Origin of the sequence: Streptomyces sp. GD-15H (genome assembly GCF_045291515.1) — a bacterium.
GTDB lineage: Bacteria > Actinomycetota > Actinomycetes > Streptomycetales > Streptomycetaceae > Streptomyces.
Window position 1 is genome coordinate 8,344,000 of the sequence record NZ_CP149447.1, and the last position, 193,102, is coordinate 8,537,101.

Below are 193,102 nucleotides of genomic sequence, written 5' to 3' on the forward strand. Positions count from 1 at the left end.
GAGGATCGCAACTTCACCTGTCCCGGCCCACCTGGCGGCCGGACAGCCGCGCGGCGGTCATCTCCGCACGCGGATCAACCTGCATCGCAAGGTCGTCAAGCAGGCGGTGTCACCGGGCAGTATCCGGTCGCGGTCCTCTCCGACTGCGTCGTGTACGCGGCTGCCAGCACCAGGCAACGGCCCGCCCCGGCCAACCTCAAGGCGCGCTGGACGAGGCGGTGAACTTCGCCCAGAAGGAGGCAGTGCTCCTGGCGGCGGGAACGCCCGGCCGGGAAGGGGCGCTGGGGACCCGGCGGAACCGGGCCGGTACCGCCCGCAGGGGTGCCTCAGGGAAGTAGTCGGCGTGCCCGGCCCCCCTTGACCAGCGCACTGACCTGCGACTCTTCCGCAGGTCCGTGCACGGGTGAGGCGCCTCGTACGGCGCCCGGGGAAGCGTCCTGTGCGGCGCCTTGCAGAGCGGCCCTGCTCGCTGGCTCCCGACCGCTGTCGCCACGCCGCCCGAAGCTGCCCAGGCCCGCACCGCCCAGCCGCCGACGGGTGGCGGCCTCTTCGGCCAACAACACGCCCTGGCTGCCCACCCGGGCTTGCCCAGGTTCTGATCAGGGCTGCGAGCCAGGTGATGACTCGCCCTCCGGCCCGGTGGCATCGGCTGCACTGACACGGCCGGGGGGCGCGACAGCATTACTGCTGTCTGCCGGTGAAGGGCGGCGATCGCCTCGGCCAGCTGGTCACGCAGGACCGCACCGGCATCCAACCCGGCTGCCGCCGCGGTCGGGCCCGGGCCGTCCGACCGGCCCCGGCCCCCCGGTTGGGAATCCTTCACGCGAGCCGGTCCGCAACGGCAGGCACCCCGGCAGCGGCAACGAGCACCGCTGAGCAGAGGACCATCACGGCCCGGCCCCACCCGCCGTCCCGCCGGACGCCGGCGCCCATGTCAGCGCGCTCGGGCCGGGCGCCGGTAAGCCCGAGCGGTGCCGGATAGGGCACCGCGTCGTCGACGCGAGGATGCACGCTGGGACCAACGCGTGATCAGGATTTTCGGCACGGCACCACCGCCGCCCTCACCCGTTCAGCCCACACGCCGGCCCCCCAACGGCGCCGCGCCCACCCGGGTCCGCGCGCGAGGGTCAGCCGCTTCGGAAAGCGGAACGCATTCTCTTCCCCCGTCGTCCTGGGCCCAACAGGGCAACAGGGCAACAGGCGTCCGGAGGTGGTGCGCCCAGCCTCCGGGCGATCCTGCTCGGGGTGCCTCAGGATGGTCCCCGGTGGCCCGGCCGCGGCAATGCCCGGTGGGCAGCCGATTCCCCAGGCGCGGCGGGCGTGGGCCGGCCGCCTGACCCCCAGGAGCACCCCATGGCAGTGATGACGGACGCGCTCGTACCGGCACTGGAGGACGCCCGCGAGGCACACGAGGCGGTACTCGACCGGTTCAGGGCGGATGCGACCATCACCCCGCCCGGCCCCTACCGGCAGCTGCTCGAAAGCCAGGTGGACGACGTCCAGGACAGCCTCCAGCGCATCGAGCACCACGCACGCGAGCTGCGGCCCCGCGGCGGGCTGGTCGGGGACAGCCTCGATATGGCGCGGTTCCTCTCGCGCGGCGCCGTGCGCACCGCCATGCTGCCGCTGACCATCGGATCCACGCTCGTGACGGACATGGTCCGCGGCCGGCGGCCCCACGACGAGCGGCGGCTGCTGAAAAACGCCCAAGACGAGTACGCGGTCACCGCCCGGGCGCTGGCCGCCTGCCGGGCCGGGCAGAGCATCGCCGAAGAGGCCCACGACCAGGCCACCGCCGACCTGCTCGCCGCCCTGCGCCGCCAGGACGAGGAACTGCTCGAAAGGCTGGAGGACGGCGTCGCCCAGAACGCCCGGGCCGTGGCGGCCGCGGCCAACGGATTCGGCGCCGCGAACGGCGGCGGCTGGGCGGACGCGGCCGCCCGCACGCTGCGGGCCGTCGCCGGCCGGGTGCAGGACGTCGCCCAGAGCAGCGGCCGGCGGGCCCGAGGGGCCGCCGCGGGCGCGGTGCGCGAGATGCCCGGGCCGACCCGGATGGCCGAAGGAGTCCAGGGTGCGGTGACCCGGGAGGAGGAGTTGCCGATCGCCCGCTTCAGCCGGCTCGGCGTCGACGACATCCAGCAGCAACTGCGCACACTCTCCCAGTCGGAGCTGACGGTTATCGAGGGATACGAGCGCACGCACGCCAACCGGCCCCCGGTCCTGGACGCCATCGAGCAGCTGCGCGGCCGCGAGCCCTGGCCCGGCTACGCCACCATGGACCCGGACGAGATCACCGCCCGGCTGCAGAACGTCCCCGCCGGCGTCGCCCACCAGGTCCAGGAGTACGAACGGCGCCACCGGCAGCGCCAGGAGGTCATCTCCGCCGCCGAAGCCCGCACCACCCCATGACGCCAACAGGCGAGTAACCCAGGGGAGGCGAGAGTCAGAGGTCCTTGCCGGCACCGAACAGTGCTGCCGTGTGGAATCGCGGTGCACGTGGTGGCCTTGCAGAAAAGATCACGGAACCTTTCCCGCAGGCCACCAGGGGAAGGACAAGCGGGGCGGCGGATATCCTTGAAAAGGAAAAGGCCATGTATCCGTTCAGCCCGTCCAGGGCTCGCCGGGGTTCCACCCCCTCTGGGGCGGCAAGGGCCTGCGGCGAGCAGGCGAGCGTCCTCGCCCCCTGACGGCCGCCGAGAGGTGGGGGTGTCGCATGCCGTGGCGCTCTCAGGAGTGGGGCCGTCGATCGCTGCTGGGGGCGCGCAGCATCGCCGGGCAGGTCTTCCTCGTGCAGGCGGCGCTGGTGATACTGCTCATCGCCGCGGCAGCGACGGTGTTCGTGCTGGACGCCCACCGCGACAGCGTGCGGGATGCCCGCCAGCGCTCCATGGCGGTGGCGCTGGCCTTCGCCCGGGCTCCGGGAACGGCCGACGCCATGACCGGTTCCGATCCCACCGCAGTGCTGCAGCCGCGCGTCGAGGAGCTCAGAAAGCAGGCCGGCGTGGACCTGGTCGTGGCCTTCTCGCCGCAGGGCATCCGCTATACCCACCCCGACCCGCAGCAGATCGGCCGGCAGACCCTCGGGCCCGGCGCACCGCCGGAGCAGGCCTACACCCACACCGTCGCGACGGGTCTGGGCCCCACCGAACTATCGGTGGTCCCGGTCCCCCGCGCCGATGGGCCGCCCGCCGGCTCGGTGGCCGTCGGGATCACGACCGAGAGCATCCGGAGCACGGTGCAGCGCCAGTTGCCGGCGATCTTCGGTTCCGCCGCGGTGGCGCTGGCTCTGGCCCTGATCAGCTCCGCCCTGCTGGGCAGGCGGGTGCGGCGGCAGACCCGCGGCCTGGAGCCGAGTGAGTTGACCCGGATGTACGAGCACCACGACGCGGTGCTGCACGCGGTGCGCGAGGGCGTGCTCGTCCTCGACGCGGAGGGCCGGCTGCTGCTGGCCAACGACGAGGCGCGGCGACTGCTGGGCCTGCCGGCCGAAGCGGAGGGGCGGCAGGTCTCCCGGCTGGGGCTGGAAGAGGGCATCGGCGCACTGCTGGCCTCGGGCGAGCCGGTGACCGACAAGGTACACCCGGTGGCAGACCGACTGCTGGCGGTCAACGTCCGCCGCGCCGATGTGCCCGGTGGGCGGACAGGAAGCGTCGCGACCCTGCGGGATTCCACCGAGCTGCAGGCGCTGGCCGGCAGGGCCGAGGTGGCCCGGGAACGCCTGAAGCTCTTGTACGACGCCAGCGTGCGGATCGGCACGACGCTGGAGGTACCGCGGACCGCCCAGGAACTGGCGGAGGCGGCCGCCCCGCGCTTCGCCGACCTGGTCACCGTCGACCTGGCCGAGGAGGTGCTGCTCGGCAAGGAACCGACAGAACACGCGGTCGGCACGCTGCGGCGCACAGCGGTCAGCGGCATCCACGACCCGGTCTTCCCGCTCGGGGAGCTGCTCCGGTATGCCGCGCCCACGCCCCAAGCCCAGGCGCTCGAGCAGGGCGAGGCGGTCCTCGAGCCCGACTTGAACCACGCCCCCGGGTGGCGGCACCAGGGTCCCGCGGTGGTCAGGCGCATCCTCGGCTACGGCATCCACTCGCTGATCACGGTGCCGGTGCGGGCCCGGGGCGTGACGTTGGGGCTGGTCAACTTCTGGCGCTCACAGCATCCCGAGCCCTTCGAGCAGGACGACGCGGCCGTGGCCGAGGAACTCGTCGCCCGCGCGGCCCTCTGCATCGACAACGCCCGCCGCTACACCCGCGAGCACACCCTGGCTGCCACCCTGCAGCGCAGCCTGCTGCCCCGCGGGGCAGCCGAGCAGGACGCCCTGGAGGTCGCCCACCGCTACCTGCCCGCCCAGTCCGGGGTGGGCGGGGACTGGTTCGACGTGATCCCGCTGTCCGGGGCCCGGGTCGCGCTGGTGGTCGGCGACGTGGTCGGCCACGGCCTGCACGCGGCCGCCACCATGGGGCGGCTGCGCATCGCCGTCCACAACTTCTCCGCCCTGGACCTGCCGCCGGAGGAGCTGCTGGCCCACCTGGACGAGCTGGTGCGCCGCGTCGACCACGACCAACCAGCAGAAGACAACGGCACCGGAATGACCGGAGCCACCTGCCTGTACGTCATCTACGACCCGGCCGACGGATGCTGCACCATCGCGGCGGCCGGCCACCTGCCCCCCGCGCTGGTATATCCCGACGGCACCGTTACCTTCCCTGAGATGCCGGTCTCCCCGCCGCTGGGCCTGGGCGGGGAGCCGGTCGAGACCGTGGAGCTGCACCTGCCGGCGGGCAGCCGCCTGGCGCTGTTCACCGACGGATTGGTGGAAGACCGCGACCGTGACATCGACGCCGGCCTGTCCCTGCTGCGCCGCACCCTGGCCGGTGCGCAGCGCGATCCGAAGGAGACCTGCCAGACCGTGCTGGACGCGATGCTCCCCACACAGCCCATCGACGACATCGTGCTGCTGGTGGCCCGCACCCGCCTGCTCGGCCCGTCCCACATGGCCCAGTGGGACGTGCCCGCCGACCCGGCCCAGGTCGGCGTGGCCCGCACCCAGGCCCTACGGCGGCTGCAGGCGTGGGGGCTGGAGGAGCTGAGCTTCACCACCGAGCTGATCCTGTCCGAGCTGGTCACCAACGCCATCCGGTACGGGGCCGAACCGATCCGGGTGCGGCTGCTGCGCGACCGCTCCCTGATCTGCGAGGTCTCCGATGCCAGCAGCACCTCCCCGCACCCGCGACGGGCCAAGCCCACGGACGAGGGCGGGCGCGGACTGTTCCTGGTCGCCAGCCTGGCCAACCGGTGGGGCATCCGCTACACGCCGGACGGCAAAATCATCTGGGCCGAGCAGCGGCTCGACGCCGGCGAGCCGCAGCTGCCACCGGGAATGTGGGACGACCTCGCCGGATTGTGAGCGTCTTGCGTCAGCAGCCACAGCGTTCCGGATCTGCTCCCGCCGCCCATCTCTCACAGGAGGTCGACGGTGCCTGGTAGTCCGAGAGGCCGTGGGAGCAAGAGGCTCGTTGAGGGGCGCTGTCGTCGGCAGGAAGGCCCGCAGGTGCCCATCGTCCGGGGGACGAGCAGGCCATGAGGCTGCTCCCTCGGAGTGGACACCCCGACAATGGATCTTGAAGGTCCAGGAAGGGACGCCCAGACGGGACGCCAGTCTCCGTACCCGGAGGAGTTCCGGAGGGATACCGTCGCGCTGTACCGCGCGGCCGGCGGGAAACGCACGTATGCGGTGGTGGCCGCCGAACTCGGGATCACCGGGGAGACACCGCGGATCTGGGTCCGCAAGGACGCCGCCCGGCAGACGCCTGACGCCGTGGACCCGACGGCGGCGAGAGCCCGGCCGAGGAGCCGGCCCGGCTGCGACACGCGGAGAAGGAGTGGCAGCCGGAACGCGAGATCCTGCGCCGGGCAGCCGCCTATTTCGGCTCGGGATTGTGTCCGGGCAGTACAGTGCCGCCGCCTTCGCCGACGCCTGTCGACGGCACGGCATCCGCCGCAGCATGGGGCGTGTCGGCTCGAGCTACGACAACGCCCTCGCCGAGTCGTTCTTCCAGGGCCTCAGACGGGAACTGCTGCACGGACGGCGCTGGACCTCGAAGGCTCAGGCCCGGCTGGAACTGTTCCGCTGGATGGCGTACTACAACGGGCGCCGACGGCACTCCGCCCTCGGCTGCCTCACACCGATCGAGTTCGAACAACGAATGATCACATCGCGTACTCTGTCGCTCGTCGCATGAAACCCGGTGTCCACTCCCGGGGATAAGCCTCATCTCACACCTACACCCAGGTCAGGGACCAGCTGCCCTACCGGCGTCAGTACGCCGTCCCCGGCTTCGTCCGCCGCCACATGGGCAACCTCACCGACTGGGACGCCCGCCTCTGGCGGCCTGGTCGCGGCCACCGTCATTACGGCGGAGAGCGCGCTGCCCCCGGCGTTGCGGCGTACGGTGAAGGCACGGCCTGCTCAGCGACGCGCGCAGGGGGCGCGGTGTACGACATGATCCAGGTGGAATCCCACGCCACCGGGCCCGGCAGCTGCCGGGTGACCGTGGCCGGGGACCTCGACGTGTGCACCGCCCCCACCGTCCGCGAAGCCCTCCGCGACGCCGTGAGCCGTCACGAACGGGTGGATGTCGACTGCTCCGGACTGTCCTTCTGCGACTGCTCCGGACTGTCCGCGCTGCTGGCCGCCGCCCGCGCGGCCAAGGCCGCCGGGGCCGAGTTGCGGTTGTGCGCGGTCCCGCACGTCCTGGCCCGGCTGCTGCGGCTCTCCCACACCGGCAGCGCCTTCACGATCGAGCAGCCGAACGTACGGTGAAGCCATGGCCAGCCCCGTCGTGCGCCGGTGCCGGCACTGCCGCGAGCCGCTGAAGGCGACCGCCCGCAGCGACGCCCAGTTCTGCTCGAAGGCGTGCGCCAGGCAGAACGCCGGTGGCGGCGCCACTACGCGGAGGCCGTCGAGTTCGGCTTCCTCCTCATCGAGGGCCGCACGGCCGAGGTCTCCCGGCGCTGCCGGGCCTGCGGGCGCCGGTTCGTCCCCGGCCACGGCCACCGCCGCGACGCAAGATTCTGCCGACCTGCGTGCCGTCAGGCCGCCTACCGGGCCTGGCGGGCGCAGCCCCTACGCGAAGCCGTCACGCCCGCCGCCGATGTGGAGCCTCCCGGAAGCCGCTACACGTCGCTGACCAGCAGAGATAAGCCCCGGCTCGTGGGGCGTCCGCCAAGGGCTTGCGGAAGTGGACCGCGGTCAGTCCCTCCGGCGGGCGGCCGGGTCGGAGACGGCGACGTGGGCGGCGACCGCGTCGACGCCGGGGCGGGCGTACCCGCTTCAGGGAGCGGACGGAGGCGTGGCGGGAGCGGGCCAGCAGCATCGGGGTGGGGGTGGTGCGCTCGGCGTCAGGGTGAGCGCGGCCCGACACAAAGGCCCGGCACCGCGGAGGGTGCCGGGCCTGTTCGGGCGCTGGGGTCAGACGACGCGGATGTTCTCCGCCTGGGGGCCCTTCTGGCCTTGGGTGATGTCGAACTCCACGTGCTGGCCCTCTTGCAGTTCGCGGTAGCCCTGCCCGGTGATGTTGGAGTAGTGGGCGAAGACGTCCGGGCCGCCGCCCTCCTGCGCGATGAAGCCGAAGCCCTTCTCCGCGTTGAACCACTTCACGGTGCCCTTGGCCATGCCTGTCTCCTTCGGGGGTGCGGGCCCGCACGGTGTGGGCCCGGAGGTAATCGCCTGGTCCGGAGAGGGCTGCACAGCAATGCGCCCGCAGGCAAGGTGACCGCGGGCGAACGACTTCGGAACCACGCCTGCTCTGTGGATCACGCTAGTCCCTTTACGGGGGCACTGCCAGGCCGAAACCCCGCCGGCCCCGTCGTGCGTCGGTGCCGGCACTGCCGCGAGCCGCTGAAGGCGACCGCCCGCAGCGACGCCCAGTTCTGAGCACCGGCTCGTGGGGCGTCCGTCAAGGACTGGTTGAGGTAGAACGCGGTCAGCCCCTCCGGCGGGCGGCCGGATCGGAGACGGCGACGCGGGCGGCGACCGCGTCGACGCCGGGGCGGGCGTACCCGCTCCAGGGAGCGGACTCGGGCCAGTCGGCGACCGGCTCCAGGACCCCAATCGCGGAATTGCCTGATCAGCAGCGCCTCTGATCCCTTCGGGCGACTCCACTCCACAGCCGGGCCTGTACAGCGAACGGTGGGACTCGGTTGATTGTTTCTACCGGCGTCCGGCGGTGAGTCGGCCGTCGAAGGTGATGTCGAAGGCGTTGAGTGCGGCCTTCCAGCGCATGGTCCAGCGTTTGCGGCCGGTGCCCTTGGGGTCCGGGCTCATCACCGCGAGGTAGGCGCACTTGAGCGCGGCCTGTTCTGTGGGGAAGTGCCCGCGGGCCCCCACGGCCTTGCGGATGCGGGCGTTGACGGACTCGATCGCATTGGTGGTGCACACGACCTTCCGGATCTCCACGTCAAACCGGAAGAAGGGGACGAACTCCGCCCAGGCGCTCTCCCACAGCCGCACGATCGCCGGGTACTTCTTGCCCCAGGCCTCGCTGAACTCCAGGAAACGCTCCAGGGCGGCGTCCTCGGTCGGCGCGGTGTAGACGGGCTTGAGCCGCACGCGCGATCTTTTCCCAGTCCTGCCTGGCCGCGTAGCGGAACGAATTCCGCAGCGAGTGAACCACACACGTTTGGACGATCGTCGCAGGCCAGACCGTGTTCACCGCGTCGGGCAGGCCGGTCAGGCCGTCGCAGACCAGCATCAGCACATCGCGGGCCCCGCGGTTCTTGATCTCGGTGAGGACCTGCAGCCAGTACTTGGCGCCCTCGCCGCCGTCGCCGACCCGCAGGCCCAGGAGGTCCCGATGCCCCTCCGCCGTCACTGCCAGCGCCATATAGACGGGCCGGTTGGCGACCTGACCGTCCCTGACCTTCACGTTTACGCAGTCGATGAAGACGACCGGATACACGCTGTCCAGGGGACGGTTCTGCCATTCGGCCATGCCGGCCATCACGCTGTCGGTGATCGTGGAGATGGTGCTCTTGGAGACCTCCGTCCCGTAGACCTCGGCCAGATGCGCGGAAATCTCACCATGGGTGAGGCCCTTCGCGGACAGCGACAGGACCATCTCATCGACCCCGCCCAGGCGCCGCTGGCGCTTCTTGGCCAGCTGCGGCTCGAACGTGCCCGCCCGGTCCCGCGGCACCGTGATCTCCACCGGTCCGACCTCGGTGGTCACCGTCTTGGCCCGGTGCCCGTTGCGGTAGTTCTCCCGGCCGTCCTCGGCCCGTTCACCGGGCTCGTGCCCGAGGTGATCGGTCAGCTCGCCCTCCAGCGCGGACTCCAGCACTTGCGCGTCAGCTCCGCCAGGAGACCCCCCTCGCCGGTCAGCTTCACTTCGCCGGCCTGGGCCCGGGCCACCAGTTCGGCAACCAGACCGTCATCCACAGCATCCAGCGCATCCACGGCGGCCTCCCCGGTCTCGATGTCACTCATCACGTCAGTCATCAACTGTCGCTTCCAGCTCGGGAGTTACACCGTTGACCGTACAGAACCGCCGACGTCTCGGCCGTCCACACCCCGAAAGCGGATCTGCCGTAACGACGGACACGGCCCGCGTACCGGACCTGCCAGGGCTCGGCCGGGGGCGTGAGCGGGGGCGGCCCCGGGCGGGTTTGCCGAGGCCAGCACGGCGAACAGTGCGATCAGCTCGGGGAGCAGGGCCTCGCCCGCCTCTGTCGGTGGCACGGCCAGGCCGTCTGCCGTCCTCGCCGGGGCCCCGTATCTCGGGGCCGCCGCTGCGCCCGGTGGGTTCGGGGTGGCGTGCCAAGGCAAGAAGGCGCGGGCGACGGCGGCCAGAAGGGCGGCTGCCGGCGGGCTGACGGCACCTGCGTCGAGGCGGTGGGGTAGTACGCGGGAGGCGTTGGAGTCGCCGGTCCCGGTCCGTGGCCAGCGTCCGTGCGGTCACTGCGCGCCGGGCCGGGAGCGAGGCCGCGAGGCGTTCCAGGACGGCCGCTGCTGCCCTGGGGTCCGCCGCGACAGGGCGCCACTGCCCGGCGGCCAGGAACTGCCGTGCCCGCCCGGCCTCAGGGTTCAGGGCGCGCGTGGGTAGCGCCCGCGAGTCGAACGTCTGCCGTGACGTACCCGCGCGCCTGCTGTGAACGCTGGTGGACATCTCGTCACACAGCGGAATCGGGTCTTTTGGAGATGTTGGGTGCGATGCGCTGGCTTCGCGTCAGTGCCAGTGGCCGGCCGTCTTCCCGCTGGCCGCGGTGGGGGCTCAACGCCCCTGCTCCGCCAGATAAGAAGGGAGTCGGTGGCCAGACGTCGGCCGGGCCACAGCAGGACGCCACCGCCGGGACCGAGGCGGAGGCCCTGCGGACCGAACTGGAGCGGCTGCGCCATGAGCGCGCCCTGTCGTCGTCCCCGCGTCGGCTCCTCCTCCGGCGGAGGCCGGGGAGGCTGAGCACGGCGCCGTCTCGGGCAGGCGGCGCTGCTGGTGGCCGCGCCGGGACTGACGCGGCGCTGGCTGCGGCACGTTGCGCTTGGGTGCGGGTGTTGCGCGCTGGCGAGGCCGCCGCGTTCACCCGGCCGCTGAGGCGCCCGGAACGTGGGGGAAGGGGGCGGGTCGGCGCCCAGGGCCCAGGATCCGGCTTTGTGGCGGCCGGGGCGGCGGCGGGAAGGCGCTCTGCGGCGAGCCGGGCGCGCGGCGCCGGGGGCGGGCTGCCGTCTGCGGCGAGCCGGCTCGGTAAGGGCGGGTCCGGTGCCCAGCGGGCGGCGGCGGTCGGTCATCGCCCGATCGGACGCCTCCGCAGTGGTGGCCGGCGTTGGCAAGCCAGCGGCACTCGGGTGTCGGCCCTACGGTGGTGGCATGGCAGTGATCAACGGTTGGCGGCGGGGAGTGGGCGCCCCGGTCGGCACGCTGGACGTGCTGGGGCCGGTTGTGCTGTTCGTGCTGTCGGTCGCGGCCGCCTCCGTCATCCCGCAGGAGCACCGGATTTCGGTTCGCCCGCCTGCCGTGGTGCTGGCGGCGGTCTGCTGTTTCGCGTTGCTGTGGCGCCATCGCCACCCGTTCGGCGTCCTGGTCACCGCCCTCGCCTGCGGGGTGGTCTTCCAGGTGCTCGGGGTTCGGGAGAGTCCGTTGGTGACGAGTCCGGTCATCGTGTCCGTCTACACCGTGGCCGTCCGGACCGACCGGCGGACCACGTGGATGGTGGCGTCGGCCTCGGCCGCCCTGCTGGTCGGGGCAGCCCTGGTGTTCGGCTCCCGCTCATGGTTCGGGGACAACGTGGCGACGCTGGCCTGGACGGCCCTGCCCGCCGCCGTAGGGGACGGGGTGCGCTCACGCCGCGCGTATGTGGCGGCCGTGGAGGAACGGGCGGAGTACGCGGAGCGGACCCGTGAGCAGGAGGCGCGGCAGCGGGTGGCGGCCGAGCGGATCCGGATCGCGCGCGAGTTGCACGACGTGGTCGCGCACCACATCGCCTTGATCAACGCGCAGGCCGGCGTTGCTGTTCACCTGGTGGAGCGGCGGCCGGAGCAGTTGGTCACCGCTCTGGAGGGCATCCGGGACACCAGTCGGTCCGCGCTGGAGGAACTCCGGGTGACCGTGGGCCTCCTGCGGCAGTCCGATGATCCGGAAGCGCCGCGGGATCCGATGCCGGGCCTGGCGCAGGTACCGGAGCTGCTGGCGTCCTTCGAGCGTGTCGGCCTGTCCGTCAGGCACATGCGGCACGGCATGGCCGTGCCGCTGGCGCCGGCGGTGGACCTGGCCGCGTACCGCATCGTGCAGGAGGCCCTGACGAATGTGCGCAAGCACGCCGGGGCCGATCACGCCCGCCTCCACCTGCACTACCGGCCCCAATGGTTGACGATCACGGTCGAGGACGACGGGCGCGCCCGACCGCACAAGCCCCACCCCGGGACCGGCCACGGGCTGATCGGGATGCGCGAGCGTGCGGCCAGCGTCGGGGGAAAGCTGGAGGCCGCGGCGCGCCCCGACGGGGGCTTCACCGTGACCGCCGAACTGCCGCTGCGGCCGGGCGCGGCAAGCGTGGCACCGGTCGGGCGGGACGCCGAGGAGAGATGGGCATGACGATCCGCGTACTGCTCGCCGATGACCAGGCCCTGCTGCGGGGCACCTTCAGGATGCTGTTCGATTCCGCCGACGACATGGAGACCGTGGGCGAGGCGTCCAACGGCCGCGAGGCGGTGGAGCTGGCGAGGACGCAGCGACCGGATGTGATCCTGATGGACATCCGCATGCCTGAGATGGACGGCCTCGTCGCCACGCGGCTGATCGGCGAGGCCGAGGACCTCTCGGCGGTGAAGGTTTTGATCCTGACCACCTTCGAGGACGACGAGTACGTCGCGGAGGCCCTGCGGGCAGGTGCGAGCGGCTTTCTCGGCAAGGGCGCCCGGCCCGAGGAGCTGCTCGATGCCGTCCGCACGGTCGCCGCAGGGGACGCGCTGCTGTCCCCCTCGGCGACCCGGGGGCTGATCAGGCGGTTCCTGGCGCAGCCGGAGCCGTGCACGGCAGCCGTGCACGAGCGGCTGGAATGCCTGACGCGACGGGAACGCGATGTCCTGGGGCTTGTCGCGCTGGGACTGTCGAACGACGAGATCGCCGAGCGTCTGTTCGTCAGCCCGCTGACGGCCAAGACCCACGTCAACCGGGCCATGACCAAGCTGGCCGCCCGCGACCGGGCCCAGCTGGTGGTCATCGCCTACCAGTGCGGCGTGGTCAGCCCGGCGACGACGGCGACTCGTCCCTCAGTGGCCGGGTGAATGCCGGCGTGACCGCGGAGCGCGTTTTGGCCCTGTCGTAGACTCTGCTGCGCAATTCGTTCATGCGGAAAGTCGGTAGCTGAGTCGTTCGAGCCTGCTGCTGCGAGGGCGGTCGAGGGGCAGGGGCCCGGTGGTCCAGTGGGTGTCGAGTCTGACGAGGTTGAGTGCCGTGGCGGAGAAGGCGTGTTGAAGGCGGACTTTCGGCAGGCCGCGGTAGCGAGCCCGGCGGATGCCGGTGACATCGAGGGCCTGGTTGATGGTGCCCTCGACGCCGGCGCGCAGGGCGTACTTGTTCTTCCAGGTGTCGGTCTTCTGCTCGGCGCGGGCCCGGGCGAGGTTCTCGTGGAGTTCCTCGGGACGCAGGGTGAGCATGCGGCGCCCGGGTTTCGAGGTGGTGCACTGCTTCTGGAAGAGGCAGTCGCGGCAGGTCAGGACACTGAAGGTGATCACGATGGCGTCCTTGCCGTGCTGCTTGACCGGGTTCCAGTGGGAGCTGGTGCGACCGGCGGGGCAGCGGACCTGACGGGTCTTCCAGTTGATGGTGAAGGCGTTCTTGTCGAAGCCTTCGGCGGCCTTGGCCTGCGCGGAGTGGTCCAGGAGGACCGGGGTGACCATGCGGATGCCGTCCTGCATGGCCTTGGTGATCAGGTCTGCTGAGGGGTAGCCGGAGTCGAGGTAGTGCTCGGCGGGTTTCACGCCGCGCTCGGTGAGCTTGCGTTGGATCGGTGCGGTCGCCTTCACATCGGGCACGGTCGCGTCGGTGGTATGCACGTCGGTGATGAGGTTCGGCACCACCCCTGTCCCAGAACCTGCCCCAGACCCGGCGGCGGCGTCGGGGAGTGTGCCGCACGTCTCGGTCAGGTGGATCTTGTAGCCCATCCAGAACAGGTCCTCACCCTTGGCCGCCCACCGTGCGTCACGGTCATAGGGGGAGGACAGGCGGAGTTGACCGGGCGGGACACCGTCGTCGGCGTCCCGCTTCCTGATCACCTGCCGTCCCCGCGCGTCGCTGCGGATGAGGTAGGTCTGCACGAGGACCTGCCGCAGCAGGTCCACCGCCTCGATCTCGCGGATCCACCCCGGCGCGTCCTCGGCCCAGGCCGCCCGGCACAAGGCGAGGGCATCCTGCCCGAAGACCTGGGCGAGACGGTCGCGTCTGGTCTGCGAGGGCGGCATGCGCCAGCCGTCGGCCCGCGGCCCGTACCGCTCGGCGAACTCGGTGATGTCGATCTGCCCGGCCAGCCAGAGCGGGGCCGCGACCGCCAGGGCCTCCAGCGCCGCCCGCACGCTCTCCCCGGCCAGCTCCAGACGGTTCAAGTCCCGCACCGCACTGATCACATGGGTGGAATCGGTACGCTGCTTGCCGCCGGCCGCCACCAGACCGGCCTCCTTGCAGTGCGCCAAGAGCCGGTCGAAGACCACCCGCTCCATGCCGCTGTCCGCGAGCCGGGTACGGAACCTGGACAGGACACTGGCGTCGAAGCCGGTGTCGGTGAGCTCCGCACCGAGGGCGTACTTCCAGTCGATCGCCCGTACCGCCATCGCCGCGGCCTGCCGATCGGTGAGGTCCTCGGCGAACTGCAACACCGTCACCAGCGACAACACCCCCGGCGACAGGCCCGGAGCCCCACGCACCCCGAACGCGGCGGAAAACGGCTCATCAGCGAAGACCTCCGCCAGACGGTCCCGCACCCGTATCGCCAGACTCCCCTTCGGGAACGCCGCCCGGGCCACCATCACGGTCTGCTCCGGGATCTCCGGCAGCCCCGCCGGCCGCATCGACATCCGTACCGCCTCCACGGCCGCACGACAGAGAAGCGACCCCAGGAACGATCATCGCGGACCCGACCTCACCCCCGCAGCGAATTGCGCAGCAGAGTCGTCGTACGCCGGCCTGCCGGATACCGCGGCCGTGGTACCCGGGAATTGCTGCACGGGGACGACGCGCAAGGGGCCGTTCCTGGGCGATGGTGGGGTCATGAAACGGAGCTGTGTACCGGTGCACCAGCCGTACACCGGCCCCGTTGACGGCGCGATTCTCACCCCTGCACGAAGGGACCCGCCATGCTTACTCCCTCCCAGGATTGCCGCACCATCGGCGACCTGCTAGAAGGACACGCACTCAACGTCCTGGACCCCGGCGAGGCGAGCGCGGTCCGCGCCCACCTGGCGACCTGCCCTGACTGCCGGGACGAGCATCACTGCCTCGCGGCCGTGGCCGCACACCTGTCCTCTCTTCGCACGGCCCTGGCGTACGACCCCGGCCGGCAACAGCCGTCGTACCTGCCCGGGTCGGCCGGGTGCCGCCATGACTCGCGGCACCGACGCCGCCGGCACAGTACGGCCCGAGGGGCCCTGGCCACCTCGCTCACGCTGTCCCAATGGGTGAGTCGGCTTGCCTACGTCAGGTGAGCGACCGGGCAGCGTGCTGATCCGCCCGGGCAGCACACTGGAAATGCGCGCCGAGCGCGCCGGTGAGCCCCCTCACCGGCGCGCTCGGCGGACGCCGCTGAGGTCCCTGGTTGTGTACACGACCAGGAGGAATCATGCGCGTGCCCGCTGCCAGGCATCCCTCACCGAGCACCGCCGCCTCTCCGGGGCTGCTGCGACGGGCCGTGGTCGCCCTGTCTCACGGGTGGCCGAGGATGCGCTGCGAGCGGCCGGTGGCCCGCCCGGAGCAGCTGGCAGCACTGCTGGCGATCGTGGACGAGGCCGTGGCAGCCCAGCCCGTCGCCGACCGCGTGGTGGCCGCATGCGGCCACCACGCGGTCGGTGTCCGGCGCGGTGACGCAGACCGGCGGGGAACAGATCTCCGTCTACCACAAGCTCAGCGTGCGCCTGAGTCGACTGTCCATCGACGACGACTTCGACGATCTCAGAAAGCGGGCGTTCCGGCTCCTCTCCTACCACCAGTGGATCCTGCGCCAGGCGGTGAACTTCGCCTGCGCCACCAACCCGGACCCCCGCGTAGAGGCGGCCCGACTGCGGATGCGCGGTCTGGGCGAACCTGCCGAGGGCTTGCGGCGGCGCTGTCACGTGGTTGAGGGCGTGGGTCTCTGTCGGCGCGTCGGGGTGTGGCGGGGGTCGGGTTTCGGGCCGGTGCTCAGGCCTTGGCGGGCTGGCCGGCGGCGCCGGTGGCCTGGTCCCGGAGGGCGAAGCGGATGGTCATCTCGGTGCGGTGGTCGGGGGCTGTCCTCAGGGGGCGGCGTGGCCGGGTGGCTTCGTTCATCTCCCGGCACAGCGATGGCCGGTAGGTTCCGGAGGCAGTCGGTGATCACTCGCCTCGTGAATCTCGACGAAAGGCGGCGGCACTTCGCAGGTGGTGTTCGTGGGCCTCGCGCAGCCCTACCGCCTGGTCGTCGTCGGCCGGGGTCGCGTTCGCCGGCGACGTCGCCGCGGTGGTGGTGTCGGCCGGATCGGCGGTCGGGGCGGGGGCGGGGTGAGGCTCCGGGCGTCGGCGAGGAACTCGCCGCCGACACCGGGGCCGTGCTCATCGCGCTGGCCCGGCTCGACCGCGGGCCCGAGCAGCGGCAGGACAAGCGGCCGGCGGTGAGTGACCTGCGGGACTCCGACGCCCTGGAGCAGGACGCCGACGCGATCATCCTGCTGCACCGCGAGGACTACTACGAGCCCGAGTCCGGGCGGGCCGGGGAGACCGATCTCATCGTGGCCAAGCACCGCAACGGGCCCACCGCCACGGTCACGGTGGCCCATCAGTTCCACTACAGCCGCCTGCGCGATATGGGCGCCGCCGAAGAACCCGCCTTGTAGCGTCTCAAATTCCGTGTCATTTTCTCAGGCGCAGTCTCACGTCGATGTCATGTCTCAGGTCAGCGGCTTGCACCGAACGGGAGAGCTGAGGAAATGACACGGAAGCTGAGACAACCGCCGGATGACACGGCGTGAGACGCCAGTAGGACCGCAGGTCACAGCGTCGGCACATGACACGGAGGCCGAGAACCTACACCGCCCTCCAACAGCCCTGGACGCCGCTGTGCGGCCCGTTCCGCCCGGCGCCGGGCAGCTATCCCCCGGCCGATCATGAACGGAGACCCCCGATGGGCATCGTCGGAGCCGGCCTGCACCGCGCCGTCCAGCAGGCGTTCACCCGCCCCATACCGAAGTCGGCCGGTGCGCGGATGCGCTACCTGGTCAGACACCCCATGTCGTTTGGTGTCAAGCGGCGTGGGGGTGGGCGTGGTGGGGACCTGTCCCCGAGCGGTGGACACCTCTGAGCCCGGCCCCGGCAGGGGCCGGGGAGGAGGGACCTCTTATGGTGATGAAGGTCTATTCGCCCGAGTTCAAGGCGGACGCTGTCGCGCTGTACCTGTCGGATCCGAGCCACACCCTCGAGGGCATCGGCAAGGACCTGGGGATCAGCCGGGAGACGCTGCGCAACTGGGTGCGGGCCGAGCGGGCCCGCCGCGGCAAGAGCGGCGCCATGATCAAGAGCACGAAGGACGTCCCGGTGAGCGAGGCCACGAAGGAAGAGCTGGAGGCCGAGATAGCGGCCCTGCGCGCGGAGAACAAGGACCTGCGCAAGCAGAACGCGACCCTGGCCACCGAACGGGACATCCTGTGCAAGGCGACGAAGTTTTTCGCCACCGAGATGAACTGGTGAACCGCTTCAAGTTCATCGAGGACCACCACCGCGCCTGGGGCGTGAAGCGGTTGTGTCACGTGCTGGAGGTCGCCCGCTCCAGCTTCTACAAATGGCGGGCCGGCCGGGAGGCCCGCGCCGCCCGCGAGCGGGCGGACGCCGCGCTGGCCGAGCGGATCAGGGCCGTGCACGCCGAGTGGGACGGCACCTACGGCCGGCCCCGGATCACCGCCGAGCTGCGCGACGACGGTGAGCGCGTGAACCACAAGCGCGTCGGACGGGTCATGCGCAAGTACGGCATCGCCGGGCTGCGGCTGCGCAGGCGCCAGGTCACCACCGTGCCCGAGCCGTCCGCCACGCCCGTGCCGGACCTGCTCGGGCGCGACTTCACCGCCACGGCGGCGAACACCAAGTACGTCGGCGACATCACCTACCTGCCGGTGGGTGACGGCGAGTTCCTGTATCTGGCGACCGTGATCGACTGCTTCTCGCGCCGCCTGGTGGGCTGGTCGATCGCCGATCACATGCGCACCTCGCTGGTCGCCGACGCGCTCCGGGCAGCTGCCGCGACCCGCGGCAGCCTGGCCGGAGCCGTCTTCCACAGCGATCACGGAGCGCAGTACACCTCCCGCCAATTCGCCGATATATGCGCCGAGTTGGGGGTGCGGCAGTCCATGGGCGCGGTCGGCACGAGCGCGGACAACGCGCTCGCCGAGAGCTTCAACGCGGCCCTCAAACGCGAGACGCTCCGCGGCGCCCGCCGCTTCGGCGGGGCCCGCGCCTGCCGCCTGGCCGTCTTCCGCTGGACCACCCGCTACAACACCCGCCGACGACACTCGGCGAACGGACAGCAGGCACCGATCGCCTACGAGCAACAGTCGGCTACCCTGACACTCGCCGCATAACGACACGAACAGGTGTCCACCCCTCGGGGACAAGGCCCGTGCGACCATGCGGTCGCTTCGTTGTAGGGGGTTCGGGTCTTGAGGCATCCGTGGAGGATGCCGACGAGGCGGTTGCCGAGCTGGCGGAGGGCGGGGTTGTAGCCGGCCTCGCGGGCTCGCTGCTTGTCGTAGTAGCGGCGGGCTCCGGGTGAGGCACGCAGGGCGGAGAACGCCTGGGCCTGCAGGGCGTCGGCAAGCCGGTTGTTGCGCACGAAGCGGGCCTGGACGGTGTGGCTCTTGCCGGAGGCCCGGGTGATCGGGCTGGTGCCCGCGTAGTTCTTCCGGGCCTTGGCGGAGCTGTAGCGGGTGGGGTCGTCGCCGAACTCGGCGAGCACCCGGGCGCCGGTGATCGCTCCGATGCCGGGCATCGAGAGGTAGATCTCAGCGTCCGGGTGCGCGAGGAAATGCGCCCTCACCTGCGCTTCCATTTCGGCTATCTGCTCGTTCAATGCGATCAGCAGCCGTGCGTGGGCGATGGCGGTGGCCGCATAGGCGGTAGTCACCGGCTCAGGCAGGGTCAGGTGCTTCTCGCGCAGCGCGGCGGTGATCGTGGCCGCTTTCGCCGTCCGGTTATGCCGGCGGTGCCGGGCCAGGACGGCGGTGATCTGGGCGCGGGTCAGCTTCGCCGCCGCTGCCGGGGTGGGGGCCTTGATCAGCAGCTCCAGGGCGTCCGTGCTGGTCAGCGTGAGGTCGGCGTAGGCGTTCAGGGCGGCCGGGAAGTACTCGCGCAGGGTGTTGCGCAGCCGCTGGAAGGTGCGGGTACGTTCCCAGATGAGGGTCTGGTGGGCGCGGGCGACGACCTTGACGGCCTGGGCCTGCTCGCTGTCCCCGGCGATCGGCCGCAGCTGGGCGCGGTCGATGCGGACCATGTCGGCCAGCGCGTGGGCGTCGCCCTTGTCGCTCTTGGCTCCGGAGGTGCCGTACCGCTCCTTGAACCGGGCGGCCTGCCTCGGGTTGATCGCGTAGACCTGGTAGCCGGCGGCGAGCAGCGCCTGCACCCAGGGGCCGCGGTCGGTCTCGATCCCCACGATCACCTCGGTGGCATCGAGGTCCTCACCGCCGTGCTTCGCGACGAGTTCATGAAACTTGGCGATGCCCTCGATACCTTCGGGTAGCTTGGCGGCGGCCAGTTTTCGGCCGGTAGCGTCCTGGACCTCGACATCGTGGTGGTCTTCGGCCCAGTCATCGCCGATCAGCAGCAACTCGTCCTCCTGGTCAGGTACTTCCCTACTCGTGCAGCCTCCGGAAGACACGGCACGCGGCCTAATGGATCCAGTGCTCACGCCCCACTCGGCGGGCACGCCACCCCATCAGCGGTCTGGCCTCCCGGCCGACCAGCAGGGGCACGGTCTGACCACAGAGCTCGAACGGCTCCGGCAGCGGAAGTGCTCACCTGCTGGCGGCTACGGCACCGAGTCTCACCGACCCGGCAGCTCCCATTAGGCAGCTCAACGGCACCAGGCCGTCGCCCAGATGCTGCGGATCTCCCAGCGCACCGTGGAGCGGTACGTGAAGGACCAGATCCGCCGGCCCCGCGCGGACCTCGCCCGACGCCTTCAGGACGCGGTCCGCGCCCGCTGGCAGCCCCGCATCCGCGAGCGCGCCCGCCGCCAGGCGGCCACCCGCACCGGCCTGGTCGTCGACACCCGGGCCCGGTTCGGCTTCACCGCCGCGCCCGGCACCACCGACGACGCCCGCGTTCGCCACCTCACCCTCGCCCTGCCACCCCAGTACGCGGCCCGCCTCTTCGACGCCCACGACGCCGGCGCCACCGAGCGGCGGCTGCGCGATATCGCCGCCGAAGGGCTGGGTGAGGTGTACTTCCGCGACGGCGGCCGCCGCGCCACCGGCCTGGAGGTGGAGTTCACCGACGTCGAGCACCTTCAGTTCGACCTGTAGGGCCGGGCTGCGCCGTCAGACCGGGGAGGCTGCGCAGCTGCGTATTCGGCTGTGGGTGGCTGCGGGTCACCGCCGGGGCCGGCGCCCAGGGCGCGGCGTCCGGTGGCCGGGCGTGCGGGCCTCGGGTCGCCGGCGGCCGGGGCGGTGGGCAGGCGTTCGGCGGCGAGCCGGGCGCGTGGCGCGGGCGGCAGCTCCGCTTCGGTGGCGGTGCGGGTGGGTCCGGTGCCCAGCGGGCGGCGGTCGGTCATCGCCCGATTCTCCCCGCCGCCGGAACTTCTTCACCGCTCGGTCGGCTGCTCCGGCCCGGCCCAGGGGGCGCGCGTGTCACGCGCGTGCGAGGCGGTGAACTTCCCTCCGCCGGCTGTCTGCTTCGCCCTGCGCATAGGTCTCTGAACTGCGCTTTGCGCCTGTAGCCGGGGAAGGGGCGTGAGGTTGTGCTGTCCGTCGGCCAGGGGGAGGCGTAGCGGTCATCCCCGCTCGGATACTCCCGAACCCCGAATAACACCGGGGGCGTGCTGATCGCGGTGTACAGCGACGTCCGCCAGGTGCTGCGGCGCATCGGCTGGCCGCTCAACCAGGCCGCCGTGGAGCGCGCGGTCGACGCCCTTGCCCGTTCGCGCCGGCTCAGCGCGCCGGGCGGTAGGTTGCGATGATCACTCCGCTGCTGGTCGGCTGGGCGCTGACCAGCAGCAGCTTCTTCAGCGCGGCGTCATCGGCGAACAGCTTCCTGCGGTTCTCGCCGGCCACCACCGGGTGGATCAGCAGCACCAGCTCGTCCAGCAGGTCCTGCTCCAGCAGCGAGCGCACCAGCGTCGGGCTGCCCGCGACGGTGATGTCCTTGCCCTCGCCCGCCTTGAGCTCGCTGACCGCAGCCACCAGATCGCCCTTGATCAGCGTGCTGTTCGCCCAGTCCTCGACGCTGTCCAGCGTCGAGGAGACGACGTACTTGGGCGATTCGTTGATCCACTTTGCGAAACCGGCGTCCTCACCGCTGGTCACCGCGGGCCAGTATCCGGCCCACTCGGTGAACGTCACCCGGCCCAGCAGGATCGTGTCGGCCGTCTCCAGCGTGTCGGCCAGCGCCGCGCCCATCTCCTCGTCGAACGCGAACTGCCACTGGTCCGGCGACTGCGCGACACCGTCGAGCGAGACGAACAGACCCGAAACAACCCTGCGCATGATTCCTCCATGATGAGTCCGGGGTCTTCCGCCCGTCCCGGCCCGGACGGCGCTCTGGCCGGGACAGGCCGTCCCCGTCGGCTACGTCGTGAACACTAGGCGGGCGCCAGGGTCAGGTCTTGTACAGAAGCGACAGCGGCTCCGCCGCGTCCGGGGCGCTCAGCTGAGTGGCGGTCCGCCCGACGTACCGCCTCAAGGACCGCGCCAGGTGCGGCTGGTCGAAGTACCCCAGCCGGTGCACGACCTCCTGGGCCGACACCCCCTCCTGGACCAGCACCGCCGCCTGACGGGCGCGGTGGATCTGCCGGATGGTGCCCTGGGTCAGGCCGGTCGCCGCGACGAAGCGCCGCTGCAGGGTGCGATCGGAGCCGTCCGGGCGGGCGCCGTCGAGCACAGCGGGCACGACCGGGTCCAGGTCCACGATGCCCTCGCGCACCATCCGCCGAACGAACGCCTCGGCGTTGTCGTAGTCGGGAACGTGCCAGGCCGACCCCTTCAGCCACAACGAACGCCGCGTCACGTCCGGGATCGCCGCATTGCCGTCCACCAGCCGGCTGACCGGGATATGCGGCATCGACGTACCCAGCGCGAAACTGATCCCGAAGAAGACAGCGTCCTCGGGGACCGGCGCCCGGGACGCCCTCGACTCCGGACCCAGCACAGCCGCCTGCACCTCACCGCGGTGCTCCCAGAACACCAGCTCCCAGTGCGACGTCGCGATCGACATCATCTGGCTGACGTCGTCGCTGCGGCTGCGCCACACCCGCTCGATGTACGGCAGCTCCGACGGTCGGCTCTCGATCACCAAGCCCAATCCGGTCCCCCTCACACGGCCACACACTCTGCCCCGGACCGCCAGTCTGGCACCCACCGGACGACGACCTGACCGGACACCCTCGCCCTGCCCCGCAGTACGCGGCCCGCCCCTTCGACGCCCAGGAGGCCGGCGCTGGCGAGCAGCGCCTGCGGGATATCGCCGCCGAAGGCCTGGGCGCGGTGTACTTCCGCGACGGCGGCCGCCGCGCCCACGGCCTGGAGGTGGAGTTCACCGACGCCGAGCGCCTGGAGTTCGACCTGTAACAGGTGGCCCAGTGGTCGGATAACCGGTCCTCGTGTGAGTGAGCGTTTCCCCTGGCACCCGCGCCGTTCGGTTGGCGCCGTGAGCGCATGGCCTGTCGGGCGGAGAGCTCTGATACGGCTCCGGTCCAGTTGATCGTTCGCCTGCTCGGCGCCTCCGGCGAGCCGACAGACCGCCGCTTATGGCTGACCGCATAGCCGAGGACCGAGGATGAGTGAGACAGAGGGGGCTGGACAGGAGAGTGTGCGTGACCACCTCGCGGATCGACTACCGGGCGCTGTTCGCCGTGGCGTGCAGCCCTTATCTGGTGCTGGACCCCGACCTGGTGATCGTCGAGGCCAACGAGGCCCATCTGCGGGCCACGGGCCGGACCCGCAAAGAGCTGCTCGGCCGGTACCTCTTCGAGGTCTATCCCGACAATCCGGCAGACCCGGACGCCGACGGGGTGCACAATCTCCAGGCCTCCCTCCAGCGGGTCATCCGCTCGAAGGAACCGGACACGATGGCGGTGCAGAAGTACGACATCCCGGTCTCCGGCCGTCCGGGAGTGTTCCGGGAGAAGTGGTGGTCGCCCGTCAACACACCCGTCCTCGGAGCCGACGGAGAGGTGCAGTGGATCATCCACCGGGTGGAGGACATGACCGAGTTCGCGCTGACTCGTCCCCTCCGCCTGAAGCCGGACGCCCCGGGCGCAGAGCACAAGGCGACGGAGGCCGAACTGTTCACGCGGGCGCAGGAACTCCAGCGCCTCAACGAGGAACTCCGCGAGGCCCACGACCGGGAACGCCGTACCGCCCTCACCCTCCAAGAGGTCATGCTGCACTCCCCGGACCTGGCTTGCCACCGGGAGATCGCCGTGCGCTACCTGCCCGCCGTCCGATCCCTCAACGTCTGCGGCGACTGGTACGACGTGGTGGACCTGTCCGAGGACACGTACAGCGTGGCGGTCGGCGACGTGGTCGGCCACGGCCTGGAGGCCGCCGCCGTCATGGGCATGCTCCGAAGCGCCCTGTCCGCCGCCGTGCGCGCCATCCACGAACCCGGCACGGCCATGGACGTCCTGAGCCGGTACGCCCGCACCTTCGAGGGCGCCCTGGCCACCACCGCGGTCAAGGCCGTCATCGACACCCGCCAACAGCACCTCACCTACACCAGCGCCGGCCACCTCCCGCCCCTCCTGGCCCGGCCGGACGGCACCGTCGTCCTGCTCGATGAGGCCACCGACCCTCCCCTGGGCGTCCTCACCGACCCCACCACTCCGCGCCCCCAGGCCACGGTGCCCTACACCCCGGGCGACACCCTCGTGCTCTACACCGACGGGCTCATCGAACGCCGCGGCGAGGACATCGACGCCGGCCTGCACCGCCTCGCCGATGCCCTCGCCCGCCACACCTCTCTCGGCCCTGGGCGGCTGGCCGACACCCTGCTCACCCGCCTCGGCGTGGCCGACGGCGGACGCGACGACGTCGCTCTGGTCGTCGTCCGCCTGTGAACCGGCCTTCGCCGGCTCCACCCGTCTCGCACCGCGGCGGCCACCGACAGCCTGCGATGTGTCGGGTTCGTGTCAGTGCCAGTGGCCGGCGGTCACCGTCGGCCGCTGCCGGCCGTCTTCCCGCCGGCCGCGGTGGAGGTACGTGACGGTCCGCCGCTGACCTCGGGGTGGCACCGGCACCGGATTGCACTGCCATGCGGCGATAGATCCCCGGGTGGTTCGCCGGCATGAAGCCGAGAGGCCGCACAGAGGCCGACCTGGTGCCGGGCGAACCCTTCGAGTAGGACCACCGGTGCCGGAAGCGTTTCGCGTTCACTGAGTTGGAGGCGCACAGCGTGCCCGTGATGCCCGATCATGGGAAGTTTCGGACGGTGCCCCATCGCCTCGGGGCATCGTCCGACGTCCCGCTCCTCGGGGCCTCGGCATGCCATTCAAGGAGGAATGATCATGAGTCGCATATTCGGAAGGCGGGTCGCCACCGCGGCCGCCTCGGTGGCTGTCGCGGCGGGCGCCGTGCTCGCCGCGGGCGGTACGGCCTCGGCAGCGCCCCACTCCGACGCCCAGCGCGTTGTCACCGGCTCCTACGCCACGGACAACGACCGGCACGACCGCGATAACCACCGCGACCGGCGCGACCGCGACCGCGATAACCACCGCGACCGGCGCGACCGCGACCGCGATAACCACCGCGACCGGCACGACCGCGACAACAACCGCGACCGCGGGGACAATCGCCGCTGACGGCGAGGGGCCGAAACCACCGGCCCGCTGATCAGCCGCACGCACCGTCCGCATGGCTCATGTCCGACAACGACGTCGCGTATGAGCGACCGCGGCCGAGACGGCAGTAGGTGACCGGACGGGGTGCGCCCATACCCCCTGGGGCGGGGTGCGGTGCGCCTGCAGGCGCACCGCACCCCGCCCCAGGCATGTCGTCGATGCCCGGCAGGCCCGTGCCGCAGACAACCTCATCGAGGGTGGCGCCTTCGGGCTCTGAGCCGGCGTCGGCTACGAGCGCCCGGGGAGGGTACCGACGCCAGGGCCCGCCGGGGGCGGCTACGCCCACTCCACCCCGAGCTCGGCGAGTGCGTCGCGCTGTTCGGGGGTGAGTTTGTGGCGGCGTGTTTTGGTGTTGGAGATCCATACGCCCAGCTTCACGGTCACGGGCTCGGCCTCGCCGTCGACCGCGATCTCCTCACCGTGACCGCGTGGTACCGGCCGTTCTCCTTCCCGCTCGACCCACTGCGCGAGGGCCGTCAAGCCGCGTTGGAAGGCCTGCTGCGCCTTGCCCGGCCCTTTCGCCGCGCGCCCGGCTGCCGGGGCCGGAGACGGCACCTGGACGGGCTGCACGCCCAGTTTGGTCAGCCGTTCCTGCTGCTCTTCCGACAGCAGCTTCCAGGTGCCCGGCTGGGTCTGCCGCTGCAGCCACCGTCCGAGATCGTCGCCGTCCATCAGCACCCCGGGCGCGATGTCGGGCAGGCTGCCGTCGGCGTCGACCAGGTCCGCGAGCACCCGGTAGTGGCGCTGCCAGTCCAGTGGCCAGGGGCAGTTCCAGTCCTCATCGATCGCGGCCAGCTGCTGCGCGCGTTCCGCGGCCCGCGCCGCTTCCTTCCCCAGGCCGCCCTTCCGGCGGAGGTTGGCCATGTGCTGTCCGATGGGCACCATCGCCTCGCTCTCGCCCCAGATGGCGTCCTGGCGGGGTGCGAGGTGTCCGGTGGCCCGCCGGTAGGAGCGGAGTACGGCGAGCTTGGTCTCCCAGGCTTCTTCGCCGGGCTCCCAGACCATGCCCGGCCTCCGGCAAGTCGAGCAGGGTCTTGCGCCGTTCCTCCAGCTCCCCGGCCCGCAGGGCCTTGCGCTGCTGGTGCACCCACCTCCCCAGGGGGAAGTCCTTCGTGACGCCCACCTCGGTCTCGACGTCATAGGGAACGGCGTGCAGGCCGGTGATCTCGTTCTCCCTCCGCCAGCGCAGCAGGGCCTGGTAGCCCTCCAGCCACACCAGCGACTCCGGCCGGTAGACCCGCGTGCGCAGGAACGCCGCGATCGTGGTGGCGTCCCGGGGCGTGGAGAAGTGGAGCAGCGCGGACCCGGCGGCGGCGTCGGTGTCGTCCTGCCCCTGGTCCTCCCCGGCCTCGCGGCCGGCCCCGACGATCCGCCCCTCCTCGTCGCGCCGGAGGTGTACCGTGCGCTGTCCGTGGGTGAGGGCGCGGGAGGCGAGCTGCTCCACGAGTCGTTCATCATGACTGCGCAGGCCCTGGAGCACGGCGACAAGAGGGCGGAAGCTGGCGGAGGCGATCATGTCGGTCGGGTCCTCGCCGGGCTGGAGGAAGACGGGCACGATGATCCGGGCGACCTTCGTGCTGCCGTCCCGGTTGAGCCGCAGGGCCCGGCCGATGTTCTGCACGATCTCCACCTGGGAGCCGCGGGTGTCGGCGAAGCAGACGGCCTCCACGCCCCGCTCGCCGGTGATGTCCACGCCCTCCCCGAGCACACGACAACTCGCCAGGAACGCCCGGTGCACCCGCCGACCCGCGGCATCGATCCCGTTCGCGAACTGCCGCAGCACCTCACGCCGCTCGGACACCAGATGGTCGCCGCACAGCCACGCCGCCCACACCCGGCCCGGGGGGACGTGGCGGCCGGCCTGAAGCTCGTAGAACTCCGCGTCGATCGACGAGGCGGGCAACCGGTCCGTGGCCGCCAGGTCGTCGCCGGAGGCGTCGTCGACGTACAGCTCGGCAGCGGTCTCCGACATCTTCTCCGCGAAGGCGGCGGCCTCCTCCACCTTCTGGTGGAACGTCATCACGGTGCGCAGGTTGTACGCCGCGGCGTGCTCCAACAGTGCGGTCTGCAGCAGCGCCAGGCGCCGGCCCCGCCGTGCCTCCTCCGACTCCCCGAGGACCGGCGCGGGGTCGCGGATCTCCAGCACGTCGATCTCGAATCCGGCGAGGATGCCCCGCTCGATCGCCTCGCTCAGCCCGAGCTCGGCCAGCCACGGTCCGTAGGTTTCCGAGTCCTGGCCCATCGACGCGAGCTCCAGCTCCTGACCGTCCTTCCCGCGCTGCGGGCGGGGAGAGGCCAAGATGCGCGGGGTCGCGGTCAGGTACAGCCGGAAGTCCGCCGGAATGCGGGCGTTGTCGTGGATCGCCGCCCACGGACGACCTAGATCACCTGCCGTACCGTGGGCTTCGTCCACGATGGCGAGCGAAAAACCGTCCATCCGCTGCCCGTAGAGGCGCTCCCCGCCCGCGAGGGCGGCCTCCAGCGGCCCGCGCACCTTCCCCGGCCCAAGGGGTCCTCTGGGTCCTCGCGGTCCACGAGAGAGGCGTACGTGGCGAACACGACCACCGGCCCGCTCCCGGCCCACAGGGCGAGCTGGATCGCGTTGGTGGTGGTGCGCACCCCGAGCCGCTCCAGGACCTCGTCCTTTTCCAGCGAGCACACCGCCACCATCGGCGCCCGGTGCCCCACCCGGCGCCACGCCTGAGCGGTCTGCACCAGCAGATCCAGGGTCGGCACGGTCACCAGGACCCGCCCGCTCGGGAAGCACTCCCGCGCGCACGCGGCGGCGGTGATCGTCTTGCCCGACCCGGTCGCGGACACGATCGTCCCCCGCGCCCCCTCCGACGGCACGGATGATCTTGCAGGGAATCCCACCCACTTACGGAAACTCGCCTTCTGGGCCACCTGGTGCTCCCGAAGCCGCATACCCAGCATTCCCCCACTCCTCCCCTGCCTTCTCTTGCCTTCTGTTCCGCTCGCTTGGGACATCACCAGGACGGTGTGAAGGGCGGGACGGACACCGTGCCGTCCTCGCCCACCACGATCCGCTCGGCAAGCTGGGCCAGGACCTCACAGGGGCGCAGCCCCGTCCGGCCGACCACCGTCTGGACCAGCCGGCCGGACGCGGCGGACAGCCGGACCTCCGCCCGCAGCTCATCCGCTTCCTCCTGTGGCGTAGCTGTCGTGCTTGCATATTGATCTTGGTTGTGGCCTGTTGTTGTTCAGCGTGTTGAGCGGTGTGTTCGTTTCGTGGGTGAGGTCTACACGCAGCCGGGTGTCCGGCGTCGGTGGAGATTGGTGGGCTGAGCTGGGTGTTTGGTGTTGCGCAGTGTGCCGGGTGGGGCAGTGGTTCTTGCGCAGGGTGATTGGCGCGCCCATAGGTACGGGAGATGTTGGGCGTGGGGGGTGACGCTCGGCCGGAGCGTGAGTTTCAGCGGGTGTGCAGGCGTTGCCAGAGCAGGTCGTGGTCGGCGGGTGCGAGGCGGGGCAGCCGGAGGCGGTCGGCGAGGTTGTGGAGGAAGGCGGTCTGCTGCGCGCGTGTCAGGGGGTACGGGGACAGGCGGTCAAGGGCAGCGGCGAGGGTGAGGGTCTCGGGGTAGGTGATCAGGTTCCGGCAGGTCAGAGCGGGGGAGGCCGGGCCTGGGGGATGTGGGGGTTGGCGTCGGTGAGGCGGTCAAGGCGTGTGAGCCACCGCTGGTGCAGGTGCTGTTGGTGGTCGTACCAGCGTGTCGTGATCGTCGATGCCCAGTTCAGGGAGGCTGTCGTCGCACGGCGGCCTGTGGGGCGGGGCCGGGCGAGTTCGGGGACGGGGCGGATGTCGAGCGGGGCGGGGTGCCGGGGGTCGCTGGAGGCTTGCTGGTGGCGGGTGCAGATCATGATCCGGGGCGAGTTGGGTGCCGGGTGGATCCACGCGGGGGCGGTTTGGTGGGGGCTGCGGCGGATGGTGCAGGCGGTGCACGCCGGCAGCGGCTGCACGGCGGGCGGGATGGGCTGCCAGCGGGCGATGGCGTCGTGGGCCGTGCCGATGGAGGCGGGTGGGGGCTGACGGGCCAGCGCGCGGGTGAGGTGTGCGGGCGGGATGCGGGTGAAGGCGGACAGCCGGTGGGCGGCTTCGGCGCTGAGGTGGATGTCGGTGGCGGGCGGGGCCGCGAAGGTGCCGGTGGTGGTGATGTGCAGGCCGTCGAGGAGTTGGGCGGCGCTCAGTTGGTAGGTGGCGGCGAGGCGGGTGAGGTAGGAGGCTGCTGACTCGCGGGGCAGGGGCCTGGTCCGCAGGGCGCCGGGCTGGGACGGCCACATCGTGCGTGCCCGCACCACCGGGCTGCTCCAGGTGTGCGCGGTCACCGGCCGCTGGGTCGGGTGCGGCGGCTCGTCGGGGTTCGGGGCCGGTAGTGCTCCTCGGCGAGGTGGTCCAGTGCGATGGAGTCCAGCAGGGTTTTGGTGATGCGTTCGTGGCCGTTGAGGATGGCTTCGATGGCCGCCTGGCGGATGAGGCGGGCCAGGCTGCCGATGCGGCCGGCGGTCCGTTCGTGCAGGTAGGGGGCGAGCTTTGGCAGGCTGCCGGTGCGGTGGGAGCGGAGGTCGAGGGCCGCTTCCAGCGCGGCGATCAGCTCACGGAACGGCTCGCGTGATCCGGCGCGGGCGGGCAGTGCCCCGCAGTCGATGAGTGAGGCGCGTCCGGCCAGCTGCGCGCCGCGGACCCCGCTGAACACCGTGCTGGTGGTGACGTCGATGCCCGCGTACACGAACGTGGCGCCGACGCGTTCGGTGAGGTCCTTGAGCCAGTCGGCGGCCTCCGCGCCGTTGGAGGTGCGGGGGTTGAGCCGGTGGATCTCATCGATCAGCACCAGTTTCACTCCGGCCTCGGTGTAGGTGTGGCAGACGGCGGTCGTGATCTGCGCGGTGGTCATGCGGGTGGTGACGGGGATACCGAGATAGCGGGCGAACTCGCAGGCCAGGGTCTTGGCGGTGGCGCCGGGCGGCACCAGCACATACGCCACGGGCACGCCGGTGTCGCCCGGGGCGGCACGGCGGGTGTGGGCCAGGTGGCAGGTCCGGCCGACCTCGAGCAGTGCGGTGGTCTTGCCGGTGGTGGCCGGGCCGGTGACGATCAGGGATGGGCGGGCGGTGACGCTCTGGCTGCGGCCGAGGATCATCAGTGTGCGCACACTGCGCGAGAGGCTCTCGATGGCCGGGGTACGCACGGTGACGAACTGCGAGTGGTAGGCCAGGCGTTCCTCCACCGAGCGTGCTGGCTGGCCCGGTTGCAGGGGAGCGGGCGGGGCGGTATGGGCGAACCGGGCGAACGCATCGAAGGTGGTGACAGTCCCGGGGGAGGCATCCTCGGCGGCGGGTGGGGTGCGGGGGCTGGTGGTCACCAGTGCTCGGCCTCCTCAAAGGCGTCATACAGTGCGGAGCGGCCCACAGGCGGGGAGGGTTCCTCACCGTCGTCGGGGTGGCCGACGGCGTCGGGAAAGTGGGCTTCGAGGGCGTCGAGACTGCCCTCGGCCGGCGTGTCGTCATCCGCCGTCTGCGCCGTGCTTGCCGCTGCCGCGGGGCCCGCCGCCGCTGCGGCGGGTACGCCGGTGCCGGGCAGGGTGCGGGCCCGGCGCAGGACCTGGTCGGCTGCTTCGGCCAGGTCGGCCTCGTGCTCCTCGCGGCCTGCGCGCCGGCCCAGGGCGGCGCGGATGCGGCGCCAGATGGTCTCGCTCATCGGGGCGTGGACGTGGTCGCGGTGGATCCACGGGATTTCGTGCAGGCGCCCGTCGGGCAGGCGGATGTAGACCTGCCGCACGTCGTGCGGGTTGAGGTGGACCTCCCACTTGCCGCCGGGGCCGGTGGGGCAGGGGCGGCCGCGGTGCTCGTTGAGGACGGCGTGGTCGTAGGTGCGATAGTTGATGCGGATGCCGCGGCCGGTGACGGGGTGGAAGCGCACGGGCAGCAGTTCCAGATAGTCGGCTCCGGCCAGCGGCAGCGGCACGTACCCGCAGGTGCCCAGCAGCGCGCTCCACATTTCGTTCGGGGCCAGTGCCTTCTTGGGCAGGACCGGGTGGCGCAGCCCGTCGTGGGGGCGGTGCTGCCAGCACGCGGTGACCCACTCATCCAGCAGCTCCTGCAGCTGAGCCACGGTGAAGTGCGCTTCGTCCTCCACCGCGATACCGCGCTCAAGAACGTGGGAGCCGGTGTACCCGGCGACATGCTGCGCGAACAGCGAGTTGATACTCCCGAACGTCCGCTCGACGGCACCCTTGGCGGCCGGCGAGCGCGGCGGGGCGGGCTGCACACCGACGCCCAGGGTCTCGCAGGCGGCCAGGAACGCGGCGGAGACGAACACACGCCCGCGGTCGATGATGATCGTCTCGGGCACCACCACCGGCCGCGCCGCCGCCTGCTCCAGGCGCGCATCGAGGGCGAGCAGCCGGTCGTAGGGGACGGCCGCATGGGCCAGGCGCAGATGTGCGGGCCAGCCGGGCCGCGCCGGGTGGGGCACGGCCATCTCCGCCAGCAGCAGGGCCGCGTCCACCGCCTTCGTGCTCTCCTCGCGCAGCACGGCCGCCACCACCGACCGCGTCGCCACGTCCAGGGCGATGGTCAGCTCCGGGCGCACCGGGTGGCCGTCCTCGCCTACGGCCATCACATCCAGCCGGGTGGTGTCGACCTGCACCAGCTCGCCCGGCCGCAGCGCCACCGTCGGCGTGAACGGCCGCACCGGCGTGGCGGTGGCGGTGCGGGCGGGGCGGCCGGGATGCTCCAGCGGGTCGGCCAGTACCCGCACCAGCCGGTTGAACGTCGACGGCGGCGGCACCTTCACCACCCCTGGCCCGTGGGTGTCGGCCAGGATCTGCCCGGCCAGCTGCCGCAGCCCCTTCAGAGTGCCCTTGGACCGGCCGCGCTGGCGGCGCAGCGCCTCCAGCACGGCGGCCACCACTCGCTCATCGGCCCGCCCCGTTGCACGGGCCTGCCGGCGGGGGATCAGACCCATGAGGCCGCCCGCGTGGTAGCGGGCGCGCATGCGGCGCACGGTGGCCCGGCTGACCTGCGGCCAGCCCAGCTGTGCGAGTTCGTCGGCCTTGGCCTGCTCCCGCTCGGCCATCGACCGCTGCTCGGGGTCGTATGCGGGCCGGGGCATCCCGCCGCTGCCGGGGCCGCCGGGCAGCCCGGTCTCGATCTCGCGGATGTGCCGCTGCCAGGCCAGAGCCCGCTCCCGCTCCCGCGCGGGCACCGCCTCCATGAGCCCCCACGGCACCACCCCGGGCGCGGGGGAGTCCACCACCGCGAACGCGGGGTCGGCGAACAGGAACGAGGCCAGCACCGACGCCGTCTGCCCGCCCTCGTCGACCAGGCGCACCGACGCCCCCGCCACGGCGGCCACCTGCCAGGCGCGGCCCTCGAACGTCACATACGCCCCCAGCTGCACCTGCCGGTGCCGGGCAGCGGCCACCGGGCGGCCGCCGCGCGCGCTCACCACTGCCCGGCCTCCGCCCGCGCGTCCCACAACCCGAACTCCTGCCCCCCATCGGCGGTGCCGTCGGCAGCCGGGCCGCCGCCCGGTTCAGGCACAGCCATTGCGTCGGCCACCTGGCTCGTCGGCCTGCCGGCTAGTGCCCCCGCTCCGGCGCCTGGGCCTGCCCCGGAAAAGGTCCCGCCGCTCGTGCGGCCGGCGAGGACCTGGGTGATCCGGCGGTGCACGGTGGCGTCGAAAAGCCGCTGCGCATGCGCCTGGTCGGTCCAGGGCAGGGGGTGCAGGAAGCTGTCGGGCAGCCGGATGTAGACCTGCCGCACGTCGTAGGGGTGGTGGTGCACTTCCCAGGGCCTTGTCCCCGAGGGGTGGACACCTGTTCGTGTCGTTATGCGGCGAGTGTCAGGGTAGCCGACTGTTGCTCGTAGGCGATCGGTGCCTGCTGTCCGTTCGCCGAGTGTCGTCGGCGGGTGTTGTAGCGGGTGGTCCAGCGGAAGACGGCCAGGCGGCAGGCGCGGGCCCCGTCGAAGCGGCGGGCGCCGCGGAGCGTCTCGCGTTTGAGGGCCGCGTTGAAGCTCTCGGCGAGCGCGTTGTCCGCGCTCGTGCCGACCGCGCCCATGGACTGCCGCACCCCCAACTCGGCGCATATATCGGCGAATTGGCGGGAGGTGTACTGCGCTCCGTGATCGCTGTGGAAGACGGCTCCGGCCAGGCTGCCGCGGGTCGCGGCAGCTGCCCGGAGCGCGTCGGCGACCAGCGAGGTGCGCATGTGATCGGCGATCGACCAGCCCACCAGGCGGCGCGAGAAGCAGTCGATCACGGTCGCCAGATACAGGAACTCGCCGTCACCCACCGGCAGGTAGGTGATGTCGCCGACGTACTTGGTGTTCGCCGCCGTGGCGGTGAAGTCGCGCCCGAGCAGGTCCGGCACGGGCGTGGCGGACGGCTCGGGCACGGTGGTGACCTGGCGCCTGCGCAGCCGCAGCCCGGCGATGCCGTACTTGCGCATGACCCGTCCGACGCGCTTGTGGTTCACGCGCTCACCGTCGTCGCGCAGCTCGGCGGTGATCCGGGGCCGGCCGTAGGTGCCGTCCCACTCGGCGTGCACGGCCCTGATCCGCTCGGCGAGCGCGGCGTCCGCCCGCTCGCGGGCGGCGCGGGCCTCCCGGCCGGCCCGCCATTTGTAGAAGCTGGAGCGGGCGACCTCCAGCACGTGACACAACCGCTTCACGCCCCAGGCGCGGTGGTGGTCCTCGATGAACTTGAAGCGGTTCACCAGTTCATCTCGGTGGCGAAAAACTTCGTCGCCTTGCACAGGATGTCCCGTTCGGTGGCCAGGGTCGCGTTCTGCTTGCGCAGGTCCTTGTTCTCCGCGCGCAGGGCCGCTATCTCGGCCTCCAGCTCTTCCTTCGTGGCCTCGCTCACCGGGACGTCCTTCGTGCTCTTGATCATGGCGCCGCTCTTGCCGCGGCGGGCCCGCTCGGCCCGCACCCAGTTGCGCAGCGTCTCCCGGCTGATCCCCAGGTCCTTGCCGATGCCCTCGAGGGTGTGGCTCGGATCCGACAGGTACAGCGCGACAGCGTCCGCCTTGAACTCGGGCGAATAGACCTTCATCACCATAAGAGGTCCCTCCTCCCCGGCCCCTGCCGGGGCCGGGCTCAGAGGTGTCCACCGCTCGGGGACAGGTCCCAATGGCGAGTTGACGTACCTGTGGCGGGCCGTCGACCAGCACGGGAACGTGCTCGACATCCTCGTGCAGAGCCGCCGGGACAAGGCCGCGGCCCGGCGCTTCTTTCGCCGCCTGATGAAGACGAGGCGCGCGGTGCCGCGGGTGATCGTCACGGACAGGCTCCGCTCCTACGGCGCTGCCCACCGCGAGGTCATGCCCTCCGTCGAGCACCGGCAGTCGAAGTACCTGAACAACCGGGCAGAGAACAGTCATCAGCCGACCCGCCGGCGCGAACGCGCGATGAAGGGCTTCCGCTCCGTCGGCGGAGCGCAGCGGTTCCTGTCCGCGTTCAGCGGCATCTCGCCCCACTTCCGGCCCCGCCGCCACCTGATGACCGCCACCGGCTACCGCGCCGAGATGACCACCCGCTTCGCCGTCTGGGACCAGGTCACCGGTATCGCCGGCCCGTCTGCCGCAGCTTGAACACGGAGTCGGGACCAGGCCTCACCGCACCCGACACGCCGTCAGGCACTCACACACCCCACAACGTGACAGCGCCCCGCGCTGGCCGAACGCCCCCGCACCTTCCTCGTGGACGAGGCCCAGTGGCCAGGCGGGGAGGCGTGTGGATGAGCCGGTTGTCTCGCTGGCGGGGGTTGCGTTTCTTTCGGTGGGTCGTTGAGTTCGTTGGTGGCGGCATTGTTGTTCAGGTGCTGCCTTAACGGACGGGGGCATCACCCCCGGCACGCTGCACAGCTGGGTCTCGCGCTGGCGCCGCAGCGGGACGGCATCGTCGGACCGGCCCGCGCAGTCCGCGGCCGGCGGACGTGTGCGCGAGGCCGAGCGTGCCGAGCTGGAGTGTCTGCGGCGGGAGATGATGGACCGCTTCACAAGTCCATGATCGGCAGCGAGTTTGAGAGCCACTCCTATCGGGTGAGTATTCGGAATGCTGGGGCAAGCGGAAGCGGGCCGACCGGCGGGAGCGCGTGGTCGCCGGCCGTGTCGAGATCGTCCACGGCCCCCGCGTGGCCCCCTGCGGTGTGACCCCTGCTGGAGGCCCGCCACGAATTCTTCGGATCATGCTGTAACGATCGGGCGGCGCACACCACTTCCTGGTGACAGACGAAACCTGGAGGACGGAGGTGCACGGCGTGTCCGATGATGCGGCACGTTTCACCGCGATGTACGACACCTGCCGACAACGCGTCTGGGCATACGCGGTCAGCCGCGCGGGGCGGCAGGTGGCGGACGAGGTGGTGAGCGAGACCTTCACCGTGGCCTGGCGCCGTATCGGCGACATACCCCAGCCGCCGCTGCCCTGGCTGCTCGGCGTGGCCCGCAACATCCTGCGCGAGGCCGGACGTGCCGAGGGCAGGCGCGCCTCGCTCGCCGCCGAGCTGCGGGACTGGACGGACCCGGTCGAGGGCGACATCGCCGACGACGTCGCCGACCGGATCGCGCTCCGCAACGCCCTGGCGTCCCTGGGCGACGACGACCGCGAGGTGCTGATCCTGGCCGCGTGGCAGGGGCTCACCGCCCGTGAGGCCGCCCGCGTCGTCGGCTGCACGGCCGCCACCCTGCGCGTGCGGCTCCACCGCGCGCGCCACCGGCTCGCCAGGGCGGTGGCGGTACGGGACAAGGCGTCGCCGGTACGCCCCCATGTCCGCCCCCGACTCAGCACGGCAGGAGAGGAAGTGTGATGAAGCACGACGAGCTGATGCGTCGACTGACCGATGCCCGTCCCGGATACCTCGATCCCGGCAGGCCGGTCGACCCTGAGGTCCGGCGGACCGAGCTGGAGGGCGTCATGGCGCGGTCCGGGGAGCCGCAGGTGGCACCGGGGAAACGGGGAAGGAGCCGCGTCGGCGTGCGACCGGCGTGGAGCGTGGCCCTGGCCGGCGCGGCGGCCGTGGCGGCCGCGGCCCTGGTCGTCACCACCGCCGGGCTGCCCGGCGGCGGGCCGCGGCCCGAGGCGGGCGCGCCCGCCACCGCCTTCACCGAGTCCCGCATCCTGCTCGCGGCCGCCTCCGACGTCGAGAAGACGGAGGCGACCTCGGGTGCGTACTGGTACCAGGAGGAACGCATGGCGTCGCTGCGAAGCGTCCCGGGCAAGGACTACAAGCTCTACGTCCGGTACGGGTCCAAGAGTTGGCTGACGAAGGGGCCGGCAAGCGCGACCGGCGTTGGACGCTGCACATCGACGCCGGGGCCCGGCCCGCCACCCCGGCCGACGAGCAGGCCTGGCGCGCCGACGGCTCGCCGAAGCAGTGGGACCTGACGGACTACAGCCAGGCCGCCCGACGCGACCTCCAGCGCGAGTGGAACAGGAACGGGCGCAACGCTGACGCGCCCCCCGAGCCCGAGCCGGAGATCGTCACCTGGGACGGCAGGGGCGGGATCGCGGGCGACGCCCCCGGTGGCGTCGCGGACACGGTCTCGGGTGGGGCGGAGATCGGCCTGGCGGAACTGGAGTCGCTGCCCACCGACCCGGAGCGGCTGCGCGAGCGGCTGGAGCAGCTCGTCGACGAGCAGGACAACGCGCCGGAGCACATCCTGCGGGAGTTGCTCGGCGAGACGGCGGAGAACCTCGCCCTCGAGCTGCCGGTGTCCCCGCAGCTGCGGGCCGCGGCCTACCGGGTGCGTGCCTCGCTGCCGGGCGTGCGGGACGTCGGTGAGGTCACCGACCGGTCCGGGCGCCCGGGGTACGCCGTGGAGCTCAAGAGCCTGCAGCCCGAAGCACAGATCAAGCGCCGCTTGATCTTCGACAGGGAGACCGGACTGCCGCTGTCGGAGGAGGCGTACGCGACCTCCGCCCACAACGGATACCGGGTGGGAGAGCTCGTCGGCTACGTCACCTACACGGCGATGCGGTGGACGGACCAGGCCCCGCCGTTCGACAAGGACTTCCCGGCCGACAAGCGGTAACACCCGGACGTGGAGACCGACGTCAAGCCCGCCGACAAGCGCTGACCTCACCCGTGCCCGCCGACCCCGTGCCCGCCCGCGCAGGCGGACACGGGGCGTGGGGGCGCAGCGCGCCCCGGGGGCTACGGTGTGACGGCGAAGTTCCGCAGGATGCGTCCGCGAGGCCCGGGTCGCCATCGGCCTTCACCCGGTCCGCGACCGCGGCGGCTTCACCCGTCTGCAGGCCGGCCGTACGCACGTCTCCCAGTCCAGCGTCAGCGTTACCTCGGGCTCCAGCGACGGGCTGCCGTTGTGACCAAGCCCTTGCCGTCCGCGTCCCCCCAGACCGTCCTGGGAACACCACCGGACCGGTCACATTGCTGACACGGGCATCGGTTTTCACTGTCATGAGGCGATGGGTCCCCAGGTGGTCTGCTGGCATGAAGCCGAGAGATCGCACCGGACGCCCCACCGGCGCCCGGGCTGAAGCCGCGTGCACCGTGGGTCACACGATCATCCTTTCGCCCACCTGATACGTGGTTGTGGCATCCACTTCAAAAGCCTGCTGTACTCTCTGGCTTTTTAACGATCTTGTGCGTGCGGGTGTGTAGCGGTCCGTCCGCTTCCCGCAGCCGAAAAAGGGGGCACGATGAAGACCGTGAGATGGGCGGTCGCCACTGCGGTGGCGGCCGGGCTGTTGGCGGCCTGTGGCAGCGGTGGTACGGCGGGGGAGAGCGGCTCGGACGGTTCCTCACCGGAGGTTTCCGCGTCCCCGAAGCCGTCGGTGAAGGCACCGGAGGGCTTCGACACCTCCAAGGGCTGGCACACGTCCCTCGATTGGTTGCCGAAGGAGGACTCGGAGGTGGCCTCCCGCCCGCCGGTAGGGTCCGCGCCCAAGGCCGGCATCGTCGCCTTTCTGCAGCGCAAGGGCGAGGGCTACGTCGTCGAGGCCCGCGACGCGGCCACCGGCGAGCTCCGGTGGAGCAGCCGGGAGTGGCAGCCGCCGGCCCCGACGGACAGCGGGAAGACCGGCGCGAAGCCCCAGCCGGCCCCTCAGCTCCTCGTCGTGGACGAGGACGGCCGGGAGTACGTCGCCCTGTGGGCGTACGGCAAGAACGAGACCGCCTCCGGTGACGCTTCTGGTGACGCCCCCGGCGAGGGTGCCTCCGACGAGAAACCAGGGGCGTTCTCCCTCGTCTTCTACCCGGCCGACTCCGCCGGGAAGGAGGTCGCCCCCGCCCCCGCCGTGACCGTCCCGGCGGACGCCAACAGCGGCCTGGAGGTCCACGACGGAGGGAACGGGGTCGTGGTCCGCTGGACCCCCTCGTGGGCGGTCGGTCAGGACTCCGCGACGATCGACATCTCGGACAACCGCGTCCAGACATACAAGGACGAGGAGGTGGAACTGCCCCCCGTCTGCGAGAACAAGGGGTGGGACAGCTGCCGGGGCAAGGTGGCCGGGCTCTCCCCCGACGGCCCGTTGGTCGAGGAGAGCACAGGCGGTTTCGGTGTCGGCGGGGCCTGGCTGTCGCGTGACGCCATTCCGCCGGGCACCACCCAGTACAAGGCTGAGGACGAGGGCCGGGTGTGGCAGATCCTCGGTGACCACGTCGTCTCCTCCTGGAGCACCCCCAAGGGCGCGGCGGGCTGGGGCGCGACGCCGGTGATGGCCGTGCACGACCTGAAGTCCGGGAAGCTGACGATGTCCACGGTGTGCGACACGGGGGCCGGGCCGCAGAACGTCCCCTTCCAGCCCGCCCTGTCGCCGAACGGCCGCTACGCCGTCGCGGGCACCCTCGCCCTGGACTTCGAGCAGGACAAGGCGCACTGCCTCGTCGAGGACGACGACCGGTCGCCCGGGATGAGCGACGACGACCGGGGCGTCCATCTGGTGTCCGTCGGCGACGACGGCATCGCCTACGGCTACCGGAACGACGACGCGGTCTCCGCGAACGTGCCCGTCGCCGTCCCGCTCGACACCGGGAAGATCCAGGCGCTGCCGGAGGGCACCGAGATCCCGTTCGTGTCGCTGCCGGACGTCGGAGGGTTCGCGCTGCCCGCGGACGGCCCCGGGCGGCAGTTCGTCTTCCACCCGCGCCGCTGACGGACCCCGGACACGGTGGGTCCGACCGGTCCTCCCGGCTGATCCCCAGATCCTTGCGATGCCCTCGAAGGTGTGGCTCGGGTCCGCCAGGTACAGCGCGACCGCGTCCGCCTTGAACTCGAGCGAGTAGGCCTTCATCACCATAAGAGATCCCTTCTTCCCGGCCCCTGACGGGGCCGGGAAGAAGGGATCTGCCCCTCGGGGACGGGCCCCCTGGACACCACTGCCGGTCTCGCCGCCACCCTGGCCCGTGTCGCCGGCGCCTTGCGAAGCCTCACGGCAGGCGAGTAGGACCGCACCCAGTGTGTTGTCGGTGCCCTTCGGAATTGCGATGTGTCGGGTTCGTGTCAGTGGAGTGGTCGGCAGTCGCCGGCGGCTGCCTTCCGTCGTCTTTTCGCTGGTCACGGTGAGGGTATGTGACGGCCCGCCGCTGACACCGGGGTGACACTGGTACCGGATTCCACTGTCATGAGGCGATAGACCGCCCAGGTGGTCTGCTGACATGAAGCCGAGAGGTCGCAGCCGTGCCCGGCGCACCTGGCGGTGAACGCCTCCCGGCCGGCGCGGTAGGCGCGGGAGGTGGACTTCGGGCGGGAGGCGGCGAGGGCCGCGACGGCGGCCGGGGACAGGTGGCGGTCGGGGTCGGCCGGGACGCTCTCGGCGCGGCGGACGAGCTCGCTCACGTGGTTTCTCCGTGGCGGGCGGTGAACTCGGCCCAGGTCAGGGTCTCAATGATTTGCTCGGGGGTGATGTGCATCCCCTCGAAGGGGCGGATGTCGCCGCTCTGCCGTCTCTTGTAGACGGTGACGGTGTCGTCGGGGTCGGGGTAGCCCGGGCCGTTGGTGGCGCTGGTGATGAGCTCCTCGGGGTCGGTCTCGGCGCGGTAGTAGCCGCGCAGGCAGTCTTTCCAGTGCACGCGGTAGCCGACGCTCATGTGTTCGGTCCCCCTCGGATTTTGGCTGACGGGAACGCCTCTATATCACTAACGAGCTCGTGCACGGTAGGCGGCGAGGCGTCGAGGACTTCGGCGGGACCCTGTGTTCACGTCTGCGGTGCCGATGCCAGGTCGGTGATCTGCTGGTGGGACAGCAGGCCAGCGACAGCTTGGACAGTGTCGCTCATGTGCTCACGGCGGCCGAGGTGACGGGCCAGGGCCCGCCAGTTCTTCAGGTGGGCGATGCCGTGCTCGACCCGGATGCGTCGTGAGGAGTGCGCCTTGCGCTGCCGCTCGTGCATTTCCTCGTACCAGGCGGGGGCGTTCTTCTTGAACTTGCGGTGCGGCGGCGTGATCACCCTCCCGCTGGTCTGCGCGCCCAGGCCCTGGTAGCCGGCGTCGGCGAGGATCTCCACCGCAGGTCCCTGGGCCAGGAGTTTGACCAGTCCCAGCTGGCGGGCGTGGGTGATGTCCGCGCAGCTTCCAGGCTTGGTCGGGCTGCAGAAGAGCACGCGGCCCTCCCCGTCCGTGACGACCATGGTCTTGACGGCGTTCTGCTTGTTCTTGCCGGAGATGAACTTCTCCCGGTCCTTGCGCCCGGCGGCTGGCCGCCGGACCCGGATCTCGGTGCCGTCGACGATGCCCGTCTTTCCGCTGGCGCCGAGGTGGTCGACGACCTCGGCGAGGGGCCGCAGCCGCACGCCGGGGCTGACGGTGCAGCCTCGCTCGGCGAGCAGGGGGCGCACCTCGCCGATGGCGCGGGTGATGGTGGAGCGGTCCACGCCGAACCAGCAGGCCAGCACGTCATGCGTGGTCGCGTGTCGGAGGTGCACGAGGGTGGCCAGGAGCCGGTCGACAAAGACCAGCCGGTGTTTCGCTCCGGCGCCCACGGCCCGTCTCCGCGGCCTGGACACCAGCCTGGCCTGGTGCCGTTCATGCCACAACGGGCCTACCTCGGCGACCAGTTCAGCGATCACATCGGCCGACAGGCCCGTGATCCTTCGGTCACTGACGATCGCTGCACGAGTCGCGTTCCCCATCACACGACCATGATCGACGATCAGGAGCCCGACGCCTCACCGCCTACCGTGCACGAGCTCGTAAGCGTTGTCCCGTAAATGATCTACGGCATGCCGGTTGACCAGCGTTGTTCCCCGGTCACCCGGCGAGGGCGAGGTTGTGGAGGCGGGCGATGCCGAGCATGGCGTAGTGGACGCCGTCGCCTTTGAGACGGCAGTCGCGGAGGATCTTCCAGGTCTTCATGCGGGCGAAGACGTGCTCGATGCGGGCGCGGACCTTGCGGTGGGAGCGGTTGTGGTCCTCTTTCCAGGCCGGGAGTCCGGTCTGGCCGGGTGCGCGGCGGTGCGGGATGACCAGGCCGGTGCCCCGGTAGCCGCCGTCCGCGATCACCGTGGTGGGGCGACGGCGGCCTTCGCGCCGGACAGCTCCCACGCCGTGCAGTCGTTGCGGTTGCCGGGCAGTGGCCGGCCGACGGCGACGACGAGCCGGGTGTCGGCGTCGATGACGACCTGGTGGTTGGTGGAGTACCGGTAGTTCTTGGACTGCTCGGCGATGGTGTGGTCGCGGGTGGGGACCAGGGTGCCGTCCACGATCAGCACGGTGTCCCTGCGGAACCGTTTGCGCTGCTGGAGGGCGAGCTGCGGCCCGAGGTGGTTGATGATGCGGTCGGCGGCCGACTTCGAAATACCGAACAGCGGGGCGAGTTGGCGCAGGGTGAGGTTGGTGCGCCAGTAGGCGGCGACCAGCAGCACCCGGTCCTCCAGCGGCAGCGACCACGGTCGGCCCCGCCGCACCTCGTCCGCGCCCTCGCGGCGCAGCATGGTGATCAGCTTGCCGAACTGGCAGGGGCTCAACCCGGTGAACGGGGCTATCCAGGACGGCTCGGACGCGGTGATCACTGCTGCCACACCAAGATCATGACAGGTTCGGGTGCTTGATTCGCCGGGCGATGTCCTGCGTTGGGACAGCGTGCCGCGCTACGTTCGGGGGATGCAGCAGTCTTCCGGGCAGGTTCCCGCGCTTCTCGACGGGCCTGGCGTCGACGTCTCCGACGCGCGCGAGCTCCTCTTCGGCTACCTGGAGTGGTACCGCGAGGCGCTCATGCGGAAGATCTCCGGTCTGTCCGACGGCCAGCTCCGTACGCCCGTCGATCCACTGGGCTGGTCGCCGCTCGGTTTGATTCAGCACCTCGGCTGGGTCGAACGCCGCTGGATACGCTGGGGATTCGCTGCCGAGGACGTCCTGGCCTACCCACCCGGCGGAGACGAAGCCGAATGGGGCATCCCCGCCGACAGGCCGACCGCAGAGGTTATGGCCGCCTACCGTGACGAGGTGACCGCGACGACCTCCCTGGTCGCGGCTGCCGGTCTGGCGGACAAGGCCCGCCTCGGCGGCCGCTTCCGGGCACCCGAGCAGGCTCCCTCCCTCGGACGGATCCTCTTCCACCTGCTTCAGGAGTACGCCCGCCACGTTGGCACCTCGACGTCGCCCGAGAACTGATCGACGGGAAGACGGGCGAGTAGCGCCCCGACGAGGCACCGCCAGTCCAATTACGGGACAGCCTTTACGAGCTCGTGCACGATAAGCGGTGGGGCGGCGGCCGCTGATCGTTGATCATGGTCATGTGGTGAGGAACTCGACGCGTGCAGCGATCATCACAGACCGCAGGATCACGGGTCTGTCGGCCGGCGTGATCGCCGAACTGGTAGCGGAGATAGGTCCGTTGTGGCACGAACGGCACCAGGCCAAGCTGGTGTCCCGGCCGCGGAGACGGGCCGTGGGCGCCGGAGCGAAGCACCAGTTGGTGTTTGTCGACCGGCTCCTGGTCACGCTCGTGCATCTCCGCCACGCGACGACGCATGACGTGCTGGCCTGCTGGTTCGGCGTGGACCGCTCCACCATCACCCGGGCCATCGGCGAGGTGCGCCCCCTGCTCGCCGAACGGGGATGCACCGTCAGCCCCGGCGTGCGGTTGCGGACCCTGGCCGAGGTCGTCGACCACCTTGGTGCCCGTGGCAGGACCGGCATCATCGATGGAACGGAAGTCCGTGTCCGGCGGCCGGCTGCCGGGCGCAGAGATCGCGACAAGTTCATCTCCGGCAAGAGCAAGCAGAACGCCGTCAAGACCATGGTGGTCACCGATGAGGACGGCCGTGTGCTGTTCTGCAGCCCGACCCGCCCCGGAAGCTGCGCGGACATCACCCATGCACGGCAGTTGGGACTGGTGAAACTGCTGGCCGAAGGGCCCCCGGTGGAGATCCTCGCCGACGCCGGCTACCAGGGCCTGGGCGCGCAGACCGGCGGCCGCGTGATCACGCCACCGCACCGGAAGTTCAAGAAGAATGCCCCCGAGTGGTACGAGGAGATGCACGAGCGACAGAGGAAGACACACTCCTCGCGCCGCATCCGAGTCGAGCACGGCATCGCCCACCTGAAGAACTGGCGGACGCTCGCCCGCCATCTCGGCCGCCGCGAGCACATGAGCGGCACCGTCCAGGCCGCAGGGGCGATGCGTTCTCAGGCTGTGAGTCGGAGCATGGCTGTCGCGTGCTGGGGGCGTGACCGGTAGTGATCGGCTGCGGCGGCGATGTTGGTCCAGCCTGCCTGGCGCATGAGTCCGATGGCGAGGTTGCGCAGGGTGGCCATGGCGCGGGGTGCGGTGCCGGTGCGTACTCGCGAGGCGTCCTCGCCGAACGTCACGTCTCTGACGTGGTGCAGGGCCTCAACTGACCAGTGATTCTGGACTAGTTCGGCCAGTTGCGGCGGGCTGGCCTGTTCGGGCGGGAGACTGGTGACCGCGTAGACGGTCTTCGTCTCGACCTTGCCGGTTTTGCGGTTGGTGCGGCGGCGCTTGATCTCTATGGCCTGGACAGCGTGCGGGAAGAGCAGGCCGGGACGGACGGTGCAGACCTTCAGACGGCGGACCTCGCGGCGGCCGTGCCCGGCCCCGGTGGTGCGGGCCTGCAGCGGGATCTGGCGCCAGGGCAGGCACCGCAGCTGCTTGCGCAGCTTCTTCTGGTTCCCCTTGACCACCAGGAGGTAGTGGCCGCCGGCGGCGATGACGTGCTCGGCGTGGGTGCGCTGGGTGTGCATCGCATCGGCGGTGACGACGACGCCGTCCAGATCGATCCGGTCCAGCAGTGGGGCGAAGGCGGGGATTTCGTTGCTCTTCGCGGTGACCTGGCGCTGGGCGATCACTGTCTGGCAGGCATGGAGCGCGGCGGCGAGCAGGTGGACGGCTGAGCCGTCGGTGCGGGATCCGCGCACGGTCTTGCCGTCGACGGCCAGGCCGACCAGCGTGTCACCGGCTTTGTCGACCGGGTCGGTGGTGTACCGGGCGAGCCAGGCGCCCACGGCGTCGTCCAGTGCGTCACCGTTCAGGCGGGCGAGGAGCCGTCCCAGCGTGGAGGCGTTCGGCGTGCTGGAGGGCAGCCCGAGTTGTTTACGCAGGTCGTAGTCGGTATCGGCGGCGAAGCGGGCGATGGCGGCCAGGGACGTGGCTCCGCCGAGGACAGCGACCAGGCACAGAGCGAGCAGGGAGCCCAGGCGGTAGCGGCGGCCCCGGACCCGGCGGGGATCGGGTACCCGCCCCAGCACCTCGGCCAGGGAGGTGAACTGCTGCGGTTCCGGATCCGGGCAGGCGGAGTCGATGTCCTCGCAGTGGCGCTGCAGGACATCGATCAGGGAAGATGGCACGCGAACGCGACCCCTGTTCGTGATCAAAGGCTTCGACAACCTTGATCATCAGGGGTCGCGTCTCTCGTTGCCGAACCGGGCGAACCGCATGCAGCGGCGCGTACTCAGGCGATCAGCTCATCTCGCCAGATGAGAACGCATCAGCCCTGGTCCAGGCCGTAGCCGCTCTGCTGTCACATCAGCAGATGGCAGACCTGAACCCGGCACAACAGATGTGAACACGGAGCCCCCTCGAAGGCCCCGACGCCCCACCGCTTATCGTGCACGAGCTCGTTAGGTGCCCGCATTCACTGCGATTGCCTGTTCCGGCCGTCTTCCGGCTGGCACCCTACAAAGACCGGCTGAACCTGAGGGGGAAGGTGATGCGTCGTGTCCCTTGCGAGCCAATACCGGATGTCGGTACTGCATATCGACCGCGACGCCGACCTGCCGTTGCTGTACGTCTACCTGCCGGAGGAGAACGCGTTCCAGACGCTGGGATATGTACGGCTGAGGGGGGTCACCGTCTGGGGCGGCGTCAGCCATGCCGGACCGGACACGGACGACCAGCGCGACAGATTCCTGCTTAAGGTCCTGACCGCGCTGTTGGTCCCGCCGCGCGAGGCGCAGCGCATCGTGCACACGGCCGATCACGTCTCTGAGCGAGGAAGCCCGTCCGCGCCCCAGCCGAGGACGGGCTTCGTTGTCCACGAGCCGTATGCCGGTTTTCCTCGGCTCTCTGCCGAGCCAGGGGAGCAGGGCGGCACGCACATGAGCGTGCCCGGCGTCGTCGTGGGACTGCTGGGCGGCCTGTTCCTCGGCTGGCTGTTGGCGGGCTGGAACGGCGCGGTGATCGGCGCGTTCGTCGGCGCGTCGACGTTCCCCGATTTGTTCGTGGGCGGCTGGCAGGCCGTGCACGCACACAGCCCCCGCAACTATGTGGAGAGCCACGACACAGTGGCCATACTGCTGGTCGCAGCCGGTACGGTCGCGGGGGGTGTGCTCGGCTACGTGCTCGGGAGCGAGGGCTTCGGCCAGGCGCGCGGTGTCTTCCTCGGCATGGCGCTGACGGCGTTCGCGCTCGCCCTGCTGGCCACGACCTTCAGCATGGTGCCGTTCCGGCAGCGGTCGCCGGTCTGGTTCGGCCCGCTGGTCGTGGGCGCGCTGACCTGGGCCGCGCATTCACTGTGGAGCAGCCCGGCGGGGCTGGCTCTGGGGATCATTGTGGGGACAGTGGTCGCGGGCTCTCTGGCGGGGCGGGTCGGCGGTGTCGGCTGACCGGGCGTACGGCGGTAGTGGGACGTGGTCAGGCGTCCGGGGACCCGTCCTCGGGCCGTCCGCCCTCGTGGTTGGTGGGAGCGATGTCCCACGACCGGGACGCGGCGTCGTAGGAGATCCGGAAGCACCCGTCGGCCTCCTCCAGCGCGGCCACCACGTCCCGCAGATCCCGGGCGGCCTCCGGTGGCAGCCGCTTGGGCATCCTGATGACCAACCGGCCCTCCCGCGCGATGATCTCGAGGCGTTCGGCCTCGGCGAGGCCCGCGTCGGCCTCCTCGCGTCGCCCGGGGCGGACCAGGCCGGCGATCTTGGGCCAGACCTCGTCGCCGGCCTTGGTCGCGATGGCGGAGAGGAAGGGTTGCAGTGCCGCGGTGGTCACGACCGCCGTCGCCAGGTCCAAAACCCCGATGCGTTCGCTGCTGTCGCCCAGGTCGCAGTTCCAGCAGCGCGCGGGCGTGCGCTGGTGGCCGCAGGACGGGCACGGGAACTTCGACGCGTCGCCTGTCATCCTCACCTCTCACGGGTGATCACCGGTGGGCCGTCGCGTCAGCGTGCACCACAGGCCGGATCGGCGCAAGGCGAAGCGTGAAGGCGGCAAGTACCGTGCGAGGGAAGGGGACGGGGTGGCCGAACTGCTGATGAAGCACAATCAGCTCGCCCGCCGCGCTCTGTGGTTGCTGCAACGCGCCCGCAGGAGACGCAGCGTCAAGAAGCTGAAAACCGCGCGCCGTGCGTTCGAGAATGTTCTGGAGCTCATGTCGCCCCACCACCCGGACCGGCCGGCGTGCCTCAGCAACCTGAGCGCCGCCCTGTGCCTCCAGTACGAGTGGACGTGGGACACCGCCGCCCTCGACCGGCTCCTGGAGGTCAACAAGCTGATCACACAGAGCCTTTCCGAGGAGCACCCGGCCCGGGGCCTGCACCGGCACAACCTGCAGAACGTCGTGGTGGAGCTCGTGTCCAGGCCCCGCCGGCCCGGCCTGCTCGCCCATGTGGTTCCCCTCGCCAGGGAGGCTGCGGCCGACCCCGCCTACCGTCCGGCCTTCCGCGAGGCCCTGATCGGCGGCCTGGCCGAGTTGTTCGAGCGCACCGAGGACACGGCCGTTCTGCAGGAGCTCGTCGCGCTGGACCGGGAGAGGGTGGCCTCCGTCCCGGCCGACGATCCCGACGTCGGGGCATTCCTTGGTGATCTTGGGAGGAGTCTGCGCACGCTCGCCCTGCTGACGGGACAGCAGGAGTGGCTGGTGGAGGCCGTCGCCGTGGGGCGGCGGGCGGTCAAGAGGTGCCCGTCCGGGGACGAGCATCGTGCGACGTGCCTCAACAACCTGAGCAACTCGTTGCATGCCCTGTTCGTTCGGCAGGGCCGGTCGCTGGCGACGTTGCGTGAGTCGGTGGCCTTCGCTCGGCAGGCGGTCGAGGCGGCGCCGGACGGGCATCCGGACCGCTCGTCCTGTCTGGACGGCCTTGGGATCGCGCTGCGCACGCTGTTCGAGGAGACCCGGGAACTCGACGCACTCCACGAGGCGGTGCAGGTCAGCCGGGAGGCCGTCGCCCAGGCCGGGCCGGACGACGCCAAGCGCGCCCGGTGTCTCGGCAATCTGAGCGCAGTCGACCAGGAGCTGTTCAAACGGACCGGGGACAGGCAGGCGCTCCTGGAAGCGGTCGCGGCCTCCCGCGAGGCCGTGGAACTGAGTCCCGCCGGCACCTCCCAGCGGGCGGGCTGGCTGAGCGACCTCGGCAACGCACTGCACATCCTGTCCCAGGGACTGTATGCCGGGTCTGCCGAGGGCAGCACCGGTGGAGGGGAATCGGTGCCGCAGATCGACGTTGTACCGGCCCTGCGGGAAGCGGTCCGGGTGGCCAGGGAGGCGGTGGTAGCGAACCCGCACGACGACACGGAACGCGGCGGACGGCTGAGCAACCTCAGCGTGGCCGCCCGCACCCTCTTCGAACTCACCGGCGACCCCGCGGCGATGGAGGAGGCCGTACAGGCCGCCCGTGACGGCGTCGCGGCCGCGGCGGCCGGCACGACGGCCCGTGCGACAGCCCTGCTCTCCCTGGTCCGGGCACTCGCGCAGCGCTCCGCCGATTCGGACGTCCTGCGGGAGATGCGCCGCTGCTGCGCAGAACTGGAGGCATCGGCGACCACTTCGCGGAACCGCGTCATCGCGCACCTGTACCTCGGCCGGGCGGCGATGTCGGCCTGGCTCGAGGCCGAGGCCGCGCTGGCGGCGTACGAGAAGGCCGTAGCCTGGTTGCCGGAGATCGCCCCGCGGCAACTGCTGCGCCCCGACCGCGAGTACGGGCTCGCCGAGTTGGCGGGACTTCCGGCCGAGGCCGCGTCGGCGGCCCTCAACCTCGGCCGACCCGAGCACGCCCTGCTGTTGCTGGAGCATGCGCGCGGCCTGCTGCTGCGCGAAGGAATGGGCGGCCGCGACGACCTCGGCGAGCTGCGCCGCGCCGACCCGGCGGCGGCCGGGGAATTCGTCCGGCTCAGGGAACTGCTCAATGCCTCCGACCAGACGAGCGTCGACCTCTACCACGAAAACCATGGGGTGCACGGAAACCACGGGAACCTCAGGAGCGTCCCGGCGGCGGCCCGGCACGGCGGCAGGGCCCAGCGGCACCGAGAGCTCGTCGGGCAATGGGAGGCTCTGCTGGCCCGGATCCGCGCCTTTCCCGGCCTGGAAGGCTTCCTGCTCCCGCCGACGATCGAGTCCCTGCGCCGTCGGCCGGCGGGTGGACCGGTCGTGCTGGTCAACCCCAGCCCGTTCCGGTGCGACGCGCTGATCCTCACTCGCGACGCCCCCGTCCGCGCCCTGCGGCTGGACTGCGACTACGCCGAACTGCGCGAGCGGGCCCATGCCTTCCAGCGGTTGCCGCTCGCCGCGCAACGGACGTCCACCGGTCCGTCTCGGCCGGACGAGGCACGGCTGCTCGATCACCTGGCCTGGCTGTGGGAACACATCGGCCAACCAGTCCTGGACGAGCTCGGCCTGCTGTCTCCCTCGCCACGCCCGACGGAGGACGCCCCCCGGATCTGGTGGTGCCCGGTCGGGGCGGCGGCGTTCCTGCCGCTGCATGCCGCGGGCCGACACGGTGGCGCCGGCCCGGACGCCTGCGCCACGGTCATGGACCACGTGGTCTCCTCGTACACCTCCACGGTGCACGCGCTCCAGCCCAACGACGACCGCCACACCACCGAAGCGGGCACGCCCGCGCCCGGCTGCAACAAGGTCTTGGTCGTCGAGGTGAGCGAGGCGCCCGGGACGCGTGCCCTGCCGGGTGCCCGGTTCGAGGCACAGCGTCTCGCCGAGCTCGCGCCGGACCTGACCTCGCTCACCGGTGCCCAGGCCACCCGGGACGCCGTTCTCGGGGCGCTGCCCGGACACACCATCGCCCACTTCGCCTGCCACGCGGTCACCGACCCCCGGTCCCCGTCCCTCAACCGGCTGCTGCTGCACGATCACGACTCGGCCCCACTCACCACGATCGAACTGGCGGCACTGAACGTTCCCCACGGCAGACTGGCCTACCTGTCGGCCTGCGAGACGGCACGTTCGAACGAGCGACTTGCCGACGAGGCCGTGCACATCGCCACCGCCTTCCAACTCGCCGGCTACCGCGACGTCATCGGCACGCTCTGGCCGGTCGTGGACAGCGCCGCCGGACGCATCGCGGATGACTTCTACACCGGCCTGCCCCGTCCTTCGACCCCGACAACGCCGCCACGATCCTCCATCGCGCCGTCCACGGCCTCCGCACGGACGCGCCGGACAAGCCGTCACGCTGGGCCGCGCACATCCACCTCGGCGGCTAGTACTCCAGCCGGACTTCTGTATTTACCCTGGTCAACGGCCTGGCGGTGGGAAGTGTAGCGGGGGTGCGGCACGGGTGGGACGGTCTTGGGCCGGCCGTCCCACCCACGGGTGCCCGCGCCGCATGTCATGACAGCGTCGGGCACGTGCCTGGTGGCGGCACCGTCATCGGGACCAGTTCACCGCGTGGTCGCGGCACGCAGGACGGCGGCGGGGTTCAGCTGCCGGCAGACGACGGATTTCGGCCGGTGTGAGGTCCACGAGGTCGGGTGTGTCGGCTTCGGCACCCCTTTTTCGCGTTCCTGTACGGCCATGGCGGCGAGGAAGGTGTGGGCGAGCATGGCGAGCGTGATGTGCCGATACCAGCCGGTGTAGCGGCGGACCTCGTACTGGCCCAGGCCGCACTCGTTCTTCGCGCTCTGGAAGCACTCCTCGATCTTCCAGCGGCAGCCGGCGACACGGACCAGGTCGGCGACGGTGGCCTCCAGTGGGGCGCAGGCGAGGTAGTAGGCGATCTCGTCGGGCTTGCCGATGCTGCGGCGTGCAAGTATCCATCGCTGCCGGGTCGGCTCGTCGCCGTCGGGCTCGGCCACGGCGGGCAGACGGGCGGCGGCCCCATCGTAGAACCGTTCGCCCTTGGCTCCCGGCCCCGCCGACAGACGCTGCCATGCCTCAGAGGGGGCCTGGGCGATGAGATGGTCGATGCGCGGGCCGTTCACCTGCTGTGACTTGGGGACGGCGACGACGTAGGCGAGCTGGGCGTCTTCCAGGAAGCGCCGGAAGCGGGAGTCCTGTCCGTAGGCGGAATCCGCGGTGACCCAGGCGATGGGAAGCGGGGAGGCCAGGGCGCGACGGATCATGTCGCGGGCGAGGTCGTTCTTGGTGGCGAAGGCACGGTCGTCGGGGACGCGGGCGGCCCGGCAGCGGTCGCGGTCGTCGGTCCAGGACCTGGGCAGGTAGAGCTCGCGGTCGACCAGGGCGTGGCCGCGGGTGGTGGCGTAGGCGACGAACACGCCGGTCTGGCAATTTTCTGTCCGCCCGGCCGTGCCGGAATACTGGCGCTGCACTCCGGCGGAGGTGGTGCCCTTCTTCACGAAGCCGGTGTCGTCGAGGATCAACACACCGCTCGGATGGCCGAGTTGTTCGGCCGCGTAGGCTTGCAGGTCGTCGCGCAGGCCGTCGGCGTCCCAGCGGCTGTGGGAGAGCAGGTGCTGCAGGCCGTGCGGGGTGGCGTGGCCCGCGTACTCGGCGAGCTGCCTGGGGGTTGGCCCCTGCGGAGACTGTTCTTGCGGCCGACCGGGGCGAGCAGGCCGCGTACGTAGTCCCGCATCCGCCGCCGGGGCTCGATCCGGGTGAAGCGGCTCCCGGTCCGCAGGAAGAGTTCTTCGAGTTCCTGGTCCCACGCGCTCGTCGGCGCATCGTTGAGCATGCCGAGGGATTGCTCGGACCCGCTCACGGGCATGCGGCAGACGCACTCGTTCGTGGGCGCGGTGGCAAAGTCCGTCCCGTGCACCCGTCCTCCCCGCTACACTCCACGCCACCAGGCCGCTGACCAGCCCAGATACCGAACTACGGCTGGAGTAGTACTCCAGCTGTAGTTCGTGATGATCCGCGGGACAGAGTGGAGGCATGACTACGTACGAGACGATGCCGTTCCACCTTGAGACCGAGCGGCTGATACTGCGGCCGTGGGCCGAGTCGGACGCCGCTGAGTTCTGCGCCCTCCTCTCCGAACGCGGCAAGGGGACCCCCACGGTTGAGCACATCCGGACGTCCATCGCGGAGCTGCTCACCGCGACGGCGACTACGGGGATCGCCCTGCTGCCCATCCAGCGCCGTGACGAAGGCGACTTCATCGGCTACTGCGGGCTGATCATCGGCCGCTCCACCCTGGAGGAGCCTGAAATCGCCTATGAGCTGTTCCAGCGCGTGCATGGGTGTGGCTACGCCACCGAGGCGGCCAGCGCGGTGCTCGATGCCGCTGTCGCGACCGGGCGGAAGCGGCTCTGGTCGACCGTCGGTGCGTGGAACACACCGTCGTTGCGTGTCCTTGAGAAGCTCGGGTTCGAACGGGATCACGTTTCCACGGAAGACAACGGTGAAGTGGTCTGGCTCACACGCTCGTTGCCGTGACGCGAGAGCACGCTCCCGGGGCTTCATGCTCGAGTGCGCTCCGGCGGAGCGCCAGCCTCGCTGTTTCACAGCGGCAGTCGGTTGATCTTGCGTCCGTGATGGCGCGTTGATTCCTGCCCGGGGACGGTGCCGGTCAGGGGTGCGCGTCGGCTGGCGTGCCGGATGACGCCGGGTTCCACGGGCCCGGCCTGCTGGTGGCCCCCTCTCGGCGCTCGATGTGATCGTTCGTTCTGGTCAGGTGGGGTACGGCAGAGCGAGGATGCGCCGGAAGGCGCGGATGATGCTGTCGGCCCAGGGCCAGGTGTCGGGAAGTTTCAGGCGTCGTTTCCGCTGGCCGCGGACGAGGCGAGCGGGCACGTGGAGGACGCGGTAGCGCAACGTCTTCGGAGTGGCCCTGGCCATCTCGCTGTCCAGGGCGAGGAGTTGGAACCAGCAGCGGAGATCGGCGGCGAGGGTGGTGGCGGTGAGCCAGGCGGCGTTGACGTTCAACTCGCGCGAGGGCAACAGGCCGATCCCGGAAGCCTTCTGATCGCGAATCTTGGGCTCGACCCTGGCGTGCTTGCGGTGCCGGCCGTCCAAGTGGGCGATCTGCCCCCGGCGATGGTTGGTCGCGAAGGTCTGGTAGCGCGCCTCGTGCTTGATCTCGTAGGCGCTGGCGTCCTTGACGTAGCGGGGGTGGAGGGGTTCCTTGCGGGCGATCACCCGGTGGTGCGGGGGCCAGCCCGGCAGGTTGCCGAGCAGGGCGGTGATGTCGGCGACGAACGCGTTCTCGCGCACGCCGCCATCCGGGCCGCCGCCTGGCTGCCACAGGCCCTGCTTGTCGCAGATCTCGATGGCGGCCTGTTCGCGTGCGGTGAAGGCCCAGCCGACGGAGTACTCCCAGCGGAACGTGGGGCTCTGGCGGCCGCCCGCGGAGGCGATCCAGTCGATCAGCTGGTGGGAGAAGCCCGCCCCGTCCACCCGGAAGAGGATCTTCTGACGCCGCCACCAGGGCAGTTGGGCCACCGCCCGGGTCAGGATGTCGATGTTCACCTCGGCGTCGTTGGCGCTGACGTTGCCCGGGTGCAGGGTCGCAGCCAGCTGTTCGCCGGTGTTGTCACAGGCGGCGACGAACACATGATGTCCGAGGAAGCCCTTGTAGGTGCCGTGGGCCCCCTCCTTCTCCGACGGTGCCGGGATCAGCGTTCCGTCGCTGTCGATCACGGTCCAGCCGGTCAGCGGCACCCCTTCGGCCTCCGCCTCGGGGAAACCCTCGGGCCGGTCGCGGAGCAGTTCGTACACGCGACGCCGCACCGTCGCACGGGCCCGTTCGATCCGGGAAAGTCCCTGCTCATCGGCCTCTTTCAGCACCCGCCACACGGTGGGGTGAGAAGCGACCGCGCCGAAGATGGGCCGCTGATGCTCCAGCAGCCGGATGTCACGGATGCAGGTCGCGCCCAGGGTGATCGCGACCGCGAGGTCCACCATCACCTGCCCCCGGTCGTGCAGCGGCACGAACCCCGGCCGGGCAAGCGCCGCCGACAGTGCCCCGGTCAGCCCCGTCCGCTCCGCGAGCAGCCGCAGATGCACCCCGCCCACATGCCCGACCTGCCCCTTCCCGTCCCCCGACATCGCCAGATTCCGGCTCCACTCGCTACCCTGCACGTGAAAGGTGCCCCCACCCGCTCATGATCCAAGCCTTAGACAAGCCGGATCATCGCAGGTCACGGGGCACCTTTTGCAGTTCGTGACGCAACGTCACCACCCTGGGAATTCATGGTGAAACACCGAGGCCAGCGCTGATCAAGACTCTCGGCGGTGAAGTCGCGCCCGAGCAGGTCCGGGGCCGGCGACGCGGCCGGGTCGGGGACCGTGGTGCGGGTGGCCCGCCGCAGGTGCCGCCCGACGATGTCGTTCCCGGACATCAACCGGGTGACCCGCTTGTGATTGACGGTGTGCCCGAAGGCACGGAGCCCGGCATGGACGCGCGGCGCCCCATAGGCACCCTTGGACTCGGCATGGATCTCCCGGATCTCCTCGACGAGCGCGTCTTCCTCGGCCTGGCGAGCCGCACGCGCCTGGGTGCCTGCGATCCACCGGTAGTAGCCGGACCGGGACACCTCGAGCACCCGGCACATCCGCTTGATGCCGAACCGCTCGGCATGGGCGGAGATGAAGCCCCAAGCGGGGGCCTTCACTTCATCTCCCGGGCGAAATACCGGGCCACCCGGCGCAGGATCTCCCGCTCCAGCTGCCACTCCTTCTCCGCCTTGGCATACCGCGCGTTCTCCGCCCGCAACCGCGCCGGCTCCGCGTCACGCTCGTCGCCACCCGCGCGGCCGCCGGAATCAACGCCGGCCGCACCGGCTCGGCGGCCGTCATCGGCCCGCACCCAGTTACGCAGCGTCTCACCGCTGATGCCGACATCCGCCGCGACCGCCACGTACGTCCGCTTCCCACCCGCCGCGCGGTACAGCGCCAGAGCATCCTTCTTGAACTCCGCCGTATACGGAGACTTGCGTCCCACTAGGACATCCTTCCTCGGATCAACAAGATCCATTGTCAGGGTGTCCACATCCCGGGGGCAGCCTCAGATCGTCAGGTCCATCTGGTCGGCCTCGCCACGGTCACCGTAGTCATCGCAGAGAACACAACGGCACTCGAACGGATCACCAGTCATAGGCGGAGGTTACGGGGCAAGCGTGCAAGCTGATCGATCGGGACCCAATCGAACACCGAAGTGACGCTACGCGACCACTCCGCTGAGTAGGCCCGGAGCGCGGTGCCGGGATTGCTCCCGGTCCGTCTCTCCGGACCTCTCGCCGAACCCGCCGTGCGCCTCTCAACGCAACGGGCTCTCCACGGTCCCTGCCGTCAGGCGTGGTTGATACTGGTCCAGGGATTGGGGATCCTCGACGCCCGATAGCGGTAGCGGGTGACCGTCACCGCTTCGATGTCGAACAATTCGATCCCGTCCGCGTGTGGGCGGCGCCAGCCCCCGCGGGGGTCGGCGAGCCACCGGCGGACGTCCTTCCACCGCCAGCGATGCAGGGCTCTCAGCCACCGGACCACCCGCCACCAGACGAAGTACTCCAGTTTGCTGAAGGTGTCTTTGGCCACTGCGTGCTTGAAGTAGTTGGCCCAGCCGCGCATGATCTGGTTGAGACGAATCAGCACGTCCCTGGGTGGGAGTTGCGACGTCCTGTGTGTCAGGGCACGGATCTTCGCCTTCAGCGACCGGAGGGGCCGGTCGGCGATGAAGGTGTAGACGTACCACTTGTTCGTGCCTCGCTTGCGGCGCCACTGGATGCAAAACCCCAGGAAGTCGAACCCGTCGGCCATGTCCACGATCCGGGTCTTGGCCGGTGACAGCCGAAGTCCCAGAGGTTCCAGCACATGAGCGACGTCTTCGTGCAGCACTTCGACGTCATCGCGAGTGCCGTTCACGAGAACGACGAAGTCGTCCGCGTAACGGACCAGCCGCCACCTGGGCAGCCCTCGGTAACGACGCATCGTCCGCCGGGAGTTGGTGCTCATCTCTCCGCCGTCCTTCCACGGCCCGTGCAGGTGCTCGTCGAGCGCCGACAGGACAATATTGAAGATCAGCGGTGAGAGGATCCCGCCCTGCGGAGTGCCGGTGTGGGTGTCCTGATACCGGCCGTCCTCGGTGAGGACACCGGCCTTCAAGAACGCCTTGACCAGCTCCAGCACGCGCTTGTCCTTGACCCGGGCCCGCACCGCGTCCATGGCGGCGAGGTGCGAGACGTTGTCGAAGGCCGCCTCGATATCCGCATCCAGCACCCATCGATAGCCTCGGGTGCCGAAGTAGTGGATCTCGGCGATCGCGTCCTGGGCCCGCCGGGCGGGCCGGAACCCGTAGGAGACCGGCTCGAAGTCGGCCTCGAAGACGGGCTCCAGCACCAGCTTCAGTGCCGCCTGGACCAGGCGGTCCTCCACCCGGGGAATCCCGAGCTTGCGGACCTTCCCCGAGCCACCGGGCTTGGGGATCATGCGTTCACGCACCGGCATCGGGCGCCAGGCCCGTGCCTTGAGCCGCTCACGCACGTCGGCCAGGAACACCGGGACGCCGATCTCGGACTCGATCCAGGCGACCGTGCGCCCGTCCGTGCCCGGAGTCCGCGCCCCCTGATTGCCCGCGACCCGGTCCCACGCGATGCGCAGCGTGGCCGGGTCGTGCACGAAGTTGAACAGGTCGTCGAACCTGCGGCCCGGATCGGCCGCCGCCCAACGGTGAAGCTTGGCCTGCATCTCCGATACCCGCCGGCGGGGCCCCGGTTCGGGGTCCGCCGACGGAGCACCGCCGTTCGGCAGTGCGTCTTCCGGCATTGCAGCATCCTTCCCTTCTCGATACCGCTGCCGCCCTTCCCCATGTGACCGGCTCTCCCGGCCTCGGAGTACTACGGCGGCTCCGTCCCGTCCCGGACCGATCGGTCGTCGGTGGACTCAGCCCCGCCCTCACCGCCGGACGCGGCGTGCGGGGCAAGGACCGGAACGGTTCCCGTGTTCACTGCGGTTCGCTCGATGAAGGAGGAGCCCGACTGTGTCCCTGTGGCATCGCCGCGAGTACGCCGCAGACCTTCCCCACGGCCTCCCGGACAGCTCTTGAATACCGCCCCAGGAGTTCTCCGGGCCACCCGAACGGATGACCCGGATACGCGCCACTCCCGGCCCAGATCTACCAGGTTCGAGCCGGTGTCGCTTTGAGAGACGTAAAACGCCGGTTCCTCGCGTACTCCTCTCCATCACGCTCGCCGAACCCGCACCATCTGGCAGTACTGGTACGTCCCGGCTTTGTCAGGGCCGCTTCCCGCCCTCCCCGGCACCACCCGGATCAGGCTGCCCTCAGCTTCAACATCCCTGCTGCGACAGGGGGTTGGTGCAGGTCTTCCACCTCCACTCGAACCGACAGCGCCTCACGGCGCAACCAAGATCTGTGCCAGAACCTTCTTCGGGAATCATTTGTCGATGACTCGCGGAGTCGCTCAGTCAGCGCCCGTGTGATCGACATCGATGACTTTTGATGTCAGTGGCGGACTTGTTCTGCCGGGGAGCGGCTAGCTCCTGTGGCGATGAGCGTCGGCGAAGATGGTCACCATGCTGGTGACCTCCTCGGTGACGCTGCGGCGCCATACGTGCCGCCCCTGGCGACAGCGGCCGGAGATGATGCCATGGAGAGCCGTCCACAGCTGTTCGGCCCGTTCCAGCGCTTCCGTCTCGCCGATAGTGGGGTCGGCCGCCCTCAGGTCCTCGCCCATGGCGGCGGTGCGGTTCTCCATCCACGTGCGGACGGTGTCGGTCTCCTTGAGCCAGTCGACGCTCTCGAAGACCAGCTGGTACGGGCCCGGGTGGGTCAACGCCCAGTCGACGTACGTCCGGGCGAACGCGTCCAGGCGTTCGCGCGGCCCTTCGGCGGCGGCCACTGCCGCCTCGGTCCAGGTCCGGGCCTCGGCGAAGTGCCGCTCGAGCACGGCCTCGATGAGCGCCGTGCCCGAGTCGAAGTGCAGGTAGACGGCGGTCGCCGAGACGCCGCAGGCCCGGGCCACGGCTCGCAGTGATGGGGCGGGGGCCGGGCGCGGTTCCTGGAGTAGCGCCGAGGCGGCCTCGATCAGGGCCTGGCGCAGGTCACGGCCGCCTTTGCCTGCTGTGCCGACGGTCATCCGCCATCCCTCCGCGCTTGCCCGATCTTGCTGGTTAACGGCTGTCAATGTACCGTGTCACGCACTGCACTTAACACCTGTCAACCTGTGGGGAGCGTCATGCGGAGGACCACGGTCATCACCGGAGCGAGTTCGGGCATCGGCGAGGAGTTCGCCCGCCGTTTCGCGCAACAGGGCCACGACGTGGTCCTGGTCGCCCGGCGTCTGGAACGGCTCGAGAGCCTCGCGACGGAGTTGCGCTGGCAGTACCCGGTGACCGTGACGCCCATGGCCCTGGATCTCACCGAGCCCCGGCCGGGCGCAGTGCTGCGCGGCCGACTCGCGGAACGGGGCATGGTCGCTGGCGCGCTGGTGAACTGCGCGGGCTACGGCCGGACCGAGATGTTCGCGCAGGCCGACGCGGACGACGTCACCCGGCAGATCGCCCTGGACGTCACCGCCCTGACCGACCTGACGAAGGCCTTCTGGCCCGACCTGCTCGACGCCGAAGCGGGCGGCCTCCTGATCAACGTGGCCAGTCTGACCGGCTACGCGCCCATGCCCGGAATGGCCGTCTACGCGGCGGCGAAGGCCTTCGTGCTCTCCTTCACCGAGGCCCTGTGGGCCGAGACCCGCGACAGCCGACTGCGAGTTCTGTGCCTGTCGCCGGGCGCCACCAGCAGCGAGTTCTACCAGACCTCGGGCACCTCCACCCAGGGCACCCGCTTCCAGACCCCCGAACAGGTCGTCGACACCGCCTTCCGCGCCCTTGGCACCGGCCGCCCCACCGTCGTGTCCGGACGCGTCAACGCCCTCCTCGCCGGCCTGATGCACACGCTGCCCAGAAGGATCGTGCTCGCTCTGACAGCACGCCAGGCCCCCAAGCCCTCTGCTGTCGCGCCGTAAGCCGCTCTCCGGCCCGGACCAGGCAGCGGCAAGCACGTCCATCTCACCCACGCAAGCCCCCGGCTGCCGTCAAAACAAGGCGACATCAGCCAGGACGGTCTGCAAGCGCCTCCCGGAGGCATCAACAAACGACTCCCGAAGTCAGGTTCTGGCACACATTCCGTTTGCGCCGTGAGGCGCTGTCGGTTCGAGTGGAGGTGGAAGGCCTGCACCAACTCGCTGTCGCAGCAGTCGGGTTGAAGCTGAGGGCAGCCTGATCCGGGTGATGCCGGGGAGGGCGAGAGCGGCCCTGACAACGCCGGGACGTGACCAGTACTGCCAGATGGGGCGGGTCCGGCAAGCGTGATGGAGAGGAGTACGCGAGGAACCGGCGTTTACGTCTCTTAAAGTGCCTCCGGCTCAAACCTGGCGGATAAGGGCCGGTAGCGGTGCGTATGCAGGTCACTCTTTCGGGTGGTCTGACAACTCTTGGGTCGGTCTACGAAAGCCGGCCGGGAGGCCACGAGGAAAGCCTGCGGCGTACTCGTGGCGAGGCCGCAGGGATACAGCCGGGCTCCTCCTTCATCGAGCGAACCACAGTGAACACGGGAACCGTCCCGAACCTCGCCCTGCCACCTGCCTCCAGCAGGCTGGCGGGGCTGAGCGCATCGACCGCTGATCGGTTGGGGACGGGGCGGAGCCGCCGTAGTACTCCGAGGCCGGGAGAGCCGGCCGCATGGGGAAGGGCGGCAGCGGTATCGAGAAGGGAAGGACGCTGCAATGCCGGAAGATGCCCCGCCGAATGGCGGAGCTCCGGGCCCTCGGGCCCGGGTACTGGGGATGCAGACCAAGCTTCACCGTTGGACGGTGGCCGATCCCGGCCGCCGGTTCGATGACCTGTTCAACTTCGTGCACGACCCGGCGACGCTGTTGGCGGCGTTCGACCGGGTCGCGGGCAACCGGGGAGCCCGGACTCCCGGCGTCGACGGCCTGACCGCCATCGATGTCGAGGAGTCGATCGGTGTTCCCGGGTTCCTGAACGACCTGCGGGCCGCCCTCAAAGACGGTTCGTTCCGTCCGCTGCCGGTGCGGGAACGCAGCATTCCCAAGCCGGGGGGCTCGGGGAAGGTCCGCAAGCTCGGGATTCCGACGATCAGGGACCGGGTCGTTCAGGCGGCGCTGAAGCTGGTGCTGGAACCGATCTTCGAGGCCGGCTTCACGCCGGTCTCCTACGGGTTTCGGCCCCGACGGCGGGCCCAGGACGCGATCGCCGAGATCCACTATTTCGGCACCCGGGGTTATCGCTGGGTGCTGGATGCGGACATCGAGGCGTGCTTCGACTCGATCGACCACGCGGCCCTGATGGACCGAGTGCGTCGCCGGGTGAAGGACAAGCGTGTCCTGGCGCTGGTCAAAGCCTTCCTCAAGGCCGGAGTCCTCACGGAACTCGGCGAGAACAAGGAGACACTGACCGGCACCCCGCAGGGCGGCATCCTGTCCCCGCTGCTGGCGAACATCGCCCTGTCGGCGCTCGACGAGCACCTGCACGGGCCATGGGAGTCAGGCGGGACGATGGCCACCGAGGGCAAACGCGCCTACCGGCGCCGCAAAGGTCAACCCACGTGGCGAGTCGTCCGCTACGCGGACGACTTCGTCGTCCTGGTGCACGGCACCGAGGCCGACACCGCGGCACTGCGCGAAGAAGTCGCCGACGTGCTCGAACCCCTCGGCCTGCGTCTGTCGCAGGCCAAGACCCGGATCACGCACATGAGCGACGGTTTCGACTTCCTGGGCTTCCGCATCCAGTGGAAACGCAAGGGAGGCACGACCAAGTGGCACGTCTACACCTTCATCGCCGACCGGCCCATCCGGTCGCTGAAGGCGAAGATTCGTGCCCTGACAGGCAGGACATCGCAGCAGGATCTCGCCGCCGTGCTGATCAGACTCACTCAGATCATGCGCGGTTGGGCCAACTACTTCAAGCACGCGGTCGCCAAGCATGTCTTCGACAGGCTCGACGCCTTCGTGTGGTGGCGCTTGATCCGCATGCTGCGGGAGCGTCACCGGTGGAGTTGGGGCGACGTCCGCCGCCGGTTCACCACCCCCAGCGGGCGGTGGCGACCCATCGCGGCGGACGGGATCGAGCTGTTCCGGATCGCGTCGGTTACGGTCAGCCGTTACCGATACCGGGCCGGCGCGATCCCCAACCCATGGCAGCCTGCGAACCCCGTCTGACGGCAGAGACCGTGGAGAGCCCGTTGCGTTGAGAGGCGCACGGCGGGTTCGGCGAGAGGTCCGGAGAAACGGACCGGGAGCAATCCCGGCACCGCGCTCCGGGCCTACTCAGCGAGCGATCTTGAGTCCGGCTTCACCGGCCCCCAGTGGCGCGTGGTTCTCGCAGCTCACGTAACGCGCGCGCCTCCTGCCGGCGAGAGCCAGCAAGATCTTTCACGGAATGTGTGCCAGAGCCCGAAGTCAACGACATAGCCACCGTGCCGTAGAGCAGGCGTTCACCCGGCCCGTCCCCAAGTCCGCCGGTGCCCAGATGCGCTACCTGGTCAAGCAGCTCAAGGGCACCCGCGCGACCGCCGACGCCCTGGGCGTCACCCAGCGCACCGTGGAGCGGGTACGTAAAAGACCAGATCCGCCGGCCCCGCACGGACCTCGCCCGACGCCTTCAGGACGCCGTACGCGCCCGATGGCAGCCCCGCATCCGCGCCCAGGCCCGGCGCCAGGCCGCCGCCAGCACCGGCCTGGTCGTCGACACCCGCGCCTGGTTCGGCTTCACCGCCGCGCCCGACACCACCGACGACGCCCGCGTCCGCCACCTCGCCCTCGCCCTGCCCCCGCACCATGCAGCACGCCTGTTCGACGCCCAGGACACCGGCGCCGGCGAGCAGCAGCTGCGTGACCTCGCCGCCGAAGGCCTGGGCGAGGTCTACTTCCGCGACGGCGGCCGCCGCGCCCACGGCCTGGAGGTGGAGTTCACCGACGTGGAGCACCTGGAGTTCGACTTGTAGGCGGTGCGGCATTGACTCTTCGACGCTCAGGCCTGTGACTGAGCGCTTCACCTGGCGAGTGAGTGCTTGAGTTGGCGGGGCGGAGCGGAGGTGGCGGGCTGGGTCGCTGGTCATGCGTTTCGCGCGGCCTGTCGGGAGATCCACGTTAGGTGAGGCTGACGATCCCGTAGGCGTTCAATCTCGCAGGAACGCCCTTCCCGACCTGAGACGATCAGTAGGACCGAACGAATGAATGCAGAGGTGGGAAACATGACCGTTCTGGTACTGCTCGGCGTCTTGGCTCTTGCTGTCGGCGGGTGCGTGTGTGTGGTGTGGGCGGAGCGGGGCGGGCCCCGCTGGGTCCGTGCCGTGGCGACCATGACGCTCGCCGCAGGCAAGGTGGTGCGCCGCTCTGAGAGGAACCGGCGCCTGGGCCTGAACGGGACCACCAGTGACGACGGCTAGTTGTTGCGGGACATGACGTTGGTGACACAGGCCAATGCCGGTGAAACCGAGGTGCCTCGACGGGCACCGGTCGGGTAGCGTGCGGGCCATGTCGAGTCCTGAGTCAGACACGGTGGGGGTTTTCGGTCACGTCGTCAGCCCCCTGAACCACTGAGCTCGTGGCCCTGTCGTCGCGCCGCATTCTGTGGTGGGACGCGTGTGCCCCTGGGGCTGGCCGCGGCTTCGGCGCGTCTGCGGGCGAGCGCCGGGCGGCCGGCCGCGAGTTGTGCCTTCGCGAGGGCGTACAGCGTGGCCGTTTCGCCCCAGAGGTTGCCGAACTCCCGGTACGTCCACAGACTCTGCGCGAGCAGACGGCGCCCTCACCCTTTGGGGTGACGGAGGGCCCAGTCTCGGTCGCTCGGCGTCGGTTCGGTCCGCCAACGAGCCCGTAGGACGCCGTCGTTGTCGGGCATGACAGCGGTGAACAGAGGAACACGTTCCCCTGCATAAAAGGACAAGAGTGCGGCGGCGGGGGCGCTGCCTATCTGGGCGGTCAGGTTCGGGAAATCGTCCTCGTCGGCAACGGCGCTGAAGATGTGGCCCTCCTCGTCCTGCCAGACGCCTTCGACGAGGCCTTCGGCGGGGAGGGCTCCCAGGACGGCGTCGACGTCGGAGGACAAGGGTGGCCATACAGCCAGACGGGCCCGGGGAGCCAGTCCGGCGCGAACCGTGTCGACGCCCTCGCAGGTGAGGTGGTGCCATCGTGAGGCGCCTTCGAGGTATGTCTCCTCCAGGATTCCGGCGCTGCCGTCGGCGACTGCCCGGTGCAGGTCAGCCCAGAAGTCATCGTCGCCAGGCCGCTGGACGCCTCCCTCTTCGGTCTCGAAGCCGTAGGGCGAGGCACTCAGGCGTTCTGGAAACAGCCCGGTCGTGCGGGTCCGGGCCAGAGCTTCCTTGCAAGGCCGACTGCTGCTGATGTAGAGGTACTGGTCCCATCCCACGTGGACGGCGAACATGTCCTCCACTTCCAATCGGCACCAGGCACCGCTGTCACGCAGCATGGCCCGCACCAGCTCCAGCCCGATATCGAGCGGCACCTCTGCTTCGTCGTGGAAGCCGGTCAGGCCGAACGGGAACAGACCGTCCAGCCCAAAACCGTCCACCGGAGGCTCGACGCCGAAGTGCGCGATGGACGGAACCTGTGGTTCGCGTACGGCCAGGTGATCGATGCCGATGTCGCAGGCGAATGCCGCGACCGCCTGGAGATAGGCCGCCTCGACCTCGCCGTGGTCGCTGCCGGTGTCCTCAGGGCCGGTGTAGTGCCCGTGTGAGGATGATCCTTTGGTGTGGACACCCTGACAATGGATCTTGATGGTCCAGGGAGGGATGTCCAGGTGGGACGCAAGTCTCCGTATCCGGAGGAGTTCAGGAAGGATGCCGTCGCGCTCTACCGCGCTGCGGGTCGTGTCCCGCGTCGTGGTGTAGGGGATCAAGGGTTATGCGTTCCGGTACGAGGCCCCTTACGATCTGCGCAGAGGCAGCAGTCCACGAGGCGCCCTGCTGAGGCGAGTTGAACCCACGGTCCGGCGGAACCACCGCCCCCGACCCGCGGATTCCGGCGCCTTGATCGGCTACACCACCCGGCGGGACGCCATCGCGCTGCGGCCGGCAATCGGACGTACGCGGTAGTGGCCGCGGATCTCGGCATCACCGCGGAGTCGCTGCGGACGTGGGTCCGCAAGGACGACTCACAGGGGCACTGTCACGTTGGCTGACCGGGTGGGATGATCTTCGGGTTGATCACGTTGGAGGAGGTGTCCGTGGGGGACGCGTCGCCGTCGTACAGAGGGCATCGGTACCCGGTGGAGGTCATCTCCCACTGCGTGTGGCTGTACTTCCGCTTCCCACTGTCATTCCGTGAGGTGGAGGAGCTGATTCTCCAGCGCGGCGTCATCGTCTCCCACGAGACGGTCCTCCGCTGGTGTGCGAAGTTCGGCCAGGCCTACGCGAACGGCCTGCGCCGCCGCCGGCCCGGTCCGGGGACAGATGGCATCTGGACGAGGTCTTCGTCAGGATCAACGGGGAGCGGAAGTACCTGTGGCGGGCCGTCGATCAGGACGGCAACGTCCTGGACATCCTCGTGCAGAGCCGCCGGGACACCGCCGCGGCCCGGCGCTTCTTCCGCCGCCTGATGACGAAGACGTGTTCGGTCCCGCGGGTGGTCGTCACCGACAGGCTCCGTTCCTCCGGCGCGGCCCACCGCGAGGTCATGCCCTCCGTCGAGCACCGGCAGTCGAAGTACCTCAACAACCGGGCGGAGAACAGCCACCGGCCCACCCGGCAGCGCGAGCGCGCGATGAAGGGCTTCCGTAGCGTGGGGGCTTGTAAAGAATCAACATGGTGATTCTTTAACCTGGAGGCGGAAGTAGTTCTCCCGTAGCAGCCGGCCCGCGGTGGGCGCCGACACGGGATGCCCCTGCCCGGTGAGCTTCTCGCCAAGTACCGCAGCGACTTGTCGTCCAGCGCAGCGGCGACATCGGATCTCTTCGCTTGTCCGGCTCGACCAGCGCCAGCGCGGCCGGAACGAGCAGCGGGTCCAGGCCCTCGGCATTCTTGCGTCCACCACCAGCCCGGCAGACCCTGGCCATCCGACAGCGGATCCTCGCCGCCCTCCAGTCGGCATGCGCATAGCATGTCAACGAAGCGGAAACTGCAAAGCAACGTGTCTTTTCTTTACAAGCCCTGGGTGGGGCCCAGCGGTTCCTGTCCGCGTTCAGCGGCATCTCACCCCACTTCCGGCCCCGACGCCACTTGATGGCCGCACCCGACTACCGCGCCGAGATGACCCTCCGCTTCGCCATCTGGGAGCAGGTCACCGGCGCTGCCAGGCCCACCACGGGCTGAGCACAGACCCCGGACCGGGCCCCACCACGCTCCGACACGCTGTCAGACAACCCCACACCCAACAACGTGACAGTGCCCTTCACCGGACTCCAGTTCCGTCACCCCGCGCGACACGGTGCCCTCCCGGACTCCGGCCGCACGAGCGACGAGCCTGATGCCTCCATGACCCAGCGACCGCGCTTCTGCTCCTATGGCCAGCCGCCGCTGCCGCTCGTCGAGATGCGGGACCAGCGTCGCAAACTTCGCGGCCAGGGCCGCCTCGATCCCCTCCGGTCTCCCCATACCGCAATAACGAGCCTCGGAGCCGGAAGCGACGGCTTGTTTCCCGGCAAGCCCTAAAGAAAGGCCAACCGACGAAATTAGCCGACCTGGAGCTTCGCCGACGGTCGGGTGTGCGGATCCCATGCTTACCCGGCTCCTCGCCCGCCAGAAGCAACTCGCCGCCCGCGGTAGCCACGAAAGCCGCGGCGCAGCGCAAGGGCGCACCATATGACCGCTGCCGTCAGTGCGGCTGCGGCCATCGCACTCAGCACCGGTGGCTCCGGCCGATAGCCCAGCGAGAGCCGGGTGCCCATGAAGGTGAGTATGACTACGACCGCCTCCGGGCCGTAGAGCGGAACCCTGGCGGCGACAGCCCGCAGCGCGGCTGCCGCCGTCAGACCGGTCGCGGTCCAGGCCACCAGATACGACCACACCTGCCCCGGAGCGGCGAGCGGCATCCCGTACTCATCGGGGCCGATACGGAACGACGCGCTGACCCAGCCAAGGCCCACCCCGAAGATGGTGAAGCCCGCTACCCACAAGGTATGGCGCCATAGCGGACCAGGCCGCAGGGACTCTTCGTCGTCGTCGTCAGAGCTCGCATCGATGTCAGGACTGGAGAGGTCGGGAGATTCAGTCACGCCCAGAAGGACGCGGCCCGGAGGCCGCAGGTTCCCACCCGAATCAGGGATCATGCTGACCGATGCTTTTCGCGGCGGCCGAGAAGCCAGGCCTCGGTGTTTCACCATGAATTCCCAGGGTGGTGACGTTGCGTCACGAACTGCAAAAGGTGCCCCGTGACCTGCGATGATCCGGCTTGTCTAAGGCTTGGATCATGAGCGGGTGGGGGCACCTTTCACGTGCAGGGTAGCGAGTGGAGCCGGAATCTGGCGATGTCGGGGGACGGGAAGGGGCAGGTCGGGCATGTGGGCGGGGTGCATCTGCGGCTGCTCGCGGAGCGGACGGGGCTGACCGGGGCACTGTCGGCGGCGCTTGCCCGGCCGGGGTTCGTGCCGCTGCACGACCGGGGGCAGGTGATGGTGGACCTCGCGGTCGCGATCACCCTGGGCGCGACCTGCATCCGTGACATCCGGCTGCTGGAGCATCAGCGGCCCATCTTCGGCGCGGTCGCTTCTCACCCCACCGTGTGGCGGGTGCTGAAAGAGGCCGATGAGCAGGGACTTTCCCGGATCGAACGGGCCCGTGCGACGGTGCGGCGTCGCGTGTACGAACTGCTCCGCGACCGGCCCGAGGGTTTCCCCGAGGCGGAGGCCGAAGGGGTGCCGCTGACCGGCTGGACCGTGATCGACAGCGACGGAACGCTGATCCCGGCACCGTCGGAGAAGGAGGGGGCCCACGGCACCTACAAGGGCTTCCTCGGACATCATGTGTTCGTCGCCGCCTGTGACAACACCGGCGAACAGCTGGCTGCGACCCTGCACCCGGGCAACGTCAGCGCCAACGACGCCGAGGTGAACATCGACATCCTGACCCGGGCGGTGGCCCAACTGCCCTGGTGGCGGCGTCAGAAGATCCTCTTCCGGGTGGACGGGGCGGGCTTCTCCCACCAGCTGATCGACTGGATCGCCTCCGCGGGCGGCCGCCAGAGCCCCACGTTCCGCTGGGAGTACTCCGTCGGCTGGGCCTTCACCGCACGCGAACAGGCCGCCATCGAGATCTGCGACAAGCAGGGCCTGTGGCAGCCTGGCGGCGGCCCGGATGGCGGCGTGCGCGAGAACGCGTTCGTCGCCGACATCACCGCCCTGCTCGGCGACCTGCCGGGCTGGCCCCCGCACCACCGGGTGATCGCCCGCAAGGAACCCCTCCACCCCCGCTACGTCAAGGACGCCAGCGCCTACGAGATCAAGCACGAGGCGCGCTACCAGACCTTCGCGACCAACCATCGCCGGGGGCAGATCGCCCACTTGGACGGCCGGCACCGCAAGCACGCCAGGGTCGAGCCCAAGATTCGCGATCAGAAGGCTTCCGGGATCGGCCTGTTGCCCTCGCGCGAGTTGAACGTCAACGCCGCCTGGCTCACCGCCACCACCCTCGCCGCCGATCTCCGCTGCTGGTTCCAACTCCTCGCCCTGGACAGCGAGATGGCCAGGGCCACTCCGAAGACGTTGCGCTACCGCGTCCTCCACGTGCCCGCTCGCCTCGTCCGCGGCCAGCGGAAACGACGCCTGAAACTTCCCGACACCTGGCCCTGGGCCGACAGCATCATCCGCGCCTTCCGGCGCATCCTCGCTCTGCCGTACCCCACCTGACCAGAACGAACGATCACATCGAGCGCCGAGAGGGGGCCACCAGCAGGCCGGGCCCGTGGAACCCGGCGTCATCCGGCACGCCAGCCGACGCGCACCCCTGACCGGCACCGTCCCCGGGCAGGAATCAACGCGCCATCACGGACGCAAGATCAACCGACTGCCGCTGTGAAACAGCGAGGCTGGTGCGGCGACATCACGTACATACCCGTCGGCGACGGCCAGTGGCTCTCTCTGGCCTCGGTCATCGACATCTGTTCACGCCGGGTGATCGGGTATTCGATGGCCACCCATATGCGGGCGGAGCTGGTCATCGACGCCCTGGAGGCGGCCGTCCGGGCCCGCGGCGGGTCGGTCGACGGGGTCGTCTTCCACTCCGACAGGGGCGCCCAGTACACCTCCGCCGCCTTCGCCGAAGCCTGTGACCGGTACGGCATTCGCAGGAGCATGGGCAAGGTCGGCTCGAGCTACGACAACGCCCTGGCGGAGTCGTTGTGGCAGGGGCTGAAGCGAGAAGCGATGTACGAGAAGCGGTTCTTGACGGTGAGCCAGGCGAGACTGGAGTTGTTCCAGTGGATCACTTGGTACAACACCCGAAGGCGGCACAGCGCCCTGGTCTACCTGTCACCCACGGAGTTCGAACAGCAGCACCTGGCGACCGGTAACGGCGTGGTGCGCGATTGAGGTCGGGGCGTGCCGGCCGGGCGGGTCGGCTGGTGAGTGATCACCTTTCGGCGGCGCGGTCGGAGACCAGGCCGGCGACGGCCTGGTAGCTCTCGTCGAAGTATTCGCGGCGTCCGAGGAAGCGCTGGAGGGTTCGCCACTGCTTGTGCTCGGCGTTGGCATGCTCCACGCAGATCCGTTCCGAGGACTGCTGGTGGCGCTTGGCCTCCCAGGCGGCGACTTCCTCGAGCGTTGCGTCCTTCTTCGGCTTAAGCGGCGGGGCGGTGACCTGGTCGGAGAACTCCTTGGCCAGGCCCCGATATCCGGCATCGACGTGGGCCTTGACCTGGGGGAACCGCTCGAACAGGTCGGCGATGCCCTCGGTACGCACGGCGGTCTGGTCGTGCATGCGGCCGGGCCGAAATGCCCCCGCCCACAGCGTGCGGCCCTTGTCGTTGGTGACGACGGTGGCCTTCTTGGTGTTCATCTTCTTCTTGCCCGAGACGAACGCGCGGCGGCCGGGCTTGTGGGCCCGCGGGCGGCGCACCTGGACCTCCGTGCCGTCGATGCGCAGCTCGACGCCTTCGGCAGCTGCGTACGAAAAGACATCCGCCAGGGTGCGAAGGCGCAGGTCGGGGCGGCCGGGGACGGCGAATCCGCGGGCCGCCAGGAGCGGCCGGATCTCGTGGACGGCGCGGGTGACCGTGGAGCGGTCCACCCGGTACAGCTCCGCCAGGGCCGCGTGCGGGAGCTGGAAGCGCAGCACGACCAGGGTGACGATCACCCGGTCGACGAACACCAACTCGTGGTCGGGGCCAGACCCTGGCGCGCGCCGACGGTCGTGACCTCGACGTTCACGCAGTCGCCCCTCCTCCGCGGCCAACCAGGAGTCGGTGAGCTCGACGATGAGTTTGCCAAGGCGCCGCGGGGCGAGGCCGGTGAAGATACGCTTGGACAAGGCCGTGCGGCCCAGGTATTGCGTCACAACAACACCCAAGCCGCACGGCCTACTTCATGCCCCGGCAGTGCCCCGATCGTTACCGTGCACCAAGTCGTAAGATGACGCTCGTCGCATGAAGCCCTCGTGTCCACTCTCCGGGGGCAGCCTCACCCTCCCGGTGGCCTGTGACCCGAACCGCTTCGTCGGCGGTACGTTGCGCTCGCGTCTGTGCGGCACACCGGCCGCGCTCAACGCACGTGGCAAGACGGGGTCGTTGACGGGCGCGTCGGCCCTGTCGGGATACGTCACCGACGCGGGCGGACGCGAACTCGTCCACAGCGTCGTCCTCAACAACTATCTCGCCGGCTCGGTCAAGAGCACCGAGGACGCCATCGTGGCCACCCTCGCCTCGTCCGACGAGAACCGGGCGGTGACGGTGCGGCCGAAGGCCCTCCGGAGCACAAAGAGCAACGGAGACCTGGAGTGCTCGTGGCGCAAGCCGGCGCAGTGCTGAGGCACCCCTGGGCGCTCGCGCGGGCCGCCGGGCAGTCCGCGCCGAGCAGGGCCAGGGCTCAGCGCGCGCCGCGCCGGGTCGCGTAGAGCGGGGCACTGTCACATTGGCTCACCGGGTGAGATGAGGGGGTTGAGACCGGTGAGGTCGCATGTTGGGGGCGCGTATGCGCGGCTGAAGCCCGCGGCTCAATGACGCTGAGTGAGCGGTCAGGGGGTGACCTGATCATCCCCCTCGGCAAGCTCAAGCGCACGGGCCGGGCGCCCAGGTCGCCGGCACCTCACGCGCGCTCGGCCGCCCTCCCGGCCGTGGCACCGCCGGCCTTCCCGCCAGGCCGAACGGCACTGGTCGCCGGGGCGGCGCGGTGCTGTCATGAGGAGGGAAGACGGCGTGGACGAGCCGGCAAGGGCGCGGCCGCCCCGTCGCACAGCGGAGGAGGCCGATGACATGCTGTACCGCCGCACGGTCGGTGACGTGATGACCGAGGAGGTCGTCACCTTCCGCCCCACCACACCGCTGCAGGAGGTCGCCGCCCTGCTGGACGCGAACGACATCGTCGCGGCCCCGGTCGTCGACGAGGACGGCGCTCCCGTCGGCGTCGTGTCCGCGTCCGACGTGCTGCGGCACGAGACCGGCCTGCCCGATCCGCAGGGTCGGGACGGGAACGACGAGCGCTCCTGGGGCAAGGCCCGGGCCCGGACCGCGGGCGCGCTCATGAGCAGTCCCGTCTTCACCGCCCGCGCCGACTGGACGATCCCCCGGGCCGCGCGGGAACTCCGCAGGCGGCACGTCAAGCAGTTGCCGGTGGTCGGCGACGACGGGCTCCTCACCGGCATCGTCACCCGCAGCGACCTGCTCGACGCCTTCCTCCGCTCCGACGTCGAGATCCGCGGCGAGGTCGAGCGGGACGTCCTGGGGCGCCTCCTCGGCCTGGACGAGGGCACCGTCGCGGTCGAGGTCCGGGACGGGGTCGTCACCCTGCGGGGACACGTCCCGGAACCGCGGCTGGTTCCGGTGGTCGTGGGCCTCTGCCAGGGCGTCGACGGTGTCGTCGCCGTGGACGCCCACCTCGCCGCCGCCCGGGCGGGCTAGAAGTTCTGCCCCTGGGAGTCCGGCCGCAGCACAGGACGTGAAGGATCCCATGCCGGCGTACTTCCGCCGCCGACTGTCCGAGGCGTCGCGGGCGACGTCGACGCCGACTTCGACCACCGGCTCGGGCCGGACCAGGGTGACTCCTAAGGTGTTGTTCGTGCCGCACCCGGCGGAGAACGACCAGCCGTTCCATGGATGGCCGGCGCCCGGCCGGAGCGAGTAGGCCGGCGAACCTGCTGCTGGTTGTCCGGGTGAACCATGATCGCCTCCCGCGATCGGCGGCCGCGTCGTTAGCAGCTGCCGACCGCGCGGTGTAGCGTCGTTATCCAGCAGTCGTGGTTCCGAAGTCCCGTTCGCCCGTGATCACGATCATGGGCGTTTTTGCTGTTCAGCACCTCTCCGGACCAGGGCGATCACCTCCCGGGCCCGCAGGGTGCGAGCCCGGTCTTCCTCGAAGGAGCAGGCCATGGCCAAGGGCACCGTGAAGTGGTTCAACAGCGAAAAGGGATTCGGCTTCATTGAGCAGGAGGGCGGCGGACCTGACGTCTTCGCCCACTACTCCAACATCGCCGCTCAGGGCTTCCGCGAGCTGCAGGAGGGGCAGAAAGTCGAGTTCGACGTCACGCAGGGCCAGAAGGGACCGCAGGCGGAGAACATCCGACCGGCGTGACCCGTACCGTTTGGAAACTCATCGCTGCTGCCCGGAGGGGGTCTGGCGCGGCATCACGGTCTGCTGGAACCCTGTCCGGGTGATCGTCTCACTGGTGTATCGGGTGGTACGCAAGCTGCTCGCGGTTCCGGCGGTGCTGCTGCGCCGGAACCTGGCCAAGGACGCGCAACTGCTGGTGCTGCGCCACGAGAACGCGGTGCTGCGCAGGCAGCTCACGAGTCCGGTGCGATACGAGCCGACGGATCGGCTGTGGTGCGCAGCACTGTCCTCGCTGATCCCCCGGCGCCGGTGGGCGCAGGTGTTCCCGGTGACGCCCGCGACGCGGCCGGCGTGGCACCGCAGGCCAATCACCCGGAAGTGGGACTACAGCAAGCGCCGGAGCAGACCCGGGAGACCGGCGACCGCGAGTGCGGTGAAGGCTCTGGTCCCGCAGCTCGCCCAGCAAAATCCCCGCTGGGGCTGTCGACGGATGCAGGGGGAACTGGTCCGGCTCGGACACCCGGTCGGCTCGACGACGGTCGGGGAGATCCTCACCGCAGCGGGCATCGCTCCAGCCCCACGCCGCAGCGGACCGACGTGGCGCGCGTTCCCGACCGCGCAGGCCGGGGCCTCGTCGCCTGCGACTTCGTCCCCATCGACCTGGCCGGCCTGCGCCGGGTCTACGCGCTGGTGCTCCTCGAACACAGCACACGCAGGCGGCACATCGCCGGAGTGACCGCCCATCCCACCGGGTCCTGGACGGTGCAACAGGCAGGAATCCTCGCCGTCGAGTTGGGCATTCGGGTGGACTCGCTGCGGCCGCTACGGGCACCCACCACGCGATCGAATGGGCCGCAAGCCCTGCGCTCTGGCTGGTCATCGCCGCCGCTGTCGCCGTCGCGACCGCCGGCCTGCCCGCCGCCGATCAGTGGCGCCTCGTGCGGCACGGGCTGAGGCGATGGGTGCCGATCGCCGGGAACGCGCTCGTGTTCATCGCCCTCGGGATCGTCATGGCCGCGACCGGCATGGCCGAGCATCTTGCCACCACCGCAGAGCACTCCGGCTACGGCTTCGTCGCCGCGATCCCCGCCATGGGCGCTCTCGGCGGCTACCTCACCGGCTCGAACACGGGCGCCGCCGCGATGTTCTCCCCCGCCACCACGACCGCCGCCACCGGCCTCGGCGCGAATCCGCTGATCGCACTCGCCGGGCAGAACGTCGCCGGGTCCTTCGCCATCATCGCTTCACCACCGCGGATCGCCCTTGCTGCCGGCGTCGCCCTCGCTCCCGGCGAACGCCTCCCACGAGCCATGAGCGCCATACTGCTCGGCGCCGTCGCCGCGACAGCACTCATCCTCGGCGTCATCGTCCTGAGCCTTGCCTGAACTTTGGAAGGAACCCCGTCGAATGCCATGCCCTGCATCCCTGAGCGTCGATGACTTCGTGAAAGACACCGCCCTTGGGCGGCCCTCCTCCGGGACCGGGGGCTTCGTGTCAGTGCCGGTGGCCAGCAGTCACCGTCGGCCGCGGGCCGGGGCCAGCGGCGGCGCAATCCGTTCGTGTAGGCCCGGCCGAACTTGGCGCACCAGCGCCGGACGGTCTCGTGGGAGACGATCACGCCGCGCCCGGGCATCAGCTCCCCGGCCTCGCGGAAGCCGAGCGGGAGGCGGACGTACCGCCCCACGCAGTGGGAGATGATCACCATCGGGTACCGGTGCCCCTTGTACGACGGCGGCACGGACGACACGAGCGAACCCCCGGCACGATCAACTCCAAGATCATCCCAGGCCGGTCAGCCAACGTGACAACGCCGCTCCGACGCCCGCGTCGCCCCGGTACTGATCACGGACAGTGAGCCAGGCGAGCTGTTCGTCATCCGCGCCGCCGGCAACCTGGTGCCCGCCCATATCTCTGGCGCGGACGGGGTGGCGGCCAGCATCGAGTACGCCGTCACCGTCCTCGGAGCCACGGACATCGTGGTGTGCGGACACTCCGCCTGCGGTGCGATGACCGTCCTGGCCGAGGGCCACGACCTGCCCGGCACCCCAGCGATCGCCGACTGGCTGCGCCACGCGGACGCCTCCGAGGCCCGTACCACCGCAGCCCCGGTCGCGGCGAGAAGGCGGCCGCCCTGGTACCGGAGAACGTCACCACCCGGCTCGCCAACCTGGCCACACGCCCCTCGGTTGGTCTATGCGCTGGCGCACAACACGGCTACCCTGCACGGCTGGGTCTACGATATCCCCACCGGCACCGTCGAAGAAGCTGGCGCCCTTGGCACCGCTGTGGCGGCCTGACCGCACGACCTGATCCCCGAGCACCGGTCCCGGATCACCCACCACCTTGCAAGCTCGCCGCCTCGCCCTTCTGCGGGCCAGCACATCGGATAAGGGAAACCTCTCATGGTGCACGCTCAGTTCGACCCCACCGCCCGTCAGCAGCTGGCCATCGCCGCAGTTGAGGCCAAGACCCGCCGGGATGTGTCCTGGCAGCAGATCGCGGACGCCGCAGGCCTGTCGGTCACCTTCGTCACCGCCGCCATTCTGGGCCAGCACGCCCTGCCCGCCGACGCCGCGAAGGCCGTCGCCGAGCTACTGGGCCTGGACGACGACGCGGTGATGCTGCTCCAGACCATCCCCACCCGCGGCTCGATCGGGGACAGTGTTCCGACCGACCCGACGATCTACCGCTTCTACGAGATACTCCAGGTCTACGGCACCACCCTCAAGGCCCTGGTGCACGAGCAGTTCGGTGACGGCATCATCTCCGCGATCAATTTCAAGCTGGATGTGAAGAAGGTCGCCGACCCCGAGGGCGGCGAGCGGGCGGTCATCACCCTGGACGGCAAGTACCTGCCCTACAAGCCCTTCTGACCCTCCCCGGGGCGGGGCCGGAACCCCCAGGCTCCCGCCCCCGCCCACGTCTTCCCGCGAGATGCCCAGATGCCGCGCGAGCGCCCGGATCGGTATCTGCTCAGCCCAGGGCACTGTCACGTTGTTGGGTATGGGGTTGTCTGGCGGCGTGTCGGGGCGTGCTGGGGCCGGGTTCCGGCTCCGCGCTCAGGCCGTGGCGGGCAGGCCGGCGGTGCCGGTGACCTGCTCCCAGATCGCGAAGCGGACGGTCATCTCGGCGCGGTGGTCGGGGGCGGTCATCAGGTGGCGTCGGGGCCGGAAGTGGGGTGAGATGCCGCTGAACGCGGACAGGAACCGCTGGGCTCCGCCGACGCTGCGGAAGCCCTTCAGGGCGCGCTCGCGCTGCCTCGTCGGCTGGTGGCTGTTCTCGGCCCGGTTGTTGAGGCCCTTGTGGGAGCGGTGCTCGACGGAAGGCATCACCGCGCGGTGGGCGGCGCCGTAACTGCGGAGCTTGTCCGTGACCACCACCCGCGGCACCGAGCGGGTCTTCTTGAGGAGCTTGCGGAAGAAACGCCTGGCCGCAGCCTTGTCGCGTCTGTTCTGCACGAGGATGTCCAGCACGTTGCCGTGCTGGTCCACCGCGCGCCACAGGTACTTCAGCTCCCCGTTGATCCTGACGAAGACCTCGTCCAGGTGCCACTTGTCGCCCGGCCGCACACGCCGGCGGCGCAGGCCGTTGGCGTAGGCCTGCCCGAACTTGACGCACCAACGCCGGACGGGCTCGGGGGAGACGAGCACACCGCGCCTGAGCATCAGCTCCTCCACCTCGCGGAAGCTGAGCGGGAAGCGGAAGTACCGCCAGACGCAGTGGGAGATCATCTCGACCGGGTACCGGTGCCCCTGGTACGACGGCGGCGTACTGCCCACGGACAACCCCCTCCGCCATAACCAACCCGAAGATCATCCCATCCGGTCAGCCAACGTGACAGTGCCCGTCAACCAGCTGACGGCCCGCATCGAGGAGGCGATGACCCCTTTTCGCCCGGCGCTGGACCTGCTGGACACGATCCCGGGAATGAACCAGGCGGTAGCGGAAGTGATTGTGGCCGAGACCGGGGGTGACATGGCCCGGTTCCCCTCGGCCAGGCACCTGGCCTCCTGGGCCGGGCTGTGTCCGGGGCGCCACGAATCGGCCGGCCGAGTCCGCAGTGCCCGGGTCCGGCCCGGCAACCCCTACCTGCAAGGGGCGCTGGCGATGGCCGCGTTCGGAGCGGCACGGACCAAGGACTCCTTCCTGCAGGCACGCTACAAGGGGCTGACCGCTCGCCGCGGCCCGATCAAGGCGCTGGTCGCCGTCGAGCACTCGATCAATCACCGCGATCTGGCACATACTCAACGACAACGTGCCCTACCACGAGCTCGGCAGCAGCTACTTCACCCAACGGGATCCCGAGCGGGCCGCAGGCCGAGCCGTGTCCCGGCTGAACGAACTCGGCTACCGCGTCACCCTCGACCCGCTGGGCGCCGCTGGATGAACGAGCGTGTCCGAAGCCCGGCGGAGACGACTCCGACCGGGCCGATACCCCTGCCCGAGAGAGCACCCACCTGCAGTTATTTACGCGTCAGAGTCAAGTTAAGCGTTGTCCCGTAAATGATCTACGGCATGCCGGTTGACCAGCGTTGTTCCCCGGTCACCCGGCGAGGGCGAGGTTGTGGAGGCGGGCGATGCCGAGCATGGCGTAGTGGACGCCGTCGCCTTTGAGACGGCAGTCGCGGAGGATCTTCCAGGTCTTCATGCGGGCGAAGACGTGCTCGATGCGGGCGCGGACCTTGCGGTGGGAGCGGTTGTGGTCCTCTTTCCAGGCCGGGAGTTCGCTCTGGCCGGGTGCGCGGCGGTGCGGGATGACCAGGCCGGTGCCGCGGTAGCCGCCGTCCGCGATCACCGTGGTGGGGCGACGGCGGCCTTCGCGCCGGACAGCTCCCACGCCGTGCAGTCGTTGCGGTTGCCGGGCAGTGGCCGGCCGACGGCGACGACGAGCCGGGTGTCGGCGTCGATGACGACCTGGTGGTTGGTGGAGTACCGGTAGTTCTTGGACTGCTCGGCGATGGTGTGGTCGCGGGTGGGGACCAGGGTGCCGTCCACGATCAGCACGGTGTCCCTGCGGAACCGTTTGCGCTGCTGGAGGGCGAGCTGCGGCCCGAGGTGGTTGATGATGCGGTCGGCGGCCGACTTCGAAATACCGAACAGCGGGGCGAGTTGGCGCAGGGTGAGGTTGGTGCGCCAGTAGGCGGCGACCAGCAGCACCCGGTCCTCCAGCGGCAGCGACCACGGTCGGCCCCGCCGCACCTCGTCCGCGCCCTCGCGGCGCAGCATGGTGATCAGCTTGCCGAACTGGCAGGGGCTCAACCCGGTGAACGGGGCTATCCAGGACGGCTCGGACGCGGTGATCACTGCTGCCACACCAAGATCATGACAGGTTCGGGTGCTTGATTCGCCGGGCGATGTCCTGCGTTGGGACAGCGTGCCGCGCTACGTTCGGGGGATGCAGCAGTCTTCCGGGCAGGTTCCCGCGCTTCTCGACGGGCCTGGCGTCGACGTCTCCGACGCGCGCGAGCTCCTCTTCGGCTACCTGGAGTGGTACCGCGAGGCGCTCATGCGGAAGATCTCCGGTCTGTCCGACGGCCAGCTCCGTACGCCCGTCGATCCACTGGGCTGGTCGCCGCTCGGTTTGATTCAGCACCTCGGCTGGGTCGAACGCCGCTGGATACGCTGGGGATTCGCTGCCGAGGACGTCCTGGCCTACCCACCCGGCGGAGACGAAGCCGAATGGGGCATCCCCGCCGACAGGCCGACCGCAGAGGTTATGGCCGCCTACCGTGACGAGGTGACCGCGACGACCTCCCTGGTCGCGGCTGCCGGTCTGGCGGACAAGGCCCGCCTCGGCGGCCGCTTCCGGGCACCCGAGCAGGCTCCCTCCCTCGGACGGATCCTCTTCCACCTGCTTCAGGAGTACGCCCGCCACGTTGGCACCTCGACGTCGCCCGAGAACTGATCGACGGGAAGACGGGCGAGTAGCGCCCCGACGAGGCACCGCCAGTCCAATTACGGGACAGCCTTTAGGGGCGAGCGGAAGTCAAAGCTGCCGGCCGAGGAGGCGTGCGTGCTCCTGGATGACGGGAAAGAGCCGTGTTCGCAGTTCGTCGACCGAGACCCGGGCCGCGGCGGCGCTGACCGAGAGGGCGGCGACCGTGGCACCGGAGGAGTCGAGGACCGGGATCGCGATCGAGCGTAGGCCGAGCTCGAGTTCCTCGTCGGTGAGCGCATAGCCGTTGCTGCGCGCCTCCCGTACGCGCTGCGCGATGTCCTCTGGGTGGGTCGGTGTGGTCGGTGTGCGCGCCACCAGCTCCGCCTTCGCGAGTTGCGCGGCCACGTCCTCGTCGGTGAGTCCGGCCAGCAGGACGTGCCCGGTGGCCGAGGCGTAGAGGGGGAGCCGGGCCCCGACGCGTACGCCGGTGTTGAGCATCCGGGTCGTCTCGCTGCGGGCGATGAACAGGGACGCGTCGTCCTGCAGGACGGCCAGCGAGGCGGATTCGTCGACGGTGTCCCGGATCGCGACCAGGTGCGGCTGCGCGAGCTGCGGTAGCTGCGCGGTCTCCTCGTAGGTGGCACCCAGGCGGAGCACGCGTGGGGTCGGCGAGAAGAACTTGCCGTCGAAGGTGACGTAGCCCAGCTCAGTGAGGGTCATCAGGCAGCGGCGCGCGGCCGCCCGGCTCAGTCCGGTCACCCCTGCGGCATCACTGATGGTCAGGCGCGGCGCCTTCGTCCCGAACGCCTCGAGGACAGACAGGCCTTTGGCCAGGCCGGCCATTCCCTCACTGCTCATAGATCCCCCTTGACAGACGTAATACGAGCCACTCTACTGAGCGCTGTTCGTAAAACATACATGTGTGCGCTATCCGAACGCAACAGTCGAGCGTCAAGCGCCGCGTGGTGGAGGAGGATCCATGCCAGAGGGAAACGGGGCGGCGACCGCGATGGCGGCGCGCAGCTGGCCCCGGTCGCTGACCGAGGTGCCGTACTGGGTGTTCCAGGAGGAGGAGGTCTATCAGGCCGAGCAGAAGAACATCTTCCACGGGCCGTTCTGGAGCTACCTCTGCCTGGAGGCGGAGCTGGCCGAGCCCGGTGACTTCTGCGCCACCTTCATCGGTGAGCAGCCGGTGCTGGTGACCCGCGACCACGACGGTGAGATCTACGCCTTCGAGAACCGCTGCGCCCACCGCGGTGCACTGATCGCGATGGAGCACTACGGGCACGCCAGGGACTTCACCTGCGTCTACCACGCCTGGACCTACAACCTCCAGGGCGACCTCACCGGGGTCGCCTTCGAGGAAGGCATCAACGGCAAGGGCGGCATGGGCAAGGACTTCTGCAAGGCCGCGCACAGCCCACGCCGACTGCGGCTGGCCAACGTGCACGGTCTGATCTTCGGCAGCCTCGACAACGACGTACCCGAGATCGAGGAGTACCTCGGTCAGGAGATCCTCGATCGGATCGAGCGCGTGCTCGGCGGCCGCAAGCCGGTCGTACTAGGGCGTTTCACCCAGGAGCTGCCCAACAACTGGAAGCTCTACATGGAGAACGTCAAGGACTCCTACCACGCGAGCATCCTGCACCTGTTCTTCACCACCTTCGGGCTCAACAAGCTGAACCAGAAGGGCGGCATCATCGTCTCGGAGAACGGCGGCCACCACGTCAGCTGGTCGGCAATCAACCGCGAAGCCGAGGCCAAGGCGGCGTCGACATACAAGGACCAGAACATCCGCTCCGACTCGGAGTACCAGCTCGAGGACCCCTCCCTGGTCGACAGCTTCAGCGAGGTCGGCGACGACATCACCCTGCAGATCCTCTCCGTCTCCCCGGGATTCGTCCTGCAGCAGATCCAGAACTCCGTCGCGGTGCGCCAGGTTCTGCCGACCGGGGTCGACACCACCAGCCTCAACTGGACCTACCTCGGGTTCGAAGACGACACCGAAGAGCAGCAGCTGACCCGGATGAAGCAGTCCAACCTGGTCGGGCCAGCGGGCTACGTCTCGATGGAGGACGGTGCCATCGGCGGCTTCGTCCAGCGCGGCATCGCCGGTGCCAGCAGCGAGTTCGCGACCCTGCAGATGGGTGGCGACCAGGCAATCTCCAGCGAGAGCCGGGTGACCGAGGCTTCGATCCGCGGCTTCTGGAAGGTCTACCGCGAGGCGATGGGCTTCAACATCGGCGAGACCGAAGGAGCAGGCAAGTGACGGACGCGTTCACCCGGATCAGCCGGGCGCAGGGCAGCTACGTCCGCGCCATCGACGACGGCCCGATCGAGGACTGGCCCGAGCACTTCACCGACAACGCCTTCTACAAGGTGACCACCGCGGACAACCACCGCCGTGGGCTGCCCGCCGGTGTCATCTGGGCTGACAACAAGGCGATGCTCAAAGACCGAATCTCTGCGCTCAAGGAAGCCAACATCTACGAGCCGCACGCCTACCGGCACCTGCTCGGTCAGCCGGCGATCGTCGAGGAGAGCGAAACCGGCGCGACCAGCGAGACCTCCTTCCTGGTCGTACGGATCACCGGCAACGGCCCCACCGACATCTTCGCCAGCGGCCGTTACCTCGACGAGTACGTCTTCACCAACGGAAGGACGCTACTCAACAAGCGGATCGTGGTCTGCGACAGCTCCCGCATCGACACCTTGCTGGTGCTGCCGCTGTGAGCCGCCTGCTTCTCACCATCGGCGACCCGAACGGGATCGGCCCGGAGATCGCCGCCAAAGCGGTCGCCGAGTCGGGTGCTGCAGCGCCGGTCCTCGTCGGTGACCGCCTCGCGCTCGAAGGACCCGCGAGGCAGGCCGGTCTCACGCTGCGCGACGCCGTTCCCGGTGCGACGGCCGAGGCCGGGGTGTGCGACATCGTCGACGCCGGCGCCCTGGATCCCGCTGACCTACAGATCGGACAGGTAACCGCCGCAGCTGGTGCCGCCACCATTGCCTACGCCAAGCGGGCCGTCCAGCTCGCCATGGACGGTAGCTACGCCGGCGTGGTCGCCTGCCCGCACTCTGAGACCGCAGTGCACCAGGCCGGCATCAGCTTCGCCGGATACCCGCCTTTGATCGCCGAACTCACCGGCACCCCGGTCGACCGGGTCTTCCTAATGCTCGTCGGCGGCGGCGTACGCATCGCGCACGTGACGCTGCACGAGCCGCTCGCCGACGCGCTGGCGCGGCTCACCACCGAACTCGTCACCGAAGCCGGGCTCGCGCTGCACTCCGCCCTGGTCGCCATGGGGATCCCGACCCCGCGGATCGGTGTCTTCGGAATCAACCCGCACGCCGGGGAAGGCGGCCTGTTCGGCACCAACGACCAGGAGATCACCGAGCCGGCGGTCGCGGCCCTGCGTGAGCGCGGGCTGCGGGCGGAGGGCCCGACCGGCGCCGACATCCTGCTCGGCGGCGAACGTGACTACGACGCCTACCTGGCGATGTACCACGACCAGGGGCACATCCCGATCAAGACGCTGGTCGGCCGGACCGCTGCCGCGGTCACCATCGGCGCCGGCGCACCCTTCTCCAGCGTGGGCCACGGCCCCGCCTTCGACATCGCCGGCCGCGGGGTCGCCGACCCCAGCGCGGTGCTGGCCGCGCTGCGCCTGCTCGCCCCGACCGCCCGGGAGCTCTGAAATGACATTCACCGTCAGCGTCAAGGACTCCGAGATCGCCTTCGACTGCGGTCCGGAGCAGAACGTCCTCGACGCCGCCGAGACGGCCGGCTGGGCGATCCCGTACTCGTGCCGCAAGGGCGTCTGCGATACCTGCGTGGGCAGCCTGGTCGCGGGCACATTCGATGTGCCCGGCCGCGGCGAGGTATGCGGCCCGGCCGAGGTGCGGCTGTGCCATGCCCGTCCGAAGAGCGATGTGGAGATCGTGCCGAAGCGGGTCGAGCAGCGTACCCCGCCGGTCCGCAAGCGACTGACCACGACCGTCCACCGGAGGCACCGGGTTGCGCCAGGCGTGACGATCCTCGATCTGCGCTATCCCATCGGGCGACGCACGCCCTTCAGGGCAGGGCAGTTCCTCAACATCATCCTTGACGACGGCGACACCCGGTCGTACTCGCTGGCGAACTCACCGCAGCACAACGACCTGGCTCAGCTGCATGTCCGGCATGAGCCGGGCGGTGTGTTCTCGGCCAGGATCCTGCAGCAGCTGGAATTCCACGACACCGTGGAGATCGAGGCGCCGTTCGGCGAGTTCTTCGTGGAGGACGACGCCGAGGAGCCGATCATCCTGCTGGCCACCGGAACCGGGTTCGCCCCGATGCGGTCGATCATCCTCGACCACGCCGCCCGCCGGCTCACCCGCCCCATCCACCTGTACTGGGGCGCCCGCACCCTCGACGACCTCTATCTGCTCGACGTCGTCGAGACCTGGACCAAGCGCTACCCCTGGCTGCGGTTCACTCCGGTCCTCTCCCGCCCCCACCCGGGCTGGGAAGGTGCGACCGGGCACGTCCAGGACGTGCTCATCGCCGACCACACCGATCTGGGCACCCACCAGATCTATGCCTGTGGCAGCGAAGCCATGACCAAGTCTGCAGCCGATGCGTTGGCGCGCGAGCGCGGCGTGGACCCGGAACGGTTCCACGCCGATGCGTTCGTCTCGGCCGCCGGTGCTCCGGCCGCCGTCTGAGGAACGCCTCAGCCGGCTCCCTCTCCCAGTGGAGTTACTCCATGACTGACACCACCGCAGCGGCCGCGCCGCTGCGTCTCCCCGGGTTCATCGACAGTCGACGACCCAACAGATTCCAGCTCGGCACGGTACTGCTGTGCGGCCTGGTGATGTTCCTCGACGGCTTCGACACCCAGGCGATCAACTACATGGCCCCGGCCATCACCGAGGACTGGGGCCTGACCAAGAGCACGATGGGCTCCATTTTCTCTGCGGCCCTGGTCGGCCTGATGATCGGCTACCTGCTTGTCGCCCCGCTCTCCGACAAGTTCGGCCACAAGCGCCTCGTCATCGTCGGCGTGCTGATCTTCTCACTGTCCACCCTCGCCTCGGTGTGGGTACAGAGTCCCGAGCAGCTGCTGGCGATGCGGTTCATAACCGGCATCGGGCTGGGCGCAGCGACGCCCAGTACGATCGCGCTGACCGCGGAGTACAGCCCCAAGCGCGTCCGCGCCAGCCTGGTGCTGGCCATCTACTGCGGCTTCTCGCTCGGCTTCGTGGCCGCCAACTACGCCGCCGACTGGCTGATCCCCGCCTACGGCTGGCGGGCGGTCTTCGTGGCCGGGGCAGTGGCCCCGCTCGCTCTGGTCCTCGTGCTGCTGTGGCAGCTCCCGGAATCGATCTCCCACCTGCTCCGCCGTGGCCAGACCTCCGCGGCGTACGCACTGTGCCGCCGGATCGACCCCGCCCTGCCGCAGGTGAACGCACCGCAGATCGAGGCCGAGAGCGCCGACCCCGGCAAGCGGGTCAAGCTGCGGCAACTCGTCTCGGGCGGTCAGTTGCTCGGCACCGTGCTGCTGTGGCTGGTCTTCGCGATCAACCTGGCGATGTTCTACGGCCTGCAGAGCTGGATGCCGACCATCCTCAGCGAGCGCGGCTACTCCGCCGCGACCCTGGCCACGGCCGCCTCGATGACCACCGTCGGCGGCATCGTGATCGCCTTCGTCATCGGCCCGGCCATGGACCGGATCGGCTCCTTCGGTGCCCTCGGCACGCTCTATCTCGTCGGCTGCGGCTTCCTGACCCTGATGAGCATCGCCCTCGGCGCTCCGGTCTGGGTGGTGCTGGTCGCGATCTTCTTGATGGGCTGCTCGGTCAGCGGCGGTCAGAAGAGCGTCATCGCCCTCGCCGCGGTCTACTACCCCGAGGAAGTCCGCTCCACCGGTGTCGGCTGGGCGCTCGGCATCGGTCGCGTCGGAGGCATCGTCGGCCCCCTCCTGGTCGGTGCCCTGCTCGCTGCGGGGTGGAGCCATCAGCAGCTGTTCCTCACCCTCGCGATCCCGTCCGCGCTGTGCGGTCTGATCGTGCTCTACCTCGGCCGCCGCGCCAAGGCCGCGGCCGGTTTCCGTTCCCGGTGACGCGCGGAGTGCCGAAGACCGCACGTCGGTCGTTAGGGTCTGCGCGGGGTAGTGCTCTTGGTTTCGGGTGATCGTTTCCGTCGACCGTGATCGAACCGGCAAAACGGCGCTGTCACGTTGTTGGCTGCGTGGGTCTCTGACGATGCGTCGGGGCGTGGTGGGGCCGGGGTTCCGGGCTGGTGCTCAGGCTTCGGCGGGCTGGCTGGCGGCGCCGGTGGCCTGGTCCCAGCTCGCGAAGCGGATGGTCAACTCGGTGCGGTATTCGGGGGCGGTCATCAGGTGGCGGCGGGGTCGGAAGTGGGGTGAGATACCGCTGAACGCGGACAGGAACCGCTGCGCCCCGCCGACCGAGCGGAAGCCCTTCATCGCGCGTTCACGCTGCCGGGTGGGCTGGTGGCTGTTCTCCGCCCGGTTGTTCAGGCCCTTGTGGGAACGGTGCTCGACGGAGGGCATCACCTCGCGGTGGGCCGCGCCGTAGGAGCGGAGCTTGTCGGTGACGACCACTCTCGGCACGGCCCCGATTCCCTTGAGGAGCCGACGGAAGAACCGCCTGGCCGCAGCGGTGTCCCGCCGGTTCTGTACGAGGATGTCGAGCACGGTGCCGTCCTGGTCGACGGCTCGCCACAGGTACTTCTGCTCTCCGTTGATCTTGAGGAAGACCTCGTCCAGGTGCCACTTGTCGCCCGGCCGCACACGCCGGCGGCGCAGGCCGTTGGCGTAGGCCTGCCCGAACTTGGCGCACCAGCGGCGGACGGTCTCGTGGGAGACGAGCACGCCGCGCTGGAGCATCAGCTCCTCCACCTCGCGGTAGGACAGCGGGAAGCGGAAGTACAGCCACACGCAGTGGGAGATGATCTCGACCGGGTACCGGTGCCCCTTGTACGACGGCGGCGCACTGTCCACGGACGACCCCTCCCAGCATGACCAACCAGAAGATCATCCCACCCGGTCAGTCAACGTGACAGTGCCCGTCGACGAGCTCCATCACCAGGAACAGCCGCTCGTATGACGCGTCGAGCACCGCGTCGTACACCTGCGGCACGCCGGGGTGCTGGATGCGCGCGGTGATGCGGGCCTCGCGGCGGAAGCGTTTGGCGAACTCCTCGGCCAGCTGCGGGGAAGTGACCGAGGCCTGCCGGATGAGTTTCACGGCGAGGGGCCGGTCGAGCACGGCGTCGTAGCCGCGCCACACGTCGCCCATGCCTCCGTGGCTGAGCTCTTCCAGGAGTTCGTAACGGTCGGAGATCGCCTCCTGCGGCACCTTGCCCCCGGTGTGCGTGAAGAACGGTCACGGTCAGGGGTCAAGTGTGGCCGGTGTGTCGATCCGCCGTCCAGCGGTCGCGATGCGACAGGGCTCGGGCGCGGCGGCAGGACGTACTCCGCCCGGACCGTCTTGCCGGTGCCCAGTCGTACAGGTGGCTGGGCACCCACGTCTTCGAGGGGGTGGTCGGGCTGCACACGTGGCTGACGGTCGGCGCTCACGCAGCTTTCCTCGTTGCGTTCCTCAACACCATGATCAACAGGTGGCCTCACATATACGCCGACGCCCCCACGAAACCTGCCGCCTTGTCGGATCACGAAGCGCGACCGGAGTACCGGTCCGGCAACTGGGTCGGCGGTACCGGATCCGATGCGACGTTGCTACTTCACGTCTTTGGCCAGGACGGCGACGGCGACCCTGCCCACCACCGTCGTCAGGACGTAGTTGGTCGAGCTACTGAAAGCGACACCTACGCCGGCGGGTATCGCCTTGGCCATCGCCTTCTGGGTGAAGGTGATGGACACCCGCTTGAACAACTGCTTGATTGTGACCAGGGCGGGCCCTTTCAGGTACTGGTAGACCAACTTCTCGGCGATCTTCAGGACCGCTGCCTTGCCACCCTTCGACGCCATCTGTTCTACCGAACCCGCCAACGCGAGCACGAAGGCGAGGTGCTTCTTGTCCTCATTGCTCAGCTCGGTCTCGTACACCTCAACCAGGCACATGCACATGTCGATCTGGAGCTTGAGGGCCGCGGCGATGTCGGTGACACCGCCGCCCAGGACTGCGACCGCCGTCCCGACCCCTGGAATCAAGCTCGGGGCTGCGGTGACCGCCCCGGTGACTGCCGAAAGTTTGGAGTACCGGCCAATTATCTTGGCCGCGATCCGGCGCTTGTCCTCCACGCTCTCGGGCTCCCGCTTGAACTTGGCCTCGAAGGTCGCACGGTACCCGCCCACGAGCTCAGTGGCCGCCTCCGGTGTGATGGCGATCATCTCGACAGCCTTCTGAAGTCGAGACTCTTCGGGCTCGTCCCCCGCGTGGTTCATTGTTTCCCCTCCCGATCCGTTGCACCTCATGAAGAGGTGCTGTCACGTTGTTGGTTTGCAGGTGCCTGACGGTGTGTCGTGGCATGGTGGGGCCCGCGATCCGGGCCTGCGTTCAGGTCGTGGTGGGTCGGTCGGCTGCGCTGGTGATCTGGTCCCAGATCGCGAAGCGGATGGTCATCTCGGCTCGGTAGTCGATTGCGGTCATCAGATGACGGCGGGGCCTGAAGTGAGGCGAGATGCCGCTGAACGCGGCCAGGAACCGCTGGGCTCCGCCGGTGGAGCGGAAGCCCTTCATCGCGCGCTCGCGCTGCCGGGTGGGCTGATGACTGTTCTCGGCCCGGTTGTTCAGGCCCTTGTGCGAGCGGTGCTCGACGGAGGGCATGACCTCGCGGTGCGCCGCGCCGTAGGAGCGCAGCTTGTCCGTAACGATCACCCGCGGCACCGTACGGGTCGTCTTCAGCAGGCGGCGGAAGAAGCGCCAGGCTGCGGCTTTGTCCCGTCGGCCCTGGACGAGAATGTCCAGCACCATCCCGTCTTGGTCGACAGCCCGCCACAGGTACGTCAACTCGCCGTTGATCTTGATGAAGACCTCGTCCAGGTGCCATGTGTCCCCCGGCCGGGGCTGCCGGCGGCGCAGAGCGTTGGCGTAGGCCTGCCCGAACTTGGCGCACCACCGCCGGACCGTCTCATAGGAGACGGTCACGCCGCGGGCGAGCATCAGCTCCTCGACCTCGCGGTACGACAGCGGGAAGCGGTGGTACAGCCACACACAGTGGGAGATGATCTCGACCGAGTACCGGTGCCCTTTGTACGACGGCGGCGCGCTGTCCACGAGCGAACCCCTCCCAACATGATCAACCCGAAGATCATCCCACCCAGTCGGCCAACGTGACAGTATCTGCCACAGGCAGCAAGCGAAGCGAGCACGGCAGCGGCGAGTAGCACGGTATTGGTGATGCGGCGCATCGTGTCCCCCAGAGTGTGTGAAGTCGGTACGCGGCGTGCACGGTTGAACGAACCAAGGCCCACCGTCACGGGTCGGCGGGCCTTGGTCGAAGAGATCAGTAGTTGGCGTTGGCGATGAGGTCGCCATCCTGGCCGTAGACGCTGACGAGCCCGTTCTTGGACTCGTAGCAGGACGTGAACGCGGAAGCGATGAGCTTCGCGTCCCCCTGGTTGTCGCTCATAAGCCCGCCAGTGAAGTCGGTGTAGACCTCAGCCGAGTCCAGGATGTCCTTCCGCTTGTCCGCGCCGGTCACCTTCGTCACGTGCTGGACGGCCTTCTTTTCCGTGGTCGTACCGGACTTGGCGACGCAGGCCTTGAACTGCTCCGCCTGCGTCTTCGTCTTCTGCGCGGGCGTCGCCTCGGCCTTGTCGGACTCCGGCGTGCGGCTGGCGGCGACGGCCTTGTCCTTGGCGCCGGTGTCGGTGGAGTCGCCGCTTCCACCGCCGGCCGCGGCGACGATGCCGATCAGAACGAAGAAGGCGACGACGCCGAGGCAGCCAAATCCGACGATCTTCCCTGCCTTCGACTTCTTCGGCGGCTGCGGCTGGAACGGCGGAACGCCGTAGCCCTGCTGCTGCGGGCCGCCCCAACCGGGCTGGGGCTGCTGCGGGTACTGCTGCTGGCTCATGGTCCCCCCAGGGGATGTAGATGCACCTTGCGGGTGCGTGTGACTTGTGAAGCTGGGATGTGCGTCAGGCGGCCCAGGCGGCGAGGGCGCCTGTAGCCCAGAGCGGGACCAGGCGCGGGAGTTCGGTGGGCGAGACGGCGCCGCGCGCGCAGCGCAGGCCAAGCTTGGCCAGGGAGTCGGCGGCCTCGTTGAGTGGGTGACCGGCGTGGGCCTTCTCGTGGACGAAGGTCAAGTGAGGGGTGTACTCGGTGAGCAACTGCAGCTTGACCAGGCTGGGCTGGCGGTCCTGGGAACGCAGGTGGGTGTCGTAGCCCTCGGGTATGTCCGTCCCGCCCCGCTGCCAGCTGTGCAGGTGCCGCAGCGCCTGCAGGTTGTCCACGCGGACCTCGATGGGCTGGCCGGGGTGCGTGTGGAGGACCGCCTTGAGACCCCAGTACACGGCGCGCAGTTCGGTGACGACCACGCGGGAGCGAGGGTGCACGAGGTACTTCGGGTAGAGGTGAGCGCGCAGACCGGTGTGGCCGGTGGTGGCGAGGTAGCCGGAGGCCACCCGGTCGGGGCCGACCGAGGCGTCCGTGGCCAGCACGATCGGCCCGGCGGCGGCCTTGACCCTGTGGTTCACGCACACCTGGCGGCGAGTGGACGTGGCGGGGCGAGGCGCGTGGGCGAGGGGAGAACGACGACCCATGAAAGTTGTTACCTCCTTGTCTATGCAACGGAGCAGCGGGAGAGGGGGCGGGCGCGCGTGACGCCCGCCGAGCTTGGTCGTGTGGGTCAGGCGCATCACGCAATGACCCCTGGAATCCGCCAGATGTGGAGGCCGGCGTTGCTGGTGGGTCAGATGGCGGCCGGGCCCTTCTTGTACCAGTCCGTGATCACCTTGGTCAGGTGCACGACGTTCTGCTGACGCATGATCGGGGCGGAGGCGTTCGGCTCGAAGTCCTGGTTCGCGTCCGTGGTACGCCAGATGCTGTCCTCGGTGACCGGGGCCGTCATGTGGCGGTCCAGCCGCTTGAAGAACTCCTGGATGTCACCGTCCTCGGCCCCGGCCTCCCGCAGGTTGCGGTAGACGCCGCCCAGGACGCGGAGCATGCCCACCGAGCCCAGGAGCGAGGACTCGCGCAGCCGCATGGCCTTGGTGGGGGGCGCCGGCGGCTCGTTCCTCTTCTTGTCGGAGAGCGAGGGGTCGTAGTTGTCCACGTCCTCCTCGGTGATCTCCGCGAGCGCGGTGAAGGCGATGGAGATGACATCCAGGAAGCCGCGGACGCTCTCGATGACCTCGTTGTCGGTCAGCGACTCGACCTTCTTGCTGACGCGGCCACCGGGACCGGCGATGACGGCCCGCGTGATGTCGGCGACGTGCTTGGCACCCATCAGGTTGCGGTTGGCCAGGGTCATCCGGTCCCGCTCGATGTCGATCTTGCCCAGGAAGAGGGGGTGGGTGACGATGTCGCTGAGCGTGCGGTTGGCGATGCGCGAGGTGTCGAAGCGGGCCCGGACGGCACCGGAGATGCCCTTGGCGTTGTCCGCGACGTCGACGAACATCTGCTGGCCCTTGACGCCGTCGGGCTCCACGTAGATGTCGATGCCGACGAACTCGTCCTTGAGTCGCTGCATCCGGCCGATCAGAGCCTGACGGTCCTGCTCCAGCTTGGCCTTCTTGGCCTCGTTGGCGCGGAGGATCTCCCGGTCGATGCGGGAGACCTCGTCCGTGATGCGCTTCTTCTCCAGGTGGACGCCAAGGATGCGGTGCTGGCCGTCGATCGTGATCAGGCGTCCGATGCCGCCGATGGCCCACGGGACGGTGAGGTAGCCGACCGAGCCGTCTTCGCTGATCGGCTCGAAGCGGCAGCTGCCGGTGTCGCGGATGAGGAGGGCCGGGGCCACCCAGCCGGGGTTGTCGGCGAGGTACTGGCCGAAGCCCTTGGCGTGGGCGATGTCCACCTTGCGGTTGTCCGGGTCCGGCTTGGCCGGGTCGGGGATGGTGAGGACGACCGAGAGGTCGGCGAGCGGGATTCGCGTCGTGTAGACGGTCCGGCCGCCCTGGCTGGTGCGGATTGCCAGGTAGGTGGACTCCTCACGTACCAGGGAGAGGCGCGAGGAGTCGACGGTGATGGTCATGGATGACTTCCTTTCCGAGCAGGTGGCCCTCGGAGGGCAGGGGAGAGAGGGCGGGCGGTGCGTGACGCCCGCCGGGTGGGGCGTAGGGGTCAGGCGCCGGTGGCGGTCGGCGGGTGGACCTGGCCGTAGACGGTGAGGAACAGCTCCAGTCGGCGCGTTCGTCGGGCGTGGTGTGACCGGCGGTGAGGCGGGCGTGGGCATCGCGGCGGGCGCGGCGCAGGTGGCCGCTGCGCTCCAGGTGGTGCCACAGGAGGCGGAACGCCTGCTGGTGGTCGTAGAGGGTGGTCTCGTAGGACGTGCCGGTGATGTGGCGGATCTGGACCAGCAGGGCCCGGAAGTTGTCCTCGGCATCGCGCTTCAGCAGCTGCGCCCGGTGGCGGTGGTACACGGTCGGTTCGGGCTCGCCCGTCTCGATCAAGCAGGTCTCTCCACTCGTGAGGCTTCTTCTGCCGTTTGGGGGCGGGCCTCGGCGGCCAGCCCTCGGGAATGCTCCCGCCGACCGCGGCCGACCGGAAGCGTCTACAGGTAAGCATGACAGTGAAAGCGCGGTCAAACCTGTTTACAGATTTAGTCAGAGGTGTACTGTGTCCGTTGTTCCCGACGAGAGGTGAGAACAGGTCATGCCCCAGTCGTCAGCCCAGGTGACAGCCGCGGAGATCTCCCGCATCGCGGGAGTCACACGCGCCACCGTCAGCAACTGGCGCCGTCGGCACAACGACTTCCCGGCACCAGCCGGCGGCACCGAGGCCAGCCCGCTCTACGACCTGGAAACCGTGCGTGCCTGGCTGCGCTCCCGCGGCCAGACCTCCGCCGCCGCCCCCGCCGAGGAGCTGCGCACCCTGCTGCGCCTGCACCCCTCAGGCCCGGCCACGCCACTGCTCCCCCTGGTCCTGGCCACCTCCCGCCGCTCCCCACACGAGCTGACCGCGCTGGCCGACCTGCCGGACGCCGACCTCGCCGCACGCGCGGACGCCGCCGTCGCCGACCTCGCCGGCACAGTTCCGCAGACCGAGGCCGCCCCCTTCACGGCAGCCGACGCGGCCATCGTGCGGGCACTGATCCACTGCGTACGGGAGGAGGGCGCCCAGGCCGCCCTCGACGTACTCGCCGAGCGGGAACTGGAGGACAGCGCCTCCACCGGCACCTACCAGACCCCCGCCCCCCTCGCCGACCTCATGGCACGCCTGCTGCCCGCGGACACGGCCCGTGTCCTGGACCCCGCGTGCGGCAGCGGCACCCTGCTGGCAGCCGCCGCACGCCACGGCGCCCGCGAGCTGTACGGCCAGGACGCCCTGCCGGTACAGGCTCAGCGCAGCGCGGTACGCCTGCTGCTGGCCACTCCCGATGCGGTGGTGGCCGTACAGGCCGGCGACAGCCTGCGCCACGACGCCTTTCCGCAGCCCCCGGTCGACGCGGTGGTGTGCAACCCGCCCTACGGCGACCGCGACTGGGGCCACGACGAGCTGGCCTACGACCCTCGCTGGGCCTACGGCGTCCCGCCACGCATGGAGTCCGAACTCGCCTGGATCCAGCACGCCCTGGCCCACCTGCGTCCCGGCGGATATGCGGTGATGCTGCTGCCCCCCGCCACCGCCGCCCGCGCCTCGGGCCGCCGCGTGCGTGCCGAACTGGTGCGCAGCGGCGCCCTGCGCGCTGTCGCGGCCCTGCCGTCCGGCGCGGCCGCGCCCCTGCACATCGGGCTCCAGCTGTGGATCCTTCAGGCCCCGGAGCCGGACGGTCCGAACCACACCTCGGTGCTGTTCGTGGACGCCGGCGGTGAGCGGCAACTGGACAGGCCTCGCAACCGGGCTGGGAGCACACTTGGCCTGCCAGGGGCGCGCCGACGCCGTGACGCCCTCAACTGGGGCGAGCTGACCGGCACCGTGCTGAACCACTGGGCGGCCTTCCGCGCCGCCCCGGACTCTTTCTCCGACGAGCCCGGCATCGCCCGGGTCGTCTCCGTCCTGGACCTCCTCGACGACGTCGTCGACCTCACCCCGGCCCGCCAGGTCCGCGCCCTGCCCGTCGACATCAACCCGGTCCAGGTGGCACGGCAAGCCGACGACTACCGCAAGCAGCTGACCGAGCAGGCCGGCCTCCTTGCCCAGGCCGCCCAGGGCACGTGGCAGCCCACCGGCGGCTCCCCACGGCAGTGGCGCACGGCTACCGTCTCCGACCTTGCCCGCGGCGGCGCCCTGGAACTCCTGCGGGCAACAGCCGCCACCCGGGGGAAGACCGAGGGCGCGCAATGGAGGGCCGAGAACGCCGGACGGTTGGTTCTTTACGGCACTGACATCGCCGGTGGCGTGCCCGCCTCCGGCACCTTCCTCGACAGCATGCCCTTGAAGTCGTCACCGGTTATCACTGAGGGTGACGTTCTGGTGCGCATGTTCACGGGGGGCGACGGGAGCATGGCCCGACTGGCCGACGAACAGGACATCGGCGTGCTGCTCGGGCACGACCTGCACCTTCTGCGCCCCGACCCGACACGATTGGATCCCTGGTTCCTCGTGGGCTTCGTCGGCGCGCACGACAACATCACCGGGGCATCCACCGGCAGCACCACCGTCCACCTCCAACCCGGCCGGCTGCGCGTACCGCTGCTGCCCCTGGAGGAGCAACGCCGCTACGGCGAGGCTTTCCGCCGCGTCAGTGAACTGCGCGCCGCCGCCCGCCGGGCCGCCGACCTGGCTCGGGAGTACACGGGCCTCCTGACCGCCGGCCTGACGGCGGGCGCGCTGCTCCCACCGGACACGGCATCGCTCTGAACGACTGACACACTTCTTCACTCACCCATCGCACTCGGCCGCACCTGCTCTTCGCCCGGCGAGGCGGCTCGGAAGGAACTCGGGGAATCTTGAACAGCAGCAAGCACACGGAACTGGCGAACCACGCCTGGTCCGTCGCCGACCTCCTGCGCGGCGACTACCGGCAGCACGACTACGGCAAGGTGATCCTTCCGTTCACCGTGCTGCGCCGCCTGGAGTGCGTCCTGGAGCCCACACGGGACAAGGTCACCGAGACGGTGGCCCGCTTCGCCGGCCAGGACATTGACACCGACCGCTTTCTACGGAAGGCCTCGGGCCACGCCTTCTACAACACCAGCGACCTCACGCTGAAGAAGATCGCGGCCGACTCCGGGCACGCGGCCGGCAACCTGCAGGCGTACGTGGGCGCGTTCTCAGAGAACGCCCGCGAGGTCCTGGAGAAGTACGAGTTCGCCCAGCAGATCAAGAAGCTGGACGGTGCGAACCTGCTCTACCAGGTCATCGGCAAGTTCGCCGACCTCGACCTGCGGCCCGAGGTGGTCTCCAACCACAACATGGGCTACATCTTCGAGGAGCTCATCCGCCGCTTCGCGGAGCAGTCCAACGAGACCGCCGGTGAGCACTTCACGCCTCGCGAGGTCATCAAGCTCATGGTCAACTTGCTGGTGGCCCCCGACGCCGACGCGCTGAGTATCCCCGGCGTGGTCCGCACCGTCATGGACCCGGCCTGCGGCACCGGCGGCATGCTCAGCGCCGCCGAGGACCACATCAAGGCCCTCAACCAGGACGCCACGGTGGAGGTGTACGGGCAGGAACTCAACCCCGAGTCCTGGGCGATCTGCCGGTCCGACCTCATGATCAAGGGCCAGGACCCGGAGAACATCCGCTTCGGCAACTCCTTCTCCGACGACGGCCACGCCCGCCGCACGTTCGACTACATCCTCGCCAACCCGCCGTTCGGCGTGGAGTGGAAGAAGGTCAAGGAGGAGGTCGAGTACGAGCACAAGTCGCTCGGCGACGCCGGCCGCTTCGGCGCGGGCCTGCCGCGCATCAACGACGGTTCGCTGCTCTTCCTCCAGCACATGATCTCGAAGATGAAGCCGGTGGACGTCAACGGCGGGGGCGGCTCCCGCATCGCCATCGTCTTCAACGGCTCCCCCCTGTTCACGGGCGCGGCCGAGTCCGGTGAGTCCAACATCCGCCGCTGGATCCTGGAGAACGACTGGCTGGAGGCGATCGTCGCCCTCCCGGACCAGCTCTTCTACAACACCGGCATCTCCACGTACTTCTGGATCCTCACCAACCGCAAGGACGCCGACCACAAGGGCAGGGTCGTCCTGCTCGACGCGCGCGACCAGTGGCAGAAGATGCGCAAGTCGCTCGGCGACAAGCGCAAGGAACTGGGCGACGGCACGAATGGCCGCCCTGACCACATCGGCGACATCACCCGGCTGTACGCGGAGGCCCTCCAGGTTGCCAAGGACCCCGAGCACCAGCTGCACGGCAAGGTCAAGGTTTTCGCCAACGAGGACTTCGGCTACCAGCGCATCACCGTCGAACGCCCGCTGAAGCTGCGCTTCGAGGTCACCGAGGAAACGGTGGCGGCGCTGGCGGAGGCCAAGCCGGTGGCGAAGCTGGAGCGGAGCGAGGAGTTCGTCGCGGCGGTGCGTACGCTGCTCGGCTCGTCCTGGACGACGAAGTCCGAGGCGTTCGTCGCGCTCAAGGACGCGGTGGTCGAGGCCGGCCTGACGTGGCCGTCGGGAGCGCCGTTCGCCAAGGCGGTACGGGAGACGATCGGCGTCCGGGACCCGGAGGGTGAGGTCCAGAAGATCAAGGGCGTCCCGGAGGCGGACTCGGACCTGCGGGACTACGAGAACGTCCCGCTCGGCGAGGACGTCGAGGAGTACCTCAAGCGCGAGGTGCTGCCGCACGTCCCGGACGCGTGGATCGACCACACGAAGACGAAGATCGGCTACGAGATTCCGTTCACGCGGCACTTCTACGTGTACAAGCCGCCGAGGCCGCTGGCGGAGATCGACGCGGAGCTGAAGGCGCTGGAGGCGGAAATTCAGGCACTGTTGGGTGAGGTGACAGAATGACGACCGGAGCCCTGTCAGGCATCGCTGCCCCTGCTCATTGGCGCTGGCGTGCACTCTGGTCTGTTGCACCACGGGTAAAGGAGTTTGGTCGCCCGGAGCTGCCGCCCCTCTCGGTCTACCTGAACGCTGGTGTCGTGCCACGTGACTCCCGTGGGGACAATCACAATCAGCTGGGCGAAGACCTTTCACGCTATCTCGTAGTACGGCCCCACGACATCGTGTTCAACAAGCTGCGCACGTGGCAGGGAGGGCTCGGCGTCTCGAAGCACGAAGGCATTGTCAGCCCCGCATACTTCGTGTGCCGTCCCGATGCGGAATCGGATTCACGGTTCCTGCATTATTTGCTCCGTTCGAAGCTATACCTCGCCGAACTGACGCGCATCTCCAAGTGGATGCCTCCGTCCCAATTCGACACCCCCTGGGAGACCCTTCGCAAGCTTCCTATGCTGCTGCCCCCGTTGGAGGAGCAGCGCCGCATCGCCGACTTCCTCGACGCTGAGACCGCCCGCATCGACAAGCTTGTGCGCCTCCGAAGTGAGCAGTCGGCACTGATTGGTGAGGGTATCGCGGCTGAAGCAGTCGACTTGACCGGTCGTTCCCACATTAGACGAGGTGGCGGCGCGACTGAAAATTTGGTTCAACTGCGACGCGCGGCCATGTCTACGCAGACTGGCAGCACGCCCGCAGATCTGCATGATCTGTCAGACGGGAGCGCACCGGAGGGAAATCTTCCGTGGTACACACCTGCCGCTATCGATTCCTGGATGTCCATCGCAACTGCCGAGAAGGATACTCACCGAGACGGCGCCCCACTTTTTCCTGCTGGCAGCGTGGTCATTACTGGCATCGGTGAATCCCTGGGCAAAGTTGCGTACCTAGACCACGTCGCAACCGGAAATCAGCAGCTAACAGCCATTACCCCGCAGGTCGGGGTGAGTGGAAGGTTCTTGGCCTGGCAACTTTGGGCTGCTGAGCAGGAGATTCGCGAGTGGGCACAGTACTCGCGTATTCGCATCATCAACAACGATTCGCTCAAATCCTTTCCGATCTACCTTCCATCGCGCACCGAACAAGACACAGTGGTGCGCACGCTTGATTCCCATGTGGTACGTGTTCGGCAGATTACAGACGCGTTCCTGAGGTTTCAGAGGCTTGCGGATGAGCGCCGCCAGGCCCTGATCACCGCCGCCGTAACCGGCCAATTCGACGTCTCCAGCGCCATCGGGCGCAACGTAACGGACGGAGTGAGCGCGTAGCCATGAGCCCCATCCACACGGAGTCCGCCTTCGGGGACGCCATCGTCGCCGCCATGGTCGAGCGCGGCTGGCGCGAGGCAAGCCCACAGGACTACCGGGCCGATCTCGGCCTGGACACCAACGAGTTGTTCACCTTCATCGGGGCGACCCAGCCCGACGAGTGGAACGAGCTGCTCACCGTCTACGGCGGCGACCCGAACGAGGCGCAGCGCGGGTTCGCCGGCCGCCTCGACCAGGCCATCGCCACCAACGGGCTCCTCGATGTCCTCCGCAACGGCGTCAAGGACCGGGGCGTCCTGCTCCGCGTCGCGTACTTCAAGCCGAACCTCGTCGCCCACGACTCCGTCCTCGACGGCTACCGGGCCAACCGCCTCACCGTCGTCCGCGAGCTCGAGTACGCGACGAAGCAAGCCGACTGGGGCAACCGGCTCGACCTCACCCTCTTCCTCAACGGAATCCCCGTCGCCACGGCCGAGTTGAAGAACCCGCTGACCAGGCAGGGGGTGGAGCAGGCCAAGGAGCAGTACCGCACCGACCGGGACCCGACCGAGTTGATCTTCACCCGCCGGGTCGTCGCGAACTTCGCCGTCGACCCGGACCTGGTCTTCGTCACCACCCAGCTGCGCGGCGAGAAGACCCGGTTCCTGCCCTTCAACACCGGATCGGAGGGCCCCGGCCGGCCCGGCGGCGCGGGCAACCCGCACCACGCTGCCCCCGGCACGTATCCCACCTCCTACCTGTGGGAGCAGATCTGGCAGCCGGACAACTGGCTCGACCTGCTCGAGCGGTTCGTGCACCTGCACAAGGCCAAGACCCCCGGCGGGGGCACCACCAAGACTCTGATCTTCCCCCGCTACCACCAATGGGACGTGGTCAAGAAGCTCACCGCGCACGCCGCCCGCCACGGTGCGGGACACAACTACCTGGTGATGGCCTCAGCCGGCTCGGGCAAGTCGAACACCATCGGCTGGCTCGGCCACCGACTCAGCGACCTGCACACCCCCACCGACCCGAAGGAGCTGGACCCGGAAGCCGTGGCGAACGGGCTCAAGCCGGGCCGACCGGTCTTCGACAAGGTCATCATCATCACCGACCGCCGCAACCTGGACGCCCAGCTGCGGGAGACGGTCGGCAGCTTCGAGCAGACCGCCGGGCTCGTCGTGAAGATCGACGAGAAGCACGGGGCGAAGTCCGAGCAGCTGGCCAAGGCGCTCTCCAGCGAGGCCGGGAAGATCGTCACGGTCACGCTGCACACCTTCCCCGCGCTTCTGGACTACCTCAAGCGCAGCCCCACCGAGATCCAGGGCAGCAACTTCGCGATCGTCGTGGACGAAGCGCACTCCTCGCAGTCTGGCGACGCGGCCACCGCCGTCCGAGCCGCCCTGCGCGACCTGGGCCTGGACTCCGACTCGGACGACGCGGGCGCCACCGAGGCCGAGCTGAGCATCGAGGAGAAGCTGAAGCGGAAGGCCGCCCAGCGCGGCCGGGCCGCCAACCTCTCCTACTTCGCGTTCACCGCCACGCCCAAGGCCAAGACCCTGGAGTTGTTCGGCACCGAGGACGTGGTCGACGGAAAGGTGACCTACCGGCCCTTCCACACGTACTCCATGCGGCAGGCCATCGAGGAGGGCTTCATCCTCGACCCGCTGCGCAGCTACGTCACCTACAACACGTACTGGAAGCTGGTCAACGAGAACCCGGACGAGCGCGAGGTCGACCCGTCCAAGGCGAACACCCTGCTCGCCCGGTTCGCGCTCACCCACGACTCGACGGTCGTCCAGCACGCGCAGGTGATCGTCGAGCACTTCGTGGCGCACACCCGCGGTCGGCTCGGCGGCCGGGCCAAGGCCATGGTGGTGACCGCCTCCCGGCAGAGCGCGGTGCAGATGGCGCGGGCGGTCAAGAGCTACATCCGGGACCGCGAGTACGACAGGAAGTACCCGGATCTCGGCGTCCTGACCGCCTTCTCCGGCACCCTCACCTACGACGGCGAGGAGACCACCGAAGCCAAGGAGAACGGCGGCCTGTCGGAGAGCGCGCTGCCGAAGGCGTTCGCGTACACCCGCGCCGACGACAAGGCCACCCGGTCCGGCGGCCCCGGACAGCCGGAGTACCGCATCCTGGTCGTCGCCGAGAAGTACCAGACCGGCTTCGACCAGCCGCTGCTGACGACGATGTACGTCAACAAGAAGCTGGCCGGCATCTCCGCCGTGCAGACCCTCTCCCGGCTCAACCGCACCACCGAACGCAAGTCCCAGGCGGACCTGGCCGTGCTGGACTTCGCCAACGAGGCGGAGGACATCCGGGAGTCGTTCCGGCCGTACTTCGAGGAGGCGATGACCCTCCCGTCCGACCCGAACCTCCTCTACACCGCGCAGAGCCGGGTGATGGCCCCGCCGATCCTGACCGAGAAGGACATGCAGGAGTTCGCGGAGGCCTACCTGGCGGCCGAGGAGAAGGCGGCCGGCTCGCAGGCGAAGTGGGAGAAGCTGCACGCCGAGCTGTACCGGCTCCTCGCCCCGGCCGTGGCCCGCTTCACCAAGCTCGCCGACAGCGACGAGGACGACGACCAGGAGACCGCGGAGGACTTCCGCGCGGACCTGAACGACTACGTCCGCAAGTACGGCTTCCTCGCCCAGGTCGTGCCGTACCGCGACGCCGAACTCGAGCGGCTCTACCTGTACGGCCGCCACCTGCTCAACCGGCTGCCGCGCCGCTCGGACGGCGGGGTCGACATAGGCGAGGTGGACCTGAGCCACCTGCGGGTGGACAAGACCGGCGAGCACGACCTCGGCCTCACCTCCGAGGAGCCGACCGTGCTGCCGGGCTTCGGCGACGGTGCAGGAGGGGCCCAGGAGCCGGAGAAGTCGCTGCTGTCCGAGCTGATCGAGAAGTTCAACGCCAAGTTCGGCACGGACTTCACCGAGCAGGACGTGATCCGGCCGTTCGAGGAAGCCGTTGCCGACCCGAAGGTGCGGCTGGCGGCCGTCGCCAACACCGACCCGGAGAACTTCGGGGTGGTCTTCGACGACGTCTTCGAAGACAAGATGGCCGACCACATCGACACCATCGCGGGGCTGGGCCGCCAGTACTTCGGCCCGGACAAGAGCTTCAAGAGCGCCCTCAACCGCAGTGCGCGACGCGCGGCCTGGCGGATGATCCGCCAGGAGGAGAACATCGACGACAACGCGGCGTGACCCGGGGCGGGGCGGGGCCGGGCAGAGCACGGAGTCCTGCCCGGCCCCGCCCCCCATCTGGACGAAAGATCATCGCGGTCACCACACTGGGGGAACACCCGGACGCCCTCGGCCACCGACCGCGGACACACCGGCGTACGACAGGTGAGGGCATAGGAGGGGGAGGCGGAGCGTGCCGCCACAGGGGATCTCCGACCGCTACGAACTCGTGCAACCCCTCAGCCACGGCGGCATGGGCGACGTGTGGCGTGGCTACGACCAGGTACTCGACCGCCCCGTCGCCGTCAAACTCGTGCGCCAGGCCGCCATCGCCACGCCCGCCATGGCCGAGGAGTTCGCCAAGCGGTTCAAGCGCGAGGCCCGCGTCACCGCACGCATCCAACACCCCGGCGTCCCGCAGGTCTACGACGCCGTACTCGACGAGTCGTACGAGCGGCTGTACCTGGTGATGGAACTCGTCGACGGAATCCCGCTCGGCGACTACATCGACCCCTACCAGCCGCTGCCGGTGTCCTGGGCGGCCGCGGTGGCGGCCCAGGTGTGCACGGTGCTGTCCCACGCGCACGCCGTGCCGGTCGTCCACCGAGACCTCAAGCCCGCCAACATCCTGGTGACGGACGCCGGCACGGTGAAGGTCCTCGACTTCGGTATTGCCGCGGTCCTGCGCACCGACATCACCAGGATCACCGCCACCGGGAGCCCGGTCGGCACCAGCCAGTACATGGCGCCCGAGCAAGTCCAAGGCGGCCGGGTCACGCCACAGAGCGACCTGTACGCGCTCGGCTGCATCCTGCACGAACTGTGCTGCGGACGCCCCCTGTTCGACGGGGACGGCGCATACCAGCTGATGTGGCAGCACGTCGAGGCCGCTCCCGTACCGCTACGCTCGCTGCGCGACGACATCCCGGAAGCACTGGAAGAGCTCGTCCTACACCTGTTGCGCAAGCGCCCGGAGCGCCGGCCCGCCGACGCCCAGGAGGTGTACGAGCGGCTGCTGCCGTTGCTGCCCCCGCCGGGCCGTGCGGCGACGCCGGATGAGGTCGGCCCCGCCGGTACACCGGACCCCACGGGCATCTACCGGCAGCCGTACGCACCCCGCCCCCGCACCGGGACCCAGCCGGCTCGCATCCCTCCCACCCGCGCCGAACCGCCCACCCCGCCGGCAGGCGCTGCCGCCCGGCTCCGCGAAGACATCAGGGCAGCACGCGCACAAGCGAATGCCCTGCTCAAGGAGGAGCGGTTCGCCCAGGCCGCCGAGGTCCTCAGCAGCGTCGTTGAGCCGGCCGCCCTGGCGCTCGGCTCCGATAACAGAGAGGTGCTCGACCTGCGTATGGAACGGGCCGCGGTCCGCTTCCTCGGCGGCGACTACCGCCGGGCCCTCCCAGAGTTCGACGCCCTCGCCGGCGCCTTCTCCCGCACCGCCGGACCCACCAGCGAAAAGGCGCGCTCCTGCCGCGCCCAGGCCGCGCACTGCCGCGCCGAACTGGGCCAGGTCACGGTAGCCCTACGGGAGTTCGAAGCCGTCCTCAGCCAGGTTCGGGCCGTGGATAGCGATGCCTGCGATGAGGCGATTGAACTGCGCCGCGCCATCGGATTCCTGGAGCTGTCCGAGGGGCGCCTCGTCGAGGCCCGACGGATGCTCGAACCGCTCCACGACGACATGTGCGTGGTCTACGGCCCCGACGACGAGGACACAGTGGAGATCGCCGAGGCCTTGGCGCGGATCCGCCTTACCGCGGACGATACCCACCGGGAAGCACCGGAGGACTGACTGGCAAGGGCCTGCCCGGACTCCATGCCATATATGAAGACAGGACCGAATTCATGGATAACGCATCGTTGCACCGGCGATACGTCACTGCCGTCCCAGCTTCCGAGCGACTGCGAAAGGAATACCCCAGGGTCGCCGGTTTACTGGACGTGTCGGACGCGGAGTTCATGGGTGAGAAATGGCACGTTTTCACTGTCCACTGCAAGTACAAGGACGGCGATGACTGCCCGATCGAGGTTAGCGAGGAAGGAATCGAGGAGGCGAATCCTCGCCGCGACCCGGAGACCGTTCTACCACTTCCGAAAAGTGAGTCATGACCCGAGTGATGGAGCGTGACTTCAGCGTGAAGCAGCGCGATGGGCAAACATTTAGCCTGCACGCGCTGAGTGTTCGTTTCCGGCGAGTGGTGACGGTCGGTCACCGTGGTGGTCGTCGGCTGGCAGGGCGGCAGGCTCGGACTGCAAGTGTGCGATGTGCCGGTTTGGTGTCAGTGGGTGGATGTCAGTGACGGCACATCAGGCCGGGATGTCCTCACTGAGCCCCTTCCAACCTGACGGGTGGTTGGGCTGCGGGCCCCGGCGGCGGACATGAAGAAAGCTCCTGGTAGACGGGTTCACGACCAAGATCACCGCATCCGCCAGGAGCTCGTGTGCCTGTCTACCCGCCTGCCATCGCTCTGTCCAGCCGTACCCTGCGTCGTCTCTCCGGTCTGCTGGCAGGTCACCGACGCCGGATCGGTTCTCGCCGGCGCCGCCTGAGCTGCGGCCGGCAGGCTCTGCTCGTACTCGCCCACCTACGCTGCGGCGACACCTACAGCCGCCTCGCCGCCGGCTTCCGGGTCGGGATCGCGACGGTCTACCGCTACATACGCGAGGCCGTCGGCCTCCTGGCCACCCTCGCCCCGACGCTGGAGCAGGCCATGCACACCATCCGCGGGAAGGCGTACGGGATCCTCGACGGCACACTCCTGCCGATCGACCGTGCTGCGGCCGACCGCCCGTACTACTCGGGAAAGAAGAAGCACCACGGGATGAACGTGCAGGTCCTCGCCGACCCGGCCGGACGACTGCTCTGGGTCTCGGACGCCCTGCCCGGCGCCGTCCACGATCTGACCGCGGCCCGCACCCACGGCATCCCCGCCGCCCTCGCCGCCGACGGCATCAAGTGCGGGGCGGACAAGGCCTACCAGGGCGCCGGACCCGCCGTCCGCGTCCCGATCCGGGGCAAGCACCTGCGCGGCCGGCGCCGCCGCCACAACCGCGATCACGCCAAGATCCGCAGCCTCGGCGAACGCGCCATCGCCACCCTCAAGTGCTGGCGAGTACTTCGCAAACTGCGCTGCAGCACCACGAGGATCACCACCGTCGTCCGCGCCATCGTCACTCTCGAACTCACCAGCTGATCAAGATGGAAACGGCTCACTGGTCGGGCGTGGAGAAAGAGCGAGGTCACTGCCATGGGGTGGTGCATGCGGGGGATGCTGCTGTCATGGGGCGGTACACCCCGCCCTGTTCCACTGTCATGGGAACGGCACTTCTGATCCTTCGGTGGCGGCACGACGGCACGGTGTTGTGCGTCGGCGGGGCTGTCGTGCTCACCCGGCCGCTGAGGTGCCCGGAACGCGGGGAGGGGCGGGGCCGGCGCCCAGGGCGCGGCGACCGGCGGCCGGGGTGGCGGGCAGGCGTTCGGCGGCGAGCTGAGCGCGTGGCGCGGGCGGCAGCTCGGTGTCCGCTTCGGTGGCGGTGCGGGTGGGTCCGGTGCCCGGCGGGCGGCGGTCGGTCATGCCGGATTCTCGCCCGGCGCGCGTTGTTCTTCCGCACCGGGATCGCCCTGGGCGGCGGGCCCCGAGGCGCGCGCGGGTCGGGTGCGTGCGAGGCGGTGAACTTCCCTCCGCCGGCTGTCTGCTTCGCCCTGCGCAGAGGTCTGTGAACTGCGCTTTGCGCCTGTGGTCGGGGAAGGGGCGTGAGGTTGTGCTGTCCGTCGGCCAGGGGGAGGCGTAGCGGTCATCCCCGCTCGGATGCTCCCCGAACCCCGACACACGTGCGAGGTGGCTACGCAGAATCTACGACGTGGGCTGAGCGTCAGGCTGAGAATTTGCGAGAACGCTGGTGCCGACCGCCTCTCACCCCCACCATGAATCCTCCAGTGACGACACCAAGATCGTCCGAATCAGGGGGAAGATCATCCATGATCCTGTTCAAGCGCGTCATCTCCACCGCGACCGTACTGCTGGCCGCCCTCGGGGTGGGCATCGTCAGCCCCACAGCCGCCAATGCCTCAACCGTCGCCTGCAACCAGAACGTCGAGGTGCGTGAGTCGGACTGGGACGTCTACACCGGTTGCTTCCTCCAGTATGGCGACACGGTTCAGATCGGCGCCCAGGGCTCGATCTGGGCAGGTGTCTGGTTCACCGGCAACAACGGCCCCCAGGGTTGGACCACCACGGCCCAAGATTCGAAGTTCCCCATGCCGAGCGCCCGCGCCTACTCGCTGCTGTCACGAGCCGACGGCAGCTACCGATACGTCGGAACCGGCACGAGCTTCCGGTACACCGGCAGCGGCACGTACCTCTACCTGCGAATCAACGACGACGTCCCGGGAAACGGCAACGGCGCGTTCAACGCGAACGTCCAGGTCATCCGCTGAAGTCCTTCGGCTGCGCCCTTCCTAGTGCTACCGGCGGCTAGGAACGGGGCAACGGCAGCTCGGCACATCTTGTAGTACGAGCGACCCCCCGGCAATTCCACTGCGGGGGGTCGCTTCGGCGTCCGCGGCCGCTGCTGCCGGGTGAGTCCGGCCGGGTCGATGTCGCCGGGGGACGGGGCTTCAATCCGGGTAGTCGCGTCCAGCCACTGAACAGGTCGTGGCCCACCGCCCCGACGCAATCCACTGGCTACGCGGCGCCGTGGTGCGCCTGACCGCCGGACAGCCCGAAGACCACCCGGACGTCGTCGCCGTCGACCGCGTCCACTATGCCTGGCACCGCGTCACCGATCCCTCCAGAGCACGCGAGTTGGGCACCGAGCTGTCGACATTGTGCAGGCAGGTCCCCGGAAAGAGTGGTGCCCGCGAAGACGTCCAGCGACGCCTGGCGAGACTCTCGTCAGCTCTATTCCCCTGACGCCCCAAGGGATTTGCCTCGCCCGCATGGTGGGATGTCGGTCAGTGGGGCACCGGCCGCACGGACGGAGGCATGACGCTGGCCGTCCGCTACGCCTGGCAGTTCGGCGTAGGGGAGGACCGGTTCTGAGACGACCTGAAGGGCCTGTACCGCTACGGATTCGCCGCCCGGGTCGTGGCCCCGGCCCCGGTCGGCGGGCCGTCTACGCCCTCGTGCTGCGGACCGACGCCCTCCCGCAGGGCCTCCCGGACGACCTGGCCCAGCGGCTGAAGGTCTGGGACCTCCCGGAGTTCGAGGACGCCCGGTACGGCCGCCTCACCGACGCCGCCGTCGCCCAGCTCCGCGCCAAGGGCCACGAGATCAGCGACGAGGACGTGGCCCGGCTGTCCCCGCTCAAGCACAAGAATTTGAGGCGCTGTCACGTTGTTGGGTGTGTCAGTGTCTGATGGTGCGTCGGGGCGTGGTGGGCTTGCGCTTCGGGCCTGGGGTCAGGCCGTGGTGGACCGGCCGGCAGCGCCGGTGATCTGCTCCCAGATCGCGAAGCGGACGGTCATCTCGGCGCGGTGGTCGGAGGCGGTCATCCGGGGGCGGCGGGGCCGGAAGTGGGGTGAGATGCCACTGAACGCGGACAGGAACCGCTGGGCCCCGCCGACGGAACGGAAGCCTTTCCTCGCCCGTTCGCGTTGCCGGGTGGGCTGGTGGCTGTTCTCGGCCCGGTTGTTCAGGCCCTGGTGCGAACGGTGCTCGACGGAGGGCATGACCTCGCGGTGGGCCGCGCCGTAGGAGCGGAGCTGGTCGGTGACGATCACCCGCGGCACGGCCCCGATTCCTTTGAGGAGCCGACGGAAGAAGCGCCGGGCCGCGGCGGTGTCCCGCCGGTTCTGGACGAGGATGTCCAGGACGTTGCCGTTCTGGTCGACGGCCCGCCACAGGTATTTCTGCTCACCGTTGATCTTGATGAAGACCTCGTCCAGATGCCATTTGTCGCCGGGCTGGGGCTGCCGGCGGCGCAGGCCGTGGGCGTACTGCTGACCGAACTTCAGGCACCAGCGGCGGATCGTCTCGTAGGAGACGATCACGCCGCGCTCCAGCATCAGCTCCTCGACCTCACGGAAACTGAGCGGGAAGCGGAAGTACAGCCACACGCAGTGCGAGATCACCTCGACCGGATACCGGTGCCCCTTGTACGACGGCGACATGCCCTCCACGGACGACCCCCTCCACCGTGATCATCCCGAGGATCCTCCCATCCTGTCAGCCAACGTGACAGCGCCGAGTTGTGTCAACTGGCCGCACTTGCCGCAGGGCGTTGTCACGTTGTCGGGTGCGTGACAACACCCTATTGGCGGCTTTTGGGCTCACTTCGGCACGCTGCATCCGCCCCGGACCGCACGCGCTGCGCTGCGTGATCAGGGCCTGCCACCGTCGGGGGCACCGTAATCAGGCCTGGCTTCAGGGAACTCTCTGCGCTGAGATCCTCTGCATGATGTACATCCCGAAAGGGGGCTTGCACGCACCCAGTTGTAAACCTCCTCGAAAGTAAACACGAACTGTGAGTGCGGTCGTGGTTCGTCAAGGTCGACTACGTACCCTTTTCCAATGAATAGGCACTTTCCTTCGTCGTTGATGACCTGGATCCCAAGCAGACCGTCGAGTGTGGGCTCTCCTCGCAGCAGCCAAGGGCCGTGGCCTGGGAGCAACATGACGGCGATGTCATGCAGACGATCTTCTGTCAGACGATGCGGATCGCCTTCCTCACGACCAAAGTAGGTTTTGTTCCACCAGACACTGAGTACATGCCCCGTCGACATCTGCACCTTGTCTACAGCGTCGACGTTGCATTGCATCTCCACGCCTGGGAAAGCTGGAACCTCGGCATCGCGCTCCACGCGTGTCCACAGCGAGACGCCTCGAATGTCCTCTTGCCCCTCACGGACGTTGAAGACCACTGTGTAGGCAGGCATCAGACGTCACCTCTCGTGGGAAGTTGATCACTCGACGAGCGCGGATCGCAGACGGCCAAGAACCTCGGACGCCTTTGATGCGGCTGCCTGATCCCCCAGGGCTTTGGTAATTTCTTGGGCTGCCTTGAGTACCGGTAGCGCCTGAACTGGTACGACGTCCTTGTATGGTCCCGGCGGCCAGGGGCCAGGCCAGGGCCAGGGCCCCGGCGGGGGAACCGGACCCTCAGGCCACGGCGGTGGCCAAGGGGGGAACTTCGGCTTTAGCGGTGGACACAGGTCAGGGAAGTCCTGCAAGACCGAAGCGAACGGGCTGAGCTGCTGCATGACCTCATGCGGGGCAAGCTCCCGATCGGAGTTCTCCAGACCAGCAGCGACCGTGGTGAGTTCCCCCGCTGCTTTCTCCCCAATGGTGGGGGGAATGACCTGAGCGATGGCCTGCTGAATGGTAGCCAGAATGGCTAGATCCAATTGATACTGGTTTCGGATCTTAGGAAGCCAAGGGACAGGATCTTGCGGCAAGGAGACCGGATTGTCGGTCACGTCGACTCCTTCAGTTGTGCGTCACCCTTTGCGATCATCTGATTACGGATCGGCTTGACCGGTGCGGCACGCCGTTGAGTACCCGAGGCCCACCCGCATGGCTCACGCCAGGGCCGCGGTAATCGCTTCGCCTTGTGGGCTGCGCGGGCCGGGCACCGTCGCGGCCGGGACGGCCAGGTCCAGGTCGAGGTGGCTGTTCATGTCCAGCTCAAACCGGCCGTAGGGGTTCACGTGGGTCCAGAACAGCGGGGACAGCGCCCGCCGGTCCGCGTCGGTGAGCGTGTCGGCCCACTTCGGGTCGGCGAGGACCTGCTGCATCAGCAGCGTGTTGACGTGGACCAGGGCGGACTGGAGCAGGTGGAGGGCGAGCATGGACACCTCCTGGGACTCCTTGTCCTGCCCGGCCAGATCGCCGTCCTTGCCGTAGCACAGGTCGTGGTCGGCGGAGTTCCAGTTCTCCACGACCTGCAAGCCCTCGTGGATCTCCTGCCTCAGCTCGACGTCGGCGAGGTAGTCGCAGACGAACGCCGTGCGCACCGCCCGCCCGAGTTCCTCGATCGGCGCTGTCACGTTGGCTGACAGGATGGGAGGATCCTCGGGATGATCACGGTGGAGGGGGTCGTCCGTGGAGGGCATGTCGCCGTCGTACAAGGGGCACCGGTATCCGGTCGAGGTGATCTCGCACTGCGTGTGGCTGTACTTCCGCTTCCCGCTCAGTTTCCGTGAGGTCGAGGAGCTGATGCTGGAGCGCGGCGTGATCGTCTCCTACGAGACGATCCGCCGCTGGTGCCTGAAGTTCGGTCAGCAGTACGCCCACGGCCTGCGCCGCCGGCAGCCCCAGCCCGGCGACAAATGGCATCTGGACGAGGTCTTCATCAAGATCAACGGTGAGCAGAAATACCTGTGGCGGGCCGTCGACCAGAACGGCAACGTCCTGGACATCCTCGTCCAGAACCGGCGGGACACCGCCGCGGCCCGGCGCTTCTTCCGTCGGCTCCTCAAAGGAATCGGGGCCGTGCCGCGGGTGATCGTCACCGACCAGCTCCGCTCCTACGGCGCGGCCCACCGCGAGGTCATGCCCTCCGTCGAGCACCGTTCGCACCAGGGCCTGAACAACCGGGCCGAGAACAGCCACCAGCCCACCCGGCAACGCGAACGGGCGAGGAAAGGCTTCCGTTCCGTCGGCGGGGCCCAGCGGTTCCTGTCCGCGTTCAGTGGCATCTCACCCCACTTCCGGCCCCGCCGCCCCCGGATGACCGCCTCCGACCACCGCGCCGAGATGACCGTCCGCTTCGCGATCTGGGAGCAGATCACCGGCGCTGCCGGCCGGTCCACCACGGCCTGACCCCAGGCCCGAAGCGCAAGCCCACCACGCCCCGACGCACCATCAGACACTGACACACCCAACAACGTGACAGCGCCCTCCCCAGCACTGCCCGGAGCCACCCACGACCTGACCGCCGCCCGCACCCACGGGATCATCGACGCCCTCGCCGCTGCTGGACTGAAGTGCTGGGCGGACAAGGCCTACCAAGGCGCCGGCCGCCTCGTCCGTGTGCCCTTCCGGGGCCGCTACCTCAAGGGATGGCGGCGACGTCACAACAACACCCACTCCAAGATCCGGTGCCTCGGCGAGCAGGCCATGGCCACCCTGAAGGGCTGGCGCCTGCTGCGGAAGCTTCGCTGCAGCACCAACCGGATCACCGACCTCGTGAAGGCCGTCCTCGCCCTTCACCACGCCTCAACCTGAGGTTGGAAAAGGCTCACTGTCATGGGAACGGCATTTCTGATCCTTCGGTGGCGGCACGACGGCACGGTGTTGTGCGTCGGCGGGGCCGCCGTGCTCACCCGGCCGCTGAGGCGCCCGGAACGCGGGAAGGGGCGGGGCCGACGCCCAGGGTGCGGCGTCCGGCCGGACGCGGGGGCGTGGGCGCCGGCTCTGTGGCGGCCGGGACGGCGGGGAGGCGTTCGGCGGCGAGCCGGGCGCGTGGCGCGGGCGGCAGCTCCGCTTCGGTGGCGGTGTGGGTGGGTCCGGTGCCCAGCGGGCGGCGGTCGGTCATGTTGGATTCTCGCCCGGCGCGCGTTGTTCTTCCTCACCGGTATCGCTGTGGGCGGCGGCGGGCCCCTGGGTGCGCGGGTCGGGTGCGTGCGAGGCGGTGAACTTCGGTGGGCACCAGGCGGTGGTCCGGGCGGCGGCGCTGCCCGGACCGGAGCAGGGCGCCGGAATCAGGCAAAACCGGCCGGACTGCACCTATGCGGTGCGATGCTCTGGCTCCGCAGCATCGCACCACAATCATGATCCGGACTCCAGACAGGACCTAGGGCCTGTGTGATGTTGTGATCAATCGGCCGCTTGCAGGAGATCTCCGATCCAGATCATCGAGGCGCGGAGTTCGAGGCCGGCGAGGTAGCTCTCGGGCGTCTTGTCGAAGCGTGTGGCGATGCCGCGCCAGTCCTTCAGCCGGTTGATCAGTCGCTCGACGGTGTTGCGGTCACGGTAACGATCGGCGTCGTAAGTGACGGGACGGCCGCCCCTGCTGCCCTTCCTCTTGCGGTTGGCGGCCTGGTCCTTCTTCTCCGGGATGACCGCCCTGATGTGCCGTTTGCGCAGGTAGGCGCGGTTGGCGCGGGACGAGTAGGCCTTGTCCGCGGCGACCGCGCCGGGCCGGGTGCGGGGCCGGCCGACCGGCCCGCGGACCCGGACCTTGTTCAGCACGGGGATGAACTGCGGGCTGTCCGCGGCCTGCCCGGCGGTCAGCACGAACGACAGCGGCCGGCGCTTTTGGTCGGCGGCGAGGTGAATCTTGCTGGTCAGTCCGCCGCGGGACCGGCCGAGCAGGGCTTCCTTCAGGCGGAGCCTGCGTCGGCGGCGGACGCGCCGGCGTTCTTCCCGCTCGGGCCCGTTTCCGCCGTCCCGCCCGTTCTGTTCCGCCTTGTCGCCCCCTTTTGCCGGGCCTGTTCCTGCTCGGCGGCGGCCTCCTCGAGCGCCTCCATGACCTCCTGGCCGACGAGCATCCCGGCGGCGTCGTGGTGGGCGCGGACGGTCGTGGAGTCCACGCTGACCAGGGACAGGTCCGTTTTGCCCCGGCGGGCGGCCTCGGCGATCAGGCCCTCCAGCAGGGCGGTGAAGACACCGGCGTTCCGCCAGAGCCGGAAGCGTCCGTAGACGGTCGGCCAGGGGCCGAACTCGCCCGGCATCTCCCGCCACTGCGCGCCCGTCCTGAACCGCCAGATCACCCCCTCGAACTGATCCCGCAGCCGCTCGGGGTACGGGCCGTACTCGCCTATCGGCAGGAACGGCTCGATCAACTTCCACTGTTCTTCGGTGAGTTGTCTGCGCGTCACGATTGTCTTCCTACCGGATCCGCCTTCCAGGCGGATCCGGACCGGCAAGACTGATCACAACATCACACAGGCCCTAGTAGACGCTGAGGCCGTAGTCGCTCAGGGCCTTTGTCACCGGCTGGAAGAAGGTCGTGCCGCCGGAGGAGCAGTTGCCGCTGCCGCCGGAGGTCAGACCGTACGCGGTGCCGTTGCTGCCGTACAGCGGGCCGCCGGAGTCGCCGGGCTCGGCGCAGACCGTGGTCTGGATGAGACCGGAGACGATGTGGCCACCGCCGTAGTTCACGGTCGCGTTGAGCGCGGTGACCCGGCCGCTGTGCGCACCCGTGGTGGAGCCGTCGCGGATGACGGTGGTGCCCACGCTCGGGGTGGCCGCGCGGGTGATGTCCACGCCGTTGGCGGTGCCGGGCTTGGCTATCGAGGAGTTGGTGTACCGGACGATGGCGTAGTCGTCGCCCGGGAAGCCGGTACTGACGGTCGTGCCGAGCACCGTGGTGCGGGCGGAGTTGGCATACCAGATGTCCCCGACCTTGGTGCAGTGTCCGGCGGTCAGGAAGTACTCGGTTCCGTTGCTGGACCGGACGTTGAAGCCGAGGGAGCAGCGCCCGGTACTTGTATAGATGGCGTCGCCGCCCTCGATGAGTTTGGTGAACGTGCCCGGCGTGCGTTTGATCGTCAGTGCGCCGGCGTCAGCGCCGGCCTGCTGCTTGATCTTGGCGATCTCGGCCTGGGACACCGTGTTGTCGACGGTGACGACGACCCGGTTGGTCTTGCTGTCGACGGCCCAGGCGGTGCCCGGGATGTCGGCCTTCAGCACCGATTTGCTGACGCTGTTGAGCTCGGCGGAGCTGAAGGTGGTGGGTGCTTCGGACGCGTTCGCGCTGGGGATCGCGATCGCGGCGGCGGCCACGAGGCCGGTGGAGACGGCGATCAGCCGGGTACGTCTCGAGATGCCGCTGCGGGGGGTGGTGCGCTTGATCCTCACTTCTCGTTCCTCCACAAAGGAAGTAGGGGGCCCTCGTGGGGTTCGGGCCCGTGAGGCGCAGTCAGGCGGCCGCCCGGATTCCGAACATGCCGTGCTCCTGACAAGCGCTGGGGGTGAGTATTCGGCCGACCGACCGGTCCGCGCAAGAGTGCCTTTCTGATGATCTGTAAGTTTTTGTCGGTGGTGGTTTGGCATGGTGACGTCAGTGCGGGAGGTAGGGGGTTTCTGCAGGTCAGTTCGTTGCGGTGGGGGTTTCGAGTGGTGTCATGGATGCCGATCTGGGGCTGACGTTTTTGGTGAGGGTGCGGGTCAGTTGGTTGCCGGTCGGTATAGCGCGGGGTGTGTTGTCGCTGGTCAGCACTGTGGTGGCAGGGGCGAGATGCCAGCGGTGGGGCCGGGGCAGCCGGTGTCGTCTTCTACGGAGCGGGTTTCACGAGGCGCCGGCCCCGCTGCGCCTCCTCCGATTCCCCGAACGGAGAGTCCCGTGGGCATCGTCGGAGACGGCCTCGAGCGGGCCGTGCAGCAGGCGTTCACCCGCCCCCTCCCCAAGTCGGCCGGCGCCCAGATGCGTTACCTGGGCAGGCAGCTCAAGGGCACCCGCGCGGTGGCCGACGCGCTCGGCGTCTCCCAGCGCACCGTGGAGCGGTACGTGAAGGACCAGATCCGCCGGCCCCGCGCCGACCTCGCGCAGCGCCTTCAGGACGCCGTGCGCGCCCGCCGGCAGCCCCGCATCCGCGAAGCGCGCCCGGCGCCGGGCGGCCACCAGCACCGGCCTGGTCGTCGACGCCCGGGCCCGGTTCGGCTTCACCGCCGCGCCCGGCACCACCGACGACGCCCGCAGCCGCCACCTCACCCTCGCCCCGCCCCCGCACCACGCGGCCCGCCTCTTCGACGCCCAGGACGCCGGCGCCAGCGAGCAACAGCTCCGCGGCATCGCCGCCGAAGGCTTCGGCGAGGTCTACTTCCGCGACGGCGGCCGCCGCGCCCACGGCCTGGAGGTGGAGTTCACCGACGCCGAGCATCTGGAGTTCGACCTGTAACAGGTGGCCCAGTGGTCGGATAACCGGTCCTCGTGTGAGTGAGCGTTTCCCCTGGCACCTGCGCCGTGCGGTTGGCGCCGTGAGCGCATGGCCTGTCGGGCGGAGAGCTCTGATACGGCTCTGGTCCAGTTGATCGTTCGCCTGCTCGGCGCCTCCGGCGAGCCGACAGACCGCCGCTTATGGCTGACCGCATGGTCGAGGACCGGGAATGAGACAGGGGGGACTGGACAGGAGAGCGTGTGTGACCACCTCGCGGATCGACTACCGGGCGTTGTTCGCCGTGGCGTCCAGCCCTTATCTGGTGCTGGACCCCGAGCTGGTGATCGTCGAGGCCAACGAGGCCTATCTGCGGGCCACGGGCCGGACCCGCGAAGAGCTGCTCGGCCGGTACTTCTTCGATGCCCACCCCGAGAATCCGGCAGATCCGGACGCCGACGGGGTGCACAATCTCCAGGCCTCCCTGCAGCGGGTCATGCGCTCAAAGGAACCGGACACGATGGCGGTGCAGAAGTACGACATCCCGGTCTCCGGCCGTCCGGGAGTGTTCCGGGAGAAGTGGTGGTCGCCCGTCAACACACCCGTCCTCGGAGCTGACGGAGAGGTGCAGTGGATCCTCCACCGGGTGGAGGACATGACCGAGTTCGCGCTGACTCGTCCCCTCCGCCTGAAGCCGGATGCCCCGGGCGCAGAGCACAGGGCGACGGAGGCCGAACTGTTCACGCGGGCGCAGGAACTTCAGCGCCTCAACGAGGAACTCCGCGAGGCCCACGACCGGGAACGCCGTACCGCCCTCACCCTCCAAGAGGTCATGCTGCACTCCCCGGACCTGGCTTGCCACCGGGAGATCGCCGTGCGCTACCTGCCCGCCGTCCGATCCCTCAACGTCTGCGGCGACTGGTACGACGTGGTGGACCTGTCCGAGGACACGTACAGCGTGGCGGTCGGCGACGTGGTCGGCCACGGCCTGGAGGCCGCCGCCGTCATGGGCATGCTCCGAAGCGCCCTGTCCGCCGCCGTGCGCGCCATCCACGAACCCGGCACGGCCATGGACGTCCTGAGCCGGTACGCCCGCGCCTTCGAGGGCGCCCTGGCCACCACCGCGGTCAAGGCCGTCATCGACACCCGCCAACGGCACCTCACCTACACCAGCGCCGGCCACCTCCCGCCCCTCCTGGCCCGGCCGGACGGCACCGTCGTCCTGCTCGATGAGGCCACCGACCCTCCACTGGGCGTCCTCACCGACCCCACCACTCCGCGCCCCCAGGCCACGGTGCCCTACACCCCGGGCGACACCCTCGTGCTCTACACCGACGGACTCATCGAACGCCGCGGCGAGGACATCGACGCCGGCCTGCACCGCCTCGCCGATGCCCTCGCCCGCCACGCCCATCTGAGCCCCGACCGTCTGGCCGACACCCTGCTCACCCGCCTCGGCGTGGCCGACGGCGGACGCGACGACGTCGCGCTGGTCATCGTCCGCCTGTGAACCGGCCTCCGCCGGCTCTACCCGTCTCGCACCGCGGCGGCCACCGGCAGCCTGCGATGTGTCGAGTTCGTGTCGGTGGAGTGGCCGGCAGGCGTCGGCGGCCGCTGCCGGCCGTCGTCCTGCTGGCCGCGGTGGGGGCGTGTGATGGTCCGCCGCTGACACCGGGTGGCACAGTGCGATCTCTCGGTTTCGGGACAGTGGGGTGAGAGACAGCGGACCTGGGTGTGTTGATGCTGGTCGGTGGTGGTTTCGGGGGGTGGGGTTGCTGTCCTGGACGTGAGAGATCCGCGGGGTATCGCTGTCGTGGGGGTGTTATCGCGTGATGGATGACGCTGTCTTAAGTTTCGTGAGTTCTGATCCACTGGCCGGTGGGTTGTTGCTGTGCTCGGGGTGTGGATCAGGAGGAGCAGCGCCGGGTGTCAGCGGGATCGGGCATGGCTGGAGAGCTTCCGCCGGCTGTCGTACTGCAACCGGCGCCGCCGTCATTCCGCGCTCGGCCACCTCACCCCGATCGGGTTCGAGCAGCAGATGATCACGTCACGTACGCTGCAACTCGTCGCATAGAACCCGGTGTCCACTCCCGGGGAGCAACCTCACTCTGACCTGGTGTCGGGCGAACCCTTCGAGTAGGACCACCGGCGCCTGAAGCGTTTCGCGTTCACTGGTTTGGAGGCGCACGGCATGCCCGTGATGCCCGAGCATGGGACGTTTCGGACGGTGCCCCATCGCCTCGGGGCACCGTCCGACGTCCCGCTCTGCGGGACGTCGGCATGTCGTTCAAGGAGGAATGATCATGAGTCGCATATTCGGAAGGCGGGTCGCCACCGCGGCCGCCTCGGTGGCTGTTGCGGCGGGCGCCGTGCTCGCCGCGGGCGGTACGGCCTCGGCAGCGCCCCACTCCGACGCCCAGCGCGTTGTCACCGGCTCCTACGCCACGGACAACGACCGGCGCGACCGCGATAACAACCGCGACCGGCAGGACCGGCGCGACCGCGATAACAACCGCGACCGGCAGGACCGGCGCGACCGCGATAACAACCGCGACCGGCAGGACCGGCAGGACCGCGATAACAACCGCGACCGGCACGACCGCGACCACGACCGCGGGAACAATCGCCGCTGACGGCGAGGGGCCGAAACCGCCGGTCCGCTGATCAGCCGCACGCACCGTCCGCATGGCTCATGTCCGACAACGACGTCGCGTATGAGCAATCGCGGCCGAGACGACAGTAGGTGACCGGACGGGGTGCGCCCATACCACCAGGGGCGGGGTTCGATGCGCCTGCAGGCGCATCGAACCCCGCCCCTGGCATGTCGTCGCCCGATGCACGGGCGGCGGCCGAAATGATGATCTGCGGCAGTTTGTCTGTATTGCTTCGGTGTTGATGTGTCAGCGATCCGAGGTGGTGTTGGCCCTGGTCGGGATCGATGACGGCCGGTGTCGTGCCGCTGACGGTGGTTGCCGGTTTCGCGCTGATGTTTTTGACGAATCGCCAGGTCGTTGTGTTGCCGATCGGTATCACGGCTCGGTGTTCGTGTTGTTCAGTACCTCGTTGAGGACCATCCCCGCGGGCGCGGGGAGCACTACGCCGACGGCGAGGTGTGGGCGATCAACCCGGGACCATCCCCGCACGGGCGGGGAGGCGCCGGGCGCTGGGGACAGCACGGGACGTGCAGGGAGGCGGGCAACGGCCGCGCCCGCCGTTGAGCCCGTCCGTCAGGTCGTGTTGAGCAGGGCGCGGCCGGCGGGTGTCATGGTGTGGAGGACCGCCCTGTGGTGGCGTGTGGTGGTGATGAGGCCCGCCTGCCGCAGGACCGTCGCGTGCTCGCTGGCGGTGGACACCGAGACCCCCGCCGTGGTCGACAACTCCGTTGTGGTGCAGCCGGCCCGGTCCGCGACGGTGAGCAGGATGGCGGCCCGGGTCCGGCCCAGCAGCTGCGCCAGCGTCGCGGGCGGGCCCGTGCGCGGCCGGACGAGGTCGGGCAGAGGGGCATCGGACGAGGCGGGATAGAAGAGCATCGGCTGCGGCCGGGCGTCCGGGACGATCACGGGGGCGTTTGTGCCGAAGACGGAGGGCACCAGGAGCAGGCCCTGCCCGGCCAGGTGCAGGTCGGCGTCGATGCCCGAGGCCATGGTCACCGACAGCACGGGGGATTCCCAGCGGATCCGCCGCGGATGCAGCCGTGCCAGCACCCGATCCACCCCGCCGTGCAGGAAGTGTCCGGCGCGCAGGGTGCTGTCGGCCTTCAGCCGGGACTCCATCTGGGACCGGTACGGGGCCAGCAGGACGCCGTGGGCCGCGGTCAGGCCGTCCACGAGCCGGTGCAGCACGGCGGGGTCCTCGCCGAGCAGCCGGGCCCACCGCGGCCCGGGCTGCCGCGCGGCGAGGTCCGCCAGCTCGCCGCGCAGCCGGCGGCGGGGGGTGGCACGGACCTGCTCCAGCAGCTCTTCCGGCTCCCCTGCCGCGGTCGGGGCCAAAAAGTCGGGCACCCAGCCGTGGGACGGTGTCAGCTCGAACGCCGGCCGCGCCGCGGCCGGCAGCCGCGCGGCGGTCTCCCGCCGCCACGCCGCCAGGCGCGGGGGCGGGGTCGTGTTCCGCCAGACCCGCAGGGCGATGCTCAACTCCTGCAGCGGACGGATGGCGGGTGCCACCCGGGTTCTGCCCAGGTCCTCGAGTGTGAAGTGGATCCGAAGCGCCACGCCCGCTCCCCCTCCTGGTCACCGGCACGAGCGGGCTCAGCCTCTTCGAGCCGGCCGGGGTTTTCAAACCGGCGCCCCGCACCGCACCACGCGCAGGTGGTCGCCGGCATGGAGCCGAGGGGGCGCACGTCCGCCCGCGGCGCTTGCCTGGGCCCTCCCGGCAGACGCGGTGGTGGGTCCGTAGCGCCGTACCTCGTGGCCATGCCGTCTCGCCCGAGGTTTCGGCCCAGGCCGAAAGGACTTCACCCAGCCGGTCCGGTCGCCGCAGACTGACGGCGTTTCTGGTTCGACAAGGGAGAAGAATCGTGCATAAGCGCATCCTCGGGGCCCTGGCCACGGCCGCCGCGTTCGCCGGCCTTGTGGGGGCGGCGGCCACCCCGGCGTCCGCCGTCGCCGCGGACTCCGGACCGGCCGCCGCGCCGCAGACCCAGAGCGTGGGCATCCAAAGCGCCTGGGTGGAGACGTGGATCCACGGGAACGTCAGGTACGGGCCGTCCACGAGCTACGGGATCAACTACACCGTGAGCAAGGGATACGACGCGTACGGCCTTTGCTGGCAGTACGGCGGTTGGGTCAACGCCAACGGCATCTACCACAACAAGTGGGTCAAGCTCTCCAACAGCGCATGGATCTGGGGCGGCCTGCTCAAGGGCAACGAGACCGGCGGCGTCAGCAACTACTGCTGACCACAGCTGACCCGCTGGGGATCCGGTACCGGGCATTGAACGCCGTGGCGCCGGAGAGGGCCCGGCCTGCCGGAGCGTCCGGCGGGCCCGGGCCCTCTTTGGTGAGGAGCGCCGGGTGGTTTTCAAGAGACGAGGGCGTCGTGCAGGCCGAGGCGGCGTTCCCAGCGGACGGCCAGGCGCCTACTCCGGCCAGGGCGGCGGCATCGGGTGCTTTCGGTCCACGCCGAAAGGACTTCATCCGGTGGGCCCGGCCGTCACAGACTGACAGGAGCCAGCCGGGGTTCGGTGGCAGGGCCGAAGGAACGAGCCCGGACCGGTCGGCTTCTGAAGAAGGAGAGCTCACGCGGTCATCAGCGCATGAGCCATGAACGCACAGGAGAGGCATGCGTAACACCTTCAAGCGCACACTGGCACTGACTGCGGCTGGTGCCGCCCTGACGGGAGTTCTGAGCGCCACCACCGCCGCCGCCGTAACGGAGACGCCGGGGTCAGCGAACCGGGACTCGGTGTCCGCCCAGGCCGCAAGCTCAGTGATCGTCCGCATCCCGGGCTATGTGCGGCAGGGCCCGTCCAGCGACCACAACATTGCGTACCCTGTCAGGCCGGGCCAGTGGCTGCAGGGGGTGTGCTGGCTGTACGGAGGACACGAATACGCCGACGGGATCAGCAACAACAAGTGGGTGCAGCTCTCCGACGGCAACTACGTCCCGGTTGTTCTTCTCCAATCGGAGGGTCACCACCCGAAGTGCTGAGCTTCGAATTGCGATCTCTCGGTTTCGGGACAGTGGGGTGAGAGACAGCGGGGTCTGGGGGGCCTTCACCCCGAAAAGTGGACACGTTTCGTGTGCTTACGCGGCAAGAGCCATGCTATGTGACTGTTCGTAGGCCACAGGGCTCATCTGGCCGTTGGTCGAGTGTCTGCGGCGTGAGTTGTATCTCACCAGCCACGCGAACACCTCGCGGCGGCACTCTTCGGCGCTGTCCCAACGGCGCCGGTCCTGCAGGACCTCCCGCTTCAGGGAGGCGTGGAAGGACTCGCAGGCCGCGTTGTCTGCCGAGGTGCCGACCGCGCCCATCGACCGCGTTACGCCCAACTCGCCGCATAGTGCGGCGAATTCGGCTGCGGTGTACTGGGCACCGTGATCGGTGTGGAAGATCGCGCCGTCGAGGCTGCCCCGCAGGGCGGCTGCGGCCTTGAGCGCGTCGGCGACGAGCTCGGTGCGCATGTGGTCGGCGATGGACCAGCCGACCACCCGGCGGCTGAAGCAGTCGATCACGGTCGCCAGATACAGGAACTCCCCGTCGCCCACCGGCAGGTACGTGATGTCGCCCATGGACTTCACGTTCGGCGCATCGGCGGTGAAGTCCCGCTTGAACAGGTCCGGCACCGGTGAGGCATCCGGGGCGGGGACCGTGGTGACGGCCTTCCTGCGCCTGCGGTAGCCGGCGATGCCGAACGTGCGCATCACTCGCGCGACCCTCTTCTCGTTGATCTCCATACCGTGTGCCGCGCGCAGCTCGGCGGTGATCCTGGGGGCGCCGTAGGCGCCGCCGGACTCGGCATGGATGGCGCGGATCTTCTTCGCCGGCTCCGCGTCCTCGCGTTCCCGCTGCTCGCGGGCCGGACGGGAGGCGAGCCACTTGTGGAAGCTGGAGCGGGCGACCTCCAGGACTTCGCACAGCCGCTTGACGCCGAAGGCGCCGCGGTGGTCCTCGATGAACCGGAAGCGGCCTAGGAGCCGTAATTTAACTACTGCCGGAGTTGATCTCGTTGTCGTGGTGCTCGATCACGCGCTTCAAGGCTTCGAGCGTGCGGGGAGGGCGGGCCCGGCGGAAGACGAGGACTCTGGCAAGTTCGGGCCCGGCGAAGGCCAGCATCGGCTTGGACCTCCCGGCGTGGTAACTCAGCACGTTGCGCTTGCGGCCCATCAGCTCGGCCGCGAGGGTCAAGGTGACGGTGTTGCGGCTGCGAAGCACGGCGACCAGGACGCGGTGGCGGTGATCGAGGGTGCCGAAGCCGGGGTTGCGGCCGCGGCCGTCCCTGCCTGCGCTCTGGCGCTCGACTTCGGTCAGGACCTGTTGGCATGGTTCGAGCTGGAGCACGAGCTGTTCGAACTGTTCTCGGGGCATGCCCGTGAGTGCGGGGTGGGTGAGGAGGAAGGTGGCCTCGGCCGGGACCGGAGGTCCCGACTCGTCGTGTGAATCTGCCGGAAGCTGCTGGTCGGGGTCCTGCGGGGCGATGGTGTAGTTCCACTCGCCGTGGAACTCGTCCCGTTTGACCCGCCGCTCGGCGCTCTTGCGTTCAGCTCGGGTGAGCACGCGGCCGGTGGGGTACGCATTCTCGTCCAGTGCGGCATGAACGGTCAGTCCGGTGCTGGTGCGGGTGGCTGAGATGGTCTCCAGCAGCACTTCGTAGCTGGTCAGAGGCTGCCCGCGCAGGCTGTGGGTGATCCGGGAGAACAGCCGGTGTTCCACTTTGTTCCATTTTGAAGTACCTGGCGGGAAGTGCATGACGGTGATGCGCAGTCCGCACTCGTCTGCGAAGTCGGCCAGGCCCATCTTGAACAGGCGGGAGTCGGCCGAGTTGGCCCCTCCGGAATCGGCGGTGACCAGCAAGCGGTCCACGCTGGGGTGGTCGAGGCGCCCTTGGACCTTCCACCAGCGGCGCAGGGACTCCACCGCGAAGGCGGCGGTGTTTCGGTCGGTGCCCACGTTTACCCAGCCGCTGTCGCGCCCCAGGTCGTAGATGCCGTACGGAATGGCGACCGGGGTGTCGGGGCCGATGAAGTCGTGGTCCGGGGCGGTGATCGGCTGGCCTTTGGGGCGGTAGGTGCGGCCGGGCCGGGCGAAGTCGCCGATCGGTTCCTTCTGTTTCGTGTCCACGCTCACCACCGGCAGGCCCCCCGCCAGGAAGCGTTCGGCGGCGGTGTTGATGTGACGGAACTGGGCGTCTCGGTCGGGCACCTGACTGCCGGCTTGAGTCTTGGCCATGCCCTGCAGGCTGAAGCCCATCGCACGCAGTAGGCTGCCGACCACTGGGGCGCTGACCGGATGACCGGCATCGGTCAACTCCCGGGACAAGTCCCGCAGCGAGGCAGTGGTCCAGCGCAGCGGGGACACCGGATCACCCACCTCACACGGCTCGATCAACAACTCGAGAGCCGCCACCAGACCGGGATCGCGCTCGACGGCAGACTTGCGCCCGCCGCCGGGTCTGCGCACCCGCCCCAACGCCTCTGTTCCGCCCGCGAGTTCCTCACGCCCTCGTGCGACGGTCGACTCCGAGACCTCCGCCAGCCTGGCCACGGCCGCGATCCCTCCATGCCCCAGAGCCTCGGCCTCGGAAGCCAGATACAGACGGCGCTGCCGCTCGTCCAGATGCGGCAGCACCGCCGCGAACTTCGCATCCAGTACCGCCAGGACTTCATCCGGAATCGCCACAGCAGCTCAACTAGCACACAGAACCGAGATATTGACCCGAATCCGGCAGTAGTTAAATTACGGCTCCCTACCAGGTCATCTCCGAGGCGAAAAACTTCGTGGCCTTGCGCAGGATGTCACGCTCGGTGGCGAGCTTCTGGTTCTCCTTGCGCACCTGCTTCAACTCCGCGCGCAGCGAGGCCAGTTCCGCCTCCAGCTCCTCGCGTGTGGCCGCCTTCGCCACGGTCTTGCCGTCCTTCGTGCTCGTACTCGTCGTCGCCGGGTCCTCGCCACTGCGGGCGCGGTGGGCGCGCACCCAGTTGCGCAGCGTCTCGCGGCTGACGCCGAGGTCCTTCCCGACCCCCTCGTAGGTGTGGTCCGGGTCCGACAGGTACAGCGCGACCGCATCCGCCTTGAACTCGGGCGAATATACCTTCATCACCATAATCGATTACCTTCTGCCGACCCCGGCCGGGGCCTGCGGTCAGGTGTCCACCACTCGGGGGGAAGTACCATCCTCAATCCCCGCCGGCTGCCCGCCCCCGACCCAGTGGCGGGCAGCCGGCACGGTAATGGACAGCCCTGCGGGCTGGGGTGCCCCCAGAGCGGCCTGCGGCCGCGGGCGTTCCCAGCCCGCCCTGGCCGGGCGGGGCGCTTCGCGCCGGGCCGCCTTGAAGGGCGCTGCGCGCCCGCGGCCCGCCCCTGCGGGGCAAAGGCACCGGCCTTTGGCCGGTGCCCCCTCACGAGTTTTACCAGGCCACCGTCGCCATCGCCGCGCTCCTGCTCTGGATCTGACCCCTTCTGAAGCGAAACCGATCTCCAGGTGAGCGAGCCGGGTTAACTCAGAATTCGACGAGGTCGAACCCTTTCAGCCGACGGCCTCGGTCACCAGACCAGTACGAAGCGGCCGCGCACGCCCCCGGCCTCGAGGCGCCGGTGCGCCTGCGATGCCTCCGCAGCCGGCAGCACCTCCGCCACACGGGGGGTGAGGAGCCTGTTTTCCACTCGCTGGCGCAGCGCGTCGAGCTTGCCGAAGGAGTGATACTCATCCGCCACCACGGCCTGCTCGAAGCGGATGCCGCGCTCACCGGTCCCTTTCCAGAGCCTCACGTCGATTGAGACCCCGCCGTCACGGACGGCCGGCAGCGCCTCCTCCCGCTGTACGGACGCGTCCGTAAGCGCATCCACGCCCCCTGGGACGATGGCGCGGACCGCGTCGGCGAACCCCGGCCCCCGCTCGACGACGTGGTCTGCGCCGAGGGACTCGACCAGGGCGCGGTCCTTGTCCGCAGCGTCAGCGATCACCGTGAGTCCGGCCGCCTTGCCGAGCTGTACGAGATAGTTGCCGAGCAGGCCCGCAGCGCCGGACACCGCGAGCACCTGTCCCGGTGCCAGGGTGACCTTCTCCAGCATCTGCGTCGCGGTGAGCCCGTTCATCGGGATCGTCGAAGCCTCTTCGAGTGACGTGTTCGCAGGGATGCGGGTGAACGATCCGACGGGAGCGACAAGCTTCTGCACATAGGCACCGCCATGGCCAGCCAGCGGAATTGCCATTGCCATGACCTCATCGCCGACCGACCAGCCCTCGACCCCTTCACCGACCTCGTCGATCAGGCCGGCCGCATCCATGCCGGGCACGTAGGGCGGCTCGACGCCGCTGGTGTCCGGCTGCCCTGTACGCACGAGCGTATCGGTGGGACTGACAGCGAACGCCCGCACGCTGATGCGGACCTCTCCAGGACCCGCGTGCGGCTCCGGAACCTCGTGAATGCCAAGGACCTCCGGCCCTCCGAACTCAGTGACGCCAATGACCTTCAAAGTGGAATCCTTACAGTCGTCGTTCCATGCGGCAGCGGAGTCAGGAGTCGGCGAGCTGGGGCCGTCATGCCGCGATCTGGGTGAGTTGTTCGGCTTGGCCGGCCGGTAGCTCGCCGACGGTCTTGGCCGGGTGTGGCTCGGCTACGGCCGACGGTCGGCTCCGCTCGCGTAGCCGGTCTCCGTCATCGCCCGCAAGGCCTCCAGCGAGGCGCTGTCCGCAGTTCCCGCACTCCTGACCCACGCCAGGGACAGTGCGGAGAGGAACAGGGTGTCGGCCTGGACCGAGGCCCGTGCGGTACCGTCGCGCTGCGCAGGCCGGAGCAGCTCGTCGGTGATGGCGATCAGGTTCTGGCAGGACACGGCGAGCGGGGAGTCACCCTCCTCGAGGGCGCTGATCACCGGGTCGGGCAGCCCGCTGAAGAGGCTCAGGTAGTCCTCGAGGACCCGCATCCACTGCCGCAGTGCCTCGTCCGGGTCCGCGATCCGTTCGATCTCGGCGCGGCGGGCGAGCAGTTCCTCCCCGCGGACGTGCAGGGCGGCGGCGAGCAGGGCTTCGCGTTGGGGGAAGTGGCGGTAGAGCGTGGCGGGGCCGACGCCGGCGTCCTTGGCGATCGCCTCCAGTGAGGTGCCGATGCCGTGCTCGGAGAAGTGGCGGAGCGCCACGTCGAGGATCTTGGCGCGATTGCGCAGTGTGTCGCTGCGCGGCCTGCGCTCCCCTGACTGCCCGCTCGCCATGGTGGCCCTCCTGTACGGCCGTGACTCTGAGCCTTGACGTACCGGAGGCTACCTCCGTATCGTCCCGAGCGGAAGTGGATGCTACCTCCGCTTATGAGTGCGGGGCGACGGCATCCCACATCGCTAGGGATTCGACATGCACAAACCACAGATGCACCTGACCGTCCAGCTCATCGGCGGTACGGGCATCGAACAGGGCGCCTGGCGCTGGCCCGGGGACCAAGCGAACGCCTTCATCGACGTCGACGCCCTCGTCCGGGCGGCCCGGACCGCCGAACGGGGCAAGCTCGACGCGATCTTCTTCGCCGACACCCCAGCCGTCACGGTGGACCTGGCGACGAGTTCACCGCAGGCGGCCCTCGACCCGGTCGTCGTGCTGACCGCCCTCGCCCGGGAGACCGAGCGCATCGGGCTGGTCGCCACCGCGTCCACGACGTTCAACCACGCCTACACCGTCGCCCGCCAGTTCCGCGCCCTGGACCTGGTCAGCGGCGGCCGGATCGGCTGGAACGCCGTCACCACCTCCCACCCCGCCGCCGCACTGAACTTCGGCGCCGAGATCCCCGACCGGGCCGAACGCTACGCGCACGCCGAGGAGTTCATCGCCTCCGTGATGGCGCTGTGGGGCAGCTGGCCCGAGGACGCGCTGCTGCTGGACACCCAGAACGGGCGCTTCGCCGACGCCGAACGGATCCGACCGGTGATGGCGCGCGGACGGCGCATGTTCTCGCGCGGCCCGTTGGGTCTGCCACCGTCCCCCAGGGACAGCCCGTCGTCTTCCAGGCCGGCGGCGGGCCCAACGGCCTGGCCCTCGCCGGTGCCTACGCGAACGCCGTCTACAACAACCCCTTCGACCTCTCCTCCGCCACCGCCCACTGGCAGGCGGTCCGGCGAGCCGCCGAGGCGTACGGCCGGAACCCGGACCACATGACGGTCTTCAACGGCATCGTCACCTCGGTCGCCTCCACCGAGCGCGAGGCGCTCCAACGGCGCCGGGAGCTGGACGAACTCGGCGACCTGCCGTCCAAGGTGGCCTACCTCGGCACCCAGATCGGCGTCCCGCTGAGCATGGACGACCTGGACAAGCCGGTCCACGAGGAACTGCTGCGCGACGCCCGCGCCCACCCCGGCGATCCCCGCGCGCCGCTGGCCCTGCGCCTGGCGAAGGAGGGCTGGACGGTGCGCGACGTCATCGCCCACGGGCCCATTCAGTACCACCCGGTGGCCCTGGGCACCCCCGAGCAGGTCGCCGACATGCTGCAGCACTGGTTCGAGGCCGGCATCGGCAACGGCTTCACCATCTCCCCCGACGCCGCCGACGGCGTGGCGGACTTCGTCGACCACGTGGTGCCGATCCTGCAGAAGCGCGGCGTGTTCCGCACCGAGTACGAAGGCACCACCCTGCGCGACCACCTGGGCACCCCCCACCAGAACGGGCTGGCCGCGAACCACCCGGCCCTACGCAGCGCCAAGGAGCCCCAGGCATGAAGCTCTCCCTCGTCGAACTCGGCACGGTCACCCCCGGCACGGACAAGACCACCGCTCTTCAGTCGGCCCTCGACGCAGCCCGCCAGGCCGAGGAGCTCGGCTACCACCGCATCTGGTACACCGAACACCACGGCACCCCCGGATTCGCCTCTCACGCACCGGAGCTGCTCATCGCCCTGGCTGCGCGTGAGACGAGCCGGATACGCGTCGGCTCGGGCGCAGTGCTGCTGAACCACTACAGCCCCTTCAAGGTCGCCGAGACCTTCCTGCAACTCGAAGCCCTCAGCCCCGGCAGGATCGACCTCGGACTCGGACGCGCCACCACCGGACCCGTGATCGACCTGGCGCTGCGCCGGGACCGCACCGCACGGCCCGTGGACGACTTCGACGGGCAGGTCCAGGAGATCCTGGCCTACCTGCACGGCGCCTTCCCCGAAGACCACCCCTTCGCGCAGATCGACCTCACGGCGGGCGTGTCCACCCGGCCCGACGTGTGGCTCCTGGGCTCCTCCGGCAGCAGCGCGCACCTGGCCGGACGGCTCGGCCTGGGCTATGCGTTCGCCGCCTTCATCAACCCCGCACGGGCCGAGCAGGCTCTGCTGGGGCATCGTCACGCCTTCACCCCCACCGCGTTCGGGAGTACCGACCACCGCGCGATGCTCGCCGTCAACGTCGTCGTCGCGGACACCGACGCCGAGGCCCGGCGCCTCGTCTGGCCCACACGTGCCCTCTACGCCCGCCTCGGACGTATGGGGTCGTCCGCGACCGTCCCGACCGTGGCCGAGGCCGAACGGGAACTGAGCAAGGCGGAGAAGGACGCGCCGACGGTCATCCACGGCGGCCACTGGCCGCGCCAGCTGGCGGGCAGCCCCGACACGGTGCGCGAGCAACTCCAGCTGATGGCCGCCGCCACAGGCGCCCAGGAGATCATGGTGCAGGACATCATCCCCGACCCCGACGCCCGTGCGAAGTCCCGCGCCCTGCTCGCCGACGCGCTCGGTGTCACGCCGGCCGCTGCTTCGGGCCAGGCGTGACCGCATCCGGCACGTGCGACTCAGCCGGTGATAGCTGATCGTGGGACGGCCGTGACATGAGGACGGCCGCGCGGGTTCTTCACGTGTGACCAAGAAGTGGGCCCGCCCGACCTTGCCCCATCCCGCCTCCACCGGCATCTCACGACAACACCTCGGCGATTTGACCGAGGAGTTGACTGAGCCGTGGCGCGCTCCGCGCGAAACGGAGCTGCACCGACGACGTGACCACGAGCGCTTGAGGGCGGCGGGCGCCGGCCCGAGTAGGAGCTGGTCTTCACCGACCGCGTCGTGACCATCCTGGTGCGATGTGTCGGGTTCGCGTCAATAGAGTGGTCGGCAGTCGCCGGCGGCTGCTTCCGCCATCTTTTCACTGGTCACGGTGGGGGCGAGTGCCTGCCCGCTGCTGACATGAGGGCGACACGGGCAGTGGGGCTCGCTGTCACGACGCGGTATATCCCATGGTGGTTCACTGACACGAGGCCGAGATATCGCACCGCCCCTCCGGCCAGTGCGTCTACAGGTGAAGCACCCCCATAGGCCTGGCACGCGCCTGAACACGCGTGACCTTGACCGGTACGCCGGCAACCGGCTCACTCCGGGGCACGTTCCACGATCAGCCGGCGGCACTGCCGCGCGCGATCGGCCACCCCATCTCCCACGGCAGCCAGCTCTGCCAGATAGGCCAGCGCATCGGTAATCTCCTCGTGATCCGGATTCGCGGAGAGGAACTCCTCGGTCGCCTCCGCCACACCGCTTTCCGGTTCGAGGAGCAGGACCCGGAAAAGGCCCAAGAGCCTGGTGGCAGCTTCGTCTGGCGGGCTCACCGGGGACGCGAGCAGCCGACTCCACTGCTCCGTACATGCCTCGAGTCCCCCCTCCACGGTGTCGAGCATGAGCTTCTCGAACGTGATGTAGAGATTGTCGGGGTCTGCTTCAACGGCCCGCTCCAGGTCTTCACGCGCCTTCTCGTAGTGGCCGACTTGTCGGTGTGCCTGGCCGCGTTCGGTGAGGGCCCAGGCGTAGGTGGGTTCGAGGTCGAGTGCGGCGGTGAGGTCGGTGACGGCCTGCTCGTAGTGGCCGGCCTGCTGGTGTGCCTGGCCGCGGGAGGCGAGGGCCCAGGCGTGGGTGGGGTCGAGTTCGAGTGCGGCGGTGAAGTCGGTGACGGCCTGCTCGTACCGGCCCGCCTGCCGGTGTGTTTCTCCCCGGGAGGCGAGGGCCCAGGCGTGGGTGGGGTCGAGTGCGAGTGCGGCGGTGAGGTCGGCGACGGCCTGCTCGTGGTGGCCGGCTTGTCGGTGTGCTCGGCCGCGAGAGATAAGGGCCCAGGCGTGGGTGGGGTCGAGTGCGAGTGCGGCGGTGAGGTCGGTGACGGCCTGCTCGTAGTGGCCGGCCTGCTGGTGTGCCTGGCCGCGGGAGCCGAGGGCCCAGGCGTGGGTGGGGTCGAGTTCGAGTGCGGCGGTGAAGTCGGTGACGGCCTGCTCGTACCGGCCCGCCTGCCGGTGTGTTTCTCCCCGGGAGGCGAGGGCCCAGGCGTGGGTGGGGTCGAGTGCGAGTGCGGCGGTGAGGTCGGCGACGGCCTGCTCGTGGTGGCCGGCTTGTCGGTGTGCTCGGCCGCGAGAGATAAGGGCCCAGGCGTGGGTGGGGTCGAGTGCGAGTGCGGCGGTGAGGTCGGCGACGGCCTGCTCGTATCGGCCGGCCTGCTCGTGTGCTCGGCCGCGAGAGATAAGGGCCCAGGCGTCGGTGGGGTCGAGTGCGAGTGCGGCGGTGAGGTCGGCGACGGCCTGCTCGTATCGGCCGGCCTGCTCGTGTGCTCGGCCGCGAGAGCCGAGGGCCCAGGTGAGTGTGGGGTCGAGTTCGAGTGCGGCGGTGAGGTCGGCGACGGCCTGCTCGTATCGGCCGGCCTGCTCGTGTGCTCGGCCGCGAGAGCCGAGGGCCCAGGTGAGTGTGGGGTCGAGTTCGAGTGCGGCGGTGAAGTCGGTGACGGCCTGCTCGTGGTGGCCGGCCTGGCGGTGTGCTTCTCCCCGCTCGGCGAGGGCCCAGGCGTAGGTGGGGTCGAGTTCGAGTGCGGCGGTGAGGTCGGCGACGGCCTGCTCGTAGTGGCCGGCCTGGCGGTGTGCCTGGCCGCGGGAGCCGAGGGCCCAGGCGTGGGTGGGGTCGAGTGCGAGTGCGGTGGTGAGGTCGGTGACGGCCTGGTCGTACCGGCCGGCCTGGTGGTGTGTTTCTCCCCGTTGGGCGAGGGCCCAGGCGTGGGTGGGGTCGAGTGCGAGTGCGGTGGTGAGGTCGGCGATGGCCTGCTCGTGGTGGCCGAGCCAGCGGTGGGTTTCCCCGCGACGGGCCCAGGCATGGGCGTTGCGGGCGTCGTGCGCGAGGGCGTGGTCGAACTCGATGAGGGCCTCCTCGTCCCGCTCGGAGAGGTAGAGGCGCCGGCCGCGGTAGACATGGGCCCAGCTTCTGGCCGCCGTGCCGAGTGGGCCGTGGGTAAGCAGACCGGCGAGGCAGGCAAGGGCGGGCTCGTCGCCGGCGAGAGCCTCCCGCAGGCGTATGGACCAGGCGAGCAGGGCGGCGTCCGCGGTGTCCTGGGCGGCTTGTTCCAGGGTCTCGACCCACTGCCGCAGTACCGTGGTGTCCTGGCCCGCGGCATGCACCACGTGTTCCAGGGCGGGCGTCAGCTGCGTTGTCGGATGCGCGCACAGCCGGTGGTACGTCTCCTCCAGCCGGTGCCGGCGCCATGCAGAATCTTCCCACCGCTTCGCCTCGGGAAGCTGTTCCTCGGCCGCGGCACGCCAGGCGGCATGCGTGTCGGCCAACCGCAGCTGCGCCGAGGCCCAGCCCTGGGGGGAGTGGGTGCGCTGCTGACGGACCAGGCTGGCGCGCACCACCGCGTGGTAGTGCTTGAAGCCGCCGCGGCCGCCGACGAACGGCTGCCCGCACAGCCACTCCCACAATCCCTCGGCCTGCGGCCGGGCCGCGGCGGCGAACACGTCCTCGTTCAGCTGCAGCGGCAGCGCACCCGCCCGCACCGCCTCACGCTGCTCAGGATCCGTGATCCACTGCACGAACCGCTCCACCGCCACGTCCGCGAGGTCGCCGCCCGCGTCCACCTCCTCCACCGTGTGGGGGCGGGCCAGGGCGAGCAGCTCCACCAGCAGCGGCAGCCCCATCGACAGCCGCAGCACCGCCTCCACCACACCCGGGTCGGTCACGCCCCGCGCGGTCAGCAGCGCCCGCGTCTCGGCCTCGGTGAAGACCTCCAACGGCACGTCCGCGACCTGCGCCCGCAGCGGCGCCCACTCCCGTTCCGCGAGTTCGTCCCGGCCGGCCAGCACCACCATGACGTTCGCCGGCACCGCACCGAACGCTTCCTCCAGCAGCCGCAGCAGCCACCCGTCCAGGTACCGGGCCGTCTGCTCCCACGTGTCGAAGAACAGCACCACCCATTGATGGCGACGGCACAACCGCTCCAGCTCGGCGACGAAAGCCCGGCTCACCCCCGCCTCATCACCTCCGGCCCCGCGCCGCCGGGCCCGCGCCTGGGAGGCCGACCGCAGCCGGTCCAGCCCCTGGGCCGCGGCATCCGGATCCGCCATCGCCGTGATGACCCCGGCCCCCGGAAGCAGCGACGCCGCCCCCAACGCGGCCTGCGTCACCACCCGGCTCGACACCGACGCCTCGCCCTCCACCGGCATCGGCTCCCGCTGCGCCGCCTGCTCCCGCCGGAACTGCTCGACCGCCTTGTCGAACTCCTTGCACGGGCCGTCCTGCTCCGCCAGCTGCCTCGCCAGCTCGACCAGGGCCTGCTGCACCCCGTGGACGTCGTTCTCGTCCACCACCGCCGTCACCGCATCCGCCCGCCGGGCCGCCTCCTGCCACTGCCGCAGCAGCGTGGACTTGCCCACCCCACCCACACCCCGCACATGAAACAAAAACTCCGCCGGATCCTCCGCGGAGTGCGGGTCCTTCGCCAGGTTCTCCGTGAACAGCGCCAACTGCGCCCGCCGGCCCACGAACCGCGCCTTCGCCCGCTGCCGGATCAGCGCACCCCGCGACAGTCCCCGATGACCCGACCCCGCCATTCCCGCACCCCCGTCACTTCGCCTGCCTCGTTCCCGGGCCGGCCGCACATCCGCCCGCAGCTTCTGGCATCGGACGCAGGTCATCAGTGTCCGATCCGGGCCTCTGGTTTGTCAGCCAAGCGTAAGAGACCGCGTCCGCACGGTGGTTGGGGTGCGGGCGGTGACGGCTGCGTCCCTGTTGTCGTGCGGGTGCGGTATCGCGGTTCCAGTTTTCTGGAACGGCGGTAGGAGCAATGCTCAAGACCTGTGGATCGGACTCGGGAGGGATGCCTCGCGGAACGCGGAGGGCGTACCTTCCCGAGTGATCGATTGAAGGTCACCGAGTAGGCCGACGCAGCGAACGTCGGCCGGGAAGGCACGCCCGTGCTCAGCGTAGTCAATGCAGATGGCGGTACCCCGAACGGCTCCCTGATCGACGAGATCGTGCGGGAAGGAGCCCGCAGGATGCTCGCCGCCGCGCTGGAAGCGGAAGTCGACCAGTACATAGCCGAGTTGGCGACCGAGCGGGACGAACGCGGGCGGCGTCTGGTCGTGCGCAACGGGCACCACCGGCCCCGCACCGTGACGACAGCGGCCGGGCCGGTTGAGGTCCGTGCGCCGCGGGTGAACGACCGCCGCGTCGATGAGGCGAGTGGTGAACGGCAGCGCTTCTCGTCGAAGATCCTGCCGCCCTGGTGCCGGAAGTCCCCGAAGATCAGTGAGGTCCTCCCGCTGCTCTATCTGCACGGGCTGTCCGGCGGCGACTTCGTGCCCGCGCTGGAGCAGTTCCTCGGCTCGGCCGCCGGGCTCTCCCCGGCGACCGTGACCCGGCTGACGAAACAGTGGCAGGACGACCACGCCGCCTTCCAGAACCGGGACCTGGCCGCATCCGACTACGTGTACGTGTGGGCCGACGGCGTCCACCCCAAGGTCCGCCTCGGCCAGGCCCGTTCCTGCGTCCTGGTCCTCATGGGCGTGCGACTGGACGGCACCAAGGAACTCATCGCGCTCGCCGAGGGGCTGCGGGAGTCGACCGAGTCCTGGGCCGACCTGCTGCGGGACTGCCGCCGGCGCGGCATGCGCGATCCCGAGCTGGTCGTCGGCGACGGCGCGCTGGGCCTGTGGCGGGCCCTGGCCGAGGTGTTTCCGCAGGCCAGGCACCAAAGGTGCTGGGTTCACAAAACCCGCAACGTGACCAACGCCCTGCCGAAGTCGGCCCAGCCCGGCGCGAAGAAGGCACTGCAGGAGATCTACAACGCCGAGGACCGCGACCACGCCCTGAAGGCGATCAAGGATTTCGAGCGCACCTACGGCGTGAAATGGCCCAAGGCCGCCAAGAAGGTCACCGATGACGTCGACGAACTCCTCGCCTTCTACGACTTCCCGGCCGAGCACTGGGTCCATCTGCGCACCACCAACCCGATCGAGTCGACCTTCAGCACGGTGAAACTCCGCACCAAGGTCACCCGCGGCGCCGGCAGTGCGGCCGCCGCCCTGGCCATGGTGTTCAAGCTCGTCGAGTCCGCTCAAACCCGCTGGCGGGCGATCACCGGGGCCCACCTGGTCGCACTGGTCCGCGCCGGCGCCAGGTTCGAGAACGGCATCCTGGTCGAGCGGCAGGAGCAGGCCGCGTGAACCACCACAACACCCCGCGGGAGGAGCCCGCCGAGCACCTCCGCTTCGCGGCCTACCTGAGCAGGCTGGAGCAGGTGCCCGACGCCGACAAGGCCGGCCTGGTCAGCGAAGTCCTGACCGATCCGGACCAGACGATGGCGCAGTCCGCCGTCCTGCGGCACCTGGACCGCCGGGCCACCGACCTCCATCACGGACCCGCCTACGAACCGTGGACCGAGTCGATGACCCGGGCCACCATCCGCTACCCGCTCCTGGCCCGACGGCTTCGGGAGTGGTCCCTCCTCCGCGCCATCACGCTGGGGCGGCTCTGGCACCAGGACGCCTTGCTCGAGTCATCCGACTGGCTCCAGCGCAAAGCGGCCGCTGCGTCGAGCACCGACGCCCTCGAAATCCTCGCTGAGCGCGGGCGCACCAAGCGGATCCGCAATACCGCGAGGATCACCCTCGAGCAGCAGCGTTCGCGCTGAGCCGCGAGTCAACCGATCCACAGGTCTTGACTATTGCTCACGGCGGTATGAGATCCGCCTGCGCCCATTCCGTGCCCAGCTCCGCCGGCGCGGCCCGCTGCTGCGCGGTGTGCCCTGGGCGCCGCTGTGCGGCGCGTTCCGCCCGGCGCCGGGCACGGCACATCCGCGCGGAAAAAGGGGCGGGAAGTGTCGTGGCACACTGTGGCGTTCCGGCTCGGTGATCAGCACCGGACGGGCACGGCAGGGGCGGGGCATTGAGACGTACGGTGGTGGGCACGATCGCGGCGGCGCTGTTCCTGGCGGGCTGCGCGGGCACGGGCGAGGCAGGCAGGACGACGACATCGGCGTCCCCAGCCGCCTCGGAGAAGTCGCCGTCGGCGGTCTCAAGGACCCTGGATCAAGTCCTGAGCGATCTCCACCTGGCGTCGCGGGATGTGGGGGAGTACCGCGTGCGCATCCTCGCGGACGAGGACCGCGTGACACAGCAGCTCCCCCTCTGCCAGGCGGACGGGGTGGTATGGACGCGCACGGTACCTGGCCGTGCCGAAATTTTGAAGATCACCGAGCAGTTGCGCCTCAAAGGGTGGGTGATCGATGACCAGGACCTCATCGAGGCCACGTCGGGAACGTGGACCATCATGTTCCGCTCTGCACCGCTGCCCAAGGAACTCGTGGCGAAAGCCTGCCGAACAAAGGCCTGATCCAAGTCGGGGTTCTTGGGAAGTGCTACCGGCCCTGACCGGCCGCCCTGCGGCCCGGGTGCTTGCCAGGGCGGGACAGACACGGGTCGACGGTCAGTCAGGACATGGTTGTGGGGGCGGAGCCCGTCTGAAGTGACCCCCCCAGTACACGGCCCGCCTCTTCCACGCCCAGGACACCGGCGCCGGCGAGCGGCAGCTCCGCGACCTCGCCGCCGAGGGCCTGGGCGAGGTCTACTTCCGCGACGGCGGCCGGCGCGCCCGCGGCCTGGCGGTGGAGTTCACCGACGTCGAGCACCTGGAGTTCGACCTGTAGAGGCCGGACCCACGGGTGGGTCCGGCCGTGTTCTGCCTGGTGCCGGCAGGCGGGGATCCTCGTACTCCGTAAAGGGCCTGCTTCTGAACCTGTTACGGACGCGCCGGCGATGACTCGGGGCCCAGCACACGCCACAGTAGGTGCACCGCGGAGCCTGTCTGCAGTGCCTCGGAGGTCTCCAGCTGGATGTGCTCGCCCTCCAGGTGTTCGAACAGCCGCAGGCCGCTTCCGAACAGCACCGGCACCAGGTGGATGGAGATCTCATCCACCAGGCCTGCCGCGAGGCACTGCCGGATGCAGTCCGCGCCGCCCATCACGGACACGTCCTTGCCGTCGGCCGCGGCCTTCGCCTCCTGCACCGCGGCCTCGACGCCCCCCGTCACGAACGTGTACACGCCGTCGTCGGGCACCTGGGCCGGACGGCCGTGGGAGACAACGAACACCGGGAGCCGGGCCGGTCCAGTCGGGCCGTCGGCCTTCCACCAGGGCACCGAGTCGTCATCAGGTACGCCGGCCCGCCACCACCGCCCCGATGCCGCTGCCCGCCCTGGCCATCAGCTCGCGGTCGCGCTCGTCACCGGCGAACGCCCACTGGTGCAAGCGCTCGCCCCCCTCGCCCATCGGTTCCTCGGCGCTCTGCTTCGACGCGGCCACGAACCCGTCCAGTGACATGCTGATGTCTGCAACCACCTTGGCCATGAAGGCTCCTTCGCAAGGGAGCACCGGGCCGTCGCCCTGCTCCGACTTGCAGGGCTTTGGAGGAGATACGCGCGGTAGCGCCCGGGGCATGCCCCGGGCGCTACCGCGCGTATCTCCTCCAAAGCCCTACGACGACGAGAGCGACACCTGGTCGTACATCGAACTCGACGACAACGGATGGGCGCTACGACAGGTCGACCTGCAAGGACCTCAACGCCGGCCCGTGGCTGCGGCTTCCCTGACGGAGGTCATCGAAGCCCGGGACCACGCCGACCTTGCGGCGATGACCGCCTACGAGCGGAAGTATGGAGTCCTCGCGGAGGGCAGTCTGCACGGGTGGCAAGACGCGGACGGCACTGCCGAGATCACCCAGCATGAATTTGAGTCGACGTGGGCCGCCGCGCGAGAGACCCTCGACGTGAATCGCACCGAGGAGACCAGTTGATCACGGAGTACCAGCAGAAGCTGCGCGAGCGCTACCTCACCGCCCCCGTCATGCCGGCCCCGGAGCCATGGCAGCCGGTACTTGACCGCAGAACCCCCATCGGCGGCCTGCTCGGCATCGGCTTCGCCGTCCACCCCGACAGCGGGCACGACCTCGTCATGGTCGTCTCCAGCGACGGACACGGACTCTTCGACGCCGTCACCGGCGAGAAGATCGCCCGCGACCGGGACCCCCACCCCGACACCAGCACCCCCGACGCCCACCCAGACCTCGCCTGCCCCGGCCTTGGGCCGATCGAAGGCACCCCGGTCCGCATCGCCGGCATCTTCGGCGGCGGCCTCCACAGCACCACCCCCGACGGCTGGACCCTGGACATCGTCAGCCCGGAATGGCCCCACGACCGCGTCATCCTCTCCGCTGACGGAGGGGCCCACAAAGGCACAGCGGGAGAGGCATGGTGGCACGTCTTCCACTCGGAGTACTCAGAACTTCGCACCGCCGGATTCTCTCCCTCCGGCCTCACCCTGGCCGTCGCCACCAGTAGCGACCTCACTCTCTGGACCCGCCAGCGGCTCCACTACAACGACTGAGTCCAACTCCGACACCAAAAGGCAGGAAGGGGGCAGATGAACCGGGCAGCTCTGGCCGAGATGTTCAACGGACAGACCACAGCCTGCGAACCAGCGAAGGCAGCACTTCTCGACGGAGGCGACTTCGTCATCTGGGACGGCACCGTCCCCGGTCAACAACTTGCCCGCATCTACGCTGCTCGCCACCGGCGCGCAAGGAGACGGGGCGCCGAGACACTCGCCCTGTCAACCACCGTCGACATCCTCACCCAGTACGGCACCGCGCCGTTGCGAATCGGCTGCATCTTCACGCGCGACAGAACCTGGGCCTTCATGCTCTTCCTCGCCGAGGATGCCAGCGTTGTCTTGGCCTGCACGGGAGTCCGCCAAGCCGACCAATGACAGCTGTCCTGCTCAGCCGACACCGGCTACATGCCTAACGTCCCTCACGCTGCCAGATCAACCCGACCTGCAGAGAACGCGCCGCAACCCCAGATAACCGTGGTCGTCGTCGCCTACATCGAGGTCTAGCCGCCAAAGGAGCCCAGCGTGCCGTCCGTCCTCCAGCAGCTGTCCGCTAACCGTCAGCTCACCTCAATGCGCATCGTGCTGAAGTGCTCCGCCGAAGCGACCTCAATCCGGCAAGGACCAGACGGCCAGGCCGGGACGGACCCGGCCTGGCTTGCGTGCCTGTGCACCTCGCACACCGAGGACCTGCCCGGATGGCCGGGCACCGCCACCGTCACCAACGACGGTGCCCGCCTGCACTGCGGAGTCGTCTTGGACTACCGGCCCGTCCAACAGGTGCTCCAGTCGCACGCCGACCTGTGGCTCACATCCCTGACTGGAGTGAACCCGCAAGCCCTCGGGCACTTCTGGTACGACGTCCTAGACCAGAGCAACCGCGTGCTCCTTACCCGCTTGGAGGAAGATGGCGGTGGCGAAGACGAACCGCTCCAGGACCTCGCGATGATGCTGGGCATGGCCGTCCAGAACGCCTCCGAGGGCAACCTCTTTCAAGCACTGGTCCCCCTCGCGCACTGCGAGACCCTGACTCAGGGCCTGTAGCTACTGCTCGATGGTGCGGGCGGCGCAGCGTTCGCACGACCTTCGCCGTCGCATGCACATGCCCCTCCCCGGCGCTGTGTGGCCGCCTGCGACGTTCAGACGCTCTCCGGGCTCGGGAGCCCGGCGCTCAAGGACTTTCCAGGCTGCGTGTCTCAACCGATCTGATCGCCGCAGGTCACAGGCATGGCATGGGGCCAGACCCTTTGAACGGGACACGCCCGGAACGACCGTCGGACCCGCCTATGCCTCGCTGGGGTCCGCTTCGTCCGTACCGGGGTCCGGCTGGCCCACCCTGGCGATACCGTGGTGACACACGCCAGATGACAGCCCAGAAACCCCGGATGAGCCAGCAGCCGGCCCCGCGCCCGACTGCCAGCCCCTCGATGAGCACGCCGCCTAATCGGTCCGCGCGTACGCGGCCACAGAGCGCGCCAAGACGGACCTCCTCGCCTCGGTGCTGGAGGACATCACCGCCAACGGCTACCACTCGCCCGAGTCCGGTGTGCCGTGAAAGACGGCCCGGGACACCCACCTCGCCCGCCTCGCGGACGAGCAGCCCTATGTCGCCTGACCACGGCGCGCGCCGCTCGCGCGTCATCATGGTGGAGCCCGCGCTCACCCAGCTGGCGAAACTCATCGCGAGCGAGACGCACCGGCTGGACCGCGCGATCGTCGCCATCAGCGTCAACCCGGAGCTGGGCACCGAGGTATCCGGAACGCTGCTGCGCGACTACGCGGACGAGGTCGACGGAGTCCGCGTCATCTACTACGTGACCGCCTTGCGGACGATCACGATCGTGTCGCACGTCGAAGCCTGATCACACAGCAGCGCCCCGGACCCGACCGGGTCCGGGGCGCTGCTGTGTGAACCGCCCCGGCTCGAATGGAGACTCGATTTCATGAAAGGATCGAGTCATGGCACGACCTTCCCGCTACCCGCTTGAGCTGCGCCGCCGTGCGGTGCGCATGGTCGCCGAGGTGCGCGACGACCACCCGAACGAGACGGCCGCCCTGCAGGCGGTCGCCGACAAGCTCGGCATCGGCTCCCGCGAGACACTGCGCAACTGGGTGAAGCAGCACGCAATCGACGCCGGGACGCGTCCGGGGACGACGACGGAGGAGTCCGCCCAGCTCAAGGCGTTGAAGAAGGAGAACGTCGAGCTCAAGCGGGCCAACGAGATCCTCAAGGCCGCGGCGAGTTTCTTCGCGGCCGAGCTCGACCGGCCACACACACGCTCGTAGCGTTCATCGACGAGCACCGGGCCCGCTTCGGCGGTGTCGAGCCGATCTGCAGGACCCTCACCGAGCACGACTGCAAGATCGCCCCGTCCACGTACTACGCCCACAAGAAACGCCTCGAAACCCCCTCCGCCCGTTCCGTGCGCGATAAGGAGCTCAAGGAGCGGATCCAGGAGATCCACGCGTCCAACTACCGCGTCTACGGTGCCCGGAAGATCTGGCGCGAGCTGAACCGGCAGGGGCATGCGGTGGCCCGCTGCACCGTCGAACGTCTCATGCGCGAGCTCGAACATCCAGGGCGCGGTCCGCGGCAAGCGCGTCATCACCACGATCCCCGGCGGGCAGGTCGAGCGGGCCCCCGATCTGGTCGACCGCCACTTCGTCGCCGTCGCTCCGAACCGGTGCTGGGTGGCGGACTTCACCCACGTGAAGACATGGTCCGCCATCGTCTACGTCGCCTTCGTCGTGGACACCTTCTCCCGTCGGATCGTCGGCTGGTCGGCGGCCACCGTGAAGGAGACCGTCTTCGTCCTGGACGCTCTGGAAATGGCCGTCTGGCAACGCGACCGCGACCAACGCCCAATTCGGTCAGGCGAGTTGATCCATCACTCGGACGCCGGGTCGCAATACACATCGTTCAAGCTCGCCGAGCATCTGGACGCCGCCGGCATCGCCGCCTCCATCGGCTCGGTCGGCGACGCCTACGACAACGCCCTGATGGAATCGACGATCGGCCTGTACAAAACCGAGTTGATCAAACCGCAGCGGCCCTGGAAGTCGCTCTCCCAGGTGGAATTGGCCACCGCCGAGTGGGTCGACTGGTACAACCACCGCAGACTGCACGGTGAGATAGGCCACGTTCCTCCCGTCGAATACGAGGCCAACCACTACATGGAATCCACGAAACCCCAGGTCACAACCACAATCTGAGATCTCTACCGAACCCGGGGCGGTTCAGCCTCGATCCACCGTGTGGCGGGTGCGCTTTGAAGGGGGAGACAGGAAGAGGTGCCTGCTGACCTGGGATGATGGGAGTTCTGACGCTTCCACCAGGCCCAACCAGCAAGGCACCTCGTAGATGAAAGTCTCCCACAGCCCGGCGACGGTGTTCGCCGCGTTCGACGAACCGAATCTGATCGCGCATGCCGGGCTGGTCCCGGCCGTCCGGCCGGCCGAGCGGTGTGACCTGCCGCGTCTGGTCGCCGAGAAGGTCAGGCTGACCGGCGCGAGGAACGGCGCGGGCACGGCCGCGGACGCGAAGGCCATGTCCATCGTGGCCGGGATGGTCGCCGGAGCGGACAGTATCGACGACCTGGATGTCCTGCGCCACGGTGGTCTGCCCCGCCTGTTCGGCGGGGTGCGGGCTCCGTCCACACTGGGCAGCTTCCTGCGCTCCTTCACCTGGGGACACGTACGCCAACTCCAGTCCGCCACCCGGGCCTTCATCTGCAACCTGGCGGCGCACACCGGCCTGGTGCCGAAGACGGACGAGGTGGTGTTCGTGGACGTCGACTCCAAGGTCAAGCAGGTCTACGGGCCGGCCAGGCAGGGCGCCTCGTTCGGCTACACCAAGGTCCGCGGCCTGCACTTCCAGATCGTCACGGTCAAGACATCCACCTGCGCGCCGGTCATCGTCGCCACCCGGCTGCGCAGGGGCTCGGCCGGCTCCGCCAAGGGTGCCGCCTCGCTGCTGCGCGAGGCCCTGGCCACGGTGCGGGCGATGGGCATCACCGCGCAGATCATCGTCCGTGCCGACTCGGCCTACTTCTCCCACAAGGTCGTTGACGCCGCCAGGAAGGCCGGTGCCCGGTTCTCGCTGGCGGTCGCGGTCACCAAGACGGTCCGCGCAGCCATCGTGAACATCGCCGAGGACGCCTGGACGCCGATCGAGTACACCGATGCCATCTGGAACGACGAAGACGAGTGCTGGGTCTCCGACGCGGAGATCGCCGAGATCCCCTTCACCGCGTTCACCAGCAAGAAGAAGCAGTTCCACACCACGGCCCGGCTCATCGTGCGCCGCGTGAAACGCCTCAACCCGAAGACGGTGCCCGAAGGGCAGGCCGAACTGTTCGGCGTCTGGCGCCACCACGTCGTCTTCACCGACAGCCGCTTCACCCTCGGCCAGGCCGAGCCGATGCACCGCGACCACGCCGTCGTCGAACAGGTACTCGCCGACCTGGAGGACTCCGCCCTCGGCCACCTGCCCTCGGGCAGGTTCACCGCGAACTCCGCCTGGCCGGCCCTGGCCGCCGCGGCCTACAACCTCACCCGGGCCGCCGGCCACCTCGCCTCCGCCTTCCACGCCAGGGCACGGACCGGCACCATCCGCCGCCACCTCATCCACGTCCCGGCCAGGCTCGCGACCAGGGCACGGACGATCACCCTGCACCTGCCCCAACGCTGGCGTTGGGAAGCCGACTTCACCGATCTGTGGGCCGCCACCGGTCAGCGACTGCGTACCTGACCCAGCTGACCGACGCCCGCCCACGACCAGGAAGAACCTTCGGAGAACCCGCCACCGGGACGGCCACCCGGCAAGACGTGCTGCCCAGGCCCGGAACATCACCGACATCCCACCGGAAATTCAAGATCAAAATTCACGCGGTGGATTGAGGTTCAGGGAGCCGTTACCCACTTGCGGGTGACGGCCCCGCGATGGCCGGGGTGGCGCGCCATGGCGCCGTCGAGTCCGGGGCCAGGGCCCGCAAGAGTTCTTTGCCTGGCGAGTCGTCAACCTGGTGCATTCGGTGCATAGCTGGTCATTGCAGGTGACGGTCACCGTGATGTGGATGATCCGTAACAGGCTGCATGTCTCGTTCACGTGCCGGTCGCGGGGTGGGCAGGGTGTGCGGGTGCGGCCGACCGGCCGCCATCCGCACCACGCACACCCCGCACCCACGGCCCTCGTGCCGTCGGGTCCGGGTGGTGCCCGCACCCTGCAGGGGGAACCTGTGTCCAAGTCCATGTCCATCACCGCTCGCCGCCTGACCGCCGCCGCCCTGAGTGCCGGCGCGCTGACCGCGGTCCTGACGGTGCCCACGTCGGCGGCCGAGCACCGGCCGCACCGGCCGCACGTGCAGATCTCCGACGTGCAGTACGACTCCCCGGGCCGCGACGACCGCTCCAACCGCTCCCTGAACAAGGAGTGGGTGGAGATCACCAACCACAGCCGCCGCGCGGTGAACCTGGACGGCTGGACGCTGCGCGACGAGGACGGCCACCGCTACCGCTTCGACCACGTCCGTCTCGCCGGCCGCGCCACGGTCCGCGTCCACACCGGCATCGGCCGCGACACCCGCACCGACCTGTACCAGGACCGCCGCCACTACGTATGGGACAACCACGCCGACACCGCCACCCTGCGCAACGACCGCGGCCGCTTCGTCGACGAAGTGTCCTGGGGCCGCCACCGCGGCGGCCGCCACTGACACCCACGGGCCGTGCCGGCGGCCAGGGCCCCACCGCCACGGCGCGCCGCCCCCCTTGCGAAGGGGGGCGGCGCGCCGCCGGTTGTGCCGGGGGATGGGCAGGTGAAAGGCCCACTGCGACGGGGGAGGCGCAGTCCTCGTTCGACGCGTACGAGATGCTCAACGAGCAGATCAACACGCACTGCCGGATGACGCGTGCGGTCGTCGACCAGCTCGGGTTCGTCGTCAACGCCTACGACGCCAGGAAGGGTGTGGTGACCCGCAGCTTCTACGACGGATGGAACGAGCTCACCACCCCCGGCGTCCTCGCCACCCTGAAGGACTCCATGGAAGGCCGCGAAGCGTCCGACTACCAGGTGCCGCTCCTCGAGCACGCCCCTGACTCCGACCAGGCCAACGTGATGCGCGCTCTGGCGAAGGAGCTGGCGGCATGAGCCCGAAGAAGGTGCCGCCGCCCATCCCCGTCATCGGTGCCGCTCAGAAAACCGGCGACCAGTCGCGTGAGGAGCAGCTGCGGGCCTGGGAGGACAACCAGCGCCGCCTGCGGGAGCAGCAGGCCGCCGCGGCCGCCCCCGTGCCCGTGCCTGTTCCCGCTCCCGCCTCACCGCCGGCGGCCGCGGTCGTTGAGGAGCCACCGCCGGCGGCGCCGGAGCGGGCTTCAACGGTGAAGGCGGAGACGCCCGGGTACCTGCCGATGCCGGAGTTCACCGAGCCGGACAGCGCTGACCCGGCCGCCCGGCTGGAGTTCTACGCCCGCGGCATCCTCGCCGTGCAGTACGCGGCACGCGCCAACCACGAGCGGGCCGAACAGCAGAAACTCATCGGGCTCGGGCTGCGGCTGCGTGCCATCAAGGACGAGGAGCTGCACAAGTCGGCCGGGTTCGACACCTTCGGCGACCTGGTCCAGGACCGCTTCGGTTTCAAGAAACACCAGGCGAACAACATCATCCGCGTGTTGGGGGTGGTGCAGGCGCTCGAAGACGTTACGACGCAGGAGTTGAAAGCCCGACCCCTGGGAGTGCTGGTGCCAGTACTGCACGACCACGGCGCGGACGCGGTACGCAAGACGTGGGTGGAGGCCTCCCGGCACGGCAACGTCACGGAGACGGCGCTGCGGGATGCGGCGAACTTCCTCGGGTTCGGTCCGCCGAAGGAGCTCGAGGTGTCGGGCGAGCAGCGGAAGCCCGCGGGGCCGAAGCCTGCGGGCGGGATGCTGAGGGAGTCAGCGGCCGCAGTGGAGCGACTGCGGGTACTGGCGCAGAAGGACCCGGACAGGGCCCGCAGGGAAGCTGACGAACTGCGGAAGGCGGTCGAGCAGCTGGTGGAGGAACTGTCCCCGCCGGCCCCATAAGGAAGACGGACGACCCGCAAGGTGGTGAACATGCTCACCATCTTGTCGTCACTCTGACTCAAAGGTGGTGAACATGTTCACCACCTTCCTCGTCGCCCTCGCCGCGCCGGAGGCCGTGTCGGAGGATGCGCCGGCCCCGGTCGAGGCGGCCCGCGTCCGGTGCCGACGCGAGGCCGCCGTTACTCATTGCGATTTTGTGGCGGGCTCAGGATGAGCGCGTCCAGCAGGCCGCGGCAACGGACGCCACGCACCGGCGGAGGCCAAGACTTTACCTGATCTTGAGCATTCCCGGTAAACGTATTGATCGTCACATCCGCTTCCTGATCTCGGCCAACCAATGCCCCTTTTCTGATCGTTGACCTTTCCTTTGCCCGCGGGGCTTAGTTGCGGGAGGCAACTGTGAGAGCGCTATGGGTGGGGTGTAGTGAAGATGTGGACCCGGCTGCGGGGCGGTGGCAGAGCCATCGGGGCGCTACTGAGCGTGACATTGGCCGTGGGAATCGTTCCGGCCCTGGGGGATGAGGCCGCGGCCGGGATGCCAACTGCGCCGCGGGGTACGGAAGGCGCCCCCGCTGCCGGTGGCCTGACCGAGGCGGAAGCGTTCGCGAAGGCCGAGCGGTCCGGTGAGCCGGTGGAGGTCGCCTCGCTGCGCGGGGAGAGCAGCGAGGTGTACGCGACGCCGGGGGGTGATCTGGAGGCGCGGGAGTATTTGCGTCCCGTCTGGACCCGGGTCGAGGGAGGGTGGAAGCGGGTCGACACCGAGCTGACGGCCACCGAGGAGGGAGCCGTCGCTCCGAAGGCGTCGACGGTGGGGATGGAATTCTCCGGCGGGGGCGAGGCCCCGTTGGTGCGGATGCGGCGTGCCGGACGGGAGCTGAGCCTGTCGTGGCCCGCGCCGCTGCCCGCACCCGAGCTTGCCGGGCCCGTGGCCACCTATCGGTCGGTGCTGCCGGATGTGGATCTGCGGATGACCGCCCAGGAGGACGGGTTCACGCAGCTGCTGGTGGTCAAGACGGCCGAGGCCGCAAAGAGCCCGGAACTGGCCGCGCTGCGGCTGGGGCTGGACGCGCGGGGCCTGTCGGTGCAGGAGACCGACGAGGGCGGTCTGCGGGCGCTCGACGAGGGCGCCAAGGGGGCGGTGTTCGAGGCGCCGAAGCCGGTGATGTGGGACTCCAGCACCGGCGGGTCCCCGGAGGGCGCCGCGGAGCCCCGGACGGCAGCGGCCGACGGGACGGCCGGTCCGAAGACGGCAGCCGCCGAGACCGACGCGGAGCCGGGTGCGGGGGAGTCGGGCAAGCTCGCCCCGGTCGGCGTGGAGGTGACGGCCGGGCAGGACGAGCTGGTGCTGACCCCGGACGCCGAGGTGCTCAAGGGCGCCGACACCACCTACCCGGTCTACATCGACCCGCAGTGGTACTCGCCGCGCGCGTCGGCGTGGACGATGGTCTCCAAGTACTGGGCCAACTCGCCGCAGTGGAAGTTCAACGGCGACTCCGATGCCGGCATGGGCTACTGCAACTGGTACTACTGCAACCCCAACGACACCAAGCGTCTCCTCTACCGGATCCCCACGTCCCGGTTCGCGGGCAAGTCGATCCTGGAAGCCACCTTCGTGGTGCGCAACACCTGGTCGGCGTCGTGCTCGGCCCGCGCGGTGGACCTGTACCAGACCAAGGGCATCTCCTCGTCGACGACGTGGAACAGCCAGTACGACAACGGGTTCTGGATCAAGAAACTGGCGTCGGAGTCGTTCGCCTACGGCTACTCGGGCTGTGCCGCCAAGGACGCCGAGTTCAACGTCAAGTCGGCGGTGCAGGCGGCCGCCAACGACAAGAGCGCGACGATGACGTTCGGGCTGAAGGCAGCCAGCGAATCGGACGCGTACGGCTGGAAGCGGTTCTCGGACAAGGCGCATCTGCGGGTGCGGTACAACCGCCCGCCGCCGCAGATCAAGATGTCGCAGCTGACGATGGAGTACGGCGGCACCTGCAAGAAGCCGGCCGCCGCGGCCCGGGTGCGCACCCTGGGCACGATCTACGCCAACAGCGTCACCGACCCGGACGGCGACCCCGTCGCGGTCCAGTTCCAGGCCAAGTGGGACGCCGGCGACGGCAAGGGTCTGATCGCCCGCTGGAATCCCGCCCTGACCTCGTCGAAGAAGTCCGGGTCCAACTTCTCCATCAGCCTGCCCTCCACGGTGCCGGAGAACAAGCAGGTCCACTGGCAGGCCCGCAGTTACGACGGGGCCCAGTACTCGCCGTGGTCGTCCGCAGGGGACCCGACGGCCTGCTACTTCGTCTACGACACCAGCGTCCCCAAGGCACCGACCATCGCCTCCGGCGAGTACCCGGCCTCGAACCCGGAGAACCCGGACGACCCGTGGTTCGACGGGGTGGGCAAGTACGGCAGCTTCGACCTCAAGGCCGCCAACAGTGATGTGACCAAGTACTGGTACGGCATCAACGGCGACCCCACCTCCAAGAACACAATCACCACCGCGGCCGGGGCGGCGAAGACGATGAGGATGCTGCCCGCCAAGCCGGGCCTGAACTTCGTCACCGCCCAGGCGTTCGACCAGGCCGGCAACGGCAGCGAGATCCGCACCTACCAGTTCCGGGTCAAGACCGGACAGCCCGAACGCGCCATGTGGCAGCTCGACGACGCCGCCACCGCCACCTCCGCAAAGGGCACCGCACCCCAGCGCACCGCCGACCTCCTCGGCGGCCCGACACCGGGAGCGGACGGCGCCAAGGGCACCGCGGTCCTGTTCGACGGCGTCGACGACTACGCCCTCACCGACATCCCCACCGTCGACACCTCCACCGGCTTCTCCGTCTCCGCCTGGGCCAACCTGACCGAGATGCCCGGCCATGCGGCCATCGTCGCCTCCCAGCCCGGCAACCACGCCCCCGGCTTCGAGCTGTACTACTCCCACGCCTACGACCGCTGGGCGTTCAACCAGTACACGGCCGACACCACGGGCGCCGGCATCGCCCGCGCCATGCAGGCCTCCGCGGGCGGCGCGCAGGCGGGGCAGTGGACCCACCTGGTGGGCACCTACAGCGCCACCTACGACGAGCTGAAGCTGTACGTGAACGGGCAACTGGCCGGCACCACCACCTACGACTCGCCCTGGGACGCACGCCGCGGCCTGCAGATCGGCGCCGGCCGCTACGACGGCAGGCCCGGCTCGTTCTTCCCCGGCGCCATCGACGAAGTACAGATCTTCGACAAGCCGCTCTCGGCCGGCGAGGTCACCCGGCTCAACAGCAAGCAGTCCATCATCTCCGGGCGCGCCGCACGCGCCGTCTTCCCGCTGGACGAACCCGCCACCGGCCTCGACGGCACACCCACCACGCAGATCACCGGCACCGCCGAGGTCCCGGCCGCGACCTTCCGCGGAGGCGCCACCCCGGGGGCCGACGGGGTGGCCGGCACCGCCCTTGCCCTGGACGGCACCGACGACTACGCCACCACCGGCCGGCCGCTGCTGAACAACCAGCGCAGCTTCGCCGTCTCCGCCTGGGCGAAACTGCCCAAGACCAAACCCGGCCACGCGGCGATCATCGTCACCCAGACGGGCACGCACAAGCCGGGACTGGAGCTGTACTACTCCGCCGCCTACGACCGCTGGGCGGTCAACCAGTACTCCGCCGACGCCCCCGACGCCACCCCGGTCCGCGCCATGCAGGCCGAGGGCAAGACCGCCCACGCCGATACCTGGACCCACCTGGTCGGCGTGCACGACACCCTCGCCAACAAGCTCACCCTCTACGTCAACGGCGTCGAAGCCGGATCCACCACCCTGCAGGCCAACTGGTACGCCGGCGGCGCCGTCCAGATCGGCGCCGGCTCCTACGGCGGCAACCTCGGCTCGTTCTTCCCCGGCACCGTCGACGACGTCCGCATGTTCGACCGGCCGGTCTCCGCCGAAGAGGTCCAGCAGCTGTTCCAGCAGCGCCCCCTGGTCAAGGGCCGGTGGATGTTCGAGGAGACCGCCGGGACCGGCCCGGTCACCGTCCCGAACGCGGTGCCCGGAGGCAGCGCGCTCACGCTGAACGGCGGCGCGAAGAAGTCGGACTGGGGCTTCATCAACTTCGGCGGCCTGGAGCTGGACGGCATCGGCGGCTACGCGGCCACGACGCCTGTACCGGTCGACACCGCTGCCAGCTACACCGTCACCGCCTGGGCACAGGCCGCCGCGCTGCCGACCAGCAGAGTCGCACTGGTCAGCGCCGAGGGCCTGGCCCAGAGCGCCTTCACCGTCCGCTTCGTACCGGACACCGCGAACCCGCAGGGCCTCGGCCACTGGGAGCTGGCGGTGCCGGACCAGGACGGCACGGACGCGACGGTCGTACGCGTGGCCAACAGCGAGTTCTACGACGCGCGGGACTGGAACCACCTGGCCGTGGTCTACGACGGGTTCACCAAACAGGCCCGCCTGTACGTCAACGGAACGCTCCAGGAGATCTCCTGTGACGGCAACGGCGAGAACTGCGGGGACCGGGCCTCCTGGGCCGAGAACGCGCTCGCCTTCACAGCGACCAGGTCCTTCCAGGTCGGCCGGGCCAAGACCGACGGCACGTGGGGCGAGTACTTCCCCGGCCTGGTCGACGACGTGTGGGCCTTCCAGGGCGCACTGACCGACGAGCAGATCGGAAAGCTGGCCGTCAGCTGGTTCGACGTGCCCACCGAGGTGCCCGGCGCCGGCTGACCTCCGGTGGCGGGACCATCCGGCCCCCCCAAGCGACTTGGCATTCAACTTCCGCTCCGGCCTGCTCTGTGACACGCAGGCCGGGCTCGCAGCGAAGGACGAAGGACGAAATGAACGGCAGATCGAGCAAACGGTTTAGAACGCTGCGGCGGCGCGTCGCGCTGGCTTCGGCCGCGGTCATGGTCGGCACGCTCCTGCAGGGAGTGACCCAGCCGGCTGCCGTGGCGGATGACGGGAAGGACCGTCCCGCCCTTCCCCGATCCGAGAAGCCGGTACCCGGCTCGACGGTCAAGACCAAGCCGCGCACCCTGACGAAGGGGCCGCGCACCCCGCAGACACCACCTGCCGCGGCCTGGCCCAAAGAGGCGACGGCATCGGTCGAACTGCCCGCCACCCTTTCGAAGAGCGCTGTGTCCACGGCTGTCCGTGCCAAGGGGCTGCCGCTGACACTGGACACGCAGGGCATCGCCGACGCGAAGTCGGCGAGCGGCGCGGTCGAGGCACGCGTCCTCAGCCGCGAAGCGGCGAAGAAGACGGATGTCGACGGGCTGCTCTTCAGCCTGCGCCCGAAGGGCGAGGGCAAGAACGGAGAGGCTGGCCGGCTGCGGGCCAAGCTCGACTACTCCGGTTTCGCGGAAGTCTACGGTGGCGGCTACGCCTCCCGCCTGACCCTGGTCGAGCTGCCCGCGTGCGCGCTGACCACCCCGGATCAAGCCCGGTGCCGCACCAGTGAGCCGGTGAAGACGGTCAACGACACTGAGAAGCAGACCCTCACCGCGCAGAACGTGACCCTCAGCACCGGTGCTCCCACGGTGCTTGCCGCAGTGGCGGAAGGGGGCAGCGCGAGCGGGGACTACACGGCCACGTCGCTCTCCCCCTCGGCGACCTGGAGCACCCGTCTGAACACGGGTGACTTCGCGTGGTCGTACGACATGCCGGTGCCGGACGTCCCCGGCAGCCTGACCCCGAACGTCGGACTGTCGTACTCCTCCGGCTCCATTGACGGCCGTACCGGCAGCACCAACAACCAGGCGTCCTGGACGGGCGACGGCTTCAACCTATGGCCGGGTTTCATCGAGCGCCGCTACAAACCGTGTGCCGATGACGGCGTGAAGAACGCCGACGGCAACAAGCCCGGCGACCTGTGCTGGGCCTACGACAACGCCTTCCTGACCTTCAACGGCAAGGGCGGCGAACTGGTCCCCAACGGGACCGACTCGTGGAAGCTGAAGGACGACGACGGCACCAGGATCGACCATCTGACCTCCAGCAACCGCGGCAACGGCGACAACAACGGCGAGTACTGGCGGCTGACCGACCCGGACGGCACCCGCTACTACTTCGGCTACCACCGGCTACCCGGCTGGGCAGACGGCAAGGAGACCACCGACTCCGCCTGGACCGTGCCGGCCTTCGGCAACGACGCCGGCGAGCCCTGCCACGCCTCCACGTTCGCCGACTCGTGGTGCCAGCAGGCCTGGCGGTGGAACCTCGACTACGCCGTCGATGTGCACGGCAACGCCATCGCCTACTACTACAACCAGGAGACCAACTCCTACGGCCGCAACCTGAAGGCGAGCGACAACACCCGCTATGTGCGCGGCGGCACCCTGGACCGCATCGAGTACGGCCTGAAGTCCTCCTCCATGTACGGCACCAAGGCGCGGGCCAAGGTCAGCTTCATCGACGCCGAGCGCTGCCTGCCCAACTCCTCCACCACCTGCACGGACATCGGCACGGACGCCGCCTACTGGTACGACACACCCTGGGACCTGAACTGCGACGTGGGCAAGGACTGCGACAAGGGCCGCCTCTCGCCGGCGTTCTTCACCCGCAAGCGCCTCACCGAGGTGAACACCCAGGTCTTCGACGGCAGCACCTACCAGAACGTCGACTCCTGGAAGCTGACCCACCGCTGGGGCATGGCCGACACCGACTACCAGCTACTACTGGACTCCATCCAGCGCACCGGCCACACGGCAACCCCTGCGGTCACCCTGCCGAAGACCACCTTCGCCTACACCCAGCTGGCCAACCGCCTCGACAAGACCGGTGACGGCTATGCGCCGTTCATCAAGGACCGCCTGTCCACCGTCGCCGACGAATCGGGCGGCCAGATCGACGTCAACTACTCCGCTCCGGCCTGTTCCTGGGACGCGCTGCCCACCCCGGAGACCAACACCACCCGCTGCTTCCCGCAGTACATCGGCGGCAGCACCTCGGACGACCCCGAGCAGCAGTGGTTCAACAAGTACGTGGTCACCTCCGTCACCGCCACCGACCGCACCGGCGGGGCACCGGACCAGGTCACCACCTACCAGTACCTGGGCGGTGCGGCCTGGCACTACGACGATGACGACGGTCTGACCAAGGAGAAGTTCAAGACCTGGTCCCACTGGCGCGGCTACGGACAGGTCCGCGTGCAGACCGGCGGCCAGGGCGGCGCCTCCGCAATGAAGTCGCAGGAGGACACCTACTTCCTGCGCGGCATGCATGGTGACAAGGAGAGCCCCAGCGGCGGCACGAAATCCGTGAGCATCACCCTGGGCGACGGCGAGGGCGACCCGATCACCGACCACGAGCCCACGGCCGGCTTCACCTACAAGACCGTCAGCTACTCCGGCCCCGGAGGCAAAGCCCTGGCCAAGACGGTCAACCGTCCCTGGCACCACCAGACAGCGGAGAAGACCCGCAGCTGGGGCACCGTCACGGCCAACTTCACGGGAACCGCGAGCTCACGCAGCTGGACCTCCCTGGACAACGGGGCGGGCGCCAGCTGGCGGATCACCAGGATGGACACCGAGTACGACACGGTCGCCGGACGGGTCACCCAGGTTCACGATCGCGGTGACACCAGCAAGTCGTCCGACAACACCTGCACGCGCACCACCTACGCCACCAACACCACCAAAAACATCCTCACCCTCCCGTCCCGCGTCGAGGCGGTGGCCAAGGCCTGCGACGCGACTGTCAGCCGCCCCGCGGACGTGATGTCCGACGTCCGCACCGCCTACGACGGCGGCACCTACGACGCCACCCCCACCAAGGGCGATGTGACGGCGAGCGCGGTGCTGAAGCAATACGACGGCACCACCGCCGCCTACCTGGAGTCCGGAGCCACCCACGACGCCTACGGCCGTCAGCTGACCACCACCGACCTGACCGCCGACGTGACCGTCACCGGCACCGGCGTACTCACACGCACCCCACGCGGCGACGGCCGCACCACCACCACCGAATACACCCCCACTACCGGTTTCGCCACCGAGGTGAAGGTGACCACGCCCCCGGCCACGGCGGGTGACGCGGCCACCGCCCAGACCACGACCACCATTCAGGACATTCTCCGCGGCCTACCCCAGAAGCAGACCGACACCAACAGCAGCGTCACCGACTTCGCCTACGACGCCCTGGGCCGTGCGACCAAGGTCTGGCTGGCCGATCGCTCCACCAGCCAGACCCCGACCTACCAGTTCACCTACACCGTCACCGACGACCAACCGGTCGCGGTGGGCACCAAAACACTCGGCAACAACGCCGCCCAGCGCACCTCCTACACCCTCTACGACGGCTTCCTGCGCCCCCGCCAGGCCCAGGACCCTGGCCCCGACGGCGGACGCCTGCTGACCGACACCTTCTACGACGAACGCGGCCTGACGGCCAAGGAGTTCGCCACCTACTACACCACCGGCGCACCCTCCACCACGCTGTTCAAACCCGAAGACGCCCTAAGCGTGGAAACCCAGAACCGCTACACGCATGACGGGCTGGGCCGCCAGATCGAGGCGAAGCAGATCGCCGGCAACGGCGACGGCGGAGCCGTGCTGTCCACCACGAGGACGATCTACGGCGGCGACCGGACCACGGTGATCCCGCCGGTCGGCGGCACCGCCACCACCACGCTCACCGACGCCCGCGAGCGGACCACCGAACTGCGCCAGCACCACACCCGCAACGCGGAGGCCGCCTACGACACCACCAAGTACGCCTACACACCGCGCGGAGAGCTGTCGAAGGTCACCGACCCGGCGGGCAACGCCTGGTCGTACACCTACGATCTGCTGGGCCGCCAGCTGACGTCCAGCGATCCGGACAAGGGCACCACCACCAGCACCCACGACGACCGCGGCCAGCTGACCACTACCAAGGACGCCCGGCCCGGCACCCCGGCCCTGTGGCACGGCTACGACAACCTCGGCCGCCAGACCGAGCTGCGCGAGGGCTCGGCCACCGGCAAACTGCGCGCCACCTGGACCTACGACACCGTCCCCAACGCCAAGGGCCAGCCGGCCGAGGCCACCCGCTACGTCGACGGCGCCGCGTACACCACCAAGGTCACCCTGTACGACCGCCTCTACCGGCCGGTGAGGACCGCCGTGGTTGTCCCCGAGCGGGAGGGGGAGAGTGCCCTGCAGGGCACCTACCAGAGCGGCACCTCCTACCTGCCCTCCGGGCTGGTCGGCGGCGTGAGCTACTCCGCGGCCGGCTCACTCCCCGGCGGCAGCCACTCGTTCACCTACGATCCGGAAACGCTGCGGCCCATCTCCCTGCTGGGTGACGGCTTCAAGGCGGAGACCAGCTACTTCAAGACCGGCAAGCCGCACGAGTACAAGATGTACAGCACGGCCGCCGGCGCCAAGCAGGTCCAGGTCACCCACACCTACGAGTGGGGCACCCAGCGCCTGGCCACCAGCCGCGTCGACCGCCAGGACGTCGCCGGGGTGGACAAGCACGCCACCTACACCTACGACCCGGTCGGCAACATCCGCGCCATCGCCGACGTCTCCCGCTCCGGCACCGACACCCAGTGCTTTACCTACGACCACCTGCGCCGGGTGACCCACGAGTGGACCCAGCCCACCACCGCCTGCGCGAGCGCTCCCACCGCCGAGACGGTCGGCGGCCTGGCGCCGTACTGGAACTCCTACACCTACGACACCGTCGGCAACCGCCTCACCGAAACCCACCACGACCCGACCGGCGACCCGGCCAAGGACACCGAGCGCACCTACACCTATCCGCCCCCCGGCGGGGCGCAGCCGCACACCCTGACCTCGGTCACCACCACCGGCCCGGCCGGCACCGCCCAGGATTCCTACACCTACGACCCGACCGGGAACACCACCGGCCGCACCCTGGCCGGCACCACCCAGACCCTGACCTGGGACGCCGAGGGCCACCTGGCCAAAGTCACCGAACCGGTCGAGGGCGGCGCGGACAAGACCACCGAATACCTCTACGACGCCGACGGCAACCGCTTGATCGGCCGTACCGACACCGAGACCACCCTCTACCTCGGACACACCGAGATCGTCCTGCCCAAGGGCTCCACCACCCCGAAGGCCACCCGCTACACCTCCCTCGGCGGCGGACACCAGGCCGTCAAGACCGACGACGGCAGCGTCTCCTTCACCCTCGCCGACCACCACGGCACCGGCCAACTCGCCATCGACGCCGCCACCCTCGACCTCACCCAGCGCCACACCACCCCCTTCGGCGCCCCTCGCGGCACCGAGCCGGGCTCCTGGCCCGGCTCCAAGGGCTTCGTCGGCGGCACCACCGACACCAGCACCGGCCTGACCCACCTGGGCGCCCGCGAGTACGACCCGAGCACCGGGCGCTTCATCTCCGTCGACCCGATCATGGACCTGGCCGACCCCCAGCAGATCCACGGCTACACCTACGCCAACAACAACCCCGCCACCCTCGCCGACCCCACCGGCCTGCGCCCCGACGGACCGGTCGGCGGCAACGGCGTAGCCGACGACTACTACTACAAGGAGAAGGGCAAGCAGGGCAGCGGTTGGTTCGGAGACCGGTACGGAGGCTGGAGCTACCGCCACGTACAGTTCATTCCCGGCCCCATCGGCTCAAAGAAGGACGGCTACCTCGTTGGCTACACGTGGTCGAGGAAAGCGCAGAGCAAGGGAGTCGGCAAAAAGGCCGGGCAGGCCTTTCTGCCCGTCAAGCGCGAAGAGCCGAAGGGCGCCGTCCCCGCCGTCATGAGCACCGTCAGCTCACTTGTTCTTCCCGATCTTCAGGAGTGGGAGAACTGCTCCGGCGGAAGCGCCTCGGGATGCGCGTGGGCCGCAACGGATCTACCCGCCCTCAAGGCATTCAAACTGCTGGGCAAACTACTCAAGGGAAGGAAGGGCGATGACGTCGCAGAAGGTGCCACCGCCTGTCTGAGAGACCACAGTTTCCTTCCCGGTACCGACGTCCTGATGGCCGATGGCTCTACCAAGGACATCGAAGACATCGCCGTCGGAGACAAGGTCATCGCAACCGACCCCGAAAGCGGTGAAACACGAGAACGGGAAGTCGTAGCGACCATCATCACCGAGGACGACAAAGATTTCACGAGAATCACCGTGAAGTCGGACGAGTCCGAAGCCGAAATCGTGGCCACCGACACTCATCCGTTCTGGTCCCCCAGCCAGAACAAGTGGGTCGACGCCGGCAACCTCAAGCCCGGCGACCTGCTCCGCACGGACACCGGCCGCACAGTCGAGATATCGGACCTCCAGCGCTACCAGAAGCGCCAGCGGACCCACGACCTGACCGTCAACGGCATCCACACGTACTATGCGCTGGCGGGGCAGACTCCAGTCCTCGTTCACAACAGCAACTGCATCCATGCTTCAGTTGCCTATCAGGACTGGGCGACGAAGGGTGCCCACATCCACATCGGGAAGAGCGAAGTGCGAATTTTTCCGAACGACAAGGGTGGAATTGGGGCCGAAGCGATTCGCCTGAGAAGTGGAACGGCGAGCCCAAAGGAAGTTCAAAAAGTTCTGGACGAGATCCACTCGAATCCCGCTTTGAGGGCTGACATCATCGCAAAGGCTACATCTGCGCGTACCAGTATGAATGCCGGGGAATTCGGGATGCAATCCAATCGTGCCGCAGAAATGCATTTCCTTATCAAGAACTTGGAGAAACTCGGATGAGCGCCTTTCAATTCTTGGTCGAGGTTCTTAAGTCTGGGGCCGTCCAAGGGCTTGGGCTGGACGCGCGGCCTGACGCCTGGGAAGCCAAGCTTGGTTCCGGGTACGTAGACGACGTTCGCAAGGGGCGAATGCGTCGTGACTACGGGCTAGTGGAGCTCTCGTTCTTCAAGGAGGGTGAGACTTGGCAGTGCTTCGAGGTGAGCTTGCAAATTCACAGGCTAGCCGCGGGTATTGCTGATATTGTGCCGATTTCCCTAATTGAGGAATACGGGAAACTCGAATCAAGGATTAAGTTCAGCGACCTCCAGGCGAACGCTACTGCTGAAGGTCTCCAAGTCGCACAGATCGGTGACCGTGGTCGTCATCTTCACTCCAGATTTTCGGTGATGGAGTCGAGGGTGATCGTGCACGTTCTGGAAACTGACTCTGGAGACATTTTGCGGCGGGGTGATGTTTGGTCGGTCTCTCTGGCCCGGGATTTCACCGAGCGAGCAGCTCCGGTCTCGTGAGGGATCTCGGAAGATCCCAATAGCAAACCTGAAGCCCCGTCAGGGACCACCTGGCGGGGCTTTCGCGTGGTCTGACGGCAGTAACTGACGGCAACGTCAGCGGACGGGGGCCGCGCAGAGCGGTGGTGACGCTGGAGGGGGTGGTGGTTGGTGTACCGGCCTCGATCATTCACATGCGCGCGCCGGCGTTAGGGGTTCGGCTGGGGTGTCCGGTTCCTGACGGTTCGCTCTGTGGTGTGATCGCTGCCGCATCAGGCGGGTGCGCCGCGTGTCGTCGCGGGCAGCGTCGGCTTCCACTGGCCGAGGATGCTGAGTAGGGTCGGGGGCTGGCGCGGTGGCTTCCGCTCCGTTTCCAGTCCCCGCCGCTTCAAACCGTGCGTGCGGTTCTCCCGCACACGGCTTTCCGACGTCGTTCACCGACTGGCATGCGCCATCGCCCCGTGCACGTTTCCGGTGAGGCGGTAGACCCCGAGCAGAGTGATCCACCCGTAGGTGAATCGGGTGGTCCAGTTCCGGCCCCGGAGTCGGTGTTTCCGGCTGGCGAAGATCGCCAGCCGTTCGTGGACGTAGCCGTCGACCGCGTTGAACTTCCGCCCGGAGTTCCCATTGCGGAAGTACGCTGCCCAGCCCCGCAGCACGGGGTTGAGATCGGCGACCACGGCGGACACCGGCCGTTCGGTTTTCGAGCGGGCGGTGGCCGCGCGGACCTTGTCCCGCAGCACCCGCATCGCTCTGGCCGAGGGCCAATGTTGCAGGTAGAACCTGCCTCGCCATTTCCACGATTCCACTTTCCGGTGGTGGAAGCCGAGGAAGTCGAAGCCCTGCCCGCCCCGGGTGAGGCAGGTGATGCCGGACTTCTCGGGGTGCAGTCGCATCCCGAGCCGTTCCAGCACGCTCGCCACCAACCGCTGAGCCTGCTCGGCCCGTTGTCTGGTTGGCGACAGGACCACGAAATCGTCGCAGTACCTCACCAGCACCCCCAGCCGGCGGCCCTCGCCCTGCCATGCCTCGTCGAGGACGTGGAGGGCGATATTGGCCATCAGCGGGGAAGTTTCACCGTTGATGGCGAACGTCTATCTGCACCGGCTGGACCGGGCATGGGACGCGCGTCGTCATGGGGTCCTGGTCCGTTATGCCGACGATGCCGTGGTGATGTGCACTACCCGCGAGCAGGCCGAAGCCGCCCTGGAGCGGCTGAAGGTCCTGCTGGCCGAACTCGGCCTGGAGCCGAAGGCGGCCAAGACCAGGATCGTGCACCTGCAGGTCGGAGGCGAGGGAGTGGACTTCCTCGGCTTCCACCACCAGTGGGTCACGTCCCGGCCTCGCGGCGGGCGGCGTCCGATCGCCTTCCTCGCTCGCTGGCCCTCGGACAGGGCGGTGCGGCATGCTCGTGACCGGATCCGTGAACTCACGGAGCGACGCAGGATGCTGCGGCCGGTCAAAGTGATCGTGGAGGACGTGAACGCGTTCCTGCGCGGATGGGCCGCGTATTTCCGGTTCGGGAACTCGGCCCATCGGTTTGACCAGATCAGCTCGTACGCACGGATGCGGATCGGCGGGTTCATCGCCAAGAAGCACCGGCGCAGCCGGAAGTTCGGCTGGTCGGTGGTCGCCCACGCGGCCTCCGACTCGTTGGGGCTGGTCGCCCTGCACGGGACCGTCGTTGCACCCAGACCCTTTCGGGACTGGCGGGGCAGGCCGAATGCCGGTGGTGAACGGCGTCGGTGAGCCGTGTGCGGGAGAACCGCACGCACGGTTCGATGCGGCGAGGGCTGGAAACGGAGCGTACGTACTACGTCACCGCGCCAGCCCCCGACCCTACATGACGGCCCGTCGGTTCCTACGACGGGCCGAGTCGCTGTTGCGGACTGGCTGCGGGAGTGCAGGTGGCCCGGCTGTCGCGTCGAGTGGGCGCCGGGTTCCACTGCTCCGGTGGGGTGATGCTGCTCGGAGGGACGGGAAGCTGCTGGTCAATCGGGGTTCGGCAGGGCATGGAGCCGTCATCTTCACCTGAGGGGTGCAGCTTTCCTGGCGACGAACAGGACCCTAGACAAGTCCCATCGTCCCAGGTCAGACATCCCATGGCGTAGGGATGTCAAGCGGCTGTGGCGAGGGTTGCGTGGTGTGACCACGCGGTGGCCTCGTCGTAGAGGGTGCGGGTCTTGAGGCATCCGTGGAGGATGCCGCCGAGACGGTTGCCGAGCTGGCGCAGGGCGGGGTTGCAGCCCGCGTCGCGTGCGCGCTGCTTGTCGTAGTAGCGACGGGCGCCGGGCGAGGTGTTGATGGCGGAGAAGGCCTGCTTGTGGAGGGCGTCGGCGAGGCGGTCGTTGCGCGCGTGTCGGGCATGGACGGCGTGGGTCCTGCCGGAGGCGCGGGTGATCGGACTGGTGCCGGCGTAGTTCTTGCGGGCCTTGGCGGAGGTGTAGCGGGTGGGGTCGTCCCCGAACTCGGCCAGCACCCGGGCACCGGTGATCTCGCCGATGCCGGGCATCGACAGGTAGATCTCAGCGTCCGGGTGCGCGAGAAAATGCGCGCTCACCTGCTCTCCCAGCGCGGCTATCTGCTCGTTCAGCGCGATCAGCAAGTTGGCGTGCCCGGTCACCGCCGCGGCATAGGCGGCGGCGACCGGGGCGGCGACGCCGAGCTGGGGCTCGCGCAGGCCGGCCTGGATCGCGGCGGCCCTCTGGTCCCGGTTGCGCCGACGGTGCCGGGCCAGCACCGCGATGATCTGCGGCTTCGTCAGCTTCGCCGCGGTCTCGGGCGTCGGGGCCTTGACCAGCAGTTCCAGCGCGTCGGTGCTGGTCAGCTCCAGACCCGCGTAGGCGTTCAACGCGCCCGGGAAGTACTCGCGCAGCGTGTTCCGCAGGCGCTGGAAGGCGCGGGTGCGTTCCCAGATCAGGGTCTGGTGGGCACGGGCGACGACCTTGATTGCCTGGGCCTGGTCGCTGTCCCCGGCGACCGGCCGCAGCTGGTCGCCGTCGATGCGGACCATGTCGGCCAGCGCGTGCGCGTCGCCCTTGTCGCTCTTGGCCCCCGAGGTGCCGTACCGCTCCTTGAACCGCGCCGCCTGACGGGGGTTGACCGCGTAGATGCGGTCAGCCGGCCGCGATCAGCGCCTGTACCCACGGGCCGCGGTCGGTCTCGATCCCGACCACCACCTGCCCGGGCTCCAGGTCCTCGCCGCCGTGCCGCGCGATGAGGGCGTGCAGCTTCGCGATGCCCTCCACGCCCTCCGGTAGCCGCGCGGTGCCCAGCCTGCGGCCCGTCTCGTCCTGGACCTCGACGTCGTGGTGGTCTTCGGCCCAGTCGTCGCCGATGAACAGCACCAGCATCCGCCCCTTCGCTCTCGTCCCATCATGATGCGCAGCCCGCGGAAGGCGCGGCTCGCTCTCTGATGGATCAAGTGCTCACGCCCAACCGCCCGGCGGGCACGCCATCCCATCAGCAGTCAGGCCTCCCGGCCGACCAGCGGGGGCACGGTCTGACCTCAGAACTCGCAATGGCTCGGAGGCTAGGAGTGCTCACCTGCTGGCGGCTACGGACCGTAGTCTTTCTCACGGCCCGACAAGACCCATTAGAGGCCGGGGAGGGCCGGATGCAATGTCGTGAGTGCGGGTCCTTTCCCTCGGACGAGGACGGGCGGGGCCGCCGCTCTGGCACGGCCGCCCGAACATTGCGGTAACAGCTGTTACCATGCGGGTATGGCAAAGACACAACTGGGCGCCCGCGTGGACGAGGACGTCGCGGAACTCGCCAAGAAGCGCGCCGCCGACCTGGGACTGAGCATCGGCGACTACCTCGCCCGGCTGGTGCAGGACGACGCCAGCGGCCTGCGCGCCCGCGCGGTGGACGCCGCCGCCCGCTTCCTGGCCGAACACCAGGCACTCTTCGACGAAGCCGAAGACGCCCGGCACACGCCCCGGGGAGCGCGCGCGGCCTGATGGATCTGCACATCGACGTTCCCTGGATCCTGCAGGTCGCCGAGGCCGCCAGGGTCAACGATCCGGCCCCCGACGACTACGGCGTCCCGGTCTCGGCGGTCGCCCGCCACCGGGCCGAGCTGTTCGAGCAGCCCGTCTACGACGGCCCCTACGCCAAGGCCGCCGCCCTAGTGCACACGCTGGGCCGGTGCCGCTGGCTGGAGCGCTCCAACCTGGCCGTCGCCGCCGCCACCGGCGTCATGTACCTCGAGGCCGCCGGGATTGCCGTCAAGCCCGCCCGCGCGGACGCCGTCGCCCTCAAGGACCTGCTCCTGGACCCGGCCTGCACCGCCGGAAAGATCGCCGCTCTGCTGCGGACCTGGCCCACCGCCACCTGACGCCCGCAGGCGCCCGGCGCCGCCTCTCGGGGTACGGGGAGCAGCACCGCCCGCACAGAGTGGCCCGGCCCGAGGGTCCCGCCCGCCGCCCCAGCCGATCACCGGAACGTCCTCCGCTAGGTGGCACTCCCGCGCGGGCGCCGTCCTGGTGGCGGGCGACTGCCCGCCCGACGGAGGCTGGCGCGATGAGACTCGGTTCTGACCGGCGTTATCACCTGACCCTGACCGCGGCAGGCCGCCCGACGATGCACGGCTGGTGGGGGAGCGAGGCCGTGGCCCGCGACAAGTTCGTCGTCTGGGTCGGCGTGTACGGTGCGCTGCCGGACGCCCAGGTCACCCTGGTCGATGAGGAGACCGGCACTGTGCTGAGGGCATGGCCGGACGAGAGGTGACCCCGCCCGTCATGGTCCGGCGCCGAGTACAGGACCACATGCGACCGCGACGCGTGCGGGAGAAGGGCGCGCCGGCGCCTGTGCCGGTATGACCATGGCACCCACACGGGCGGCGCACTGGCGAAACAGCTGATCGCGCCCCGTCGCGGGCCATTATCAACGGCTCATGCTGAACGCTGTGCTGCGCGGCCTGGCTGCCGCCACCCTCGCCGTCCTGCCCCTCACCGTCCCCGCGCCCGCCCACGCGGCGGAGACGCTCCCCCTGGCCGGAGCCGTCGCCACTCTGCCCCTGGGCACCGAGTCCCGCGACGGCTACGACCGGGACGCCTTCCGGCACTGGAACACCGGCGCCGACCCGTCCGACGGCTGCAACACCCGCGCGGAGGTCTTGCTCTCCGAGGCAGTCGAACCGCCCATGGTCGGGCCCGGCTGCCGCCTGACAGGAGGCCGCTGGTGGTCGTACTACGACCAGGTGTGGGTGACGTCGGCTTCCGGCCTCGACATTGACCACATGGTTCCCCTTGCCGAGAGCTGGGACAGCGGCGCCTCCGCGTGGACGGCGCAGCGTCGTGAGGCGTACGCCAACGACCAGGGAGCGTCCACCAGCCTGGTCGCGGTCACTGCCCGCTCGAACCGATCCAAGTCCGATCAAGACCCCGCCGAATGGCTTCCGCTCGCCACTGGCGTGCACTGTCGGTACATCGCTGAGTGGGTCGCAACGAAGCTCCGCTGGAGCCTGACGGCGGATGAAGCCGAGGTGGCGGCCCTGCGGGAGGCGGCGGGCGGCTGTCCGGGCCAGAGCGTGACGTACGAGACCGTCGCATAACTGACGGTCTCCTCCCACACAACAACCGCGGGGAGCGTCGTCTTCGGAACGCCCCGGGCGGTGTCACCGGCCGTCGGTAGCGTGGCCGCCGTGATGGCGGGCACCGAAGAAACCCGGCTGGTCGTGCTGCGCGGCAACAGCGCCTCGGGGAAGTCGTCCGTCGCGGCCGGCCTGCGCGAGCGGTTCGGCCGCGGCCTGGCCCTGGTCGGCCAGGACAATCTCCGCCGCATCGTGCTCCGCGAGCGGGACCGGCCGGGAGCGGCGAACATCGGCCTGATCGACCTGACGGCCCGCTACGCCCTTAACGCCGGCTATCACGTCGTGGTCGAAGGCATCCTGTACGCCGACCGCTACGGCGACATGCTCGCGGCGCTGCGCGCCGACCACCGCGGCCCCACCCACGGCTACTACCTGGACGTGCCGTTCGGCGAAACCCTCGCCCGGCATGCCACCAAGCCGATCGCCGACGACGTCAACGAGACGCAACTGCGTGACTGGTACCGGCCGTGCGATCTGCTGCCCGGCGGGCTCGAGACCGTCATCGGTGCCGACAGCGCCCTGCACGAGACCGTCGACCGCATCATGCTCGACACCGGTCTGGCCCACCTGCCCGCACGGGACCGCTGACCGGCCACGCCCGTGCCGTCGCCCGCCACATACGCGAGGCGTTCGCGGGTCTCTCGGCCGGGAGCGTCCTGACGGTCGCGCAGATGGTGGCGGCCCGCACCAGCCAGTACGGGGCCGGTGAGATCAGCGCCGGCGCGGTGGCCGCCAGGCTCCGCGCCGGCAACGTGCCCGGCGTCCGGGCCGTCCCCGGCGCCAGCCCGCTGTCCGCCCGCAAGATCACCTGACCCGTCCGTCGCTGCGGGGCCGCGGACTGGCTCGCCCCCGCGGCCGCGGTGCCGCCGGGCCGGACGTCGGGGCAGGGGAAACGGTCCTTGCGAAGGTTCTGCCAGGGGCGGGTCCCGGTTTTCCAGGGAGAGCACCTGGTGCTGGGGGCGCTTGTCCTCTCCTGGTGGCCGACGCCGCCCGAGGGGGCAGGGAGCGATGCCGCCGTGCTGGGAGCAGGGGCCCCGCCCGGTGGAGCCGGAGATCCAGCCGTCGGCGCACACCGTGCCGGGAGAGACCGGGACCGGAGCGGTGGGGGCGGCGGGCGGAGCGGAACGCCCCGGGTCGGCGGGAAGGACGTGCCAGTCCCCCGTCGCGGCGGGCCTGCCGCTTGTCAGCCCCAGTCGCAGCCGGTTCCGTCGCCGTCACGGTCGAGGTGGCTGCCGTAGCCGGGCTCGCCCCGCTGGACGGGCGCGGCACCGGCAGCGCGGGCGGCAGCGCAGTTCTCGTAGTACACACTGCCCCCGCCACCGCCGCCACCCTCACTGCTGCCGTACCCGGACCCGCCGCCACTGCCGCCGGCGGGTTTTTCGGTGACGGTCTGTGTCACCTCCACCTCCACCTTGACTGTCTCGGTTTCGGTGACGGTGGGCGCCGGCTTCGGCTGAGCGGTCGGGCGCGCGGTCACGGTTTCGGTGACGGTCGCGGACGGCCGGGCCGCGAGCGGCTTGGCGTCGTCCCTGGGCGGCTGCGGGTCGCCGGCGCCGGCTCCGATACCGATGAAGAACGCGAGGCCGAGCGCGGGCAGCAGGTAGCGCTTTCGCGCCCACTTCGGTGCGGGCCGTGCTGTTGGAGGTGTGTACGGGTTGGTCATGAGGTCCCCCGGGGTGATTGTTGAAGCGTTGACGATAGCTGCCGTGTGAAGGAAAAGTGAAACTCCGTCAAGGATGGCGCCCCGTACTGCCGGGGCGCTGAACCGTCGGGTGCCGTACCGCCGTCGGCAGGCGCGGGGCCTGTCGCAGCCGGGATACGACCGCGGAGGAGTCCGGGAGGACTCATGCCGCGGGCCGCGTCGACGCCGCTGAGTTCATCGCCCGCCTTCTGCCGGAGCCGCACGAAACGAATCTCGGCGGGGAGCCCGCCCACCACCTGCCGGCCCCCGTGCACGCCGCCTGGGGGTGCCCACCGTCGGGCCACCGGATCGGCTGGTCGGACTGCCACGACAGCGCGAACATCCTGCCGCTCACTCGCAAAGCCGACCTGCTGCTGGAACCGAACGGCAAGCCGGAGCCCCTCCCGGGCCACCTGACGGGCGAGGCGCGAGAGCGGGCAGAGCGCGTCGTCCGGTACGCGGCGGGGATCCGCCGGGAGGCGCACCGCCGCGGGCTCCACTGAGGTGGTGGGTCTGCCGGAACCACAAGACCGGCGGAACACCCCTGCGTCAGCGGGGAGGACACCCAAGCCCTCGCCGCCGGAAGCGGAACACCCCCGCGTCGGCGGGGAGGACAGGGCCTCGCCCTCGTACATCCCGGCGAGCTGCGGAACACCCCCGCGTCGGCGGGGAGGACCGGGCTCTGTGCCTGGTCTCGAATTGATGAACCTTCAACGGGTCGAGCTTGTTCAACATCATCTGGCGGTAGCCTGCCGCCCCATCTCATCCCTGGGGGGACCATGACCAACCTGCCCGAGCAGCCCACCACCCCGCCGCAGCCCGCGGACCCGCCCACTCCGGGCGTCCCGCCGCAGCCGCCCATCCCGCCCGCGACGGCGAAGGGCAGACTCAGCCCGCTCGCCGCCGGGCTCCTCGGCCTCACCATCGGCGCCGGCCTGATGGGCGGCATCTGGGCCATCACCGCCAACAGCTCCGACGAACCGGGGACGTTCACGCTGACGGGGACGTTCTCCCTCACCGAGGACGCCCTTACCCTTGGCGACACTTGCAGTGGCACCGGCGGCTACGACGACATCAGCGAAGGCACGTCCGTCACCGTGTACGGGGCGAAGGGGGACGTCATCGCCACCGGGCAGCTCGGCGACAGTGAGAAGACCGGCTACAACTCGTGCGACTTCGCCGTCGAAGTCCCCGACGTACCGAGAGGCGAGCGCTTCTACAAGGTCGAGGTCTCGCACCGGGGCACGGTGCAGCTCACCGCGGAAGAAGCCGAGAACGGGGAGTTCGGCGCCAGCCTCGGCTAGCCGGCAACGACAGGGCCCCGACCGTCACAGATGACGGCCGGGGCCTTCGTCGTGGGTACTGCGCGAGCCAGCCACCGGCCGTCCGCGACTATATGGCCGCGTACGGATCACCCCCGCGTCGGCGGGGAGGACGCGCACGCGCGACTGCGGCTGTGGCCGCGATGCGGATCACCCCCGCATCGGCGGGGAGGACTCGGCGCCACCGAGCCCGGTGAGGATGCGGGCCGGAACACCCCCGCGTCGGCGGGGAAGACGCCAACGAGGGGCGGGAGCGGATCGCTCGCGGCGGAACACCCTCGCGTCGGCGGGGAGGACCACAACGAGCACCCAGCCCGGATGCTGAAGATCGGATCACCCCCGCGTCGGCGGGGAGAACTGGTGCTCCACCGGCGGCCACGCCAAGGGCTACGGAACACCCCCGCGTCGGCGGGGAGGACACGACGCGGGTGTCCACGAACCCCGCGAAGTCCGGAACACCCCCGCGTCGGCGGGGAGGACACGACGCGGGTGTCCACGAACCCCGCGAAGTCCGGAACACCCCCACGTCGGTGGGGAGGACGTCCCGGTGGTCACGGTGTACGTGCCGTTCGCCGGAACACCCCCACGTCGGTGGGGAGGACAACGGCCGGTGGGAGCTGGGTTCGATCACCGGTGGAACACCCCCGCGTCGGCGGGGAGGGCTCGTCCCACAAGGCCACGTTGAAGACGGCGACCGGAACACCCCCGCGTCGGTGGGGAGGACGCGCCCCGACCCATGACCGAACCGCCCTTGACCGGAACACCCCCGCGTCGGCGGGGAGGACCGCAGCCCGTTACCGAGGTCGTCGGCAGCGCCCGGAACACCCCCGCGTCGGCAGGGAAGAGACACCAACGCCACCGAGGCCGGCATCCAGGTCGGATCACCCCCGCGTCGGCGGGAAGGACGAGGCCGCCACCCGGGCCGATGGCGGCTGGTGCGGATCACCCCCGCGTCGGCGGGAAGGAGGCGGTGACGAGGCGGTCGTACGCCGCGGCCTGCGGAACACCCCCGCGTCGGCGGGGAGGACCACTACATCGGCAAGGGGCGCCTCTACGACGGCGGATCACCCCCGCGTCGGCGGGGAAGACGGCCACAGAGCCGGCTGCGCCGACGGGTGCAGCGGAATACCCCCGCGTCGGCGGGGAGGACCGGGACAGGTCGCCCTCGACTAGTGACCAGTGCGGAACACCCCCACGTCGGTGGGGAGGACGTCGTGCGCGGCTGCGGGTCACCGCCGGCCGCCGGAACACCCCCGCGTCGGCGGGGAGGACGACCCGACGAGCCCGATCGGCCGCGGCCTCATCGAACACCCTCACGTTAGCGGGGAGGACGCACCGCCACCGAAGTGGCTCGCGTCGATGAATGGAGCACCCCCGCGTCGGCGGGGAGGACAGACGTGTGGTGACGTCCTTGTACTCGGCCTTCGGAACACCCCCGCGTCGGCGGGGAAGACGTTTCGTGGTAGCACCAGACCTCGTCCTGCCACGGAGCACCCCCGCGTCGGCGGGGAGGACACGATGTGGGCGGCCTCCGGTGACCACGTGAACGGAGCACCCCCGCGTCGGCGGGGAGGACCTGCGTGTCTGTTCGGCCGGAATGGACCACGTCGGAGCACCCCCGCGTCGGCGGGGAGGACCCGTTCGCGGGCCCCCAGTAGCGGCCGAGCAGCGGAGCACCCCCGCGTCGGCGGGGAGGACGGTGGCTCCTTCCTGGGCTAGTGGCGGTGGGTCGGAACACCCCCGCGTCGGCGGGGAGGACTCCTTCTTCGGGTGTCCGCACTCGGCGCAGGGCGGAACACCCCCGCGTCGGCGGGGAGGACGTGCGCACCGAGCTGGTCCGCGCCATCGGCGGCGGAACACCCCCGCGTCGGCGGGGAGGACGAGGGCCCGCCCACCCTGACGACCGGCGAGGGCGGAACACCCCCGCGTCGGCGGGGAGGACCCTTTCTGACCTGGGGCTCAGGAAGGGCTTTGCCCTTCCTTTGCATTGAGGGGGGCTCTGCGTCGCGGCGGGTGGGGCTGCATGTGGTCACTTTATCGGGGCTGGATGGCTGTGGTGCTGTCGGTGGGGGGTGGTTGAATGCCGGCTCCGGCGGTGGGGCATGGCCTGCTGGCCGGGGTGAAGGGGGCGGGGATGACGGGGAAGCGGGGGGCGCCGGATGAGTCGGTGTGGGGGAAGTCGAGAGGCTTGGATCCGGGGCTGGCGCCGTATCCGCTGATCCGGCACCTTTTGGATGCTGCCGCGATGGCGCTGCATCTGTGGGATGTCTATCTGTCCCAGAACCAGCGGGTGCGGATCGCCGACGGGATGGGGCTGGCGGGCGAGCGGGAGCGGGCGCGGGCGGTGGTCGGGCTGTGTGCGGGTCTGCATGACCTCGGCAAGCTGTCCGGGTTCCAGTTCTGCTCCCGGCACGCCAGCCGACATCTGAGTGCGGAGCTGGGCGGTGACCGGATGACGATGAGCGCGGAGCGGTTCGGGCATGACGTGGCCGGCCTGCAGGGCGCGAAGGAAGTGCTGGCGGAGCTGGGGTTCGCTGCTGACGGAGACTTGAGGGCCGCGGAGCGGCTGGCCGAGGTCATCGGCGGTCATCACGGGCGCTTTCACCGCGTCGAGGACGGCATCGCTGCGGCGTTTCTCGGTGGGGCCGCCTGGGCGCGGCAGAGGAATGCTCATGCCGCCGTGGTGCACGAGCTGCTGGGCGCGCCTGAGGCGCCGGGGGTGTTCAGGGCGCCGGCCGCGGTGCTGGTGACGGGGGTGGTCATTCTGGCGGACTGGCTGGTCAGCCAGGAGGACTACCTTCGCATGCGGCAGCGGGGGCTGGAGCCGGTGCTGGCGGATCATTTCAGGCGTTCTCAGCAGGATGCTCCCGGTCTGCTGGCCGGGGCCGGGCTGGCCCGGGTGGGGTTGCAGCGCAAGGGGTTCGAGGAGGCGTACGGCATTCGGGGGGAGCCGAATCCGTTGCAGCGCTCGGTGATGGAGGAGCTGCGGGGGGCGGTGGGCGAGGGGCGTCGTGGCGGGATCTTCCTCGTCACCGCGGCTCCGGGGGACGGCAAGAGCGAGACGGCGCTGGAGGCCGAGCGGGTGTTGTCCGAGGCCTTCGGCACGCAGGGGTACGCGTTTTTGCTGCCGACGATGGCCACCAGCGATCAGATGCACGGACGGGTCGCGAAGGCGTTGCTGCGTCAGTCCGGCGAGGATGCCGGGCTGACGCTGGTCCACAGTATGGCCTGGCTGAACAGCGCTTACGCCGACGAGGATCTGGCCGTCCAAGGCGTGCTGACCTGCGACGAGGTGGGGGAGGGGAGCGGGCGGGCGGAGGCGGACATGCGGCCGCAGCGGTGGCTGCGCGGGTCCAAGCGGCCGCTGCTCGCGCAGTTCGCGGTGGGCACGATCGACCAGGCCCTGATGGCGGTGCTGCCGGTGCGGCACAACGCGCTGCGGTTGCTGGCCCTGTCGGGCAAGACGTTCATCGTCGATGAGGCCCACGCCTATGACCCGTACATGCAGGTGCTGCTGGGCCGGTTGCTGAACTGGCTGGGGGCGTACGGCGTGCCGGTCGTATTGTTGTCGGCGACGTTGCCGGCGTTGGTCAGCGACCGGCTGATCAAGGAGTACCTGCAGGGCGCCGGCCACAAGACGCGCGCCCTGAGCAGACGGACGTTCCCGGCGCCCTACCCCGGGTGGCTGTATGTGGACGGGGACAGCGGCCGGGCGACCCAGATCTCGCCCGCCCGCCGGCATGAGCAGGCGCGTGCGCGGGCCATGGAGCTGGGTGTCGTGGTGGAGTCGGTCGTCCACGGCAGCGGTGGGGGCGCCCGGGCCCGGCTGGCGGTGATCGAACGGCTCCTGACGCCGGTGAGCAAGGCGGAGGGCGGCACCGCCCTGGTGGTGTGCAACACCGTGGGAGACGCGCAGGACACCTACCTGAGGCTGTGCGAACGGTTCGATGAGCGCTCCCACGAGCAGGGCGGAAGCGTGCAACTGCTGCACGCCCGTTTCCCCGGGGACGTACGAGAGGCCCGCACCCGGGAGGTCACCGAAGGGCTGGGCCGCACAGGTCCGCGTCCGCTGCGCCGGATCGTCGTCGCCACCCAGGTCGTCGAGCAATCGCTTGATCTTGATGCCGACATCGTCATCAGCGACCTGGCACCGCTGTCCCTGCTGCTGCAGCGGGCCGGACGGTGCTGGCGGCACGAGAACCACTGGGCCCGGCACGGCTACCCCGACGGCCGCGGCCGCCCGGCCTGGGCGAGCGGGCCGCACCTTGTGGTGCTCGACCCGATCGCGGGCGGTGGGAAGACGCCGGCGCAGTGGGGCGAGGTGTATTCCGAGCACCTCCTGGCCACCACTTCCCACACCCTTGCCGGAATCGAGGGCGGGACCATCTCCATCCCGGACGACGTGCAAGGCCTGGTCGAAGCCGTCCACGGGAACAACGAGGACTTCGACTGGAACCGTCCGGGCGGCAGCGAGGCGAAAGCCTGGACGGCTCACAGGGGCAAGGAGATGGCCGAACGCAGCATGGCCGGCCTTCTCGCCGTCCCGCGTGCGCGGAGCGTCTTGGCGCTGCATGACCTGCACGATCTGCCCGGCGAGGAGGACGAGTGGGAGGTGTCCACCAGGCTCGGCGCCGACTCAGTGCGACTGCTGTGCGCCTACGTCCACAAGGACGGCCGGGTGACCCTGGACTTGGAGGGTGAGCGACTGCTTCCCCAGGCCGCGTCGGACGGCAAGATGCCGGTCTCGTCCGTGCGGGAGGTGATGCGCCGCACCATCCCGGTCCGCGCCGACTGGCTCAAGGAAGCCGATCCCGACAGCATCGCCCCGCCGAAGTCGTGGACGGAGCACCCGATGCTTGCCGAACTGCGTGTTCTTCACCAGCCCGTGCGGGGCGGTAGGGCACAGGCGGTGAAGGTCGGCGGCAAGACACTGTGGCTGGATGAGGATCTCGGGCTTGTCCGTAAGTGACCGAGTCCGGTCGGGCACCCCCACGTCGGCGGGGAGGGCGCAGGGCTGAGGCAGCCTCCCTGCTCCTCGACTGAAACACCCCCGCGTCGGCGGGGAGCGGCCCTCGGAGAGCGCCAAGGACCACCCGTGGAGATTACCGGGAGAGGCGGCGGTACGCCTCGGCAGCCCCCAGCAGCAAGGCGCTGCACGATCCGACCGTTGCCGGGTCCGGACGCATGCCGATCACGATCACAATGACGGCCACCACAAGCACCCAAGGTGCTGCGGCAGTCCACGGGACGGGAAGGTCCGACTGCATGGTTCTCCTCATGGTCAGGCCGAGCAACCCCCTTACGGGGTCGGCACGTTGGCGAAGGTTGTAACCCACCCGGGACAGCGTGGGCAAGTCGATCTTCCCTCCCGGACCCTCCATGGTCTTCGACCTTCCGGAAAAGACTGCACGCACTCTCCGGGAGTGCTCTACTGGTGCTGCGTCCGACGGGAAACGGCCCTGCTGTCAGTGGCGGCTGCTTCAATGTCGGGACGCTGGGAGCAGGGCTGCTGGGGGGCTTTGCCGTGCCGGTGCGTCATGGAATCAGGGCTGTGGGAGGGGATGACGGTGAGTGGGGGATTCGACCTGCGGGTCGAGCCGTGGATTCCGGTACGTCTGCTGACCGGGGAGTCGGCGTGCGTGGGTTTATGCGAGCTGTTCCAGCGGGCCCACGAGATCGAGGACCTGGAGATCCCGGTGCCGCCGGCGGCGGCGGGCCTGATGCGGATTCTGGCGCCGATCGCGGCGAGGATCACTGCTGATGGCGGGGAGCGGCTCGACGACCCGGACGTCGCGGAAGACATCGACGACTGGTTCGATCTGCGGGAGCGTGTCTTGAAGGCCGGCCGGTTCGATCCGCGGGCGGTGGACGCCTACTTCGGCCGGGAGGATTTGGCGGGCCGGTTCGACCTGTTCCATCCCGAGCGGCCGTTCCTGCAGGATCCGCGGCTGCGCGCGGAATGTGTGGATGCGAAGGGGGCGCCGAACCCGTCCGGGGTGAACAAGCTCGTGATGGGCCGCCCCACGGGAGTCAACGGGGCGGTGCTGTTCGGGCATTTCACCGACACCGCGCCCGTGCCGGTACCGGCAGCCGAGGCCGCCTGGCATCTGATCGCGCAGTTGTACTACGGGCCGTCCGGGCAGTGCACGCCCCGCCGGATCACCGGTGAGCGGGCGGGCAGCGGCGACGCGGCCCCGCTGCGCAAGTCCGTCTCCTACTTTCCGTGGGGGCCCGACCTGTTCACCACGTTGCTTCTGGCCGTGCCGAGCCCTCGGGCCGAGGCCGACTGGGAAGCTGAGGACGCCTGCCCGTGGGAGGAGGATCTCCACGCCCCCCTTGAGGCTTTGCCGCCGCTCACGTGGCCGGGCCGGATGCTGACCGGCCGGTTCCGTCATGCCGCGCTGCTCGTGCCGTCCGAGGACGGCCGGACGGTGACCGACGCCTACCTCACCTGGTCGACGCACGAGCCGCCGCAGCAGGTGCGTGACCCGTACCAGATCCTCGACCGGCGCAAGGACGGCAACTTCCAGCCGCGGGAGGCCGACGGGGCAAGGGCCCTGTGGCGGGACCTCGACTCGCTGCTGCTGAAGGACAGCCGTCAGGACGCCCGGCGCCCTCCGGCTCTCGAGCACCTGCCCAAGTGGCTGCTGTCACGGCTGCGGGTGCGCGCCTACGGCTTCGACCAGGACGGTCAGCAAAAGGACAGCGTCTGGTTCAGGGCGACGAGCCCGCAGGTCCTGCAGTGGCAGGAGGAGAACGACGCGGAGATGGCCTATCACGTCAGGCGCTGCCACACGGCTGCGGAGAAGACCGGGGACCGGCTGGACTTCGCCGCGAGGATCGCCTGGAAGATCGCCACCGACACCGGTGTCGACCCCTCGCCGAAGGCCAGGATCAAGCTGGATGCCCGCAAGCCCGGCCCGTGGGTTTCCGCCGCGCTGACCCGGTACTGGCCGGCCGCGGAGAAGGAGTTCTGGCAGCTCACCGAGCCCGGCCACGCCACGGACCGGGTCGACAGGCCGTTCGTCGACGCGGCCCTTGCCGCTCTCGATGAGGCCATCGGCCAGGCCAACCGTGCCGACATCAGGGTGGCGCGCGCCCGGCACCGCGCCCGCGGCCTCCTGCTCGCACTGCTGCAGCCGTCCGCCTCCGACTGAACCCGCCCGGCTGCGCCCCGCGCCGACACGGTCGGCGCTGTGTCACCCCAACCCATTTCCCCGCATCAGGGATGTCTCATGACCGATTCCGCACCGGCGGCATCTGCTCCGCCACCCTCCTCGACCGTCCGAGTCTCGGACCGGTTCGTCGCCTACGTGCACCAGGTGTGCGCCTCCACGCAGGCCCGTGCCGCCCTGCGGCGCGGGCTCGGGCTGCCGGTGGAGCGGTGCAACCACATGCACCGTTACCTGGTGCCGTGGCTGCGCGACCACGACGACCAGCACCAGGGTGATGTCCGGCGGGCGTACTACGCGGTGGCCTCGCTGATCGCCGCACGTCCCCGCTCGGCCCGCGACACCACGCCCGACCAGAGCGCGTCCGTCTCCTGGTACGAGCGTGCCAACCTGGGCGCCTCGCTCGGCCAGGCCGTCGCCCAGGGCGTCCTGAAGGAGAACTCCGCCGAAAGCGCTCTGCACCTGATGGCCCGCCAAAGCAGCGACGCCGTCCACCCGGGCCTGCCCGCCCTCGTCCGCCAGCTTTTGGCCGGCGGCATCACCATCGACTGGGCGGTCCTCCTGGAGGACCTCGCCTGGTGGAACCGCAGCCGCGACCGCATCGCCACCCGCTGGCTCGAGAGCTACTTCCGCACCGCCACCGCTACCACCGACCCCGCCCCCCTTGAATCTGCCGAGGAGAACGACCGATGACTCTCTACCTGGACCTGAGCGCCCTGCAGTCGGTGCCCGCCGCCAACCTCAACCGTGACGACCTCGGCTCCCCCAAGCAGGTGCGCTACGGCAACGCTTCCCGCATCCGGGTCTCCAGCCAGTCCTGGAAGCGGGCCATCCGGCTCGGCGTCGAGCAGGACCTCGGAGAGAAGGCCGCCCGTACCCGACTGGTGCCGGCCAAGGTGCAGCACGCCCTCAAGAACGCCGGCTGGCCCACCGAGCTGGCCGCGTTCGCCGGAGCGCAGGTCGCCGCGAGCGCCGGGAAGAAGGGCATCGGCACGGAATCGGCCGGCCACACCTCGGTGCTGCTGTTCCTGCCGGAGGCGGCCATCGACGAACTGGCCGCCGTATGCGCCGAGCACCGCCAGGCCCTGGAAGCCGCCCAGGGCAAGAAGAAGCCCGGCCAGGTACTGCCGCCCGAGAAGATCGAGACGATCCTCAAGCAGCGCACCGCCTCCATCAGCCTGCTGGGCCGCATGCTCGCCGAGCTCCCGGACGCCAACGTGGACGGGGCGGCCCAGGTCGCCCACGCGTTCACCACGCACGCCGCCGAGCCGCAGCGTGACTACTTCACCGCCGTCGACGACTGGCTGGGCGAGGCCGAAACCGGCAGCGGTCACCTCGACACCGCCGAGTTCAGCGCCGGCGTCTTCTACCGGTACGCGACCGTCAACGTCGCCGACCTGCTGAAGAACCTGGAAGGCGACGTCAAGGCCGCCCGGACCGTACTCAGCTCCTTCGCCGAGCACTTCCTGCTCTCCCTCCCGCAGGCCAAGAAAAACAGCACCGCCCCGCACACCGTCCCGGACCTGGCCTACCTCGCCGTGCGCGAACACCGACCGCTCTCCCTGGCCGCGGCCTTCGAGACCCCCGTCACCGGCGACCAGCAAGGCGGCTTCTCCCAGCCCTCCCGCCAGGCCCTCGACGCCTACGCCGGCAACCTCAACCGCCTCACCGGCAACCGCAACCGCCGCTTCCACGGCCACACCGTCATCAACCCCGCCGAGAAGTACACCGGGCTCGGCACCGCCCACGACTCCTTCGACCAGCTGATCGACGCCGCCGTCGAGGCCGCCGTGCCCGCCGCACAGGACCAGCAGTGAGCGGGCTCCTGCTGCGCCTGGCCGGCCCCTGCAGTCCTGGGGTGAACGCTCCGCGTTCACCCCGGTGCGCGACACCGCGCCCTTCCCGACCCGCTCCGCACTGATCGGAATGTTCGCCGCGGCCGAGGGAATCGGCCGCGACCAGGCAGGCCTGGACCGCTACCAGGACCTGCGCCTCACCGTGCGCGTGGACCGGCCGGGCGTCCGGCTCGTCGACTACCACACCGTCGGCGGCGGCTTCCCCAAGGACCGCACCGCCGCCACCAGCGGAGGCAGCAACAAAGGCGCCGCCGTCATCACCCGCCGCCACTACCTGTCCGACGCGGTGTTCGTCGTCGCCGTCACCGCAGCCGACGAGACCGTCGAGCGCCTCGCCGACGCCCTGAGCCGCCCGCACTGGGCGCCCTATCTGGGCCGCCGCTCCTGCGTACCCGACGAGCCGTTCCTCCTGCGCCGCCACGTCGACGACCCCGAGGAAGAACTCCGCACCCGGGTGCCGCTCAGCCGCCCCGCACCGCGAACCAACCACGGCGACGGCCAGGAAGCCGGGACGATCACCGTGGACTTCCTCCTCGAACAGCCACCGCCCACCAGCAGTTCCGCAGCGCCCGTACCGGTCGACATCATCGACGTGAACGACGTACCGGTGAGCTTCGCCCCCCACGGCCGCAGCCACACCGGCCGCCGCCTCCACCGCACCCCGGTACCGGTGCCCCGCTCCCTGGCAGGCCCCCCACAGACCCTGATGCAGCGCCTGATCGACTACGCCCACCTCGAGGAAAGCGCATGAACGACCACCCGGTGATCGCACGCATCCGCCTCAACCCGCACAGCCGCGACGTGCAGCGGGACCTGCGCGACGCCACCCAGATGCACCGCACCGTCATGCGGATGGTCCCCGACAACCTCGGCGACGCCCCCCGACAGCAGGCCGGGCTGCTGTACCGCCTGGACGAGACCGACACCTCCAGCACCCTCCTCGTCCAGGCCACCAGCCTCGACCCCGCACGCCTGCCCACCGGATACGGCCAGGCCGACGTCAAGAGCCTCGCCCCGATGTTCACCGCACTGCGCAAGGGACTCGGCGTCCGCTACCGCATCGTCCTCAACCCCGCCAAACGGGAGCGGCTCCCCCTGCAGGAGAAGGGCAACCGGGGACGGATCGTGCCGCTCTCCGGCGCCGACGCCGACCAGTGGTGGCTCCACCGGGCCGCCGAAGCAGGCCTCGACCTCCACGTCCTGACCCCCACCCACATGGAGCCGGCCCGCCCCGCACCCGAGACGCCCCCCGCATGCGGCACAGCCTGCTCCGCTACGACGGCACCGCCACCGTCACCGACGCCCACGCCCTCCAAGACGCCGTCATCCACGGCATCGGACGCGGCAAACCGTACGGCGCGGGCCTGCTCAGCCTCGCCCCCGCAAAAACCACGTGAGCGCGCCACGACGGGGCGGCGACGCGCGCAGACGCCTCGCCGCCCCCACCCTGGCCATGCTCCCCCGCGTCGCGGACTCCCTGTCCTTCCTCTACCTGGACATGGTCCGCGTGGTGCAGGACGACACCGGAGTGTGCGCGCAGATCCAGATCGACGAACACCGCACCGACCTCGTCTACCTTCCCACCGCCGCCCTGTCCTGCCTGCTCCTGGGCCCGGGCGTCTCCATCACCACCCCGGCCCTGACCACCCTCGCCCGCCACGGCACCAGCGTCGTCTGCGTCGGAGCGGGCGGCGTCCGCGCCTACGCGGGCATCCTCCCGGACTCCCTCACCACCCACTGGCTCGAACAACAGGTCGCGACCTGGGCCGACCCGGCACGGCGCCTTCAGGTCGCCGTCCGCATGTACCAGATGCGCTTCAAGGACGCCGACGTACCCGAAACCGTCACCCTGGACCAGCTCCGCGGTATGGAGGGCCAGCGCATGAAGGCCTTCTACAAGATCCTCGCGCAGCAGCACGGCATCGGACGCTTCCGCCGCAACTACCGGCCCGACCAATGGGACACCCAGGACCCCGTCAACCTCGCCCTGTCCGCCGCCAACACCTGCCTGTACGGCGTCGTCCACGCCGCCCTGCTCGCTCTCGGACTCTCCCCGGCCCTCGGCTACGTCCACACCGGCACCCAGCACGCCTTCGTCTACGACATCGCCGACCTCTACAAAGCCGACATCACACTCCCCCTCGCCTTCGCCCTCCACAGCTCCGACAACCCCGAACAGGAAGCCCGCCGCCGCTTCCGCGAAGACCTCCGACTCCTGCGTCTCCTGCCCCGCATCGTCCAGGACGTCCAGTCCCTGCTGACCCCGCCCCACACCCACACGACCACAGCCGACGATGACAATGACGAGGAACGCTCCGAACGGCGTGACGTGCGGATGGTCCACCTCTGGGACCCCAAAGCCGGAGTCCTCCCCGCAGGCGTCAACTACGCCAAAGGAGACGACTGATGCCCTCCATGGTCGTCATCGCCACCACTGCGGTCCCCGACCACCTGCGCGGCGCCCTCAGCCGATGGACCAGCGAAGTAGTGCCCGGCATCTTCGTCGGCAGCGTCTCGGCCCGCGTCCGTGATGAACTCTGGAACGCCGTCACCGAAGTCGTGGGCAACGGCGCCGCCGTTCTTGTCCACCCTGCCGCCACGGAACAGGGCTACGCCATCCGCACCGCAGGAACCCGCCGCCGGGTCCCCGTCGACTTCGACGGCCTTACTCTGATCCGTATGACCGCCGCACCAAAGGTAAAGGAAATGCAATCCCCCTCTTAAGGTGCAGGTCAGAAAGGGTCCTCCCCGCCGACGCGGGGGTGTTCCGACCGGCCCGTACGGGGCTCCTACCAACCCGTTGTCCTCCCCGCCGACGCGGGGGTGTTCCGGCCGTGCTGTGGTCCCTCCCCCCGGGCCGGACGTCCTCCCCGCCGACGCGGGGGTGTTCCGATCAGCGGTTCGCCGGAGATGCGCGCCGCACGGTCCTCCCCGCCGACGCGGGGGTGTTCCGCACGCCGAACTGGACGCGATGAGAGCGGCACGGTCCTCCCCGCCGACGCGGGGGTGTTCCGCTGATCTACGGGGCATGGGCCGACGCGCTGGAGTCCTCCCCGCCGACGCGGGGGTGTTCCGTACGGGGGGGGGCGTTCGTGGGTGCCCCTACCGTGTCCTCCCCGCCGACGCGGGGGTGTTCCGCAGCGGGAGCAGGCGAAGGCCGGCCAGGGCGGGTCCTCCCCGCCGACGCGGGGGTGTTCCGTTCCTTGTGATCCGCTCGTCGTCGACAGCGGCGTCCTCCCCGCCGACGCGGGGGTGTTCCGCGGATCAACACAGCAGGTCGCATCGCAAGTGCCGTCCTCCCCGCCGACGCGGGGGTGTTCCGATTCGTAGCCCGCTGACAGTGGCCGCCGATACGTCCTCCCCGCCGACGCGGGGGTGTTCCGTTCACGATGGGCGCACCGCTCGCGACCAGCGAGTCCTCCCCGCCGACGCGGGGGTGTTCCGGTGCTTGCCGCTCATCCGGTGCTGACCACCAGGTCCTCCCCGCCGACGCGGGGGTGTTCCGACCTCTTCGTCGTTCGAGTTGCGGCCGATGATGTCCTCCCCGCCGACGCGGGGGTGTTCCGCTCACGCCCGCCGAGCACGCCGAGCGGGAGAGGTCCTCCCCGCCGACGCGGGGGTGTTCCGCTGATCGGGCTGGGGCTCCGGCTGAGGGCGATGTCCTCCCCGCCGACGCGGGGGTGTTCCGCTGCGTGATGCGGACGGCGACGTCCCGCACAGGGTCCTCCCCGCCGACGCGGGGGTGTTCCGCCGGCCACGCCCCGCCTGTCCCTCGTCGAACCGTCCTCCCCGCCGACGCGGGGGTGTTCCGTCGACGGTGATCGGCGGGACAGGCCACGCCGGGTCCTCCCCGCCGACGCGGGGGTGTTCCGTCACACCAGCCCCTCAGGGCTTGGGAGTGGCGGTCCTCCCCGCCGACGCGGGGGTGTTCCGCTCATGAGCTGGTCACGGAGCCAGCCGCCCATGTCCTCCCCGCCGACGCGGGGGTGTTCCGGTGGACCGGGGCGGACCGGCTGAACACCGAAGGTCCTCCCCGCCGACGCGGGGGTGTTCCGCGGCCGCTGGGCGACGCGTGGGCGTGGGCCCGGTCCTCCCCGCCGACGCGGGGGTGTTCCGATGATCGGGTTGCCCAGGCGGGACAGGGCCGAGTCCTCCCCGCCGACGCGGGGGTGTTCCGGCGACCCGTGCCGAGTAGTTGTTGTTGCCGTCGTCCTCCCCGCCGACGCGGGGGTGTTCCGCGCTCAACTACGTGGTGGCCGCTGTCCCCCCCCGTCCTCCCCGCCGACGCGGGGGTGTTCCGGTCCTCATCCGGAAACCCGGGTACGCGTTCCGGTCCTCCCCGCCGACGCGGGGGTGTTCCGCCGTGCCAGCTCTGCGTGGACGTCGACCGCGAGTCCTCCCCGCCGACGCGGGGGTGTTCCGGCGACCGCCGTCCGCGCCGCCCTCACCGCCACGTCCTCCCCGCCGACGCGGGGGTGTTCCGTTCAGCGTGGCCGTGAACCGCCGGAGCTTCGAGTCCTCCCCGCCGACGCGGGGGTGTTCCGACGACTGCTGCGAAACCACCTGCGGCTGCTGTGTCCTCCCCGCCGACGCGATCCTCCTGTTGCACCGCGAGGACTACTACGAGCCCGAGTCCGGGCGGGCCGGGGAGACCGACCTGATCGTGGCCAAGCACCGCAACGGGCCCACCAGTACGGTCACGGTGGCCCACCAGTTCCACTACAGCCGCCTGCGCGACATGTCCGCCGCCGAAGAACCCGCCCCCTGACCGCCCTGGACGCCGCTGTGCGGCGCGTTCCGCCCGCCGCCGGGTACTTCCCCCGGCCCGGCCGGGAACGGCGCACAGCGGCCCCCACAGCCGATCATGAACGGAGACCCCCCGATGGGCATCATCGGAGACGGCCTCGAGCGGGCCGTGCAGCAGGCGTTCACCCGCCCCCTCCCCAAGTCCGCCGGCGCCCAGATGCGCTACCTGGTCAGGCAGCTCAAGGGCACCCGCGCGGTGGCCGACCTGCTCGGCGTCTCGCAGCGCACCGTCGAGCGGTATGTGAAAGACCAGATCCGCCGGCCCCGCGCCGACCTCGCCCGACGCCTGGAGGACGCGGTCCGCGCCCGGTGGCAGCCCCGCGTCCGCGAGCGCGCCCGGCGCCGGGCCGCCACCCGCACCGGCCTGGTCATCGACACCCGCGCCCGCTTCGGTTTCACCGCCGCGCCCGGCACCACCGACGACGCCCGCATCCGCCACCTCACCCTCGCCCTGCCCCCGCACCACGCGGCCCGCCTCTTCGACGCCCAGGACGCCGGCGCCAATGAGCAGCAGCTGCGTGACCTGGCGGCCGAAACGCTCGGCGAGGTGTACTTCCGCGACGGCGGCCGCCGCGCGACCGGCCTGGCGGTGCAGTTCACCGACGTGGAGCACCTGCAGTTCGAGCTGTAACCAGGCGGGCGCGAACTTTCGCACCGGCCGGGGTGTGATCGAGCGCTGCAGTTGGCCCCTGAGCACTTGGGGCGGCCCGGCCGAGCGGGAGAGCTGCCCCAGCGATACCCCCGGGTCCACAGAAGTGCTGCCCGATGTTGCAGCCCTCACTGACAATGTAGTAGTTCTTATACATGAGTGAGCAGGTGCACAACAGGCTGGCCGTGGTGCGCGCCGAGCGGAAGGTGTCCCGGCAGCGCCTGGCCGAGGCGGTGGGAGCGCACTACCAGACCATCGGCTACATCGAGCGGGGGCAGTACAACCCGAGCCTCGACCTGGCACTGAGGATCGCGCAGTTCTTCGAGCTGCCGGTGGAGGCGCTGTTCTCGCTCGAACCGTTCCGGCCGCTCACGGACGAGATCTACGGGAGGAAGACGTCATGACCACCACACCGCTGACGCGCCACGACCGCCGCATGCTGCGGCGCATGAACGACCGCCGCAGCCGGCCGCTGCACGCCACCGCCGCCCGCCGGCGCCTGGCCGTCGCCGCACATCTGGTGCTGACCGCGGCCATCGGCGGGCTCATGACCTACTTCTTTTTCGCGGAGGGGGAACCGCTCTGGGCATTCGTCGTCGTGGTGGCGCTGCTGCTGCCGTGGATGGTCGCGACCGGAGTGATCAACGCGGCCACCCGTGGCCTGCTCGAACTGCGCGAACGAGCGCTGGACGAACGCCAGTCCGCCGAACGCGCCCGGGTGCAGGCCCGCGCCCACCGGGCGATGACCGTACTCCTTGTTGCCACCACAATCGCCGCCGGCCTGTCGACCGCGGGTGCGGCCGACGGCCGTCTCCCCACGGCGTCTGCGGGAGCGGTACTTGTCGCAGTCCTCGTAGTGCACTGGCTGATGCCGTTGTGGGTGGCTGGCCTGATGGCTCAGGACGAGCCGGCCGAAGACGACGGCCCCGCGGCCTGACGCGTTCGCTGCGCCCGGCCGCTCCCTGGTCACTCAAAAGCATCAGGGAGCGGCCGGGCCGATCCGAGCGCTCAGGGGCCAACTGTGATGATCTGCGTCGGTTTGTCAGTGTGATTTCGGCGCTGATGTGTCAGTGATCCGGGGTGGTGTGGGCCCTGGTCGGGAGGGTGACGGCCGGTGTGGTGCCACTGACACCGGATGCCGATACGGCACTGACGTCTTTGATGAATCGCCAGGCCAAGGTGGTGCCGATCGGTATCACGGCTCGGTAGGTGTGCTGGTCAGCGGGCCATCACCGACGGGTTCGTCGGTGCCCATCCACATCGATGAAGAGACCGGGCGGGCGGCGAAACCCGGATGACCCGGGGCGAGGCTGTTTCTATCCTCACTCATCATGAACGTGGACGGGCCCCTGCTCAACGTGGTCGATGTCGAAGCAACATGCTGGGAGGGACAGCCGCCACCCGGCCAGGTCAGCGAGATCATCGAGATCGGGCTCACCGTGGTCGACCTGCACGCCGGCGAGCGCCTCGCCAAACACCGGCTGCTGGTACGCCCGGCCCGATCGAAAGTCAGCCCGTTCTGTACGGAGCTGACCGGGCTGACGCAAACCGACGTGGACCAAGGCCTGCCCTTCACCGAAGCGTGCCAGGCGCTGGCGGCCAAGGAGCAATGCTCAATACCTGTGGATCACTCCTGACGGAAGGAGGCGTACCTTCCCGATGGATCGATCGATAGGTCATCGAGCAAGGCCGACGTTGCCGCGTCGGCCGGGAAGGCACGCCCGTGCTTACGGTAGTCAACGAGGACGGCAGCACGCCAAGCGGCAGTTTCGCTGCTGGATGAGGTCGTCCAGGAGGGCGCGCGGCGGATGCTGGCCGCCGCGCTGGAGGCCGAAGTCAACGCCTACATAGCCGAGTTGGCCGATGAGCGCGACGACAAGGGGCGCCGTCTGGTGGTCCGCAACGGCTACCACCAGCCCCGGCAGGTCACCACCGCGGCCGGCGCGGTCGAGGTGAAGGCGCCGCGGGTGAACGACAAGCGCGTCGACGACGCCACCGGCGAGCGCAAGCGGTTCTCCTCGAAGATCCTGCCGCCGTGGTGCCGCAAGTCCCCGAAGATCAGCGAGGTGCTGCCGCTGCTCTACCTGCACGGCCTGTCGTCCGGCGACTTCGTGCCCGCCCTGGAGCAGTTCCTCGGCTCCTCCGCCGGGCTCTCTCCGGCGACGGTCACCCGGCTGACCCAGCAGTGGCAGGCCGACCACGCCGCGTTCATGGACCGCGACCTCGCGGACGTTGACTACGTGTACGTGTGGGCCGACGGCATCCACCTCAACGTCCGCCTGGAGGAGGCCAAGGCCTGCGTCCTGGTGCTCATCGGGGTGCGTGCCGATGGTTCCAAGGAGCTGGTCGCGCTCCAGGACGGCTACCGCGAGTCCGGTGAGTCCTGGGCCGACCTGCTGCGCGACTGCGCCCGCCGGGGCATGCGCGCCCCGGTGCTCGCGGTCGGCGACGGTGCCCTGGGCTTCTGGAAGGCGCTGGCCGAGGTGTTCCCCGCCACCCGCGAGCAGAGGTGCTGGGTGCACAAAACCGCAAACGTGCTCGACTCCCTGCCGAAGTCCGCGCAGCCCGGAGCGAAGAAGGCCATCCAGGACATCTACAACGCCGAAGACCGCGACCACGCCGAGGCGGCGATCAAAACGTTCACCCAGCTCTACGGCGCGAAGTTCCCCAAGGCCGTCAAGAAGATCACCGACGACCAGGCCGAGCTGCTGGCGTTCTACGCCTTCCCCGCCGAGCACTGGATCCATCTGCGGACCACGAACCCCATCGAGTCCACGTTCGCCACGGTCCGCCTGCGCACCAAGGTCACCCGCGGCGCCGGCTCCGCACCGCCGCCCTGGCCATGGTCTTCAAGCTCGTCGAGTCCGCCCAGCAGCGGTGGCGGGCGGTGAACGCGCCCCACCTCGTCGCCCTCGTCCGGGCCGGGGCCCGCTTCGAACGCGGCCGACTCGTCGAACGGCCCGAGGCGGTTGCGGCATGATCGAGGCCGACCGATTCCCTGGGGGCTCCGGCGTGGCATGGTCTGAACACGTGGTGGTGCGAGACGGCGTCCGGCTCGCCTGCCGGGACTGGGGCGGGCCGGGACAGCCCCTCGTGCTGCTGCACGGCCTGGCCGGTCACGCGGGTGAATGGGACGTGGTGGCAAGGCGCTTGAGCTCCCGGTATCGGGTCGTCGCGGTCGACCAGCGCGGGCACGGCGCCAGCGAGCGCCGCCCGCGGGACGTCTCCCGGGCCGCCTACGTCGCCGACGTCATCGCCGTTGTCGATCAGCTGGCGCTGCCGCGGCCCGTCCTGGTCGGCCAGTCGCTGGGCGGGCACACCGCCATGCTCACCGCCGCCGCGCATCCCGGGCGCGTCCGCGCGCTGGTGCTCGTCGAGGCCGGCCCCGGCGGTGCAAACCCGACCGGCCCCGCGGACATCGGCGGCTGGCTCGACTCGTGGCCGACACCGTTTCCCTCGCGCGAAGCGGCAGCCGCGTTTTTCGGTGGCGGACCGGTCGGCGCGGGCTGGGCGGCCGGGCTGGAGGAACGCGAGGGCGGGTGGTGGCCTCGCTTCGACCGGAACGTGATGGTCCGCTCGCTGGCGGAGAACGCCCGGCGTTCCTTCCGGCACGAGTGGGGGCAGGTCGCGTGCCCCACCCTGGTCGTCCTGGCCCAGTCCGGCTTCATCCGGGCGCGGGAAGCCGACGAGATGCTCCGGCGGCGCCCCGCCACCGTGGCTATGAGCATCCCCGGCACCGGCCACGACCTGCACCTGGAACAGCCCGAGATCCTGCACACCGCGCTCGCGGCCTTCCTCGAGGGCCTCGCTTGAGAACTCCTGCGCGGTCACCACGACACCAAAGTCAGACCCCGCACATAGCCACCGATCCACAGGTCTTGACAATTACTCGGATGGGGGAGCCAGGGAGAGTGGTGGGTTGCTGCCGAGTGTTTGTGCTGCGCTCACGGAGGAAGCAGCACAAACATCCAGGGGTTCAGTGGTGGGGTTCAGGAATCGGCGGAAGTCTTCGGCTATGCCCACCTCACAACCGGTCACCGTCTACCCGCCCGACGACGAGGGCGGTCGGTTGGTCCGCATCCACGGCGTAGCCGTCGGCCGAGCCCACGACCTCGGGGACATGATCGTGCTTCTCCGGCGTGCCGGACTGGACCGGGGCCTCGGAGACGAAGACGAGATTGCAGCCTCCGGGCTGATCGAGTGGCTCGGCGGAGGCCCGAACGTGTGGGAACCCTGAGCACCCGGTGGGGCCAAAGCTTTCCCGGTCGGAATGGTCTCCGCCCATATGCGAATCCGGCAGCGGTGGAGGCGGGCTTGAGCATTGGAGGGGTGAGGGACCGATACGAGAGGCGTACCACGAGGAGCTGGAGTCGGTCAGCGAGGCCCTGGTGGAGATGGCGAACCTGGCCGGCTCGGCCATGGGCCGGGCCACCAGCGCGCTGCTGGACACCGATCTCCAGCTGGCGGAGAGCATGATCTCCGCCAGCTGGCCAGGTCGATGAGATGCGGCGGGATCTGGAGAACCGGGCGATCGCGGTGCTGGCACGACAGCAGCCGGTCGCCACGGACCTGCGGGTGGTGGTCACCTCCCTGCGGATGAGCGCGGACCCGGAGCGCTGCGGTGTCCTGGCCCGGCACGTGGCCACGCTGACCCGGCGGCGCTATCCCGAACACGCCGTGCCGCGTGCTCTGCACAGCACGATCCTGGAGATGGGCCAGCTCGCGCAGCGCCTGATGGCGCAGGCCGCCGACGTCCTCATCACCCACGACGTCGACACCGCGCTGCAGCTGGAGCAGGACGACGACCGGATCTTCCCCTCGTAGCGTAGAGACCGTGACCGCACCGTGCGATACCAAATCACTCCCAAGAGGTGCCCGAGCAGCAGATTCGAATTCTCGGATGTTCGCGCGGAATTTCAGGCAGCCGTGCGCGGGTGGTTGCAGGGCCGGTCAACGATCCAGGTACGCCCGTTGCACTTGTGCCAGCCCTCCGATTCCTTCTCGCCCAGCGGGTCGTAGCCCGCGGGGGCGTAGTGGCCGGCCTTGCGGGTGCAGAGGATGACGTCCTCGGTGGACAGCTCCACCGTCTGGGCGTTCCACAGACCGCCGGCCTCGCCCAGCGCCTCCAGCAGTAGGCGGTGCGCCGTGGTGTTCGGATGGGTACGCGCCATCACCGTCTCCCGAACGAACGCCCGCAACTGCTCCAGCTGACGCTCCCGCTGCCGAGCCTCCGCGACCTGAACGGCCAGTTCAGCCGCCCTGGCCGACCTGCCGCCCGCGCGGCTTGGCTCAAACAGCCGCAGCCGCAGCCGCAGCCGCAGCCGGGGCAGCGGCAGCTTTCTCCGACTGCATCGAGGATCGGGCGCACGGTGGGCATGGATCCGCCGCACGGTGGGCGTGGATCTGCCATGCGGGTCCGTCCTGTGGTGGCCGGGGTTACAGCCTCCTGGCGTTCCGTTACACATAGTGCGTTGTTCGGTCGGCAGCGCTGACCCCAGCGCTCGCTTCTCCCCATGTGTCTCTGTGGAAGGAACGGATCCATGTCCTCACGCGTCCGCGCCCTGGTGCTCAGCACCCTCACCGCCGGACTGGTCACCCTGTTCGCCGCCCCCGCCGGCGCCATCGGCATCGACGTTGCCGGCATCGTCCTCGAGCTCCCGGTTCTCTGAGAATCAGCGGCTGCCTGTGACTTCCTGCTGCCCTCCCTTCGGCAGGACCGCGACTCACAGGACGAACGCTCACGCTGCCCGGCCCATCCCCGAAGGGACGGAGCCGGGCAACGGCTGGGCTGCGGGTGGGGCCTGCACCAGGTGCTCTGGTGCAGGCCCCACCCGCAGTGCCTACCCGCAAGGTGCGTGTTCACCGCCGCGCCCGGCACCACCGACGACGCCCGGATCCGCCACCTCACCCTCGCTCTGCCCCGCAGTACGCGGCCCGCCTGTTCGACGCCCAGGAGACCGGCGCCACCGAGCGGCAGCTGCGCGACCTCGCTGCCCAGGCGTTCGGCGAGGTCTACTTCCGCGACGGCGGCCGCCGCGCCCACGGCCTGGAGGTGGAGTTCACCGACGTCGAACACCTCGAGTTCGACCTGTAGCAAGCGACCGAGCTATCGCGTTGCCGCGCGGATGTGGTCGGGTAGCCGGAGACCATTGCTGATCTCCGGCCCCCTCAGAACCGGACGTGCGGGCTTTCCCCGCATCCGGCTCAAGCAAGCCTCGAAGGCTTCACAGGTCAACAGGGTTATGTGGCCCGTTCGCCGTCGCCAGCGTGGTGCTGGCGGTGGCATTCGGAGTGCACGAGGCGAAGGTTGTTCCGCTCGTCCCCGCCGCCGTCTCGCCGGTAGGTGAAGTGATGCTTGTGGAGCATCTTCTTCGAGGCCGCGAACCAGTTGATCCACTCGCGTGGGCTGCCCGGTTCGTACTCGGCTCCGACGATCAGCGCCTGCTTGCAGAGGGGGCAGAGCCCCTGCTGCCGGACCGCCAGGAGAAGACTCGTCTTGTCCATCGGCGGCGGCGCTTTCTTCCGGCGGCGGTTCCGCCAGTACTCGGTCAGAGCGGGGTCGTCTGGGGACGCTCCACCCTTGACGAGCTGATGGCGGACGATGCCGGTCCAGGCGAACTTGATGAGTGGAGTTGCCCCGGTCTGACGGACACTGATGGGCTTGCGAGCTATGTGGCCGCGTAAAGCACTCTATGTGGTGCCTTCGCGGCGTGACGACGTTCGTACTCGGCCGGGCTGAGCTGGCCGTTCGCCGAATGGCGGCGCCTGGGGTTATAGAAGCCTTCGATGTAGCCGAAGAGGGCCTGCTCGGCGTGGTGCCGGGTGGGGAAGGCGGTCCGGTCGATGAGTTCGGTCTCCAGAGAGGCGAAGAAGCTCTCGGTGACGGCGTTGTCGAAGCACGAGCCGGTGCGGCCGGTAGAGGGCCGGATCCCCGCCTCGTCGCATCGCTGACCGAACGTCAGACTGGTGTACTGGGAGCCCTTGTCGCTGTGATGCACGAGGCCGGGGCGGGGTCTGCGGGCCGTGACCGCCATGGCGAGGGCGTCGGTGACCAGCTCGGTTCGCATGTGGTCGGCCATCGCCCAGCCGACGATGCGGCGGGAGAACAGGTCCAGGACGACGGCGAGGTAGAGCCAGCCCTGCCCGGTGGGGACGTAGGTGATGTCCGCACTCCAGCGCAGGTTCGGCGCGCTCGCGGTGAAATCGCGGCCGATCAGGTCGGGGGCGGCCGTGGCCTGCCGGTCCCGGCGGGTGAGCGAGGCCCGGCCGGTGCGGCGGTGCACACCGGTCAGCCCGGCCTCGCGCATCAGGCGGGCGACGCGCTTGCGCCCGACGGACAGGCCGTCGATCTCGCGCAGGTCCGCGTGGATGCGCGGGGCTCCGTAGGTCTGGTGGGACCGCTCGTGGTGCCCGCGGATCTTCTCCGTGAGCTCGGCGTCCTCCCGCTGCCGGCGGGACGGGACGCGGTCCCTCCAGGCGTAGTAGCCCTGCCGTGACACACCCAGCAGCCGGGCCATGCGGGAGACGTCGTGGTGTGCCGTGTTCTCGTCGATCAGCCGGTAGCAGATCACCGGCTGGTCTCCCGGACGAAGAAAACCGTGGCCTTGCGGAGGATCTCCTTCTCCTCGCGCAGCTGTTTGACCTCGCGGCGCAGCCGGGCGAGTTCCTCCTTCTCGTCGCTGGTCGGGCCGGGGCGTTCCCCGGTGTCCACCCGGTCCTGGTTGGCCCAGGTGCGGATGGTCTGGGCGGACGGCTCGAACTCCTTGGCCGGCTCTTCCGGCGTGCGGCCGGAGCGGACCAGCTCGATTATCTGGCGACGGAACTCCGGCGGGTAGGCCGGACGCGTCCTTGGCACGATGGACTCCTCCTTGCGGGACTCAGTGTCCCAAAGCGAAAGGTTGTCCATCAAACCGGGGTAACTTCAGATCTTCCTTCTCCCGCCGGGGAGTTCAGCCTTCCTTGCGGTCGGCCTACCAAGCCGTTGGCCTGGACCCCGTCGGGGTTTTCACGTTCCGCACCAGTAAGACGCGGCTGGGGTGGGCGCCCCCTCTACCCCGGAACCAGCGGTGTCCTCCCCTCGGGCTCAGTTACCCGAAGGTCGCTTGGCGCCTCACAGCACCGGGTCCTGTGACCGCCGCCAACACGCCATCGACGCGGTCTTAAAGTCACGAGGCATCATCAAGGGTTCACTTGCGTTCGCCCGTCCAGCCTTCCCCTCACCTGTTGCACCCCGATGGCCGGGACGCCCTTGGGCTTGAACGCTCCGCTTCACACCCCGCCGTTACCAGCGACGCATGGGAGCGCGGGGACGGGCCCTGGACACTGACCCGAAGTTCAGCCGATCGATACCTCCTTCACGTGGCTGTCCTTACTTACCTGGAGCGACTTCGTGTCGCACACTGAGCGTCTTAGCTGGCCAGCCTGAGTGTGCGGGCGAGCGCGGCGGGTGGTGGCGCGAAAAACGGTCGCCTGGCGCAGCGCCGGACCACCCTGAACCCGGCCTCCACGCGCGGCCGGTACCGGACCTGCGGGGCGTGCAGCGTTGGGACCCGGTGCGGACGGTGGTCGGTGGTCGGCCCCCCACACACGGCCCTGATGCCGGGCAGGGTCATCCGCCGAGCGCGACCGGGCCGAGGCCGGACGGCAAATGGCGCACGGCCACTGCCACGGCCTCGTGCGCTGTGGTGAACCGGCCGAGGTCCTCGCTGGTGAAGCCCCTGCCGACCGCGTACGTGCCATCGCTGTTCGCGATCAAGCACGGGCCGACGATGGTCAGGCGCGGGCGGGTGGTGGTCGAAAAGCGCAGCGCCCAGTGGCTCGTGAACGGGTAGAGAGCGCGCAGCGCCGGCTCGACGTGCGCCGCCTCGATCAGGGCCTGGTATGTCTCCCGCCAGGCGTACTCCAGTTCGCCCGCCTCCAGGCGCATGCTCTGCCACTCGGATTCCGTCAACCGCGCGGGATCGTGTTCGGGAACCTCGGACCGGCCGGTCAGGTGCACGAAGGGCGCCACCCGGCGGATGTCGTCCAGCGCCGCCCCGTCGTGCCACGCGCGGGCGGCCCTGGCGACCTCCGCCAGTTCGTCCGTCACGCCGTCGACGAGGGGCATGCCCTGGAAGGGCTCCGTGCCGCGGATCGACCACCGCCGCTCGTGCCGCCGTGCGCTGACCTGCAGCGGCTCGCGGTGTGGCAGGGTGCTTCCGACGGTCGCGTGGAGCAGCGGGGCGGAATCCGAGGGTGTGACGGGGACGGCGCTGAGGCAGCCCTCTGCCTCGGCCTGGAGCGCTGCGGCAAGGCTGCCGCAGGCCGCGATGTCGGGGTACAGGACAGCGGGATCAGCAGTTGTGGGCACGGCTCCCGATTGTGCCCGAGTCTCCGATTCCCGGGCAGGCGGCCCCGGCGGGTCACGGAAGAGTCGGTGCTCAGCCTTCGGTAGTTCGGCCAAGCGACTCCCCGCGCTCAACTGGCCAAGCGCAACGCTCAGTCACAGCTGTGCAGCTGTGCCTTCGGCTGTGGGTGGCTGCGGATTACCGCCGGGGCCGGCGCCCAGGGCGCGGCGCCCGGTGGCCGGGCGTGCGGGCCTCGGGTTGCCGGCGGTCGGGGCGGTGGGCAGGCGTTCGGTGGCGAGTTGGGCGCGTGGCGTGGGCGGCAGCTCCGCTTCGGTGGTGGTGCGGGTCGGTCCGGTGCCCAGCGGGCGGCGGTCGGTCATGCCGGATTCTCGCCCGGCGCGCGTTGTTCTTCCTCACCGGTATCGCCGTGGGCGGCGGGCCTCAGGGCGCGCGTGTCGCGTGCGTGCGAGGCGGTGGTCTTGGCGGCGGCGCTGCCCGGTCTGGAGCAGGGGCGCCGGGGGCCCGGCGGAACCGGGCCGGTACGGCCCGTAGAAGCCCCATAAAGGGGGCTCTCAGGGAAGTAGTCGGCGCACTCGGCGCCCCTTGCCCACCTGGCCTGATCTGCGGTTTCACCTGCCCGGTCCGGTCGGCTGAGGCAAGTTGTAGGGCAACTTGCAGGGCAAGCCGCCGCGGCGGGGTCTGCCAGGGAAGTAGTCGGCGTGCCCGGCCCTCCCTTGACCAGGCCTGTGACGTGCGGGTTTGCCCGTTAGGACCGGATCGGTGGCGCCCTGCAGAGCACCTTGGGGGGCGCCCTGGAGAACGCCGTGCCGGGCGCCCTGTGCGGCGCCTTGTCAGACGCCCTCGCCGCCGGCCCCGCGCTGCGCGCTCCCGGCACTCGTGCGTTCCGCACGGGTAGTCACGGACGGTAGTAATGCAGCGGTGCGAGGCGGCGGCAGAACCCCTGGACCACCCCTGCCGGAGTTCGGGTCAAGGTGCCTCGCATCACCGCCCATTAGGGGGGTGGTCCAGGGGTTCTGCCGCCGCCTCGCCGCTCCGGTCCGTGACAGATGCATGAGGGCAGCGTCTGGCGGCGGGTTGGGCACGGGGTAAGCCCACCCAAGCCGCGAACACGCAATGCCCCTGGCCCGTGCACCGGCCGACGTCAGCGCGGAATGACGGTCAGTACGCGCGCGATGAACTGGTGGAATTCCTCCATGAAGCCGCGCAGGAACTGCTCTGTGGTCTCGTCGGTGATCTCTCCGTCGTCGGTGAACAAACCCGGAGTGAACTGGATGTAGGCCTCGGGGGCGTTCATCTGGGGGGAGTCGCAGAAACTGAGCACGCTGCGCAGGTTCTGCTGCGCGACGGCCGTGCCGATCTTGCCGGGGGACGCGCCGATCACGGCGGAGGGTTTGCGTGCGAAGGAGTTCTTTCCCCAGGGGCGGCTCGCCCAGTTGCGATCTCTCGGTTTCGGGACAGTGGGGTGAGTGACAGTGGGGTCTGGGTGTGTTGTTGTTGCTGGTGGGTGGCGGTTTCGGGGTGCAGGACCACTGTCATGAGGGTGAGATTTCCGTGGGGTATCGCTGTCGTGGGGGTGTTATCGCGTGCGGGGTGACGCTGTCTCAGTTTTGTGAGTTCTGATCCACTGGCCGGCGAGTGATTGGTCTGCTCGGGGGTGTGGATGAGGGAGAGCACTTTGGCGCCGGGCGCTTCCCCCGGCCCGGGCGTGAACGCCGCTCAGTGGCCCCCACAGCCGGTCATGAACGGAGACTCCCGTGGGCATCGTCGGAGACGGCCTGGACCGCGCCGTACAAGGGGCGTTGTCCGGGACGACGTCGGCGACCGGGACCAGGCGGCGGGTGCCGAAGGCCGGCGGTTCCTCGAGGCGGACTGCTGCAGAGGGTGCTGTGGGGAAGTAGTCGGCGCACTCGGCGCCCCTTGCCCACCTGGCCTGATCTGCCCACCACTCGGGGACAGGTGCCCACCCTCGCCGGCGACAAGCCCACCCTCCCCGGCCGCCAACCCGCCACAGAGTGACCCACTCATACAGCAGGAGAGCCCCATTTTTCCTCTCCCGCCGCCGTATACAGGCGCAGGTCATGGTAGTCAGGCGGTTGTCTCGTCCTTGCACGGCGTAGCACGTCCTGCATGGGAGTCGTCGTGATCCGCCGGACACGCCCGTGCGGTCCGGGCACGGTCTGTGCAGACTGGCGCGCGTGCTTATCGATTGCCCGGTGGGCACGGCATTGCGGCAAGATCGTGTCGAGACTCGACTCACAGGTCGGGCGATCAACCCGGCCATCCGCGGGAGGAATCAGTGGCCATCACCTCGGTCAACGGCATACAGGTGGGGTACGAGGACGAGGGCAGCGGCGAGCCCGTACTGCTGATCCACGGTCACCCCTTCGACCGGACCCTGTGGGAGCCGCAGCTGGTGAAGTTCGCCGGGCCTCTGTACCGGCTGATCGTGCCGGATCTGCGCGGTTTCGGCGAGACCACCGTCGTCCCGGGAAAGACTCACTGGGAGGAGTACGCCCGCGACCTCGCCGCCCTGCTCGACCATCTGGGCGTGGGCTCCGCAGTGGTCGGTGGGATCTCCATGGGAGGACAGCTCGCCCTGGAGTTCTACCGACTGTTCCCCGAACGGGTGCGTGCCTTGCTCATCGCGGACTCCTTCGCTCAGACCGACACCGAGGAAAAGCGGGCCTGGCGGTACGAGACCGCCGATCGGCTGGAGGCCGAGGGGATGGCCGGGTACGCCGATGAGGTCCTCACCTCGATGGTGACTCCCTACAACGTCGAGGCACAGTCCGCAGTGGCTGAACACGTGCTGCGCATGATGCGCGGGGCGCCGCCGGAGGGTGCGGCCGTGGCGTTGCGCAGCCGCGCCGAGCGGCCGGATTACACCGGAATGCTCGATCAGATCGCCGTCCCCACTTTGGTCGTGGTCGGCCGGGACGATTCGTTCACCACCGTCCAGGATGCGGAGTTGCTCCAGCAGCAGATCCCCAACGCGACCCTCGCGGTTATCGACGGGGCCGGGCACCTGCCCAATCTGGAGCGCGCCGGGGATTTCAACGAGGTCCTCGCCGGTTTCCTCGCCCAGCTCCCCTCGCTGCCGTAACGTGTGCCGCTCGAAAGGGGCTGTCGGCTCGGGCGGTGGCCCGGCAGCTGGGGATCTCCAGGAACACCGTGCTGCGGGCGCTGGCCTCGGACCGTGTACCGCGCGGAAAGTCATCGCTGCAGGTGCGTACCCATGTCCTGGAGCGTCGGTAGCAGCGGGGATGCTGTCGTGGTGATCGTCTCGCTGCTGTACAGGGTGACCCGGAAGCTGCTGGCCGTCCCCGGCATACTGCCGCGCCGCGACACCACGAAGGAAGCTGAACTGTTCGTGCTGCGGCACGAGAACACGGTCCTGCGCCGCCAACTCGCAGGACCGGTGCGCTACGAGTTGGCCGACCGGTTCTGGTTTGCTGCCCTGTCCTCGCTGATACCGCGCCGTCGCTGGGCGCAGGTCTTCCCGGTCCAGCCCGGCACCGTACTGGCCTGGCACCGCAGGCTGATCGCGAAGAAGCGGGACTATTCCAAGCGCCGCGGCCGCACCGGCCGACCCCCGACCCCGGCCGCGCTGAAGAAGCTCGTCCTGCGCCTGGCCGAGGAGAATCCGAGGTGGGGCCATCGCCGGATTCAGGGCGAGCTGGCCCGGCTGGGGCACCCGATCTCACCGTCCACCGTCTGGCAGATCCTCAACGCTGCGGGCATCGACCCGGCCCCACGCCGCTCCGGCCCCGGCTGGCGCGCGTTTTTCACTGCCCAGGCCGAGGGGATCATTGCCGCGGACTTCTTCCCCCTCGACACCGTCCTGGGCAAGCGCCTGTATGTGCCGGCGTTCCCCGGGCACGGCACCCGGCGCCTGCACCTGACCGGCGTTACCGCCCACCCGACCGGCCGGTGGGCGGTGCAGCAGGCGCGCAACCTCGCCGCTGACTTCGGCACACGGATGGAGTCCCTGCGTTTCATGCTGCGCGACCGCGACACCCAGTACACCGAGGCCTTCGACGCCGTCTTCCCGTCAGAGGACGTGGACGTGCTGCGCAGCGCGCCCCGGGCGCCGCGCATGAACGCCCACTGCGAGCGCGTGATCGGCACCATCCGCCGGGAAGCCCTGGACCACGTGCTGATCGTGAACGAGGCCCAGGCGCGTCGCGTCCTCGGCCGGTACCAAGATCACTACAACGGGCACCGGCCTCACCAGGCCCGGGACCGACTCCCGCCCGACGTGAGCGAGGAACCCGCCGCCGAACGCCGGCACGGCCATCCCGGCAAACTCGTATGCACCCGCATCCTCGGCGGAGCGATCAACGAGTACCGATATGCGGATTGACCAGCAGCGATGACTTTCCAAGCGGCGCAGGTCGGGCCGTTGGTCGGGGTTCAGGTGCGGTGCGCCGGCCTACGGCCGGGCGGTGCGCAGCCGCTGCGTAGAGTACCTGCAGGGTCCGGGTTGGACTGACCTGGCGCGGCCGCAGGTCACCGGCGGGGCGCCGATGCGCGGGAGTTTACCGAGACCCGCCGCAGCACCGTGGGCGTCCATGTCGGTGAAGTCCAGGTCCTGCTCCGCCGCACAGGGCCCGGGAGGGAGACTGGCGCCGGGTGGCCGAGGAGCCATCGTCTCAGCGCTCACCCGAATAGTGATCATGATGTGACCTGGGCGTACTCGTCTCGGAAACCCTGATCACTACGGTTCCACCGTGCCGAGCAACGAGAATCCGCCCCCCGATCACCGCAGACCCGACGACGACAAGTGGAACGTGGTGCCCGACGACGACTTCGTCCGGAGCGCCACCGTCAAGGATGGCCCGGTTCCCGCCCGGAAGCGTGTGTGGCCCCGGAATGCCGCGCTGGCCATAGCGGCGGCCACTGTAACCACGGCGGCCCTCCTGGCTCTGAAGCAGCACACGAACTCGTCATCCCGCGAACCCGAAGCTGCCGCGCCCGCGGCGACAACGTCCGCCCCCGTACCGCGCGTCTCCGCGACGGCCGCTGGTGCGGCGGAGCGGCCGATGATCCCCCTGGCCGAGGCGTTTCCGGTCCATGTGGCGGACGGTAACGGTGGCACGTTCACCAGGCTGGGCTCGGTCGTGCTGAAGTCCTGCACCGAGCTCGATTCGGTCGGACCGGTACTGGCCGCCGAGATCGCCGCTGGCAAGGGGTGTCTGGGTGAGGAGATCGCCCTCTACAAGGACGCGCACGACAATCAGTTCAACCTGGCCATCTTCACGATGAAGGACCCCCAGGAGACGGTGAAGCTGGTGACCCAGCTGTCCATGAACTTCAACGACTACCAGGTGGCCGCGCAGGCTCCACCGCCCGGATCCGGCCTGCCGACCCTGCCGGCCGACAGCGGAATGGTGCAGGCCTTCACCGGGCAGGGCCGCGCCATGGTGGTGGGGCTGGGCCAGTGGTCGGACGGCCGGACGAGCGAGTACCAGAAGCTGGTGGACCGTCTGGAACCGCTGCTGGCCGCGGTCTCGAAGAACGTCGCTCGCTACGAGACCGCGAACTGAGGCATCCGGCCCGCCGCGTCCCCCACTGCGATCTCTCGGTTTCGGGACAGTGGGGTGAGAGACAGTGGGGTCTGGGTGTGTTGCTGCTGGTGGGTGGCGGTTTAGGGGCGTAGGGCCACTGTCTTGGACGTGAGAGATCCGTGGGTATCGCTGTCCCGGGGGTGTTATTGCATGCGGGGTGACGCTGTCTCAGTTGCGTGAGTCCTTATCCACTGGTGATGATCTGCGTCGGTTTGTCGGTGGGGTTTCGGTGTTGAGGTGTCAGTGATCTGGGGTGGTGTTGGCCCTGGCCGGGAGGGCGCCGGCCGGTGTGGTGGCGCTGACACCGGTTGCCGGTAGAGCGCTGACGTTTTTGATGAATCGCCGGGTCATGGTGGTGCCGATCGGTATCACGGCTCGGTATGTGTGCTGGTCAGCGGGCCAGGCGGAGGCGAATGGCTTCGGCAGGTTTACGCACGGTTCCGCGCCGAGCAGCCGGGGGTGGGATTGCCCCCGGCTGCTCGGCGCAGACAGGTGGTGCACGTGGTATCGACGACCGGGGTGTTGCGCCGTCAGGTGTCGGCTCCGTCGTCCGGTCCGGATGACAGGACCGTGTTCAGCCTGCGCCTGAGGTGGTCCCGTTCGGGTTCGGTGCCGGCCAGGTCGAGTGCTTCCCGGTAGGCCGTGGCGGCCTCGGGCAGCCAGGCCGAGCCGGTGCAGCAGGTCCGCCCGGGCGGCCGGGTAGGGGTGGTAGCGGCGCAGTGCCGGCTCGTCGGCCAGCTCGTCGAGCAGGGCCAGGCCCGCCTGCGGTCCGTCGCGCATCGCCACCGCCACCGCGCGGTTCAGTGCGACGACGGGGGAGGGGGTGAGCTGGAGCAGCACGTCGTAGAGCGCTGCGATCTGTGGCCAGTCGGTGGTCGCGAGGTCGGTGGCCTCGTCGTGGAGGGCGGCGATGGCGGCCTGTACCCCGTACGGGCCGGGCGGTTTGCCGGTCAACGCGGAGACCGCCAGGCCGCGTCCTTCCTCGATCATCGTGTGGTCCCAGCGGCCGCGGTCCTGATCGTCGAGCAGCACGAGCTCGCCGTTCGGACCGGTCCGGGCCTCGCGTCGCGCGTGGATCAGCAGCATGAGCCCGAGCAGGCCGGCGACTTCCCGCTCGGCGGGCATCAGGTGGCGCAGGATCCGCGCCAGCCGGATGGCCTCCTGCGCGAGGTCGAGCCGCTGCAACCGCGGGCCCGAGCTGGCCGCGTACCCCTCGGTGAAGATCGAATAGATGACCTGCAGGACCCCGGGCAGGCGCTCCGGCAGCTCGTCGGCGCCGGGCACGCGAAACGGGATACGGGCCTGGCGGATCTTCTTCTTCGCCCGGACGATCCGCTGGGCCATCGTCGCGGCAGGGACGAGAAAGGCCCGCGCCACCTCGGGCGTCGTGAGCCCGGCCAGGCAGCGCAGGGTCAGCGCCGTGCGGTCCTCGGCCGCGAGGGCGGGGTGGGCGCAGGTGAAGAACATCTGCAGCCGGTCGTCGGGCAGGCCGCCGTCACCGTCCGCGAGCGGGGCGGGAGCGGCCCGGTCCGCCTCCACCTGCAGGACGGCGAGGCGGGCGGCGTATGCCTGATCCCGCCGCAGGCGGTCGACGGCCTTGCGCCGCGCCGTGGTCAACAGCCAGGCCCCGGGCCTGGCCGGAACGCCCCCGACCGGCCAGTGCACCAGGGCCGCCTCCACGGCCTCGGAGGCAACCTCCTCGGCCAGGTCGAGATCGCCGAAGCGGCGGACGAGGGAGGCCAGCAGCCGGCCGTGCTCCTCACGGAACACCGACTCCACGGACGACTGGACCGACGACGGGCGGGGTGACCCGAGGGGCATGCCGGTCCCGGTGACTCCCTCGCCCTCCACCGTCAGGCCCCGAACTCGGCGATCGGACGGACCACGACCGACCCGCTGCCGCGCGCGCCGGGACAGCGGGCGGCCCAGTCGAGTGCGACGTCCAGGTCCGGCACGTCGATGACGTAGAAGCCGCCGAGGACCTCGCGGGTCTCGGCGAACGGCCCGTCGGTGACGCTCCGCCTGCCGTCCCGGCCGACCCGTACCGTGGTGGAGGTGACCAGGTCGGCCAGCGACTCCCCGGAAACCCAGATCCCCGCGTCCTTCACTTCCTTGTCGTAGACCATCCAGTCCTCGACGCTGCACTCGGCGGCCGCGCCCTTCTCGTCGATCACAGCGGCATTGATCAGCAGCATGTACTTCACGGTCCGACTCCTGTCAGGTCCTGTTGTTTCCTCGCACGGCGGGTCGCCGCACACCATGACGACGAACGGGACGCGGCCGGATCGACACCTCCCCGAAGATTTGCCGATCGGGCGTGCCCAGGCGCCCGCTGGACACGCCGTGCTTCAGCACCGGCCGGCGTCGGCTACAGAGTCCGGGGAGAGTACCGACGACAGGGCCCGCCGGGGGCGGCTATGCCCACTCCACGCCCAGCTCCCGTAGCGCGTCCACCTGTTCGGGGGTGAGTTTGTCGCGCCTCGACTTGGTGTTGGAGATC

149 protein-coding genes, 37 pseudogenes and 2 CRISPR repeat arrays are annotated in these 193,102 nt (G+C 69.7%); of the genes and pseudogenes, 114 read left to right on the forward strand and 72 right to left on the reverse strand.

Translation table 11 applies throughout. The features are described 5' to 3' along the window. Window positions 1–1,353 precede the first annotated feature (1,353 nt). From WJ438_RS39635 to WJ438_RS39650, 4 genes and pseudogenes are all read left to right on the forward strand, one after another. A complete protein-coding gene (locus WJ438_RS39635; RefSeq protein ID WP_406729414.1) occupies window positions 1,354–2,409 on the forward strand; it encodes a hypothetical protein in 1,056 nt (351 codons plus the stop codon). Window positions 2,410–2,713: 304 nt separating this feature from the next. Next, window positions 2,714–5,407, forward strand: a complete 2,694-nt coding sequence (locus tag WJ438_RS39640) for a SpoIIE family protein phosphatase (RefSeq protein ID WP_406729415.1) — start codon at window positions 2,714–2,716, stop codon at window positions 5,405–5,407. Between the two features lie 541 nt (window positions 5,408–5,948). Next, window positions 5,949–6,242 (forward strand): annotated as a pseudogene (locus WJ438_RS39645) (integrase core domain-containing protein); the annotation flags it as partial. Window positions 6,243–6,502: 260 nt separating this feature from the next. Next, entirely contained in the window at window positions 6,503–6,823 is a 321-nt protein-coding gene (locus tag WJ438_RS39650) for an STAS domain-containing protein (protein WP_406729416.1), read from the forward strand. Between the two features lie 648 nt (window positions 6,824–7,471). Here WJ438_RS39650 and WJ438_RS39655 read toward each other — a convergent pair. Together WJ438_RS39655 and WJ438_RS39660 are read right to left on the reverse strand one after the other, a co-directional pair. Beyond that, the gene (locus WJ438_RS39655) at window positions 7,472–7,675 is read right to left on the reverse strand and encodes a cold-shock protein (protein ID WP_109540803.1); all 204 of its coding nucleotides are present in this window, start codon (window positions 7,673–7,675) and stop codon (window positions 7,472–7,474) included. Between the two features lie 537 nt (window positions 7,676–8,212). Continuing rightward, window positions 8,213–9,499 (reverse strand): annotated as a pseudogene (locus tag WJ438_RS39660) (IS256 family transposase). Between the two features lie 1,363 nt (window positions 9,500–10,862). On the opposite strand from WJ438_RS39660, the gene WJ438_RS39665 reads away from it, so the two are divergent. After that, complete coding sequence (locus WJ438_RS39665; protein WP_406729417.1) at window positions 10,863–12,086, forward strand: sensor histidine kinase; 1,224 nt, start codon at window positions 10,863–10,865, stop codon at window positions 12,084–12,086. After that, entirely contained in the window at window positions 12,083–12,778 is a 696-nt protein-coding gene (locus WJ438_RS39670) for a response regulator (protein ID WP_406729418.1), read from the forward strand. The genes WJ438_RS39665 and WJ438_RS39670 overlap by 4 nt, the downstream gene beginning before the upstream one ends. A gap of 60 nt (window positions 12,779–12,838) precedes the next feature. Here WJ438_RS39670 and WJ438_RS39675 read toward each other — a convergent pair whose 3' ends face one another. Next, window positions 12,839–14,563 (reverse strand): IS1182 family transposase, encoded by a 1,725-nt coding sequence (locus WJ438_RS39675; RefSeq protein ID WP_406727186.1) that lies wholly within the window; start codon window positions 14,561–14,563, stop codon window positions 12,839–12,841. A gap of 279 nt (window positions 14,564–14,842) precedes the next feature. On the opposite strand from WJ438_RS39675, the gene WJ438_RS39680 reads away from it, so the two are divergent. After that, window positions 14,843–15,190 (forward strand): zf-HC2 domain-containing protein, encoded by a 348-nt coding sequence (locus WJ438_RS39680; RefSeq protein WP_406729419.1) that lies wholly within the window; start codon window positions 14,843–14,845, stop codon window positions 15,188–15,190. A 691-nt stretch (window positions 15,191–15,881) separates the two neighbouring features. Here the strand turns inward: WJ438_RS39680 and WJ438_RS39685 are convergent. Next, window positions 15,882–16,007, reverse strand: a complete 126-nt coding sequence (locus WJ438_RS39685) for a hypothetical protein (RefSeq protein ID WP_406729420.1) — start codon at window positions 16,005–16,007, stop codon at window positions 15,882–15,884. Between the two features lie 14 nt (window positions 16,008–16,021). On the opposite strand from WJ438_RS39685, the gene WJ438_RS39690 reads away from it, so the two are divergent. From WJ438_RS39690 to WJ438_RS39700, 3 genes and pseudogenes are all read left to right on the forward strand, one after another. Then, on the forward strand, window positions 16,022–16,549 hold the full coding sequence (locus WJ438_RS39690; RefSeq protein WP_406729421.1) for a DnaB-like helicase C-terminal domain-containing protein: 528 nt from the start codon (window positions 16,022–16,024) through the stop codon (window positions 16,547–16,549). 287 nt (window positions 16,550–16,836) lie between these two features. Beyond that, window positions 16,837–16,935, forward strand: a pseudogene (locus tag WJ438_RS39695) (XRE family transcriptional regulator); the annotation flags it as partial. A 116-nt stretch (window positions 16,936–17,051) separates the two neighbouring features. Then, a protein-coding gene (locus WJ438_RS39700; protein WP_406729422.1) for an IS3 family transposase occupies window positions 17,052–18,283 on the forward strand; the annotation gives its coding sequence in 2 pieces (ribosomal slippage) (window positions 17,052–17,373 and window positions 17,373–18,283; 1,233 coding nt in all). Here the strand turns inward: WJ438_RS39700 and WJ438_RS39705 are convergent. Further along, on the reverse strand, window positions 18,244–19,524 hold the full coding sequence (locus WJ438_RS39705; RefSeq protein ID WP_406729423.1) for an IS110 family transposase: 1,281 nt from the start codon (window positions 19,522–19,524) through the stop codon (window positions 18,244–18,246). The two genes, WJ438_RS39700 and WJ438_RS39705, sit on opposite strands and share 40 nt — an antisense overlap. A 191-nt stretch (window positions 19,525–19,715) precedes the next feature. Here WJ438_RS39705 and tpg (WJ438_RS39710) point away from each other — a divergent pair. Continuing rightward, window positions 19,716–20,221: pseudogene (gene tpg, locus WJ438_RS39710) on the forward strand (telomere-protecting terminal protein Tpg). Here the strand turns inward: tpg (WJ438_RS39710) and WJ438_RS39715 are convergent. Further along, complete coding sequence (locus WJ438_RS39715; RefSeq protein WP_406729424.1) at window positions 20,206–20,469, reverse strand: hypothetical protein; 264 nt, start codon at window positions 20,467–20,469, stop codon at window positions 20,206–20,208. The pseudogene tpg (WJ438_RS39710) and the gene WJ438_RS39715 overlap by 16 nt on opposite strands. 264 nt (window positions 20,470–20,733) lie before the next feature. Here WJ438_RS39715 and WJ438_RS39720 point away from each other — a divergent pair, with 264 nt between their 5' ends. After that, complete coding sequence (locus WJ438_RS39720) at window positions 20,734–20,874, forward strand: hypothetical protein (protein WP_406729425.1); 141 nt, start codon at window positions 20,734–20,736, stop codon at window positions 20,872–20,874. Here WJ438_RS39720 and WJ438_RS39725 read toward each other — a convergent pair. Next, a complete protein-coding gene (locus WJ438_RS39725; RefSeq protein WP_406729426.1) occupies window positions 20,846–21,400 on the reverse strand; it encodes a dihydrofolate reductase family protein in 555 nt (184 codons plus the stop codon). The genes WJ438_RS39720 and WJ438_RS39725 overlap by 29 nt on opposite strands. 112 nt (window positions 21,401–21,512) lie before the next feature. After that, window positions 21,513–22,205 carry a helix-turn-helix domain-containing protein gene (locus tag WJ438_RS39730; protein ID WP_406729427.1) on the reverse strand — a complete coding sequence of 231 codons (693 nt, stop codon included), beginning with the start codon at window positions 22,203–22,205 and terminating at the stop codon, window positions 21,513–21,515. A gap of 68 nt (window positions 22,206–22,273) precedes the next feature. On the opposite strand from WJ438_RS39730, the pseudogene WJ438_RS39735 reads away from it, so the two are divergent. The 3 genes and pseudogenes from WJ438_RS39735 to WJ438_RS39745 all read left to right on the forward strand — a co-directional run. Next, a pseudogene (locus WJ438_RS39735) lies at window positions 22,274–22,480 on the forward strand (XRE family transcriptional regulator); the annotation flags it as partial. 245 nt (window positions 22,481–22,725) lie between these two features. Beyond that, window positions 22,726–23,970, forward strand: a complete 1,245-nt coding sequence (locus WJ438_RS39740; protein ID WP_406729428.1) for a PP2C family protein-serine/threonine phosphatase — start codon at window positions 22,726–22,728, stop codon at window positions 23,968–23,970. 447 nt (window positions 23,971–24,417) lie between these two features. Next, window positions 24,418–24,711, forward strand: coding sequence for a hypothetical protein (locus WJ438_RS39745; protein ID WP_406729429.1), 294 nt, complete (start codon window positions 24,418–24,420; stop codon window positions 24,709–24,711). Between the two features lie 315 nt (window positions 24,712–25,026). Here WJ438_RS39745 and WJ438_RS39750 read toward each other — a convergent pair. From WJ438_RS39750 to WJ438_RS39775, 6 genes and pseudogenes are all read right to left on the reverse strand, one after another. Then, window positions 25,027–27,684: pseudogene (locus WJ438_RS39750) on the reverse strand (Helicase associated domain protein). Between the two features lie 684 nt (window positions 27,685–28,368). After that, entirely contained in the window at window positions 28,369–29,091 is a 723-nt protein-coding gene (locus WJ438_RS39755; RefSeq protein WP_406729430.1) for a TniQ family protein, read from the reverse strand. Further along, entirely contained in the window at window positions 29,088–30,128 is a 1,041-nt protein-coding gene (locus tag WJ438_RS39760) for a TniB family NTP-binding protein (protein WP_406729956.1), read from the reverse strand. The genes WJ438_RS39755 and WJ438_RS39760 overlap by 4 nt, the downstream gene beginning before the upstream one ends. Continuing rightward, window positions 30,122–32,215: a transposase gene (locus tag WJ438_RS39765; RefSeq protein ID WP_406729431.1), complete on the reverse strand. Its 2,094-nt coding sequence runs from the start codon at window positions 32,213–32,215 to the stop codon at window positions 30,122–30,124. The genes WJ438_RS39760 and WJ438_RS39765 overlap by 7 nt, the downstream gene beginning before the upstream one ends. Then, window positions 32,209–32,529, reverse strand: a complete 321-nt coding sequence (locus tag WJ438_RS39770) for a hypothetical protein (RefSeq protein WP_406729432.1) — start codon at window positions 32,527–32,529, stop codon at window positions 32,209–32,211. Before WJ438_RS39770 ends, WJ438_RS39765 begins: the two co-directional genes overlap by 7 nt. Before the next feature lie 65 nt (window positions 32,530–32,594). Then, a protein-coding gene (locus tag WJ438_RS39775) for an IS3 family transposase (RefSeq protein WP_406729433.1) occupies window positions 32,595–33,826 on the reverse strand; the annotation gives its coding sequence in 2 pieces (ribosomal slippage) (window positions 32,595–33,505 and window positions 33,505–33,826; 1,233 coding nt in all). A gap of 73 nt (window positions 33,827–33,899) precedes the next feature. Between WJ438_RS39775 and WJ438_RS39780 the strand changes: the two are divergent. From WJ438_RS39780 to WJ438_RS39795, 4 genes and pseudogenes are all read left to right on the forward strand, one after another. Continuing rightward, a pseudogene (locus tag WJ438_RS39780) lies at window positions 33,900–34,358 on the forward strand (transposase); the annotation flags it as partial. Window positions 34,359–35,026: 668 nt separating this feature from the next. Continuing rightward, the gene (locus WJ438_RS39785) at window positions 35,027–35,575 is read left to right on the forward strand and encodes an RNA polymerase sigma factor (protein ID WP_406729434.1); all 549 of its coding nucleotides are present in this window, start codon (window positions 35,027–35,029) and stop codon (window positions 35,573–35,575) included. A gap of 448 nt (window positions 35,576–36,023) precedes the next feature. Then, window positions 36,024–36,800: a CU044_5270 family protein gene (locus WJ438_RS39790; RefSeq protein WP_406729435.1), complete on the forward strand. Its 777-nt coding sequence runs from the start codon at window positions 36,024–36,026 to the stop codon at window positions 36,798–36,800. A 628-nt stretch (window positions 36,801–37,428) separates the two neighbouring features. Beyond that, window positions 37,429–38,883, forward strand: a complete 1,455-nt coding sequence (locus WJ438_RS39795) for a hypothetical protein (RefSeq protein ID WP_406729436.1) — start codon at window positions 37,429–37,431, stop codon at window positions 38,881–38,883. A 401-nt stretch (window positions 38,884–39,284) separates the two neighbouring features. Here WJ438_RS39795 and WJ438_RS39800 read toward each other — a convergent pair whose 3' ends face one another. From WJ438_RS39800 to WJ438_RS39815, 4 genes and pseudogenes are all read right to left on the reverse strand, one after another. Next, on the reverse strand, window positions 39,285–39,566 hold the full coding sequence (locus WJ438_RS39800) for a hypothetical protein (protein ID WP_406729437.1): 282 nt from the start codon (window positions 39,564–39,566) through the stop codon (window positions 39,285–39,287). Next, the gene (locus WJ438_RS39805) at window positions 39,563–39,817 is read right to left on the reverse strand and encodes a hypothetical protein (protein WP_406729438.1); all 255 of its coding nucleotides are present in this window, start codon (window positions 39,815–39,817) and stop codon (window positions 39,563–39,565) included. The genes WJ438_RS39800 and WJ438_RS39805 overlap by 4 nt, the downstream gene beginning before the upstream one ends. Before the next feature lie 107 nt (window positions 39,818–39,924). After that, complete coding sequence (locus WJ438_RS39810) at window positions 39,925–40,707, reverse strand: transposase family protein (RefSeq protein WP_406729439.1); 783 nt, start codon at window positions 40,705–40,707, stop codon at window positions 39,925–39,927. A gap of 268 nt (window positions 40,708–40,975) precedes the next feature. Next, window positions 40,976–41,658, reverse strand: a pseudogene (locus tag WJ438_RS39815) (transposase). A gap of 169 nt (window positions 41,659–41,827) precedes the next feature. Between WJ438_RS39815 and WJ438_RS39820 the strand changes: the two are divergent. Next, entirely contained in the window at window positions 41,828–42,337 is a 510-nt protein-coding gene (locus WJ438_RS39820) for a DUF664 domain-containing protein (RefSeq protein ID WP_406729440.1), read from the forward strand. A gap of 127 nt (window positions 42,338–42,464) precedes the next feature. Then, window positions 42,465–43,406, forward strand: coding sequence for a transposase family protein (locus tag WJ438_RS39825; protein ID WP_406729441.1), 942 nt, complete (start codon window positions 42,465–42,467; stop codon window positions 43,404–43,406). Here WJ438_RS39825 and WJ438_RS39830 read toward each other — a convergent pair. Further along, entirely contained in the window at window positions 43,355–44,533 is a 1,179-nt protein-coding gene (locus WJ438_RS39830) for an ISAs1 family transposase (RefSeq protein WP_406729442.1), read from the reverse strand. The genes WJ438_RS39825 and WJ438_RS39830 overlap by 52 nt on opposite strands. Before the next feature lie 369 nt (window positions 44,534–44,902). On the opposite strand from WJ438_RS39830, the gene WJ438_RS39835 reads away from it, so the two are divergent. Further along, entirely contained in the window at window positions 44,903–45,790 is an 888-nt protein-coding gene (locus WJ438_RS39835; RefSeq protein WP_406729443.1) for a hypothetical protein, read from the forward strand. A gap of 28 nt (window positions 45,791–45,818) precedes the next feature. On the opposite strand, the gene WJ438_RS39840 is transcribed toward WJ438_RS39835, so the two are convergent. Beyond that, window positions 45,819–46,298 carry a hypothetical protein gene (locus tag WJ438_RS39840; RefSeq protein WP_406729444.1) on the reverse strand — a complete coding sequence of 160 codons (480 nt, stop codon included), beginning with the start codon at window positions 46,296–46,298 and terminating at the stop codon, window positions 45,819–45,821. Window positions 46,299–46,413: 115 nt separating this feature from the next. Here WJ438_RS39840 and WJ438_RS39845 point away from each other — a divergent pair, with 115 nt between their 5' ends. Then, window positions 46,414–49,668 carry a CHAT domain-containing protein gene (locus WJ438_RS39845; protein ID WP_406729445.1) on the forward strand — a complete coding sequence of 1,085 codons (3,255 nt, stop codon included), beginning with the start codon at window positions 46,414–46,416 and terminating at the stop codon, window positions 49,666–49,668. A 119-nt stretch (window positions 49,669–49,787) separates the two neighbouring features. Here WJ438_RS39845 and WJ438_RS39850 read toward each other — a convergent pair. After that, a pseudogene (locus WJ438_RS39850) lies at window positions 49,788–51,037 on the reverse strand (IS701 family transposase). Between the two features lie 200 nt (window positions 51,038–51,237). On the opposite strand from WJ438_RS39850, the gene WJ438_RS39855 reads away from it, so the two are divergent. Then, the gene (locus tag WJ438_RS39855) at window positions 51,238–51,741 is read left to right on the forward strand and encodes a GNAT family N-acetyltransferase (RefSeq protein ID WP_406729446.1); all 504 of its coding nucleotides are present in this window, start codon (window positions 51,238–51,240) and stop codon (window positions 51,739–51,741) included. Between the two features lie 234 nt (window positions 51,742–51,975). Here WJ438_RS39855 and WJ438_RS39860 read toward each other — a convergent pair whose 3' ends face one another. From WJ438_RS39860 to WJ438_RS39880, 5 genes are all read right to left on the reverse strand, one after another. Further along, window positions 51,976–53,385: an IS1380 family transposase gene (locus tag WJ438_RS39860; protein ID WP_406729447.1), complete on the reverse strand. Its 1,410-nt coding sequence runs from the start codon at window positions 53,383–53,385 to the stop codon at window positions 51,976–51,978. Between the two features lie 59 nt (window positions 53,386–53,444). Next, on the reverse strand, window positions 53,445–53,918 hold the full coding sequence (locus tag WJ438_RS39865; RefSeq protein WP_406729448.1) for an IS3 family transposase: 474 nt from the start codon (window positions 53,916–53,918) through the stop codon (window positions 53,445–53,447). Then, window positions 53,915–54,247, reverse strand: coding sequence for a transposase (locus tag WJ438_RS39870; RefSeq protein ID WP_406729449.1), 333 nt, complete (start codon window positions 54,245–54,247; stop codon window positions 53,915–53,917). The genes WJ438_RS39865 and WJ438_RS39870 overlap by 4 nt, the downstream gene beginning before the upstream one ends. A 347-nt stretch (window positions 54,248–54,594) precedes the next feature. Beyond that, entirely contained in the window at window positions 54,595–56,067 is a 1,473-nt protein-coding gene (gene ltrA, locus WJ438_RS39875) for a group II intron reverse transcriptase/maturase (protein WP_406729156.1), read from the reverse strand. A gap of 728 nt (window positions 56,068–56,795) precedes the next feature. Further along, the gene (locus WJ438_RS39880) at window positions 56,796–57,398 is read right to left on the reverse strand and encodes a TetR/AcrR family transcriptional regulator (RefSeq protein WP_406729450.1); all 603 of its coding nucleotides are present in this window, start codon (window positions 57,396–57,398) and stop codon (window positions 56,796–56,798) included. Between the two features lie 99 nt (window positions 57,399–57,497). Between WJ438_RS39880 and WJ438_RS39885 the strand changes: the two genes are divergently transcribed. The 4 genes and pseudogenes from WJ438_RS39885 (at window position 57,498) to WJ438_RS39900 (ending at window position 61,726) form a co-directional block, all read left to right on the forward strand. Next, on the forward strand, window positions 57,498–58,283 hold the full coding sequence (locus WJ438_RS39885; RefSeq protein WP_406729451.1) for an SDR family NAD(P)-dependent oxidoreductase: 786 nt from the start codon (window positions 57,498–57,500) through the stop codon (window positions 58,281–58,283). 819 nt (window positions 58,284–59,102) lie between these two features. Then, window positions 59,103–60,497, forward strand: coding sequence for a group II intron reverse transcriptase/maturase (gene ltrA / locus WJ438_RS39890; protein WP_406723898.1), 1,395 nt, complete (start codon window positions 59,103–59,105; stop codon window positions 60,495–60,497). A 220-nt stretch (window positions 60,498–60,717) separates the two neighbouring features. Then, window positions 60,718–61,282, forward strand: a pseudogene (gene tpg / locus WJ438_RS39895) (telomere-protecting terminal protein Tpg). 249 nt (window positions 61,283–61,531) lie between these two features. Next, window positions 61,532–61,726, forward strand: a complete 195-nt coding sequence (locus tag WJ438_RS39900) for a hypothetical protein (protein ID WP_406729452.1) — start codon at window positions 61,532–61,534, stop codon at window positions 61,724–61,726. Window positions 61,727–62,085: 359 nt separating this feature from the next. Here WJ438_RS39900 and WJ438_RS39905 read toward each other — a convergent pair whose 3' ends face one another. Continuing rightward, on the reverse strand, window positions 62,086–63,198 hold the full coding sequence (locus WJ438_RS39905) for an RNA-binding protein (RefSeq protein WP_406729453.1): 1,113 nt from the start codon (window positions 63,196–63,198) through the stop codon (window positions 62,086–62,088). 327 nt (window positions 63,199–63,525) lie between these two features. Between WJ438_RS39905 and WJ438_RS39910 the strand changes: the two are divergent. Continuing rightward, window positions 63,526–64,085: pseudogene (locus tag WJ438_RS39910) on the forward strand (IS6 family transposase); the annotation flags it as partial. 33 nt (window positions 64,086–64,118) lie between these two features. On the opposite strand, the pseudogene WJ438_RS39915 reads toward WJ438_RS39910, so the two are convergent. From WJ438_RS39915 to WJ438_RS39925, 3 genes and pseudogenes are all read right to left on the reverse strand, one after another. Beyond that, window positions 64,119–64,381: pseudogene (locus WJ438_RS39915) on the reverse strand (ISAzo13-like element transposase-related protein); the annotation flags it as partial. 306 nt (window positions 64,382–64,687) lie between these two features. Then, window positions 64,688–64,891: pseudogene (locus WJ438_RS39920) on the reverse strand (ISAzo13 family transposase); the annotation flags it as partial. 125 nt (window positions 64,892–65,016) lie between these two features. Further along, window positions 65,017–65,382, reverse strand: a complete 366-nt coding sequence (locus WJ438_RS39925; protein WP_406729454.1) for a hypothetical protein — start codon at window positions 65,380–65,382, stop codon at window positions 65,017–65,019. 348 nt (window positions 65,383–65,730) lie between these two features. Here WJ438_RS39925 and WJ438_RS39930 point away from each other — a divergent pair, with 348 nt between their 5' ends. Then, on the forward strand, window positions 65,731–67,140 hold the full coding sequence (locus tag WJ438_RS39930) for an IS1380 family transposase (RefSeq protein WP_406729455.1): 1,410 nt from the start codon (window positions 65,731–65,733) through the stop codon (window positions 67,138–67,140). A gap of 12 nt (window positions 67,141–67,152) precedes the next feature. Beyond that, window positions 67,153–67,821 (forward strand): IS3 family transposase, encoded by a 669-nt coding sequence (locus WJ438_RS39935; protein WP_406729957.1) that lies wholly within the window; start codon window positions 67,153–67,155, stop codon window positions 67,819–67,821. A 40-nt stretch (window positions 67,822–67,861) separates the two neighbouring features. Here the strand turns inward: WJ438_RS39935 and WJ438_RS39940 are convergent, their stop codons facing one another. Further along, window positions 67,862–68,758 (reverse strand): transposase family protein, encoded by an 897-nt coding sequence (locus WJ438_RS39940; protein ID WP_406729456.1) that lies wholly within the window; start codon window positions 68,756–68,758, stop codon window positions 67,862–67,864. A gap of 151 nt (window positions 68,759–68,909) precedes the next feature. Between WJ438_RS39940 and WJ438_RS39945 the strand changes: the two are divergent. From WJ438_RS39945 to WJ438_RS39965, 5 genes and pseudogenes are all read left to right on the forward strand, one after another. After that, window positions 68,910–69,254 (forward strand): annotated as a pseudogene (locus WJ438_RS39945) (D-alanyl-D-alanine carboxypeptidase); the annotation flags it as partial. 444 nt (window positions 69,255–69,698) lie between these two features. Next, complete coding sequence (locus WJ438_RS39950) at window positions 69,699–70,343, forward strand: CBS domain-containing protein (protein ID WP_406729457.1); 645 nt, start codon at window positions 69,699–69,701, stop codon at window positions 70,341–70,343. Window positions 70,344–70,809: 466 nt separating this feature from the next. After that, complete coding sequence (locus tag WJ438_RS39955) at window positions 70,810–71,013, forward strand: cold-shock protein (RefSeq protein ID WP_007379522.1); 204 nt, start codon at window positions 70,810–70,812, stop codon at window positions 71,011–71,013. A gap of 79 nt (window positions 71,014–71,092) precedes the next feature. Further along, window positions 71,093–71,811 (forward strand): annotated as a pseudogene (locus tag WJ438_RS39960) (integrase); the annotation flags it as partial. Beyond that, on the forward strand, window positions 71,748–72,377 hold the full coding sequence (locus WJ438_RS39965) for an L-lactate permease (protein WP_406729958.1): 630 nt from the start codon (window positions 71,748–71,750) through the stop codon (window positions 72,375–72,377). The pseudogene WJ438_RS39960 and the gene WJ438_RS39965, both read left to right, overlap by 64 nt. A gap of 122 nt (window positions 72,378–72,499) precedes the next feature. Here the strand turns inward: WJ438_RS39965 and WJ438_RS39970 are convergent. Next, a pseudogene (locus WJ438_RS39970) lies at window positions 72,500–72,739 on the reverse strand (IS6 family transposase); the annotation flags it as partial. Between the two features lie 67 nt (window positions 72,740–72,806). Here WJ438_RS39970 and WJ438_RS39975 point away from each other — a divergent pair. Both WJ438_RS39975 and cynS read left to right on the forward strand, forming a co-directional pair. Continuing rightward, window positions 72,807–73,289: pseudogene (locus WJ438_RS39975) on the forward strand (carbonic anhydrase); the annotation flags it as partial. A 105-nt stretch (window positions 73,290–73,394) separates the two neighbouring features. Continuing rightward, a complete protein-coding gene (cynS, locus tag WJ438_RS39980) occupies window positions 73,395–73,865 on the forward strand; it encodes a cyanase (protein ID WP_406729458.1) in 471 nt (156 codons plus the stop codon). 186 nt (window positions 73,866–74,051) lie between these two features. Here the strand turns inward: cynS and WJ438_RS39985 are convergent, their stop codons facing one another. Beyond that, window positions 74,052–74,723 (reverse strand): IS6 family transposase, encoded by a 672-nt coding sequence (locus tag WJ438_RS39985; protein ID WP_406729959.1) that lies wholly within the window; start codon window positions 74,721–74,723, stop codon window positions 74,052–74,054. A gap of 196 nt (window positions 74,724–74,919) precedes the next feature. On the opposite strand from WJ438_RS39985, the pseudogene WJ438_RS39990 reads away from it, so the two are divergent. Both WJ438_RS39990 and WJ438_RS39995 read left to right on the forward strand, forming a co-directional pair. After that, a pseudogene (locus tag WJ438_RS39990) lies at window positions 74,920–75,093 on the forward strand (transposase); the annotation flags it as partial. Window positions 75,094–75,247: 154 nt separating this feature from the next. Then, the gene (locus WJ438_RS39995) at window positions 75,248–75,379 is read left to right on the forward strand and encodes a hypothetical protein (protein WP_406729993.1); all 132 of its coding nucleotides are present in this window, start codon (window positions 75,248–75,250) and stop codon (window positions 75,377–75,379) included. A gap of 156 nt (window positions 75,380–75,535) precedes the next feature. On the opposite strand, the pseudogene WJ438_RS40000 reads toward WJ438_RS39995, so the two are convergent. Continuing rightward, window positions 75,536–76,218 (reverse strand): annotated as a pseudogene (locus WJ438_RS40000) (transposase). Window positions 76,219–76,387: 169 nt separating this feature from the next. Between WJ438_RS40000 and WJ438_RS40005 the strand changes: the two are divergent. Next, the gene (locus WJ438_RS40005) at window positions 76,388–76,897 is read left to right on the forward strand and encodes a DUF664 domain-containing protein (RefSeq protein ID WP_406729440.1); all 510 of its coding nucleotides are present in this window, start codon (window positions 76,388–76,390) and stop codon (window positions 76,895–76,897) included. An 81-nt stretch (window positions 76,898–76,978) separates the two neighbouring features. On the opposite strand, the gene WJ438_RS40010 is transcribed toward WJ438_RS40005, so the two are convergent. Then, entirely contained in the window at window positions 76,979–77,728 is a 750-nt protein-coding gene (locus WJ438_RS40010; RefSeq protein WP_406729459.1) for an IclR family transcriptional regulator C-terminal domain-containing protein, read from the reverse strand. A gap of 121 nt (window positions 77,729–77,849) precedes the next feature. On the opposite strand from WJ438_RS40010, the gene WJ438_RS40015 reads away from it, so the two are divergent. Genes WJ438_RS40015 through WJ438_RS40035 form a run of 5 tightly spaced genes read left to right on the forward strand, consistent with a single transcriptional unit; the run spans window position 77,850 to window position 82,971 of the window. Then, a complete protein-coding gene (locus WJ438_RS40015) occupies window positions 77,850–79,139 on the forward strand; it encodes an aromatic ring-hydroxylating dioxygenase subunit alpha (RefSeq protein WP_406729460.1) in 1,290 nt (429 codons plus the stop codon). Then, the gene (locus WJ438_RS40020; RefSeq protein WP_406729461.1) at window positions 79,136–79,603 is read left to right on the forward strand and encodes an aromatic-ring-hydroxylating dioxygenase subunit beta; all 468 of its coding nucleotides are present in this window, start codon (window positions 79,136–79,138) and stop codon (window positions 79,601–79,603) included. Before WJ438_RS40015 ends, WJ438_RS40020 begins: the two co-directional genes overlap by 4 nt. After that, window positions 79,600–80,565, forward strand: coding sequence for a PdxA family protein (locus WJ438_RS40025; protein WP_406729462.1), 966 nt, complete (start codon window positions 79,600–79,602; stop codon window positions 80,563–80,565). The genes WJ438_RS40020 and WJ438_RS40025 overlap by 4 nt, the downstream gene beginning before the upstream one ends. 1 nt (window position 80,566) lies before the next feature. Then, on the forward strand, window positions 80,567–81,574 hold the full coding sequence (locus WJ438_RS40030) for an FAD-binding oxidoreductase (RefSeq protein ID WP_406729463.1): 1,008 nt from the start codon (window positions 80,567–80,569) through the stop codon (window positions 81,572–81,574). 41 nt (window positions 81,575–81,615) lie between these two features. Then, entirely contained in the window at window positions 81,616–82,971 is a 1,356-nt protein-coding gene (locus WJ438_RS40035; protein ID WP_406729464.1) for an MFS transporter, read from the forward strand. A 183-nt stretch (window positions 82,972–83,154) separates the two neighbouring features. On the opposite strand, the gene WJ438_RS40040 is transcribed toward WJ438_RS40035, so the two are convergent. From WJ438_RS40040 to WJ438_RS40075, 8 genes and pseudogenes are all read right to left on the reverse strand, one after another. Beyond that, the gene (locus tag WJ438_RS40040; protein ID WP_406729465.1) at window positions 83,155–83,874 is read right to left on the reverse strand and encodes an IS6 family transposase; all 720 of its coding nucleotides are present in this window, start codon (window positions 83,872–83,874) and stop codon (window positions 83,155–83,157) included. A 64-nt stretch (window positions 83,875–83,938) separates the two neighbouring features. Beyond that, window positions 83,939–84,232, reverse strand: a pseudogene (locus tag WJ438_RS40045) (serine/threonine protein kinase); the annotation flags it as partial. 380 nt (window positions 84,233–84,612) lie between these two features. After that, a complete protein-coding gene (locus WJ438_RS40050; protein WP_406729466.1) occupies window positions 84,613–85,281 on the reverse strand; it encodes a hypothetical protein in 669 nt (222 codons plus the stop codon). A gap of 112 nt (window positions 85,282–85,393) precedes the next feature. Then, on the reverse strand, window positions 85,394–86,113 hold the full coding sequence (locus WJ438_RS40055) for an IS6 family transposase (RefSeq protein ID WP_406729467.1): 720 nt from the start codon (window positions 86,111–86,113) through the stop codon (window positions 85,394–85,396). Window positions 86,114–86,342: 229 nt separating this feature from the next. Continuing rightward, a complete protein-coding gene (locus tag WJ438_RS40060) occupies window positions 86,343–86,915 on the reverse strand; it encodes a hypothetical protein (RefSeq protein WP_406729468.1) in 573 nt (190 codons plus the stop codon). 64 nt (window positions 86,916–86,979) lie between these two features. After that, window positions 86,980–87,537, reverse strand: a complete 558-nt coding sequence (locus tag WJ438_RS40065) for an RNase H family protein (RefSeq protein WP_406729469.1) — start codon at window positions 87,535–87,537, stop codon at window positions 86,980–86,982. A gap of 215 nt (window positions 87,538–87,752) precedes the next feature. Continuing rightward, entirely contained in the window at window positions 87,753–89,036 is a 1,284-nt protein-coding gene (locus tag WJ438_RS40070) for a DNA sulfur modification protein DndB (RefSeq protein ID WP_406729470.1), read from the reverse strand. Further along, window positions 88,993–89,454 (reverse strand): hypothetical protein, encoded by a 462-nt coding sequence (locus tag WJ438_RS40075; RefSeq protein ID WP_406729471.1) that lies wholly within the window; start codon window positions 89,452–89,454, stop codon window positions 88,993–88,995. The genes WJ438_RS40070 and WJ438_RS40075 overlap by 44 nt, the downstream gene beginning before the upstream one ends. 202 nt (window positions 89,455–89,656) lie before the next feature. Here WJ438_RS40075 and WJ438_RS40080 point away from each other — a divergent pair, with 202 nt between their 5' ends. From WJ438_RS40080 to WJ438_RS40110, 7 genes are all read left to right on the forward strand, one after another. Next, a complete protein-coding gene (locus tag WJ438_RS40080) occupies window positions 89,657–91,804 on the forward strand; it encodes an N-6 DNA methylase (protein ID WP_406729472.1) in 2,148 nt (715 codons plus the stop codon). Window positions 91,805–91,893: 89 nt separating this feature from the next. After that, on the forward strand, window positions 91,894–93,903 hold the full coding sequence (locus tag WJ438_RS40085) for an N-6 DNA methylase (RefSeq protein WP_406729473.1): 2,010 nt from the start codon (window positions 91,894–91,896) through the stop codon (window positions 93,901–93,903). After that, a complete protein-coding gene (locus tag WJ438_RS40090) occupies window positions 93,900–95,159 on the forward strand; it encodes a restriction endonuclease subunit S (RefSeq protein ID WP_406729474.1) in 1,260 nt (419 codons plus the stop codon). The genes WJ438_RS40085 and WJ438_RS40090 overlap by 4 nt, the downstream gene beginning before the upstream one ends. Before the next feature lie 2 nt (window positions 95,160–95,161). Beyond that, window positions 95,162–98,356, forward strand: coding sequence for a type I restriction endonuclease subunit R (locus WJ438_RS40095; protein ID WP_406729475.1), 3,195 nt, complete (start codon window positions 95,162–95,164; stop codon window positions 98,354–98,356). A gap of 172 nt (window positions 98,357–98,528) precedes the next feature. After that, the gene (locus WJ438_RS40100; protein ID WP_406729476.1) at window positions 98,529–100,127 is read left to right on the forward strand and encodes a protein kinase domain-containing protein; all 1,599 of its coding nucleotides are present in this window, start codon (window positions 98,529–98,531) and stop codon (window positions 100,125–100,127) included. Between the two features lie 53 nt (window positions 100,128–100,180). Further along, window positions 100,181–100,444, forward strand: coding sequence for a hypothetical protein (locus tag WJ438_RS40105; protein WP_406729477.1), 264 nt, complete (start codon window positions 100,181–100,183; stop codon window positions 100,442–100,444). Between the two features lie 332 nt (window positions 100,445–100,776). Further along, window positions 100,777–101,529: a transposase family protein gene (locus tag WJ438_RS40110; RefSeq protein ID WP_406729478.1), complete on the forward strand. Its 753-nt coding sequence runs from the start codon at window positions 100,777–100,779 to the stop codon at window positions 101,527–101,529. Window positions 101,530–101,721: 192 nt separating this feature from the next. On the opposite strand, the gene WJ438_RS40115 is transcribed toward WJ438_RS40110, so the two are convergent. After that, window positions 101,722–101,910 carry a hypothetical protein gene (locus tag WJ438_RS40115; RefSeq protein ID WP_406729479.1) on the reverse strand — a complete coding sequence of 63 codons (189 nt, stop codon included), beginning with the start codon at window positions 101,908–101,910 and terminating at the stop codon, window positions 101,722–101,724. A 404-nt stretch (window positions 101,911–102,314) separates the two neighbouring features. Between WJ438_RS40115 and WJ438_RS40120 the strand changes: the two genes are divergently transcribed. Then, complete coding sequence (locus WJ438_RS40120) at window positions 102,315–102,773, forward strand: hypothetical protein (protein ID WP_406729480.1); 459 nt, start codon at window positions 102,315–102,317, stop codon at window positions 102,771–102,773. A gap of 687 nt (window positions 102,774–103,460) precedes the next feature. Then, window positions 103,461–103,694 carry a hypothetical protein gene (locus tag WJ438_RS40125; RefSeq protein WP_406729994.1) on the forward strand — a complete coding sequence of 78 codons (234 nt, stop codon included), beginning with the start codon at window positions 103,461–103,463 and terminating at the stop codon, window positions 103,692–103,694. A 42-nt stretch (window positions 103,695–103,736) separates the two neighbouring features. On the opposite strand, the gene WJ438_RS40130 is transcribed toward WJ438_RS40125, so the two are convergent. The 4 genes from WJ438_RS40130 to WJ438_RS40145 all read right to left on the reverse strand — a co-directional run bounded on the left by WJ438_RS40130 (window position 103,737) and on the right by WJ438_RS40145 (window position 106,322). Continuing rightward, window positions 103,737–104,447, reverse strand: a complete 711-nt coding sequence (locus tag WJ438_RS40130; protein WP_406729960.1) for an IS6 family transposase — start codon at window positions 104,445–104,447, stop codon at window positions 103,737–103,739. A 210-nt stretch (window positions 104,448–104,657) separates the two neighbouring features. Further along, complete coding sequence (locus tag WJ438_RS40135) at window positions 104,658–105,212, reverse strand: hypothetical protein (protein ID WP_406729481.1); 555 nt, start codon at window positions 105,210–105,212, stop codon at window positions 104,658–104,660. A gap of 27 nt (window positions 105,213–105,239) precedes the next feature. Next, window positions 105,240–105,752: a hypothetical protein gene (locus tag WJ438_RS40140; RefSeq protein WP_406729482.1), complete on the reverse strand. Its 513-nt coding sequence runs from the start codon at window positions 105,750–105,752 to the stop codon at window positions 105,240–105,242. A gap of 102 nt (window positions 105,753–105,854) precedes the next feature. Continuing rightward, the gene (locus WJ438_RS40145) at window positions 105,855–106,322 is read right to left on the reverse strand and encodes a Tn3 family transposase (RefSeq protein WP_406729483.1); all 468 of its coding nucleotides are present in this window, start codon (window positions 106,320–106,322) and stop codon (window positions 105,855–105,857) included. 64 nt (window positions 106,323–106,386) lie between these two features. On the opposite strand from WJ438_RS40145, the gene WJ438_RS40150 reads away from it, so the two are divergent. Then, window positions 106,387–107,097, forward strand: coding sequence for an IS6 family transposase (locus WJ438_RS40150; RefSeq protein WP_406729960.1), 711 nt, complete (start codon window positions 106,387–106,389; stop codon window positions 107,095–107,097). A 78-nt stretch (window positions 107,098–107,175) separates the two neighbouring features. After that, window positions 107,176–107,502, forward strand: a pseudogene (locus WJ438_RS40155) (transposase family protein); the annotation flags it as partial. A 94-nt stretch (window positions 107,503–107,596) separates the two neighbouring features. On the opposite strand, the gene WJ438_RS40160 reads toward WJ438_RS40155, so the two are convergent. The 3 genes and pseudogenes from WJ438_RS40160 to WJ438_RS40170 form a co-directional block, all read right to left on the reverse strand. Further along, window positions 107,597–107,812 carry a hypothetical protein gene (locus WJ438_RS40160; RefSeq protein ID WP_406729484.1) on the reverse strand — a complete coding sequence of 72 codons (216 nt, stop codon included), beginning with the start codon at window positions 107,810–107,812 and terminating at the stop codon, window positions 107,597–107,599. Between the two features lie 281 nt (window positions 107,813–108,093). Then, window positions 108,094–109,097 (reverse strand): annotated as a pseudogene (locus tag WJ438_RS40165) (IS5 family transposase). Window positions 109,098–109,170: 73 nt separating this feature from the next. After that, window positions 109,171–110,079, reverse strand: coding sequence for a S1 family peptidase (locus tag WJ438_RS40170; RefSeq protein WP_406729485.1), 909 nt, complete (start codon window positions 110,077–110,079; stop codon window positions 109,171–109,173). Window positions 110,080–110,563: 484 nt separating this feature from the next. Here WJ438_RS40170 and tpg (WJ438_RS40175) point away from each other — a divergent pair. From tpg (WJ438_RS40175) to WJ438_RS40185, 3 genes and pseudogenes are all read left to right on the forward strand, one after another. Next, a pseudogene (gene tpg / locus WJ438_RS40175) lies at window positions 110,564–111,119 on the forward strand (telomere-protecting terminal protein Tpg). 241 nt (window positions 111,120–111,360) lie between these two features. Then, complete coding sequence (locus WJ438_RS40180; protein WP_406729486.1) at window positions 111,361–112,605, forward strand: PP2C family protein-serine/threonine phosphatase; 1,245 nt, start codon at window positions 111,361–111,363, stop codon at window positions 112,603–112,605. Between the two features lie 793 nt (window positions 112,606–113,398). Continuing rightward, window positions 113,399–113,728: a hypothetical protein gene (locus WJ438_RS40185; protein WP_406729487.1), complete on the forward strand. Its 330-nt coding sequence runs from the start codon at window positions 113,399–113,401 to the stop codon at window positions 113,726–113,728. 31 nt (window positions 113,729–113,759) lie between these two features. Here the strand turns inward: WJ438_RS40185 and WJ438_RS40190 are convergent, their stop codons facing one another. Both WJ438_RS40190 and WJ438_RS40195 read right to left on the reverse strand, forming a co-directional pair. Further along, window positions 113,760–114,128 (reverse strand): hypothetical protein, encoded by a 369-nt coding sequence (locus WJ438_RS40190; RefSeq protein ID WP_406729488.1) that lies wholly within the window; start codon window positions 114,126–114,128, stop codon window positions 113,760–113,762. A 194-nt stretch (window positions 114,129–114,322) separates the two neighbouring features. Beyond that, entirely contained in the window at window positions 114,323–115,306 is a 984-nt protein-coding gene (locus tag WJ438_RS40195) for a winged helix-turn-helix domain-containing protein (protein ID WP_406729489.1), read from the reverse strand. A 305-nt stretch (window positions 115,307–115,611) separates the two neighbouring features. On the opposite strand from WJ438_RS40195, the gene WJ438_RS40200 reads away from it, so the two are divergent. Both WJ438_RS40200 and WJ438_RS40205 read left to right on the forward strand, forming a co-directional pair. Next, the gene (locus WJ438_RS40200; RefSeq protein WP_406729490.1) at window positions 115,612–115,992 is read left to right on the forward strand and encodes a hypothetical protein; all 381 of its coding nucleotides are present in this window, start codon (window positions 115,612–115,614) and stop codon (window positions 115,990–115,992) included. A gap of 383 nt (window positions 115,993–116,375) precedes the next feature. Continuing rightward, window positions 116,376–116,744, forward strand: a complete 369-nt coding sequence (locus WJ438_RS40205) for a hypothetical protein (RefSeq protein WP_406729491.1) — start codon at window positions 116,376–116,378, stop codon at window positions 116,742–116,744. A 96-nt stretch (window positions 116,745–116,840) separates the two neighbouring features. Here WJ438_RS40205 and WJ438_RS40210 read toward each other — a convergent pair. The 5 genes and pseudogenes from WJ438_RS40210 to WJ438_RS40230 form a co-directional block, all read right to left on the reverse strand. Beyond that, a pseudogene (locus tag WJ438_RS40210) lies at window positions 116,841–117,731 on the reverse strand (IS3 family transposase); the annotation flags it as partial. Between the two features lie 478 nt (window positions 117,732–118,209). Beyond that, window positions 118,210–119,427, reverse strand: a pseudogene (locus WJ438_RS40215) (ISAzo13 family transposase); the annotation flags it as partial. Window positions 119,428–119,500: 73 nt separating this feature from the next. Further along, entirely contained in the window at window positions 119,501–119,857 is a 357-nt protein-coding gene (locus tag WJ438_RS40220; protein ID WP_406729492.1) for a transposase, read from the reverse strand. A gap of 440 nt (window positions 119,858–120,297) precedes the next feature. Further along, on the reverse strand, window positions 120,298–121,230 hold the full coding sequence (locus WJ438_RS40225; RefSeq protein ID WP_406729493.1) for an NADP-dependent oxidoreductase: 933 nt from the start codon (window positions 121,228–121,230) through the stop codon (window positions 120,298–120,300). Window positions 121,231–121,371: 141 nt separating this feature from the next. Then, window positions 121,372–121,965 carry a TetR/AcrR family transcriptional regulator gene (locus tag WJ438_RS40230; RefSeq protein ID WP_406729494.1) on the reverse strand — a complete coding sequence of 198 codons (594 nt, stop codon included), beginning with the start codon at window positions 121,963–121,965 and terminating at the stop codon, window positions 121,372–121,374. Between the two features lie 151 nt (window positions 121,966–122,116). Between WJ438_RS40230 and WJ438_RS40235 the strand changes: the two are divergent. Both WJ438_RS40235 and WJ438_RS40240 read left to right on the forward strand, forming a co-directional pair. After that, window positions 122,117–123,453: pseudogene (locus tag WJ438_RS40235) on the forward strand (NtaA/DmoA family FMN-dependent monooxygenase). Next, window positions 123,450–124,487, forward strand: a complete 1,038-nt coding sequence (locus WJ438_RS40240) for an LLM class flavin-dependent oxidoreductase (protein WP_406729495.1) — start codon at window positions 123,450–123,452, stop codon at window positions 124,485–124,487. Before WJ438_RS40235 ends, WJ438_RS40240 begins: the two are co-directional and overlap by 4 nt. 590 nt (window positions 124,488–125,077) lie before the next feature. Here WJ438_RS40240 and WJ438_RS40245 read toward each other — a convergent pair. After that, window positions 125,078–128,557 carry a tetratricopeptide repeat protein gene (locus WJ438_RS40245; protein WP_406729496.1) on the reverse strand — a complete coding sequence of 1,160 codons (3,480 nt, stop codon included), beginning with the start codon at window positions 128,555–128,557 and terminating at the stop codon, window positions 125,078–125,080. Between the two features lie 363 nt (window positions 128,558–128,920). Here WJ438_RS40245 and WJ438_RS40250 point away from each other — a divergent pair, with 363 nt between their 5' ends. The 4 genes and pseudogenes from WJ438_RS40250 to WJ438_RS40265 all read left to right on the forward strand — a co-directional run. After that, the gene (locus WJ438_RS40250) at window positions 128,921–130,171 is read left to right on the forward strand and encodes an IS256 family transposase (RefSeq protein ID WP_406729497.1); all 1,251 of its coding nucleotides are present in this window, start codon (window positions 128,921–128,923) and stop codon (window positions 130,169–130,171) included. Next, a complete protein-coding gene (locus WJ438_RS40255; RefSeq protein ID WP_406729498.1) occupies window positions 130,168–130,638 on the forward strand; it encodes a hypothetical protein in 471 nt (156 codons plus the stop codon). Before WJ438_RS40250 ends, WJ438_RS40255 begins: the two co-directional genes overlap by 4 nt. 266 nt (window positions 130,639–130,904) lie before the next feature. Next, a complete protein-coding gene (locus WJ438_RS40260) occupies window positions 130,905–131,339 on the forward strand; it encodes a hypothetical protein (protein ID WP_406729499.1) in 435 nt (144 codons plus the stop codon). Between the two features lie 136 nt (window positions 131,340–131,475). Further along, window positions 131,476–131,652: pseudogene (locus WJ438_RS40265) on the forward strand (XRE family transcriptional regulator); the annotation flags it as partial. Window positions 131,653–131,744: 92 nt separating this feature from the next. Here the strand turns inward: WJ438_RS40265 and WJ438_RS40270 are convergent. Next, a complete protein-coding gene (locus WJ438_RS40270) occupies window positions 131,745–132,143 on the reverse strand; it encodes a dihydrofolate reductase family protein (protein WP_406729500.1) in 399 nt (132 codons plus the stop codon). A 10-nt stretch (window positions 132,144–132,153) separates the two neighbouring features. Continuing rightward, the gene (locus WJ438_RS40275; protein WP_406729501.1) at window positions 132,154–132,351 is read right to left on the reverse strand and encodes a hypothetical protein; all 198 of its coding nucleotides are present in this window, start codon (window positions 132,349–132,351) and stop codon (window positions 132,154–132,156) included. A gap of 88 nt (window positions 132,352–132,439) precedes the next feature. Here WJ438_RS40275 and WJ438_RS40280 point away from each other — a divergent pair, with 88 nt between their 5' ends. From WJ438_RS40280 to WJ438_RS40345, 14 genes and pseudogenes are all read left to right on the forward strand, one after another. Continuing rightward, a complete protein-coding gene (locus WJ438_RS40280; protein WP_406729502.1) occupies window positions 132,440–132,796 on the forward strand; it encodes a hypothetical protein in 357 nt (118 codons plus the stop codon). Continuing rightward, the gene (locus WJ438_RS40285; RefSeq protein ID WP_406729503.1) at window positions 132,793–133,386 is read left to right on the forward strand and encodes a hypothetical protein; all 594 of its coding nucleotides are present in this window, start codon (window positions 132,793–132,795) and stop codon (window positions 133,384–133,386) included. The genes WJ438_RS40280 and WJ438_RS40285 overlap by 4 nt, the downstream gene beginning before the upstream one ends. 36 nt (window positions 133,387–133,422) lie before the next feature. Continuing rightward, window positions 133,423–133,767, forward strand: a complete 345-nt coding sequence (locus WJ438_RS40290; RefSeq protein WP_406729504.1) for a hypothetical protein — start codon at window positions 133,423–133,425, stop codon at window positions 133,765–133,767. A gap of 147 nt (window positions 133,768–133,914) precedes the next feature. Further along, window positions 133,915–134,433, forward strand: a complete 519-nt coding sequence (locus WJ438_RS40295) for a hypothetical protein (protein ID WP_406729505.1) — start codon at window positions 133,915–133,917, stop codon at window positions 134,431–134,433. 560 nt (window positions 134,434–134,993) lie between these two features. Beyond that, entirely contained in the window at window positions 134,994–135,251 is a 258-nt protein-coding gene (locus tag WJ438_RS40300; RefSeq protein ID WP_406729506.1) for a hypothetical protein, read from the forward strand. 97 nt (window positions 135,252–135,348) lie between these two features. After that, window positions 135,349–136,602: pseudogene (locus WJ438_RS40305) on the forward strand (IS3 family transposase). A 148-nt stretch (window positions 136,603–136,750) separates the two neighbouring features. Then, window positions 136,751–138,139 carry an IS1380 family transposase gene (locus WJ438_RS40310; protein WP_406729507.1) on the forward strand — a complete coding sequence of 463 codons (1,389 nt, stop codon included), beginning with the start codon at window positions 136,751–136,753 and terminating at the stop codon, window positions 138,137–138,139. Between the two features lie 487 nt (window positions 138,140–138,626). Next, complete coding sequence (locus WJ438_RS40315) at window positions 138,627–139,103, forward strand: lamin tail domain-containing protein (protein ID WP_406729508.1); 477 nt, start codon at window positions 138,627–138,629, stop codon at window positions 139,101–139,103. A 155-nt stretch (window positions 139,104–139,258) separates the two neighbouring features. Beyond that, complete coding sequence (locus tag WJ438_RS40320; RefSeq protein ID WP_406729509.1) at window positions 139,259–139,537, forward strand: hypothetical protein; 279 nt, start codon at window positions 139,259–139,261, stop codon at window positions 139,535–139,537. Further along, window positions 139,534–140,454 carry a hypothetical protein gene (locus WJ438_RS40325; protein WP_406729510.1) on the forward strand — a complete coding sequence of 307 codons (921 nt, stop codon included), beginning with the start codon at window positions 139,534–139,536 and terminating at the stop codon, window positions 140,452–140,454. The genes WJ438_RS40320 and WJ438_RS40325 overlap by 4 nt, the downstream gene beginning before the upstream one ends. Window positions 140,455–140,527: 73 nt before the next feature. After that, window positions 140,528–140,668, forward strand: coding sequence for a hypothetical protein (locus WJ438_RS40330; protein WP_406729511.1), 141 nt, complete (start codon window positions 140,528–140,530; stop codon window positions 140,666–140,668). Between the two features lie 321 nt (window positions 140,669–140,989). Continuing rightward, a complete protein-coding gene (locus WJ438_RS40335) occupies window positions 140,990–145,168 on the forward strand; it encodes a LamG-like jellyroll fold domain-containing protein (RefSeq protein ID WP_406729512.1) in 4,179 nt (1,392 codons plus the stop codon). 179 nt (window positions 145,169–145,347) lie between these two features. Continuing rightward, complete coding sequence (locus tag WJ438_RS40340) at window positions 145,348–152,118, forward strand: polymorphic toxin-type HINT domain-containing protein (protein WP_406729513.1); 6,771 nt, start codon at window positions 145,348–145,350, stop codon at window positions 152,116–152,118. After that, the gene (locus tag WJ438_RS40345) at window positions 152,115–152,627 is read left to right on the forward strand and encodes a hypothetical protein (RefSeq protein WP_406729514.1); all 513 of its coding nucleotides are present in this window, start codon (window positions 152,115–152,117) and stop codon (window positions 152,625–152,627) included. Before WJ438_RS40340 ends, WJ438_RS40345 begins: the two co-directional genes overlap by 4 nt. A gap of 413 nt (window positions 152,628–153,040) precedes the next feature. Here WJ438_RS40345 and WJ438_RS40350 read toward each other — a convergent pair whose 3' ends face one another. Further along, a complete protein-coding gene (locus WJ438_RS40350) occupies window positions 153,041–153,667 on the reverse strand; it encodes a group II intron maturase-specific domain-containing protein (RefSeq protein ID WP_406729515.1) in 627 nt (208 codons plus the stop codon). A gap of 22 nt (window positions 153,668–153,689) precedes the next feature. Between WJ438_RS40350 and WJ438_RS40355 the strand changes: the two genes are divergently transcribed. After that, complete coding sequence (locus WJ438_RS40355) at window positions 153,690–154,355, forward strand: group II intron maturase-specific domain-containing protein (protein WP_406729516.1); 666 nt, start codon at window positions 153,690–153,692, stop codon at window positions 154,353–154,355. A 367-nt stretch (window positions 154,356–154,722) separates the two neighbouring features. Here WJ438_RS40355 and WJ438_RS40360 read toward each other — a convergent pair. Further along, window positions 154,723–155,953, reverse strand: a pseudogene (locus WJ438_RS40360) (IS110 family transposase). A gap of 375 nt (window positions 155,954–156,328) precedes the next feature. Here WJ438_RS40360 and WJ438_RS40365 point away from each other — a divergent pair. The 6 genes from WJ438_RS40365 to WJ438_RS40390 all read left to right on the forward strand — a co-directional run bounded on the left by WJ438_RS40365 (window position 156,329) and on the right by WJ438_RS40390 (window position 159,014). Further along, window positions 156,329–156,568 (forward strand): hypothetical protein, encoded by a 240-nt coding sequence (locus WJ438_RS40365; protein WP_406729517.1) that lies wholly within the window; start codon window positions 156,329–156,331, stop codon window positions 156,566–156,568. Continuing rightward, window positions 156,568–156,945, forward strand: coding sequence for a fic family toxin-antitoxin system, toxin component (locus WJ438_RS40370; protein WP_406729518.1), 378 nt, complete (start codon window positions 156,568–156,570; stop codon window positions 156,943–156,945). Before WJ438_RS40365 ends, WJ438_RS40370 begins: the two co-directional genes overlap by 1 nt. Window positions 156,946–157,130: 185 nt before the next feature. Beyond that, window positions 157,131–157,337: a hypothetical protein gene (locus tag WJ438_RS40375; protein WP_406729519.1), complete on the forward strand. Its 207-nt coding sequence runs from the start codon at window positions 157,131–157,133 to the stop codon at window positions 157,335–157,337. Between the two features lie 166 nt (window positions 157,338–157,503). Then, the gene (locus WJ438_RS40380; RefSeq protein WP_406729520.1) at window positions 157,504–158,163 is read left to right on the forward strand and encodes an HNH endonuclease family protein; all 660 of its coding nucleotides are present in this window, start codon (window positions 157,504–157,506) and stop codon (window positions 158,161–158,163) included. A gap of 93 nt (window positions 158,164–158,256) precedes the next feature. After that, window positions 158,257–158,790, forward strand: a complete 534-nt coding sequence (locus tag WJ438_RS40385) for an AAA family ATPase (protein WP_406729961.1) — start codon at window positions 158,257–158,259, stop codon at window positions 158,788–158,790. An 83-nt stretch (window positions 158,791–158,873) separates the two neighbouring features. Then, a complete protein-coding gene (locus WJ438_RS40390) occupies window positions 158,874–159,014 on the forward strand; it encodes a hypothetical protein (RefSeq protein ID WP_406729521.1) in 141 nt (46 codons plus the stop codon). A 371-nt stretch (window positions 159,015–159,385) separates the two neighbouring features. On the opposite strand, the gene WJ438_RS40395 is transcribed toward WJ438_RS40390, so the two are convergent. Continuing rightward, window positions 159,386–159,865: an excalibur calcium-binding domain-containing protein gene (locus WJ438_RS40395; RefSeq protein ID WP_406729522.1), complete on the reverse strand. Its 480-nt coding sequence runs from the start codon at window positions 159,863–159,865 to the stop codon at window positions 159,386–159,388. A gap of 287 nt (window positions 159,866–160,152) precedes the next feature. On the opposite strand from WJ438_RS40395, the gene WJ438_RS40400 reads away from it, so the two are divergent. The 20 genes and pseudogenes from WJ438_RS40400 to WJ438_RS40495 form a co-directional block, all read left to right on the forward strand. Further along, window positions 160,153–160,386: a hypothetical protein gene (locus WJ438_RS40400; protein ID WP_406729523.1), complete on the forward strand. Its 234-nt coding sequence runs from the start codon at window positions 160,153–160,155 to the stop codon at window positions 160,384–160,386. Between the two features lie 276 nt (window positions 160,387–160,662). Next, entirely contained in the window at window positions 160,663–161,187 is a 525-nt protein-coding gene (locus WJ438_RS40405; protein WP_406729524.1) for a hypothetical protein, read from the forward strand. Window positions 161,188–162,569: 1,382 nt separating this feature from the next. Next, a CRISPR array of direct repeats spans window positions 162,570–163,147; the repeat unit is 29 nt; unit sequence CGGAACACCCCCGCGTCGGCGGGGAGGAC. Window positions 163,148–163,339: 192 nt separating this feature from the next. Next, window positions 163,340–166,174, forward strand: coding sequence for a CRISPR-associated helicase Cas3' (gene cas3 / locus WJ438_RS40410; RefSeq protein ID WP_406729525.1), 2,835 nt, complete (start codon window positions 163,340–163,342; stop codon window positions 166,172–166,174). Between the two features lie 592 nt (window positions 166,175–166,766). Continuing rightward, window positions 166,767–168,362 carry a type I-E CRISPR-associated protein Cse1/CasA gene (gene casA, locus WJ438_RS40415; RefSeq protein WP_406729962.1) on the forward strand — a complete coding sequence of 532 codons (1,596 nt, stop codon included), beginning with the start codon at window positions 166,767–166,769 and terminating at the stop codon, window positions 168,360–168,362. Between the two features lie 78 nt (window positions 168,363–168,440). After that, window positions 168,441–169,070 (forward strand): type I-E CRISPR-associated protein Cse2/CasB, encoded by a 630-nt coding sequence (casB, locus tag WJ438_RS40420; RefSeq protein WP_406729526.1) that lies wholly within the window; start codon window positions 168,441–168,443, stop codon window positions 169,068–169,070. Then, window positions 169,067–170,194, forward strand: coding sequence for a type I-E CRISPR-associated protein Cas7/Cse4/CasC (gene cas7e / locus WJ438_RS40425; protein ID WP_406729527.1), 1,128 nt, complete (start codon window positions 169,067–169,069; stop codon window positions 170,192–170,194). The genes casB and cas7e overlap by 4 nt, the downstream gene beginning before the upstream one ends. Before the next feature lie 64 nt (window positions 170,195–170,258). Beyond that, a complete protein-coding gene (gene cas5e, locus WJ438_RS40430; RefSeq protein WP_406729528.1) occupies window positions 170,259–170,984 on the forward strand; it encodes a type I-E CRISPR-associated protein Cas5/CasD in 726 nt (241 codons plus the stop codon). After that, a pseudogene (locus WJ438_RS40435) lies at window positions 170,981–171,373 on the forward strand (type I-E CRISPR-associated protein Cas6/Cse3/CasE); the annotation flags it as partial. The gene cas5e and the pseudogene WJ438_RS40435, both read left to right, overlap by 4 nt. Window positions 171,374–171,486: 113 nt before the next feature. Next, a complete protein-coding gene (locus WJ438_RS40440) occupies window positions 171,487–171,630 on the forward strand; it encodes a type I-E CRISPR-associated protein Cas6/Cse3/CasE (RefSeq protein ID WP_406729529.1) in 144 nt (47 codons plus the stop codon). Window positions 171,631–171,686: 56 nt separating this feature from the next. After that, on the forward strand, window positions 171,687–172,640 hold the full coding sequence (gene cas1e / locus WJ438_RS40445; RefSeq protein ID WP_406729963.1) for a type I-E CRISPR-associated endonuclease Cas1e: 954 nt from the start codon (window positions 171,687–171,689) through the stop codon (window positions 172,638–172,640). Then, a complete protein-coding gene (gene cas2e, locus WJ438_RS40450) occupies window positions 172,640–172,957 on the forward strand; it encodes a type I-E CRISPR-associated endoribonuclease Cas2e (protein ID WP_055592550.1) in 318 nt (105 codons plus the stop codon). The genes cas1e and cas2e overlap by 1 nt, the downstream gene beginning before the upstream one ends. 17 nt (window positions 172,958–172,974) lie before the next feature. Then, window positions 172,975–174,777: direct repeats of the CRISPR family, unit length 29 nt; unit sequence GTCCTCCCCGCCGACGCGGGGGTGTTCCG. A 41-nt stretch (window positions 174,778–174,818) separates the two neighbouring features. Continuing rightward, a pseudogene (locus WJ438_RS40455) lies at window positions 174,819–175,001 on the forward strand (DnaB-like helicase C-terminal domain-containing protein); the annotation flags it as partial. Between the two features lie 114 nt (window positions 175,002–175,115). Next, window positions 175,116–175,670 carry a telomere-protecting terminal protein Tpg gene (gene tpg, locus WJ438_RS40460; RefSeq protein WP_406729530.1) on the forward strand — a complete coding sequence of 185 codons (555 nt, stop codon included), beginning with the start codon at window positions 175,116–175,118 and terminating at the stop codon, window positions 175,668–175,670. A gap of 173 nt (window positions 175,671–175,843) precedes the next feature. Continuing rightward, window positions 175,844–176,092: a helix-turn-helix transcriptional regulator gene (locus tag WJ438_RS40465; protein WP_406729531.1), complete on the forward strand. Its 249-nt coding sequence runs from the start codon at window positions 175,844–175,846 to the stop codon at window positions 176,090–176,092. Next, on the forward strand, window positions 176,089–176,625 hold the full coding sequence (locus tag WJ438_RS40470; protein ID WP_406729532.1) for a hypothetical protein: 537 nt from the start codon (window positions 176,089–176,091) through the stop codon (window positions 176,623–176,625). The genes WJ438_RS40465 and WJ438_RS40470 overlap by 4 nt, the downstream gene beginning before the upstream one ends. Window positions 176,626–177,019: 394 nt before the next feature. Continuing rightward, a pseudogene (locus WJ438_RS40475) lies at window positions 177,020–177,298 on the forward strand (exonuclease domain-containing protein); the annotation flags it as partial. A gap of 113 nt (window positions 177,299–177,411) precedes the next feature. Continuing rightward, window positions 177,412–178,668: pseudogene (locus WJ438_RS40480) on the forward strand (IS256 family transposase). 32 nt (window positions 178,669–178,700) lie between these two features. Further along, a complete protein-coding gene (locus tag WJ438_RS40485; protein ID WP_406729533.1) occupies window positions 178,701–179,501 on the forward strand; it encodes an alpha/beta fold hydrolase in 801 nt (266 codons plus the stop codon). A 202-nt stretch (window positions 179,502–179,703) separates the two neighbouring features. Beyond that, entirely contained in the window at window positions 179,704–179,925 is a 222-nt protein-coding gene (locus WJ438_RS40490) for a hypothetical protein (RefSeq protein WP_406729534.1), read from the forward strand. Window positions 179,926–180,028: 103 nt separating this feature from the next. Continuing rightward, window positions 180,029–180,500, forward strand: a pseudogene (locus WJ438_RS40495) (phosphate signaling complex PhoU family protein); the annotation flags it as partial. Between the two features lie 104 nt (window positions 180,501–180,604). On the opposite strand, the gene WJ438_RS40500 reads toward WJ438_RS40495, so the two are convergent. Next, window positions 180,605–181,078 carry a hypothetical protein gene (locus WJ438_RS40500; RefSeq protein WP_406729535.1) on the reverse strand — a complete coding sequence of 158 codons (474 nt, stop codon included), beginning with the start codon at window positions 181,076–181,078 and terminating at the stop codon, window positions 180,605–180,607. Between the two features lie 150 nt (window positions 181,079–181,228). On the opposite strand from WJ438_RS40500, the gene WJ438_RS40505 reads away from it, so the two are divergent. Further along, complete coding sequence (locus WJ438_RS40505; protein ID WP_406729536.1) at window positions 181,229–181,357, forward strand: hypothetical protein; 129 nt, start codon at window positions 181,229–181,231, stop codon at window positions 181,355–181,357. Window positions 181,358–181,534: 177 nt separating this feature from the next. Next, a pseudogene (tpg, locus tag WJ438_RS40510) lies at window positions 181,535–181,782 on the forward strand (telomere-protecting terminal protein Tpg); the annotation flags it as partial. Between the two features lie 146 nt (window positions 181,783–181,928). On the opposite strand, the gene WJ438_RS40515 reads toward tpg (WJ438_RS40510), so the two are convergent. The 5 genes and pseudogenes from WJ438_RS40515 to WJ438_RS40535 form a co-directional block, all read right to left on the reverse strand. Continuing rightward, the gene (locus WJ438_RS40515; RefSeq protein WP_406729537.1) at window positions 181,929–182,192 is read right to left on the reverse strand and encodes an HNH endonuclease; all 264 of its coding nucleotides are present in this window, start codon (window positions 182,190–182,192) and stop codon (window positions 181,929–181,931) included. A gap of 164 nt (window positions 182,193–182,356) precedes the next feature. Then, window positions 182,357–183,543, reverse strand: a protein-coding gene (locus WJ438_RS40520; protein WP_406729538.1) for an IS3 family transposase whose coding sequence is annotated in 2 segments (ribosomal slippage) — window positions 182,357–183,288 and window positions 183,288–183,543 — 1,188 coding nt in all. Because the reading frame shifts where the segments join, the coding sequence is not laid out codon by codon here. A gap of 753 nt (window positions 183,544–184,296) precedes the next feature. Further along, window positions 184,297–185,037, reverse strand: a complete 741-nt coding sequence (locus WJ438_RS40525) for a DUF6193 family natural product biosynthesis protein (protein WP_406729539.1) — start codon at window positions 185,035–185,037, stop codon at window positions 184,297–184,299. 132 nt (window positions 185,038–185,169) lie between these two features. After that, window positions 185,170–185,394: a hypothetical protein gene (locus WJ438_RS40530; RefSeq protein WP_406729540.1), complete on the reverse strand. Its 225-nt coding sequence runs from the start codon at window positions 185,392–185,394 to the stop codon at window positions 185,170–185,172. A gap of 782 nt (window positions 185,395–186,176) precedes the next feature. Further along, window positions 186,177–186,458: pseudogene (locus tag WJ438_RS40535) on the reverse strand (NADPH-dependent FMN reductase); the annotation flags it as partial. Window positions 186,459–187,331: 873 nt separating this feature from the next. Here WJ438_RS40535 and WJ438_RS40540 point away from each other — a divergent pair. From WJ438_RS40540 to WJ438_RS40550, 3 genes are all read left to right on the forward strand, one after another. Beyond that, the gene (locus tag WJ438_RS40540) at window positions 187,332–188,138 is read left to right on the forward strand and encodes an alpha/beta fold hydrolase (RefSeq protein WP_406729541.1); all 807 of its coding nucleotides are present in this window, start codon (window positions 187,332–187,334) and stop codon (window positions 188,136–188,138) included. Window positions 188,139–188,270: 132 nt separating this feature from the next. Then, window positions 188,271–189,398 carry an integrase core domain-containing protein gene (locus tag WJ438_RS40545; RefSeq protein ID WP_406729542.1) on the forward strand — a complete coding sequence of 376 codons (1,128 nt, stop codon included), beginning with the start codon at window positions 188,271–188,273 and terminating at the stop codon, window positions 189,396–189,398. A gap of 367 nt (window positions 189,399–189,765) precedes the next feature. Beyond that, on the forward strand, window positions 189,766–190,581 hold the full coding sequence (locus WJ438_RS40550; RefSeq protein WP_406729543.1) for a hypothetical protein: 816 nt from the start codon (window positions 189,766–189,768) through the stop codon (window positions 190,579–190,581). 551 nt (window positions 190,582–191,132) lie between these two features. Here WJ438_RS40550 and WJ438_RS40555 read toward each other — a convergent pair. Both WJ438_RS40555 and WJ438_RS40560 read right to left on the reverse strand, forming a co-directional pair. Next, window positions 191,133–192,423, reverse strand: a pseudogene (locus WJ438_RS40555) (RNA polymerase sigma factor). Between the two features lie 32 nt (window positions 192,424–192,455). Then, a complete protein-coding gene (locus WJ438_RS40560; protein WP_406729544.1) occupies window positions 192,456–192,806 on the reverse strand; it encodes a YciI family protein in 351 nt (116 codons plus the stop codon). Between the last annotated feature and the right edge of the window lie 296 nt (window positions 192,807–193,102).

Excerpts from the sequence above, each read along its gene's own strand:
- WJ438_RS39635 (WP_406729414.1), top strand. The coding sequence starts at position 1,354 with ATGGCAGTGATGACGGACGCGCTCGTACCGGCACTGGAGGACGCCCGC.
- WJ438_RS39640 (WP_406729415.1), top strand. The coding sequence starts at position 2,714 with ATGCCGTGGCGCTCTCAGGAGTGGGGCCGTCGATCGCTGCTGGGGGCG.
- WJ438_RS39650 (WP_406729416.1), top strand. The coding sequence starts at position 6,503 with ATGATCCAGGTGGAATCCCACGCCACCGGGCCCGGCAGCTGCCGGGTG.
- WJ438_RS39655 (WP_109540803.1), bottom strand. The coding sequence starts at position 7,675 with ATGGCCAAGGGCACCGTGAAGTGGTTCAACGCGGAGAAGGGCTTCGGC.
- WJ438_RS39665 (WP_406729417.1), top strand. The coding sequence starts at position 10,863 with ATGGCAGTGATCAACGGTTGGCGGCGGGGAGTGGGCGCCCCGGTCGGC.
- WJ438_RS39670 (WP_406729418.1), top strand. The coding sequence starts at position 12,083 with ATGACGATCCGCGTACTGCTCGCCGATGACCAGGCCCTGCTGCGGGGC.
- WJ438_RS39675 (WP_406727186.1), bottom strand. The coding sequence starts at position 14,563 with ATGTCGATGCGGCCGGCGGGGCTGCCGGAGATCCCGGAGCAGACCGTG.
- WJ438_RS39680 (WP_406729419.1), top strand. The coding sequence starts at position 14,843 with ATGCTTACTCCCTCCCAGGATTGCCGCACCATCGGCGACCTGCTAGAA.
- WJ438_RS39685 (WP_406729420.1), bottom strand. The coding sequence starts at position 16,007 with ATGAACGAAGCCACCCGGCCACGCCGCCCCCTGAGGACAGCCCCCGAC.
- WJ438_RS39690 (WP_406729421.1), top strand. The coding sequence starts at position 16,022 with ATGGCCGGTAGGTTCCGGAGGCAGTCGGTGATCACTCGCCTCGTGAAT.
- WJ438_RS39715 (WP_406729424.1), bottom strand. The coding sequence starts at position 20,469 with ATGACCGACCGCCGCCCGCTGGGCACCGGACCCACCCGCACCGCCACC.
- WJ438_RS39725 (WP_406729426.1), bottom strand. The coding sequence starts at position 21,400 with ATGCGCAGGGTTGTTTCGGGTCTGTTCGTCTCGCTCGACGGTGTCGCG.
- WJ438_RS39745 (WP_406729429.1), top strand. The coding sequence starts at position 24,418 with ATGAGTCGCATATTCGGAAGGCGGGTCGCCACCGCGGCCGCCTCGGTG.
- WJ438_RS39795 (WP_406729436.1), top strand. The coding sequence starts at position 37,429 with ATGAAGACCGTGAGATGGGCGGTCGCCACTGCGGTGGCGGCCGGGCTG.
- WJ438_RS39805 (WP_406729438.1), bottom strand. The coding sequence starts at position 39,817 with ATGAGCGTCGGCTACCGCGTGCACTGGAAAGACTGCCTGCGCGGCTAC.
- WJ438_RS39820 (WP_406729440.1), top strand. The coding sequence starts at position 41,828 with ATGCAGCAGTCTTCCGGGCAGGTTCCCGCGCTTCTCGACGGGCCTGGC.
- WJ438_RS39840 (WP_406729444.1), bottom strand. The coding sequence starts at position 46,298 with ATGACAGGCGACGCGTCGAAGTTCCCGTGCCCGTCCTGCGGCCACCAG.
- WJ438_RS39855 (WP_406729446.1), top strand. The coding sequence starts at position 51,238 with ATGACTACGTACGAGACGATGCCGTTCCACCTTGAGACCGAGCGGCTG.
- ltrA (WP_406729156.1), bottom strand. The coding sequence starts at position 56,067 with ATGCCGGAAGACGCACTGCCGAACGGCGGTGCTCCGTCGGCGGACCCC.
- WJ438_RS39880 (WP_406729450.1), bottom strand. The coding sequence starts at position 57,398 with ATGACCGTCGGCACAGCAGGCAAAGGCGGCCGTGACCTGCGCCAGGCC.
- WJ438_RS39885 (WP_406729451.1), top strand. The coding sequence starts at position 57,498 with ATGCGGAGGACCACGGTCATCACCGGAGCGAGTTCGGGCATCGGCGAG.
- ltrA (WP_406723898.1), top strand. The coding sequence starts at position 59,103 with ATGCAGACCAAGCTTCACCGTTGGACGGTGGCCGATCCCGGCCGCCGG.
- WJ438_RS39900 (WP_406729452.1), top strand. The coding sequence starts at position 61,532 with ATGACCGTTCTGGTACTGCTCGGCGTCTTGGCTCTTGCTGTCGGCGGG.
- WJ438_RS39950 (WP_406729457.1), top strand. The coding sequence starts at position 69,699 with ATGCTGTACCGCCGCACGGTCGGTGACGTGATGACCGAGGAGGTCGTC.
- WJ438_RS39955 (WP_007379522.1), top strand. The coding sequence starts at position 70,810 with ATGGCCAAGGGCACCGTGAAGTGGTTCAACAGCGAAAAGGGATTCGGC.
- cynS (WP_406729458.1), top strand. The coding sequence starts at position 73,395 with ATGGTGCACGCTCAGTTCGACCCCACCGCCCGTCAGCAGCTGGCCATC.
- WJ438_RS39985 (WP_406729959.1), bottom strand. The coding sequence starts at position 74,723 with ATGATCTCCCACTGCGTCTGGCGGTACTTCCGCTTCCCGCTCAGCTTC.
- WJ438_RS40005 (WP_406729440.1), top strand. The coding sequence starts at position 76,388 with ATGCAGCAGTCTTCCGGGCAGGTTCCCGCGCTTCTCGACGGGCCTGGC.
- WJ438_RS40010 (WP_406729459.1), bottom strand. The coding sequence starts at position 77,728 with ATGAGCAGTGAGGGAATGGCCGGCCTGGCCAAAGGCCTGTCTGTCCTC.
- WJ438_RS40015 (WP_406729460.1), top strand. The coding sequence starts at position 77,850 with ATGCCAGAGGGAAACGGGGCGGCGACCGCGATGGCGGCGCGCAGCTGG.
- WJ438_RS40030 (WP_406729463.1), top strand. The coding sequence starts at position 80,567 with ATGACATTCACCGTCAGCGTCAAGGACTCCGAGATCGCCTTCGACTGC.
- WJ438_RS40035 (WP_406729464.1), top strand. The coding sequence starts at position 81,616 with ATGACTGACACCACCGCAGCGGCCGCGCCGCTGCGTCTCCCCGGGTTC.
- WJ438_RS40050 (WP_406729466.1), bottom strand. The coding sequence starts at position 85,281 with ATGAACCACGCGGGGGACGAGCCCGAAGAGTCTCGACTTCAGAAGGCT.
- WJ438_RS40060 (WP_406729468.1), bottom strand. The coding sequence starts at position 86,915 with ATGAGCCAGCAGCAGTACCCGCAGCAGCCCCAGCCCGGTTGGGGCGGC.
- WJ438_RS40070 (WP_406729470.1), bottom strand. The coding sequence starts at position 89,036 with ATGACCATCACCGTCGACTCCTCGCGCCTCTCCCTGGTACGTGAGGAG.
- WJ438_RS40080 (WP_406729472.1), top strand. The coding sequence starts at position 89,657 with ATGCCCCAGTCGTCAGCCCAGGTGACAGCCGCGGAGATCTCCCGCATC.
- WJ438_RS40090 (WP_406729474.1), top strand. The coding sequence starts at position 93,900 with ATGACGACCGGAGCCCTGTCAGGCATCGCTGCCCCTGCTCATTGGCGC.
- WJ438_RS40095 (WP_406729475.1), top strand. The coding sequence starts at position 95,162 with ATGAGCCCCATCCACACGGAGTCCGCCTTCGGGGACGCCATCGTCGCC.
- WJ438_RS40105 (WP_406729477.1), top strand. The coding sequence starts at position 100,181 with ATGGATAACGCATCGTTGCACCGGCGATACGTCACTGCCGTCCCAGCT.
- WJ438_RS40115 (WP_406729479.1), bottom strand. The coding sequence starts at position 101,910 with ATGACCGACCGCCGCCCGCCGGGCACCGGACCCACCCGCACCGCCACC.
- WJ438_RS40120 (WP_406729480.1), top strand. The coding sequence starts at position 102,315 with ATGATCCTGTTCAAGCGCGTCATCTCCACCGCGACCGTACTGCTGGCC.
- WJ438_RS40130 (WP_406729960.1), bottom strand. The coding sequence starts at position 104,447 with ATGTCGCCGTCGTACAAGGGGCACCGGTATCCGGTCGAGGTGATCTCG.
- WJ438_RS40135 (WP_406729481.1), bottom strand. The coding sequence starts at position 105,212 with ATGCCTGCCTACACAGTGGTCTTCAACGTCCGTGAGGGGCAAGAGGAC.
- WJ438_RS40150 (WP_406729960.1), top strand. The coding sequence starts at position 106,387 with ATGTCGCCGTCGTACAAGGGGCACCGGTATCCGGTCGAGGTGATCTCG.
- WJ438_RS40160 (WP_406729484.1), bottom strand. The coding sequence starts at position 107,812 with ATGACCGACCGCCGCCCGCTGGGCACCGGACCCACCCACACCGCCACC.
- WJ438_RS40185 (WP_406729487.1), top strand. The coding sequence starts at position 113,399 with ATGAGTCGCATATTCGGAAGGCGGGTCGCCACCGCGGCCGCCTCGGTG.
- WJ438_RS40205 (WP_406729491.1), top strand. The coding sequence starts at position 116,376 with ATGCGTAACACCTTCAAGCGCACACTGGCACTGACTGCGGCTGGTGCC.
- WJ438_RS40220 (WP_406729492.1), bottom strand. The coding sequence starts at position 119,857 with ATGGTGATGAAGGTATATTCGCCCGAGTTCAAGGCGGATGCGGTCGCG.
- WJ438_RS40230 (WP_406729494.1), bottom strand. The coding sequence starts at position 121,965 with ATGGCGAGCGGGCAGTCAGGGGAGCGCAGGCCGCGCAGCGACACACTG.
- WJ438_RS40240 (WP_406729495.1), top strand. The coding sequence starts at position 123,450 with ATGAAGCTCTCCCTCGTCGAACTCGGCACGGTCACCCCCGGCACGGAC.
- WJ438_RS40245 (WP_406729496.1), bottom strand. The coding sequence starts at position 128,557 with ATGGCGGGGTCGGGTCATCGGGGACTGTCGCGGGGTGCGCTGATCCGG.
- WJ438_RS40275 (WP_406729501.1), bottom strand. The coding sequence starts at position 132,351 with ATGGCCAAGGTGGTTGCAGACATCAGCATGTCACTGGACGGGTTCGTG.
- WJ438_RS40280 (WP_406729502.1), top strand. The coding sequence starts at position 132,440 with ATGCCCCGGGCGCTACCGCGCGTATCTCCTCCAAAGCCCTACGACGAC.
- WJ438_RS40290 (WP_406729504.1), top strand. The coding sequence starts at position 133,423 with ATGAACCGGGCAGCTCTGGCCGAGATGTTCAACGGACAGACCACAGCC.
- WJ438_RS40300 (WP_406729506.1), top strand. The coding sequence starts at position 134,994 with ATGTCGCCTGACCACGGCGCGCGCCGCTCGCGCGTCATCATGGTGGAG.
- WJ438_RS40310 (WP_406729507.1), top strand. The coding sequence starts at position 136,751 with ATGAAAGTCTCCCACAGCCCGGCGACGGTGTTCGCCGCGTTCGACGAA.
- WJ438_RS40320 (WP_406729509.1), top strand. The coding sequence starts at position 139,259 with ATGCTCAACGAGCAGATCAACACGCACTGCCGGATGACGCGTGCGGTC.
- WJ438_RS40325 (WP_406729510.1), top strand. The coding sequence starts at position 139,534 with ATGAGCCCGAAGAAGGTGCCGCCGCCCATCCCCGTCATCGGTGCCGCT.
- WJ438_RS40330 (WP_406729511.1), top strand. The coding sequence starts at position 140,528 with ATGTTCACCACCTTCCTCGTCGCCCTCGCCGCGCCGGAGGCCGTGTCG.
- WJ438_RS40335 (WP_406729512.1), top strand. The coding sequence starts at position 140,990 with ATGCCAACTGCGCCGCGGGGTACGGAAGGCGCCCCCGCTGCCGGTGGC.
- WJ438_RS40340 (WP_406729513.1), top strand. The coding sequence starts at position 145,348 with ATGGTCGGCACGCTCCTGCAGGGAGTGACCCAGCCGGCTGCCGTGGCG.
- WJ438_RS40345 (WP_406729514.1), top strand. The coding sequence starts at position 152,115 with ATGAGCGCCTTTCAATTCTTGGTCGAGGTTCTTAAGTCTGGGGCCGTC.
- WJ438_RS40350 (WP_406729515.1), bottom strand. The coding sequence starts at position 153,667 with ATGGCCAATATCGCCCTCCACGTCCTCGACGAGGCATGGCAGGGCGAG.
- WJ438_RS40355 (WP_406729516.1), top strand. The coding sequence starts at position 153,690 with ATGGCGAACGTCTATCTGCACCGGCTGGACCGGGCATGGGACGCGCGT.
- WJ438_RS40365 (WP_406729517.1), top strand. The coding sequence starts at position 156,329 with ATGGCAAAGACACAACTGGGCGCCCGCGTGGACGAGGACGTCGCGGAA.
- WJ438_RS40370 (WP_406729518.1), top strand. The coding sequence starts at position 156,568 with ATGGATCTGCACATCGACGTTCCCTGGATCCTGCAGGTCGCCGAGGCC.
- WJ438_RS40375 (WP_406729519.1), top strand. The coding sequence starts at position 157,131 with ATGAGACTCGGTTCTGACCGGCGTTATCACCTGACCCTGACCGCGGCA.
- WJ438_RS40380 (WP_406729520.1), top strand. The coding sequence starts at position 157,504 with ATGCTGAACGCTGTGCTGCGCGGCCTGGCTGCCGCCACCCTCGCCGTC.
- WJ438_RS40385 (WP_406729961.1), top strand. The coding sequence starts at position 158,257 with ATGGCGGGCACCGAAGAAACCCGGCTGGTCGTGCTGCGCGGCAACAGC.
- WJ438_RS40390 (WP_406729521.1), top strand. The coding sequence starts at position 158,874 with ATGGTGGCGGCCCGCACCAGCCAGTACGGGGCCGGTGAGATCAGCGCC.
- WJ438_RS40395 (WP_406729522.1), bottom strand. The coding sequence starts at position 159,865 with ATGACCAACCCGTACACACCTCCAACAGCACGGCCCGCACCGAAGTGG.
- WJ438_RS40405 (WP_406729524.1), top strand. The coding sequence starts at position 160,663 with ATGACCAACCTGCCCGAGCAGCCCACCACCCCGCCGCAGCCCGCGGAC.
- cas3 (WP_406729525.1), top strand. The coding sequence starts at position 163,340 with ATGACGGGGAAGCGGGGGGCGCCGGATGAGTCGGTGTGGGGGAAGTCG.
- casA (WP_406729962.1), top strand. The coding sequence starts at position 166,767 with ATGACGGTGAGTGGGGGATTCGACCTGCGGGTCGAGCCGTGGATTCCG.
- casB (WP_406729526.1), top strand. The coding sequence starts at position 168,441 with ATGACCGATTCCGCACCGGCGGCATCTGCTCCGCCACCCTCCTCGACC.
- cas7e (WP_406729527.1), top strand. The coding sequence starts at position 169,067 with ATGACTCTCTACCTGGACCTGAGCGCCCTGCAGTCGGTGCCCGCCGCC.
- WJ438_RS40440 (WP_406729529.1), top strand. The coding sequence starts at position 171,487 with ATGCGGCACAGCCTGCTCCGCTACGACGGCACCGCCACCGTCACCGAC.
- cas1e (WP_406729963.1), top strand. The coding sequence starts at position 171,687 with ATGCTCCCCCGCGTCGCGGACTCCCTGTCCTTCCTCTACCTGGACATG.
- cas2e (WP_055592550.1), top strand. The coding sequence starts at position 172,640 with ATGCCCTCCATGGTCGTCATCGCCACCACTGCGGTCCCCGACCACCTG.
- tpg (WP_406729530.1), top strand. The coding sequence starts at position 175,116 with ATGGGCATCATCGGAGACGGCCTCGAGCGGGCCGTGCAGCAGGCGTTC.
- WJ438_RS40465 (WP_406729531.1), top strand. The coding sequence starts at position 175,844 with ATGAGTGAGCAGGTGCACAACAGGCTGGCCGTGGTGCGCGCCGAGCGG.
- WJ438_RS40470 (WP_406729532.1), top strand. The coding sequence starts at position 176,089 with ATGACCACCACACCGCTGACGCGCCACGACCGCCGCATGCTGCGGCGC.
- WJ438_RS40490 (WP_406729534.1), top strand. The coding sequence starts at position 179,704 with ATGCCCACCTCACAACCGGTCACCGTCTACCCGCCCGACGACGAGGGC.
- WJ438_RS40505 (WP_406729536.1), top strand. The coding sequence starts at position 181,229 with ATGTCCTCACGCGTCCGCGCCCTGGTGCTCAGCACCCTCACCGCCGGA.
- WJ438_RS40515 (WP_406729537.1), bottom strand. The coding sequence starts at position 182,192 with ATGGACAAGACGAGTCTTCTCCTGGCGGTCCGGCAGCAGGGGCTCTGC.
- WJ438_RS40530 (WP_406729540.1), bottom strand. The coding sequence starts at position 185,394 with ATGACCGACCGCCGCCCGCTGGGCACCGGACCGACCCGCACCACCACC.
- WJ438_RS40545 (WP_406729542.1), top strand. The coding sequence starts at position 188,271 with ATGTCCTGGAGCGTCGGTAGCAGCGGGGATGCTGTCGTGGTGATCGTC.